This is a genomic window from Ktedonobacter sp. SOSP1-85 (assembly GCF_016587415.1).
GTDB lineage: Bacteria > Chloroflexota > Ktedonobacteria > Ktedonobacterales > Ktedonobacteraceae > Ktedonobacter.
Genome location: NZ_BNJI01000003.1, coordinates 456828 through 687513, shown reverse-complemented (window position 1 = coordinate 687513; position 230686 = coordinate 456828). Strand labels below are relative to the sequence as shown.

Below are 230686 nucleotides of genomic sequence, written 5' to 3'. Positions count from 1 at the left end.
ACCTGTAGGTGTAAGCACTGGCCTCTGGATCGAGTCCACTGTGGAGCGGCGCCTGGAGAGTGTGCGTGCGTGGCGAGTGCTGCCAGATTTCGCCTCGGTCAACTTCTCGGAGCCAGGCGCTGCTGAGCTTTGCGCGCTCCTACAAACGCGTGGCGTAGGCATCGAGGCTGGACTCAGCACGCTTGAGGATGTGGAGGCATTCCTGGCATCAGGATATGCGCCGCGCTGCCTGCGGATCCTATTGGAGCCGGAAGAGGTGGAGGCGTGCGCGGCCTTGCGCACGGTTGAGTCTATCGTGGCGCGCCTGCGCATGGCGAGTGTGTGGCGGCCGCTCCTATTGCATGGCTTTGAGCAGACAGCCTGGCCCCTACTGGACGCCGCGCTGGCTCATGGTTATGACATACGTATAGGCTTCGAGGATACCCTGACCCTGCCAGATGGCAGCCGGGCGACAAGTAACGCGCAACTCGTGAGTGTCGCTGTAGAGAAGGCCGATCTATACCATTACTTATAGGCGGCTTATTTTGGAGACGGCGCAGAGGCTATTCTCTGAGTCGGGAAGAGATCTCGAAGTTGACATAAGGCAATCTCGTCTTTTACAATCGATAGTATGGAGAGAAGAAAAGTGTTGCCTTCAATGGCGGATGCACGACTACTGGTAGTGGATGACGACTCCGCTTTATTGCAAGCGCTTCCCCATATGCTGCGGTTGCGCTTACAAAACCTGCATGTGGACACTGCGGAATCGGCGCAGCTCGCGCTTGAGCTTGTTCGAGCGCAGAGCTATGACGTCATTGTCAGTGATATAAAAATGCCCGGTATGGATGGTTTCGACCTGCTAACTGCTTTGCAGGACTTACAGCCAGAGACTCCTGTATTGTTAATTACGGGCCATGGTGAGCATGATCTGGCTATTCGCGCGCTCCGTGGTGGCGCGTATGATTACATACTTAAGCCGATAGATCGTGATGATTTCGCCGCTGCGGTACGCAGAGCCATCGATACAGTCCAACTCCGCCAGCAGGTGAAACACCAGCAGCAGGAGCTTGAGCAGTATGCGGCCTCGCTTGAGCAGCAGGTATACCAGCGTACTGAGGAATTGCAGCAGGCGAATGTAGCTCTTGCGTCCGTCAATGAATCTAGAGAACAGATGTTGCGCATGGTGGTGCACGAAATGGCGGGCCCCCTTACCAGCGTTAAAGGCTTGATGCAATTGATGAAGCGCCAGGTGCAGCGGGGACAGTCGGGGGAGCGGCTTGTGCAGAATTTTGACACTGTCGAGGGTGCTATTAAACGCATGGAACGACTTATAGCTGACCTGCATGATGCCGCCCATATCCAGATGCAGCAATTTCATGTGCAGCGTGAGCAGACCGACCTGGTCGCGCTCTGTCAGCAGGCCATAGATGAGTTCGCCTGTGAGCGCGTGGCGCCGACTGTCTCTACAGATAATCAGTGCATAGGGGTGGTGGATGCTCAGCGGCTCAGCCAGGTGCTACTCAATCTGCTTAATAACGCGCGCAAATACTCTCCAGTTAAGAGACCGATAACCGTCACCTTTCAGGTAGGCGAGCAAGAGATATGCATTGCCGTCCAGGATGAGGGCGCGGGTGTCGCCCCTGATGCTCTACAGCACATCTTTGAACAATTTTACCGAGTTGGGGGAGTAGAAGGGCAACATGGTTCTGTGAAGGGACTGGGGTTGGGACTCTATATTGCCCGTGCTATTGTTGAGGAGCATGGAGGACGACTAGAGGTGCAGAGCAGGTTGGGGCAGGGCAGTACTTTTTCCATTAACTTGCCAACGTCCGAATTAGCGGTCAACGCGGCGAAAGAGGCTTTTGAGATGGGAACATGGTCTCGGCTGTGGAAAATTGAGTGGCGGGACTCTCAACTTGATCCTCTCTCATCCGTAAATATGTAGTAGAATGGATTGCTTTCCCCTGGAAAAAAAGTATCATGGTATATGTTGAAGAGTATTGAAATCACTATCTTCTTATACGGAAACCAACCCCCCTTCGGGGCACGGCGCCACTCTCGTGGCTAGCGCTCCCCCCATTCGGGGACAAGCGCGCTCAGGTTTTCGATAGGTAGCACCTAGTTAAGTTAGAGGAATCAGAGGATGCCAAATGTGTATGGCCCCGAGGATCTTACAAAGCAGTCAAGGAAGACGATTCTCGTTGTCGAAGATGATATCCATGTAGGATACTTTTTAGCGCAAGCGCTTAAAGAAGAGGTTTCCTATAAAGTCATTTTTGCTACAGATGGCTTGCAGGCGCTCAGAATGATTCGTACTGTGCTGCCAGACCTTATTTTATTGGATTACCATCTGCCCCATATGGATGGTTTAGAGCTTATCGACCATCTACGCGCCTCAACCGAGAGTGAGCATATTCCAGTGATTCTCATTAGCGGCAATCTCCCTGAGCGCTTGCCCAAGCGCAGGAACGTCATGTATCTCAAAAAGCCATTTGAGTTGGATGCCCTCCTACAGCATGTCACGGACCTGTTGGAGCGTTCGACCCCTGCATAGGAGAGGGGCATCCAGAGGTGAGCCTGGCTAGGAGCCAGGTATCGCGATGACTTTAATGATGCGCCCGGTTGGTACGGGAGGCTGATAGCCCTGTCCGACCTGGATGCGCTGGACCAGCATATAGTAGCCCGCAGGCATGGATGAAGGCAGTTGCAGATTAGCATCGACGGCCTTGTCAGACCAGTTATTGGTCTGAATAGGTGTAATTGTTGCCTGCACATGGCCTGTGATATTATTGCCATCGAAGCTAATGGCCTTCTTAAGGCTCTCTATGCTAGTAAAGGGACCTACCAGGCCGGCCTCAATCTTTACAGGCTGGGGTTTATTATCGAGGGTATCCTGTCCAGATTGTGTAGCCCAGGAGAGAACAACGTTTTCGCCTGTTTGATAGGTATAGGCTACCTCCTGAGGATTGGTTACGCGATCCTTTGGCAGGCTGGAGATGGTGGAATAGGTATAGGTTTTATGTGTAGGTGCCTCGGTCAGGCCACAGGCACTCACAATCAGCATCAGTTGTAGGAGCAGGAGGGGAAGCGCCAGGCTTCTTGCCGCTCGCACTATTGGCCCAAGCACGGTATTTGCGGTATCCTTTCGAACTCTGTATCGATAATACAGGGTAGAGATAAATAGCATGAAGCTGTTATTATGTTCCCTATTATAGCAACGAGGGTGGCCTACAGACAAAGGCCACCCTCTTTTGCTATCTTTTACCTAAATTCTATCTAAGGAGAGAATCTTCCAGGTTGATCCCTCTTTCTTCATGGTCAGGTGTGAATGATAGTGCACGTTGGCATTGCGATCAATAGTAGTCACAATCTGCGTTCCATCACTGCTACCAGGAACCATCGTAATACCAGTGATAGCCCCACTTTGGATAAAGGCATTCTGGGCCATCTGAGTAAAGCTCTCCTGGGTCAGTTTCTTGCCATCAGTGGTTGTGGCGTTGGCATCAAGATAGGCGTATGCTTTCGCATAGTCGCGATCCTTGAGGGCCTGATAATAGGTAATAGCAGTGGGAATGCTACTTACAGCGGATTTGGAAAAGGTTGGAGCCGGGACAGGCGAAGTGATAGCGTTCGTCTGTTGTTCCTGGCCTGGTGATTTCTTAGATGAACTTGTACTCTGGCTCTGATCATTGCAAGCGATGAGTAGAAGAGCCAGGCAGGTGAAGAGTATGGCTATGAAAAGTGAGCGTTTCATATAGATATTTCAGCCTTTTTAATCGAAAAGGCGATACTCCTTCTGTTCATTTTATTATGATGAATAAATTACTCATTATCTAAGATGTAATGACGTTTGTCTTGCTAATTAGTTCCCAGAATCTGGTTATTTGATCAGGACTTTCGTCTATTAGGTAGAGGTATATGTTCCAAATTATCTTTTGCTGTATTATACTACATAAATATCCCAAGTTACGTTTATTATAGTAGAAAATTTTTAACTATCTCTTATAGTCAGAAGATAGTGAAAAAAAACTTTACACGCACCTTCTTTTTGCTTGCTTTGCCGTAATAAATAATTGTGTTTGTATGTACCCGACGTAAGGAGAACATGGATGATGTCCGGTCCCCAACCTCCTCGTAATGCATCCTTGTATGCGCATTTATCGACTCGCCGTGGAAGTAAGAGGTATTCAACATTCCTCCTCTTAAGCCTGGTGTTCCTCGTTTGTATTGTGGGGGGAACATTACTTACTCTTAATGAAATTTTACCGAACTTAAAGGCGTATGCAGCCGCTAACAGTGCTATTTTGACCTATAAGGGTGATAATAATCGTACGGGTGCTTATGCTAATGAGACGATGTTAAACAAGAGCAATGTTAATACCTCACAGTTTGGCAGGCGTGTGAGCTATCCAGTGGATGGCCAGGTCTATGCGCAGCCGCTCTTCGTTCCCAACCTGACGATTGGAGGCGTGAAGCACAACGTCGTCTTCGTTGAGACCGAGCACGATGGAGTTTACGCCTTCGATGCCGACCAAATCACGCCTACACAGCCACTATGGTACACCAGCTTTCTGAAGTCTGGTGTGACGTCCGTGCCATCAGGCGATGTGTCCTGTAACGATATGGTGCCCGAGATTGGCATTACTGGGACGCCGGTGATTGATAGCACGAACAATATTATGTACGTGATCTCCTACACCAAGGAGAATGGTGTTCCCATCTATCGTTTGCATGCCCTGGACATCAGCACGGGACAGGATAAGATAGCACCTAGCCTCCCCATTCAAGGCTCGGTAGCAGGAACGGGCGCAGGAAGCACTGGCGGACAGGTGGCCTTCCGCGCTGACCGTGAGCGCAACCGTTCGGCGCTCTTGATGGCAAATGGGCAGATCTATATCGCCTTTGCTTCGTTTTGTGATAACCAGCCTTACCACGGCTGGATTATGTCCTACAGCACTAGCTTACAGCAAACGGCCATTTACAATAATACGCCAAATGGCTCTGGTGGTGGCATCTGGGGTGCGGGCAACGCCCTGGCCTCTGATAGTGCTGGTAACATCTATACTATTTCGGGCAATGGCGACTTCGATATTAATACCGGTGGCAAGAATAATGCGGATTCCTTCGTCAAACTCTCGCCTCAGTTGCAACAGGAAGACTATTTTGCCCCCTTCAACCAGAAGTGTTTACAGAACGCGGACGCCGATCTGGGTTCGGGTGGCCCTTTGCAGATTCCTGGCACTAATGAACATATTGGTGTAGGGAAAGAGGGCCGCATCTACGTTGTAGACAACAATAACATGGGTAAATACACACCTGTGTCGGGTACCCTGGATTGTAACAACGTTAGCGCGACCAATATCGACCAGGTAAAGCAGGAACTGCCGCCGCACCTGGTAGGAGGAGTCTACAGTACGCCGACCTATTGGAACAACAACGTCTACTTCACTGGTGCGAGCGATAGCATTAAGGCCTTCTCCTTCAATCCAACGACTGGCCTGCTCTCGACAAGCTATAGTTCAAAGACGCCTGAGAGCTTTGCTTTTACTGGTGGTGGCTCGGTCACGTCCAGCAATGGCACGGACGCTTCGACAGCGATTGTATGGGCTCTGGACCCCAATGGCCTCCTACGCGCCTATGACGCGACGAACCTGGGGAATGAACTCTACAGTGATAGCTTTGGTCAAAGCATTTTCGCGAAATTTACTGTACCTGCTGTGGCCAACGGTGAGGTTTTTGTAGGCACGAAGAGTAGCCTGCTCATCTACGGCTTAAAATCAGCCAGCACGCCGACGCCAACTCCGAGTGGCACATCGACATCAACGCCGACACCAACTCCAAATCCCCAGACAACATTTAACAACGTAGGCATTACCGATGATACGAATCCTGGCGTGGGTAACTTCGATGGAGGGAAGCGCAGCTACTCTTTGCAGGCTTTGCAAAATAGCGGCCTTGTCACCGGTGATAATGTCTTCTTTAACAATATGGTTTTCACCTGGCCAAACGCGGTCGCGGGAACGCCGGATGATTACCTGGCGCAGGGACAGACGGTGCCAGTAGCACCCATCGCGAACGCGAATGTGCTGGGTTTCCTGGGTGCCTCCGCCAACGGACCCACATCTGGTAGAGCTGTCGTTCACTATACGGATGGCACTTCTCAGGGCTTCACGCTTGGCTTTAGCGATTGGACACTTGGCGGTGGTAAGAGCCCGGTCTCCTTTGGCAATGGCAAAAAGGCGATCATGGCATATCGTAATACGCCCAATGGCCTGGAGGGAGTAAACACATATGTCTTCTACGCGGACGTGGCTCTTCAGGATGGCAAAACGGTGCAGAGCGTGACGTTGCCCTCAACCGTTGTTGGTGGACAGTTGCACGTCTTCTCCATTGCAACGAAGGTTGGGACTGTCTCGACGCCGGTCTCGCCAAACGTTCCTTATAACAATGTTGGCACCAGTGATGATGGGCAGCCAAAATCTGGTAGCTTTGATGGCTTGAGAAGTTATTCTGCCCAGGCGATGCAGTCCGCTGGTCTTGTGCCGGGAAGTTCGCTGACGGCGTACGGGACAACCTTTGTCTGGCCGGCTTCGGATCCTGGAACGCAGAATAACTATATTGCCCAGGGACAGAAGATAGCTATTACACCTGTGGATAACGCGAGCACTCTGGCCTTCCTGGGGTCCGCGACAAATGGACCTTCAAGTGGGCAGGCCACGATTACCTATACCGATAATACAACCCAAACCTTTACCCTGGGCTTTAGTGATTGGACGCTGGGCGCGAATGCAGCTGCACCCTCATTCAACAACCTGGTAGTGACTTCAACCCCCTATCGTAATACGCCCACTGGGAAAGAAAATGTTAGCACCTATGTGTTTTACACCGAGGTTGGTTTGCAGGCAGGCAAAACCATCGCAAGCGTAACGCTGCCAGGCAGTGTCAAAGGTGGTCAAACCCATGTCTTTGCTGTCGCAACCAAGGCAAACGCGCCTTATGCAACAAATCCCTACTCTATGGTAGGAACCAGCAACGATAACAATACCCGCGCTGGTAACTACGATGGTGGTGGATATAGCTATTCGGCCCAGGCGCTCTCGGGGAGTGGTATTAAGCAGGGTGGCTCTGTCTTCGCCAATGGAGCAAGCTTCATCTGGCCTGCGGTTCCCGCAGGGGCGGTAAACAACTACGTTGCCAATGGACAGACCATCCCGGTCAATGGCAGCTTCGGGTCAAACTACCTGACCTTCCTGGGTTCCTCGACCAATGGCGCGACCAGTGGGACTGTGACGATTACCTATACCGATGGTACAACGGATACAGGGACGCTGGGCTTTAGCGACTGGACATTGAATGCTGGTCGGGTAGCACCATCCTTTGGTAACTTGACGGTGTCAAAGACAACCTATCGCAATGGTCCCAATGGAAAGCAGAATGTAAACACCTATGTGTTCTACACTGACATTCCAATTAATCCGAAAAAGACCGTATTGAGTGTAACGCTCCCAACGGCAACGACGGGCGGTGGTCGCATTCATGTCTTTAGCGTCGCGACACGCTAGTCTCAGCGTGGGCTACTCAGCAATAAACAGCTTGTACCATTAATCGGTACAGATTGAACCGGGGTGAGCGAGAACATAAGCTATATGTTCTCGCTCACCCCGGTTTTATTGCATCTTAATTTGTGAATGTGAGACTATTATAGCGACTCATGTTTTATTTTTTTGATAGATATGGTGCTAGCGAAATAAATATTATTAGAAATTGTGCGAGATTGTGTGAGATTATTAAGATATGCATACGTAGTATACACATAAGATAGAACTATCACTTCACGAAAGGGCTAAACATTTAGTCTGCCGGGCGATTGCTGAAGCATACTTGGTTTCGCCCCTGTGGTTTTAAGCAAGAGGAAAAGATCTAAACACGAATGACCGCTATCCTCACGCATTTTTCGAGCCTACATTGTATTGGAACACCCCGCTGTTCAAGTCTAGAGTAAATTCTTATACGAAAACCAACGCCATTATCGTGACTAGCGCTTCCCCCATTCGGGGATAAGCGCGCTCAGGTTTTCGATAGGAAGTAAGGAGTATTTGCATGAAACGTGGCAGACGTATTGCCATAACTTTTCTGCCTGCTCTTCTCTGTTTGCTTTCCATGCTGATTTCGGCGTGTGGGAGCAACTCAGGAAGTAGCACAGGTAGTAAATTGCCTGATAACAAGCAAATTTATGCGCAGCCTCTTAGCGGTATCTCTGATGTGGCAACACTTGATCCCGCCCTGTCTACCGACTCAGCCTCGGTCAATTCACTCGAAACGATGTTTACCGGCCTGGTACAGCTCAACGATAAGCTTGAGGTGTATGGAGAGCTGGCGCAGTCCTGGACGACCTCTGCGGATGGCCTGACCTGGACCTTTAAGTTGCGTCCCGGTCTGAAGTTCAGTGATGGTAAGCCTCTGACTTCAGACGATGTGGTCTTTAGCATTGATCGTGCGCTCAAGCCAGAACTCAAATCAACGGTTGCCCCTGCCTACCTGGCGCTGATCAAAGATTCGGATAAGCGTAATACGGGCAAGGTTCCAACCTTGATCAATGATAGCCTCTTCGCGCCCGATGCCACGACGGTCAAGATTGTGACCACGCAGAAAGCGCAGTATTTCCTGGACGCCCTGACCTATCCTACCTCCTATGTGGTAGAGAAGAGCATGGTGCAGAAGTATGGCGACACCGACTACTTTAAGCACCTGAGCGAGGGCGGTTGCTCCGGTCCCTTCAGGCTGGACCAGCGCCTCTCGGGTCAGTATATTAGCTTCGTACCCAATGCGAACTATTGGGGTGCCAAGCCACAGTTGAAGAAACTGGTCTTCCCCTTCTACAAAGATCCCCAGACGACCTACAAAGCCTACAAGGCCAACCAGGTCGACTACGCGACCGTACCGACCAGCAACCTGGATGAGGCACGCGGCTTTGCCAACAATCAGTTCCGCCAGGTTCCTGAGCTGACCATCGACTACTTTACCATGAACTACCTGGTGAAGCCCTTCAACAACGTGAAGATTCGCCAGGCGTTTGCGCTCTCGATTGATAAAGACCTGATCGCTCAGCGCATCTGGAAGGGCGCACGTATAGCCTCCAACCATATCATCCCCAGCGGCATGCCTGGTTACAATGCGAACCTGGTGGGGCCTGCAGGCGTTAAGGAGACCAAGGGTGATGTGACCCAGGCGAAGAAATTGTTGCAGGAGGGTATGCAGGAAGAGGGCTATACTAGCGCGAACTTCCCCCAGATCACCCTCACCGTAGCCACCCGTGGCGACCAGGCGACCAAGAACGAGTACCAGTTCTTGCAGCAGCAGTGGAAAGACAATCTCGGCGTGAATGTGATCATTAACGACGAGGAATGGAACAAACTGCTGGACGATACCGCGAGCTCGACGGGCAATGTCAAATCCTTGCAGATGTGGGTCATCGACTGGATCGCGGACTATCCCGATCCCGAGGACTGGACCACGCTTCTGTTTGGTAAGGGTTCGAGCTATAACCAGACCAACTACGGTATGGGTCAATCGAAGGATGTTAGCACACAGCAGCAGATCCAGGATCTTATGCTTAAGGCTGATGCCAACCAGAATACTGCCGAGCGCATCTCACAGTACAACAAAGTTGAGCAGCAAATGATTGACGATGCCGCCTGGGTACCCATCGACCAGCGCACCGCGACCTATGCGCTCAAGTCGTGTGTCCATGGCGTTGTAGATAACGCGCAGCAGATCACCCCTCCGGCTGACTGGGCCAACATCTACAAGACAGGCGACTCGACCTGTGCGAGCACCAGCAAATACGAGTAAGCGTGCGTAGAATTAATACATACAATGAGGCGGCCGGGCTTTGTCCGGCCGCCTCATTGTATGTATTAAGGGAAGGGGATGAATAGCATGATAAATTGCTAGAGGTGAGTTAAACGATGTAACGAAGTGTGGAGTAAATCAGTGTAGTGTACGGAAGGAAAAACCACCCGAATTTGATGGAAGGGGGAAAAGGGAGGTGCCGGAGGGTGGCCATCAAGGATCTTACCTTCGTTATAGTCAAAGGAGTAAGTAAATGGCTAAGAACTATGCGGAACATCATGCTTCTGTAGTTGTAAATGCGCCTGTGAACCAGGTGTATGCCTTGTTCTCTCACTTTAACGACTTCCCGAAGTTTATGAGCTTTATGAAAGAAGTCACCTACTACGACAACCAGAATAGTCACTGGGTGGCGGATGTCGCCGGGCGCCACGAGTGGGATGCCACCAATGAGAACTGGATTGAGAATCAGCAGATTGGCTGGCGCTCAACCAATGGCCTGGAGAACTTTGGCAAGGTGACGTTTGAGCCAACCGGCAGTAACCAGACCAGGGTCGATGTCTTCCTGAACTATAATCCGCCTGCCGGTCCCCTTGGCGATGCTGGCGAGAAACTGGGCGTGGGTAGTCGCTTTGATAATGCCCTCCAGCATGACCTGGATCATTTCGCGCGGATGGTGCAAGATGCCCCTGCGGGCGCCCTGGATCCCAACTCTTCCAATTACCTTTTCCATGGTGACAGCGCCGCAGCAAAAGGTAGCACAACTCAGCGCCAGAACAGAACAATGTAAGGTAGTCTTATACCCAAAAAGCACCGACCCTGTCATAAACAGCGGGGCGGTGCTTTTTGTATCTCACACAAGGCTAGCGCCAGGTATCGCTGATGGGTTGGGCGTGCGCGCTATTGTTGGCATAGGGCAGGTCATACATGTCTTCGAGCGTGCGCAGGGTATTATAGTGGTTAAGATTCTCGCCATAGTGTCCAGCCTTGACCATGGGGCCAACGAAGAGGGTTGGAATCTGATTGACCGAGGTATCATTATCCTCATCCCAGGTGACGATTAGCAGGCTATTATGCTTTTGCGCCCACTGGGCATAGCTATCGAAGTGCTGCTTCAGCCAGTTGTCGGCCTGCTCAACTGAAGCGGAATGCATATCGTTGTTCTGATTGGGAATCACGAAGGAGACGGTTGGCAGCGAATTGTAATCGCTGGGAAAGCTGGAGAAAGGCTGATTGGCGCTGGTAGGCACATTGCTAAAGTCGCTCCAGGGATTATGCTTGCGCGCGTACATCTGGAAGAACCACCAGGGAGCGTAGCAATCGCTAAAGCCAGTATGGGGCATATCCTCGGAGTAGCCGCTGAAGCTGTGCCCCGCCTGTAGTAGTTCCTGGCCCAGGTTCGCGCTCTGGAAGCTCTGAGGGCAGTCATCGCTGGAGAGATTGAAGCTCGAGCCTGCGAAAAGCGCCAGGTAGTTTGGCTGGCTGGGATGCGTGATGCCATGCATATTGGTGAGGGAGGCGCCATGCGCGGCCAGGGCATTGATATAAGGCGCGTCCTCATTACCAATGATCTGAGAGTAGCTATGGTTCTCCTCAACAACGACCACGACGTGATCAGGCATGGGGAGATTAGCTCCAGAGCGCTGGTGTACTACACGGCGAGAGATAGGTTGTGTAGTGTGTTGCGCGTGCGCGCTTGAGTAGATGAGGAAGCCAGTGGCGATGCTGAGCAGCAGTAGCAGAAATACAGCCGTATAGCGCCAGAGGGATGAGCTAAGAGCACGGTAGAGAGAGAAGCGCGACTCGTGGCGCGTCTGCATAAAGAACCTCCTACGAAATAAGATGGATATGGTGAATACATTGAGAGATGGCAAGCTGCCAGGTCTGCCTCTCTCAAAGAAGCTTACGGAAAAATAAACGGATGTTTGGTGATTTATAGCGTGCTCTGCTACGGCCTCAAAATTATGTGGGGCATTTGGCGGTTGGCGAACAGTACCAGTATAGCGTTTTTTCAGGCCAGCGCCACGTTTTGCTGCGTGTCAACGTGTGGTATGCCGGAGGGAAGCTTCACCTGGTCGTTGCGCAGAAGCTCAAAGAGGCGATTTAGCGCGAAGGCGAGGAGCGCGCTGGCACCCAGGATAGCCCAGCCGATGGGAGTGGGTGTGACAAACTGGAGCAGGTCACGCAGTAAGGGGAGCGTTAGAGCAGCAATAAGCACAGCGCTTGAGCCGACGACAGCGGTCAGGACAGGACGAGTCAGAGTGCCTTCGGCGCGCCCGATGTCGAGGGTCTGGGCAAGCTGGGTAGCGACGATACTAGCGAAGGCAATGGTGCGAGCCTGAGCGAGATCCGAGGGAAGCGTCAACAGGTACGCGCCCAGCGCGGGCAAGGCGCTGATAAGTGCGCGCCGAAGAATATCGTCGCGCAGAGGTCGGTCAAGCGCGGCGGTGCCCTCGCGTTTAAGGGTTGCCAGGTGGCGGTGCTCTGGCTTTTGGAGTGTGACGGCCAGCGCGGGCAGGATATCAGTAATGGCGTTCATAGCGAGGATCTGGCGGGGTGTGAGTGGTAGTTCTAACCCAAGTAAGCTGGTGCCTACTATCAGCGCTAGCTCGCCCAGATTTCCACCCAGCAGAAGACCAAGCGAACGCCGAATATTGCGCCAGAAGCTGCGCCCCTCGATTAAGGACTCGACGAGTGTAGAGATTTCATCGTTCATAATGACGACATCGGCTGTCTGGCGTGCGACCTCAGTTCCTGTATGCCCCATAGCGATACCAATATCGGCGAAGCGCAGAGCCGGAGCATCATTTACGCCATCGCCAGTCATGGCCACGGTATGACCCCTGGCACGCAAGCATTCGACGATGCGTAGTTTGTGTAAAGGGGTGGCCCTGGCGATGATGGAGGTATGTTCGAGGCGCGTGGCCAACTCTTCCTCGTCCAGGTTGGTAATGTCTGCTCCTATGAGGAGTTCCTGGCCGTCCAGGAGGCCAGCCTCCCTGGCGATGGCGCGGGCGGTCTCTGGGTGGTCGCCTGTGATCATCATGACACGTACGCCCGCCTCCTGGCAGCGTTCGACAGCAGTGCGTACGGTCGAGCGTAGAGGATCGCTGATGGCAATAAAGCCCAGGAAGGTGAGATCCTGTGGGTCATCAACAATGTTTGTTGTTGCTGCTCCCTCGGCGACCATGAGAATGCGCAGGCCACGCCGGGCCAGTTCCTGTGCTTTGTTCAAAAGAGCGCTGCGCTGGGCTTCATCCAAAGCGCGCTTCTTCCCCTTTAGGTAGAGCCAGTTACAGCGAGCGAGAAGCACCTCGGGCGCTCCTTTGAGATTTAGCCTGTGAGAGGCCAGGGTCGCGTGAAAGGCGCGTGTGGGATCGAAGGCGACCTCGTCCTCGTGGGGGACGCAGATCTCTTCAGCCAGGCCCAGGTGGATTGCGCCCTGGATAATCGCATCATCAGTTGGATGCGCACTGGCCTCGGGCGCGTTTGGATGCGGACTGGCCAGGGCTGCTGTTATAAGCACATGGTGTAGGGATTTGGTAAGTCGAGCCGGAAGGTGCGCCTCTCTTTCGGCGTCTGCAACGAGGCTTAACTCCAGATGGCCTCGGGTCAAGGTTCCAGTCTTATCTGTGCAGGCCACATCGACGCGACCCAGCGCCTCAACCGCCGAGAGGCGGCGTACAAGTGCATCATGAGTCGCCAGGCGGCGTGCTACTCCCGCCTCTCCAACTTTCGTGAGCAGCGGTAACCCTTCGGGAACACTGGCCAGGGCAATCGATGCCCCTGTTGCTAGCAGAGTATCCAGCGCGCGTCCCTGAAGGAGGCCGGTGACAATGACAACGCCACCACCCAGGAGAGAAACGGGGATCAGGACGCGCAGCATGCGCGCTAGCCTGGAGCCGAGCGGACTCTGTTCTGTCTCGGCGGTTTCCAGAGCGGCGGCTGTAGCTCCGATGCGTGTCTGGTTGCCGACCGCGACCACGACGGCTTTGCCCGTGCCTGTCGTCACGTCGCTACCCGCCAGCACGATATGCGTGTTATCGCTTCCCTCGGACGGGTCTTTTGCAACGGGAAGCGATTCACCTGTAAGGGAGGCTTCGTCAACCTCCAGCCCCTGGGCCTCGATCAGGCGAGCATCCGCCGCGACACGCTCTCCTGGTGAAAGGAAGAGGATATCTCCGGGTACGACATCGTTGGCAGAGACACAAATGATGTGGTTGTCGCGTAGGACATGAGCGGTGGTGCTGCCCAGGCGTTGCAACGTCTTGGCTATTTTATTGGCCTTCTGCTCCTGCCAGGCGCTCACAGCCATGTTGATAAGAATGGTTGTAGCGATAATGCCGACATCGGCACTGGCACCAAAGATGAGCGAGAGTATCGCGCCACCGGCGAGAATAGTATTGAGCGGGGAGCGAAGCTGTTCAAGCAAAGCCAGGAGCATGCGATTCCGTTGGGCATGAGGTCGTGCTTGATGCAAACGCTGTTTCGACTCCTGGCTTGAAAGTCCCGTTATACGGCTATGCAAGTTCTGCAATACGCGCTCGCTGCTCATCTGGCCCCAGCGCTCGGGATGGGGATCAGCCAGTTGAGAGAGCGAGGAGGCAGGACGCCTCTGACCACGCAGGTGTAGCCAGCTATCGGCTAGAGCGCCCAGCGCAGCCAGGTAGAGGACGCGCGAGGCCAGAGCTATTCCGGGTGCACCACGCCAACCCCAGATCAGGCCCGCGATATTCGAAAGAAGCGAGAGCAGGATTGAATCACGCGTAGCGCTCTCACGCTTCTTACCTGCGATGATAATAGCCGTCAGGGCAAAGAGGTCAGGCGCGAGGAGGTCCGCCCGCGCCGGCAGTCGTTTCTCGCCATTGAGCAAACCAATGGCTAGGTCACAGGCTGCGAAAGCCGCCGCTGCGCCCGCGTGATCTGAAACATAAGCGACGCGTTTGCCAGATTGCTGCTGCTTCTGAATGAGAGCGGGCACATCGTCGCTTTGTAGCAGTGAGATGTCAGCACGCCGCGCCAAAACCTGAGTCGTCTCCTGGTTTTCGCTGGTAAGAATGTGCAATTCTATGTCCAGTCTTTGACATGTTTGTACCAGGCGAGGAACATCAGGAGCGAGGCGAGGGCGTATGGCCAGCACGCCAAGGGCCTCTTCAGGGACTTGCGGCGAGGTTGAGCGTCGCAGTGAGAGAAGGAGGCAGTCGCGATGGCGTTGGAGAAAGGATGGCGAGAGAGACGAGTCAGCGTCTTCCAGGGGACCGAGGATATAATGTTTCTCCTCGGTGATGGCACGAATGCTTTTACCGTCAAAATGAGCCAGCGAAATATGGAGAGGACCACGCGTCTTGAAGATGGGTCCCCAGGGGGAACCAGCGGCCGTCGAAATATTTGTGGCCAGTTCTAGCAGCTCGTTTGTCTCGATCTGTGGCGATAACGAGAGGGCATCGACCATTTCTAGACCCTCCAGGAGGAGTCGTGCGCCATCGAGAAGTACGACCTGGGGTTGGCGAATCACACGATCCTTACGCGTGCCAACGACGATGGCCCCTGCCTTGAGCGCGTACATCGAAGCCCCCAGGTCCGAGCTTTCGGCGCCGATCATGGCTGGTCGGGGATTCACAAGGATCAGCGAGGCGAGGGTCTGGGTGAATGAGCGTGTTAACAGGGCTGTGCCAGCGGCGTAGAGCAGCGAGAGTGGGCTGAGGAGCTGGATATAGCGATCATAGAGGGTGGGCGCGACTGGAGCTGGGCGCGGTGTGGTAGTGAAACCCGTGAAAGAAGGCTGCGTTTGTAGCTGAACGGTAAATGGCCCACCGTAGAGTTGGTAGCCAGCGGGAAGTTCCAGGCCTGGCGTAACCGCCACAGGTACTCCTTCGCGGGTGATGCTTGTGCCAGCACCCTCCAGGACGCGGGCGCCCATGGGAACTTTCCTCCCACTTTCCAGGTGTAGAACAGTTCCGGGGCGCAGATGAGGTTCATTGGCTTCCTGTTCCTCGTAACGCTGCCAGGAGGCGCGGCGTGCTCGCACCTCGGTCAGCAGACGGAGAGACTCGCCACCGATGGTGAGCAGGCCAAGCAAGCTTCCTCCCAGCGTGAGCGTAATAATTCCCGGCACATTAAATAGCAGATCGCTTGTGGCTTTCCCCACCAGTCGGCGCAGGCCATGTCGAAGTGGAGGAATACCCTGAAGGATGCCAATGATGCTCGCGATCTGAATGGCTTCTGTTGCGCCAGGGAGCGGATCGGTCATACCAAGGAGGCGGCGTATAGAAAGAAACCCCAAGCCCAGTGTAGCTCCCATGGTGCGTATGCTACTTTGCACGAGTGGTCTTGGATCGAGGGGGTGGGTTGGCTGGTCCTCCCCTGGCAGGTCAGGGAGGTCGACTCCAGCCACCATAGAGACAAGATCATCCAGCTCTTGTTCGTGTTCTGTAAATTCGACAAGTACATGGCCGGTGGACCAGCGTATATGGGCATGGACGTTCTGGCGACGTTCCAGGGACTCGACCACGCGTTGGGCTACGGTTGGATCGCGTTCCAGGCCACGTACAGGAATAGAGGCTCGCACCAGGTTAGCATTTTTCTCCTGATGGATAGGGGGAGGAGTGTGAGTAGTTTTTTGCCCCTGTTTTGTCTCAAGAGAGGAGGGGTCAAGTGTCTCTAATGTGGTGAGAATAGCTTGCTGGTTGGTTTTTTGAGAATCATAACCTATGAGCACATTGTGAGTGAACTCGTTTGCCTGTACCTTCTGGATGCCGGGTAACTGGCGTATCCGCTCTTCTAACGCAAAACGATTGCGCCCATTCCACCAGGGGATATTAAGGCGTATGCGTCCAGGTAGGGCGTGGACAATGTGTAGCTCTTCAGCAGTGGCTATGCTCATACTATTTCTTCCCAGGTGCTCCCTGAAGCGATAGGCACCGGCCTGTACCGGGAGTGTGATGGACAAGATATCCATTACACTCCCGGTGTCATGACTACCTGCTCTCACGTGCCTTATGATGTCTGTGTTTCGGTAGGGCTGAAGCTTGCGATGCCTCTTCTGTATGTGGAGTGCGGACGTGATGTGCTTCAGCTAGAATATCTTCCGCCTCTTCGCGTATGCGCGAGCCCGCTTTCTGGAATTGCGCGCTGGTACGCGAGAGGGTCGTATTCAGGCGATGCCCTACATCATCCACTATCTCCTCGGCTCTACTCATATGAGGGTTGCCGCTACTAGCCGTGGCCTGTTCGGCCTGTTGAGACTGCTCCATGCCTTCTGGGGTATGTTGCGCTCTTTCTGGATGCTGCCTGCTTCCCAGGTGATGCATAGCATGATTGAAACGGCCAAAGGCGTAACCAAGTTGATGCCCTAAGTGTTCAGCCGGACCCTCATCGCTCTCAGAGCGGTCTGAACCTAGCTGCTGTTGATGTTCTGGCTTCATCGTTCCTGACCTCCCGCAACCCCAGGAGGTTGCATCTCTGGAGAAGGATGTGCTCCATTTGTTGATACTTCATCTTGATCGGCCTCTTTCAGGCCATGCCCAAATCCCTTGAAGAATGAGTTCACTGCTTCGCCTGCTGCCAGGACACCAGCTGTGCCATAGACGGCACCCCGGCGTACAAGTTTGCGTGCGCGCGGCGAAAAAACGGTCGCGGCGACGACAGCGGTCACGGCTACCTCAGGTTCTAGATAGTCTTCGAGCTCCATTTTTGTGCCACCTTTCGCTGCATATAGCAACAAATCCATACCCCTCTTCGGGGAGTAGACATATCCTAATGGATAAGTAAGCAAGGAGAAATAAAATATAATATAGAATACACGTATGACGAAAGCCCAAAGATACTAAGTCTTCTGTAATATATGTAGAACTGTTTGCCACGCCAAGCCTCATTCTGGGTATGAGATGTGGTGGAAAAATGCCTGCTGCATTTTTCCACCACATCTCATATAATGTAGGGTCCACGCTTGCATGGACTTAAGAAGCGTTTGGGGTAGGGAGGCAGAGCTTGCTCTGCCCCTACTTGAGATAGAAATGAAAGGAAAGAGTTATGGCCGCATATTTCATTGTGGATGTAGAAGTGAGCGATCCCCAGATGTATGAGGAGTACCGCAAACTGGTGGGACCCACGCTGGAGCGCTATGGCGGGAAGTTCCTGGCGCGTGGAGGCGTGACAGAGACCATTGAGGGTGATTGGCGGCCGAAGCGCCTGGTCATACTAGAGTTTGAGGACGCGGACCAGTTTAAGCGTTGGTACTACTCGCCCGAATATAGTGAGGCCAGGGGTATTCGCTTCAAGGCGTCCAGCGCGCGGGCGGTCTTGGTTGAGGGGGTATAATAATAGGAAAATGGCGCATACCCCGTACGGGGTATGCGCCATTTTCCTATTATTATGGCGAAGGGAGCTTATTTGCTTTGCATGGGTGGCGAGGCCAGGGTGATGGCTTCAGGGGCCTGGTGTGCCTGTGAACTGGAGGCGGCAGGTAGTGTGAGTAGGGCGCGTGTTCCTTCATGAGGGGTGCTTTCCAGGCGCAGCGAGCCGTCGTGAGAGGTCGCGATGCTGCGGGCGATGGAGAGGCCCAGGCCCGTGCCGCCTGCGGCGCGTGAGCGGGCTTTATCTACGCGATAGAAACGCTCGCCCAGGTTGGGCAGGTGCTCTGCCGGGATACCAATGCCGTTATCGCTTATCGCGATCTGTGCCTGCTGGTCGACGAGCGAGGTATGTATGGTCACACTGCCACCAGCATGATTGTATTTGATAGCGTTATCGAGTAGCACCAGGAGAGCCTGTTCGAGCAGCAGGGGATCTCCAATAACGCGCAGGTTGTCTCTGACTTCAGCCTGGAGAGTGATACCCTTCTGATCGGCGAAGGCTGTGACACGGCGTAGACCAGCCTGGACAATGGTGTCGAGGGAGACAACCTCGTGCTCGCGGTGCTGGGAGCCTGCGTCCAGGCGTGCCAGGGTCAGCATGTTATTGGCTAGCGTCGTCATATGGCTGGCTTCGGTCACGATATCTTCTAGCAACTCGGCATCTTCAGGGCCCATGCCTTTGCGAGAACGGAGCAGGACTTCGGCATCGGCGCGTAGCAGCGTCAGAGGCGTCCGCAACTCGTGCGAGGCGTCGGCAATAAAGCGTTGCTGATTATTCCAGGCCAGGCGGGCGGGGACTAGCGCCCGGTGCGAGAGGAAGAGTCCACCGATAACCGCGCCAAGCATGGTCACTCCACCTACCGCGAATAACAGTGTCAGGATGATGGAGAGGGCCGTCTCCTGTGGCTGCACGGATTTTCCCACGACAATAGCACCCAGGTAGCTTTTCCCGTCCGGGCCGGGAATGCCTAACGCATAGCAGTCGACCTGCCCTAGAGGCCCGCCTGTATTAATAATGTCGCTCGCGCTTCCATTTTGCATCGCCTTCAAGGCCAGTGAGGTATCGAGAAAGGCCGTGGGCAGTTGTGGCGTATCCTCCTCCTGGAGTAAATTGGCACTTTGATCAAAGCAGGCGATCAAGATAGGATCATGCGGAACGTAGCCAGAGGGAGGAAGAGAAGGCATTGAGCAGGGATGATCTGGCGAGATAGTGAGCCACTCCTGTGCCCCATGTTGGGCACGGCTTATCAGGTCATCAGTGACAGGTGAGAGCAAGAGTTGTTGCACGCCAAAATAGAGCGTAACACCAAAGAAGATGAGCGCGATTGCCAGGACGCTGCTATACCAGAGGGTTAAGCGCAGGCGCAGGCCAGAGAAGAGGGCCGCGCCAGGTTCCCTGGATTGGCGGTGCAGGTAGCGGCGGAATCGCCAGAGGAGTGATGGTTCGTTCTTCATACAGCCTTCTCCTTGCGGGGAGGATAGGCTTCGAGCTTATAGCCGATGCCACGCACAGTTTTAATGAGTGGGCGTGTGAAGCCTTGATCGACCTTATCGCGCAGATAGTGAATATAGATATCGACTACGTTGGAGAGCGCCTCCAGATCATAGCGCCACACGGCATCGGTAATCTGGGTGCGTGTAAGGGCCTGCCCAGGATGGCGCATCAGGTATTCAAGGAGGGCGAACTCTTTCGCGGTCAGTTCGATGACGCGCTCCCCACGCCGGGCCTCATGCCGCACCAGGTCGAGGATCAAGTCATCGGCGCGCAATTGGGTCGCCACCTCAAAGGTACGGTCGCGGCGGCGCAAGAGGGCGTTGACGCGTGCGAGCAATTCCTCCATCGCGAAGGGCTTGGGGAGGTAGTCGTCCGCGCCCACATTGAGGCCAGCCACGCGATCCTCGACCGAGCCGCGTGCCGTGAGCATCAGAACGGGAGACATGACATTATCGGCGCGCATACGGCGACAAATCTCAAATCCGTCGAGTTCGGGCAGCATGACATCAAGAATGACCGCGTCATAGGTTCCACTTTCGGCCAGTTCAAGGCCGCTCAGTCCCTCATACGCGAGATTAACGGTGTGACTCTCTTCTTGCAAGACGCGGCGCAAGAGGTGGGCAAGTTTTTTTTCATCTTCTACCACCAGGATATGCATAGTTGCCTACCTTCTTTCTCTAACAGAACCACTCTCTCAACGTATTCTACCAGGAATAGCCCGGCTTGAAAAATGGTGAAAAGATCTAAATTAAAAGAAACGCTTATTTTTCTGCATGACGTGTGCGGGCAGGGCGCGTTCAGGCTCCTGAGCGCTCTTCAAGAGGCGCAGGACGAGGAGTGCTCCCACCAGGAGGATGCTGCCGATATAGAGCGCCGTTGCCCACCAGGTATCGCTATCGCTGCCAATAAACACGCCATGGAGTGTGACCAGGACATACAAGAGCAGGGTCAGGATATGGAAGCGGCGCCACCATTGATAGCCAATGCGTGGGCGCAGCCAGGTGCTGAGGCCGATGGCCAGTCCCAGGTAGAGCGCGAGAATGCCCAGGGTCATCCAGAAAGTGCGATAGGTGCTGGCAAAGGGAATGAGCACCTCGCTCCAGGCAAAATGCGTAAAGGGATCGATCCAGATAGCGAGCATGTGTACAAGTGTAAAGACCAGTCCGAGCAAACTCAGGAAATTGTGCAGTTCGCTGTTGATGAGGCGTGGCCAGCGTGAAGATTGCCAGCGCAAGGTGAGCGCGAGTCCGACGGCGACCGCGAAGGTTAGCAGGACATAGGCGGTCAGCCCACCAGCGCGGGCGACATTCCAGGTTAGCGCATTCCACATAGGTGTTGTTCAACCTCTCCACCTACTTCTTATGCGGAAAACAACGTCGCTCTCGCGACTAGCGCTTCCCCCATTCGGGGACAAGCGCGCTCAGGTTTTCCGAATAGGCACTTAAGAGACGTGAGAGCCAGAGACGGGTGGCTGATTGGAATTATCGGTGTCGAAATTGTCACCGCCATTACCTGGCCAGGACTGAGATGGATCGTACTGATTCTGGCCAGGCGTGACCTGGTTGGATGAATTGGCGGGCGTCGCCTGACGTGCTGCATCCCCCACACTATGGCTCATCACCAGGCCACTGAGCGCGGCAAAGCAGGCGAGTGCCGCGATAACGATCCCGCGCTTCCAGCGACGTGCCAGGGCCAGGGCCTCTCTTTTGGGAAGGCGAGCTGTAGGCTTCGCTGTACCAGGCTGTGGTCGTAGCGTGGTAGGCTGAACTGGCGCATATGGCCTGGTAGGCTGGGCATAGGGATAGGGTGGCGCTGGTGGTTGTGTGTTTCCCTGGCCGAAGAAAGGAGGGATATCCTGTCGCGGCCTGGCTTGCTCAGGCGGGGGGAAGGCGAACCGCTCGCCATACCTCTCGTAGAGATTGGAAGAGTCCATAAATTCTGCTCCTGGTGCGGTTGCACCCTGTGGAGGTGGTGAGCCTCCACAAGGTAATGTGATTAGTGGGTTGTTGAGCAGTCGTAGAGCTGGCTGCGGGCGCTAGAGTTCGTTGACCAGGCGCTGCTGGGTACCAGGGTGCAGTGCTGGGTGACCCAGGTTGTCGCACTGCCGGAGCGAGCGCCACCGAAGCCGCCGAAGTTGCCACTCTCCAGGCGCTCTCGCAACTGCGATGGGAGATCTTCGAGGATCTGCTCGGGTAGGGAGCCGCCGCGACCCGAGCTGAGCAGGAAGAAGCGAACCGTGCCATTTTTTACCAGCGAGGACAACTGGCTGGTAGTAAGAATGGGATCGCTACCACTAAAGCCGCCCATTGCCATTACGGCCTTGTTGGTCGAGAGAATAATGCTATTGGCGGTATTGGAGCTGGGTGTCGCGACCAGGTATTTGGCGTTTCCCTGGTGGGCCACAAGGTAGCTGATCAAGGCTTGATCGCTTGTACTGACGCCATCGCCACCGGCTGGACCGCCAGCATTGCGCGCGAAGTCATTGCCCTGAGAGGGTCCAGCCACCGGAAGCTGAGAGGCGGTATTCTGAATAACGGGTATCGCCGCCCAGATGGTTGGAGTGATCAGCAGAACCAGGACCCCAAGCGCCAACACCAGCGAGAGGACACGGACGTTGGGAGCCTGAACGCGAATTCTGGGCGCGAGGCGATAGGCCAGCAGGACGCCCAGCGTGACGATAGAGAGGACTGCAATCAGCGGTGTCAGAAACTGGCTCCAGGAGGGGTAGCTCTGGAGGATATAGATCTGCTCGACTGCCGTAAGGGCCAGGGCCAGGGGCAGGAGCCAGCCGCGCCAGCCAGAGGCGCGAAAATCTTTCCACATGACTACCAGGCCAATGCCGAAGAGGGCACAGATGGCTGGGGCCATCGTTGTCATATAGTACTGGTGGAAGAAGCCTGCGACACTGAAGAAGATGCCCTCGGTGAGCAACCACATGCCCCACAGGACCAGTGCCTGTTGCTGGCGATCACCCTGGAAGCGCAGACGACGCTGGAAGGCGAGAGCGAGAGCGCCCAGAATGGCGGCGGGTAAAAGCCAGGCAATCTGGCTACCAAGGGCCGATTCAAAGAGGCGGAGGGGGCCAGGGTTGCCCGTACCAAACATACCACCGCCATTGCCACCAAACTGCCCGCCCTGCCCCACGTTTGGAGGAAGATCAGGCGTGCCTGAACCATTGGTTCCACCTGGGATGCCACCCTGGCCGTTGCCTGGGAAGCCATTCTGGTTTCCTGTGCCCTGGCCATCTGTGCCCGTCCTTGTGCGGTTTCCATTGCCACCGAAGCCGCCGGCTCCGCCAAAGCGGCCCAGCAGGCGACTGGCACCGTTATAGCCAAAGGCCAGCTCGATTTCGGAGTTAGTCTGGCTGGAGCCGACATAGGGACGCTGAGAGGCAGGCGTTAGATCGACCGCCACGAGCCAGGAGAGCGAGAGGACCGCCATTACCACGCCCGCGAGCAACAGATGCAGGATACGCTTGCCGATGCTGTGAGGTGCCGCAAGCAGGTAGAGCAGGCCAAAGGCCGGAACGACCAGGTAGCTCTCCAGCATCTTGATATTAAAGCCCAGGCCAACGGCCAAAGCGCTCAGAAGGAGCCAGCGCAGGCGCCCGGTCTCGGCCGCGCGAAGCACCGCCCAGGCACCAAGCAGCATCACCAGCGTCAGCGTGCTATCAATCGTATTATTGCGGTTAGTGACAACACTGATGGGGCTGATAGCCAGGGCCAGGGCCGCGAGCAAGCCAGCGACCACGCCGAAGTGGCGGCGCACCAGCCAGTAAAGGATAGCCACCGAGAGGACACCCGCCAGGGCCTGGGGGAAGAGCAGGGCAAAGCTCGTAAAGCCAAAGATTTTGGTGCTGATAACCTGCAACCAGAAACCAAGCGGGGGCTTATCAATGGTGACGAAGCCACCTGGATCGAAGGAGACAAAGAAAAAGTTATGTAGACTATCGCCCATGCTCTTGACTCCGGCTGCATAGTAGAGGTTGCCGAAGCCATTTGCTCCCAACTGGAAGAAGTTCATAAAGATCGAGATGAGCATAATGGTACCTAGAGCAATGCGGCTCCAGGTGAAGGATTGCGGCTGTATTTTATGTACCGCATCGTCCTCCGATGGTGGTCGAGCTACAATTTCTGTTGTATCAGCCATAGGTGTTCCCTTCACTTATCGTTTATGGATGGAGTGCTTTGTTTTTATGAGAAAGTTTGCTGCTCGCGGCAGCAGTAAGAGTAATGCTCTACTGTATCAGTGTACGCCTCATTTATTGGTCATTTATTGGAATATCATGAGAATTTTCCCATAAATGACCATCGTTTAGTGAATAAAGACCCAGAGGCGCATCGCCAGGAAGGAGAGAATGGTTCCGCTCGCGATGGCGAGGCCCTTCGAGAGGTCTGTCCAGGCGAGCGTATTGGTCACAAAGGGATGCGCGACCATGCTGGCTAACCAGGTGAAGAGGCTATTCCAGCTAAGGCCCAGGAGTGTAGCCAGGCCAAACCGCTTTAGCTCGCGCCAGGTTGTAGGCTGGCGATGGGTAAAAGTCCAGTTTTTATTAAGCAGAAAGCTATTCGTTGCCCCCACACAGTAGGCGATGGCGGTATAGAGGGCAATCAGCCAGGAGCTACTGGTTGGGCGCAGCAGGAGCAGGGCATTTAAGACGAGCAGGTCCAATATGGTATTAAGCCCACCGACCGCGCTAAAGCGGAGAAGCTGTACCCAACCCCTATGTGCTCGCATATCGTGTTCAGGTTCAGGGCGCGTTACCGAAGAAAAAGTGTACGTGTCGGAAGTCTCCCTGGGGGAGAGGGTTGATGTTTCTGGCACGATTGTTTACTCTCCAAAGGATCAGTCATCCATGATGAACGACCTACGAGTACGATCAATAGGACTATCAATATCAAGATGAGTTCTTGCGGTAGCATAACAAGCGAGGATGGGAGGAAGATTGGAGAAATATGAGGAGACTCTCATCCTTGACATGCCTCTAGATTTGTTCATACACTGCATTGCAACGTTGCATAGAAGACAACCCTATCTATAATGAGTTAAGAGAGGAAGCAGTAATGCTACAAGCGAAGGCTTATTTTGACACTCATCACCATGTTGGGGTGATTGACCAGCGCATCTTCAGTGGCTTCTTAGAGCACCTGGGACGCGCAGTATATGAGGGTGTATATGATCCAGAGAGTCCTTTGAGCGATGAACAGGGTTTCAGGAGAGATGTGCTTGAGGCCTTACGGGCGATGCGTATGCCCCTTGTGCGTTATCCCGGGGGGAATTTTGTGAGCTGCTACGACTGGACGGATGGAATTGGTCCACGTGAGCAGCGCCCGGTCAGAGTCGATTATGCCTGGAAGAGTCGCGAGACGAATCAGTTTGGCACAGATGAGTTTATGGCATGGTGTCAAGAGACTGGGATCGCACCCATGATGGCAGTGAATCTGGGGACGGGGACGCCCAAAGAGGCATCCGCCTTGCTGGAGTATTGCAATCTGCCAGGAGGAACGTATTGGGCAGATCGTCGCATTCAGAATGGGCATGAGCAGCCCTACGATGTGCGCCTGTGGTGCCTGGGCAATGAAATGGATGGCGATTGGCAGGCAGGACATGTTCCCGCCGAGGTGTATGCCCAACGGGCGAAGGCGGCGGCAATTATTATGAAGGGTCTTGACGCAAGTATCGAGACTGTGGCGTGTGGCTCTTCTGGTCGCGGCATGTCAACCTACTTGCACTGGGATCGCACAGTGCTGGAGTATTGTTGGGAGAACATCGACTATATTTCTGCCCATCGCTATAGCGAGAACAGGCGAGGCGACTCAGCCTGGTTCCTGGCCGAGGGCGTAGAGATTGATCGCGTCGTTGAGGATTATGCCGCGCTCCTGAATTACGTACGTGGCGTCAAACGCAGCGAGAAACGTGTGTATCTCTCCTTCGATGAGTGGAACGTCTGGTATAAGAACATGGAGATGGATGGCAAGGGGGAGAGTGCGCCGCATTTGCTCGAAGAGGTATATAACCTGGAAGACGCCCTGGTCTGCGCGCAGTATCTTAGCAGCTTTATCCGTCACGCCGACGTCGTCAAAGTGGCTTGCCTGGCGCAGATTGTAAACGTTATCGCACCGCTCCTGACAAAACGTGATGGTTTGCTTGTTCAGTCGATTTACTATCCCATTGTCTCTTTCGCCCAACATGCGCGCGGCCTCTCTCTCGTTCCGGCGCTTGAGAGTCCTACCTACAAAGCGGGCGAGCGTGGTGATATAGCAGCCCTGGATGCCGCCATGAGCTACGACGAAGCCTCAGGGACAGTCGCGGCCTTCCTGGTCAACCGTGAGCAGCGGCAGGAGATGCGAGTGATGCTGAGCCTGGGCGATCAGCGCTTTGGCGAGGTACTGAGCGTCGAAGTTTTGGGCGGTGGCGATGCCAAAGCTGCTAATACCTGGGAGGAGCCGAAGCGGGTAACACCGCGTAGCGCAGAGGCGCATGTCAACGAGGCAGGTGAGCTGATCGTGACCGTGCCAGCCCCCGGCTTCGCAGTTGTGCGCGCCCGGGTCAGTAAGAGGTAGCGCCTGCTTCTAAACAAGCTCGGTTAATGAGAGTTTATTGCTAATGCTGTTTCTTGCTCATGTGAAGAAGCATCCTGGCTGCCACGGGCAGCCAGGATGCTTCTTCACATGAGCAAGAATATAATGCTCTAGAAGGTGACAGGGAGTGTGTTCAGGCCCATGATGAGTGAACCTGGACGCCAGGTAAGTTCTTCGGGCGCGACGCTCAGGCGCAGATGAGGGAGGCGGCGCACCAGTGTGCCAATAGCAATTTGACCTTCGAGGCGTGCCAGGGGAGCACCCAGGCAGTAGTGAATGCCCTTGCCAAAGGCAAGGTGCCGATTCTCCTTGCGCGTAATATCGAGCTTGTCAGGACTGGCAAACTCTTCTTCATCGCGATTATTAGCGGAGAGCGCGACAAGGATATGATCGCCACGTTTCATGGATTTGCCGCCAAATTCAAGATCTTCACGAACCCAGCGCTGGGTTGCGAGCAGCAAGGGGCCACGATAGCGCAGAAATTCCTCGATTGCTGTTCTAATCAACTCAGGTTTTTCCTGAAGTAAGCGCATCTGGTCGGGATGCTCTAGAAGGGCCAGAATGCCATTGCTAATTAGATTAACGGTTGTTTCATGACCGGCAATGATGAGCAGAAAGACCATGGCCATCAGCTCTTCCTGCGAGAGTTTATCGCCTTGCTCCTCTGCTTGAATAAGCTTACTCAGCAGGTCATTAGCGGGAGATTGGCGTTTGCTTTCGAGTAGCTCAAGGAGATACTGGTAGAAGGCCATCAGCTCGCCCGCCGCCTGGCGAAAGGCCTCAGGATTGCCTGAAGCCTCTACAATGAGGTTGGACCAGGAGCGGAACTTTGCGCGGTCGGCTGAGGGAACGCCCAACATTTCAGAGATGACGATCATGGGAAGCGGAAAGGCGAACTGGTCGATCAGGTCCATCTTGCCTTTGGACTCAACCGCGTCTAGCAGTTCGTCTGTGATCTCCTGAATACGTTCGCGCCACTGCTCCACCAGGCGAGGGGTGAAAGAGAGGTTGATAAGTGAGCGTAGGCGGGTGTGGCTGGGCGGATCCATATTGAGCATGTGGAGGCTAAGGAAGCTTGAGGCCTGTTGTGGTAGCGCACGCGGAAATTGCTCTATCTCTTCGGGAGTGAAGGCATTGCCCACGTTTTTCACGAAGCGCTCGTCTCGCAAGATGGTATCCGCATCCTGGTAGCGTGTTACTAGCCAGGCGGCGCGCCCACTTTGCAGTGTAATCTGGTGAAGGGGGTCCTGGTGACGCAGGTCCGCGAAGGTAGGATATGGATTAGCTTTGAATGCTGGTGAAGTTAGATCCAGGTCTGGAAATTGTTGCATGTTTTCTTCCTTTATTTTATTTGTCATAGATTTGGCTCCCATCCATAGAAGAGACACGTCTACTGTGAGAACTGGGTCTCGCTTGAGTTGATAGTTGCTTCTGATGGTTGAGCCTGGGCACTAGAAGCATGAAAAGTAATAGTACTTTACGCCTCTTTTCTAAGCTACATGCTCGTATGTTTGTTATATTACTATGTTGTAGATATACAAATCTAGAGCAGTGATGCATTGGAGGAATTTTCCCGCGATGATGGAGCAAACTGAACAAAAGCTCGGCAACTATCGGCTGGTGAAACGCATCGGTCAGGGAGGCTTCGCCAATGTGTATCTGGGGGAGCATATATACCTGAAGACGCAGGCCGCGATCAAGGTATTGCAATTGCAGTTGACGCCAGAGGTACTGGAGACCTTTCTTACGGAGGCGCGGCTCATCGCCCACCTGGCACATCCCAATATCGTGCGGGTATTAGAGTTTGGGATAGAGCAGGAGACGCCCTTCCTGGTCATGTCGTATGCCCCCTATGGCTCGTTGCGTGAACTGCACCCGGCGGGCAGCGTCGTACCCATTTCAGCGCTTTCGCAGTATGTGCGCCAGATGTCGCAGGCTCTCCAATATGCCCACGACAACGATATTGTGCATCGCGACGTCAAGCCCGAGAATATGCTGCTCATGGATGATCACACCGTCATGCTGAGCGACTTTGGTATCGCCGTGGGCGAGCAGAATCGGCAGCATACGCAGGCAGGGCGGGGCGTCATTGGAACCTCGTTTTACATGGCCCCCGAGCAGTTTCATGGTCAGTACTCTCCTGCCAGCGATCAGTACGCTTTGGCGGTCGTGGTCTATGAATGGTTGTGTGGTGTGCCTCCCTTTGTTGGCTCACCGACCGAGGTCGCTATCCAGCACATCCGTTCGTCCCTCCCCTCCTTACGAGCCAGGATGCCCGCCCTGCCCATCACCCTTGAGCATGTCATCGAACGCGCCCTGGCCAAAGATCCACAAACGCGCTTCCCCTCCATTCAAGATTTTGCCTCCGCCTTCGAGGAGGCTTGTGCGATGCTACCCACCCGCACGAGTAACTTGAAACCCTTGCATATGAGCCTGCCAAGCAAGGCGGCTCAGTCCTCACCGGAGTATCATTCATCCGCCACGGTCGCGGGTCCCTTTTATAGCGGGACCTTGCCCCCACCCTCGACGACGCCCCTTCCTCCCTCCAATCCTCCTCAGAGACAGATCTCGCGTCGCGCCGTGGTCGGAGGACTGGCGGGATTAACGCTGGGCGGCCTGGCGCTGGCTGGCCTATCGACGGTGTTTCGCTCCCAGTCACAAACGGCTAACTCCACTCCGGCTGTGCATACAAAGAAGAAGCCAACGCCAAAAACTCAACCTACAGCGACGCCCAACGCGACCGCCACAGCCCAGGTTGCGGTCATCAATGGTGTGCCAACCAGGCCCGCGGTAACCTCATGGGGAACAGGGCGGTTGGATGTCTTTGCACGTGGCAGCGATAATGCTCTGTGGCATCGAGCCTTTGATAATGGCCACTGGGCGGCCTGGGAGTCGCTGGGTGGCTCGCTGGCCTATGACCCGGTCGCGACCTCGTGGGGGCCGGGGCGGCTGGATATCTTCGTGCGTGGCGGCGATAATTCTTTTCAGCATATGTGGTATGACGGCACCTGGCATGCCTGGGAGACGCTGGATGGTATCCTGACCGCCGATCCAGCGGTTGCCTCACCTCTACAGGGTGTCATCGATGTTTGTGTTAGTAGTGTTGGCGGTGCTGTCTTCTACCGGCGCTTTACTGGCGTCTGGAATGCCTGGACGGCGATGGGTGGAGTCGCGTCGGCTGCCCCCGCGATCTCTTCCTGGCCCACGGGGCAGATTGATCTCTTTGTACGCGGTACGGATAATCATCTCTGGCAGAGGCATTTTGAGAATACCTGGCGCGACTGGACGCCCATCAGCCAGGATACCTTTACTACCGGCCCGACTGTGGCCTCCTGGGCGCCGGGACGGCTTGATGTCTTCATCAACGCCGCCGATAGCTCCGTACGCCATAACTGGTTTGATGGGACCTGGCATGACTGGAGCTTTATCGCGGGCGCGCTTGGCTCCGCGCCTACAGCCGCCTCCTGGGGGGCGAACCGCATTGATTTATTTGCACGCTCAACCAGTAATGTCTTGCAGCAAGCCGCCTATGATGGAAGTTGGCACGACTGGACCCCTCTCCCATAAGCACCAACTCTTACCCCGTGCGCAAGTTATTTCAGGTAGTGGGCGTGGTGCGTGCTGGCGGCCTCAGACCGCCAGCACGCACCACGCCCACTACCTGTTTCTAAGCAAGCGTGCTATAGACCTTGACAAATGTCTTAGGCTGCCCTAATATCTTAGTGAGTGAGTCGGATATAAATCCTATTGTTGCTAAGATCTTATTCCGAAATCCAACTTCACTCTCGTGACTAGCGCTTCCCCCATTCGGGGACAAGCGCGCTCAGGTTTTCGGAGAAGAAGTAACTCTATTTTTCTCTCCCGCGGGAGAATACCATATTTATATTATAACCATCAGGAAGGGCTGACATGTTTACCAGGACCAACTTCAAGATGACAAATCCCCTGCGTCTGGGTATACGTATTGTGCTGGTTATTGCTGGTCTGCTTGTTGTCGCGCTGCTTGTCTGGCAGGGAATTACGGCCTCGGGAAATCCCGATCCAACGATGGCCCATATCAGCCAGGGGGCGGCGATTGTCAATACCGGGCTACTGGTCTTTCGCGAGGGGCTGGAGATGATCCTGGTCCTGGCTGCGATCACGGCGAGCATGGTGGGACCTAAGAAGGTGTACCGGCGGCCAGTAGCTCTGGGGTCTGTTGGCGGCTTCCTGGCGACGATTGTAACCTGGTTTGTGGCCATCGCCGTTCTTAGCGTCATTAACGCGCCTGCGCTGGATATTCAGGCTGCGACCGGTTTGCTGGCGATTATAGTACTCCTGGTCATCATGAACTGGTTTTTCCACAAGATTTATTGGACCGGTTGGATCTCCATGCATAATCGTAAGCGCAAGGACCTGATGCAGCAAGAGAAGGAGGAGGGTGGAAGTAGCTCACGTATCCTCTTTGGTATGGCTATGCTGGGGTTCTCCTCCGTCTACCGTGAGGGCTTTGAAGTTGTGCTCTTTCTACAAAACCTGCGCCTACAAGTTGGTTCAAATATCGTGTTGCAAGGCGTGGCGATTGGTCTGTTCCTGACGGCCATAGTGGGTGTTCTGACCTTTATCGCGCACCATCGTCTTCCATATAAGAAGATGTTGATCCTGACAGGTGCCTTGTTGAGCATCGTCCTGGTGGTGATGGTTGGCGAGAGCATTCAAGAGATGCAGTTGGCCCACTGGATTGGGACCACACCTGTTAACCTGCCCATTCCAGCCTGGATGGGACTCTGGTTCGCGCTCTTCCCCAATGTCGAAGGGATCATTGCCCAGGTCCTGGCGGGTGTGTTTGTGATTGGTTCATACTTCCTGGCGCGCTACCTGCAAGTCTGGCGCCCAGTCAAACAGGCCGAGGCGGCTCGCCGCGAGGCGGAAGTGGCTAAGCTCGTGGCCTCAGCGCAGGAGCCAGTCTCCAGCCATTCATAAGTTCTAAGTCCATACCAGCATTGATCCTACAAGGGAATAGGAGCGTGTAGGGTCTATGCTGGTATGGACTCTTTTTTTATTTCACCCAGGTAGGGAGAGGCTCTCGGGCCGCCAGCCAGGTTGTGGGGAGGGCTGGCTCGGGGCAGGAGAGTGCGACGATGCCACCAACCATGGCGCAGGTGGTATCCATGTCGCCCATGCCACGTATTGTTAACCAGAGCGCCTCTGTGTAGTTGCCCAGTCCTTCACCTGCACACCAGAGGACAAAGGGGACCGTATCGGGGGCTGAGATAGCATAGCCGCTGCCCAGCATGGCGGCCACGGCCTCAACAGAGGTTGTTTCTGAGATATCGCGTGCGCGCCGGGCCTTGTTGCGTACCTGGCTCTCTGGTAGAAAAGGTAGGATGAGATCAATGAACTCGGTACGTGAAGGAAGCAGGCCGTCCTGGCGAAGCTGCCAGGCGAGCGCGGTTGCCGCCGCGATGGCGATGGCCCCTGCAATGGCTTCAGGGTGAGCGTGAGTCACCTCCGCCGAGAGTGTAGCCTGCTCTACGACTGTATCTAGTTGATCTGCGAAGAAGGCACCGAGGGGAGCCACGCGCATGGCGGCCCCATTGCCGTATGATCCCTGACCCTCGAACTGGCTTGTGGCACCCTCCCGCCATGGGCGTCCCTGCTGAATGCCGCGCAGCAAGCCGTGCATACTCGCGCCATATTTGCGCCCTGGCTCGTAGTGGGCCGCGAAGCTCGCGGCGAGTTCGTCCTGGTCAACATATCCCTTATCACGCAAGACTGCGACAAGCGAGAGCGCCATCTGGGTATCATCGGTATATGGCCAGGGAGCGTTTGCTAGCCCTCGCGCATCAATACGCGCCTGGATAGCGTCTGGATTGGCGGGGCGGCCAAAGAATGTGTCGCCAAAGGCGTCTCCAAGTGAGAGACCATCCAGGGCCAGGTGGGCGAGTGCCAGGCGCTCATGCCGCGAAAGTGCCATATAAAAGTGTCCTTCTTCTATCGTATTTGCATCTGTTGCGTCACTAGTATAGCATGTTCGTGTCTGCGACGCCCATAAAGGTGGTGTCGTATACGGGTGAGCGCCCGTATACGACACCACCTTTATAAGTGTATTGGTATGTTCCTCTAGGTGGCTCTGGCATACTCTTTTCTAGAGAGATTGTGGAAGGGATTATGCTGTGCGTAAAACATCTGAATACTCTAAAGAGCAAGGGTCCGAGGCGAAGGAGCCTCTTTTAAAACCTCAAATGAAGATACAACAGCGGTGGTCACGCTTTATTAGTGGGCCAGGGAGTGCCGTTGTTCTGGTATGTAGTCTGCTGGTGGTGGTTGGGATGGTGATATTTTACCCCATATGGGCTACTGCTCTATCTCATCTGCGTCTCCCTTCTGTTCCCCAGGAGACGAGGAAGGCATCTCCACCTTTTGATCCAGCTTTGGGAGCTGTATTGCCCAGGCATCGTGTCGTGGCCTACTATGCTGTTCCCGGGTCTGAGGTGACTGGCCCCGCCTTTGAGCCAAGTGAGTCCATGTATGAGAAGCTACGCGAGCAGGGAGCGGCCTATGAACAGCTAGACCCGGCGCATCCCGTTCAATCTGGTGTAGACCTGGTGGTGAGCGTGCCAGATTCTTTTCCTGGTCCCGATGGTTACTACAGCCATCACGTGGATGCCCGGACGATACAGAGCTATGTAGATTTCTGCCAGCGGCACCAGCTCCTGCTCTTCCTCGACCTCAATTTCGGCCGGGCACCTGTTATGAAGGAACTGACGAGCTTTCTACCGTATTTGCAGCGCTACTCCTTTGTGCACCTGGCGGTCGATCCAGAATGGATGTTTCCGCGTCATGATGGTGTGCCGGGCGTGAACTTGAGCAATGTGCATGCCAGCGACCTTAATCCAATCATCGAGGCTCTCGCGACCATCCCTATGAAATATCATGTTCCGCGTAAGATGCTTATTTTTCACCAGTATCGTGGAGATGGAGATAGCCTGACCGACCCCTTTGATGCAACCCAGGCGGAACTGGCGGATAAGCATAAATTGCTTGCTGATAAGCGTGTGGATGTCATCCTGCATGTGGATAGTGTTGGAGGCTACCAGGGAGATCATGAGGATAAGAAGAAGCAGTATGCTGAGTGGGTGGGACAGGATATGAAGCAGTATCATAACTTTCGTTATGGTGGCTTCAAGCTCTTTTATCACATCGAGGCCGCAACTGGGCTGATGACTCCTGCGGATGTGCTTGCAATGAAGCCTGCGCCCCTGGTTATCACTTACGGAAACTAGCGGCGACCTCTCGCGATTTAAGTCGCAGAATGCCGTTATGTAGTGCAAGACTTGACAAATTCTTGAGAGCTTTTTTTTATTTTTAAGATATTTCTCTGCTAGTATTCAAAGAGGGCATTAGAGACGAAGAAGAGAAGAAGCAACATGCAAGAGCGAAGCAAGAAGGCGAAAAGAACACGCATAAAACCTCTTTCTCCCAAAAGTATTTTAATTATCATGGCACTCCTGGTATTTAGCACCTTATTATGCATAGGCCTGACCTCGAGTTCGCTCTCTGCGCAACAGGGGAGCGTAGTGGCGGTCAGTCGGAGAGAGCGTTGGGAGAGTGATGGCAAGGTTACAGAGCCGGATTTCGCGTTTTCTCTCGCTTCGTCTCAAGCCCTCAAAGTTTCTCCCCTCTTTGAGGGGTATTATCAGAAGCATAATGGCGGGGCGAATCTAGGCGTGCCAGTAACGGCTGCCTTCCCGACGAATCGTGGCTGGCTGCAATTTTATAGCCTGGGCGCTCTCTTTCTGCCAGACAAGCAGCAGGGTGATTTGGCGGGCGCAAAAGATGTGATGGCAAATTTGATTAGCAAGGGTGTGAGTGACCGCTCGACAGGAGTTGAGCGACTCTCGCTGCTGCCCTCTCTATTGAACGCGGGCAGCCAGGTGCCCATTGGCGGCAAGGGAAGCTCGTTAACCTATGTCAATGTACGAAGGATGATTAGCTCCTCGCTACTTGCGAAGCATGCTGCTTTGTCTCCTCCCTTGAGTAAGAATGTCTTTGTGAAGATGGGTACCTTCCTGGGCCAGGATGTTGGTCATTTTATTCCACAGACCTTATGGACGTATATGAATCGCGCGGATATCTCCCCGATGGTTGGCAGAAGGATTTTGGTCTGCCGGAGACTGAGGTAGTGCCCTTTACCGTGAAAAAAGATGGACAGATCCACCATATGCAGGTCCAGGTGTTTGAGCGCGATGCCCTGCTGCTTGATCAAGATACACTGGACGCTTCCGGCCACCCAACTGTGCAGCGTGTGACCTCGGGGCTGGATTATTTGAACACCCTGGGTGGACCCGATATTGCTGTGAAGACTCAGCAGACCGTCTGGGCGCAAGGCGAATCATCTCTGCTTAGCCTGCCTGTGAAGGGTCAGGAAATGGCGCATGTGGGACAGAATTTTCCCCTGACGCTGTTGGGTGAGGCTGAGTGGCAGTCAGGTATGCTCTGGTATCACGTGCAGTGGTCCGCGCCAAAGAATAGCGGAAATGGTTGGATTACAGCCTCCGCAGTGAGTTACAACGCTCCCAGCACTATGTTGTCGCACGCGTCGATAGATGTGCTCTCATCTGACCTGGCGAAATACCTGAGGCAAAATGGCGATAGTGTAGGGGTCGCGGTCTATGATATCACGCGCCAGCGTACATATACCTATAATGGGAATGTATCATTCGCCATGGCGAGCTCGATGAAGGTGCCTATCATGCTGGCCTTTTTCGATAAACTGGAGAGTCAGAGCCAGGAGCCAGATGATGATCAGATGCAATTATTGACCACGATGATCGAGAACTCTGACAATGACTCCGCCTCCGCGCTCTTCTTTGACGAGCTTGGGGGAGCATCAGCTATTACGAACTATCTCCAGAAGATAGGCATCACGGGCCTTGAACCCAACGATGACGCGTGGGGCTATAGCACTGTGACGCCACAGACGATGGTCACCCTGTTGACCCTCTTGCAGCAAGGGAAGATCCTGACACCCTATGATCGCTCCATCGCCCTCAACCTCATGCGGAATGTAGAGACTGATCAGCAGGTGGGAGTCGGCGACACTGTGCCCCAGGGAGCTTTAGTCGCGCTCAAAGATGGCTGGGTAGTTGGTCCCGACTCGTTGTGGGTTATGAACTCCTCGGGCATCATTACGCATGGCAAGGAGACCTATATCATTGCCGTCTACACCCAGGGGCAGAACGCCCTTGAGGACGGCCAGGGCATCGTACGCCATGTCTGCAAAGCCATCGCCGATAAATTGCTTTCCTAGAGCGAAAGCGATCGCTCCAATATGCCTTCTCAGCATCTGTGGTGCTTCGCATAGGGTAAAGAGGTGTGGCGAGAAGTTTGTTTCCTCCTTACACGATCTGTGTGGTGACACTCCGCATCGGCTAAAGCCGAGCAGCTTCTGACACTGTGCCGTAGTCGGGTTCGTGAGACAGGTGGCGTAGCCACTACTCAAAGTGAACCCGTAGTTGGGACGCAATATCTGGGAGAGGCGCGCCCATCCGGCGCCTTCTCCCCTGGGCGGTGCCATCCCCGTTGGCATGATCTCCACGCCTGGCCGCAGGGAGAGATGGTCCCATCTGGCGTTTGGCATCCTGGGAGATCCCAACACCTGAGTCTTTCGACTCCCTCTTCGCACGTTGCGAACGAGCATGAGGCTTTTCCTTCAACGGTTCTTGCGTCCGCTCGATCAAGCGTTGTCCGATTCTCAAACTGGCATTTCTGTCGGCATGATCGCGCATCTGGCACTGTGGGCAGAGACAGAGCGCGGCGCCGGGGGTGTAGCCTTCCACAGGCTGTCCCTGGTTATAGCGAATGACAGCTGCGTGACAGCGATGGCATTCTCTGCTCGTATTGCGCGGATTCACACGGCAGGTGATGATGCCGCCTGTATGCCAGGCTTTGTACTTTGCGTAGCGGAACATGCGCCCTTTCATCCAATAGGCGCGTTTGGTATTGCTCCGGCGCGAATACGTGCCCTTCTCCGGTTGCAGGTTGCCCAGATGTTCAAAAACCAGGATGCTCGCTTTGTGCTCGAGAGCGAACTGGACAATGCGAGCGCTCACCAGATGCGCGATCTGTTCGTCAACGTGCCTGATTTTCGCCCAGAGATCGGCATTGTCCTGTTCGTTCTCGGCAATGATGCCAGTCTGTGATCGGTTGCGTGCAATGCGTCCAAGCAGTTGTTTCCTACAGCCCGATACCGCTGTGCCATTTCCGATGAAGGAAGTAGCCAGGATGGTGCCGTCACCTGTCTGGACGCTGCACACAGCGAGATGCTTGTCGAGATTGAGATCCACCGCGCAGAGACGTGTCTGGGCGGTGGTGAGTTGCTCTCCGCTCTTTGCGGGAGCCTCGAATATCTTCTCAATGGGAGTATGTAACCACCAGCGATCCCCCTTGCGAACAAGCTGTGGACTGCCCATCGCGTACCCATTGGGGAGATCGCGACCGAGGAGGTGGACTTTGAGCCAGGACCAGCACGAGCCGGTCCAGACTTTGAGCACGATACCATGCCTATGACGCTCACGCCAAAGGCTTGCGTAGAAGGGAACCGACTTGTTCCATGATCGGGGTGGGACTGGTGGTCGCTCCTTGAATGGCTTCTTCTTCCCTCCCGATCTCGTCTGTTTGGCTTCGTGTTTCTGCTTACGTGCTCGCCATGTTTTGAGGGAAGAAGAAAATGCGCGGGCCGAACCCAGGGCCGCATTGATGGCGGCACGTCTGAACATCGCCGGGACATCTGGCGCGAGGTCGGTGAGTGGCATGATCGGATGGGGGTTCGCACCCGTTGCATGCGTGAGTTTCTCCAGGGCCGTGAGGGCCTCCTTATTTTTGAGGGCAAGAAGACCTTCGTGTGCCTGGATACAGTCGAAATAAAAGGCCACGACGCGATTGAAGAGGACCTGATTTGCCGCGAAGTAGGCAGCATACTGCGGCGGATGGTGCAACGCCTGCCTGATGGTTTTCGTGGCTTTTGCCATTTTCAGGACCTCCTCTCACAAAATATATGCTATCTCTCGTAGAGGATACTCTGCTGATTTGAAATTGTCAAACATGTGTTCTATTCGTACTAGGTTTGACAGGGGCTCAAGCCCAATAACACGCCTCATCACGGTCTAAAGAACCGTGGCTTGCGGCGGGCTAAAGCCCTATCCTGTCAGTTTTTGGCGCAGGACGAAGAGCAGGACGAATCCCAGGATGAGCCAGGCCCCGAGCACAAAGGGAATGAGGTTGAGTGGCCAGGGAGAGGGCGAGATAAAGACCGCCGCAAGGATGCCCGCAATAATCAGGGTCGCCAGTCCTGGGAGTAGGGCGTGGAGAAAGACGTTGAAGCGCGCGCGGCGTTTGCGCCAGAAGAAGAGGATGCTGGCGACCGAGACCAGGCCATAGATAATCAGGACCAGGGCGGCGTCGAGTGTACCCAGGAAGCCAAAGGCCTGGATGGGCGTGAAGAGGAAGCCCAGCGGTAGGCCGATGACCAGGCCGAGGGTGCATAGCATGATGACCGTGCCGATGGGATTCTGGCGCCTGGGATGCAGCCAGGTGCTCCAGCGAGGCAAGAGGCCGTCGCGACCCACTGCGTAGAGGATGCGCGCGCCACCATTGATGATTGCCAGTGCCGCGCTAAAGAAGGAGAGCACGCCCACGATGTCGATGAGTACGATTAGTATGGGACCACCGTAGAGGCGACCAATAGTATCGAAGGGCGCAGGATCGTTGGCGAAACCATTGACCATGTGCGGAATACCGTAACCGATGGTGCCGACATAGGCCATGAGCACGTAGAAGAGGCCGACGACGAGCATGGAACCGAAGACGGCGCGTGGAATATTGCGATGAGGATCACGGGTCTCCTCGCCCAGGGCGGCGGCGGTCTCAAAGCCAATATAGCTGAGAGTCGCGAGAATCAGACCAGCGGTAATGTCGCCATTGGCGGGCACGGTCTGGAGGGTGAAAGGAACCAGGCTTAGCCCTCCCTGCTGCCCCACGTGGAAGAGGACGATGGCTGCTAGAATCAGGCACACGCCAATTTCGAAGACGAGGAAGGCCAGGTCCATATTCAAGGACTGGCGCACGCCCAGGTAGCAGATGGCGAAGGCCAGGCCTATGGCTAGCACAAACCAGAAGCTCCAGTGGAGGTTAAGGCCGAACCAGCGCAGGACCAGCGTTTGCAGGTTGGCACCAAGCAGCACAAAGGAATAGGGTACGCCGGTGACGACTGCTGCCAGGCCAACCCAGGCGGTAAGAAATCCTGGAATTGGGCCTAGCCCCTTCAGAACAAAGGTATAGGCCGAGCCGCTGGAAGGGATCTCGCGCGAGAATTCGCTGTACTGATTCGCGACCAGCAAAGCGATCACAAATCCCACCAGGTAGCATAAGGGGATGGCCGCGCCGACTAGGCCGGCTTGAGGAATAGTATTGAAGAAAACCGAGGCGGCTGGCGACATAACGGCCACCGAAATAACGATCGCGTGACGCAGGCCCAGCGTATTATGCTGTAGCGCCGAGGTCCCTTCCCCCTCCGTTGGGGGCTGGACGAGTACATCACTCATGGGCGGTCTCCTTATAAATACAGAGAAGAATATCAATAGAAAGGCAGCGAAATGCCTGAGTTCTTTGATGATGTGGAATGCCGCTTGTTAGCTCTACTATACCACATGAAGAGATCGTACCCAGCTGCCAGATATGAGTAAGTCTTGTGAGTACCCTGAAATTAGGGGTAGATTGGGTTTTTTATTTGAAGGCCGGGCCGCCGCATTCCCCTCGCCTTCAGGCAGGGGTTAGGCGGCCCCTCTCGCTCTATTCTAGCATGGTATGGCATACCATGCTAGAATAGAGCGTATGAGAGAACAACATACGAAGCATGCCATATATAAAATAGCATACCATTTTGTATGGTGCCCCAAGTATCGCAAGACTATTCTGGTGGGGAATATCGCCACGTTTATTGAGGAAGAAATCAGGCGATTATGTGAGGCGAATACTTGGGAGATCGGCGCACTCAATGTACAGGAAGACCACGTTCACCTCTTTTTGAGTGCGCCACCCGCTATTGCGCCCTCTCTCATTGTTAATACCCTCAAAGGGATTACTGCGAGACAAGTCTTTAAGCAGCATCCCGAAGTCAAAAAACAACTGTGGGGTGGGAATTTCTGGTCTCGCAGTTACTACGTTGGCACCGTCGGAGACATGACCGAGGAAACCGTCAAAAAATATATCGAGTTGGGACAAGGGACATGAGAAAAACGTACAAGTACCGTTTAGCTCCCAATAAGACGGTGGAGAACAAACTCCATTGGGTTCTGGCACGTTGTCGAGAACTCTACAATGCGGGTCTTTCCGAGAGGAAGGATGCTTACCGTATGGCGGGCAAATCGATCACCTACTATGATCAACAAAATGTCCTTCCAGAGATCAAGGCAAAGATCAGAGAAGAGTATCAGGATATCGCTGCTCATGTCCTGCAAGATGTGTTAAAACGACTGGACAAGGCATTTCAACGGTTTTTTGATCGCTGTGCCAAAGGCCAGAAACCAGGATACCCGCGTTTTCAGGGTCGTAACCGCTATAACTCGTTTACCTACCCGGACGGCGCTGGCTGGAAATTGGATCAACAAACACGCCCGCCTGATAAGAAGGGCATGGTCAGAGTCAATCTGAAATTGACGAAGATTGGAACAGTGAAACTGCACCTGCATCGAGACATGATAGGCAAAGTCAAAACCTTGACCATCAAGCGCGAGGGAGAGCATTGGTATGCCTGTTTTAGCTGCGAAGTGGACAAGCCGGAAGCCTTGCCTAGCAGCTATGAGGATGTAGGGATAGACCTGGGTGTGACTCACTTTGCCGCCTTGTCCAATGGTGAATTCCTTGAGAACCCGCGCCATTATCGGAGAGCAGAGAACAAGCTCAAGAAGCTACAAGAGTCCTTGTCTCGCAAGAAGCGCGGCAGTCATCGCAGAGCGAAGGCAGTGAAGCGCGTGGCAAAGGCCCATCGTAAGGTCCGCAATCAGCGTGCCGACTTCGCTCACAAAGCCTCAAGAAAGCTCGTCAATCGCTATCAAGTGATCGTGCTTGAGGATCTCACCATGGCCAATCTGGTGAAACAGCCCAAGCCGAAGCAGGACGAAGAGACAGGACAGTATTTGCCTAATGGGGCGGCGGCCAAAGCGGGATTAAACAAATCAATAGCCGACGCTGGTTGGAGTCAATTTGTGGGAATGTGTACGTACAAGGCAGCATGGGCCGGGCGTACTCTCGTACAAGTTGATCCTAAGTACACCAGCCAGATTTGCCCGAATTGCGGGAATGTAGGCAAGAAGACGTTAGAAGAGCGGTGGCATTCTTGTACGTGTGGGTGTGAACTGGATCGGGATACGGCCTCAGCGAAGGTCATCCTCGGTATCGGACGAAAACAGCTTTCGGTCGGGACGCGGCCAACGCGGGCAACTGCGTAGAAGCCTCTCCATTCTATGGGGAGGTACGTTCACCTGATGATACCCATTGATTATGTGTGGAGGAGCGAACGATGCACCCAGCTTCATCTGAGGATACCTTGCAGCTCTTCGCAGGTCTCTAGTAGCGAGTCCAGGGGCCCTGTGGCTTCGACGCGGCCATCTTTCAGGACGATGATCTGGTTGGCTAGTTCTAAAAGCGCCGGGCGGTGCGAAACCTAAGGAGCTGGAGGTCAATCGTCAAGAGAATCAGTAGCCCAAGTAAGAGACTACGCCGCCATTGGGGTTTAAGGTACGTAGATAGCAGGATGATGTAACGCGTGAAGGGCGTGTGCATGCCTTCTCCTTCTACTGAGGTTTGAAGTGTTGAGCGTCTATGTGTGACAAACAAAAACAGTACATTGAAAGAATACCCTTAAAAAGAAAGAAAAACATCGTCCAAATAGACAATGTGTAGTAATTGACAGATGTGATACGATAGAACCAGCAAAGAAGATATTAAGCATGCGTGGCTGGCCGGGGGCATCCCGGCCAGCCACGCATGCTTAATATCTTCTATTTCTCCACAAAGGCTTCCTCTTTTTTCTTTGAGTTTATGACTGTGTCCTGGTGGAGCATGGGTCCCATGGGCTTTTACTGGGTGCGCCGGGAGATGAAGAGGGATTGAGCGGAGCGAGCGGCCAGGCCATGGGTATCATAGAGTTTGGAGGTTGTCAGGCCGATTCCCTCGCTCTGGATGATGGTCGCCGCATCCAGACAGAGCCACTCGCCAGTTGGTGGGCGCAGGATATGCAGCGTTAGCTCAGGCGGAATAAATTGCCAGGTGCTGATGTCAAGCGCGCTACTAATGCCGTTGGCCGAATCGGCGGTCGCGATCAAACGCTGGGTGGGAGACAGCTCCTCTCCCGCCAGTAGAGGGAAGCGCAGGCGAATCCAGGCCATGGCCGAGCCAATCTGGGCATAGTTGCCGTGGACGAAGCGCCACTCGGTCGCGGCTAGAAAGCCGCAGTTCCAGGCAGGAGTCTGGGTGGGATCGGTGGTCTCTGCTGGTATAGGGGGAGCCTGATCGGGAGCTTGCGCGGGCGGCTGCGCGTTGGGTAGTTTTACGCGCCAGGCGTTGGCACGCATGACGGTTCGTCCCTCATGTTCGAGTGTGGCCTCCAGTAGTTCCACGCTGCGCCCAGGGCGCACCATGCGTGCGGTGGCGCGAAAGGTGGCGATAGGCATAGGCCCAAGGATGTCGATGGAGACGCGCGCTAGCATCATATCTGGTCGTGGCGAGCAATGCTCTATCTGGCGCACCAGCAGGGCCGCTGGCGGTCCCCCATGCTGAAAGTCTGGATGCCAGGGTCCCTGTGTATGTATTGTTGCGCGGAAGGTGTCTTCCCCTTCCTCGATCCAGAAGGCCTGTGTTATCATGTCTTCTCCTGAACGTCCTATAGCCATAGCGTGTGCCTGAAATGGGAAGTATGCTTGAATATCCCTTTTCTGCGTGTGTGCGATAATAATGTTTGGTGCTGAAATATGTACCTGATCTGTCATTGTACGACGCGTCATTTAATAACAACAAGCAGTTGCTTCATTGTTGAGCGTGTAGAGCCAAAGGAGGCCATGTGTTTATTGCGAACGATCAGCCTGATTTATCCGTTGCGCGTACGGCCTGGGCTGTGCTGGAGCCGTATAATGCGATGATTTATTTCGCGCCCGAAGCTCGCGAGGCCTACAAGGAGGTGGGTCTGAAAGGCTTCTGGATGGGATATTTTGCCTCGCGGGCCGCTCCCCTGGGTGCAGTCTCGGCCTCCGTTGTGACCGCCACCTTCTATAATTTTCATCCGCGCATGGTTGCGCGCGCCATTCCCGATGCCTGGAAGTTCTCAACCCCTGAGCGCGTCTGGAGTGCCCGTGTGCAGGCTGCCGACAAGGCCCTGTGTCGCTTGCTGGAAGAGAGCATTACTTTGCCCGAACTGGCAGAGGCGGCGGAACTGGCGCGAGAGGCGGTCGTGGGCTGCTCAGTGGTTGGCCGCACCCTCTTCGCGGCCTATAGCGACATGAAATGGCCTGAAGAGCCGCATCTTGTGCTCTGGCATGCCGCCACCTTGCTGCGTGAGTATCGGGGCGATGGCCACATTGTTGCCTTACTGGGCGAAGGGGTTGATGGCTGTGAGGCGCACGTGCTTCAGGGAAGTGTGGGAAATATTGCCAGGGAGTCCATACAGCCTCATCGAGGCTGGAGCGATGAATACTGGCAGGCTGCCGAGCATCGTATGCGTCAGAGAGGACTGCTCGACAAAGAAGGGCGCGCTACAGCAAGCGGTAAGGCTCTGCATCGAGCTATCGAAAATCGCACAGATTGGTTGGCACTCCCGCCCTGGCAACATCTGGGTGAAGAGAAATACAAGCGTCTCATAGAACTGGTACGCCCACTTAGCACGTGCATTGTGGACCAGGGTGGTGTTCCCATGCCCAACCCTATGGGTTCTCCTCGTCCATAGGGGCTACCTGGATTACATGTAGTGTTGCTTTCGCCCGCTAGCTTTGTAGGCGAAGAGCCGCTGTAGAGCTACGAACGACAACCCTGGGCGGTAGCAATGTGGTTGTTGCGGAGAGGGCCTGAGTGCCGAGGAGTACCTCGAAGGCTTGATGTCCAAGCTCGGTTATGGGTTGGGCGACGGTCGTCAGGGGTGGCGAGACCATTTTTGCCATTTGAATGTCATCGTAGCCGATAAGTGAGATCTGGTCCGGTACACTGATGCCCTTTTCGTGGAAATATTGGAGCGCCCCTATGGCTAACTGGTCGGTGGCCGCGAAGATAGCCGTGGGAAGCTCCTGTGGGCCCTTCTGAGTGAGCATGCGTTGCGCCAGCTCGTAGCCTGCCTCGACGCCGAAACCCTCGCTAAAGACGAGGTGATCATCGAATTTGATCTGGTGGGCCTCCAGGGCTTTGGCGAAGCCACGCAGGCGCTCAAGCGACGAGCGTAGGGTCAATGGCTCCAGGAAGATGGCAATCTCGCGGTGTCCCAGCTCGATCAGGTGCTCGGTCGCCAGGTAGCTGCCCAGGTAGTGGTCGGTCGCGATGACGGGATAGGGCACATTGGGAATGACGCGGTCGATAAAGACGACGCGCACCTGTGATTGATGCAGGGTATTGAAAAACTCCTGTCCCATGGCCTCAGATGTGGCAACGATCAGGCCGTCCAGGCGCTGGCGCAGGAAGAGCTCCAGCTGTTTTTCCTCGCGCTCGGCGATGTTATCGGTGCTGCATATGAGGACGGCATAGTTGTGGGCCAGGGCCTGGTCCTCGACAGCGCGCGCCAGGGCGGCATAAAAGGGGTTGGTAATGTCGGGAACAAGCAAGCCCACGCTAAAGGTCTGGTGTTTTTTTAGCGCGCTGGCGATCAGGCTGGGGCGATACTGAAGCTCCTCGATGGCGGCACGAATCCGCTGGCTGGTCTCTGGAGAGATGCGGCCAGTTCCATTTAAGACTTTCGAGACGGTGGCGGCAGAGACGCCAGCTCGTTTAGCCACGTCATAAATTGTCACCTTTGGCATGGCAAGCCTCTTTCGAGCCTCTTTAATAAATGACTACAAGGGTAATCGGTTTCGTTGCATATAAGTATAACATTGCCCCTGAACACTGTAAATATCTAAGCTTCAACGCTCGCTTGTTGCTGAGGGTATGCTTGAATGCGCATAAAGAAACCGATTACTCTTATAGAGAAAGCGCACGAGCAGGCCAGGATGGGCATGTCCTCCATAAACAAGAGATTGCGCCCAACCGTGGTGGGGCAGTGTGCATTGATAGATGGGTTTATCCGATGAGCGCTGTCTTTTCGTCTTCGCACGAGAGAGGGCGGTGGACTGAACTTCTCCTGGCAAGTAAGCAAGATACGAGAAGTTTTCCTAAACCTGATTAAGGTATACTGAATCCGATCAGGGATATATAATCCCGGTCGGTAGACTTCTAAACGGCTACTGACAAACAACAGTAAGGATAGAGGAAACATGTTCACGAAAATCGGAACTATCACTATAGGTGTCAGCGATCAGGACAAAGCCCTTGATTTTTATGTTCACAAGCTCGGCTTTGAAAAGGTAGATGACCAGCCGATGAGCGAAACTGAGCGCTGGCTTGAAATTACCCTTCCCGGTACACAGACCCATATCATGCTGGGTCTGCGCGGCCAGAGTGGCGGCAACGCAACGGGCATGACTGGCTTCGTCCTGCATGCCGACAATATAGAAGAAACTTGCGCCACTCTCAAGGCTCGTGGGGTTACTCTTACCCAGGAACTTACCACTCAACCCTGGGGCAAATGGGCTCAATTCGCTGACCTCGATAACAACGAATTTGGTATCTGGGCACCCGCCTGGTAAATTTCCTCTCTCTAAAAACCAGCCTTCCAAGCTAGAAGGCTGGTTTTTAAAGATTGCCTGTGCATCCTCAAGCTGGATGGGGCGTAGCAGCAGGCGGGGCGTCTCAAGAACCGTCATTGTGGTGAACCTTTCCAGTTGCTCATTTTGCTAGAGCCGTTGACGTATCCACTGAGCAATCTCTTCGCTTGTCTCTTGAAGCGGCTGGTGGCTATTATCATAGAGGGTCATGGGTGGATTGGTCGTACTCGCGTGCTCTTTGAGCCAACGGTTAAATTGTATCATCTGCTCAACAACATCGCTTGAACTTGATTTACGCCATGGTGGCCGACGCTGCAAACGCTCTTCTAACAAGGTGTCATCACAAACTATGGCGAGATAGTAGAGTGTCGAGAAGTAGCGACGTTCAGGTTGTGCCTCAAAATGTTCAGGAAGGGCGGTTCCACAGAGAACGACGGGACGACCGGCCTGACCAACGTTTTTCGCGATCCGTAACCATGTCTCGTGATAGCCCTCAGGATTATGGCCCCAAAGAATATCTGATTCCATGACAACGCACTCGTGCAGGCGTGAAACCAGTTCCAGGCAGACCGTCGTTTTCCCCGCGCCGCTGGGACCTGTGATGATGAACAACGGTTGCTGTAGAAATGGATGCGCATAGTGGCAAAATGGGCAGACAGCGTAGGGTCCAGAGGGATCGACTGTTTTCTCAACCGAATATTCGCCACACTGTGGACAAACGTTAAACACAGAGAATCTCCTTGAGAACGTCTATACTTATTTCTATGTAAACAAGCGTACAGCGCATATAATATCATACATTGGTAGGAGGTGTGCTGTGCCCTGGCAGCCGCAGGCTGCCAGGGCACAGCACACCTCCTACCAAAAATAAGATGGAGAGGTGCAGGCGTCGGCCTGCACCTCTCATTGCTCTTTATCCTCGTACGATATTGCCGCAGGAGATGGGATTGTACCCGGTCTGGGTTGAGAGGTCGGTTGAGTCGTGGACGTGGATGTACCAGCCGTAGGCGGGGATGGTGTCGATGTTGTTAAAGCTTGCCGTGACCTGGGCGGTACCCTGGGCGCTGGCGGTCACAACAGGGAAGGCGTGGACGACCGGGCCAGAGCGATAGCAGCTACCCGAATGGATGTGCGCGGCATGGGTGCTGCCGGGGGCGAGGCCCTGGAGCGCCAGAGTGACGGTAAGAACGCGGTCTTTTAGCGCCAGGGTCGCTGATCCACTGACGGCCTCGTTGGGCTCGTTGGTTGGACCCATCGCGACATCCGCGCGTGCTTTGGAGAACTTAATGTCACCACAGGTAATGGCTACTTTTTGCATCGCACTCCCGAGGGTCGGCCCATTATGGACGTTGAGTGCTAAGGCCGTCGTGGGTATACTAAAGCCACTGATGGTGGTGTCCAGGTAGGCCAGGCCGTGTTTATCGGCAGTGATGTTAGGGAGCGAATAGAGGATGGCGCCCTCCTGGCTCTGTTCGCAGGTGCCGCTGTGGATATGCGCCGGGTGTACGCTATTGGGCGCCAGTCCATTCAGCGTGACAATCGCATGAAGTCCATTGTTACGTAGGGCGAAGTAGGCCATCCCGCGTGGATCGTGGCTCAGACTGGCCTTCGCGTTGAGTTGTACAGGTAACTTACTCAACTGGCTGTGTGTATGTGCTGAGACACTTAACGTTTGCCCGCTCGCCAGGAGTAGAGCGAGAGACAGCGCAAAGAGGCACACCTTGCGCGTGAGATGTTGGATCACAGAGTCCTCCTTTTCGTACTCGCGCAGACCTCCCTTTAAAGGGCATCTGCCATCTGCATTATACATTCTCGTTCTCCGTTCTCCACCTCCATTCCAGCTTGTACTCAGCAGGCAGGTGCTGGCACTTCCATTATAGGCGGACTCTCATTACATATTATTGAGTTTAAAGAGTGTAATGGTGCTTTTGTGCTTGGGTAATGTAGAAGAGGCTATAGCTGTTGCCGGGTGCTCCAGTAATGTACAATAAGCTCAAAAGAGTCTTAATAAGGAGGAGACATGAGCGGACAGGAAGGCGTTCAGCCAGGGCCGGAGCAGCAGGCAACAGTGCGCGTGATTAAACCGTCGCAGTTTGACGCAAATACGCCGCAGACGCCGGGGATGGAGCGGGTCGCTGCTGTCTCGCGTGAGCTTGCCGGATCACAGGGCATCTGGGCTGGTATCACGGTTGTGCAGCCCCGGGTCGCCAGCGGTGTACACCATCATGGCGAGTTGGAGACGGTTATCTACGTGGTCTCGGGCCACAGCCAGGTGCGCTGGGGCGAGGGGATGCAGCAGAGCGAGGAGGTAGAGCCAGGCGATTTTATCTATATCCCGCCTTTTGTGCCGCACCAGGAGATCAATCCCTCTCCAGACATGCCTTCGCGCTGGGTGATTATCCGTACCGGGCAGGAACCAATTGTCGTCAACCTGGAACCAGAGACAAGTACGTCCAAAATCGAGGAAAACAAGGCAACCCATCCGCAGCTCTAGACCCAAGTAGCCGCGAACGCCAGTAGCAGGTCCACTGCCCGCTACTGGCGTTCGCGGCTACTCTGGGGAGACTTTCAGTATCTCAGGTGGTAGGGATTTGTAGCTCGCCCAGGGTGACGAGAGCCGTTGCCTGGTTGTTGTCTCGGACATATCTCACCGTCACTTTGTCGCCCGGTTTTTTGGTCAGCAGATAGTGGCTAACATCTTCGTTTTGCTCGACGGAGACGTTATCGATCTGAGTGATGACATCCCCTGGTTGAATGCCTGCTTGTTCGGCGGCCCCACCTGCTTGCACCTCTGCAACCAGTAGACCCTTTGTGACGGAGAGGTTGCGTTGTTGCGCGATAAAGGGGGTAAGTGGGAGGGCTGTAATGCCCAGGGCTGCGCGCCCGGAGTTGGTGACGCGTCCGTCTTTGATGATCTGCGGAACGATAAACTTGACGCGATTGGCAGGAATAGCAAAGCCAACGCCGGAGGCAGGGGTCTTAAACTCGGGATCAATTGCCGCCAGCGTGGGTACGCCAACCACGTTACCATTCATATCGACCAGGGCGCCGCCGCTATTGCCTGGATTGATTGCCGCGTCAGTTTGGATCGTATCGGGGAGAACGGCGCCGCCACTGCCCTCGGAGACGATGCGGTTGAGGGCGCTGACAATGCCGCTGGTGACAGTCTGGGTGATGCCGAGAGGATTGCCGATAGCCATGACGGTCTCGCCAACGTAGACCCTTGAGGAATCCCCGAGGGTCGCGACCGGCATATTGCGGGTGGGCTTGATCTGGAGCACGGCCAGGTCATCGGTGGGATCGGTGCCTCTAATTTGTGCTGGAAGATGTTCTCCGCTGGCGAGCTGCACCTCAACGTTCTGCCCATTCTCGACGACGTGATTGTTGGTCACGACATACCCGCGCCTATCGATGATGATACCAGAGCCAAGCGAGCCACCGCTACTGGTCTTCACATTAATCTGAACAATCGTGGGCTTGACGCTGTCCGCGACCTTCCTGCGTATCTGATCGATCTGGATATTGGCGCCCTGCTGAGTGGGCGTGGCCTGGGGATTAGCTGGATTGAGGACGCCCAGTGGCCTCTGACTTACTAGGAGTGCCGCGAGAACACAGACAAGGAAGACGCCTGCCAGGACGCCCGCGAAGAACGGCCAGTTGCGTCTGCGGTCGTGATGTTCTGGAATAGGCTGCCCATAGTCCGCTGGACGCGTAGGTTCTGTAGGCTGTTCGTGATCAGGTGTTTCATCTGGATGATTGCTGCCGCTCATGCGCTTGCCCTTTGCTGAATATGTAGATCTGAGAGTTTTTGTGTAGAGTTTTTTTGCTGTTGCTACCATTCTACCGGCTTGCCAGGGCAAATATATGCGCATAACAGGATGTATTGTTGCCTGGTCTCTCGCGCCTGCGGCGCTCGCCCTGGCAGCCAGGGGCTGCCAGGGGGCACTATTTCACTTACGGCAAATCTCCCTACCTGGAGGGGCGCATCTGGTCCAAGAGCTCTCGGGCGCGTTGCGCCTGCTTGTTGCTGTCTTGCTGAACGCCCCTAAAGAATTGGGTCAGGTCCTGGTTCCCGCTCTGCTGCGCGTCCTTGGCGTAGGCCTCGCAGGTCTGTGCAGACTGCAGCGAGTGGTACATACAACTAATCAAGTCGTACTGCACATTGTCGGTATTGGTTGCCTGATTCTCTTGCATGCGTACTCCTCTTTCTTTCAATCGTTGTATCCTGTCCATGGCAATGGAAGACACGACAGGCGACATAGCTCTGCAAAAGCGGCATGTCATCCAATAGTGTCTGCTTGCTAGCAGAAACACGATTAGCCGCGAACCTTCGTTGACTCAGCTAGGAGGAAGAGCGCCTCTGCATGCATTTCAGGTTGCATGCTCACGGAGTTCCTGGCGATTAAGCGCGAGCAGTTCCCGTACTTGCTCATCGGAGGTCTGAGCGAAGTCCTGGTACCAATAGCCAACGCCGTAGAATGGCTCGGGCGTCTGAGCACAGATGAGGCGATCAACCTCACTTTGCAGCAAGAAGCAGGTGGGCATAGCCGCGACTGGTACGGCCACCGCCAGGTGAGCTGCGTGCTGATGCTTGATAGCTTGAATGGCTGCACGCATGCTGGCGCCTGTCGCCAGACCATCATCCACCAGAAGAATGGTTCTGTCCGCAAATATGGGTGGTGGTGCGTTGGCGCGATAGAGGCGTTCGCGTCGCTCAAGTTCTCGCTGCTCGCGCCTGGTCGCCTCCTCAATGACTGGTCCAGGTATACGTAAGTGTTCGACGACATCCTCATTCAGGACACGAATACCACCACTGGCTATGGCTCCCATGGCCAGCTCTTCCTGTCCAGGGACGCCGAGTTTGCGGACCAGAAAGACATCGAGCGGTAACTGGAGCTGGTGCGCTATTTCATAGGCCACTGGTACTCCACCACGAGGAAGAGCCAGGACCAGGGTCTGAGGCTGATTGGCGTAAGCTGTCAGTAGCGTGGCTAGCTGCCTCCCGGCGTCGTTGCGATCACGATAAATGTAGCTCATGCGTACCTCTCCTCTAAGATCTTATTCCGAAACCCAACGCCACTGGCATGTCTAGCGCTTCGCGCTCAGGGTTTTCGGAGAAGTAGTAAGTTGCCTCCTTTAGTGTAGTGGCTTACGTGCTACGCATTCTTCTTTGTGAGACGAGTATATCCGATAATGGACCATGAGGCGAATCCCCTATCTGGATCGCTAGTGTGTCGTACCTGTTGCTTGAGAAGCGAGGTGGCGTGTAAACCATTGGCCAGCCAGAGTAGCAACTTGTTCCAGTGTGCCAGGCTCTTCGAAAAGGTGGGTCGCGCCCGCGACGATTTCGAGGCATTTCTCGACGTGAAGGTGTGCGTAGGCCTCCTCGTTCAGGCGGATAACGATTTCATCACGCGAGCCGACGATGAGCAGGGTTGGTGCCTGAACCTGCTCTAACATGTTCCCGGCCAGGTCTGGCCTACCCCCACGTGAGACCACGGCAGCAACCAGGCGGGGTTGTTGCGCGGCAGCGACCAGAGCCGCAGCTGCCCCTGTACTCGCGCCAAAGTAGCCGAGCTTGAGATGCGCCACCTCGGGCTGTGTGAAGAGCCACTGTGTCGCACCAAGCACGCGCTCACTCAGGAGGGCTATATTGAAGCGCAGGTGTGCGTGTACCTGGTCGAGGATCTCTTCTTGCTCGGTAAGTAGATCGAGGAGGAGGGTCGCAATGCCAATATTGTGCAGGCAGCGTGCCACAAATTGATTGCGTGGACTGAAGCGCCCACTTCCACTGCCGTGTACAAAGACAACAATGCCCGCTGGCTCAGGTGGAACACGTAGATTACCAGCCAGGGTGAGATTTTCGTTGATTGGGATGAAGCAGGTGTCCTCGTTCCAATTTGGGAGGGTTTGCATGATCTGCCTCGATTATCTTCTTGCATGCAGAGGAGTTGTATTAAAACAACACGTAGCAAGCAGAAAAAAGGTTTCCTGTGAGGGTATGGTGTGGAACGGCCTACCGCCTTTTCACACCGTATCCTCTATGTATCTTAAATAAACTCTTCCTTTTCTTGCGGGTGCTCTTCTTTGGCTGGCTGGGAAGGAGATGTAGCCAGGGAAGAGCGGGCGAATAACACCACCAGTATGGCAAGTACAATAAAAAAGGCGATCACAAGCAGATAGGGGAGTACAGCTTCCATATTGCGCTGATCCTTTCTTGAAGTGCAGGTATATAGACACCTGCACTTCAAGTGTAAAAATGTATAGTAGGCGTGTATTTCAATAGCACTATGGTCTTGCCTGCTTCCTGGTGCTCTCTATGGTTGCTCCCAGCAGGCGCTGTTGCAGGGCATTGACCAGGTTTTGCTCAGATTTCGCGAGTGTGACCTCCATATGGTCAAGGATGGCGACCGTGATGGGATCTGTCAGGGTTGAACTCATCTGGTAAACGCTAGTGATTCGTGCTTGTAGGTGGTCAAGCACATGCAGCAGGATGGCCTGGCTATCGTGTATGTTGTGCCAGTCCTGCCTGGCCTCACGGGCGCCATCCTGGTTGACCGGTTGAAGATTGCCACCCAGGTCGTGCAAGCGCCGGGTCAGAAGCTGCATATGTTGCCTGGCTTCATCCCCTAGATCCTGGTAGATGGTCTGTAGCCCTTTGTCACCGACTTTTTGCGCATGTTGCAGGCACATATCCGCCGCATACTGCTCATCCTGGAAGGCGTGTTCAATGGCTTCAGTGATCTGACCTTTGCTGTTGCCACCCCAGTACTCGGCGACCTGCCACCAGGGAACTTCGACATTATTGATATCGTACAACTTCTTGCCCTCTATCTCCAGACCCAGGCGTTGTAACAATGCTGTCGCGAAAATGGGGAGATCACCTGGTCGACGTGCGGTAAGTAGATTGCCATCCTCTACCAGGGGCGCGTCAATGTAGGTTGCTCCCGCGTTTTGTATATCTTTGCGAATCGCGCGAAAGCCGGTCGCGTTCTTGCCGCGTAGTAGATCTCCCTCGATCAAAACTTGTGGCCCATGACAGATGGCGGCGACCAACTTCCCCTGATGCAACGCGTCGCGTACGAGGTGGACCGTGCGCATATTGGTACGCATGGTATCAGGTGCCATGCCACCTGGAATACAGATGGCGTCGAATGACCTGGCCAGTGCCTCAGCAGTGCTGGCATCCGCGTTAATCGAAATTCTACCTTGCTTCCCTGCATAAGAGACATGGCCACGAGAGCCCAGTATCTTAACATCCGCGCCCGCCTGTTGGAGCGCGTTGTACGGGATGAGAAATTCGCTGTCCTCAAAAGCGCTCTCGACCAGGATCGCGACGCGCTTTGTTGGCTGCTGACCTGGAAGATGTTGTTCCATATGACTTCTTTCTCTCTCTATCCCCCCTCGCTGATGCAAGGTCGTGAACTGCTACCTTTCAGGAAGTGAAGGGAAGGTTAGATTTGTTCTCCTTTACCACCCTGAGGAATGTTGCCGTTATAGTTGGTTGAGCGGACGTGAAGATCGGTATGGACCTCTGCCTCTGAACCACGTTCCAACCCCAGGTCACGCAACACGTCTGCCGGAGTATCAAACTTACGTTCGGGAAGCTCTACAAGCTTATCGCTAATCTGTTGCTCTACTCCATATTGTTTGGCGTAGGTCACCAGGTTGGCTTTCGTCGTAGGGTATTGCACTCCATTCAGAAACTTCTCCAGGCGTGCATATGGTTCCGTCATAAGTAGGCTGCTCCTCTCAAAATTTTATAGCTTCTGTTAGCTAGCACGTTGACCCGGCGTGAGAAGATACAGGCTCTTCTGTATAAGGAAAAAGATATAAGTGAGACTCTTCTGTTCGCTGATGCGTATTAGAATGGAGCATCATTATACCTTTTTACAGCAGCCAGCTCTTGATATGAATTTTTGCATCTGTGACATTCAAGAAGAGCCTGGTTTTTATCTATTATAAAAAGTAAAGGACGTACTTTTATGAAGAAGATTCTGGTAGTGGGGCATCACACCTTTGCGAATGAGGTGTCTGGCCTGCAAGTCACGTGGGGAGGCGAGCACTACCATCTCATCTATATTTCTTCTGGCGAAGTGGCATTGGATGTGGCGAGAGAGCTAAAGCCTGATGTCTTCTTACTCAATTATGCTCTTTCCGATATGAATGGGATTGAACTCTATGATCGTTTACATGCGCAGTCGGAACTAGCCGATGTCCCAGCCCTCCTCTCCTGTGTCCAGATTTTTGATGAGCCCCTGGCTGAGGCGGCAACCAGGCGCCACCTCTATATACTGAAACAGCATGTGGATCTCCTGGCTTTGTTCCGCCTGTTCGAGATGGCCCTCTCTGAGCGCAAGACATCGACGGCCAAGCGCCAGGTGGTTTTGCAGGGTGTGCGTGCAAGTTAACGTTCTAACACTTATCATCGGTATATCGACACGTTCGTTAGTGGCCAGGGAGGGAGCATGGCTCCGCGTAGGAGCAGCATACAGCTAAGTGGCCATCCCTGATAGAGTGCCAGGCCTAGCGTCAGCCCCCAATCGTTCAGTGGGCGTTGCTCTGGTGCACGCATGAAGAACAGGGGGAACGAGAGCAGCAGTGCGAGGCCCGTCCATATCAGAGAGGAGCATGAGGCGTTGCTGGGGAAACATCGCGCTAGCGAGCAGGAACAGCGCCAGCGCAAAGCTAAACCAGAGTACGGGCCGATGGCTCGCCTGTATCATCAAGCTCCTAAGCTCCATAGTCATCATGCAGAGCACGAATGTGAGGAGGGCGAAGAGGAACCAGCCGCCCAGCCAGACAAAGAGCAGCACAATAGGCAAGGCCACCGCGATGGTTGCGGCCCGCCTCCCTTGCGAAGATTGTTTAGCCGAGGATGATGGACTATCCTGCGCCAGGCCCTTCTCTACTGTCATATGAGTGCGTCCCCTTGTGCAATAAATACACTATGTGCTTTTAATACGTCCTTCAAGCCTGAAGCGTTTCTAAATTCACATGAATAATGGGGGAGGATTGGCAGCAGATAACTGCCAATCCTCCCCCATTATTCATGTGAATTTTTACCTGTCTCTCCATATGTACACAGCCGTAATAAAAGGCTGAAGCCGCGAGGCTAGCGGATATACTGGTCCATTACCTCTTTGACCTTGTTGGAGGGAATGGCAAAGCCCATGCCGTTGGCAGGCGTATTGAATTCGGGATTAATCGCCGTCAGCGTGGGGATACCGACCAGGTTCCCTTGCATATCGACCAGGGCGCCGCCGCTATTGCCCGGATTGATGGGGGCATCCGTCTGTATCGCGCTGTGCAGGGTGACGCCATGCCCCTCGGAGATCGTGCGTCCAACCGCGCTGATGATGCCGCTAGTGACAGTTTTGCTGATGCCCAGGGGACTACCGATGGCGAGCACATCCTGTCCCACCTGAAGCCCGGAGGAGTCACCCAGGGTCGCGGGTGTAAGTGGCGTGGACGTAGTGACTTTGATGATCGCCAGGTCATAATCGGCATTGGCTCCCACCAACTGGCCGGCTGTTTGGTGTCCATTGGGCAACTGAACGCGAATGTTCTGGGCGTTGCTGATCACGTGATTGTTGGTGACGATATAGCCTCGCTGATCGACGATGACGCCGGAACCAACAGAGTTGCTGGTCTCCTGCTGTGTGTTGATCTGCACCATCGAGGGCTGAATGCGGCTGACTACCTTGAGACGGGCCTCGCTCATAGAGGTAACTGCGATAGGCTGTACAGATGGGATTCCGGTGCCGACGCTGTTGCGACCAAAGGTCCAGCCAGCCCCAAAGAGCATTGCCCCAAAGGCGGTTGCGCACAGCAGGGTCAGGAGTATGGAGCGTAGAACGCGGTCATTGTGAGGTTGTGGTGGGGATGGACGCGCTCCCACGGTAGGTGCGTTGTAGTACTCTTTGTACTCTTGATTATAAGCCTGCCAGGGCTGGTATACCTGCCGAGGCGACCAGTTATCTGCTGGCCGGTAGCTTGGTGTCGGCTCAGTTATTTTTGTGCGTTCAAGTTCCCCATGATGGCTATCATCATGGGCATTAGGATCATACATAGCTCTACCCTTTCTTGAGAGCCACGGTGGGCACTTTGATCACAAGTCCAAGCTAGCTTGGACCCTACAGACTTATCCCGGCGAGCGGGAGGAGTCCATGCTTGCATGGACCCTACAACGGATAGGATGCACTATCATACTATCTAAAGTAATCGGACGATATGTAAGAAGTTCTCAATTAAGCTAGAAGCGCGCAATATGGTTGAGGTGTTCTCTCTCTATCACGTATGGGAATGCCTTAAAGTTGCCCGATTGGAGCGCAGTGCAGGCCAGGTAGAGCGATCAATTGGCTTGGTAACAAGTATACGTGATGCTTTCAGTGTAACGCTCTCCTAAATGCCTGGAGAGGAATATATTTGGGATGTGTAGCACTTTTGCTGTACGACAAAAGCGCTATACATCCCAAATATATTTAATGTAGCCAGGAGGCGGGGATGCCCTGAGTATGGAGTGTGTGGAAGATGCTGAAGCTTGAAAATCCGCCAAGAATATTGAACGACGTTACGCAGACGAAGGCTATGATACAGAGAGCGATCAAGATGATATCACTGCGGCGCGCATGTGCTTCATAGAGCCAGGTGCGCTTGCCCACGCCAAAGCAGCGTAGCTCCATGGCGTTAATGATATCTTCTGCTCCTAGAATGGAGCCTATGACCAGAGGTACGATGAGTGGGGCCAGGCGCGCGATCTTGCCGAAGATGCCGCCGCGCAGCTTGTCAAGCTCAAAGCCGCGTGCGCGCTGGGCGTCAAGCGTCGTACTAAAATCGCGGCCCACACTGGGAAGGAAGCGAAATGAGAGTTCGATGGCGTAAGCGATCCAGTCAGAGAGTCCCAGACCTTTGATGCCAGAAGCGATATGGCCCGGGTTGGTAGTGTAGGGGAATGAGATTGCCAGGAAAGCGATACTAAAATTGCGGAGCGCCTGCGTCAGGAGAAAGACCAGGCTTTCGACGCTTATTGGAAGCGAAATAATGCTGAGATAGGGGGCATGTGAGATGAAGCCAGGAAAGGAGATATGTGTGAGAACATGGAAAGAAGCGACATCCACACCGCGCACAACCGCGCCATTGGTTAAAAAGAAATTGCCCAGTACAATCATGATATTGAGCACAATGACGAAGCGCCAGGCTGTCCTGGTTTCTCGCCAATGTAGATGGCATTGCTGGTAATAGAAAGCGGATACGAGAAATGCTGCCAGCATGAACCAGAAATTCGAAGTCTGAGCGACCATCAGGCTGAAAGCGACCAGAAAGAGCAGCTTTGCGCGCACATCTAGACGATGAACTGGTGTGTCGCGCTCGACATAGGGAAAATTTATTAGCATAGCATGGGCCTACCCTTATCAAAGAAAGGTATGGAGCACACCTGAGAGGTATGCTCCATGTGCGTCTCTTAACCGCGTCCAGTGCGTCTCACCGCCGCATTATATGCTACAAGCAAGATTGGCAGCAGAATCAAGCCATTCACCAGGTCAGAGAGGGCTGCTGGTGTCAGGTACCCGAGGGTTGCCGTTGTAAAGCTGATCTTCGAGAGCCAGATCTCAGTGTACGAAGCGAAGGCGAGACCAACGATAATACCGATAGCGCTAAAGACCTCGGCGATAACGATCTTACGTGTGGTATTGTAGCGCCCAAGTGTGTAAAAGATGGCCACACCAGCGATAAAGCCGATAAGAGCATTACCAACGTCCCAGTTCCAGTAGAAGCCGCCACCGAGCCAGTCGCCCAGAATGTTGCCTACGCCTCCAGCGAAGAGGCCGACCCAGGGGCCATATAGGACCGCGAAGAGCAGGGGGATAACAATGGCCGGGCGCAGCGAGACATTGCCCGCGCTGGGAAGCTGAATAAAATTGCTCATGTAGCTTAAGCCGCCGTAAAGAGCCGCACCAAGCGCTGCATAGACCACGTGGCGAACGCTAATGCTCCAGAAATTGGACCTGGACTCGGTTTGTTCAATGGTTGCCATTGAGAAATATCCTTTCCGCGATAAAACAAAATTAATCGCTCGAAGAGGGTGAATAGAGAGTAGCAATGATAAAAGAAAATACAAGGGCCGTAAAAAAGTCTTTCCCCGGTAAAGATAGATCCCTGTAATGCACCTCCTTTCATGAAAAATTCCTGATAAGAGAGAGCGCCTAGCTCACCTGTTGCCGCGTACCTAAGAGGTAGTGCAGCAGAGAGGTAGGGCGGAGATTGCATTCATCCAGGAGCTTTGCGTCCGAAAGCACCTCAAGTGGCGCGCCATCGGCAACCAGGCGCCCATCCTTGAGCAGGAGGACGCGTTTTGTGAAGCGTAGCGCCAGGTCCAGGTCATGGGTAATAAAGAGCAGTGCATCCAGGCCGGGTAGGCTGCGCAGGTGCTCCATAAAATTCATATATGAGCGGTGATCCTGGCCAGCCGTAGGCTCGTCAAGCAGAAGAATACTGCTTTGCATAGCAAGCACCGAGGCGATAGTGACGCGTTTCTGTTGACCAAAACTGAGTGAGAAGGGAGAGCGCTGCTCAAAGGCATCGACATCAAGGGCTTTAAGCGAGGCCTGCACTGCTTCCTGGACGCGCTCCTTTGTAAAGCCCAGGTTGGTGGGGCCAAAGCTGGCTTCTTCAGTCACGCTAGGTGCGAAGAGCATGGCGTTTGGACTCTGGAAGACATAGCCAATGCGCGCGGCCAACTGGGCCACACTGAGCTTACGTGTATCGTCCTGATAGAGGTTAACGCGCCCCTTCGTGGGGCGGAGCAGGCCGAGGGCTTGCTTGACCAGGGTGGTCTTCCCCGAACCGTTTGGCCCGAGCAGCGCGATGGTCTCCCCGCGCTGTACGCTAAACGAGATGCCACGCAGGATCTCTTCGGAGAAGAGTCCGTAGCGGTAGTGGACATCCTCAAAGCGAAGGATGGGCTCAGTTGCTTGCTGCTGGTCTTCCTCACCCAGGGTAATGGGCTGAAGCAGCCAATCGCGCGGTTGTGCCGTTGCAGGTAGTGTGCGTAGCGTGGCCTCAACTGGGAGCTTGACCTGGGTAGGGTCGGCGATCTCAAGGAATTGGGCGGCGGGGCCAAAGAAGGCCTGTTTGCCCTCGCGCAGGAGCAGGACCTTATCGGGATTGAGCCGCAGGGCCTCCTCAACCCGGTGCTCCACAATCACTACAGTACGTCCCTCGGCCCGCAGATTGGCGATGAGTTGTTCCAGTTCATCAATCGCGCGGGCATCCAGGTTGGCGAAGGGCTCATCGAAGAGCATGATCGCGGGCTGCATAACGAGGATGCCAGTCGCCGCGACCTGTTGGCGCTGCCCTCCGGAGAGGGCGAAGGTTTCGCGCCCCTGATAGCGCTCCAGGTGTAGCTGCTCTAGGGAGTTCCTCACACGCTGGCGCATCTCGGGACGAGGCACGGCCAGGTTCTCCAGGCCAAAGGCGATCTCCTGTTCCACGGTGCTACCCACGACCTGCTTATCGGGGTCCTGGAGCATCGTCCCAATATAGTGAGCCAGGTCACGCAGCTTCAGGCCCTTTGTAGTGTGCCCCTGGAGCTGAATCTCGCCGCTGAGCACACCCTTATAGCTATTGGGAATAAGCCCATTCAAGCACTTGATCAGCGTGCTTTTGCCACTGCCGCTGGGACCAGCAATCAATAAGAGTTCTCCCGCCGGGAGGGTAAAAGAAATATCTTCAATCGTGGAGGGAGCCGAAGCCTCCTCCGTAGATGTCTTGGGGCTTGTATCATCCTCGTTGGCGCTACGATAGCGAAAGCTTAGCTGATGGACATGGATGGCTGGAGGAGGGGTAGAACTGTCTTGTTGCACGGATGTCGTCATTGGGCGACCTCAATGGTGTAAAAAATAAAGAAATAAGTGCGAGCAAGCTGCCCGACGCTGCTAAAGCATAAGCATTATTCTATGTAGAAGCGTGGGAAGCAGGCTATAAAATGGGAAGAGCTTATGTCTTATATATTACTCAAGAAAGGCTGGATTTGTCAATAATGACAAAGTAGATCAACAAACGCAACTTTGGCAATAAGACGAGAAAGTGCCAGGAAGCTTTTGGCAAAACATACAAAAGAGCGGACGTTAAATTTATGCTTTTTGTATCTAACGCCTGCGTTAATGCGATGGTACACTCTGTATTAGCGATGCTTCATGTGAATATTTAACATGACGAGTCAAGAATTAGTGCGTGTCGAGTAGTAACCAGTACCTGATGGGTATGCATGCGATGCAGCAGTATTTTTGCCAGCCATACCCTGGCTAAGCGATTGGTTCACTCAAGGAGATGAGGCTTCTGTTAAACACGGATGTTTAGCGGGAGCGCGCGTTAAAGCCATCTTATTGGGGGAACAAGTGCATAATACCGTTGCGCCATCCGTGGAGAAAGCGACTGAACAGGTCGCGACTCATTGTCCCTACTGTGCCCTTCAATGTGGCATGCTTCTCTCTGGTCCTCGCGACCAGGTTACGGTCGAGGGGAACGAACGCTTTCCTGTCAATAACGGGTCCCTCTGTGTCAAAGGCTGGAACGCCGCTGAGCTACTCAATCACCCCGACCGCCTCCGTACGCCTCTGTTGCGTGACGCGCAGGGAGAGCTGGTTCCCGCTTCGTGGGAAGATGCCTTAGCGCATGTCGCCGCCGCTATTCAGGCGACCCAGCAGCGCTATGGACGCGATGCAGTGGGTGTGTTTGGGAGTGGCTCGCTCACAAACGAGAAAGCCTATCTCCTGGGGAAGTTTGCGCGTGTGGCCCTGGGAACCTCGCACATTGATTATAATGGACGCTACTGCATGTCCTCGGCCGCCGCGGCCAGTCAGGCCGCCTTTGGTCTTGATCGTGGCCTGCCTTTTCCCCTGGAAGACATTCCCCATGCTGAAGTCATTCTGCTCATTGGCAGCAATATCGCGGAGACCATGCCGCCCCTCATGCAGTACTTCGAGGCCCAACGCCAAAATGGCGGGAAGTTGATCGTCATTGATCCACGCGCCTCAGTGACCACACGTGCCGCACACCTGCATCTCCGCCTGACCCCTGGCTCGGACGCGGCCCTGGCGCATGGACTGCTGCATATCCTCGTGCGAGAAGGCTTGATTGATAAAGCCTATATCGCCGAACGGACAGAGGGCTTTGAGCAGGTCAAGGGGCGTGTCGCGTCATACTGGCCAGAACTGGTCGAGCGCGCCACAGGCGTTCCAGAGGCGCTCTTTACCCAGGCTGCGCACCTGCTTGGAAGGGCACGCTCGGCGATGATCCTGACGGCGCGTGGCAGCGAGCAACAGAGCCAGGGAGTGAGCAATACCCTGGCTTACATCAATGTCGCGCTGGCGCTCGGCCTCCCTGGCCGTATCTATAGCGGCTTTGGTAGCCTGACCGGGCAGGGGAATGGTCAGGGTGGGCGCGAACACGGCCAGAAGGCCGATCAGCTCCCTGGCTATCGCAAGATTAGCGATCCAGGAGCGCGTCAGCACATAGCTGAGGTCTGGGAGATAGACGAGTCGGAGTTGCCTGGGCCGGGAAAATCGGCCTATGAGCTATTGGAGGGCCTGGGGCAGAAGGGAGGCGTGCGCACGCTGCTGGTTGTTGGCTCCAATATCGTGGTCTCAAGCCCCAACGCGCTACATATCCAGGAACGGCTCAAGGCGCTTGACTGCCTGGTGGTTTCTGACTTCTTTCTCTCGGAGACCGCGCAACTGGCCGACGTGGTGTTGCCATCGGCCCAATGGGCCGAAGAAGAGGGCACCATGACAAATCTTGAAGGTCGCGTCATTCGCCGTCGACGGGCCTTTGCGCCCCCACCTGAAGTGAAAACGGATGTCGAGATGCTCTGTCAACTGGCTGAATTGCTGGGGAAGGGGCGCTACTTTGCCTATGGCGAGCCGCACCAGGTCTTCGAGGAGCTGGGTCGCGCCAGCGCGCGGGGGAGCGCGGATTATGCGGGTATGAGCTATGAAAAGATCGAGGCCAGGAATGGGGTCTTCTGGCCCTGTCCAGGCAAGGAGCATTCCGGCACGCCCCGGCTCTTTCAGCAGACATTTCATACACCTTCCGGACGGGCCCGTTTCCATCCCGTGCGCCACCAGTCGCCAGCGGAGGTTCCAGACGAGGAGTATCCCCTCTACTTAACGACTGGGCGTGTGCTGGCGCAATATCAATCGGGAACACAGACGCGGCGTGTAGCACGTTTACGCGAGCTGGCCCCAGCGCCTTTCGTCGAGATTCACCCGACCACGGCTCGCCACTATGGGCTGGTGCAGGGAGCGCGCGCCAGGCTCACCACGCGCCGAGGCTCCATCTGTGGCACAGTCAAGATCACTTCGGACATACGTGAAGATACGCTTTTCGTACCCTTCCACTGGGGAGGGAAAGATGCGGTCAATCGCTTAACCAATCCGGTCCTGGATAGCACCAGCCGGATGCCAGAGTTTAAAGTGTGCGCGGTTCGCATCGAACGCGCTAGTGCCTCTTCGAAAACCTGAGCGCGAAAGCGCTAGCCGCGAGAGCGGCGTTGGTTTTCTCATAAGAAGTTAGAACAAGCGGAGGGAGAACCTGCATGAAGGAACGCCTGGTTGTGATCGGCAATGGCATGGCGGGAGCGAGGCTGGTGGAGGAGATTGTGGCTCGCGGTGGAAATGAACGCTATCAAATCGTCGTCTTTGGTGACGAACCCTACGGCAACTATAACCGTATTCTGCTCTCAAATGTCCTGGCGGGGAGCCATGATCCCCAGGATATCTTTATCAATCCCCTCGCATGGTACGCACAGCATCATATCGATTTGCGCGTTGGCATGCATATTCATACCATTGATACCGAGAATAAGGCGGTCTATGCTAGCGATGGGACGATCACGATTTACGACAAACTCGTGATCGCGACAGGCAGCAAGCCATTTCTCCCGCCATTGAAGAATCTGCTGCGAGAGGATGGGGAACTAAAAACAGGGGCCTTTGCCTTTCGTACCATCGATGACTGTGACGCGATGATCAAATACGCTGTCCAGGCGCGCAGCGCCGTAGTCATTGGTGGAGGCCTTCTAGGTTTAGAGGCAGCCCGTGGTCTCTCCAACCGGTGCAGCAAGGTACACGTGGTCCACCTGCCGACTTCGCTTATGAATGTGCAACTGGATGAACCAGCGAGCGAGCTGCTTCAGGCCGAGATCGCGAAACTGGGCATTCAGCTCTGGCTAGGGAAGCTCACGACAGAAGTCGTGGGAGAGACAAGCGTCACGGGCCTGGGCTTTAAAGATGGAACAAGCCTGGAGTGTGACATGCTGGTCATCGCGGCGGGCATCCGTCCTAATATGGAGCTGGCGCGCCAGGCGGGTATCGCCTGTGAGCGGGGGATTCTAGTCAATGATGGCCTTGTGACCAGCGCGCAGGATGTCTTTGCACTTGGTGAGTGCGCCGAGCACCAGGGCAGGGTATATGGATTGGTCGCACCACTCTGGGAGCAGGCTCGCGTTCTGGCTGAACGTTTGACTAGCACTACGGCCAACGCGCTCTATCGTGGCTCCAAGGAATCGACCAAGCTAAAGGTCATGGGCATGGAGTTGGCTGTGATGGGCGAGAAAGATCGCAAACTGCCGGGCGACGAAGTCGTGACCTATAGCGAGCCGGGTCGTGGCATCTACAAGAAGCTCGTTATTCGCGATGGAAGTTTGTTGGGTGCGATTGTCATGGGCGATGGGCCGACCACACCGCGCCTGCTGCAACACTTTGACCGTGGCGATAAATTGCCAGAGAACCGTGCCGAGCTACTTTTTGCACTGACTGGCGAGAGTAAAGCGTTCGATGTCGCCGACCTGCCGGATGACGCACAGATATGTAACTGTAATGGTGTCTCCAAGGGGCAGATTGTCGCGGCGGTGCGCGAGGGGAAGCGCTCGCTACCCATGCTCTGTAACGCCACGCGTGCTGGAACCGGCTGTGGCTCCTGCAAGCCCCAGGTTCAGGCCCTATTGGAACTGACCTCTGATGGGCTGGTTGTCGATGATCCCGCGCTGCATTACTATGTTCCGGGTGTCCCATTGAAGAAGCCGGACCTCATCAAGGCCATTAAAGAGCAGGAGTTGCGCAGTGTCTCGGCGGTCTTTCGCGCCCTGGCAGACGGCAAGGAAGATCCCACCAGCAAGGCCGGGCTGGCTTCCCTGCTCAAGACTATCTGGGGCAAAGAGTACGAAGATGAGCGAGATGCACGTTTTATCAATGACCGAGTACACGCCAATATCCAGAATAACGGTACCTTTAGCGTTATTCCGCGTATCTATGGAGGCGTGACCACGGGCCAGGAGCTCCGGCGTATCGCTGATGTGGCGCTCAAATACGACGTGCCCATGGTGAAGCTGACGGGCGGGCAGCGTATTGACCTCGTCGGTATTCCCAAGAAGCATCTGCCCGATGTCTGGCGCGACCTGGGCATGCCCTCGGGCCATGCCTACTCCAAGGCCTTCCGCACCTGTAAAACCTGCCTTGGCTCGGAGTTCTGCCGCTATGGCGTGGGTGATAGCACCGGGCTGGGGATCAAGATCGAGAAGCGTTTCCAGGGTGTTGAATCTCCACACAAGATGAAATTGGCGACGACAGGTTGCCCACGCAATTGCTCAGAGGCGACGACAAAAGACCTGGGTGCTATGGCGATTGAGGGAGGAAAGTGGGAGATCTATATTGGCGGAGGCGCGGGTTCGAAAGTGCGCAAAGGGGATGTACTCTGTACCGTTGAGACCCATGACGAGGTACTGCTCTACATGGGACGCTTTATGCAGTACTATCGTGAGAACGCCAGGTACCTGGAGCGTACCTATGACCTGGTTGAGCGCCTGGGAATCGAGTACCTGCGCCAGGTGCTGGTCGAAGACTGCGAGGGCATCGCCTCCAGGCTGGACCAGGAGATCCAGGCCGCGGTAGATGCCTATGTCGATCCCTGGCAGGAGGCCCACCAGCCCGCGACCCCCGCGCAATTCGCCGAAGCACTCCAGCCGGTAGGAACAACCATTGTGTCCTAAACAGCCAGTTCATGAAAGGGGAACATATATGAGCATCATGCTGCCACCAGGCAAGGTCGTCTACAACCTTGGCCCACAGACGCGCCTGCCTCTGGGCGAGGGACGCACCTTTCAGCTTGGGGAGACCGAGATCGCCGTCTTCCGCACCCGTAGCGGCAGGCTCTTCGCCACGCAGGCTGCCTGCCCTCACCGGCAAGGCCCCCTGGCGGACGGGCTGACGGGCGATAAACAGGTTATCTGCCCCTTACACTCCTTCAAGTTTGATCTGAGCACGGGCGAGTCGATTGGCAATACCTGCTCGGCGCTCAAAACCTACGCGCTCCAGGTAAGCGAGGCGGGCGAGATCCTGCTGAGCCTGTAAAACAAGGAGCATGCATATGACATTGCAGCACGCACGCATCGCGCTACTGGAGGCGCGGATGGCGGGAGAGATGGCCGACCTTCTGCGCCGTCATGGAGCCTCGAACCTGGTAAGCGTACCTGCGGTGCGCGAGATAGCGCGAGAGTGCGGGCCGCAGGTCGCGGCCTTTCTCGCCCGGCTCTCTGGGGGAGAGATCCAGATGCTTGTTTTCTTTACCGGCGTAGGAGCCACGGCTCTGTATAGCGAGGCCGAAAAGTTAGGCCGCCAGGTAGAGCTAGTGGAGGCCTTGCGTACCACGACGATTGTCTGCCGAGGACCGAAACCAGTCGCGGCGCTGAAGCGTTACGGCATTCCCGTGGCCGCCAGCGCCCCAGAGCCCTATACCACGCATGAGCTTCTGGCGGTGCTGGCCCCCTTTGACCTGGCGGGTAAAGTCACAGGTGTGGTGCATTATGGTGAGCACAACGCCCAGTTCACGGAAGAATTGCGCCAGCGTGGTGCCAGGCTGGAGGAGCTTTGTCTCTATGAATGGCTGCTACCCACAGACCTGGCGCCTTTACGTAGCCTGGTTAAGAGCATCGTCGCGGGCGAGATAGATGCGCTTGCCTTCACCAGCCAGGTCCAGGCCCGGCACCTGTTTCGCATCGCCCAGGAGCTTCAACTCAGTAGCCAGCTTACCGAGGCCCTCAATACCAGGACGCTTGTGGCCTCCATTGGCCCGACCTGCACTGGAGTGTTGCAGAGCTATGGGGTGACACCGCGCGTTATCCCTGAGCATCCAAAGATGGGATACCTGGTGAAAGCCCTTGTCAGCTACCTGGCGTAGCTGCTGTTAAGGGCTGCGCTCCTACATACTATTTCTCCGTATTTAGCAAGCGAAGAAAGGGAGTTCTTTATGCCTTTTTTACCTACGAAGGGAAGCGCGCGTCCCGGCTCTATCTCGACTGTGATCGCCTCTTTTCTCCACTTTGATACCTGTTTTACCATCTGGGTGCTCCTGGGTTCTCTCAGCGTCTTTATCGCGCCCGAACTCAAGCTCAACGCTGCGCAGCAGGGACTCATGGTCGCCTTACCTACTCTCAGCGGTTCGCTGATCCGCCTGCCTGTGGGACTGCTCAGTGATCGCTATAGCGGGAAGTGGATTGGCATAGGCTTGCTGACGTTTCTCTTTCTGCCTCTGCTCCTGGGCTGGTTGCTGCCGGTAAGCTTTCCGGAGGTGCTCTGCATTGGCCTGATGCTCGGGGTCGCAGGCTCCTCGTTCGCAGTGGCGCTGCCGCTGGCCAGTCGCTGGTATCCTCCCACGCAGCAGGGCCTCGTGATGGGAATTGCGGCGGCGGGCAATATCGGTACCGTCATAGCCAACGCCACGGCCCCCAGCCTGGCGAGAGCCTATGGGTGGCATGCCGTCCTGGGTCTGGCGATGATCCCCCTGGCGCTAGTGTTGTTGGCATTCGTATTGCTGGCGAAGGAGAGTCCGACGCGCCCTGAAGCGGCGCCCCTCGCCAGCTATGTGCGCGCCCTGGGCACAGCGGATATGTGGTGGTTTTGCCTGCTCTATAGCGTCACCTTTGGCGGATTTGTTGGCCTGGGAACCTTCCTGCCCCAGTTCTATCATAACCAGTTTGGGTTGCCAGGAGTGGAGGCGGGCTACTGGGCAGCGGGCGCTGCTTTTACCGGAAGTACGCTACGTCCGCTGGGGGGATACATCGCGGATAGGCTGGGAGGTGTGCGTGTGCTCTCCATCCTGCTGCTCTTGATTGCTGGCACGTACGCACTGGCCTCGTTGCTTCTGCCGATTGGTTTTACAGGGGCCCTTTTCATCGTTGGCATCGCCTTCATGGGCATGGGCAATGGCGCGGTCTTCCAACTTGTGCCACAGCGTTTTCAGAGCACAATTGGCGTCGCGACCGGCCTGGTAGGCGCCCTGGGTGGTATCGGCGGCTTTGTTCTCCCCTTCCTGCTGGGGTCAATCAAACAGACAAGTGGTTCTTATGCTGCGGGCTGGATCATCCTGGCGATCTTCGCGTTTGTGGTCCTGGCCGTTCTACGCCTGCTAGCCGCCTTACGGGCAAGCTGGCGCTCGTCCTGGGCGGCTGAGGCAGAGGGTACAGAGATCTATCCTCAAGCCTCTAGAGCGTAAATGGGACGTATGTAGGAAAATGATGTGATGCCCCGTGTAGCCTCAGGCTACACGGGGCATCACATCATTTTCCTACATACTATATCTTAGCCTTCAGCTAGCTTTGTACTACAGCCCTGCGTCATCTTCTGCAAGGCGGCGTTCTCGGAAAGCTGGCTGGTAAGCGCGCTGGTAAAATTGCTGGTGATGACCGTGCGGCAGTCGTCCCAGGCGGGCAGAATGCTGGGCACAAAGCCATACTGAAGTGACTCGGGGCCAGCCTGGCGCGCGGGATTCTGCTCGAAGTAGCTCTTCAACGTCGAGCCCTCATAGGCGGATTTGCGGATAGGCATATATCCGGTCGCCTTGACGAACTGAGCATTCGCATCGGCGCTGGTCAAGTACTTCATAAAGTCCCACGCCGCGGTCTTGGCATCCGTGCTGGCGCTGGAGAACATCGCCATATTGGTGCCATAGAGCGAGGTAAACTTGCCCGCGGAGCCACTGGGCAGAACGGCCTCTGAGAAGTTGAATTTCCCGCCAATGGAACTCTTGATGAAGGGATAACTGGCGACAGTGCTGATAGCGAAGGCAGATTTGCCAGCGGCAAAGTCGTTCTGCCAGCTATAGAGCTTGGTCACATGGATATTGCCTGCCTTGACCAGGGGCGTGAGATCGCTCAAGGCTTTTAGAGCGGGCTGGGCATTGGCTCCATCGCCAAAGGCGGCCTTGGTGCCATCGCTAGAAACAAAGTCGGCACCACCAAAAGCTTTATAGAGTGTCGCCCACTCGTCAACTGAGGGCGTGAAGGAGAGGCCCCAGCGTGAGCCATCGGCCTTGGTAACCTTCGTGATGGCAGCCTTCAGCTCGTCGGTCGTCGTGGGGACCGCGATCCCCTCCTGCTTCAACACATCCTCGTTGTAGTAGAGCACCTCAACGCTTTTGTTGAAGGGCAGCATATATTGCGTGCCGTCGATTTGTCCATCCTTCCAGATGGTGGGATAGAAGTCGCTGACATCGTTCGCGCTCAGACCATTTTTGCCTGAGATATAGGGCTGCAAGGACTCAAGCGCGTTCGACTGCTGATACTTCGAAGCCCAGCTCTCATAGACCTGTGCCATCGTGGGCGTGTTATTGGCGGCGATGGCGGCGGTCAGCTTTGTCTTCAACGTATCGTAGGAGTCAAAGGCTTGCAATTTAATGGTGACATTCTTATGCTGGCTCATATACTGCTTGGAGAGATTCTCAATGGCGGTCTTATTCGCGCCAGTCGAGAAGGCCTCCCAGAAGTCTACAGTGTATTTTTTATTGGCATCCAGAACACCGGTGTTGTTGCTGTTATCGCCGCTATTGCCACTTGCGGGGTCGCCCCCACACGCGCTCAAGAGGAGCACTATAACAAGGAGCACCAGGGTCATACTAAACCAGGTACGACGCATGAAAATATCAGTCCTTTCAATACTTCAATCAATAAAAAAGCGAAACAATGGTCTATCGATGTGAAACTTATCCTTTTGTGCTGCCAGCGGAGATGCCCTCTATGAACTGCTTTTGCGCGATCAAGAAGACGACCAGCACTGGTAGCGTGGTAAAGGCAACGGCAGCGGCCAGGCCGGTTGGATCGTTGCCTTCGTCGGCGACAAAGGCGCGTAAGCCAACCTCAACCGGGCGAAACGCGTCGGTGCTGGTTACCAGGTAGGGCCAGAGAAACGCGTTCCAACTACCGATAAATATCTGTAGCGCGATTACCGCCAGGGCCGGGCGAGCCAGGGGCGCCGCCACCCGCCAGAGATAACCGAAGCGCGAACAGCCATCAAGTTGGGCCGCCTCCCACAACGAGGGGGGAAGCGCAAGGAAGAATTGGCGTAACAAGAAGATGCCAGAGATGCTGACCCCAAAGGGAATAATCTGCGCCTGGTAGCTATTGATCCAGTGGAAGGTTGAGACGAGCAGGTAACTGGGGATCAGCGTGGCCTCTGAGGGAACCATAATGATCCCTAGAAGCAGCATAAAGAGCACATGACGACCGGGAAACTTCATTGTCCCAAAGGCATAGGCAGCCAGGAGCGACGTCAATGTCGCCAGGACAATCGTGCAGAGCGCGACGAACAGGCTATTGCCAAAATACTGCAACCAGGGAGCCATATTCCAGGCGCGTACATAGTTTGACCACTCCCAATCAGGCAGGATATGTGGCACCACGTCATAGGCATTATGCGTGGTCAGCAGCGAGGTGACCAGCATATAGTAAATGGGAAATACCGCGATGAGTGTGGCGATGATAATCACCAGGTAGCGTGCACCGCGTCGTAATTGAGCGCCCCACCAGCCGGACGCGCGCTTCTGACGAGACTCTGATAAACGTGTGGCGGACATAGCATCGAACCTTCTAATCTACAGAGGGAGTATAACGGCGCGATAAGCCAAACTGCGCCACTGAGACGGTAAAGACGAGCAGAAAGATAATCACCGAGATGGCTGACCCGATTCCCGTATGGGCCGAAGTGCCAAAGGCCTGGGAAAAGAGGTAGAGTCCCAGCGTTTGGCCCGCATTCTGCGCGCCTCCATCCGGTCCCAAAAACAGGAAGGCTGGCTGAAACATCTTAAAGGCCTCAATGGTGCTCAGTAGCAGTACCACAACCGTCACAGGTGCCAGCAGAGGCCAGGTAATATAACGGAAGGTCTGCCAGGAATTTGCGCCATCCACCCGCGCCGCCTCGGCCAACATGGGCGAGATATTTGTCAGGCCTGACATAAAGAGTACAACGCTAAAGCCCAGGGACTTCCAGGTGGTATAGACAATGATGCTGGGTAAGATCCAATGTGGATCCCCCAGCCAGTCGATTGGTTTAAGGTGTAACAGGTGCAGGATGCCATTAAATAAGCCGTGGTAGTTATCAAACATCCATACCCAGATAGATGTCGTAGCCACGATGGGCGTAATGAATGGTGAGAAGATGGCCAGGCGCCAGAACGCCCGCCCGCGAATACTCGACATCAATAGAATTGCCAGCAAAAGCGAGAGCACCAGTTGCAGCGGAACCGAAATGACAACATAGAGTATCGTTGTCTGAAGTGCCTGCCAGAAGCTCGGATCGCTAAATAAGAAACGATAGTTTGCCAGGCCCACAAATGGCTGTGTACCGTGATTGAGGAAGTTCCATTTGAAGAGGCTGATCACAAAGACAAACACGGAGGGGAAATATGAGAAGATGCCCAGAATAATGAAGGCTGGTAACAGGTAAAGATAGGCCTGTCCCGTCGTCAACCAGCGCCTCCACCTCTGCTTAGGTACCTGGGATTGTTTCTCCTCACGCGCTATCGACAACAAAATATCGCTTTCCATACGACTTTCCAGACAAAGATAAAGTATCACATAAATATGATACTTATAGCATATTAACCATAAGTAATCAAATCGTAAAAAGTAGTTTAACACTCCATTATATCGCTTTTTCGTATATCCGCAATATCCTAATAAGGATAGAGAGTGTATGGAGGGTGTGCAACTCCACGAGTAGTTCCCTGAGGGTCAAAAGCCAATAGTAAGGCAGAGTTTCGTAAAAAGAAGTAATTTTTTATACTATAGGTGTACACATTTGTGGGTTGTGCATACCTTGGGCGATGTGTTGATGTTGGAAGGAGTGTAGGATGGGCGAGCTACTGCGTTCACGTATGCAGGTGGTGTTGTCATTTGATATCGAGGTGACCGACAAGGAGACAGAGATCTCGGATGAGACAGAGCAACTGGCGGTCTATTTCAAGGAGTATAATCGCAGGTTGCTCCTGGCGATTCTGCGCCAACCTGAGAACCTGCGCCGCTTTTTGATTGGTTGGGTCGCGGCGCATATTGAAGCGCTTCCCATGCAAGAGGGTGTCTCTTCGTGGGAAGCGCTTTTGTTAGAAAAGGAAGAAGTCTCTCTGCCCAAGCAGCTCTGGGCAACCATTCGGCAGATGAGCAAGGAAGACCAGGCGATCTTTCGCTGGTGGGTTGAGGATAAGCGCATCGATTTTGGTAGCCAGATCACCGATTTTCTGAAGAGCTTTCGCGTCGAGCTAAAAGAGCTAGAGATCACTGATCCTCTTGACCCAGACAAAGCGGCTATACAGTTGCGCTCACGCCTGGTGTTACCCCAGGCGGAGCAGGCGCATGAGGGCAGGGTTTTCTAGCTGTTGCCCGCTACTGGCGTACGCGGCTACTTCTGGTCTGAGGAGTAGCCGCGTACGCCAGTAGCGGGTCTGCCCATGCAGGATGCACTGCTTAACACCCGGCGCGGGAAGTCCCGCCTCCATTCATGGGACGGGGTGAAAGCGCCGTTCCTTTCGGGCTGGGTGGGTGGGGGCCGACTCCAACCAGGTTGTTCTCACTTCCCCTGATACGCTTCTCTGGAGCCCTTGATCGTTCTGAGAGGCAACTGAAGAATGGATAGATCCGGTTCTCCCTACTTGTGCATCCTGCTCTTTTCTGGTATCATGCTCTGCATGCAAACGGTGAAAATCTACCAACTGAATCACCTATCACACAAACAATTCCAGTGCCTCAAAGCTGCTCAGATGGAAGCTGCACAGGTATGGAATTGTTGTATGCAAATGCATAAAGCTGCACGTCTCTCCCATCTGCCCTGGCCAGGACGAGACGCGTTGTAGAAAGCCACCAAGGGGCGTTTTGCCTTGCAGAGCCAATCGGTACAGATGGTGGTGGCGACCTTTCTCGCCAACATTGACACCACGCGACAACTGCGCCAAGAGCATCCCGAGATGCGGATGCGCATACCCCTGGCGCACCAAACGTTTTTACCCCGTCAAGTGGCCTGCGCAAGCAGTGAGCAAAGAACATGGGCGTGTGGTCTTGCCCATGGGGAGAGGACGCCCATCCCTGGTCCTGCCCATCGAGCTTCCAGAAAACAGTGGGGCGTGTACCCTGGTCTGGAACCAGGGGTTTGAACTGCATGTTTGTGTGCAGGTCCCACAGGCCGAGGAGGCTCCAGGCACCGTCCAGGCCACTGTCGATTTGGGCGAGATCCACCTGGCAGCCGTCACGACGAACACAGGCAAAGCCATGATCGTCACCGGACGTGGCATCCGTTCGCTCAAACGCCAGCGGACGAAGCAATTGGGCCAGTTTGCCAGGAAACAATCCCGCTGCAAAAAGTATTCGCGGCGCTGGAAAAAATTGCAACGCGCCAAGAACAAACAATGCCGACGAGCCGAGCGACGCATTCGCGACCTGCGACACAAAGCGACTCGCAACGTCATCGACTTCTGTATTGAGCACCAGGTTGGGACCCTCTTCATCGGCAATCCTCATGGGGTTCGTGACAAGAAGAGTGGGAGACACCACAATTAGCGTCTGGCCTTGTGGGGTGCGCCATGTCGGCGTGTGTGGAATTCCTGCACAATGCAGGGGAGGTTGAGAGCAACACACCTCCAGAACAATGACTTACTTAGCGGGGAAACCCAAAGAGGACAAGAGCATGTCAATAAAGCGGAGGCGAGCTGAAGATGCGTAGGTTCACGCTCTGCAAGTTCTGTGCGTATGGTTAGACTGAGACTGTCGAACCCGAGTTCCACGTGGTGTAGGCCACTCCCATCGCACCGCATATGAAGCGATGACCCCGAAATAGGTATCAGTTCCCACAGGATACCACAAAGCTCTCTTCGGGGAACGGCAGGCAATGAGCCTGAAAAGGAACAGAAGGAGACCTGTAGCGCACTTAACGTTCCACTCACGTAAACATGGGAAACTCTAAAGGACGCGAGTCCCAGGAGTTCGGAACCCCCGTAGTAGTCCGAGCGTGGGAAAACCACGTACATGGCAAAGGGGCAGCCCTCGAAAGAGGGCCCGAGCTTTCCCTTGATAAAGGAAAGCAGGGTAGGTATCGTGAAGCTTCAAACGCGGAGGCATGCGTAATGCAGAGCACCAAAGCGTACCTGGAACTTCTTCAAGAGCGAGGCAAAAAGGGCCTGCCTCTTGAACGGGTCTACAGACAACTGTTTAATCGCAACCTGTATCTGACGGCCTATGGAAAAATCTATCGGAACACCGGAGCAATGACGCCAGGCGTTACCGATGAAACGGCAGATGGTATGTCGCTGGGAAAAATTGACAAGATCATCGAAGCACTACGCTACGAGCGATATCAATGGCAACCAGCACGAAGAACATACATCCCCAAGAAAAATGGCAAGCAACGCCCTTTAGGCATGCCGGTGTGGTCCGATAAGCTTCTCGGAGAAGTAATCAGGATGATCCTGGAAGCCTACTACGAGCCAACTTTCAGCGAGCACTCACACGGGTTCCGTCCGGGACGCGGCTGCCACACAGCCTTGCAGGACATCTACTACCATTGGCCCGCAACGTCGTGGTTCATTGAAGGCGACATCGCCGCTTGCTTCGACAGGCTCGACCACGACCTACTCCTCTCAATGCTGAGAGAGCGCATCCATGATGGACGCTTCATCAATCTGATACGGCAGTTGCTCAATGCAGGATACCTGGAGGACTGGAAATACAATCAAACCCTAAGCGGAGTTCCGCAAGGATCGGTAATAAGCCCTATCCTTTCTAATATCCTACTCGACAAATTAGACAAATATGTAGAAACCGTTCTCATCCCAAAATACACCAAAGGGGACAAGAGAAAGGAAAATCCTGAGTACAGAAAACTCATGAACCGTGCCCACTGGCTGTTCAAACAAGGGCAAACAGAGATGGCACAGAAAGTGAGAAGACAGGCTCAGCAACTCCCCACTCAAATCCTCGATGATCCTGAGTTTCGACGACTGAGATACTGTAGATACGCCGATGACGTGCGCCATTTAACCGGCTGCTAGATCCCTCTCCCAGAGAGGAGAAGTTTGGAGGAAATGACTTCTGGGTCACCCAACCTACCTGGAGATGAAAGTCGAAAGGGAAAGGAGCATGTTGGGAAAGCGGAAAAGGCGTGAAGACGCTGAAGCCTTGTTCTGCAAGACCCGCCTGATATGGTGAAACCTACACTGGCTGAACCGCAGCTTCCAGCGATGAAAGCGTACATTCCCCGATTACAGCGTCTGTTGCGGGGTCATCCTCATCGGGTGTCAAAGTCGTCGGCACCTTAACCCTCCAGAGGATGAGCGGTGGAGAACGACTCCACTCAAGGGAGCGAACACGGCACCTACGTCAGGCTCGATACGTCTAGCAATCAGGGAACTTGGGATGGCCTACCCCGCGAGAGCGGCACGGTCACGGAACCATCGTAGTAGTCCGCGCAAGGGAATACGTAACCTTGTACATGGCGAAGGATGGTAGGTGTTTTCGATACTCACCACCAGAAAGGTACGCGAGATGCGAGATGCCGATCAGATATTGAGTATCATCCATGAACGCGGTAAACAAGGATTGCCGCTGGAACGAGTCTATCGACTGTTGTTCAATCCTGCTTTGTACCTTAAAGCCTACGGAAAGATCTACAGGAACGATGGTGCCCTCACAGCAGGAACCACGGAAGAAACCGCTGACGGAATGTCCATGTCCAAAATTGAAGCCATCATTGAAGCCCTGCGATATGAGCGCTACAAGTGGACACCTGTACGCCGCATTTACATCGAGAAGCGACGCTCGAAGAAATTACGGCCACTCGGACTCCCCGCCTGGTCAGACAAACTGCTACAAGAAGTGATGCGGTTAATCCTCTCCGCATACTACGAGCCTCAGTTTAGCCCAACTTCCTACGGATTTCGCCCAGGACGAGGTTGCCATACTGCTCTCAATGAGATCTACCACAAGTGGATAGGCACAAAGTGGCTGGTAGAAGGCGATATTGCTCAGTGCTTTGACGCACTTGACCATACGGTCATGATGGCAATCTTGGGGGAGAAAATCCACGATGGTCGTCTTCTTCGGCTCATCGAAATGCTCCTGCAAGCTGGCTACCTGGAGGAATGGTGCTATCACGCCACCTACAGTGGCAGTCCACAGGGTGGTATTCTGAGTCCGCTACTAGCCAACGTCTATTTAGACAAATTGGACAAATTTGCCGAACACACTCTCCTTCCAAAGTACACACGAGGAACGGTACGAAGAGAAAATCCTCCCTACACCTCTCTGAAGCTTCGAGCTTCATGTCGGAGAAGATCAGGCCAAACGGAAGAAGCAGAACGGCTCCGCCGACAAATGCAACAGATTCCCGCACTTGATCCAACCGATCCAAGCTACAGACGCATTCGGTATGCAAGGTATGCGGATGATTGGCTCATCGGTTTTAGCGGTCCACGAGAAGAAGCTGAAGAAATTAAGCAGCAGATCGGAGAATTTTTGCGCGAAACACTCAAGCTCCAACTCTCCGAGACCAAAACGCTTATTACCCATGCGCAAACGGAAGCTGCCCAATTCTTGGGCTATCAGATCGTGATGTGCAAAAACGACCAGAAGCATGACTGGCGTGGACACCGAAGTCTCAACGGTCAAATTGGCCTCAGAGCGCCCATGCACGTCATCCAAGAGAAATGTCAGGAGTATTTGCAGCACGGAAAACCCGTTTCCCGAAAAGAACGAACAGAGGATACCGTCTACAGTATCATCTCTCAGTATCAACAGGAATACAGGGGATTGGCAGAATACTACCAACTAGCGGGAAACCGCTATCAACTCAATCGACTCAAATGGGTGATGGAGCGATCACTGGTGGCAACACTCGCGCAAAAGCTGCGCATTACGGTCTCTCAAGTCTATGACCGCTACCAAACCACCGTCGAGACGCCACATGGTCCCAGAAAAGCGCTACAAGTGACTGTAGAACGAGAAGGGAAACAGCCACTGATAGCACGATGGGGGGGAATTTCTCTGGCTCGAAACATGAAAGCAATCCTTGAAGACTCCCTACCCTGGACGTGGGGACAACGATCAGAACTGGAAAAACGGCTTTTGGCCAATGTCTGTGAACTCTGTGGTTCTCAGATGCAGGTAGAAGTCCATCACATCCGGGCTTTGAAAGACCTCCAACCCAAGGGACAGCGAGAACGACCACGATGGATGTATATCATGGCAGCACGGCGGCGAAAAACCCTGATCGTTTGTCGCAAATGCCATGAAGACATCCATGCTGGACGAGCTAATGGACAGCGCATACGGACTTGAAAACACTGGAGAGCCACGTGCTACGGAAACGGGCATGCGTGGTTCGGCGGGGGGCCGGGGGAAAAGGGCTATGTATGTAGCACCTCGCCTGCGGCCTACCCGACTTTCTCCTGAGTTTCATCGGCTCCCGGACAGAAGCAGAAGAAATCAAGCAGCAAATCGCAGAGTTTCTACACGACGACCTCAAGCTAGAACTCACCGATGCTAAAACACTCATCACACACGCGAGGAGTGAAACTGCCAGATTTCTTAACTACCATGTCACCATCCTTCAGGAAAATACGAAGCGTTCTATCAACCCCCACCAGGGGACGAATCGACGCAGTATCAACGGAAGGGTAGGATTGCAAGTACCACAGGATGTCATTCAACAAAAATGTGAGTGCTACATGAAAGCAGGAAAGGCGATTCAACGGGCCGAACTACTCAACGAGAGTGATTACACCATTATCACCACGTACCAGCTCGAATTCCGAGGCATCGCCAACTACTACCACCTGGCCTACAACATGCACACGCTTGACCAACTAAAACGTGTGACGGAACACTCCCTCACAAAGACGCTGGCAAACAAGCAGAAATTGTCTGTTCCAAAGGTGTACGACAAATACCGTGCAGAAATTGTAGTTGGAGACACGACCTACAAAGGTCTACGCGTCACCGTGCCAAGAGAAGGGAAAGAGCCGCTCGTAGCAACTTGGGGCGGCATTGCACTCACGTGGGATATTCAGGCAGCCCTAGAGGACCAACCTCAACGCCTGTGGGGGAAGCGAACTGAGTTAGAACAGAGGCTCCTTGCTCAAGTCTGTGAATATTGTGGAGCTACACGTCTCACAGATGACATCGAGGTACATCATATTCGTGCGCTCAAAGATCTAACCAAATACACAGGACGTGAGAGGCCAGAATGGGTCAAGCGCATGGCAGCACGCCATCGCAAGACAATGGTTCTCTGTCGAACGTGTCATCAGGATATTACTAATGGGCATCCGATGAGACGACAAAGTATCAAGCTCAAGGATGTACTGGCTATGCAAAAGGCCCGTACGACGATACTGGAAAGCCGAGTGCAGTGAAAGCTGCCCGCTCGGTTTGGGGGAGGGGAGTCGAAAAAGTGCCAGCAATGGTAACTCGTCGGCTTCCTATCCTACAGTATGGCAAGGACATTGACTATCTCACGCACAAAAGCAAGGCTGCTCACATCATGAGCTTCACCGGCTCGGAACGAGGAACCTCGAGCCAGTGTCCTGCATGTGGGCATAGACACAAGCCCAAGGGAAGAAATTGGACATGCCAACAATGCCAGTTCTCCGGGCATCGGGATCTGGTGGGTTCGGTCAATATGCATCAACTCAGCTTTGGTTGTCAAGTGAAGTTTCCTCAATCCTTCACGTATCTACGTCCACCTGGCTTGTCCAGGCGAAGTAGTAGTAGGGCAGACACGCCCCAACGTTGTCTAAGCAAGGAACCGGCCCAACCACGTATCGCGGATACGGTCTCCCGGGAGACTGGCCAAATCGGTGACGTGGCTTAGAAGCCCGTCCCGTTTACGGGACGTGGAGTGTCACGGTATAAAGACTATTTTGCCTCCCGCGGAACCCTGGGCCAGGAGCTGGTAAGCCCTGGGGGCCTCTTGTAGCGGGAAGGTGCGTATCTCCTGGGGGACGCGCAAGGTGCCTGCTTCAAAGCCCTGTTTGATCTCGGAGAGAATATGAGCTGTCTGGCAGGCGCCAAGCTGAAGTGAGTCGACTCCCACCAGGTGTAGCTCTCGGTGGTAGAAGTCACGCATATTGAATTGTACCTGTCCATCGCCACGCGCGGTAATGGCGATGAGCCGTCCCCCATGGGCGAGGCAGGTCAGTCCCAGGTCAAAGAGTGGTCCCCCTACTGTATCGACGCAGGCGCTGACCCCTTCGCCGTGTGTAAGCTTCATAAGGTCGGTCTGGGCATCGGGCCGCTCGGTGTTGATCACTTCGTATGGCTCATTGCCCCGTGGTTCACCGCGCTGGGCGCCAAACATGCGCAGGCCGCGCATCTTGCCCAGCTCGATGGCGGCGTTGCCGACCGCGCCCCGCGCGCCCAGTACCAGTACAGAATCACCTTTGCTTGCGCCGCTTGCTTGAAGCGTAAGCCAGGCTGTCAGGAAAGGTACGCCAATCGCGCCCGCCTGTTCCATCGAGAGGTTGTGTGGTTTCAGACTGAGCGTATCGCGTGGCGCGACAATATACTGGGCGTGCGAGCCATCGCGGGTAAAGCCAAACTCGGCCCCACTGGCCCAGACCTCTTGCCCGCGCAGCTCCTCCGGCCCTTCGACCACGATGCCCGCGAAATCACGTCCTGGAATGCGCGGTAACTGGGTTTGGATGAAGCGACCCAAAATATTGCCGATGTCGCTGGGATTAAGTCCGGCAGAGCGTATTTCGACCAGGACCTCGTCCGCCCCTGGACGAGGTCGCTCAATCTCGCTCATATGGAGTGTTTCGGGTGGACCAAACTCAGTGATGCGCAAGGCTAACATGATGTATCCTTTCCTGGTGGCTTGTGGAGAGAGGCAAAGCAAGCATGTGTCGTGTTGCCAACTTTGCCTCTCAGAGATTACAGGCTGTCAGTATTATTGTAGCTAGTGCCCAAGGTCAGTGGATGGACGCTGTGATTCATCCATGGATGCTGACCGCTGTTCAGGGGCTGGAGATGGCTGCTGCTGGCTAGCTGTCGCAGAGGACGCACCACTCTCCGACACCCGTGATTGTGGGGCTTCAATTGTACCTCGTGCTTGTTCCTGACCTGCCTGAATGGCGATATGGCGCGGACGAGCCGCCTCACTCACAGGTAGGCGTATGGTCAGGATCCCATTTTCATACTCGGTCTGTACATGGTCCATGTCAACAGGACGCTCAAAGCTCATGCTTCGGGTGAATGTTCCCGAGTGAAGCTCATGTACGAGCCAGTTGCCTTGTGGAACATCAGAGCTACGGCGATACTGGCCATGGATGGTGAGCATATGCTGATCGATGGTCAGGCTGATGTCTTCGGGTTTCATCCCTGGCAGTGCCGCATGTACGACATAGTTATTGCTTTCCTCGTAGACATCGACAGGTAGGCTTGTCTCAAGGCCTTCGCCAAACAGGCGTGGTCGTATAAAACTCTGCTCAAAAAGCTGGTTGATAGCGTTGCGCAGACTTAATCCCTCACCGAAGGGATCATAACGTGAGATGCCCATAAAAATGTGCCTCCTTTCGGCAAACTTATCTCCTGGCTTATTGACCCATGAGGCTTTGTTTTCTCCTCACAGGAGATATCACGACGCGCCCGCTTTGCGGGTCGACACAGGAATACCAACTCGTCTGAATGCTACAAGTGCGGCGGATAATCTGCCTGTGTTACAGAGAACGCGGCGAGAAAGCCCCGGTCATTCATGCCGGGGATGAATCGCCGCCTCTGCTGGATGAGAGGAAAGAGAGCAGGGTCAGATACCTAGAACTTGCGTTCTTCCGGACACTCTGCTACAATAGGCGTCAGTGGATCAAGATCACGTGTGTGTTCAAAGAAGGGGCCAGAATGTCGAAGAAGTGTCAGGGACAACGCAAACAGAAAGAACAGCAGGAGAAGCGACCTGCAACCCCCACCTTTCTGCTGGAACTGCCCCTGGTCGTCGATCCAGGGCAAGCCGCCCGCCTGCGCGCCCATCTGGAAGCCGCTCGCCAGCTCTACAATGCCATCCTCTCCGAAGGCCAGAAGCGTTTGAGGCGCATGCGGGCTGACCCCGCCTGGCAAGAGGCCCGCGCCCTTCCTCGCACCCACAAAGCGGAACGCGCGGCAGCCTTCTCCGCCTTGCGCAAGGCGCATGGCTTCTCCGAAGCCGCCCTGCATGAAGCCGTCAAGGGGCTACGCGTGGGCTGGATTGCCGAGCACATCGAGGCGGTGCTGGCGCAAACGCTGGCCACTCGCGCCTATCGCGCCCTCAATCGCGTCTGCCTGGGCAAGGCCACACGCGTGCGTTTCAAGAGTCGAGGGCGCGGCTTCTCCAGCATCGAAAACAAGCGCAATGATACCAGCCTTCGGTTTGTCCTGCAGCCACCCGAAGCCGGAAACGCAGGTTTTCTCCTCTGGAACGGAGACCAGGTGCCCGCCCTCATCGACTGGAAGGATGAGGTGGTGACCCATGGCCTCAAGCACCGCATCAAGTACGCTCGCCTCATCCAACGTCCCGCCAGTAGCCCCAGAGCCGCCGGAGCTGATGCGCAGGGATATCGCTACGTGGTCCAGCTGGCCCTGGAGGGCAAGCCTCACCATAAGCCCAAACACACCGTTGGGACGAGCACCGTTGGAGGGGATCTGGGACCCTCGACGCTGGCCCTCGTTCCCCAGGAAGGGGAGGCGAGCCTGCAGGTGTTCTGCGCGGAATTGGCCCCTGATGCGAAGGCCATTCGTCGCTTGCAGCGGCAGATGGAGCGGCAGAGGCGAGCGGGCAATCCTGAACACTACGACGAGAAGGGGCGCATCAAAAAGCAGGGCAAGCGGAAGCTGCGGTGGATGCAGAGCAAACGCTACCAGGCCACGCGACGGCGCAAAGCGAGCAAAGAGCGCAAGCTGGTGGCGCACCGCAAGAGCCTGCATGGCCGCAAGGTGCATGAGGTGGTCGCGCTGGGCAGCACCATCATCATCGAAAAGATGTCCTACAAGGCCTGGCAAAAAACGTTTGGCAAGAGTGTGGGACTGCGAGCCCCAGGGATGTTTGTGGAGTTGTTGAGGCGCACCGTTGCAAGCACGGGCGGCATCCTGGTAGAAGTTCCCACACGCACGACAGCACTGAGTCAATGGTGTCATGGCTGTGGCAGACGGGTCAAAAAGCCGCTCTCTCAGCGGTGGCACCAGTGCTCCTGTGGCGTGGGTCCCGTGCAACGCGACCTGTACTCGGCCTTTCTTGCCGCCTATCTCGATCCAGCAGATCCCATTCCCTCGTGTGCCCGATACCAGGGGTATTGGGAAGGTGCGGAAGCGCGCCTGCGGGTAGCACACGAGCATAGTATCCAACGCGCGAAAGAGGGGCAGGCACTGCCCCGAAGCTTGGGCCTGGCCCGAGCTGGAGCGCGTCTGCCCAAAAGTTCAGGGGAACCACCACAAGAGTCAGCCTCCCTGCTTCGGTGGGAAGAACTGGAAGCGTGGGCCGAACCCCTGGAACCCCCGCTGCTTTCGCGCGGGGAGCTCTCAGAATGAGGCGTATCTATAAAGTAAGAGACAAAGGAGAGGCTGTATGACGCAACTGGTAGCTATGACCGAGGAGCAATTTGAGCAGTATTTAAGCCATTCAATTCGAGAGTATGCGGAGGACCATATCAAGGGAGGGCGCTGGACGGCTGAGAACGCCTACGAGGAATCGCGGAAAGAATATCAAAACTACCTGCCGGAGGGCGTGCAGACGCCAGACCACTATTTATACTCGATCTATGATGAGCAGCGCGACGTGCATGTAGGCATCCTCTGGTTTGCCAGGGTCGTAAGGGGTGAGCCAATGGCTTTCGTCTATGACGTCAAAATCGATGAGGCCCATCGCAGACATGGCTATGGCTCCCAGGCCTTCCAGCTCATGGAAGAGAAGGTGCGCGAACTTTGCCTCTCCTCCATTGGTCTGCACGTCTTTGGCCATAACAAGGGTGCCCTCCAGATGTATGAAAAGCTTGGCTATGTCCCCACCAACATCAATATGCGCAAGATACTGGAGTAGCTAACGGTAGGGCCATGCTGGCATAGACTGGAGATCCACGCTTCATCGTTGGCGTGCCCCTAGGCCGATGACTCAGAGCTGGTTGAGAAGATAGTCAATGAGCATGGGGGCGAAAGGAGCAATGCCCTTATATTGCAAGACTTCAGGCGGGGTCGTCTGGAGGACGCCCAGGAGAGTCCTGGCTTGCTGACCGTTTTGCGCGATGGTGGCTATGGGTTCCTGGTAAGTGTGGATGGTGAAGAGAATATCCTGTGTGTGAGGCAGACGGATGAGTGCCTGGCGTTCTACGCGTAGCAGGCATAGCTTGCCGATAGTTTCGGGCGTGAGTTCACGTTGCGCTTGCGCTACCTCGTAGGCATATCTGGGCGTGAGATTGAGCCGGGGGATGTTCTTGATGGCCCAGTTGAGGCGCCAGACGGGCCTGCCAACCTTTAAGCGTTCCAGCAAGAGGTAGGACGAACGCCCGATACGTTCCGCGAAGAGCGGCACCTCCTGATGAATTGCTAAAAACGACTTGCCCAGTTTCTCCTCCAGGCACCAGGCGTTGGGGAAGCAGAGCTGGCCCGCGACCAGGGGGATACCCTGTGCCGTATCGGCGCGCAGCAGAAGCAAGTCCTCCTGAACCTGCCTTCCCAGCCAGTCCAGGGGGGCATAGGGGAGGCTGGCGGCCAGGCCCATTTCAAAGACCGTCATCTCTTGAAGCAGGCTATTGTGCCATGTTACCTGCTTACCGTTCTTCGTTAGTGAGAAATAATGGGGATAGTCGCGGGCAAGCTGCTCTAAAAGCAGTTCCACGATCTCCCATTGAGCTGGAAGAGTCTCCTGTGGGGCGTGTAGATAGTGATTCTGGTCGTTTGTCAGGAGTGCGCGTTTGAGCTGTATCTCAGGTGCATAGTGATCGGGATCAATCTCTATAAGGCGATCGTTTTCCAGGGCCTGTGTCCCCATAGCCATAGAGAAAACGTCAGCTTTTAAAGGAAAATAAGGAAACACATTGTCCTTCCTTCATGTCTGAGTTGAGCAGGAAATACACAAGAGCTTGTAGCGATAGTATAGCAGATATGGGATGTGGGATGGCAAGGCCAACGGCTTTGCCATCCCACATCCCATATCTGCGAAGTATCTTAATGTATCAATTTATAGGGTGACGAACGAGACACCACTACCGGGAGAGAAGGTCCAGTAAGAGAGAATACCGAAGCCGCCGCCGCCGGCATACCAGTTATAGTTGCTGGCATAGACGCTGCCATCCGAGTTGATGCGCTCGACAATAGCCACGTGGCCATAGCCGCCAGCGCCCTGGACGCCGGGTTGCAGCACGATGATAGCACCGACAGAGGGACTACCGGAGACGTGCCAGCCAGAGGCCGCGGCCTGTCCCGACCATTGCCAGGCGTCGCCCAGCCAGGGAACCCACACATTTGTGAGCTGGTGGAAGCGATACGCGGCCCAATAGGTACACTGGCCCTGGAAGAAATGGTTGCCCGAGCCACCGAGGGCTGGTCCCGGATTGACGCCGGGATAGGTGGGAGCGGGAGCAGGTGCGCTACTGGTCTTGGGTGTCTGCCGGGGAGGCTCATAGCCATCCTGCGTCACCGCCGTAGCGGTCGCAGCCTGTTGGGCGAGCAACGCCGAGTTATCCCCATTTGAATTAAACATGCCATTGGTGCTGGGAGAGGAATTAGCGGTCCCTGTATGGGCACCTACATCGCCGACCGCAGCCACGGCCATTAGTGAGCCTGCCATAATAAAGAGCAGGAGCGCGGTAACCGTCACATGGAGCATCAAGCGCCTGCCCTTAGGCTGAGGTGGAAGCATGCCGGTGCTCTGTTTGTCTGAACCCTTGATGACCACAGGCATGCGTAGAGCCGTCGTATTGCTCCGATACGCACTGGTGGCGAATGGCTGAGTCGTACCAGAGGTTTTCGTGGTATCGAGGATAGCTTTTAGCGTACCTGTTGTATAAATAGGGCCTGTATTGGGCTGGCTTGTTGCGGTAGGCGTAGGGGCTAGTTGTGGTATCCTGTCGGTTGTAGTTATATCTGGGAAAGGAAGCTGTTCCACCTCATATGCTTCCTCCTGGTTGGGAGCCTCCTGAATGACTGGATTGGAAGCTACTTTGGATTCTAAATTACGCTTTGAGCGACGTTTTAAAAACGACATACTACACTAAATCCCTTCCAGAATCTGAAGAGTCCCTCAGGACAACTACAGATGACTTACAAGACCTCCCTAAAACTCAGACCTCCTCTTTTTAGCTGACCGGGAAGCTCAAATGTATGTAGCGCAAGGCGAGTATTCGTTCCTCATACCTGAATTGCCAGAGCGCGTATATCAAGTGGCGCACCGTAGCGCTCCTACAAACTGTATCCGAAGGGGCATGGATCGGTCAAGTTGGATGCGTTAATCCAGGACCTTAGAACTATGTCAGCGTGTCACATCTTAACCCAGATTTTGCATGTGTGTTTAATGGAGTGCCAAATTGTTGAGGCAAAAGAGTGACCAAAACGCTTGCTTAAAACGTTTTTTACTTTAGGAAGTATGGGCGGGAATAATTTTCTGGTGGGATGTGTTTCCTGTAGTAGAGACAACCTCAACTTTAATGTCATGTTATTGAAAAACAATCGTGAACGCCGCTTCGCAGCGGCTAGCTCCGCTCACACGATTGATCTGCAACTTCTGAATATGTACACGTATAGTAAAAAAATCACTTATTGAATATGGGTATTCCCTAATGCTGTTATTTCCACACGCAGCCAGCAAAGGAGATTTATTATGGCAACTATCCTCGCACTCCTGCTCATCGTCCTGATCGCTGTGGCGGCCTTCGGCTTTATGACTATTTCCTACGAGGTTGAGAAACGCACCATCGATAAACAACAGTGCGGTGAATAAATAGAAGCAGCAAAAGAGGCTGGACTGATCTACTAGATCAGTCCAGCCTCTTTTGCTGCTTCTATTTATTCACCAGGAGAAGAGTTCGATGACGTAGCCGTCGGGGTCGCGGACGTAGAGCTGGGTGACGCCGTCGCCTCGGGGTTTGGGGCCGCCAACGATCTCGATGTTGCGGGCCTTGAGGTGCTGCTGGGCTGCTTCGAGGTCCTCGACTTCGAAGGCGATATGGGTGTCGCGCCCAAGAGCGAGTTCATGCTGGGTGTAGCTGCCAGCGTAGATGGCGTCGACGCGTCCAGGGGTATCCTCGCCGATGAGGTGGATGATGGCGCTCCCCTTTTTGAGCCAGGCGCCAGGGAAGTTGAAGCTGCCTGGGCGAGCGATCTCCTCCATGCCAAGTACCTGGGCATAGAATTGGCGCGAGTGCTCCACATCGCGCACGTATAAACTGACATGATCAAGTCGGCGAATCTGCATAAATGTAGGCTCCTTGCATTGTGTTAGGTATTGTCTTCTGGCAAGCTTACAACAAAACACGAAAGCGCCGCAATGGGCACTCGTTTCGGTTAAAGGGGAACCTCGCTGACTTGCAGGAGTTTATTGCCCAGGACCAGCAGAAGGTGTGTGCCATCGGTGGACCACTGGAGGACGCCAGGGTCAACTCCACTTTGCGGGAGAGGCACAGTCTTTGCGTCCTGGCCTGGTTTGACCGTGATGGTTCGCAGGCGTGCGCCCGTCGCGCAATCGTATAACTCTATGCGTGTGGCCGAGAAGTTATAGAGCGCCAGTATGTGTCCATCAGGTCGCCAGGCATAAGCGCCTGTTCCTGACCCCTGGCTGAGCAGGTTATTGAGTGCGTTGTCGTGGACGCTGATGCTGGGCAGGATATTGGTCTCGGGTGGTGTAGCCGAGATACGCGCGTTGAGGCGCTCGACACGCGAGGACCAGGCAAACAGGGCCAGGTAGCAGCGATCTGGCGACCAGGCGAAGAAGGTGGTGCTCCAACTGAAGCGAGGTTGTGAGGGGCCGTTCTGGGGTTGGATAATGCCGGGTTGCCAGAGTGTGAAGCTCTGTCCCTGCGAGGGGATGCCAACGGGTTGCGCGGCCTCGTCCTGAGCAGGTTGAGCCCGTATCTGCCCATTCTTGCCCCAGGAGAAACGAGGCGAATCCCATATAATCTGCTCGAGGTCCCTTTGGGCTGGCAGGATGGAACCACTCTGCAAATCCCAGACGGCGTATGACAATGTATCTGAGAGAAAGTTATCCTGGTTCTGTTGCGCGAAGAGTACACTGATAGCACCAGTTGCCTCGTTTAGTTGCCAGAGCCCCCAGAGGGCATTGGGATAGACGAGGGTGGCAGGTCGTGACAGGGAAATTTCAAAGGCGCAGATGAGTTGTTTGCCATCGGGTGACCAGGAAATTTGTTGGTATTGCACATCCAGAAAGTTCTGGGCGGGGAGCTTCTGGGCTATAGCTTGATTGAGGATCGTGTTGTACAGGGTGAAGCGCTTTAATGCCTGCTTGTTGCTGACTCTAAAAACCTGTATCAGGGCGTTACTGGGCTGCCGTGAGGGAGGAGAGAGTGAAGGCTGAAGGCAGTACTCGCGTTCCAGGGTAGCGATACGCTGGTTATCGGGGGCGAGTGCGGCGCTATAGCAGGGGGCACTGGCCTGGACTGTGCTGGCTTTAGCGACAGAGTCTGGAGTTCTGGAGGTATTGACGAACAAGGCCCATGAGCCGCTTATGATGTTGAGAGAGACAAAGCCAAGTAATACCACCAGTGTTACCAGCGACGCCTGAGTTTTGCGGCTACGCAGCCAGGCAGGAAGATTGAGCGTAGCGGTTCGCCGTTTGAGGGCCTTTCTATAGACATTGAAAAGAAATGCTTTTTTTGCTGGTGTGTGGCCCTGTCTTTCTGGATCGTCCAGATCGACTACCTGCAGCTCATACTCGTCATTCTCTAGTAAAGAGTCTTTCTCTCCATTGCTCATAGCACATCCTTGTGGCGCTTTATACTCAAAATAAGCTCTGATACATACTGGCTTATTAATGCAATCTGACAGCTTCTATCAGGAATTAGTCTGTACTTGTATCACAAAGTATCTATACTATACGACAGTTTTAGAATGAATTTCGAGTGCATTGTGGGGGAGGTCGGTGCCCCTCTCTGCAAGTGTACTCTCGGCGATAGCGCAGAGAGAAGGCTCGCACTTTGTTGGAGGTCTAGCGCGCGTTATGCACAAGGTCACGGGCTGGCTCGCATATATGTGTAGAAACTGTTCAGGGTGGGGGATCTGAGCCGCAGTTGCTTGTTCTGCAATACCATGAGTATGCAAAAGTTGGTCTGGCTCCACAAGTACTTTCTGAAAAGAGCATACTCTTGACTAACGATCTCCAAGCCAGGTCTTCTTCTGAGCTCTGACACTTCCCTCTCCCCCAGGAGTAGCGTAGATGACTGAGCAAAAAGCGGCTGGCGTTTTCTTTCGCCAGCTGCTTTTTTGTTGCCTGATTTAGAGGTACAAACCTGATGGATGCACAACTTAGTCCGGTTGCCAACCAGCGGAAAAGCTCCCTCCCACGCCTAATCCTTGCAACTCCTCGATTATCTCTTGATCGAGGAGGAAGCTTGGAGCAGGAGCGTCAGATGCCCCCTCTTTTGTCGCAGGCGTGGGACCATTTGCATCCGCAGTGAGCGACAGGTAGGGGTGCTGGCCTGTTTCTAACAAAAAATCAATGGGTGCTCCCAGAACACGTCGCGCCAAGCGTGCAAGGTACGTTGAGGAGAATTCCCCATACTCGCCTACCTCATTGTCTGGACCCGCCTTGATTAGTTCGATCAGTGACCCTGCCACTACACACTGGCGTAAAACCTCAGTCGTATCCGACCCACTTTTTGCGCTGATTGCCTGGACCATTTCCCAGGCTTCCCCTGGGATATTTTCGATGCTGATTGGGTACTTGCTACTCATCTTCATCTCTTTACCTCTCACCTGCCGCGCCTGCTGCCTGCTCTGCCTCGCGGCGTGATATCGCCTGCTGTGCCTCGCGGCGCGATATCGCCTGCTCTGCCTCGCGGCGCAATATCGCCTGCTGTGCCTCGCGGCGCGATATCGCCCGCTGTGCTGACGCCTGGGCGAGCACTAGTCCGCCAATAGCGTTGAGGAAAGGCGCGATTTCAGGCGGGACAAAGTAGAAGGAATCCGCTTTGCGATGTGTGTTTACCAGGTGAAGGAGGGTATCATGAAGAAGAACACTTCCCCCGCCAGTAAACATCAAGAACGACTGACCATATTGTAAGTATTTCACTATGAGGCTGTTCAGATTGTCTACACGACTTGCGATGACCTGACTCACTATGTCGTTAACAGGTTGTCTGCGTCCGCCAACGGAAATCATGCGGTTCAACAGAACACACTGAGCTTCTGCATCAGAGAGTTGAATGGTTCTGTATTGTTGACGAATAGCCTCGCTAACGCCGCGCGCAATAAGAATGGTGCCCTCCCCGATTTGCTCTGCACTCATCCTCAGTTTGGGACGAGACTCGCCACTGCGGGGTGCAATTTCCACTTCACATATGTGGAACTGCCCTCCCCCGATGTCGAGTGTAATATGGCGATCGATATTGGTCGCAATAGGTGTTCCTTCCAGCGTGTAGTACCAGGCACAGAAGGACCCGAATGTTTGTCCATAGGGAACAAACTCGACAAAGCAAATACGCCAGGTAGTTTCCTGTCCTTGCTCGTCAACACGCACAACCTCAAACGGCTTGTTGAAGATGTACTTGAGTGCTTCACGTGCTTCGGGGGTTGCACCATTTCGATCAACTTCCTCCGGGGGCAAGCCAATGGAGAGAAAAATATTGAACTCACCCTGACTGCCCTCCATAAGCTTTCCTGATGCATCGCGCTTGCCATGTCCCGCTCTGACCAGCAGTTCTACCTGGAATGCGGCTATGAACCGCTGAAAACGGTGATCTGGAAACCGTTCAGGAGAGAAACCAACCGGTAAGCTCTCAGCTTTTTTGGTCTCCAGGGCATCGTCACCCATCCAAAAATCCTCTGATCCGTTCACTCGCCATGTGATCCGGCCATCACCGCCCCGTAGTTTCTTCGCCGGGGCATATGCGGTAGGCACTCGCAATCTGGCGAGATAGGGAGCGTTCACTGTTGGCATGACACCTTTTAACGCTTCATTGCCATTGTCAATACAGGCCATCTTCGCGATGACTGGCGACCAAGAGAATGTCTCGCGATTCCAACGCTGGGAAGGGACCTCTGTTATTAACCCCTGGTCCTTGTTGTTCAGCAAGGGAGTACCAGATACCACTTTAGCCAGAAGACTGTCAGGGTGTGGATGTTGTGTCTGGACTTCTACAAAAGTTGCCATGAAATATTCCTCTTGTACTACTTTCTTTATTATTTCTCTTTTTCTTGCTGGCATGCAACTCACCTTTGTCAGGGTCATGCGTGCCATAAGCATCTCATACAGTTCTCTTTTTAAGATACCCCACGGGCCCAAAACACATTCATCAATAAAATATTCACGGAGGATATCAAAGTTGTCGCCATAGAATAAGGTGTTCTCAGTAATTGCACGAGCCATCCGAATTGCGAGAGAACCTTCGCGCCTGCGACACTCAGGGTAAGGGTCATGGGCGTGTAATGCTGGCACTGCCAGCATTACACGCCCATGACCCTTACCCTGAGGCGAGCTTGCGAGCCGAGATTAAATAGCATGCGTACAGCCATTGACGTGTTAGATGCATATATCTATACTTGGTAATAGCAAAGAACGGAATCGTCTCAAAGATGAGAGGAGAGAAGGAACTTGAAATCACTGCGTTTGACTTCTGGTATGCTCTTAGCGTTCATTCTTGCCATGGGGAGCTTATTGGCGCCTGTGGCTCATGCTGCTACGCGCGATGCGGCGTCTTCTGGAGAGTTAAATGGCGCGCAGCGCGCGGCCCTCTACGCTATAGCGGCTCAGACATGGCGCTTCTTCGATGCTGATCTTGACCCCAATACGCATTTGCCACTCGACAACATTGGCTTTAATGGAGCACCCGCGCGGGGTGCCTATACCTCGCCAACCAATATAGGGGTTTACTTCTGGAGCGTTGTCGCGGGCGAGGATCTCGGCTTTATCTCACATAAGCAGGCCCTTCAGAGGGCTAACGCGACCTTGAGCGAGGTTGAGAAGCTGAGTAAGTGGCAAGGCTTCCTTTTTAGCTGGTACGACACTGGTACTGGTCATAGGATATCTGGACCTGGCGGAAGCGACCAAGAGGGGCAGCCAGTACAGGGCGCTTTTATCTCTACAGTTGACAATGGCTGGTATGCAACGGGTCTGATTCTGGTTCGCCAGGCCTTCCCTGAGCTGGCGCAGCGGGCCACAGCGCTGTTTGACGCAATGGACTTTGGCATCTTCTACGACAATGGTGACCAGAGTACGAATATTACCGCTGGCCAGATGTATGGAGGGTATAATGCTGACCAGGGACCCGCTACCTTCCATTATGGTATGCTCAATGCCGAAACGCGTATTGCTGCATACATTGGTATTGGCACCCATAAGATGCCCGGTGATGTCTGGTGGCGTACATGGCGTACGCTACCTGCCGATTTTGCCTGGCAGGGGCAACCACCGCAGGGTTCTAATGTGACCTATACAGATCCCCAGTCGGGTAAGCCGTTTACCGTCTTCGAGGGTCACTACAGTTCCAATAACATCAACTTTGTTCCCAGTTGGGGTGGGAGCATGTTTGAAGGCTTGATGAACAATCTGATCGTCCCCGAAACTACCTGGGGAAAGCACAGCTTTGGCTTGAATGATCAGTACTACGCCCAGGCGCAGATCGCCTACGCCAAGCAGACGTTGCATTATCCCGTCTGGGGCCTCTCGCCAGCCAGCACGCCTGATGATACCGGGAATTACCTGGCATATGGAGCCCATGCCCTGGCCTCCAATAGCAACTGCTGCCCCTATGATGAGACAGCAGTGACGCCACACGCTTCATTTCTTGCGTTGACGGTGGCACCCCAGGATGCCTTTAAAAATCTTGAGGAGCTGCTCGTGCGCTATCCCTCGCTGTACGGTCCATATGGATTTTATGATGCCGTTAATCCAACAACAGGTACAGTTGGACATCGCTACCTGGTACTCGACGAGACCATGATCATCGCCGCGCTGGATAATGCATTACGCGGAGAGAAAATGCAACAGCATTTTATGCAGGATCCCGTTATCGCCGCGGCCCGTCCTTACCTGGAGGGCGAGCACTTCTCCATATAGAGCACTTTTGCTCATAACAGAAAGAGTGATATTACCAGAACAGTAATATCACTCCTTCTTGTATTCTCGCAGGCTAACATGTGAGCATGGTATACGATTTACTGAGGCGAAGCACTACTTAAAGCTGCTTGTAGTAGTTGAACGTGGCTTGTGCGTACAATAAGAGAGGCTATGTCCCATGTTTAAGTGAAACCGAGGGGAGGTATCTTATTGAGTGACTTACCATGGCTTGCGAGCCTGTTGAAATCGAGAAATACCATTGATGGTAAGATTGCTACGTTGATTGGACACGCAGCCCAGGTCGGGAATGTGGCCGAGTATATCGCTGCAGCTATCTTTCACATAGAGCTTGACGAATCAGGGAAACGTCGGGGCTATGATGGACATTTCACTTCGGGTCCGCTTGCTGGCCAGACGGTCGATGTCCAATGGCATCCCAGGCGCGATGGGCAAATGAATATCAAGGTGGATGCACTTCCAGACTATTATCTGGTGTTTACGGGACCAGAGACTACAACGCCAAGCTTTGCGAATCCCTGGCTGATTGATTCTATCTTTCTCTTCCATGCGGGCGAATTACTCAATGCCTTACATGAGCGTGGCGTCCAACTAGGAAGTGGTACCAGCGTCACTGGCCCATTATGGGAGCGCGCAGAGATTTACCCTATTCCCAGGAATACACGTCTGCGGATCTCAGAAGAGGAACGTAAACTACTCATACTCTTTAGCTGACCCAAAAAACCATTTGGGAATTATTTGAAGGAATACAGTGTTTCTTTATTAGTAAATGTATTTTTGCCCACATAAGCCCCAGTGTTTGTGGAGGGGCAAAGCGATTCACATATGTTGTGCATATTGTCGATAGAATGGTGTTAGCGGCTCTTTATCACAGAGTTATACACGCATCAAAATAATAGTAGGAGTTCAGATGGCTGAAGTAAGAGCAAATGACTGGAATAGCAAGATCATTGAGGAGTTCCGTGCGAATGGCGGGAAGGTAGGTGGCCCTTTTGCGGGTGGCACGCTGCTTTTGTTGACCACAACTGGAGCGAAGAGCGGCAAGCAGCGCGTGAATCCCCTGGCCTATCTGCCTGATGGGGAGCGTTATATTATCTTTGCCTCCAAGGCTGGTGCGCCCACCAATCCTGACTGGTATCATAACCTTGTGGCTCATCCCCATGTGAAGCTTGAGGTAGGCACCGAAGAGTTTGAGGCGACGGCCACCGAAGTCGCTGGCGAAGAGCGCGACCAGCTCTATGCAAGAATCGTGGAGCGTATGCCTGGCTTTGGTGACTACGAGAAGAAGACCACACGCAAGATTCCTGTGATCGCCCTGGAGCGCCAGTAAGCCTGTTACTGGCTGTACGCGGTTACAGAAGAAACATACATAGTGAGCTGATTGGGCGATTTGCCCAATCAGCTCACTATGTATGTTGACAGATGTGCTTGTGTGTTACTATAATAGCGATATTCTAGACGAAAGCGAGGTGCCCCGATGGGTACCATCTTCATCACTCGCGCCCGGGTGTAGCCGCGGCGTGAGTGAAGCATTTTTAGCAGCTAACAGGTGTTTTGTTTGGGTTGCACAATCGTTGGTTTGATTGTGTGTTTGTTTTCTATGTTTCACCTTCTGGATCTGAGGTGGAGTCATTCCTCTAGATCCATCTTCCCCCTGTCTCACTATCCGAGCGCGCCGTATCCTTATTTTCTGGCTACACCTCCATACCTCCTATTCATTTCTCAATGTTTCACCACACATTATGGAGGTAGCCGCTGTATGGCTTCACATGATATTCCCGCTGTACCACAAACAGACGAACAGGTTCCCAAGGTGGTCGCGCTCCGTTCATTCTGGCTCAACCGGGCTTTTGGTTTGCTCTGGAGTGGTCAGACTGTCTCCTTGCTTGGTTCACACATTACTGGTTCGGCCATCCCATTTATCGCTATCATGCTTCTGGGGGCCACGCCTTTACAAGTTGGGTTGCTCTCTCTATTCGCCAGTCTGCCTACCTTGCTTTTTAGTCTACCAATAGGCGCCTGGGTTGATCGCCTGCCACGCCGTCCCATGCTAGTGCTGGCCGATATGGGCCGGGCGCTATTGTTGCTTAGCTTGCCTATAGCGGTGTTGTTTGGGCAGATTTCGCTGTTCCAACTTTTGCTGGTTGCCTTTCTTACAAGCACGCTCACGATCTGCTTTGATACGGCCTATCAAGCCTTTCTCCCTCAGGTTGTGCACCATGCGCAACTGGTTGAGGGTAACAGTAAACTTGGGACCAGCGAATCCCTGGCCGAGGTGGCTGGGCCCCCCCTGGCGGGCATGCTGATTGAGTGGTTAAGCGCGCCCCTGGCAGTATTCTTTGACGCGCTGAGCTTTCTCTTCTCGGCCTTGAGCATTGGCCTGATTCGCTCTAGAGAGATAGAGCCTGTGCTGGTCGTCGAGGAGCGCGCCTCGCTGTGGGAAGATATGCGGAGCGGACTGAGAATACTTTTCGCCTATCCGCTTTTGCGCACCCTGGCGATCTATGACACGCTCAAGGCTTTTTGTGCTGGCGTTTTCGCGCTCTATACCATCTTTGTGCTGCGTGATCTGCATTTGAGCCCCCTGCTCTATGGGATTCTGATTGCCGTGGGAGGGGTCAGCGCGCTGATAGGCTCGTTTCTTGCCCCTGCGCTTATCAGGCGCTATGGCACACGGCGTGCCCTGCTCTATGGCTTGATTGTGGGCAAAGCGACCGCTCTGGCGACCCCGCTGGCCTTTGGTGGTCCCTCACTGGCCTTCGCACTGCTGGCGCTGGCGCAGATGGGCGACATTGGGTATGTGTTCTTCTCGATCAATGAGATTAGTCTGCGCCAGCAGCAGATTCCCGCGCACCAGTTGGGGCGTGTTAATGCCGCCATTAACTTTCTCGTCAACGGGATTGGGCCACTGGGCGCCCTGCTAGCGGGTTTGCTTGCCGAAGTTATAGGTGTACGCTATACGTTGTTGTGTGGGGTGTGTGCCATGATGCTCAATGCTGCCTGGCTGGCAGTTGTCTTGTGGAGGCAGAAATAGAGAGTATGTATGGGCTTTGGGCATTCGCCCAAAGCCCATACATACTCTTGTTCACATTTAGAAGCGAGGAGTGAATATGTTATGGTTTCTATCTGTGGCTTTTTTGTCTTTATGACTGTGTCAAGGATGCCTAGAGGCTGTTATGAACAATAGTTAGACTAGGAGTATGGAAAGAAAAGCATACCCCAGCGATGTAAGCGATGAAGAATGGAGTTTCGTGGCTCCTTACCTGACCTTGATGACCAAAGAAGCGCCACAACGGGAGCACGACCTGCGTGAGGTGTTCAACGGCTTGCGCTGGATCGTGCGCACCGGAGCGCAATGGCGCATGATGCCTCACGACTTGCCGCCTTGGGCTGCGGTCCATCAACAGACGCAATGCTGGCTCAGAAATGGCGTCTTTGAGGCCATTGTCAACGATCTGCGCGTTTGCCTGGATGACTCGTTTTCGTCGCTTGGCACGCGATTATGAACGCTTGCCTGAGACGCTGGCCAGTCTTCACCTGCTGGCCTTTACCGTTCTCATGCTTCATCGCTTTACTCTCTTGATGAGTCACTGCTCTTCCTGTTCATAACACCTTCTACGCAGCTGATAAGTCGGAAAAGATGAAGCGATATACGTAGCCTTAAAAGGATAATGTCTATGGTAAACCAGATTTTGCATATCAATATACAGACACCCAGTGGGTATCTTGAAAGCATACTCAAGCCCGTAGATGATGGCCAGAAGCCAGCTTATGTTGGCATTGTTTGCCATCCTCATCCTCTATTTGGCGGCACGATGCATAATAAAGTCGTTTTCAAAGTAGCACAAGTCATGCAGGCCAACGACATCCCTTCACTCCGTTTCAATTTCCGTGGCGTTGGCCATAGCAGTGGGACATATGACGAGGGGCGCGGCGAGATGGATGATGTGCGCTATGCTCTCGATTTTATGAGCCGTAAGTATCCTGGCGTGCCAGTGATCCTGGCTGGTTTATCGTTTGGTGCATTTGTTGGACTCAAGGTCGCGGCCATTGACGACCGTGTCCAGGCCATAATGGGCCTGGGCGTGCCCGCGCGCTGGTTCGGCGCTACCAATCCCCTGGTCGATTGTCATAAACCCAAGCTGTTTATCCATGGGACCAGGGATGACCAGGCGCCTTATGAGGCTGCGATGCAGTGGTTTGAGCAGGTGCCAGCCCCCAAATGGATCGTCACCGTGCAGGATGCCGACCACTTCTTCCAGGGCAGGTTAGACGAGGTGCAGGCCATTATCGCAAATTTTGTTACTATCTTGGGGGAGTACAAGGATTCCTACAAAATTGGGCCATTTGGCAGAAGTTCCATCTCCTCGCATTGTTTATCGCATCTAACGTGTAAAAAATGCTGATTTTGGCAGGATCTCAGAGAAGTGTTTTTGTTCTCCATTGGCCATTTATCGCACCTAATGCGCAGTTAGCTGCGATAGCATCCAAGGAAAAACAGCTCTTGTCGAATGGTCCATTTTTGCAGGAATCCTTGTATTCCCCCACCTTGCCCCAGCCCTCGCATAGCCTGTAAACTATCGCTGGGAGCGTATGGACCCTGGCAGCCTCTGGTTGTCAGGGTCCATACGCTCCCAGCGATTTTAATTTATTTCAAGGAGTACATTACCATGACACAGAACCAGACCGTATTTGAAGTGCACACCATTGCCGCGGAAGACACATATGTGTTGCGTCAGAGCGTTCTGCGTCCCATGCAATCCCTGGCCGAGTGCGCCTATCCTGAAGATCACGAGCCGGAGACGCTGCATGCAGGCTGTTATCGCGATGGTCAGCTAGTAGGCGTGGGAACAATTTTCCGCGAGAAGCGGGAGGGCAGCGAGGCTCCAGGCGGCTGGCGTGTGCGCGGCATGGCGGTAAGTCCAGAAGCGCGAGGGTCTGGCTGTGGCGGCTCCGTTCTAGTACTACAGTGACACTTAGCAAAGAAAATTGCTAAGTGTCACTGTAGTACCAGAGAAATCTTATATCAATTAATAGAGGATTAGACCACACAAGAAACCATGGATTTATAGAAAATTGTCGCTTCTATTAGGCTCATATATAAGTTATACTAGAAAAAAACCAGGAGGACATTATGACTTTACAACAAACAGAAATTGCAAATAAGAAGGGTCAACAGAAAACAGCTACAGACAGGGTTATCTTGTATGAAACCTTCTTATCTGTTCTTGATGACTATCAACTCGAGGTCGACAATTCAAAGTGGTATTTCAAGACCTGGGAAATAGAAGAAGAAGATGCTATTAGAGCTCTTTCTACTGCTTCTCATGTTGAGAGAGTTGATTCCGGTTTAGGATTATTAGATCGTGTATGTGAAGACTATAATTTTGCTGGAAAACCAGAAGGAGAAGGGCCAGCTGATCGTTTCATCGTAGTACATCCACAAATGCCTGGTAAGTTATTTTCACATACCCTACGAACTATCATTCAGAATTACCGAGGAATTAATGGAGGAATTAAAGAGAGAGCTGATTATTGGTTGGGGATACCATTTCGATGGTTTGAGGTAGACGCACTGACATTCACAAACTCAGGGGAAGAAAAAGCGGTAGAGCCACACGATCTGGTGAAGAACGCAGAAAAACTTGTGAAAATGAACTCGAACAAGGATGCCGTCACCATTTAATATGGCTCTACCGAAAAGCAAAAGCTATTGACAATAGCTAACGCGATGTGCATGTTCTTAGCATGACCACTCGTGCCTGCGGCGCTCGTTGGGGTAGGAGGTGTGGTGTGTGCTGGTGGCTGGCGGCCACCAGCACACACCACACCTCCTACCAGAAAGAACTTGCACATAGGGTTAACTACTTAACTACATAATTTATACTAATTTCAAGTTGAGGAGGTGTAAGTGTGCCATGACCTTCTTTATACCCATTCCAGTAGTTCGCTCAGGTGGTTAATGATGAGTTGGGGACGGATATGCTTCTTGCTGAAGTGTTCCAGGTAGGTGACTCCATCTCTACGTAGATAGTCGATTGACGGAGCAATAATACCCTCTTCTCTGAGAGCGAGAAGCTGAGCGCGATTATATTCGGCGATAGTGATTCCTTCATTCTCAACCAGGTAGCTCGCGATTTGTGCATAGTTATAGGGTTTCCAGACGGCTAAGATGCCAAGCTGCTGTGCGCCCGCGACATCCGCGACAAGCGAGTCACCAACCATGATACTTGTCTCTGCCGTTGTATTACATGCCTGGAGCGCGCGCTGGAAAATAGCGGGATTGGGTTTGCGTATATGCAGGTCAGCAGAGGTCATAACCGTGTCGAGGTCGAAATATTCAAGCAGACCCATGCTTCGCATATCTTCTTGAAATGGCTTGCCTCCCCAGTAGCGATTGGTGACCACACCGAACTGGAAGCGGCGCTGCTGTAGCTCGCCAAGTGTTGTGAGTGCGTCGTCAAACAGCGTGCGTGATTGAGCAATACTGATCTGCATCGTATCAAAGATGGTCTGACAGAAAGACTGGTCCAGGTTTGGAGCGCCCAGGGCTGCAAATGCCTGCTGAACCATGGGGCCTCCCTCAGGTTCGACAAATGGATCTTTTTCAATGGTGAGCGCGAATTGTGTCAAGAGGGTGCGCCGGAGCAGGATGCCTGCCTCTTCACCATTTTCTTTGAGAATGGCGAGTGTGGGATATGTCTGGTGTAAGAGGTGTATGGCACACTGATCAGCGGCAAATTCTAGGGGCGCGATCTGGTCGTAGGAATTGCGCTGCCAGAGGGTATTGCCCAGGTCGAAGAGCAGACATTGAACACGACGATTGGAGAGTTCTGAAATAATATCTGTCACTATGTTAACTCCTTATTTTTTAATGCTTCAGTTGTATCTTATGATTTTTCGGGATAATTCGCTACCCATTGAAACTAGGCCTGACGGTTGGCGATGTGCAGGAGGATCAGGATCAGGGTTATGAGAGTCACGAGTGCGAGCGCGCCGATGGCCACGTAGTCATTCGTTGCCAGGCAGTGCTCTTGAAGCGAGCCGCGGGTCTTGCCAACCCCAAAGGCGCGGGCGTCAACGACCATAGCCATGGTGGAGGTTGAGCGCAGGGAGCCAATGAGGAGCGGCACAGTGAGCGTTGGTAGGGCGGCACAGACGCGCCCAATGTAGTCGGGCCAGGCTGATAGCTCCCACCAGGGCGGCCTGGTCAAATTATAGCCACGTACCTGCATCACCTGGAGTAGAACTGTGGTCCGCTCGATGAGTTGCGGGAGGAAGCGTAGCGCGACCGTGACCGCAAGTCCCACGGCTGGGGGCATGTGGAACTTATAGAAGGCCCAGATAATCTCAGAAGGTTTGGTTGTGAGCAGGAGGATAAGCGTCGCCGAGGCCGCCACCATGACGCGCCCGGTCTGTTGCAAGCCATATAGCAAGCCTTCAGTAGAGATGCCGGGCGTTCCTATCCAATTGAGGGTCGGAGGGAAGGTAAAGAGGAAATGGATATGGCCTGTGGCTGGGACGTAGAACATACCCTGGGACCAGATAATGCCCAGGGCGGGCGTCAGAATCATTGTCAGCACGAGACGTGCGCGTACAAAGGAGGCTTTGACCAGAATCCAGGGGATGATGGTAAAGATCAGCAGCAGGTAGACAAAGTTCCAGTTGAGTAGTACGCTCAAGGTGCCGATCACGAGGGGATAGAGGATCTTGATGCGTGGATCCAGGGAATGAACGAAAGTTGGCCGTGGCTCATAGGAGAAGAGATGGCGTACCCCCTGGACCCCCACGAGCGTCACCAGGATGACGGGCAGGCTCAAGGGGACCACAAACATCAGCAGATAGCCAATGAATGTCTCTCCAATGAGTGTATGAAACAAGAAATGTTGCAAGAAATTTTGTAAGTTCGCGATCATGGGTGGGCCTCGATAGACTGAAATGCCTGTAAGAGCGTGGGAAGGTTGAGCGCGACGCGTTGAGCTTGCTGCTCGCATAGCCGAGCGTGTAACTGCGCGATGGGTGGCGAGAGGACACCGTATTGCTCCAGTTCAGCGCTGTGGGCAAAGACCTGCTCGGGTGGCCCGTCCATCACGATGCGTGTATCGTGTAGCACAACCATGCGTGTGGCATACTCGGCGACCGCTTGCATATTATGCGTAATCATCAGATAGGTCAGGTGCTCTTGTTCACGCAACTGTTGCAGAAATCGTAAGAAGGCGCGGGCGTGCTTCTCGTCTTGCCCTGTGGTAGGCTCATCCAGGATAAGCACGCGTGGGTAGCGAGCCAGGAGCGCGCCGATGGCCAGGCGCTTGCGTTGCCCATAGCTCAGGTGGAAGGGATTGGTGTGGCGATAGGTCAGCAGATCCACAATCTCCAGGAGCTGCTCCACACTATAGGAGGCGGGCGAGATACTCTTACGTTTGCTCTGATTCTGCGCGCCGAAGAGCAGCTCTTTCTCCACCGTAGGCGTAAAAAGCATTTTATCGGCGGCCTGGAACAGGTAGGCCATATGTCGAGACTGGCGCGAGATCTGGCCGGGGACTACAGGCCTGCCCTCATAACGTACGTTGCCCAGCGTGGGTGCCTGAAAACCCATTGCCAGCGAGGCGAGGGAGGTCTTGCCTGCGCCATTGGAGCCGACAAGCGCCAGCCACTCCTGTGGCTGAACCGTCAGGTTGATATCGCTGAGAATGGTCTTCTCGCCATAGGTCAGGCCTACTTGCTCCCAGGAGAGAATCGAGCTGGCTGAGGAGGGTCCAGGCAAAGAAGCAGGCTCGGGTGAGAACAGCGCGGCCTCCCGCTGAAGAGCCAGGGCATAGCGCGTTCCTCGAAGGGCCCCGTGAGCCTCATCGACCGAGAGGGGGAGTGCATCGGGAAAGATATCGGGAAGCTGGCGAGCCAGGTGTACCATCTGGGGGATGGCCACACCTGGACGCTCCCAAAGCTCCATTGCGGCGAATGCCTGGCGGGGCGGGGCGTCCACAACGACCTTGCCCTGGTCCATGAGGAGGACACGGTCAACCCAGGGGATGACCTCGTCAATTTTATGCTCAATCAGGATAATCGTCCAGCTGTAGCGCTTGTTTAGGGTGCGTAAGACGTTGAGAACCTCCTGGGTACCAGCGGGGTCCAGATCAGAGGTCGGCTCATCAAGCACGAGAACATGAGACTGCATAGCAAGCGTGGCAGCAATGGCTACGCGCTGTTTCTGACCACCCGAGAGAGCGAAGATCTCCAATTTGCGCAGTGGCTCCATATGGGTGTAGGCAAGCGCGGTCCGTACTCTGCTTTTGATCTCATCATGGGAGAGAGCGAGATTCTCCGGCCCAAAGGCTACCTCGGACTCAACATCGAGATGCACTAGTTGCTCTTCGGGACTCTGAAAAACGATCCCGATATGTTGAGCTGCTTCGTGTACCTCCATCGTGCTAATTGGCTTGTCTCCCAGGGAAATGTGTCCTTTGAAAGATCCGGCAATGCGTGATGGGATGAGTCCGGCCAGCGCGAGTGCGAGAGTGGATTTCCCGCACCCGGATGGCCCGGCGAGTAAGACGAACTCGCCTTCAGGTATAGTGAGATTGACAGAGCGAAGGACGGCATGTGAGGAGCCCGCGTAGGTAAACGAGACATTTTTCACATGAACGTCTGGCATAATATTACTCTTGACCCTCTGCTTTCGTGATAGCTGCTGGCTGTGGCGCCGAGACCCGTACAGGCTGGGTGCGCTGTGACAGGACGAAGGCAACAATAGTGATGATGAGTAGCAGCGCGGCAGCGATCAGGACGGTGGCCCCATCTGAAAGATGTGACATATGGCCACTGGTATCGTCAGGGTTGTAATTAGTCACAACCATGTAGATGCCATCAATCGCGACAAGGAGTGTCAAGATGAGACCCGCGATGGCGATGCGGCGGAGTGCGATTGGATTCATGATGCGCTTCCTTCCCCAAGGGTAGTATCAGCAGGGACAACAGGCTCTTCCTCTTCGGCCTCGGTCTGCTCAGCAGTGCGCGTGGCGGCTGGATTGACCGACTGCGCGATGCGTACCGCTAGCGGGCCAGAGATAGCGGCCTCCACACCGTTACCGACCAGGTTGAAGAGTGAGTAGAAGAAGATGTAGCCAAGCGTTTTGGCCTCACCCTGGAGGAAGGGGCTGAGGATGGTGCTCTGAATGGTCACGGCGGGAACCGCGCGTAGCGCACCCATGATCAGACCATCCACAACCGCTGTCCAATCGGCGCGAGTGAAGACGCGACCACCACGTGCTACAAGGTAGAGATCGACAAACAGGCCTTGCAGTAAGCCATATTGCCACATCAACACATTGATGCCCGAGCCACTATAGAACAATTGCATCAAAATGAAATTGAGAAATACCATAGCGGTAGCACAGCCAGGTTTGCGCACCAGGGCGATGCCGACCATGAGCAAGAACATGTAGGGCAGGTCATTGAGCGCTAGCAAGTGACCGAAAGGAATAAGCTGAATGATAGGGGTAATGAACTGGTCGCCGATGAGGTTATCGTAGACCTCAAGCAGCACGGCCATGATCGCGATGATAAGGATATCCTGGGTTGTCCAGCGGGCGAATCTGGCTGAGCGGCTACGCTGAAAAATGAAGAAGAGACCAGCGATAACGATAGCCCAGACAATGATGTAGATAATGAGATTGACCTGAGGGGGCAGAGAGACCGTGGTCGTTCCCTGCCATGATGATGGCATCATGTCGGCATCTCCTTAGCTAATGGATGAGTGTAAGAAAGGTGTTGTTAAATAGCTTTAGCAAGAGGAGCACTAGACGCTCCTCTTGGATTAGCCAAATGAAGTATAGAATCTGACTTTTAATCACAGGTAATGCGAGTATGAAATTTATGTAAAACTTGTTAAAAATCACACTTGTTACATTGAAATTGCTGTTACAGCAGAAAGAGGTATGCTGGGCGCGGTCATTGCCGCGCCCAGCATACCTCTTTCTGCTGCGAAAGTTCTCGATGGGAGAGAAAGGCTAGGAGATAAACTCCTGGGCGAAGTTACGGATAGAATTGAGGTTGGTGCGATCCAGGAAGCCGATAATGAGCTCCTGGACGCCAGCCTCTTCATATTCCGCCAGGCGCTGACGAATGGTGGCGGGACTGCCAATAAGGGCGTTATTGATGCGATCTCCGAACTGGTTCTTCACAAAATCGGGAACCTGGGCGAGGGCGGCAGCATCCGTCTCAGCCAGTGAACAGAATGTGGTTGTAGTGCGATGAATGCTCTCATAGTCACGTCCCACATTGGCGCAGTGATCTTTAATGACGTTGAATTTGTGCTTAATGGTCGCAATGTCGCCGCCGACATTGCAGGCATCGCCATATTGAGCGACCAGCTTAAGCGTGACCTTCTCGCCGCCACCTCCAATCAACAGAGGAATATGAGGCTTCTGCACACCCTTGGGCTGGTTAATTGCTCCGCGTACCTGGTAGTATTTTCCCTCAAAGATGGCCTCTTCCTGCGTCCACATATTTTTGATGACCTGCACCGCCTCGCGCAGCATACGCAGACGTTCAGGGGCATCAGGATACTCATAGCCATAGGCACGATACTCGTGCTCATACCAGCCCGCACCAATGCCGAAATTCAAGCGACCATGGCTGAGCACATCGACGGTGCTTGCCATTTTCGCAAGGATGGCTGGATTGCGGTAGCCATTGCACGTCACCATCTGCCCAATGCGCACGCGCTTAGTATCGCGAGCCAGTGCGGCTGTGCTTGTCCAGCACTCAAAGGTGACCTCCTGTGAGGGGCGAGGAATGGTATGAAAGTGATCGACGAGCCAGACCGAGTCAAAGCCAGTTTCGTCGGCGGTCTGTGCGACCCGGGTCATTGTCTCGTATGCCTCAACGGGATCTTTGATACCTGCCAGGTCCATCGTCCATCCTTGAGGGAGGGAGACGCCAAATTTTAGAGCCATGAAAAATAATACCTCTTCTTTCGTGAGTGGGCCGACGCTGCTCAAGCACGCGTCTACATATAACCATCATATGTAAACGCGTGCTTGAGCAGCGTCGTCTATCTAGCTTTCTGCATGCTGCAATAGTATTTTTCAGAAGTATTATAACATCGATGAAGGCGACCATGCTGATAGAAACTCAACCTCTATATGGATCTAACATTTTAAAATAGTGCAATTGCAAACTTCTATGGCAGAAGTGTATACGCAAGAAAAATTTGCTTCGTGTCTCTTTTAAGAAGAAGTCTCCTGTGGTGCGTCTATCGGTGCTAAGAAGACTATCTGGAAAGAGGAAGCATCATGGTTCAGTTTGGTTGGAAGGCAGGCCCGGAGCAGTATCCCCCTGTTGAGCTTATGAAGTATGCTATCGCCGCTGACAAAGCGGGTTTTGATATGTTGGACGCCAGTGATCACTTTCACCCCTGGAGCGAGGAGGGCCAGGCCTGCTTTACCTGGACCTGGTTTGGCGCGGTCGCGACCCAGACGCAGCGCATTATGCTCAGCTCAGGTGTGACCTGTCCCATTCTGCGCTACCACCCATCGATTATTGCCCAGGCCTCCGCCACCGTCACCCATTTCGCCCCAGGCGTTTCGCGCTTGGTGTAGGCACTGGCGAGGCGCTGAATGAGTTCGCCGCGACCGGGCAGTGGCCCGAGTACGCGGAACGTCGCGACCGCCTGGCCGAGGCCATCGAATTGATCCGCGCTCTCTGGACCGGCGAGCCTGTAACCTATAAAGGCAAATACTATCACACAAATAAGGCCAGGCTGTACACGCCGCCGACCAGCCCAATTCCCATTATCGTCTCGGCCCTGGTGTCCCATAGCGCGCAATTCGCGGGCAAATATGGCGATGGTCTCTGGTCCGTAGGTGGCAAGCAGATGGAGATCTACCAGGAGATCATCAAAAGCTTTGAAGAGAGCGCTCGCGAGGCGGGAAAAGATCCCAAGCGTATGCCGCGCTGGCTTGAGCTAACAGTAGGCTATTCCAACAATCCCGAGGCGGAGATTCAGTCGCGCTTGAAATACTGGGCGGGCGCGCATGTCCCTGCACTCTTCGATCAGAAGATCTACACGCCGAAGATGTCGCAGGAGAATGGCGAGGTGGTTGGCGCGGATACGCTCAAGAAGATGGGTTGTTTCTCCTCCAATCCCGAGGACCACGTGAAGTTTGTCAAACAGTACATTGAACTGGGTTTTGATCACATCATCTTCCACTCTGGTGGCCCGGACCAGCTCGCCTTTATCGAGAGCTACGCCCGCGATGTGTTGCCCAAGCTGCGCAATTTGTAGGTGAGTTCATAAAGACAGAAGCGGGAGGGCTAGCCCCCCCGCTTCTGTCTTTATGAACTCACCTGGCGGTATAGTTGCCACGAGCAAGGGCTGTGAAGATGCCGATGGCGGCGCAACCAGCGCAAACGAGGAAGGCTGCGTGAAAGCCCTGCTCAAAGGTGTGTTGTAGGGCCTCGATATGGGCTGGCGAGAAGTTGTGGGCCTGGGGCGAGGAGAGCAGTGTGCCCGCGAGCGTACCACCCAGGGCGGCAAAGACCGTGCCGGTCAGGGCAACGCTCAGGCTCTGGCCGATCACGCGTGCAGTCGCCAGCAGGCCTGATGCCTCACCCTGCGCGTGGAGGGGAGCCGCGCCCATCATAGTGCGTGTGTTAGGTGACTGAAAGATGCCCTGGCCAATGCCGGTCACGGCGAGGCGCCAGAGAATATCCCAGAGGGAACTCTGCGCGCTTATCTGGCTGAGCAAGAAGAGGCCAAAGCAGGCGATAGTCAGGCCAATGGGCGAGAGCCAGCGTGACTCCAGGCGGTCTGCCAGTGTGCCACTGAGGGGAGCCGCGAAGGCGAAGGTGAGTGGCAGTGGCGTAAGTAAGAGGCCAGTCTGGATCGTCGAGAAGCCGCGCAATTGCTCAAAGTAAGAGGGGAGCAGGAAGCCAGGCGCGAAGAGGGCCATCATACAGAGCATAAAGCTAATGTTGGCGAAGACAAAAGTGCGATTGGTCAGCAGTTCCAGGTTTAAGATGGGATGAGCCACGTGTGACTCGACCAGGATAGCCAGGCCCAGCATGATAATCCCTGTGCCAAAGGCGAGAAAGGTAGCGGTAGAGGTCCAGCCCCACTCCTGGCCGAAGGAGAGGCCCAGGGTCAGTGAAGCAAGAGCGATAGCCAGTACCAGTGCGCCCAGGGGATCGAAACGCTCGTGTCGCTTGCTCTCGGAGTGTGGCTCATAAAAAAAGCGCCAGCCAGCAAGGATAATGAGCAGGCTAACGGGAACATTGACATAGAAGATCCAGCGCCAGGTCAGGTACTGCGTAATAATGCCCCCAAGGGTAGGCCCCAGGGCGACTCCCAGCGAGACCACAACCGCGTTCAGCCCCAGGGCCAGTCCCCGCTTGTTACCAGGGAAAGTACTGGTAATCATAGCGATATTGACAGCGCTTCCCAATTGGTGTATTTCTCATTGACAGGAATGCCTTTACTTTGAGCAAACTGCATATCATTGTAGGAAACATTGGGGCTAAGTGCTCCGTTTCGTTGTAGTGATCGTCGCCTTTCAAACTGTAGATTTTGCCTAGCAAACGTACGAATAGACCACAACGAACGGTCAGGCACTAAACGCATGAGCTCAAGGGTGGGCATGGTTGCATAATGCTCTGAAAGCACAGTCTTTTCCTCATCAGTCCGTTCTCTTGGGCTACCATACTTGCGCCGAAAATACATTCTCTCTGTTCCCCACTCTTCATCAAGCCACGTTACTGTTAGTTCCATCCAGTGCGTTGACATCTTGTTTACTTTCACCGAAAACGCCGCAGGATGCCTCTGCCCTTTCAGGCATGGGGAGGAATGCGGCGTTCCTTTGGAGGTGGCTTGGGTGGAATATGCCGTAGACATGCTTTCATCTACTCATGTATTGTTGACAGTCAGATGAAAACTATGGTACAATTCAGAGTATGAAAACGGTATTAACAGCGAAACTTAAATTGAATACAATGCCCGAGCAATTCAAGGCATTACGCACAACGCAACTGGCGTATCGTGATTCACTCAACTATGTGAGCCAGTACGCCTTTGCGAATGGCAAATTGAGTAATGCTCTTCGTTTGCAAGATGCCACCTACGAAGAGATCCGTCTCCGTTTTCATCTGCCTTCGCAAATGGCCTGTTCTGTTCCTCGCCAAGTTGGTGCCACCTATAAAGGCTTATGGACAAAGGTGAAGAACAATGCTGCTCATCGTAAGGCAGGTCTCACCAAGAAACGGTATAAAGGGCTTGATCAGGCTCCTACGTTTCTCTCTCCCACGTTGACCTACCAGTATAAGAAAGACTACACGTTCAAGAAAGAGCAGCACGTGAGTCTTCTCACGCTCGATGGACGTATCGTTGTGCCCTATACTGGCTACAATAAGCATGTGGCATTGATCCAGCGTGGTACGGAGATTGGTGCATCGAAACTCTGGTATGACAAAGCCAAGAAGCAGTTTTACCTCCTTGTCTCCCTGGAAGTGGAGACGGCTGATCCTACCCCCGAAACGCACAAGCAGGTCGTTGGCGTGGATGTGGGGATGCGATACCTTGCCGTCACGGCGACGATGCAAGGCGATTGCACCTTCCATGCTGACACCTCCATTGTTGCTAGATCCCATCACTCTGCACGACTGAGAAAGCGTCTGCAAAAGAAAGGCACTCGTTCCGCGACGAGAAGGCTCGTTGCCATCAGTGGACGAGAGAGACGGTTGAAAGCAAACGCCAATCATGTCGTGAGTAAACGGGTTGTGAAGCAATATCCTCAAAGCTTGATTGGACTGGAGCATCTGACAGATATTCGCGAGCAGACCAAACGACGGAAAGGCAAGCGAGCCAGTGCAAAACAGCGCAAAGCCAATCGTGCCTTTTCCAAATGGTCCTTTGCAGAGTTGCACAGTATGATCGCTTATAAAGCGCCCTTGCATCAAAGTATGGCGATCAAGGTGGATGCCAACTACACCTCGCAGGCCTGCCCCAAATGTGGGCATACCTGCAAAGAGAATCGTCCACACAAGGGCTTGCTCTTTGTCTGTCAGAATTGTCAGTACACGCTCCATGCCGATCTGGTTGGTGCAAGAAACATTGCGATGCGAACGCTTCTTATCCGGCAAGACTGGATAGGAACGGGCCTCTTGTCAGTACGCCCTGATGTGTCGGACGATGAAGCCAAAGCAGCACGCCTGAAAAGGTATGCTGAATTGCGGTGGAGTTCAGACACAACTCCAAGCCCTCGGCTTTAGCCGTAGGGTACTGACTTTGACAACCGCAAAGTTTAATAAACTACGGCGTTTCTTGAAGTTGTAGTCATTCCAGCCTTGCCGGAGCTTTATCATTTCTTCATCAAGGCTACCGATATCGTTTTCTAAATCTTCTTCGAGTTGCGCTTTTGTTTGGGCTAAGCGGCGTCTTTCCATCTCAAGGGTTTCTATCTCTTGTTCTAGCAGTTCCCGTCGTTTCTCTTTGATCTTAAGAGTTGCCAGATCGTTTTTTGCTTTTGCTTCTTCAATTTCTATCTCTACTCGTCCGACGTTTCGAGTCAGCCCACTTTGATTTTTGTCAATATCAACAATAGATACTTCCACTTGCTTAATTGCCGCTAGCCGATTGTTTTTAATTAATTGGACGATTTCGAGATGGTTGAGCAGGCAAGGTTCAATGTAGCTCAAACCGGGAACAGTACGGCTGGATACGATACGTTTGTACCTTTACTCTGCCTCAAGACGAACCCACACAGCCTTCGCACATGGGTGAACGGGTACAAGGCCGGATCAGGCCAGAGGAACCTGCTGATAGATATCGCGTACCGGAAGGTGGATCTGAATGCTCCTCAGTTCTATGATCTGCTCATCCCGCGTGTAAGAGAACCATTCCTACTGATTGGCATCTTCCCAACGAAAGTGCTCAAGAAACGTACGATGCGGGTCAACGATCAGGATCTCCTGGAGGTTTCGATAGCGTTGGGAGTTCTGGTAGACTCCCAGTTTGTCCTGTTTTTTCGACCTCTCCCCTGTTTCGCAGAAGATGTCTACCAGCAGCGTCGCTTCCTCAAACGTTGAATCGCTCACTCTCATCTCCCAGTCATCGGGGTCTCTGGGGGTCATAACGACATCCGGGATATAAAAGAGTGGTTTTTCTGGACCATTGAGTCCATACGGATTTTTATAGCTTTTGTTGTTGAAAACAAACAGATCATAGGCATCTCTCTCAGCTATCATGGTATACATCACATCATAGTGCTTTTCATCATACGCTTTGAGAATAGCATCCTGGTACTTCTCACGATTGATGCGCTTGAGAGAGCTGGCAATATTGCTCCTCACTGCCCTATGAGTCTGATGGTCGTTGGTATAGCCTGTCATCAGCCAGATCTTCCCATTGCCATACGTAAAGTCGCAATCTGGATGCGCCTCGACTATTCGATGAAATTCTTCCAGGTAAAGGGCTGTTTAGAGTAACTCATACGATCTCGCCTCTGTTCCAAGAAACGACGCTTTTGAAAAAGCTCATCAATAAATACTTCTCAGTAGCTCTTTATCTGTTCAATCCTCTGCCGGGTTATTATAGGGCTTTTTGCATGACCCCCCGGAACGGTGCATCCGACTAAACTGGGCCATTTGACAGAAACATCCTCGTATTGTTGTCGTCACCGCACCTAACTGCGCATTATGTGCGGTAATGAGCCAGCGGAACACGAAAACAGCACGTGAAGCAGTGGTGAAAATGTTCTCTTTTTCCGCATTAGGTGCGATAAGGAGCGCTCATAGATGAGTATTATGTCGAATGGTCCTTTTTGTCGTCATCCTTGCAATCCCCCAAGTGCACCGTTTCGGGGGAGTTGCAAATCCCCTTCATAGGCCCTTTCACGTTCGTTATGTGGCTGGTGATGCAGGGCCTCCAACTGGTGGAGGTCCCCTGTATCACCAGCCACGAGGGGCGATTCAGAACGAGGAAGAGTCGTGTTTGGCTTTGCTCTCCGCCTCCCTGGTGCGGGCCTCCACTTGTGCTCTCGCTTCCTGAGAGAGCCGGAGGCGCGATTCAAAGTCACTGACGCTCCGCTCCATCTCCTTGATCAAGCCCTCTGTTTGCGCTCTCCCAGGAAGAGAGAGCGTGGGGTTCATCAAGAACTGTCGGGCTTCCCAAATGTGCTGCCGGATTTCCCTTGCTTTGACCTCCAGTTGAGTCCGCCATTCTTGTGGATCGCTGAGCATCCCACGCGATGCGCAACGAGCTGCTAAAAAGTAGCGAGCCAGCATAAAATGTGCCTTTTTGAGAAAGGAAAAACGCAACACCTTTTCTCAAGGAGGCACATATGACCAGTATCGCCGATGGATCAGTGATCATCCAGACCTCTTCCGAGCCCGTCCCTTCAACCCCATCCTGGTTTGGCGAAGTCACGCTGCTCATCAAGTATCTTCACAAGCACGGTGTCCTGGCCAAGATTGGTGAGCATGTGCGCTTTGCACGGCGGCGTTTCGGGCGCTACGAGGCAATCGACTTTCTTGCGGTGCTCTTTGGCTATGCCATCAGCGGAGAATGCACGCTGGAAGCCTTCTACCAGAGACTGCAGCCCTTTGCAGTATCGTTCATGGCCTTGTTTGAGCGTGACCGGCTCCCTTCCCGCTCGGCACTTTCGCGCTTTTTAGCGGCGCTGACTGAGGCACCCATCGAAGCCCTGCGCACGCTCTTTCTCGATGATCTCCTCAGTCGCCCGCTTTCGCCCGAAAAGCAAACCGGGGGGCTGGTGGATCGAGAGGGCCGCAAATGGGTCGTCTTTGATCTCGATGGCACACGAGAGGCGGCCCGCCAACGCGCCTTGCCCCAGACCGAAGATCTGCCCCCGGCCTTTCGTCGGTTGGATGAGGTCTGTGCCCCTGGCTACCGGGGACGCAAGCGTGGGCAAGTGGTGCGAACCCGGACCGTCATCAGCCAAGCTCACAGTTTCCAGTGGCTCAGCTCATTTGGCAACCGGGGCAACGGTCGCTACCGAGAGGAACTGCGTCAGGGCCTCTCAGCCATCACGCGCTACCTCACGGCACACCAGCTTCCGTCGGAGCGCGCCCTGCTCCGGCTCGATGGACAATATGGCACCGGGGCCGTGCTGGCTGACCTGGCTGGTTTCGTCTTTGTGACCCGCGGCAAAGACTACACGGTACTCGATCATCCGCTCGTTCAGGCGCGCCTGCATCTCCCCCCAGATCAGTCCCAACAGCGTCCGGAAAGTCAGATCGTGCGCAGCCTCTACGACTGCGAGTCGGTGCCAGTGGGGTCCGAGGGCGTGCGGTGCCGCGTGGTCGTGGCAACTCATCCCGAGGGCCGAAAGAAGAGCCCAGTTGGTGTCACGCGTGCGGGCGTCGTCTACGAACTCTTTTTCACTCACCTCCCGCAGCGAGCGTTTACCGCTTCTGACGTTGTTGAGCTTTATCTGCATCGGGGGGCCTTTGAGCCTACACTTGCGGATGAAGATCAGGAGATCGACCCAGATCGCTGGTGCTCTCACGCGGCCTGGGGGCAGGAGTGCTGGCAACTGGTGTCACAATGGGTATGGAACCTGCGTCTGGAATTGGGGCATCAGCTAGAGCCGACTCCCATACGCATTACCGAATTTGCTCCTGCCATCCCACCTGTCACCGAGCAGGCTGCCACCCCGCCTGCGTCTGGGTATGGTCCACCTACCACTGCCACCCTCTGGAAAGAGGGTCGCTTCTCGGGACAAGACTTTCCTCTCCAGCCCGATGGGGCGCTCCAATGCCCAGCAGGGCAGGCGCTTACTGCCCATGAGCGGCGTCGAGAAGCTGATGGCAGCCTGCGGGTGGTCTATGCAGCCAGCATCCGCAGTTGCCGCCCCTGTCCACTGCGCGAGCAGTGCCAATGGCAGGGCAGCACCACCAAAAAGCCGCGCCAGGTGAGTGTGCTCCTGCATCCATTGGCCGTTGGGTCTGAGCCCGTGCTCTGGTTTGACTGGAGCCGACGGCAGCATCGACGAGCGTGCATCCAGTTGGTGCGCCCATCAATGTGTCAAGATCGAGGTCGAGTCTGCCACCTCTCCCAGCCCCGCCATTCAGCCTGTGCCCCTTTCCAGAGCTTTGCGTGCTCATTATCGGCTTTCGTGGGCAGAACGGCTGGCTCGCAACGCGCGCTCTCCATCGGCTGGCCGGGTGACGATCCAACTGTTCGGCGTCCCAGAAGACTTTGCCACCTCGCTCGGACTGGCGGCGGCTTAACACGGCGCATCTTGTGCCTTGGGATTCCCTCTCCTCGGACTGGCTTGCTTCTCCGAGTGCAGCCTCATGGCCTTTTTTCCTGGAGGGGCCTCGATTTCTCTCATCTTCTGCTCTTTTTGCCTCCCACACCTCCGTTTCTACCATCTTTCGGGAACGAGGTGTTCGGTTCCGCGCGGTTCTCGCCTACCCCATGAGAGATTAGCTCTTCAACAACCTCGTTGCGCATCGCGTGGGCAAGGCAAGGTAAAGACAAACTTCGCTGCAACGATTGGTAGTGCAACCGACGAAGCAGTCCTGCCGGGTCTGATTACTGTTGGCTTGGCAAAGGACCCGAACCAGATGCAGGTCCATACTTTCGATCCGGATGGTAAACCTGCCGCGCGTTCTTTTCACTTGGCCTGCTTCCGCGATTAATACCATCTGTTGTTGATCTTTCAGCATAAGGGCGATCACCAGAGATCGCCCTTTTCGAAAGAATATCGTTCAGACCGCCTGCTTGCGTGGAGAGAGCAGAGGCGATTGGCTATGAAATGAGACCAAAGAGGTCATTCAAGACTTCGGAGACGCTTGGATGCGTGAAGATGTTATCACGCAGTACCTGATAGTCCATATCCGCATGCATGGCCATCGCGACCGTATTGATGACCTCATTGGACTCAGCACTGTAGAGCGTACAACCAAGAATCTTCTGAGTACGAGCATCCACGATCGCCTTCAACAGTCCCGCAGGCTCTCGCATCATCTGCACCCGCGTATTGGCAGCTGCCGGAAGTTTGGCCACTTTGATCTCATATCCCTGACGGATGGCCTCTGCTTCTGAGAGTCCGACGCGGGAGAGTGGAGGCGAGATGAAGATGGAATACGGCACGTGCTGGCGGGTGCGTGTGGAATGTTTTCCCCCTCCATTCAGTTGATCGCGGATAATCCGAAAATCGTCCAGTGAGATATAGGTGAATTGCGGTCCCCCATTGACGTCTCCAACGGCCCAGATGTTGGGGACTGTGGACCGCAGATACTCATCGACCTTCACAAAGCCACGCTCATTGGTTTCCACACCGACCTTTTCCAGGTGGAGCTCCGCTGTCACGGCTGCGCGCCCCGTTGCGACCAGGACGGCTTCTCCAACCAGCGTGTGGGTCTGTCCCTGTTCGTCCATAAATGCAACAGCGGTTTGATTGGCCTCATCTTGAATCTGTTGGACTTTCGCGTGAAGGTGGAAGGTGATCCCCTGGTTCTGCATCGTCTGGTAAACGGCTGCCGCAATGTCGCGATCCTGTGCGGGCAGAAAGACGCCTTGCTGTTCTAAGACGGTGACTTCAGCGCCAAAGGCCCGGTAAATAGAGGCGAACTCCAGACCGACGTAGCTACTGCCAATCACGATCAGGTGACGGGGCAATTGCTTTAATTCCATCAACGTCGTACTATTGTAGACGTGTCGGCTCTGCTCCAGACCCGGAATCTGGGGAATAGAAGGCTCTGTGCCTGTACTGATGATAATCTTCTCGGCCCGTATCTGAAACACATCCTGAGTGTCACTCAGGACGACCTGTACCTCGTGCGGAGCAATGAAACTGGCAAGACCATCAATGACACGGATATGAGGATTGGTATGCAGCTTGTCGTAACTCTTTTGTCGCAACGTGGTAACCAGTCGCTGCTTCTCCTCGATCGCCTTCCTGTAGTAGGTCTGCTTCTCTTCATACGTGTTGGGATGATGGCTGGTGGCATGTTCAGCAGACAGGACGAGCGACTTGGTAGGGATACAAGCGATATTGATGCAGGTTCCTCCATACATCTCCTTCGACTTTTCCACGACGGCCACGTTCTGTCCTTTGTTCCCCAGGAAGGCGGCAAGCGTCCTGCCACCTTTGCCGAAACCAATGATCAGCGTATCAAAGTGCAGTGTTTGCATGGATGGGAAACTCCCTCGTGCTCAACTGAGAGAACGTCTTGTTCCTCACTGTTTACTGGACAGGTAAAACAACTCTTCCTGCGATTCTCTCATCGTCCTATTCTTTCCAAACTTGCGGGCTCAATCTTTCTGCTCAAACACAGAAGCGTTCTATTCCTCCTCAATGAGCATGCCTTCTATTCGAGTGTACTCCCCCGGACAAAAAGAGCAATGCGAACGGCCGATCTGGCAAGAGAGACAATTGGCCTATCTTTTGGCTCTTGTAAATCACGGGCCCACGACATACGCAACAAGGTGGCATAGCAAGGCTCGAAGGGGGTAAATCGTCTAAAAACTGGCAAAAGACACCAGAAATGTGTCTTCTTTCTAGAGAAAAACCGTTAAATATCCCTTTTCTCTAGAAAGAAGACACAGCAAAAGTATGACACATCCTCCCGTTCATGTCCAAATAGCTCCCACCTCCGTTCCATCCACCCCCTCGTGGCTGGGCGAAGTGGCGGTCGTGGCTTATGTGTTCACGCAGTTGGGCCTTCTCAAAGCCATTGAGGAGCGGGTGCGCTTTGCGCGTGCTCGCATGGGGAACTACGAAGTGATTGATTTTCTCGTGATGCTCATCGGCTACGCAGTGAGCGGAGAACCAACCATCCTGGCGTTTTCGGAGCGAGTTGCTCCGTTTGCAGAAGCGTTCATGGCGCTTTTTGGCAGAGCAAACTTGCCTCATCCTGCGACCCTCTCTCGCTTTCTTGCAGCCCTTGATCAACCAGCAGTGGAAGCGCTGCGAACGCTCTTTGAGGAAGATCTCGTGGCACGATCTCCGTTTGGTTCTCCACCTGGAGGCGTGTGGGACCGTCTGGGAAACCATTGGACCGTGATGGATGTTGATGGAACCAGGCAGGTAGCCAGACAACGTGCGCTTCCGCAGGCACCGGAGTTGCCTGCCTCTCATCGCCGCTTTGACGCTGTTTGTGCTCCAGGCTATCAAGGCCGCAAGCGTGGAGAAGTCGTGCGGACGCGAACCACCATTTTGCAAGCCCATACCCATCAGTGGCTTGGGACCTTTGGCAATGCAGGCAATGGGGATTACAGGGGGGAATTGCTGCGTGCGCGAGAGGTAGTTACGGCGTATGCCGCAGCGCTCAACCTGCCCCTCTCCCACGTCTTGCTCCGGCTGGACGGCTTGTACGGCAATGCCGCCCCTTTTGCCGATCTCCTCGCCCGGCAGGGGCCGGGGGTTGTTGTACGTGGGAAGGACTACCATCTGCTGGATCTGCCTGCCGTCCAGGCCCGTTTACGACAGCCGCCAGATCAGCAGACGAGACACCCTGAATCAGGGACCTGCCGTGCGCTCTTTGATTGCCTCAATATCGCACTCACTGCGACGGGACCAGTGGTACGTATGGTTTTGGCTGCTTATCCAGTGAGCGCCTCCCCACCTCCCATTGGTGAGACGCGCAACGGGATGGTCTACGAGCAATTCTTCACCACAGTCCCACCCAATGCATTCACTCCCGCAGATGTGCTTGATCTCTACTTACATCGAGGGTCCTTTGAGACGGTGCTTGCCGACGAAGACTTGGAGCAAAACCCGGATCGCTGGGTTTCTCATACTCCCTGCGGACAAGAGGTCTGGCAAATCGTCAGCCAATGGCTCTGGAATATGCGATTGGAGTTCGGGCAGCACCTGTCTCCTACCACCATGCGCTTGACAGATTTGTCCTATTCTCAGATGAGTGAGCCTGCTCAAGCTACCGAGCCTGCTCAAGCTACCGAGCCTGCTCAAACTACCGAACCTGCTCAAACTACCGAGCCCGTCTTGTATGGACCTCCCGAGTGGGCACGCCGATCCTACACCAAAGGATTTGCCGGGGCAGATTTTTCTCTGCAGCCAGATGGAACCTTGCGCTGTCCGGCAGATCGCCCCTTGTACGCGCAAGAGCGAAGACTGGAACCAAATGGCTCTCTGCGCGTGCTGTATGCTGCTCGTTTGTGCCATTGCCGCCCTTGCCCTCTGCGTGTACAGTGTCAAGAAAGCGGCACCACCACGATCAAACCGCGACGGGTGAGCGCTGTGTTCCGACGACTCTCTCCCACCGCCTTCTCGCCCGATACACCCGCACCTGATCAGCCTCCACACGAAGAGCACGCTCCCGACGAACCCGCACCTTCTCATCCCGTCCTTTGGGGAGATTGGCTGCGTTGTCAGATACGGCGACGATGGTTCCATTTGCTTCGCATGCAAACCGTTCTGCTCGCCTTTGGCCCAGTTCAGCACGTCGCCATAGTGGGTTCTGAGCCACAAGATGTGCAAACCAGAGCCCATCGCGCACATTGGCGGCTCAGTTGGAGTCAACGTCTCGCTCGCAATGCTCGCCCACCCACCGCCTCTCCACTTGAGGTTACCATTCATGGTCTCCCAGTGGCGTTTGCCCAGTCTTTCGACTTTGATGTGCTGACTGCCGCATAAACGCTCGGGTACGTCGCTTGCTTCTTTTTTCTGGATATCTTCTTGCTTGGTCTCTCTTTCATATCCATCAACGTCTATCTATCGCCATTTCCACTCCACTTTTCCGTTCTTCCCGCTCACAGAAATGTCCTCAATCTTCTCATTGTTTGCTTGCTTCCATCTCGTTGCGTATATCGTGGGTGAGCATGGATTCCAAGACAATCTGGACTTCAATCTCGTGCTGCCTGGCGCGAACTTCCGCCTCTCGCTCGCGTTGCTCCTGATCTGCTACGCGGGTGCGCAGGGCAGCCAACTCCCTCCGCTTTTGTCCCGGAACCAGATGGAGTACTTGTGCCAGCCCGCGCTCTAACGTCCTCCAGAGAGCCAGTGCGACCCTGTGGGCTGCATGCTGGCAGAACAGAACCATGGTGATCATCCGAGGGCCAATTGGGTCCATGTCGGGCATTTTGTTCCCTTCAGACAGGCTATCGAAAGCCTGTACGACAACTCGCGCCCGCCTTGCCTGCGGGATACACAAGGCATTTGGCAACAATTGCTTCCAAATTGGGCGGGATTCATGCGCCTTGCTCCAATGCTGAACAGTGGTTACGAGGAAACATCCTCACATTGGGATGAGCCAGGCGCGCTTGACTCTGCTCTGCTCTTCTTGCAATCAGTGCCGTTCCTTTGCGCGTTACGACCATTTTGCCTCTGTCTTATTTTACGGGTAGCCTAGCGTTCGGTCAAGTACACCGTTTCGGGGGGTGATGCAAAAACCTCCATTTTCTTTGGCATGAACTCTCTCCTCCTCTGTCAGGTGTTTGGGCTACTGAGCTATGACTAAACCGAGTTCTACTGCTGTCTCGATAACAGCATCAAACACATCCCATCCTTCTCGCTGCTGTTTGCGCTCACTGCCCTCAAAGAGAGCATCTGCCAGATACTGTAAGAGGGTTTTTGAGGAGTCCCAACGCAGAAACTGTGGGTCCAGATCATAGAGCCGCACTCGATCCAGACTGTCAGCATCTTTAAAAACGGCTAACTCAGTCATCATGGTTGGTGCCCAGCTATCGGGAGGTACATGCCAGGTATTGAGATACATGACCCTCTCCAGAGTAGGTGCAGGGAGACGATGCTTGAAGACCCGTTGCACCCAGGCTGCGGCTCTCTCTCCATGGGGAAAATCCGTGCCGTCCGCAAGGCGCTGGGTGTCATGTGTTGCCGCAGCCCACCGTAATGCCTCTTGATCCAAACTCACCCCCTCTTTGATGAGCAGCCGTGCGAGGATCTCTTGCCAGATCAGGACTCTGGCTTCATGAGAGATTCCGTGGATATTTCCACTCTCGTCAGGTCTCAAAAACCAGTGACGAAGCGGCCGATAGGGCTCAAAAAACGATCTTGAGGGAAGATTGTCTTCCAGGAGTCGCCTGACTTCTGCTCCTGCTTCTTCTGGTGAGACGATCACGCCCTCCTGAAACCGCTCAAGATGTTCCTGGTTCGCCATACTCTTTCCTCTCTTTGTCACGTTCACTCATCAGACCAACCGATCTTCCGTCTTTTCTGCAACACATATTCATTGGAGGAAGATCGGTGCTCATAGCGTCCATACCTGCTTTCTCAAAATTTCTGTCGCCATGCTCTCTCCTCCCAAGAAATGAGAACAAACTTGCATCCGATTCTCCGAGAGCAGCGGGCACCAGAGGAGTTTTCTCCTCCAACTTCGCCCGCACCAGGAATAGGAGAAGTATCTTAGGAGAATCTCCGTTCAGGCTATGAAGGATGTCACAAAAGGCTCCTTGAGAGACCACTTGTTGCAGCAAACCAACGATTTTTGACACGCACCGCACAGCTTTAGTCGGCCACAGTTCCCTGGACCACTTCTGGCCCTTCATTAGTGACCTGTCAATGAAACAGCACTGGATGGGAAAGGAGGGCCACTTTCTCAAAGTTTAGAGGGAAAACAGAAGGCTTTTATCAGTCTTGCCAATCCTTAACGGGGATTTTTGGGGGTAAAAATGTCGCGACCCCATACGCACCAACTTAAGGACTAAGGGCCCAGTTGGTCGAGCGGCGCTGGAGAAGCTGGGCGGAATTGGGATGCTTTCTGCGTTTGTTCATTTGACATCCTGAACGCATACGACGTTGGATGCTTTGGAGGGCAGCACCAAATGAGTGGTTGCCAGCCAGCGCTTCGAGGAGAGAACAGGCGGTATCACGGACGACCTGTGCCAGTTTGACCAAACTACGCTGCTCATCGTGCCAGGCAAACAGGAGAATGAGCCAGTGTTGCAGCAGCAGTCCAATGAGCTTCGCATACAGTTCACAGAGGATTCGCCATTGATTGGTCGTTTGCCATTCATCAATCTGTCCGTATTGCTTCCATAACTTGTAGAGTATCTCCATTTGCCATCGTTCCCGCATGAGCACAAGGGCTTCCTGCAAACTGAGCAGGTGAGCAGGAACATCGGTCAGCAGAATGGTCCAATCTGCGAGCTCCCAGGCTCTCTGCCGGATTGGTTGGTTTCGCCGCAGAGCCTCCGCTTCCAAATCAGCGCGTCGCCGCTGTGCCACTTCTTCGGGAACCCGGATGATGAGTAGACGCATCAGATAGCGGTGCTGATCTCCTACCCGGACCCAGAGCTCTTTGGTCTGTCCCACCCGCTGCGGAAGCAAGGGATCCAACTGCAATGGCTTGCCCTCTGGGGTCCAATACATAGTTCTGGCTTGGGCACGGGTGAGCGTGTAACTGCCTGCCGCTCGTCGAGTTGCAATGCTTCCCCAATCCAGGTATCCCAGGTCCGCGATATATAAACTCCCAGCAGGCAGTGGTTCCTCTTTGAGGGGACTCGAGCGATCACTGGTACGCCCGTGCGTGAGCTTTGGCCCTTGCAGATTTCCTCGTTTTACCTCCCAGCGCACATGGAGCTTGACCGCTGCATGACCTTCTCCAGGGGCTCCACCGCAGCCTTGCCAACAGGTCGCGAGCTCATGCGGGCAGCGCGACAGTACTGCTGTCTTCAAGCACAATGGCCTCAAATCGGCTTACCAACTCCAAAGGCACTTCCCGATCCGCCTCCACGATCACGCTGGTCATCTCTTCTAAAATGGCATGCAGGAACTGAGCGCAGGCGGGGGTGAAGCGTTTGTGGATCGCTGTATCTGTCACCTCGACCTCTCGCAACGTCGCGACCGATGCCAACGTCTCTAGACTCGCATCGGGATGGCTCAGCCAGCCAAAGACCAGTGTTTGCAGCAGATCTGCTCCGCTGAATTTTCTCTGTCGTTGAATACAGCCCGTCTCATGGGCCAATAGGTTCGCTCTCTCTTCCAGGATGTGTTTCAGGCATTGTTCCACATGTGATACACTCATCATGGCATTGGCTCCTTCTGAAAATGATATCTCAATGGTCTTTGATATCATCGCAGATGGAGCTTCTTTTTGCCTCTTCCTTGCTTAAGTTGGTGCGTATGGGGTAAAAATGTCGCGACCCCGAATAGTGAAAAGAGCAATAAGTTTGCCAGAGAGGACATTCTAGATGGCCCACTACATCCCAAAAATAAAAACAGAGCAGAGGGCATATTTCTTGGTCCCCGTGCTCTGTTTTATAGAAACTGCACAAGCAAGCAGGTCACGCAACCTACCAGTGTGCATCACACCCGAGAAGAGAAAGCAACTAGTGCTTCAGGCCTCTCTTCTGGGAGGTGCGCAACAATGTGCTGCTTGTGCAGCGACTAGGTTCATACATTATTCACACCACCTCCTTTCGTTGTTAGTAGTTTATCATCCCAATATATAATTGTCAACCCAGCAAACAGGCAATTTTCCTCTGCGAAAGAGAAATCACTATTTTCTAATCTTTTCTCTGCTATACCCTCACATGTGTATCTTGACAAAGAGCTTTTCTATCTGTTATATGATAAGTGATTCACTTGTCATGTTTGCTTCATGAATATCGTTTGTTGTATTGTTCGTGGGATAGCTCAACCGATCTTTTCCTCAGGGCGGATACTGCCCGGCGATCAGGCACAGAGGAGTGTCTGAAGGAGGTAACACGGATGTTTCATTATGCAAAGATCACAAAGATCATGGTTGGCCTTGTAGTGCTTAGCTTCAGTCTCTTACTTCCCCTCTCTACAGGCACGGCCCATGCCAGTGGAGGCATATGGCACCTCTACACCTACTCCAACGCCTTTCAAGGCAGCCGCAACTACTATGTCTATACTCCAGCTAACTATCAGCCAGGCACTTCAGTTCCTATGATTGTCATGCTGCATGGCTGCACGCAGACGTCACAGGATTTCGCGGCGGGAACCCAGATGAACCAGCTGGCAGACCAGCACCAGTTTATCGTCGTCTATCCGCAGGAGCAATACATCAATAACGCCTCGCTCTGCTGGAACTGGTTCCTCTCCGTCAATCAATACCGCAATAGTGGCGAGGCTGGGATTATTGGCGGCATCACGCAGGCTGTGGAGCAAGATACCAGCGATTGGAGAATTGATACTCATCACGTCTATCTCGCTGGCATGTCGGCGGGCGCGGCTATGGCCTCCAATATGGGCGCGACCTATCCTGACCTCTATGCGGCCATCGGCATCCATTCCGGGCTTGAGTACCAGGCCACCACCAATGCCTATGGCGCGGCCTACGCTCAACTCTACGGTGGACCCAATCCAACCAGCCAGGGGGATGCTGCCTACAATACTATGGGCAACTACGCCCACGTGGTCCCCGTCATTGTCTTCCATGGCACCGCTGATACCGTCGTTAACCCCATCAATGGCAATCAGGCTGTTCAACAATGGATGCGGACAGACTACGACGCCTCCGGCGGCTCTTACAACGCCAGCTTCTCCTCTCCCTCCAGTACCACTAATGGCCAGGTCTCCGGCGGTCACTCCTACACCATCCGGCGCTGGAACAACTCCAGCGGGCAGGAGATCGAAGAGTACTGGACCATCAATGGCATGAGCCATGCCTGGTCGGGCGGCAGTAGTTCTGGCTCCTATACCGATCCCGCTGGCCCCAGCGCTACCCAGGCTATGTATACCTTCTTCATGAGCCACTCCCGATAAGTCAGGCAACACACTTGTCGTAGGGTCCATGCTGGCATGGACTCATGCGCCGGGTGGTCGCTTCGCTCGCAGTCCATGCCAGCATGGACCCTACAGACCTGATGAACAATTCGTTAAACAGAGCCTACCAATTCTGTCACTCCAGATTAGTAGGCTCCCACAAGACCCTTAAGGGGATACATGTCATGTCCAGATTATGCAGATACACCGCCGTCCTGGTTCTACTTATGCTTGGCCTAGCCCCCTTCACTCCTCATGCTCACGCCAGTAGTGGAACCTTCCAGCAGTATACCTATAATGGCTCCGCCGGTAGCCGCCCTTATTATGTTTACACACCCGCGAATTACCAGGCAGGCACAACCGTCCCGCTCATCGTGATGCTGCATGGCTGCACGCAAAATCCTACCGATTTCGCCAATGGCACACAGATGAACGCCCTGGCGGACCAGAAACAATTTATCGTTGTCTATCCCCAGCAAACGAGCAGTTATAACTCAAGCGATTGCTGGAATTGGTTCCAGACAGCCGATCAGGCGCGGGGAAGCGGTGAACCAGCGATTATTGCCGGGATTGTTCAGACAGTTGAACAGGCTACCTCTCAGTGGAGCATCGATCCTAATCGCGTCTATGTCGCGGGAATGTCTGCCGGCGCGGCCATGAGCGTCATTATGGGAGCGACCTATCCCGATATCTTCGCCTCTATCGGCGTCGAGTCTGGACTTGAATACCAGGCCGCCACCTCGCTTACCGCCGCCTCGACCGCGCAAACTCAGGGAGGTCCCAATCCAACCCAGCAAGGGCAGGCGGCCTATAACGCCATGGGGAGCGTCGCGCGCGTCGTGCCTACCATCGTCTTCCACGGCACCAGCGACTATACCGTCTATCCCGTCAACGGCGATCAGATTGTGCAGCAATGGATGCAGACTGACCACCTGGCCTCTAACAATACGTATAATGCGAGCTTTAATAGCCCCTCAACCTCGACCAACGGCCAGGTCTCTGGTGGTCGCTCCTATACCGTCCAGACCTGGAACGACACCAATGGCAATGAGGTCCAGGAGTACTGGAAGATCAATAGCATGGGTCATGCCTGGTCGGGTGGGAGCAGCAGTGGCTCCTATACTGATCCCCAAGGACCCAGCGCGACCCAGGCCATGTATACCTTCTTCATGAATCATCCCCAAGGACAGGCCCCAACGGTAAGCATCTCGCCAGCGGGTGGCACCTATAACGGTTCCGTACAGGTCACGCTCACAGCCAGCCCTACCAGCGCGACGATCTACTATACCACCAATGGCTCAACACCTACTACCAGTTCAACTACCTACAGTGGTCCGCTGACCTTCACACAAACAACCACGCTGAAGGCCATCGCCGTTGCTAGCGGACGCACAAGCACCGTGACCACTCAGACTTATACCATCAATGCCACAGGCCCAACCATTACCGCCTCGCCCTCGGGCAGCACCTTTGGTGGCCCCGTGTCGGTCAGTCTAAGCTCGAACGAGAGCAATACAACCATTCACTACACCACTGACGGCTCGACGCCTACTGCTTCGTCCGCCACCTATAGCGCGCCACTCCGCCTTACGCAAACCACGACCCTCAAATACTTTGGCGTGGATGCCAGCAACAATACAAGCACAGTCCAGAGCCAGGTCTATACCATAACCGCTATTCAGGTCACAGCCAGCCCGCCAGCAGGAACCTATAGTGGTCCCCAGAGCGTCGTGCTCAGCTTGAATATGCCCGGCACGATCTACTATACCTCTGATGGCTCGACCCCGACCACTAACTCGACACAGTACAGTGGACCGATCAAGGTTACAAGCTCAGAGACACTCAAGTTCTTCGGCAAGGACCAGGTAGGCAATAGCGGTCCTGTGCAATCCCAGGCCTATACGATCAATGTACCGCCGACGCATACCATTAGCCTCAAATCTATCGCCACTGAAGATGGCTACATTTATCCCAATGATGGCATTCCCGTCGGATCGCTAGCCTATCTCCAGGCCGGCTCAACGCCCTTGAACCAGGCGGAGATAAGCATTCTATCCTTCGATACGAGCCAGATCCCGGCTGGCTCAACCATTGTCAGTGCTACCGTGACGTTGTACCGCTACGATCCCTACTACTACCTGGGCGATCTTGGCTCCATCAGCCTGGATATCTCGCCCACTGGTGGCTTTAACAACAATAACGCCCTGGAGCAGGCTGACTACAACGCCACGTCGGGCCAGACAAACATTGGCTACTTTAATGTCGTACCCACGCAAACGAATCAGGCAACCACAGATACTCTCAGCCAGAGCGCCTTAGCATATATCAACCTCAATGGGCATACGCAGTTCCGCGTCCATTTCCAGTTGCCCACCAGCAACAACAACCAGTCAGACGTAATGGATTTTTACAGCGGCGATTCAGGAGGTGCCTATGTCCCGGTCCTGAGTGTACAGTACCAATAGCGACTGAGTAGTGTGTTTACCGCCCATGTTGTAGGGTCCATACCTGCATGAGCCCCGCCCATGCAGGTGCCTCCTGCATAGACGGCGAGCCCTTATCTTGACGCCAATGGGTCCATGCCAGCATGGACCCTACACTTACGCGGCTACTTCCCCCTGCTAGATGATACAATGAGGGCATAGATGCAGTCTGATAGCTATACCAGCGTTGCGTCAGAATTATTTTTGCGTATCACTACGAAATTTATATAGAAGGATACAAATATTTTGCCAGGGGAACGAGAAGAACTCATGCCAAACTTTATGAAAGCACCATGTGACGAAGGTGTAATCCGTTCTGCTCCCAGAACACAGCCCTGCACGCCCAATGTTGGCGTATGGGTTCTTGTCGCCACCATCCTCGGATCAAGCATGGCCTTTATCGATGGCTCCGTTGTCAACGTAGCGTTACCCTTTATCCAGAAAGAGCTAAACGCTACCGCCAGCGATGTACAGTGGATTGTCGAGGCCTATTCGCTTTTCCTCGCCTCTCTCATCCTTGTGGGTGGCTCGCTGGGCGACCGCTTTGGACGACGGCGCATCTTCGGCCTGGGCATTACCATCTTTATCCTGGCCTCGCTCTGGTGCGGCCTGGCCCCCAACGTGCCGCAATTAATCCTCGCACGCGCCATTCAGGGCATCGGGAGCGCGTTACTCGTGCCCGGAAGCCTGGCTATTATCAGCGCGTCATTTAGCGATGAGCAGCGTGGGCGCGCCATAGGCACCTGGTCCGGCTTTACGGCCATTACCTCAGTTGTGGGTCCGGTTCTCGGGGGACTCTTTATTGAGTACGCCACCTGGCGCTGGATCTTCTTCCTCAATGTTCCCCTGGCAGTGATCGTGCTGATTGTGCTCTTCTGGCGTGTTCCAGAGAGTCGCGACGAGAGCGCCACAGGGCGACTGGACTGGTGGGGTACATTCCTGGTCACCTTCGGGCTGGGAGCGCTTGTCTACGGACTGATCGAGGCTGGCTCGCTCGGCCTGGGCAATATTACGGTACTGGGTATGCTGGCAGTTGGCATTGTGCTCCTCTGCGCCTTCCTGCTGGTCGAGGCACGCAGCGCAAGCCCGATGGTTCCGCTCACGCTCTTCCACTCGCCCACCTTTAGCGGTACCAATATCCTTACCTTCTTGCTCTATGGCGCCCTGGGCGTCCTGACCTTTTACTTGCCCTTCAATCTGATTCAGGTGCAGGGCTATCCGGCTGTCTTCGCGGGCGCGGCCATGGTCCCCTTTGTCCTGATGCTCTTCATCTTCTCACGCTGGACCGGCGCCCTGGTCAATCGCTTTGGCGCGAAACTGCCGCTGGTCGTGGGACCCACGATCACCGGTCTTGGCTTTATCCTCTTCTCCCTGCCAGGCGTTGGGAGTGGGGCCGCAAGCTACTGGACTACCTTCTTCCCCGCCGTCATCGCTATGGGAGCGGGCATGACTATCACCGTCGCGCCCCTGACCACCGCTGTCATGGGTTCCGTTGATTCGCGTCACTCCGGTGTCGCCTCTGGCATTAATAACGCCGTTTCGCGCACTGCTGGCCTACTAGCCATCGCGATCCTTGGCCTCGTGGTCCTGGCCGTCTTCAACAGTAACCTGGATCAGCACCTGGCAACACTTCACCTCTCGCCCACGGTACAAGCAGCGATTGACGTCCAGCGCTCCAAACTGGCGGGCATCAGCATCCCCACAGAGGTAAGTGGCGCGAACCAGGCCGTTCTCAAGCGTGCCATCAATGAATCCTTCCTGAGCAGTTTCCGCCTGGTCGCCTGGGTCTGCGCGGGCCTGGCCTTCGCCAGCGCGCTCAGCGCCCTGCTCCTGGTGGAAGGCAAGCCTGTACCTCAAAAGCAGGAGGCAGACGCCTCCGCCCAGCCAGCGCCAGGTGCGGCTCAAGAAGCCTGATTTGCACCTGATCTTTCCCCATCCATGCTTGATGCAATGGTGACAAGCAGAGGGTGCTCGTTCAGCGAAATATTCATGCCATTGGCAATAATTCTCCTATACATGATGCGTGTTGGGAAGCTTGACGTTTCCCTGAATACGCCGTTAGAATAGCAGAGAAACGACACCTCTCAATAACAAGGATCGCCTTGCTCTTAAGGCGCGACAAGCGAAGATCAGAAAGAGAAATGGCTATGTTACCCTATGTCGGAAACGGCGAGTATTGTTTTTCCAACAGTCTGCATATGAGCCTCCTCGGAAGCGGAGCCCCCCCTGAGAGTCTGCCCTCACCCTCTTTTCTCGAATGTCTCACCACCATCCCATTCGGGAACACCTACCTGAAAGATGCTGAGCTCTTCTTTTTCTGTGGCCCCAACCCCGATTTCGGGCGAACGCGTGTGATAGAGATTATGGGCTGGACATGTCAGGTGGAATATGGCGGCACGGAAGAGGTCGCGCTTGGGCGCCTGCGGGCGGCGGCTCAACATGCTCCGGTACTAATCGGTCCCCTGAATATGGGCTACCTCACCTACAATCCCACGGCTCCTTCATTGGACGGCGTGGATCACTTTATCGTCGTACTGAGCGCAGAAGAAGATCATGTCGTCGTTCACGATCCGAAAGGGTTTCCTTGTACAATCCTGCCATTTGAGGATCTGCTCAAAGCCTGGCGCGCGGAGCGAATTGCGTATCGGACGGAGTCCTACACTCAACGCTCAGCCTTCCGACCCGTCCAGCCAGCCAGCCGCCAAGAGATGATCGAGCGGGTCGTGCCAGACATTGGTGCAAAGCTGCGTCAAGAACGCTGGGAGCCAGGGATGGTTGGCGGCGTTGCGGCCTTGCGCATGCTCGCGCACACGCTACGCGCGCAGGTCCCCACTCATCTCGCCAACCACCTGCTCTATTATGCCCTGCCCCTTGCAGTCAGGCATAAGGTAGATGCTCAGGCGTTCTTGAGAGAGGGACACCTGTCTGAAGCAGCAGACCTGCTCGAACAGCAGGCTCGCCTCCTTGGACAAGCCCAGTATGCTGGGGTGCAGCACACCTGGTCATCGGTTGCCACCTTGATCGAGCAGGTTGCCACGATAGAGGAGCGCCTGATATCTGTCTCTCGGTCCAGGTAAAGCCTGGCATCTTTTACTCGAAGCCATTCACTTTTCCAACTCATATAAATGTTCGTGATTTGCCTGAAGGGGCTCTGTATGGGAGTTTTGGGAGTTTGCCGTTCAATGGCCCTGACTCATAAGTTGGCTCCATGTGGTAAAAAGCACGAAAGTGACCAAGACCCCTAAAATCTGACCGCTCTTCGTCTTATTTACCATTCACCCTTGATGTGGATGAGGCGTGATGCGGTGGTGGCATATCTGGTGAAAGAGCTTTGCCCTGCCTGTGACCACCCAACTCTGGTTCGTACGAGTGCGCCAGTGCACATGTGGCCACGACTCTTTGGTTTCCCAAAATATACCTGCCAAACCTGTGGTCAGCGTAGCCATAGGGATGGTAGTACTCTCAGGATGGACAGCCTCCAAGAATTGTAGCGCTTTTTTGAGAACTGCATTCGTTGCGTCTCGTGCTAAAGATATCATCCATGGAAGCCTTGTTATTCACACATGTTGTTGGCGGTAGAACCAGCCCTTATAGCGCCTGCCGTAAGGGCTGGTTCTAGCACTCGGCTGGGAATAGCGTTCTTTCAACTCATAGAAGCACTTGCAACGAGTAGATTATTCAATGATCTTTCCTGTATGAAGGGAAAGGAGAAATGGTCCTCGTCCAAGTGGATCGTAACAAGGGGGACATTCAGCTAGGACGAGAATGCGATCATCTTGGACGGAAGAGATACTCACTCCATCCATGCTTACCTCTTCTGAATACCAGAGAAGCTGAGTATCACGATCAAAACACAAAACCTTGCCTATGGAAGTGGCAAGCAAGTACTCACCGGCTGGATAGAGGGTACAAAAATAGACGATGTTCCAGAAAATCTGCTGAGAAGGCTTCTCCAGTGAGAGAAAATAGATGTAGCTTCCGAAGCCAACGACGAGCCATTGGTGCCAGATTCGAGCATCAGCAAAATACGATTGACTTCCATACAAACAGAGGAGGAGATATGGCTCTTCCTCAAGATACGGTTCTTCCTTATAGGAAACGGTACAGTAGAAATTTGGCGTCCCAAGGCCCTTTGGGACATCTCCCAGACGCAATGGTTCCATAGTGGTCCATGGTCTCTCTATCGTTCGCCTGATCGCTACCTGATACTCTCTCATGAAGATCCTCCCCTTGAAGAAATGTCTGGCATGATAGCAACATTCTCGGCATTTGACAATCTTTTGTTTGCGTTATATCCAGCCCTTATAGCACCTCCTCACATGGTAATAAGCGCGTAGAGTTAGCAGGTTTTGAGCCCAAGAGTGAGCGATCGGCGCGAAGCGTGAGCAGCACAACCATTAGCCGTTTGAGAAGCCGCTCCATATCGAGGATATCAGCATGAAATGTTGTAAATAAATCGCTCGCGATCGGCACTCCGCTGCCCTTGTCGTCTACATATTTTCATGCAGTCGGTTACTATGCGATACTTAATGAGCCTGAGAGAGTGTGAAAACTCCTGAGTTGAGCCATTGTTTCTTTGCAATGCCTCAACCATGAGAAGAGTTTCGTCAATCTGAAATGAGTGAGAGGTTTTGTCCGTTGTGTGTAACCGGCTTTCATCCCTTCAATGAAGGCATCAATGGACTCTGGATCGACATGGCTCTTCAAACCGAGTAAGCAGTCTTTGATGATCTGATGGAGAAAGATCTCGTCAGTGTCGGGGGGAGCCTTCCGAAGTCGTGCGCCACTGCTGTATCCAAGTTGCCTCCATTCCTCAGACGTACGCTCATCATGTTCTGGAGCAAAGAAAGAGAGATTCCCCCACTTGTCGGGCTCATCGAATTCTCGCGTACTTTCATCGATAGCATAAAGAGATGCTGCCACATATCCCTGCGATTTTCTCCCTCGCAGCACAAAGAGCTTCTCTGGATCTTGCAAGGTCACATCTGAAATGGTGGTCATGAGCTCGACTTGTTCTGGGCTTGTTGCTTCAATGCTTAAATCTGAGAGGCCAGTGGGAAGGCTCATCCAAGCCACAGGCTTAAAGAGTATATCAATCCGTGTTGAGATACCTCGCTCTTTGTCTTTCACACTACGCGGGATCAGTTGACGATGAGAGATGGTATACTTCCAGACGGTAAAGATCCGACCAGGAAAATATATCGGCGGTGCCATGATATCTCCTTGCTTTCATAGAGATGGTCTCAGTTTCCGTTGTTCTTCAGCCGACCACATCCCAGTCCGTTTCCCCTGACCCATCATTAGCCGGTATTGGGAGTAGTCGTTTTGTGTCTGTCTGAGACGTGAACCACAGGACTCTATCATGTAGTTTCAGGGTGCGTGTTGCGGCACCACTGGGACATTCCACAAGCGTCACGCCACTCTCCAGAAAACGCTTGAGATTGATGGAAACCGCTCCAGTTCTCTGTCACATGCCTGCTATCCATCGCCAGGTCTGCACCATTGCCGAAGAACGAGGATGGAAACCGCCCAGCTACGACCGCGTACGCCATATCATCAAAAACCTTGATCCCGCCCTTGTGACCCTCGCCCACCAGGGAGCTGCTGCCTACCGCGAGGAATTTGATTTACTCTACCGCCGAGAAGCTACCCATGCCAACGCCATGTGGCAGGCAGATCATACTCCATTAGACGTGTGGCTTTTGGACGAAGCAGGCAAACCGGCCAAGCCCTACCTGACGGCGATTGAAGACGATTACAGCCGTTTGATCGTCGGATATCGGCTCAGCTTCCAAGTAGCCACAGCGCTCACGACGGCATTAACTCTCCGACAAGCTATCTGGCGCAAAGACGATCCCCGCTGGTCGGCCTGTGGCATTCCCAGCGTCTTCTACACTGATCATGGTTCTGACTTCACCAGCAAGCACATGGAGCAAGTGGCGGCAGATATCGGCATGGAGTTGGTCTTTTCCGAAAAAGGCGTGCCTCGCGGGCGCGGCAAGATCGAACGCTTCTTCCGCAGCGTCGATCAGCTCTTTCTCCAAGATGTGCCTGGCTATGCCCCAAAGGGCTACGTAGAGACCGAGGCAACCATGACGTTACCAGCCTTTGAGCAACGCTTTCGGACCTGGTTGCTGGAAGACTATCATCACCGGGTCCAGAGCGAAACGGAGTGCCAGCCCAAGGATCGCTGGGAAAAAGGCGGCTTTGTGCCTCGGATGCCTGCTTCCCTGGAGCAACTCGACCTTTTGCTCTTAACCGTCGCAAAGACACGGCGGGTCCAGCAAGATGGGATTCATTTTCAGAGCCATCGCTATATGGACATCAACTTGGCGGCCTTTGTGAAGGAAGAGGTTTTGATACGATACGACCCTGCCGATATGGGTGAGGTGCATGTGTTCTACCAGGATCGCTTCCTCTGCCGCGCCATCTGTGCCGAACTTAGCGACCGAAAAGTGTCGTTGCGCGAGATCGAAAAGGCAAGGTCCGAGCGCCGCAAGCAGGTTCGAGCAGGACTGAGTACGCGAGCGGCTCTGGTTGATCGATATGTGGAGATACACCATGCCCCACCACCTGCACCAAAAACGGTGGTGGCAGAACCTGCGCCGGTCGAAGCGCGGCCACGACTCAAGAGGTATATCAATGACTAACCAGGATGGGAGGAATCCTCAAAGCTTTGTGGCGACGAAAAGCTCTCGTCGTTTCGGTGAGATGTGCGATGCCTGTCGGCGTGCTCGTGTGGTCGGCTTGGGATACGGTCCTCCTGGTACAGGCAAAACCGAGTCCGCCAAACAGTATGCCCAATGGAGCCGGTTCAAACCGTTCTTGCCAGAATCCTTGATCACCTTTACGGGACGGAGTTCGATGGATGGGATGTATCCCTACAGGCCGTTTACCTTCGCTTCTGCTCCTCTGGAAGCTTCCATCCAAGAGTGCCGAACGGTCTTCTATACCCCTCCGGTCTCTGCCTCGGTCGCACGCCTCGAAAAAGAGGTGCTCACGTTGTTTGCGGCGTTTTCCTATCTCGTGGAGGCAGCCAATCAGCGCCACCAGGGCACAGAAGAGTTCCTGGTTACACGTCGCTTTTCGCATCTAATTGAGCTGTTGATCGTCGATGAAACGAATAGGCGTCAAGGACGCGGGATTGGAGCTCATTCGGAACCTAGCGGATCGAGGGGAGTTCGGCCTGGTGTTACTCGGTATGCCTGGTTTGGAAAAACGGCTGATGCGCGCCCCACAACTCTATTCACGGGTCGGCTTCGCTCACGAGATGGAACCGCTCTCCGACGACGAGACGCGTGATTTTCTGGAAAAGCGCTGGAGTCATTGGGTCAAGGCGACTTCCGATGATTTCACGGACAAAGAAGCGGTTGCTGCGATTCTGCGTATTACCAGAGGAAATATTCGCTTAATCGAACGCCTCATGTTACAAGTGGAGCATGTATTAGTCGCCAAGCAGATTCAGATCGTGACGAAAGAAGTGGTGGAGACCGCACGTCAGAATCTCATCATTGGGCCGGGTTGAACAGAAACCCATTGATAGGTCGTCTCAAAATCGTTCGTTTCTTGCTATAAACAGATGAGTTTCACTTATGATAGGAGAGATACTCCCTCAAGAGTTTCGAGGACATGCTGCGGAGCGAGCATCCCTTGCAAGGTGGGGCAGGAGGTAGCAGTTTCCATGCTGATCTGTCGAGTCTGCCCCTACGAGCGATGCTCATTCCGTGGAGGATAGGCAAACAGCCGCCTTCACTCTTGACCGAGAGGTGTCAGAGTTGAGACTGGCGCCAGCCATTCCTCATGCATATAGACCTCTTCAGGCTCTTGCTCGGCTGCCCAGAGGATCTTTTCGGCCACCTGCTCTGGATTATCCGCTCCATCAGGTTGCCCTTGTCCCATCCCGGCCAGACGTGCAGCGGGGTCGCCTAGCACATGCTGCCCAAAGTTGGTCGTAGTTTGACCGGGGTAGACGACGACCAACCGAATGTTCTTCGGGGCTAGCTCGACCCGCGCGATTTCGGAGAGTTTGTTGAGTGCTGCTTTGGTTGAGGCATAGCCCCCATTTCCAGGTAATCGGAAGGCTGAAACCATCGAGCTGATATTGATGATGAGTCCTCCCTTGATCTTACGCATCATGGGGATCACCGCCTGCATCATCAGAAGCGGACCCACCACGTTCAGTGCAAAAACGTGCTGATAGATCTGGCTGTCGAGATCGGCAATAGCGCCCGAGATGCCCTGCCCGGCGTTATTGATGAGCAGATCAACTCGCCCGTAGGTTTGCACAATGGCGTTCACGACGCTTCGAATGGCTTCTGCATCGCGAAGATCGGCAGGGAACGCCCGAACCTCTAACCCTTGAGCTTGCCACTCGGCCTCGATGTGCTGGAGTGTTTCGGCAGAGCGCGCAACCAGCGCTACTTTGGCACCTCTCTGTGCAAAAAGCCTGGCTGTGGCAAGACCGATGCCTTGAGAAGCTCCGGTAATCATGACCACTTTCTCTCGAATATTCATTGTGATATCCTTTCTTCTCCAGGTTCTTCTGTTTCTTGCCTATCAGCCCGATGTGATAGGTCATGATGAGTTCTTCAACTCGCTCTGGCACATGGACGGTATCATAGCGCTGTTCCAGGGCCGCGATCTGCTCAAAGGCGCCCTTGTGAAGGAGATCGGCCAGCTCGACAAAGAACTGCTCCAGGCCCGCAGGAGCCATAATCTCGATCACTCTGGCTCGCTGTTTTTCCTCATTCCAGAAGGAATGCACGATGCTCCGCGGTTTGACGATGGTGTCCCCTGCACGCTCCCGGATAATCTGATCGCCAATCAGCAGGCCGATGCAGCCTTCCAGCACGATCACATACTCATCGGTTGATGTGTGCAGATGAAGGGAGAGAGACGGCCAGGATCCAGAATGGTTTCGATCAGCGAAAACGCCCCATTGGTCTCTCTTCCGGACAACTTCACGGTGATGTCTGCCCCGCCTAAGTGGAGCGACGACTTCTCGTCTGGATGATGATCTGAAATGAACATCTCTCTACTTCTGCACCTTGCGTATCTCAGCGAGCAGTTCGCCGGGATTGAAGGAGGCATTGGGATTGGTCGAGTGCTCGATGTAGCGAACAATCCCGGTTTTGTCGATCAGCACCGTCGCGCTGCGCTGGACGTAGAGTACCGCCAGCATTCCCTTACGCAAGCCGTATTGGTGATAGACGCTCCGCTGGGCATCCGCGAGCACAGGGATGCGCAAGCGCAGCTTGCGCGCATAGTTGGCTGCGTCAGCAGGCGTTCCACTACCGATGATGAGGACCTCTGTATCCAGTGCCTTGAGTTCATCTGCTATTTTCGAGAGATTTGAAGCATGGCGCTGGCATTGCGGGCATGAATATTCGCGAATGAAGAAGAGCACGACGTTTTCTTTGTTACGAAAATCAGCGAGATGCACGCTGCCAGTCGTTGCTTCCAGCGTAAAATCTGGCGCGGCGGCCCCGATCTCAATGGGCTTTTCGAGTGTCTGAGAAGAATCTGCCATAGTGAGAACCTCTTTCTTGGAATGTGTGATCTAGGGTCAACAATAAAACAGACAAAAGACAAAAAAGAAACTACACAAGCGCCTTTGCCGGCAAATCGGCGAGGAAACGCGCTGCCTCCATTGCAGCGCGGCAACCGTCGCCAGCGGCGGTAATGGCCTGGCGATAGCGTGGATCAGCGACATCGCCAGCGGCAAACACGCCAGGTACGCTTGTGCGTGTCGAGATGTCGGCACGAATGTAGCCAGCAGGATCGAGATCGAGTTGGCCACGAAACAGCGCAGTGTTTGGCTCATGCCCGATGTAGATAAACACCCCATCGGTTGGCAAAAACTCTTCCTGCCCACTGTGGAGATCCATGAGGCGGACGCCCGTTACTACTTCGTCGCCCTCAATGGAACGAACCGTCGTGTTGAAGAGGAAGCGCATTTTGGGATTGGCCAGCGCACGCTCTTGCAGGATGGGATCGGCCCGAAGTTCATTCCGTCGATGAACAAGAACCAGCTCAGAGACGTAGCGTGTAAGGAAAAGCCCTTCATCCAGGGCACTATTGCCCCCACCAATGGCGACCAAGCGCTTGCCTTCGAAGGCGATTCCGTCACAATTGGCGCAATAATGTACGCCGCGATTGGTAAACTCCTCCTCGCCCGGAATGCCTAACTTGCGTGGACTGGCCCCTATCGCGATGATCAGGGTCTGTGCTGCGATCTGCTCGCCCTCGCTTGTCGTCAGGCGGAATGGCTGCCGCGAGAGATCGACACGGGTAATCATCGTTTCGAGGAAACGAGCCCCGAAGCGCGCGGCCTGCTCTTCCATGCGGAGCGCCAGTTCGACCCCACCGACCTCTTCTGGGAAGCCAGGAAAATTTTCGACCGAGTCGGTCGTCGCGAGCAGCCCGCCTGGCAGTTCACCGCGCACAAGCAACGGATTGAGTTTGGAACGTCCGGCGTAGAGGGCAGCCGTCAATCCTGCCGGGCCTGAGCCGATAATGACCACGTGATTCTCCATGAGTGATTCCTTTTCCTCCTGTGAGGCGGAAGTAACTCGTCTCGAGAGGATATAATGAGCAAGTGGTCATAAGATTTGAAATGAGCACTCACTCATTCCCTCGCAAAAAAAAGCATCAGTCCATGGCCATCCCGCCACTGACAGGCAGACAACTGCCCGTTATGAAGCCGCTCTCCTGGCTGGCCAGGAACACAATGACGCGCGATATCTTCTGGTGAGGCCTGGCGTCGCAGGGGCCTCTGAGCGATGATTTGCTGACGCAAGGATGCAGGAACCTGGAGACTTAGATCGGTTTCGACCATGCCAGGGGCAACCGCGTTGGCAGTAATCCCATCTGCTCCGAACTCTTGGGCGGCATATTTCGTGAAGGCAATCAACGCAGCCTTGCCTGTGCTGATCGCACTGGCTCCTGGAAAACCAGGGTGCTTGCCGAGGTTACTGGCTGTGAATACCAGGCGTCCCCAGTGTTTCTCCCTCATAGCCGGGATAACAGCCTTGGTCAAGGTGAAAGCTGCCTTGAGTTTGTCGGCAACTGGTTGAAGAAACTCTTCCCAGTTCATTGTGAGCAGTGACCTGGGGCGGGCATTTGCCGGAGCATTACTCACCAGGATATCAATGGAGCCATAGGCTGCGTGGGTCTGTTCAACCAGTACTTCATCACGCACATCCGCCTGGAGAGCCAGCGCCTCACCACCTGTAGCTTGAATAGCAGCGACAAGCTGCCCGGCTGCCTGAGTATTGCGCTGATAGGCGACGACAACCCGTGCGCCTTGTTCGGCCAGCAGCCGTGCGGCAGCAGCACCAATACCACGTCCACCACCTGCAACAAGTGCAACTTTCTTTGTTACTGTCATATTCGTTCTCCTCTCCACACATCAGACGAAAGTCGAGTCGTGGTAGCAGTCGAGAAGCCCTGCATCGCGGCTTTCACCAGATCAGCGACCAGGTCCTGTTCGGACGTTGCCAAGGGTTCGCTGCCAAGGAAACTGCGCATGTAGGCGTACTGGAGGCAGGGGCCAATTAAGAGTAGCGCTGCTGCCTGCGCATCGATCTGTTTGCTGATGCGCCCAAAGCGCTGTTCGGCCTGGATATATGCGGTGACGCGGGCGATGATACGCTGCGGCCCGGTATCGAGTTCGTGCATTTTGGCGCGATAGCGTTCGAGCAAACTATGGTCTGCAAAGAAAGCCGAGGCCAGAGGGATGACATGCAGATAATATGTAATAGCTGCATGAGCAATACGAGTCAAATTGTCCTGTACCTCACCCTCTCCCACACGTGAGAGCTGTTTTTCAAGGACCGCCACGAAATTGGGCAGAGGAGCGATTAAGGCGCTCATAAACAATTCTTCTTTATTGGCAAAATGGGTATACAGTGTTCCCTCGGCACAATGGGCGGCCCGGGCAATTTCGCGTGTTGTGGCGCCCATTAATCCCCTGGCGTTGATCACCTGGGCGGTGGCTTCGATAAGTTGTTGACGGGTATTCATTGCACTGTCCTTCCTCTTGACACAATGAGTGATCACTCACATGTATTATAATGAGTGATCACTCATTGTGTCAAGAGGGAAACCTGGGAAAGAATGAGGGTGTCCAACATCTCTCTCGGAAATGTGCATGAAGATTTGCCAGAAGAAAAAATCTTGAGCTTGAGAAGGAGAGAGAAAATATCTCATTATCGACCGTTTTTTAACCCTTTCTGCTCTGCTTTTCCTGCACAGGAATCTATCACCTTCGCGAGCGTGAGCCTTCTCGTTAAGGAGTCTCAAAAAATGTGCCATAATCAAAGTGTCAATTTCTGCACGATGAGATGAGTAAGAGACACTAAAGGCAGAGTTTTCATGAGGATCGGATATATTCGTAGAACACAGGCTTAGCGGGATATTTTCAGTCCATTCTCAGACTCACAGATCCTTAGCGGGGAAAATGATTGCTGGCTCATACCCCCACTTCTCTGGCATTTCAGTGGCCTATGTACACCGTGGTGATGGCAAAAAAACATCGGGAAAGGCTACCCGCGTGACCAATGAGACGAGACGTACTGCTTTCATGAAACACTCCTTAAGAAACAGACTATTGATTTTTTTGCGCTCTGACAAAACCGACTTCGGGCAGCTTTGTCGTCCCAGTTTCGATCTCCCCGCTTTCTATCTGCAAGAATCCTGCTTCTTGCATCAAGGCAGGCTGATCTTGAACTCCACTCTGCCAGGGACCTGTATGGACAGGCCGCTCAGACTGCTCCTCATGCTCCTGCGGGCGCCTGAAATCGACCACCAGCAGACGCCCTTCCGGTTTGAGCACGCGGGCTATTTCAGCGAGCCCTTGACGCTTGAGATCATCAGGCATAACGTGCATCATAAAGGTACTCAAAACGATATCCAACGACTGGTCGGCGAAAGCAAGCTGTTCGATCACGCCAACCTGGAAGTCAATAGAGAGGCCCGCTCTCTCCGCCTTGGAGCGTGCGCGCGTGATCTGCTTCAGCCCGGGGTCAATGCCAGATACCTGGCCCGCCACACCCACATGTTGCTTCGCGATGATTGCCAGTGTCCCGGTGCCGCACCCGACATCCAGCACAGTCTCTCCTGGTTGAAACTGGGCCAAGTCGGCGATGTGTTGCTGAAGTTCCTGCCACTTACCACGCGACAGGATATTTTGCCACCACAGCATCAGATCGTAACGCCAGCCCAAATCAATGACATGTCCTTGTGTCGCTTTAGACGACGCTTCGCTCGATTCCTTATGGTGATGGGTGAATGATTGCATAGATCTTGCTCCTTTCAGGTTTCAGAGACATTCGCTAAGACATTCTGACCTCAGCCTTTATGCAACAGACTCAGCATGAGCAATGGGTTGGCTCTCGCGCAAGATGAGCAAAGCGCTCCAGGCAATTGCCAACCCTTCAGCCGCATACCCGGCTATCTCGACCCACATCGGCACCATCAAGTCAATGCCCAGAATCACCCCACCGACGAGAAACAGCACCCCAATAGGCCAGGGGAAGATGCGTTTTAGCAGGAGAAGAATCCCCAGAAACCCATAGCCAACGATAAGGAGGAGAGACATCAGGAAGGGAGTATAGAGGGCAATCCCGAAGCTCTGAAGCAGAGGACTCTGGGCCACGGCTTGAAAGAAGTCAGGTGAATGGAACTGGGTTTGCAGCGCGGGATCAAAATGCGCAAAAAGGGGATTGAAGAACCCATCAATAAACAGGAGGCCCGCATACGAGATTTGCCCAAAGAGAGCCAGAATCAAGCTGAGGGGCGCGCCCCTGCCCATACGCTCATGGTAGCGCAGGTAGATGGCGATCAGCCCAAAACCGGCCAGGATGGTACAGTAGGCTCCTATCATATGGGCTGCCATATAGGCAGCGGCGCGCGGGTTGATCTCCATGGCGCGTCGTCCGCCATGGAGAAAGGCCTCATAAAAAGGAAGGAAAAGCGCAGGGAGGATACTGACTCCCGCTAACAGACGCGTCATGCGAGTGAAGCTCGCTGGGTAGGTGTTGTACATACTGCCAGTTCTTTCTATGCTTGTTCTTCTTGAGAGAAGAGACAGTTTAGTTCAGGATGAGAGAAGGTGATCTTTTTGCTCCAGCGCAAGTTGGCTCCGCTTGTTATGCTTCCCACATCCTGCTACAATCAAAATACCGGATAACAGTGAAAGAAACAAGTACGCAAAATAATTTGAGGTAGTCTAGAAAATCATACTATAGAAAGGTGTATCTCATGAAACAGCAGCAGAAAACGGCGGGGTGTCCAGTCGAAGTGACGCTTTCGATCGTTGGGGGAAAATGGAAATTGCAGATTGTCTATTGTTTGCTCAACGGAACCAAACGCTTCGGAGAGTTACGCAGGCTCATTCCTGCGACGACCCAACAAATGCTCACACTCCAATTGCGGGAGCTAGAGCAGGCAGGGATCATTCACCGGCAGGTCTATGCTCAGGTTCCCCCAAAGGTGGAATACTCACTCACCGAGTCAGGGCGAAGCCTGGAGCCAATCGTCTACCAGATTCATGCCTGGGGAGAGTGGTACTGCGAGCAAAACAACATCGAGTATTGGCAGTTGAGTGACAACATGGAAGATCATGGTATTCGTGCGTGAGATTGGCTGTACTGTCTCCCTTGACAAGTTCCCCATCTCTGGCTATAGTACGTTAGTGAACATTCACACACATATGGAGAAGGAGTTAAGGTAGCATCTCATGGCAAAAACATTTCGCCCAACACTTTTCTTCCGCGTGGGCCGCAACATCAACACGTTTCTGCTGCGGGCCGGTGTGAAGAAGGGCAATATGACCCTGCTCACGGTACGTGGGCGCAAAAGCGGGCAGCCTCATACAATCCCGGTAGCGCTCGTTGAATACGATGGCCAGCGCTGGTTGACCGCGCCCTACGGCGTCGTCAACTGGGTGCGCAATCTGCGCGTGGCAGGCGAGGCCACGCTGACACGCGGTCGCAACACCGAGCGCGTCTCTGCATTCGAGGTGAGTGCTCAGGAAGCAGCTCCCATCCTCAAAAGAAGCCTGATCGGAGCTCCATCTTTTGTTCTGGCTTACTTCAATGTAACAGCAGACTCCTCGCTTGCGGAATTTGAGCGTGAGGTATCGAAGCACCCTGTTTTCTTGGTGAAAAGTTTCTCAGAGCAGCCCCATGCTTAGATCTTATTCCGAAACCCATCCCCATTTCGGGGACAAGCCTTCACTTGCGTGTCTAGCGCTTCGCGCTCAGGGTTTTCGGAGAAGTAGTTACAAAAATACTCTGGAAAGAAAGGCTCTGTTTTCATAAGGTTGACCCCACCTCTTGACAAGACCCTCATCTCTGACCTATCATGTTAGTGAACACTCACACACATGGAGAAAGAAGCATGGGAAAAACACGAGAGAAAATCCTGGACGCCGCTGAAAAGCTGCTGCTCTTGAAAGGTTCGGCACACGTGACCACCAAGGAGATCGCACGCGAGGTCGGCCTCTCCGAAAGCGCACTCTACCGGCATTTTGACCATAAAGAAGACATCTTCTTTGCGCTCATGGCCGAGCACCTGCCAGCCTTCCACGAGGTGTTCCAGACGCACCGGGCAGGCACCGCAACCGTTCGCGAGAACCTTATCGCGCTCGCGCTGGCAGTTCTTCACTACTATGAGCAACTGCTTCCCATGGGCGTCTCCTTCCTGGCTGACAAGGAGCTCCTGGCCCAGTTTCGTGCCACGACCTTACCGTTGGGTATGGGCCCACACAACGTTTTTGAACGGTTTGCAGCCTATCTTGAGGAGGAGCAGCGCCTGGAACGCATTGGGTGGCACCTCCCCTCTTTGACCATAGCGACCCTGTTGCTGGGTCCCTGTTTTCAAAGGGTCTTTAATCAGCAATTCCTGGGCTTCGATCCGTTTCACAAAACAGATCAGCAGTTTGTTGAGGAACTGGTGCAAGGGCTGCTGGCTGGCAACACCCCTTCCTGAGCAGGGAACGAAAAGGGGTTCTCTCTGTGAGAGCAATGAACGCTCCAACCGGTCAACAGGACGAATGTATGACGAGTACATTTGGTGAGAGCTTTTCTCACTCTCGAACAGCATCTGGAAACAAGGAGATACATTGATGACGATCTTCGCACAAACTTTTTCGCGCAAGGGACAAACAGTGAGAACCATAGCAGCTTACGCGGTGATGATTGAGTTATCTACCCTCCCTGGTCCGCAGGCCGCATCGGCTGAAAAGAAGGAGAATCAGGCATGATTAGTGCTGCCTTTCCGTATGAGAAACGCTCTCAAACCGTGCTGGGACATCAGATGGCCTATATCGAAGCTGGTGAGGGCGATCCGATTGTCTTCCTGCATGGCAATCCCGCCTCCTCCTATGTCTGGCGCAATATTATTCCGTACCTGCAAGGGCTGGGACGCTGCCTTGCTCCGGACCTGATTGGCATGGGCGATTCCGACAAGCTGCACAACAGTGGCCCAGGCTCCTATGGGTTCTTCGAGCACCGCAGCTACCTGGATCGGTTGCTTGAGATGCTTGAGGTGCGCGAGAACATCACGTTTGTTCTTCATGATTGGGGGTCGGCCCTCGGCATTGACTGGGCGAATCGTCATCGTCAGGCGGTCAAGGGGCTGGTGTATATGGAACCGATTGCCAGACCGTACAGCTGGGCAACCTGGCCGGAGTTCACTCGTGACATCTGGAAAGCCTTGCGTTCCAACGCGGGTGAGCGCATGGTGCTCGAAGACAATGTGTTCATCGAACACCTGCTGCCGCGCGTCGTGTTACGCGAGCTGAGTGAGGAAGAACTGGCGGAATATCGCCGCCCTTTTACTGAAGCAGGTGAGGGGCGTCGTTCCATGCTGAGCTGGCCCCGTCAGGCACCCATTGATGATGAGCGTGCAGACATGATTGAACTGGTCACGGACTATGGGGAGTGGCTGGCCCAAAGCGATGTTCCGAAGTTATATATCAACAATAATCCGGGAACGGCGACGCGGGCGGCGCGGGAGTTCTGTCGCACATGGCGGGCGCAGGCAGAAGTGACCGTCAAAGGCAGCCATTACTTGCAAGAAGATTCGCCTGGTGAAATCGGTACAGCCATTGCGACCTGGCTGCAAACCCTGGCATAGAGACATGTTTGCTCGGCGTTTCCTGGAAACGAGCAGAAAACGCCGAGCAGACGATCACAAGAAAGAGAGACAGATCATGAGCGAAAAAACGACTCATACCACGCGAGAGTACCTGACTGCCCCTGGAAAAGGTCATATGACCCTGCTGACCAGCTTCCGCCGCAACGGCACAGGCATCGGTACCCCGGTAGGCACGGTCGCCTCGAACGGCAAACTCTACTTTATGACGCCAGCGGATACCTGGAAGGTCAAACGCCTCGCCCATAATTCACACGTCACCCTCGCTCCTGGCAACCGCAAAGGGGAGGCGCTTGGTCCGGCGATTGAAGGCACCGTGCGCCGCCTGTATGCCGAGGAGGCCAGGCGCGTGCGAGGCATGTTGCGTATTGGCATCGTGGGTCGTTTCTTCGGGATTGTCTTCGACCGCAAATATCCTGGCGAGAAAACGGCGGTGTATGAAATTGTGCTGGATGAGAGAGACGCTGACATGGGAGATGGAGGCTTTGAGAAGACGCAGGCTGCGCGTTCCTGAGCTGGATCAACGCAGAGTGCATCCCGATCAGGCATGGAGACGCGCAAGACTGCTTCTCCCCACGAACCAATCATGGCTGCACTCAGCCATGATTGGTTCGTCTATGCCAAATTTGATTTTATTTGATTTTAACGGTTGCGCTCGCGGCGCACAAAGAGGATGGTGCCGCTGACGAGGAAGATGGTGAAGAGAATCGCGATAATGGCCAGGTTTATGAGCGGGTGGAGCAGGACGATCTGGTTGTACTCTGGCCTGCCCGCGTAGAAGATGCCGCGAACCAGATCCACCGCGTAGCGCATGGGCGTAATCTCTGAGAGAAGGGTCAGGTACCAGGGAAGTCCACGAGTGGGCAGAAAGATGCCTGAGAGGAAGAATTGTGGGAACAGGAGAAAGGGCATAATCATATTCGCTGTCCTCTGATCGCTGAAGAGCGAGGTGAGCAGAGCGCCAAACGCGCCGCCAAAGAGGCAGATGATCAATGAGACAGGTATGACGAGGAGCAGGCTGGTGAGCGAGAGCGGAACACCAAAGAGGAGAGCGCCCAGCAGGACGAGAATGACTGCCTGCACCAGGGCGACAAGTGACTCACCAAAGATTTTGCCAAAGATGATGGTATAGCGCGAGATGGGGGCGATAAAGAGTTCCTGGCTAAAATCGCTCGTTCGGTCCTCGATCAGTGAGACCAGGCCGCTCATCGTGCTCTGGAAGAGCGACATGGCGAGCAAACCAGTCATGCTAAAGGTAATCAAATTATAGCCCGCCGCTTTCCCAAAATTGCCCTGAAGGGGACCTGCCAGCCCGCCAACGAGAATAATGGGGAAAATGAGGGTAAAGACCAGGCGTATCGGGTCGCGTAGGAAACGCATGACGTCGCGCCCAGCGATGGTCAGGATAGCATTCCAGTTGCGAGAGACGTTACTTCGTTGCTCTCTAGCAGGATGAATGACGGGATTGGTCATTTTGTGTGTCCCTCCGTTTGCTCCTCGATATATTCTTGTTTAATGATATGGATATAGGCATCCTCTAGTGAAGGGGTATGGGTTTGGACCATGCTCAAGGGTGTATCGATGCTCTTAAGGAGCTGGTGTACCTGCTGGTTTTCAAGGGCGATAGAGAAGTGCCCATCTTCTTTAAAATCAATATTTTTCGCGCGAAGCTCCACGCGTAGCTGCTCGCGTTCGTGTGCGTCGATGAAGAGCATAGGCTGTGTCAGGCTGGTTTTGATCTGCTGAGGGCTGCCAGCGCTAACAATCTGACCGCGATTGATAATCAGGATGTTATCGGCCCCCTCGGCCTCTTCCAGGTAGTGGGTGGTAAGAAAGATGGTGGTCCCGCTCTCGGCGCGTACCTGGCGTAGGTGATCCCATAGCTCACGCCGACTCTCTGGATCCAGGCCAGTAGTAGGCTCGTCCAGGAAGAGGACCTCGGGACGGTGGAGCAGGCTACGGACGATTTCGAGCTTGCGCTTCATGCCTCCAGAGAACGTCTTGACGGGTTTGAAGAGGCTTTCTTCGATGCCCAGGAGATGAGCCAGCTCCTGTACCTGGGCGCGGTAAGTCTTTGGCATCAAGCGAAACAGGGGCCGGTAAGGGTAGAGACCATAGAGGGTCGCATGCAGGCGTATATTCTCTTCAGCGGTCAGATTAAGATCGAGACTGGGCTTCTGGAAGATAATGCCGATCTGGCTACGAATCAGGTGAGCCTGTGTTGCCAGGTCATAGCCCGCGATACGTATGGTGCCAGACGTGGGAGCCAGGGTCGTGGTCAGTGTGGAGATGGTTGTGGTTTTGCCGGAGCCGTTGGGTCCTAGCAGGGCAAAGAGCGTGCCGGGCGCGACCGAAAAAGAAATCTGGTCGACGGCATTTTTTGTCGCCTTTTTATAGCGTTTTACCAGGTTCTCAACGCTGATAATAGGTGTTTCTGTTGCGTGAGGGATATGGCCTGTATCGATAGGAACAAGCGTCTCTTGAGTCATGCTTTATATACCTCTTTCGATAAGGGGGTGCAGTCATTCCATAATGTCTTGTAGGGTCCATGCTAGCATGGACTTGCCCGGCCCCAGGCCGATGCCCCTGCGTAGGGGTATCGCTTCGCTCGGGAGTCCAAGCCAGCTTGGACCCTACTGCTTTTGTTTTGAGTATAGCGATAAATAGGATGAAAGAGCATCATCCATCAAGACGATGCGAGGGATGATTTTTGTTTGAAGAGTTATGCTATTAGCCTCTGGCCAGTATTATCACCAGGGGCATCAACTCGCCTACGGGCGTGAGGTATTCAAGTCGTATATCCTGAAAACCAGCCTCCTGGACGGTTTGTACCGTGCTACGGTTCCAGTGGCAATTGCCTAGCAGAAGCCTGGTAAGGGGAGTAATCAAGTCCTGTAGCAGGGCGAGCATGCGTTTTTGGGCGCGCACATGCTCTATCATAAGGAGCTGGCCGCCAGGTTTGAGGACGCGGCGCATTTCTTGCAGGCCACGTAGGGGATTATTGACGGAGCAGAAGACCAGTGTGCAAACGATGCTGTCAAAGTATGCATCGGCGAAGGGAAGTTGCTCAACGTTGGCTTGCGTGAGGGTAACAGACACGGGTGCGCTTTGGGCGCGTGTGCGTGCATAGCTCAGCATCGAGCTATCAAGCTCAGTTGCCTCTACGCGCTCGACAAACTCGGGATCATAGCAGGCGAAGTTCAGGCCGTTGCCCGCCCCCACTTCGAGCACCAGTCCTGCAGCCTGCCCGACAATTTTCTTACGCAACGGCTCCATATAGGTTTTCTCTGCTGTGCCTTGCGACATACGCTCATAATAGGAGGCGAAGAGACGCCGTAAAGGTGCAGGTGTGGAGAGACGCTCCTGGTTCATGCCTGGCAACCTCGCTTTCAGCTTAAGATATTGATGCTCACCTTCTCAAAAAAACTGTACTTATCCTTAGTGTAACGCAAAAAGACGTCCTCAACACCATCCTTTATGACGGCCTGCGTGAGCTAGCACAAGTAATCATGTGGAGGGTGAATATTGCCTTAAAGGAGGTGTAGCTTGCGGGCAAGCTCGCTGGCGGCGTGACGGTTATTGACTTGCAGTTTGCGGTAGATGCTCTGGACCTGGGAGCGGATGGTATTGACGGAGACAATCAGTTCGCGGGCGATCTCGGGGTTGGAGCGACCTGTTGCCAGCAGGCGTAGCACTCGCTGTTCCTGGCTCGTCAGTGGCTCATAGAGCGGTTCAAAGACGGGGGTCACAACGATGGACTGGTTGGCATCGTGTTGTGAAAAGGCCTGAATGAGTTGGCGTGCATAGTTTCGCAGTGGTTGAATATGTAGATGAGGAAGTATATTGTGCAGGAGAGGCACAAGCCTTTCGCCCTCATCAAGGAATGTGCGCCGGTAACCCTCAATATGCCCCTGCTTGAGCGCTTCCATGAGGGTTTGATGTGCCTGGGGGAGTTGCTTATGAGCGGCGTAGACCTGGGCCAGCAGTAATTTTATTTGCAGAGCGTGTCGTCCCCGGCCAGCCTGCTGAGCTGCGGAAAGCTGGATGTTTAGGAGATGTAGCGCGGCCTCATACTCATCCTGAGCAAGGTGCAGGCGTGCCATGAGGAGTACGCTCTGTTCGCGCACCAGGACAAGCATATCCGGTGATGCTTGCATATTCTCTGAGGGGTGTTCTTGCATAGCGATCTCCCCTGGTGCAGGCAGTAAATATGGTTCGGAAGATGTAGTTGTGGCGCAGGTCCCTGGATGAGGCGTGAATTGGAACCAGTAATGCGCTGTGGCGATATCTCCCTGAGAGAGAAAGAGCTGGACAAGCCAGCTGCGTGCCTCATGATAGAAGTAGAGAGGCAGGCCCTCCGGGGTGTCGTGCACCTGCGCTAAAGCATTGGCCAGGCGCTCTATAGCCTGATCGGTTTCTCCCTGGGCATGCTCCAGCCGTGCCATAAGTAGCTCAACCAATGGCTGGAAGAAGTCCTGGGGGACCATCGGAAAGTTTTGGGCCAGGGCTGAGAATGCCTGAAGCTCGCGTTGTACACCGTCGAGATCGTTCCTCTCATAGAGGACCTGGGCCAGGCCAAGGTGCGCGGCAAGGGCGACAGGGCCATCTTCAAGGATAGTTCTCTTATGAGAAAGCTGTTCAAACTGGTGGGCTGCCTGGCGTAGTTCACCAGTTTCATAGCAGATCATGCCTGTAAAAAGCGTAGTGCCATCTAGAATGTGCAAGCTATGGAGAACTTGCCAGCACTTGCCAACCTCCGCAATGAACTGTCTAGCCTCGTTGAGTCGACCTGTTTGCAGGGCTTCGATTCCCAGAACCACCAGGCTCATGCCTCTCCATAAAGGCTCTGTTGCTGGGAGCCAGGCCAGGGCTTGCCTGGCCCAACTTACAGATTGCTCGCGCTTGCCTTGTTGGTAGGAGAAAAGAGCACGAAAGGCGAAGACCTGTCCAAGATGGAGAAGATCTTTACGTACGTGCCAGCCTTCCTCAGCCAGTTGCAATAGTGTTTCTAGCTGTTCCACGAGGAATGGATCTGGTTCCTCTTGCTCGTCGCGACCAAAGATGAGTGCTACGGCATAGCTTAAACAGAGTTGGGGAGAGCTTTGACGTATTTTTTCGGGTAGCTGCGTGAGCCAGCGGCGCAGAGTGTGAAACTCGCGAAATTCCTGTACGTGCATGGCCTCTATATATTGCTCTATCAATCTCGCGGCCAGCTCGCTATCCTTAGCCTTAAATGCCGCTTCAATGCCTTCTGTAAGCAGGTCATATTCTGCGAACCAGTGGCTGGCCCTCTGGTACAGTGTGCGTAGTTCATCTTCACCCAGGCGCAGGCGCGCCTCATGCTGCATTGCCTCGGCGAAGAGGGCATGATAGCGGTACCACTCGCCTGTGCCATCGAGGGCCTCCAGAAAGAGGTTGGCCCGCGCAATACTTTCTAACAGGCTCGCGCTCTCTTGCTGACCGGTGACAGCCAGACAGAGAGGAACACTTAAGCGCGCCAGGATGCTCGTGCGTAGCAAGAAGTCTTGCAGCGGCTCGGGCTGAGCCTGGAGGACCTCACTGACAAAATAATCCCGAATGGAGCGGTGATTGCCGCGAAAGGTGGTAAGGATATGCTCTATCTGGGCCTGTGTCTTGTGCCCCTGCAAGGAGAGCGCGAGCAGGCGTAATCCGGCGGCCCACCCCTCCAGGTGCGTATCGAGCGTAGCCAGGAGTTCCGTAGAGGGCGACGCTGGAATAATCGGCTGGAGGAATGCAGCCGTTTCCTCGGGTGAGAAGCGCAGGTCACTGGCGTAAATAGAACTGATTTCGCCTCGTGAGCGCAGGCGAGTAAGCGAGAGTGGAGGCTCTGTGCGTGTCAGCAGCAGAATATGCAGTGTCTCAGGCAGATTAGCGAGGAGAAAGTCAAGCGTCTCGTGAATCCTTGCCTCAGTGATGACATGGTAGTCTTCTAAAACAAGCAGGCGATGTTGAGAGTGTTGTGCCACCTCGTTGAGGAAAGGAATGAGTAGCTCTTCGAAGGGACGCGCCGGGATGCCTGTTTGAGGTGAGGGGAAGTTTAGAGGAAGAATATATGGTTCGGGAAGGGAGTGCCAGCCCTGGCAAGCGCGCAGGACATAGCGCCAGAAGCGAGCCGGATCATTATCATTCATGTCTAGCGAGACCCAGGCCGCCTCAGATAGGAAGTCATTTTGCGCAAGCCAGGAGGTGACGAGCGTCGTTTTGCCCGAGCCAGCGGGCGCGATAAGCAGCGTGAGCTTGTATGCTGACCAGCTATCGAGGCGCTTAAATAAGCGTGGTCGCTCCACCAGTTCCAGGGGGAGGCGCGGCGGACGCAACTTGGTATCCAGTAATAGTTGATCCTGCCTCGATGGAGCTTGTTGGGAGTGCTGAGATGCTGTTATGGGTTTATCAACCATGTGCCCATTGGAGGTGATAGGGGTATCTGCGGGAGAGAGAATGCATTCTGCAATGTTTTCCAGATGGCCTATGGAGAGATCGGCCGTGCGGCCAAGATAACGTTTGCTCGTTCGACCCTGGGATGAGCGATAAGCATACCAGTAGGGACCATTGCGCTGAATATTCTCCTTGCGTGCCGTAAAGTGAGCGCCAGTGTAGCTGTAAAAGGCAAAAGAGCTGATATCAACCAGCTTATGTAGCAGATCGGAAGGTTCAAGAGTCTGGCCACCTGATTGAGAGCATCCCTGGTCGAGAAGTTCATATTTTTGTGCTTGAGGAGACCAACGCAGGAGGTAGGGAGCCTGTCTGGGCATGTGTGCTCCTTTAGGGAAATACGGTATTACCTAAAGCCATTATCTATCATCCAATATATTACCACATCTTTGCTTTTAGGTAATACGTATGAACAAGGATCGCATGATATAATTTGCAGAGAATCCATTGTCTTCCTAATAATTCTACCCATGGGCGCACCAAGCACATGGCACCTGGATAGTCCCGAGGAGGTGCGCCACCTGCATCTCTACCTGCCTCCAGCTCTACTCAAGGGGTTGCCGCCGAGATCGCTAAAACTGGGAAGATGAGGGAGACTCATATTCCAGTAAGACCTTCTTCCCGAAGAGGTCACTGAGCCGTTCCGCTTCGGCTTCAATCCCTTTTCGGATCGAGGAGGTGGATGAGGAGAACAGGTTCACCTTGACGACGGTTTGCGAGCGTCGGATTGTAGAGCGCCAGACTCCTTGTATGGAACCGTTGATCAGAATGACCGCAAAGGTCCACCCTTGAAGGTTGAAGACCTGGCGCTTGTAGGCTTGAGCGAGCAGGGGTTCGCAACCGCGCGGCGCCGCCCCGATCGTATAGGCATCGAATAAGGGGAGCAGGTGGATCTGCTCTGCTGGTTCAACGCTTTGGATGAGTGGAAGGGTCGCACGCAGGGCGAAGGCTCGCCACCCTTCTACCTCTACTTCTTCCAACTCCTCTTCTATCGATTGGAAGAGTTTTTTTGCGAGGGTTTTCCCACATCCCCACCAAAAAGCAAAATCATCTGCGGTCGCGGGGCCATACGCCCGCAAATACCGACGGGCTATTTCCTGAAGCGCCAGCTTGGGCTCGATTGGCTGCCATTTCCCAATCCATCTTCGGGGGTTCATGAAGGTGACCGTCTTCCCCTGGCCTGGCCCGAAACAGAGATCTCCGCGATAGGCCGATGGCTTCAAGGGAGACCCCCAGCTCTCAGAGAGGATCAAGTCGCGCACGCGAGCAGCACCCGTATGCTTCGCAACAGCGTCTGCAAGTTGCAGACGAGTCATTGGTCCCTGCTCCAAAACATGCGGGATAGCCAAGAGATAGGCCTCCTGTTGCTCTCTTGAGAGGCCGAACTCAGCGAAATAATTCGACCAGCTCGCAGTATGCTGCCAGTCACGCGCCGCTACATACAGAGGGAGTTCTCTTGCAGAGAGTAAGTGTAATGTGCCACGCATGGCCCAGGTCCTCACCAGGGTGTGGTCCTGGAAGATCGCAGCTTTGACATCATGTGGAGAGAGCCCTTCCACACGGGTACATAACGCTAGCTCGGCAGCAGACATCACCTGCGCCTGAATCCCACCAGTGCGCATCACCGCCTGAACGAAATCCTGCGAGGAGAAACGCGGGGAGAGGCCATGTTGCGACAAACGCCAGGCATGCACCTGGCGCCATTTCAATACTCTCATTTTCGCTCCTTTCAATCCCACCAACGCTTTTACATAATCTTCAATCACAGTGTACTGGTTCATGCGGTCAGGATACGTCCTTATTACGGCGGTTCTGCCCAAAAGAGGGGATTGAAGAAAAAAAGAGGACTTCTTCGTGTTGGAAACAGATCAGTGCCCTACAGACTTGGTGAATAGACCATTTAGAGTGCAAGAATATGATGGAAAGGCGCAAGAATATAGCGGTCTTTTTCCCTCCAACTGTAATATAGTAGGAGCAAAATAAGTAGTCTGGCGAGTTGTGAAAGAGCAGTTCGCCAGGAAGAGTGAGGAGATTACTTATGCTACATACGCATCTTACAACCTGCTGGAAGTTGGGCTATCCCATCGTTGGTGCGCCAATGGCGTATGTGGGCAAAGGGCGCCTGGCGCGAGCGGTGAGCGAGGCGGGCGGCCTGGGCATGCTTGGTATTGGGAGCAAAGACTCTGTGGAGTATATCGCTCGCGAGGCACAAATCGCGCGTGGAGACGACCAGGGACGCTTTGGTATTGGCCTGTTGGCCTGGTCCCTTGCGTCAAGACCGGAGCAGTTGGAGGCGGCGCTGGCGGCTCGCCCCTTCCTTATCTCTATCTCGTTTGGCTCGCTTGCTCCCTATGCTGCACGTGTCAAGCAGGAGGGTGTGCTGCTTGCCTCCCAGGTGCATTCACGGGAGGAGGCCCTGGCGGTAGTACAAGATGGAGCGGACCTGCTTGTGGTGCAGGGGACAGAGGCCGGAGGCCATACTGGGCATGTGAGCACGCTGCCTCTGCTCCAAAGTATTTTGGATGTTGTTGAAGTGCCTATCATCGCCGCCGGGGGCATAGCGACGCCGCGTGGAGTGGCGGCAGCCCTGGCCGCTGGCGCGGAGGGTGTCTGGATCGGAACCTGTCTGCTGGCCTCGCCGGAGTGTGATACTACTGAGGATGCACGCTCACGTATTATCGCGGCGCAGGAGAGCGAGACCGTGCTTACCCGCGCCTTCGATGTGGCGCAGGGCTTTGCCTGGCCCCCTGAGTATCCTGGCCGCGCCTTGCGGAACAGCTTCAGTGAGCAGTGGCATGAACGCGTATATGAGCTGGCAACGGATCAAGAGGCGCAGCAACAACTGAGGGAAGCGGTCGCGCGCAAGGATTACGACCTGGCCCAGATTTATGCAGGAGAGGCTGTGGGCCTGGTAAGGCAACGCCTTCCCGCGGGCGAGATCGTCCGTCGCCTGGGCGAGGGAACGGAACAGCTTTTGCGTGAGCGATATGCTGCCCTTTTAGGGGAAGCGTGATACAAAAAGCACAACTTTATCTGCAACCACCACCAGGCGATCGCCTTGCTTATAGCCATAAGAATTAGCAGGGGATATTCCGTTATTGTCTACCTTCCTGACAAAAGGTGTCAGTTGATGCACGCTATGCTGGAATGCCAGGAGAACATATTGTCTCTTGGCATTTGCTGAAAGGAAGGACGTTTATGGCTGGAAATGACCAGGTATTGGCGTATTATCGTGAGCAGAGCGTTTTGACGGACCCAGGCAAGTATGCCTATCTCTATGCTGACCTTCCACGTGATGTGGCTGGTCTGGTGAGTGTGGTGCAGGGGCTGCTGATCCCACCTTATACAGAATTGTTGCGTGAGGGTTATGGGCTTGAAGTAGACCAGATCGATAACGCGCTCTTTGGAGAGCGGCGTACCGAGGCTTTACTGGCGCGTATCCTGCGGCGCCGACCGGAGCCTTTGACCATGAGGCGCCCACCAGTAGATCGTATTGGCATGATCTGCCGTAATTTCGCCGTGTTGCTGGTCTCTATGCTACGCTACCAGGGGGTGCCCGCGCGGGCGCGAGTCGGATTTGGTGGCTACTTCCGTTCACCCTACGCCGCTGATCATCGCCTCGCAGAGTATTGGGATGCAACCCAGGAGCGCTGGGTGCGTGTGGACCCGATGATCGACGAGGTTCAGCAACGCGGTCGGGATATGGGTTTCAACCTGCTGGATATGAAGGCTGGCGATCCCTTCTGGCTGGCGGGCGAGGTCTGGTGGTGCTGCCGGGCAGGAGAGCTTGAGCCGTGGGACTTTGGCGATAGCGACGTAGACAGGGGCATGCCACCCATCCGCTACGCTCTCCTACAAGACTTTGCCTATTTGAACAAGCTCGAAATGCTGAGAAATGACGACTGGGGCGCGTTAATTACGAAGCCCGAGGTGGAACTAACACGCGAAGACCTGGACCTGCTTGACCACATCGCACTCCTTACAGAGAATGCTGATACCCACTTCGATGAGTTGCGAACGTCCTTTCCCCAGATAGCCTATGGCCGGACTGTGCTAGAGAACATAGCAAAAGTGTAAACTCATGAGTAGCCGCGTACGCCAGTAGTGGGCGCCCACTACTGGCGTACGCGGCTACTCATGGGCTTGACATCAACTATGAAGAGGCTAGTTGGATGCTGAACTTGCGCGCAACTTTTGATAATCCTCTGGCATTATAGTAAGTGTGCAATTCGAATTACTCTACCATGTTTTGTGTAAGCATAGAGTAGATAAAGATATAAATCACGACGGAGTGTACTATGCGCAAGAAAAGTATATTCTCAACTATTGGTACGGTTTCAGCTCTGGCTGCGCTTCTTTTGCTCGCGGCATGTAGCAGTGGTGGAACAACCTCGGCGTCTTCTTCAGCAACACCAACCTCATCAACTACTCAAACGCCTGCTACCGCGGAGACACCCGTGGCTAACAGCACACTGACCGCTACATTGCCCTCTTCGGTCAAGGGGCCGCTGACCGCCATTCGCATGCTTACGACGCAGCAAGGGTGGGCTATGACGGCTAATGCCATACTCAAAACAACTGATGGCGGGAGGCACTGGACGAATGTAACGCCGCCTAATGCGCCTGGTTACCAGGTCGCACGAGGAACCTTTATTGATAATCTCTATGCCTGGGTTGTTAGCGCTCAGGAGACTCAGAACAAGGTCATCATCCAGCATACGACCGATGGCGGGCAGACCTGGAGCATCCTAACGCTCGATGTCCAGGACCCTGCGGGCGTTGATATGTTGCATTTTAGCGGCAACGAAGGCTGGTTTGAGGCTATCACTTCTCCTGGAGCTGGGAGCCAGGGCGCTTACATCTTCCGGACGACTGATGCGGGCCAGACCTGGAAGCTCATATCCCAGGCTGGAAGGAACGGTCTGCCGCTTGGTGGCTTCAAGTCAGGTCTCTCCTTTAAAGACGCGAGCACTGTCTATGCTACGATTCGCAGTACGACTGGTCAGCCAACCGATCCGGGCCTCTATGTCTCCCGCGATGGCGGTTTTACCTGGCAGGAACAGCAATTGACTCTCCCAGTTGGTCTTACTGTCCAGCAGATAGGCACAACTCCTCCCATCTTCTTTGGAAATGCCGGTCTCTTGCCTGTCTATATCACCACGCCGGACGGACATGCCCACCTGGTCCTGTATCACAGCAATGATGGTGGCTCATCCTGGTTTCCGACCCTACCTATCGAAACGAGTGCCGATAGCACCTACATTGCCGATACCTCTCACGCCTGGGCCTCTGATTGGCAGAGTGGTAAGCTCTTCTATACCACCGATGGTGGCAAGAGTTGGCAGACGGCCTTAGTTCGCCCTGGCAAGCTCAAAGAAATGAGCTTTACCGATGCGAATAATGGCTGGGCCGTCACAGAGAGCCAGCTCCTACATACCTGGGATGGTGGCAAAACCTGGGGCAACATCTCCTACACCAATCAATAGCATTACATCTTAGAGCGCACCCGGCAGCTTGCGTGCTGCCGGGTGCGCTCTAATAGGCACTTGAGTATGAATAGAACGAAAAACACAACGCTAAGGAAACTCTTTGCATAATCCGTGGGCATGAGGGTCAGCTGAGCGCAGCGATAAAATCCACTATCAACCTGTGCGCTTCGGCAGTACTGTTCGCTCAACGAAAGGAACGTGCAGTGCTGTTCCCACACAGAGTGTCAGCGCCCCAGCTCCCTGCTCAACCTTCGGGAGGGAGCACTGGACGGTTACCATGGTGAAGTCTGGGATGACGCACCTGGCTCCTACTGCAAGCAAGGGAGAGGCAAGCGCCTCCGGGCGCACGCCAATGCACAGCGCTCCCGCAGCACGAGCTGCCTGGACCCCGCCAGGCGCATCTTCAAATACTATGCAGGAGGAGGCTGGGCGTTTGAGCAGGTGAGCCGCGCGCAGATATCCTTCGGGGTCTGGTTTCCCCCTGCGCATGTCTTCTGCGCTCACCTGGACCGCAAACAGGCCAGCGAGACCCAGTTGAGCCAGGACGGTCTCGACTTTCCAGTGCTGGGCACTCGTCACCAGGGCTGTCGGAATCTGCGCGGCGTGTAACGCCCGTAAGAGCGCTCCCACGCCTGAGACTTCCTGATACACCGCCTGCTGTTCTGCGGCCTGGAGTTCTTGCAAGATAGCGTCTTTCTGCTGCCCACTCAGGTGGGCAAACAGCATCTCCAGCGTTTCGGAGGCTCTCCGTCCATAGACAGACCGATCCAGATCTTCTGTGGTGAGTTCACATCTGTACCTGGCTGCGATCTGTTGCCAGAATGTGGTTACGGCGAGCTGCGTATCCACAACCACGCCATCAAGATCAAAGAGAATGGCTTCATAGCTCATAGGCACTGTCCTGCCTGCCTTTCTCGCACTGTGACGGGCGATAGATGCTAGCGGAGGGAGGATGTCGCGCCGATTTCCACGAAATATGCCGTCGTGTCCAGGCGGCCCGCGCCGGTAAAGACTTCCGCGCCCGCCTCCACGCTGATGAGATATTGCGAAGTGCTCAACCCACGTTCGACGAGATAGTCAAAGAATTCGCGCAAATCGAGCGCCTGTGAAGTGGTATTGGAGGTGTGGAGAAACGAATGGACCGGCCAGCCACACTGAGGCAGAGAACCCTCCCATAGCTCCCAGGTCGTCCCGCCAAGCGCGATGGAGGTCTGTTTTGTGCCGATTGGACGAATATCACCGCTTTGATAGAGCCAGATCATGATCTCATGATCGGCGTTGGCATTACCCAGGTGCGGGTCGGAGGAGAGCCAGAGGTCATATGACACATTGAGACTCCCAGGAGTTGTCTCTTGCAGGTGGAAATCCCAGGACGTCTGGACATTGCGGTGCTCGCAAAGCTGGAGAGGCAAGCCGGTGTCAGAGAGTTTCCAGCCCCAGTGCCATCCAAGCACTGCGCAATTGTAGGATTTCACGGTATCGACTGGCCCGCTCCAGTCCCAACTGGTGCCCCAGGCAATGGCCGCATCGCTCTGCGACGTATCCCAGAGGTATTGCGAACCGGACCCGGTTTCGGCTCCCCAGAGATTGCTGTTGAGCCAGTATTTGCCCAGGGTGAACGAGTCACCGTCCTTGTGCAATTGTGTCATGCTATCCTCCTTGTGTTCTAGTGTGAAAAACACATCCGCGATAGACTACACGCGAGGTGCGGCGCAGGACTGACGCAGGATCAATTCTGGCTGCACAGTCACGCGACACGCGTCTTCTTTTGGGAGGCCGCCCTCGATCAAACGATGGATCAAGCGTGTCGCGTGGTCAGCCATCATCTCAACCGGTTGGCTGACGGTAGTGAGAGAGGGAAACCCCTCGGCAGCCTCCTCGATATCATCAAAGCCGAGAATGGACAGATCTTCGGGCACCGTGCGGCCCGCCTGCCATGCCCCACTCATCGCACCAAGAGCGAGCAGATCTGAGGCACAGAAGAGAGCGGTGGGCGGCTCTGACAGGGCCAGGAAGTGGCGCACGTGAGCGGCGGCATCGCTGCGTGAACTGTGGCAGTGCTGGGTATAGTACTCCTGCCACTCCAGGTTCCGCTCTTGCACAAAGCGCTGGAAACAGACGAGCCGCTCGCGCACTCCTGCATGCTCCAGATTGCCCAGAAACGCGATCCGGCGGTGCCCCAACTGGTAGAGGTAGTCCAGAGCTAGTTGGGTTCCAGCCTCCTCATCAATCGCCACTGCTGGAAGCGCCATCTGCGTCCCGCAGGCTACAGCGACACAGGGACGAGGGCGTTGCGTGAGCATCTGAAGCAGGGGCGCATCGCCTGGCAGGTTTCCCAGCAAGAAGAGGCCATCAAACCAGGGGTTGAGCAGAAACGCGAGATGCCGCTCGGCGGTGGAAGGATCAGAAGCAGCGTGTCCCACCAGAAGATCAAAGCCCTCCTGATGTGCCGCACGCTGCAAAGCTCGGACCAGCACGCTCAGAAATGGATCGCCGAGATCACGAAGAATAGCTCCCAGAACACCTGTGCGCTGGGTTCGTAGGGCGGCTGCAAAAGGATTGGGGGAATAGCCCAAACGCCTGGCAGCCTCTCTCACTCGTTCCACCGTGGCCTGGCTGATCGGAATGCTGCCCTCGCGCTGATTCAAGACGCGGGAGACCGTGCTCACCGAAACGTGGGCAGCTTTCGCGATATCCGCGAGGGTCAGGGAGGGATGATTCTCCATCACATCTTCCTTTTTAATACAATCGATCTACGTATAACGATTGCATTACACAGTGTACCTGACGTTGAAGGGCCTGTCAAGCATTGTCAGGGACGAAATAAAAGATATTGATGGGAGCACATGGCATTGAGAAGGTATAGACGAAAGAGATGCCTTGTGCTGTGTTCGCTTACCAGGCAGTGCAGGCCATACGCTTGTGGTAAAATGGGCTTGATAAAGCTCCTGAAGGAGTTAGAGGTCAATTTTATATTTCTCTATACTGGAAAGATTACAGCATATGCAAATTGTAATTCAGCCTCTACTTGAAACTGATATAGACAGGACAGATATAGTTATACAGGCAGCCTACGGTTCGAGTAGCCGCAAGACGACTCTCTACCGCTATTTGCATCTCCAGCCAGATGGTGCGTTTGTGGCGAAGAAGGCTGACGCGGTTGTAGGTTTTGGTGGCTTTCTCGACTATGACGATTTTGCCTACATCGGCATGATGTCTGTGGCGCCTGGCGAGCAGCGGCAGGGCATTGGTCAACGTCTATTAGAGGCAATTCTCAATCGCCTGGAGGAGCGAGGATGCCCTACAGTCCTTCTTGATGCGTCGTCCGGTGGCGTGCCCCTCTATCGCCGCTATGGCTTTTATGATGATGGTGAGGTGCTTGACCTCAAAAAGAGCCAGCAAGTGAAGTTACCAGGCGGCGGTGCTGAACCAATTCTCTCAGCAACTGAGGCCGATCTTCCAGAGTTACTGGCCTTCGATGCCTCCATGTTTGGGGGCGATCGTGCCAGGCTCCTCAAGACGTATTGGGCAAAAAAACCTGAGCGCACCCTTATCGCGCGCGATGAACATGGGCAAATCAGTGGGTATCTACTGGCGCAGGCGAGTGTGCTAGGACCGTGGATTGCTCGGAGCCAGGAGGTAGCTGAAAGGTTACTGCTAGCGGGACTGGCCCTGCCATTTCAGGATATGCCTCAGGTCTTCGTTGCCGCAGAGCACAGGGACGCCCTTGCGCTACTCATGCGTTATGGTTTTACCATTCAACGTTCGCTTCAACATATGTATAAAGGAACGAGAATAACACGCCCGCGTACAACCAATATTTTTGGCCAAGCCAGCCTGGGTTTCGGCTAAAAGAGTGGTGTTCGCGCTATTGTAACAAACATAGGAAGGGATGCCATCACAATGTCTTCCTCCGTCTCCTTACCAGGGAAGCTGGCCCAACTTGCTAGCTACTTTGAGCAGCATGGGAATTACATCTATAAGGGGAAGTCGCCTGAAAATTCGTCTCCTCTTTATGCCTATCTCAGCCAGCAAGTCAGCCAGGACCCTGACTTGCTGGCCCTGCTTGTGAATGTGGATACCTCGACAACGGTCACAAACCTCTTTTTCAGTGCCGTTCACTTCCTCTTACTCAAGCAACCAGTACATCCCCTGGCAAAGTTTTATCCCGATCTCACAGCGCAACCGCGCCCACCCCATGAGAGCTATCCTCCTTTTCGCTCCTTTTGCCTGGAACATAAAGAAGAGCTTATTCACCTGATAACGACACGCCCGGTCCAGATCAACGAGGTTCGACGCTGCTCGGCCCTGGCGCTGGCATTCTGCTTGCTTGGGCAGCGCCTGCAAGGACAACCTCTGGCTCTTGTCGAGATCGGCACCAGTGCAGGGTTACATCTGCTCTGGGATAGCTACGCCTACGATTATGGTGAAGGTCGCTCCCTCGGCTCGCAGGAGTCATCAGTACGCATAGTTTCTGCGTTTGAGGGAAGCTTCCCTATCCCTGGTAAGCAACCCTTCCCTCTAGTTGCTTCGCGCGTGGGACTCGATCTCAATCCCCTGGATGTTCATAATGAGGATGATATGCTCTGGTTGCGTGCCCTGCTCTGGCCTGAGCATCATGATAGCCAGCAGCTTTTGCAGTCAGCTATAGAAGTGGTGCGCCAGCATACGCTCCCTCTCGTGAGAGGTGATGCCTCCATGACACTTCCGCAGGTGATAGCGGCGATACCGCGAAAGCACGCGCTCTGCATCTATCACAGCTATACCTTAAATCAGGTTCCACGGCAGATACGCAAAAACATCCTCGACCAGATACTCCAACACGCACAACAGCGTGATCTGTATCGCATTGAGCAGGAAGGCTATTCGTTTCAGCAATCTCCCAGCCTGCTACTCCATACGTATCAAAATGGTCAAATGCGGAGCGAGCACCTGGCTTCCTGCGAATCACGTGGGCGTTGGATCAAATGGCAGCCTACTCAAGTGAACTAAAAAAAGAAGAGTTAGATCTTATTCCGAAACCCAACGCCACTGACGTGTCTAGCGCTTCGCGCTCAGGGTTTTCGGAGAAGTAGTTATTAGTAATCTTCTGAAAGAGCAAGCAGGCACTATATTGACAATGCTGGAGACTGATTTTATACTTTATTATTGCTTGGTTAAAAAGTTGTAGTGCAGCTATGCTAGCCTATCATTCATGAACTTGATGCTACCTCCAGGATTTTTACTATCATGATGTTGTTCCATGTAATGTGCACATTCTGCTCTTAGATTGTGCTAAACCTCTTATTTTCGTCTCCTGTCAGAAATCCAAGAATGGAAAAACATGAACGATCTTTTTTTGGCACTTCCTTATGATGAGCTTGAAGAGTTAAACATTGGCGCGAGGGAAAAGCGCGACACGGTTCCAGTGGAGGAACAGGAGCGCGAATACCGCTCTTATCTGGAGAAGGAAAAGCGCATTAGAGCAGTGACGCTCTGCTTCTCGGACCTGGAAGGGCGCTTCCACATGTTAGATTATGACAAGAAGTTTCTCTTAGAATCGGCAGATAATCTGACATTTGATGGTTCATCTATCCGAGGATTTACGGCTCAGCATGAATCAGATTTGCGTATCAAGCCTGATTGGAGCAGTTTTTTCTGGTTACCAACCGATCTTTTTGGACCTGGCAAAGTCATTATGTTTGCCAATATTTTAACGCGCGAAGGTGGTCAGTATGCCTCTGATTTCCGTGGTTTATTGCAGAACTTCACGCGAGATCTCAAGGCACAAGAGGGTTTAAGCGCACTCGTAGCGGCAGAGGTTGAGGGATTTATGTTAGCGGGGCGGAACGCGGAGCAGAATTTTGATGAGAAGGATGGTTTTCAACTGCTCTCCACGAGTGGTTATTTCCATTCGTTGCCGCGTGACCCGCTACGTCAATTTATCGATGAGGCTTCGGTGGTCCAGCGAGCTATGGGTTTTAAGAATGAGAAAGACCACCCTGAAGTGGCTCCATCCCAGTTTGAAATGAACTTTTCCTATGGAGAAGCCTTGCGTGTGGCCGACCTGATTCAGCTCTACAAATTGCTCTGTCGCCAGGTTGCTAGCAACCTGGGCATGACTGCATGCTTTCTGCCAAAGCCTGTTATGGGTATTAACGGTAGTGGTATGCATATCAATATGTCTATGGCGAAAAACGGGGAGAATCTTTTCTACGATAAAGCGGGAAAAGAGCGATTATCGACCTTTGCGCATGATTTTATTTCCCGTACGCTTAACCATGCACAAGAGATCTGCCTGGTCTTGAACGCGAGTGTCAATGCATATCGTCGGCTAGATCCACATTTTGAAGCGCCGAATCAGATCAAGGTCTCGGCGATAGACCGGGGTTCAATGATACGTATTCCGGTGGGCAACGAAAGGACCGCGCGTATAGAGGTCCGTTCTGTTGGTCCAGATGCCAATCCCTACCTGCTCCTCTATGTTCTTTTCAAAACGGGGCTACATGGCGAGCTTTCATCGGTATCTGCTACGGGGCATGAGCCAGCGAGCCTGTTGCCTGGTACCATTCAAGAGGCGATAGCGCTTTTTGAGTCTGGCGATTTCGTGAAAAAGATCCTGGGTAAGGAGAATATCGAGAAATATCTGGCTTGCAAAAAACAGGTAGCCAGTCGCAGCCCCAGTGATCTGGGGACGTTGGTAAAGACATCTGAAGTCACCTATCATCATGAGATTACCAACCAGGGATTATGGAATAAATTCTAAGCCCCGCATTGAGTGTGCACTTGCACAAATCGCTAAAACGAGGTAGGCCATTCCATCGACGCACGGAATGGAGAATGCCGAGTAGACGAGAGGCGTTGCAGCCTCCAAGCGCTGAGTAGCCCCAGGAGGCATTGCAGCCTCCAAGCCCCTCTAGAAGCTGTAGAGAGTATAGCATTAAGCGTCGTCCCCACCTCATCATCCCCCTACGTTATCGGTCTCATTCTGAAAAGAGCTTTATGTGGTGTGTAGGGTCCATGCTGGCATGGACTCAAGGCTCACAGGCAGGGAGACATCCAGGGTGGAAAGGTCGCTGCGCTCGGAGTTTATGCCAGCATAGACCCTACAGGCGGCTTTTCTTGTCAATGTACTACACACGACCTGAATTCACCGATTAGCTTCTCTCTACGCAAATTGCCAGGGGGTGACCTGGGCGCGTTGGCGCTCGTACGCGGCGATCTTGTCCTGCATATGCAGGGTGCGGCCTACGGCATCCAGTCCCAGCAGGAGAGCCTCTTTACGGTAACTGTCGATCTCGAAACGTAGTACACGGCCTTCAGGCGTCGTGACTGTTTGCTCCGCGAGATCGATGTGTAGGGTATAGCCCTCAGTGGTGTTGACCTCCTCGAAGAGCGACTGTACGGTCTCGGCATCTAAGGTGATGGGCAAGATGCCGATGTTCAGGCAGTTGTTATAGAAGATATCGGCGAAGCTGGGGGCGATGATGGCGCAAAAGCCATACTCGGCTAAGGCCCAGGGGGCATGCTCGCGTGAGGAGCCACAGCCAAAGTTCTCGCGTGTGACCAGGACGCTGGCGCCCTGGTAGCGTGGCATATTTAGCTCAAAGCTGGGATTAGGCTCTTTGGTGGTCTCGTTCGCGTAGCGCCAGTGTGAGAACAGGCCCTCGGCAAAGCCGGTGCGCGCCACAGAGGTCAGATACTGCGCGGGAATGATGGCGTCAGTATCGACGTTGGCGCGGTCCAGGGGCATAACGATGCCGGTATGTTCGGTAAATGCTTGCATTGAATAGTGCTCCTCTCCGCTCTTATTCCCAGGTGCGAATATCGACAAAATGGCCCGCAATCGCCGCCGCGGCAGCCATGGCGGGGCTGACCAGGTGAGTGCGCCCGCCCTTGCCCTGGCGACCTTCAAAGTTTCGATTCGAGGTGCTGGCACAGCGCTCTTCCGGTGCCAGGCGGTCGCCGTTCATGGCGATACACATGCTGCATCCGGGTTCGCGCCACTCAAAGCCCGCCTCGGTAAAGATCGTATTGAGTCCCTCTTCCTCGGCCTGCCGTTTGACCAGGCCACTGCCGGGAACAACCATGGCATGGACGTGGTCAGCCACCTTCTTGCCTTTGACCATGGAGGCAGCGATGCGCAGGTCTTCCAGGCGGCTATTGGTGCAGCTACCAATGAAGACGCGATCTAGCTTGATTTCCTCGATAGGCGTGCCAGGCTCCAGGCCCATGTAATCCAGGGCGCGGCGTGCGATGGCGGGATCTGAGAAAGCCTCTGGTTCAGGGACAATACCAGTGACGGGTGCAACCATGGCGGGGGTTGTGCCCCACGTAACCTGGGGAGCCATTTCCTCGGTGGTCAGGGCGATCTGTTTATCGTATGTGGCGCCGGCATCGGTCTTGAGGCTATTCCAATAAACAATGGCCTTCTCCCAGGCTTCACCCTTGGGAGCGAAGGGACGGCCCTGCAAATAGTTGAACGTCGTCTCGTCGGGCGCTACTACACCCATGCGCGCTCCGGCCTCAATCGCCATATTGCAGAGGGTCATACGGCCCTCCATCGAGAGCGAGCGAATGGCGGAACCGGTAAACTCGATGCAGTAGCCAGTACCAGCGCCGGTGCCGATCTTGCCAATGATGAAGAGTGCCAGGTCCTTGGCGGTACAGCCAGCGGGAATAGGGCCTTCGACGCGGACCTCCATAGCCTTGGGACGGCTCTGGCGCAGGCACTGGCTGGCGAGCACATGCTCGACCTCGCTGGTGCCAATACCAAAGGCCAGGGCGCCAAATGCACCATGGGTCGCGGTATGGCTATCGCCACAGACAATTGTCATGCCTGGGAGGGTAATGCCCTGCTCCGGCGCGGTCACATGGACGATGCCATTGCGCGCATCATCCACACCAAAGAAATTGATGCCGGCTTCTTTCGCGTTCTGCTCAAACGTCTGAATCTGGAGCGCGGCCTTGGCATCCACGACCGGGACGCTGCTGCGTTTGCCCTGTACCTGTACTGGCGTAGTAGGAATACTGTGATCGACCACGCCAAAGGTCGCATCTGGACGACGCACGCGCCGGCTGGCCTGCCATAACGCCGCGAAAGATTGGGGCGAGGTCACCTCGTGGACGAGATGGCGGTCAATATAGAGGAGCGTACCCTGCCCGGGTTCTTCGCTGATCGCGTGTGCTTCCCAGATCTTTTCGAAGAGTGTGCGTGGATGGGAGGATGTAGCCTGATCCATAGCAAAATACCTCTTTCTTAGCGTTACGTTTATCTTCTGATCCGAAAACCCTGAGCGCGCGGCCGCTGTGCCCCCGAATGGGGGTGCCACCGCTTGCCCCCGAATGGGGGTTAGGTGGTCCCCGAATGGGAGGGAGCGCTCGTCACGCCAGTGACGTTGCCGTGTCCCCGAATGGGGAGGTTTCGGAATAAGATCATAGTCAGGTCTTTACGGAACAGTATAATGCCGTTATACTGATATGTCTAATACCTATTTTTTAGGTTTGTGATGCTTCCTTGTTATCAAGCCTTGAAGGAAAAGCATGGAACTGCGCCAATTAACCTATTTTTTGACTGCGGCCCAGACGCAGAATTTTCGCAAGGCAGCTGAGTTATGCCTGGTGGCCCAGCCAGCGCTCAGCCGCCAGATTGCGGCCCTGGAAGAGGAGTTGGGCATTGCGCTCTTTCGCCGGGTGAAGCAGCGTGTGGTGCTTACGACCGCCGGTCAGGAGTTTGCCAGCTATGTCAAGAATGCCCTTGATACCTTACAGCAGGGACAATTTGCCATGTCGCGCTTGCAACAGGGCCAGAGCGGAACGCTGCTCATCGGGTGTAATGAATCGCTGGCAACGGCGGTCCTGCCCGAGGTCTTCGCGCGCTTTCGCGTCTCTTATCCCGATGTGCGCCTGAAGGTCAGCGTCAACCGTACTGACGAGGTGATCGCGTTGGTGGAGACGGGCGAGGTCGATGTGGGCCTGATCTTTGATCCCGATGTGCGTTCAGAGATCGTTGTGTTGCGTGAACTCTTTCGCCAGCAACTCCAGGTACTGGTGGCCTCCTCGCATCCACTTGCGCGCCTGGAGCCACACCAGGTCACCTTGCAGCGCATCCTGCAAGAGCCGCTGATCTTATTGGATGAGTCAGCCAGGCTGCGCAAAGTGCTCGACCGCATCTTATTGCAGCGTGGCTTTAGCATCTCGCCCAGCGTGGAAATCAGCTCAGTGGAGGCGCTGAAAGAACTGGTGCGTCATGGAAGCGGAGTGACGCTGATCTCGCCCGCCCTCATGCGTTCCGCCCACCACGAGGGGCTAACCCTGCTTTCTATCGCCGATTTGCAGGAGGAGTTTATCTACGCGCTGGTCTACCGACGTTTCGGTACCATTCCCCTGCTGGCGCGTCAGTTTATCGATATCGTGGTGCAAACCGAGGCGCCAGTAGAATAACAGCCTTACCGTTTTGTGTCGGCAGCCCAGAGCACCCAGGATATGAGCACAAGCTGTATGATACCGACTCACTGACTCGAACCTGAGACTTTGCTAGAGATCCTGAAGCGCTTTCTCAAGGACAATATCATGACCAGCGGCCAGGTCTGCCGATGTAGGATGCACTTCATCGTCAGGCGGCACGCCAATGCCATCGACGGTCTCTCCAGCAGGCCCTTGCATAAATGCAACCGGCAACACTATTACGCCCCCATCGTCGAGCAAGAATCCACTGGACGGTCCAGAGACCGCTCCCGCCGTCCTTTCCCCCACCAGGTGCCCCAGATGGAGGTCATGAATATCTGCGGCGGTAGCATCGCAGGCAGATGCGCAGCCTCGATCAATCAAAGCAAACAACCGGACGTGGAATAATGGTATACTGTCATCTGTTCTCTGATCTGTGCGTTGCCCCTGTTTGTCGACAAAGGAAGCAATAACCTGGTTATGGACAAACATGCTGATAACACGCCTCTGTTCCCCTACATCTCCACCTCCGTTCCCGCGTAAATCGAGGATCACACCCTTGAGTTGCGCTCCGGCCTGTTGCACGGCGCGGTTGATCTGCTCATATACACCTCTCCTAAACTGGGTGAAGTGCACATATAGGATGTTTCCAGGCAGCATGCGTGTGGAGACGAGAGGAGCGGCTGGATAAGCGGCAGGAGCCAGGCTCACATGTATCGTGCTAGCCGCACCCGGATGCTGTATCTGTAATTGGACCGGCACCGAACGCGAGATCTGGCTTATTACCTCCGGTGCTGGCTGTTGATTGATAAAAGGAGGAAAGCCGTTGATCGTGACGATGGTATCGCCGGGTCGCAATCTAGCCTGCTCCGCCGGGCTACCGGGATCAACACTGCGAATATAGAGCGGAGGCGAGCTTTGCGTGAGCTGGTTGGGATTATAGAAAGGGAGGTGAATGCCCAGCCCTGTTTGCGTGCCAGGTGGAGAGGACTCGGCGCCATTAGTATCGTCCGTTTGGGCAGGCATGTAATGAGCGTGATCATCATGCAAGCCGTCCACCATCCCCACAATCGCCGCCGCCACGAGTTCTTGTTGGTTCAACGACAGATGAGCTGTCATCGTCGTATAGGTCCGCTCAAATGCCTGCCAGTCCGCCTGGCGATCACCAGTTAGCGCGGGCAAGACGGCGCCGCGCTGGTCTTGATGGTGTTGAACAAGGTAGTTGACCATACCGCTCATCGCGTGCTGGAGCAGGCTCCGGGGATCGAGAGCTGTTGGATAAGTATCGAGAATACAGTTATATGCCTGTTTTATGGTATGTATACTACTGGAGGCCGGGTTTTCGACTGGCTGGGATTGCGTGCTGCACGATGAACTTCCTGACACGATGGGAGGAGCCGCCCTCCAGGTGAGATACAGAAAACTTGCCGCGACCAGCCCCACCACAATCGCGAGACGCACCAGTCTGGTACGATCCTGCCGCCACCACTGCTTCTCAGGGAGAGACACCTTTGTCTCTCCCTGGGCAAGCGCTGGTTTTTCGCTTACTTTGTTCATAAGTATCTTCTCTCCTTACTATGAGACCAGTTCTCTCAAGACTTCTTTCCTTGTTAAGATCTAAGGAATGCCACCATTATGTTCATATTCATATCATCCTGATTCATTCCGCGAATAGTCTGGTCTGCCTGTTGCTGTGTTAACACATGCTGTTGTACCAGTGTTGCATGAGCCTGTTGAATCGCTGTAGCCTCTATCGTATGGAGTTGGTCCTGTGAAATCCCCTGTGTCTGGGCAAGGTCGTTCAACCATTTTGTCACCTGGGGTGAAGAGATCTCCACTCCTACATGACCACCAGGAGTTTGCGTTGCAAGAACGGTAGAGCGGAAGTTGCCCTGTACCTGCTGCTCAGTCATATGCATTCCCTGAGCAAACTGCGCTCTCAGGATTTGCCCGTACACAGCTGGGTAGTTCTCCCAGGGAGCCTCGCGGCTGCTATTGCTGCCCCCTTTTTTGCCTGTGCTTCCATTGTTTTGTGTTCTGCTCGGAGAGGCGCTGTTTGTTGTGTACACCCGCCAGGCACCCACGAACACAGCACCCAGGATGACGATCACGCCCAGCAGAATGAGAACAGGCATAAGGCGCAGGCCTGTCTGCCGCTGCGGCTTTTGTTGCAATAGCTCTGCTATTTTTCCTTCTTTTGCTTGTTCTTCATCATTCAGCATATCTTCAATCCTTCCATTTCTTCATCAAACTTCATTCGACCTTGAATGGTGCTGCTGATGTATGTTATTCATAGCGCAGTGCTTCGGCGGGTAAGATGCCGGAAGCGCGTTGAGCGGGAACGACGGTGCACACGAAAGATACCAGGCAGCAGCCCAGCAAGATGCCAAGCGTGGGAAGCACCGGGATGGCGAACCCTTTTGAGGTAGCGTAGGCAATCTCTGAGACCAGCCACCAGGCCAGCGCCGTGCCGATGACCAGGCTCAATAGCACGACAAAACCTGTCTCCAGCAAGAACGAGCGCCGCACCAGTACGCGTGAGAAGCCCAGGGCGCGCAGCATGCCAATCTGTTGACGCCGCTCCACAACGGCCCGGCTGGCGATCACTCCGATGATCAGCGCCCCAAAGACCATCCCGGTGATCAGGTACACGACTAAAAACCGGGTGATACTCGTTGTGTAGGCATTTTGCGTTGCCGCAAGCTGTACGGCAGATGACTGAGAAGTATCTACTGCCTGCTGTCCGACCCCAAGGTTGTTGGTGATGATGAGGATGACCAGGAACAGCACCAGGCTGAGGAGAGAGATGGCGACTCCGGTACGGAAGCGAAACGTCAGCGGATACGCCATGCTGGGACGGCTGATTGGTGCCAGACCGCGTACCTGCCGGATGATCAGATGCAAAGCACTTGCCAGGCTATCGCTGTTCACCATGACCAGCACCACCATGCCAACAAGTGGCACAAGTATACTGAGCAGTACGTTGGGCAGGAAATCTGAGAGCTCGAACTGGTCCGGTGGCGGCGTGGAGGTAAAAATGAAGAGAAGCACTCTGGTTCCTGCCTGAAGGCCATACACCAGCCAGCCCAGACCGATCAGCGTTCCACCAAGCCAGCGGCCCAGGTCTGCCGGGAGATGGAAGGCGTTGCACAGCCAGATGAGAAGCAGCCCGGCGCCACCAATCAGCACGACAATGCCCAGATTTCCCAGCCAGCTCGCGCTCGGACTCTGCCCCAGGTACAGAGCCAGGACCCCTACTAGCAGGCAAAGTGGGCCACGCACCACAAGCGCCCAGAGCAAACGCAGGACGGCAATGCCGCGTCGTGTCATCGTTGGCGTGCCTGTCAGTTCGCCCAGAAGCTCCTTGAGATTGGTGTGCATGGGAAGATCGTCCAGATTGCGGATCGCCATTACAATGCTGCTATAGCCGATCCGCATGGCTGCCAGATAGGTCGCCACAAGCGTCGTCAGCACGCCAAGGCCGATCACGGTCAGCGCGCTTTGCCAGCTTACCCAGAGATGGAGTGGCACATTTGTGGATCTGAAGTTCAGGGAGGGTAAGTTGGAGAATGTGAGTAATTCCAGTCCCAGGACGCCCATACCAAGCAGCACTCCAGGGACGGCAGCCAGCAAGCTATAGCCGCAGCACTCGATCAGCAAGGTCTGGATCAGGTGATAGCGTTGCAAGCCGACCGCCCGCGCTATGCCCAGTTCCACCCGTCGATCTGCCGCGAGGAACAGACACAACAACACCAGCAGTAGTATGCCCGCACTGGCCAGCAAGCCCGTAAAGACGGGCAGTAGCAGGTTAAATTGCCGCGCGGCTGACGATTCTATGAAATTACTTTTCCCAGCCACTGGATTCCAGCGCGCCTCCTCTACCCGCCCAGGGTTAAGTGGATGAATAAGCGTACTCTGAAAAGATGTGGGAGTAGGGGCATGCGTATCGGTCGGAGTGTGAAAAAACTGCTCTAAGAAGCTGAGAACGGTCTGGCTCTTCCCCGGACCACCAACGTTTTTGATACAGATGGTGTTTGGGGGCAGAGATTGATGGGCAGATTGCAGGTTAAATTGCTGGAGCGTCGCCAGAGGGAGGATTATTTCTGGATAGGACGCATCGACAGCGAGTTCGCCACCAGTCACCACTGGATCATTCGAGAGGACAGCCCGCACGGTCATATCGAACGGCGCGTTCTGCCCATTGAGTGTAATCTGTAACCGATCACCCGGTTTGATATCCAATGACGCTGCGGCTGAATGGCTGAGCAACACTTCGTTGGGACGAAGATCCATGATGGACACGGGATGTCCCTGGTTATCGCTCAGAGTACCATAGACCTGGTCAAAGTCAGGTGGTACTGCCAGGATATACTGATCCGTCTGGGTAATGCCAGCTCGTTGCGCATGAAATTTCGCCGCGAGAGGATTGAAGTAGACCGCTGTGGCTGCCTGTACTGCCGCTTGTTGCCGAATGTGCGTGAGGGCGCTCTGCACCTGATCTTGCGTAAAGGGGCCGGTGACAGACTCATCGAGGTCACCAACTTTTGTCAGACGATCAGCCACGATTGAGTGAGAGAAGCTATCTTGCAATCCAAATGAGGCGGTAAGAAAAGCGAAAAAGAACATCAGGCCGCAGAGCATGATGAGCGTCTGCGCGCGATGACGCAGAATATTGCGCACTCCCATCCGCCACAGCAGCGGATTATTGATGCTCAGACCCACAAGAACCAGCAGGACGCCTCCTACCAGAACGGCAAGCAGCAGGGCCTGTGTTGTTGGGGTGAAGCCAGACAGGGTCAGCGACGTATTCATCGTTGTGCCCCTTTCTCCTCGAATGTGCCGACGCTTGCTTGCGCCCCAACGGGGATATCTTCTCTAATCAGGCCATCAGCCATAGTAATCATCCGACTGGCCTGGCGAGCGATATCGAGCGCGTGCGTGACCCAGACAAAGGTCAGGCCCAACTCACGATTGAGGGTGAGCATCAAATCAATAATTTCCTGGCTGGTCGTGCTATCAAGCGCGCCCGTAGGCTCATCTGCCCACACAATCGAGGGGGTTGTTGCCAGCGCCCGCGCAATCGCAAAACGCTGACGCTGCCCCCCACTCATCTCCGCCGGGCGATGACTGGCCCAGTCACGCAGGCCAACCTGCTCAATGCTTGCCAGCGCACGGGTACGGGCCTCCCTGGAAGAGACGCCACTGACTAGCAGTGGCAATTCTACATTCTCCAATCCAGTGAGCACCGGCAGTAAGTTATAGGTCTGAAAAACAAAGCCCATCTCGCGGGCGCGGAAGAGGGTGAGATGACGATCTGACAGGTTGCGAATATCCTGATTCGCAATGCTGATGGTTCCTTTCGTGACCCGATCCAATCCGCTCAGACAATTGAGCAGTGTGGTCTTGCCACAGCCACTCGGCCCCATAATGGCGACAACTTCCTTGCGATGGATACGCAGTGTCACCCCCTGTAAGGCCTTCACCACGACCTTGCCAGTATCGTAGTGTTTGTGAACATCAAGAGCCTCGATAATGATGTCTTCCTGGTGTGTATCGTTAGATCGCACCAATTCCATGTCTGGATACCTCCTTCTGAGAATCATTTGCTCAGGGCAATAGCCTGCCCTGGGCACAAGTGTAGCCAGAAGTGAAAGACAACGCTATCGAGAAACTCTGCACTTTGCCCTCGTCAAAGCCTGTAGCGAGATGGTGCAGAGAGATGCAGTAGACACATGCAGACACGTGCAAGAACATTTGCTGGAATTGACGTAGTGCCCAGAAGCCACTCATGCTATACTTGAGTAAAGCTTCTCTGCATTTCTGAAACCCGCCCCGAAAGGCGAACCTTGCAAGCACGAAGAGCGAGGAACACGATGACAAATATGCTCTTTCATCTCTTTAGCAAAAAAGAGGGGAAGAAGCCGGAGCAACAAGATCAACAGAAAAGGTCGCTGAATTGGTTTCTTTTCTTCTGGCTTGGCTTTATCTATGTACAATATATGCTGCCGCGCGTAGTGTCTCTGTTGCAAAAAGTGGATGAAAAACCTTCATCTGTTCCCTTTGTTGAAGATCTCTTCCAAAAAGATAGCAGAAGCGCCATCCTTCTTGCCCTTTTTGTTTTTACGCTCTTGATGGCGTTTCATAGTAGTCTGCACTGGTCAGTTCTGTTTAGAAATATCAAGCGGCCCTATTTGTGGCTCTATTTCCCGCTCCAGATCGTGTGCATCTGGTTTATCTACCTTATGACCGATGGGGTAAGGGGGTCAGATGACGTCCTTCTGGGATTGTGCCTTATGCTGGCTATTGAGGCTATTATTCTGTTCAAACGGATATCTCTGATCATTGTGGCAGCAGCAGGATGCCTGCTTTTTTACCTCGCTATTCAAGGGTTAAATCTGCTTATCATTACGCAACGGGACCTCCCTGTGGTACCCAAACTGGTCGGGGTACTCACGGAAAGTTCAGCCCTCATTCCGTTCGTCTGTGCCAGCGTCATTCTCTATATCCAACAAACCAGGGCTCACCAGAGAGATCAGAAACTCTTGCGCGAATTGGAGGCGGCGCATATTCAGCTCGAAGACTATGCGGCACGCGTCCAGGATCTGACGTTGACCACAGAGAGACAACGGATGGCCCGCGAACTGCACGACACGCTGGCCCAGGGGCTGGTTGGCCTGACGATGCAACTGGAGACCATAGACTCGCTCTTGATCAGACAGCGTTGCGAGCAGGCGCGAACCATCGTCCAGCAGGCGATGACACGTTCGCGGGCCACGATCACCAGTGCGCGATCCGCGATCACAGATCTGCGGACAGAGCTATCTACGACGCGTGATATACTCGTTGCCATTGAGGCAGAAGCGGAACATTTCACGATGGCGACCGGTATCCCTTGTCCCTGTTCTCTGGAAACAAGGCTCCCAGATGCGTATTATGAACATCTGTTACGTATGGTCAGCGAGGGGCTGACCAACATCGCCCGCCACGCCCAGGCCAACCAGGCCTGGATAAGGGCAAGCGTCGAGAATGAAGCGATCACGCTTGAAATAGGTGATAATGGGGTTGGCTTTGAGCCAGCAAAGATCACAACAGGTCACTATGGGCTGCTGGGATTGCGTGAGCGGGCACGCCTGATGAATGGTCAGCTGCTGATGAGCAGCAAGCCTGGCAAGGGAACGACGGTCCGCCTCTGTCTTCCCCTGCAGAGAGGAGGCGAAGATGAACGAAAAGCAGGATGATATTCGTGTCGTTGTGGTTGACGACCATCTCGTCGTGCGAGAGGGGCTGCGGATGATGTTGGAAATCGCCGGTGAAGGCTTTATCCTGGTTGGTGATGCGGCGGATGGGGCAGCAGCTCTGTGCGTGATAGAGGAACTTCAGCCTGACGTTGTGTTGATGGATCTGCGGATGCCTGGCATGGATGGTCTGGAGGCGATCACTCAGATACGGGAGCGCTGGCCACACATCGCCATCGTCATTCTGACGACCTACAATGAAGACGATTTGATGCTGCGCGGGCTGCGGGCAGGCGCATGCGGGTACCTGCTCAAGGATACCGACCGTGAGACCTTGTTTCATGCTATTCGCGCGGCGGCTCGTGGTGATCTGCTCCTCCAGCCAGAGATCATGGCACGTATTCTGGCCCGCACCACAGATGCACCTCATTCGACACCTTCAAGCTCTCAAGCAGAGGAGTTGACCGAGCGAGAGTGTGAAGTATTAGAGGCCGTAGCACGTGGCGAACGAAGCAAAGAGATCGCGTCTCGGCTTGGGATCAGTTTACGCACCGTTGGATCACATCTCACGAGTATTTACAGCAAGCTCGGCGTCGATTCGCGCGCCTCGGCAGTGGCTACTGGCATTGAGCGCGGTCTGCTTTCGCGATAACACAAAGTGTACGGATAGGTAGGGACTTACGTCCTTTCCCCCCGTCCAAACGCAGCAGGCGAGTTTCCCCGCACTGCGCTTTCCAGTACTCGACATGACCTATTCGGCCCTTGCGTATGAGGTGGTGGATTTGGGTTGCCCCCGTGAAGAGCACCAGTTTGAGCACAGCACAACCTGTTGCATGGCATCCCCCACTCTGCTGGAGAACATGATGCCACTACTCCAACCGTCATCTGCTTTCCTCACTGCATCCATTCTTCCTCTCGTCAAGCGTCTTTCCCTGGCGGACCTTCACCATGTCCTCGCCATTACAGCGTGGCGTTCGGTTACTATGCCGCCTCCGCCCTCTCTGCCGCACGCTAGCATTCTCGCGTCTCTGTCGAGTAAAGCGGTTTGAGAGTTCCCCCATTCCAAGTAAAGAAGTTCTAGTGACCCTTAGCTCGCCTCCTATACGCCGGGCGGACTTCGGAGCAATTCCAGCCATAATTTACACATAGCCGGACAGCCGCCATCCCATTTTGGGTCGGGTGTGTCAGCCATTTCACCCGTCTTATCTAACGACGCTTCGGACGAAGGTTTCTCTCGTCGGCATAGGTCACAGGGTTCGGTCTTGGGTCCTTTCGGCTAGGATCACAAGCTCCTTTGTCAGCGGGCTTCACACCTAAAGCCTTGCTGAGGCTTTACGCATGCCGCTCAACCCTTATGCCATTACTCAAGCATATCTCTTTTGAGAAACTCCTTTACCCGTGAAAGGGCGCACGTAAATGTGATAATTAAGTGGGCAGATTGTTAAAAAATACGAGAATAATACTCTGAGTATATCCCATAATTTGGCTGTCTTTTTATTTCACGCGTTGCAGCGGCCAGATCAGGACCTTGAGCTGGTGCGAGTAGTGCAGGAGTGGCTGTGTGTCGGGAAGGGTGATCCCATGTGCCTGGGCCATGGTGTTGACCCCACTCTCTAGCTCGGCCTGCCAGAGGGGCCAGCGCATATGGTGAATATCGCCGCGATAGAGATGACGCCGCTTATCCAGAGCATACAGACAGTAGCGCTCGGTAAACCACTCCTCGACGGAGCCGGGTCGGGCGGGCGCCTCTTGTGGTAGAGGGCGATAGCGCGCCTGGTAATCAACGGTTGGGGCACCACGATGGGTTCGATGGCTGGAATAGATGGTCATATCCTGTTCATGCGCGACCCGCATCTGGGCGTTAAAGTAAGGAAGATGAAAGAAGGTCCGCGCACTGGCAACGGCTATTGGGCTACTCGCATCCAGGCTGAAGAAATAGACTCCGGGAATGCCCTGCGCTCGTACATAGGTGCGCACATTAAGCTCAACTGTCGCGGAAAGACCAGGAACCTCAGGGAGAGTGCGCAGACGAATATGAGCCATGGTAAAAGGCACCACACCGATCCAGCATTCATCCTCATAAGTGTCCAGTTCCAACTCTGGCGGAATAAGAGGACGTAACTGAGCAGGCTTGATGGGCCAGTGCGAGAAGAGCAGATCATTCCAGGTCTGAGTCATAATCCAGCGCGTTTTAGGCAAGGGATAGGGGCGGTGAGCAATATTCTCAAGTAGTGGTTGCATAGGCACATCAACCTCTTCACTAAACACGTTCTTACATTCTCCGTACCATGATATGTAGACGCGTGCTTGAGCAGCGTCGGGGCACACCCTCTGGCTTCTCCACATCGCGCTAGTTCTCACCACTACTATAGCGTGCTTTTACGTGCAAAGACAAATCGCTGCCACCCATTCGGCAATCTCTGGCGAGACCCGGGAGAAATTGGCAGGCCTCTTGCTATTTCGAAGAAGGTCACTATAATAGACCGTAGCATCATAGTATTGATAATTATGCATGCACTTATTTTTTCTTTATTGTATAGGTAGTTTGTATGCCGCAAGAGAAGATCCAGCTTAATGGATATGAAATCACAGAGACTGTATTTCGAGGCCACTATAGTACCCTCTACCGAGGAGCGGCGCGTAATGACAAGCGTCCAGTCTTCATTAGAAACTGGCCCATGGCGCATATTGCTTCAGAACGTAAGCAACAGCGCTTACAGGATGAAGTCGAGAAACTAAAAAGCCTCAACGAACATCCTCATATCCTGGATACTTATGAGCTGGTTATCGGAGAGCAGGGCATGGCTCTGGTATCAGAGGCCGCACAGCAGGATTCGCTCCAGGCTCGGCTTGCGGATACCTCGAGGGCGCCCTTTGCGCAAGAAGAGGCCTTCGCCATCATTGAGCAGATTGGGAGCGCCCTGGTTGCCGCGCATGCGCAAGGTGTAGTCCACGCCAACGTCACGCCCGAGACTATCTACTTTCGCCAGGAGGGTGAGGCGGCACTGACCGATTTTCGCCTGCGGAATATGATTGGGGCCATTAGCGATTATCATGCCTATATCGAGGAAGCCGTTCCGCGCAGCTTATATATGGCCCCTGAGCAGTTTGATGGGCGTGTCAGCCAGGCGGTTGATCAATACGCCCTGGCTTGCCTCGCGTATATGTTGCTTACAGGGCGCGCTCCATTTGCTGGAACAGCGCGCGCCACCCTTTTACAGAAGCACAAAAATGAGATGCCTGTCCCCCCTTCGCGCGTACGGCCGAATCTTCCAGCCTCGGTTGACCCGGCTTTGCTGCGTGCTTTGGAGAAAGAACCTTCACGTCGCTTTCCCGATGTTCAATCCTTTCTGGCCGCGCTCAAAGGCGAGGATAGAGAGGCGCCTCTTATTCTTCCCACAGCAACGGCTGGCTCGCCGGAGGAGCCAACCCAGGAGTTTGCGGCTCTCCCCACTGTAACCCGGGAGACCAGTCCTGCTCTGGCTCATAATATTGGCGACAATCACGAAAAAAAGTTAAGCAAGAAAAAGGTGTTGCTCTCGGTGCTACTTCCTCTGCTTGCCTTGCTGGTCATCGTGACTACCATTCTTGCCCTACCACGTCCCGCTCTTCCACCACTCCTGCAAGCGGTCCAGATAAGTGTCGTGGGGACAAGCGCTCCAACCCCAACGCCCGTCATCACGCGGGGTGTGGCGCCAACTCCTACAGTCCAGCCCAGCCCGACGCTTCGCTCCTTGCCAACTGCCAGGCCAACCTCGATCCCAAAGCCTGCCCCAACCCCCACGGCTCAGCCTGTGCAGACCACTCCGACCCAGATAGCTCAAGGTCAGGGAAACGTCTCGCCTATCTTTGAATGCGTGCAGCCACATGGCAACAAATATGATGCCTACTTTGGCTATAACAATTCAGGCTCAAGTACAGTCACTATTCCTCAGGGAAGCATTAATATGCTTATACCAGGACAATATGATGGCTCCCAGCCGACGGTCTTTAATCCGGGTCGCCAGTACCATGTTTTTCGCGTCACCTTCTCCAATGGTGAGATAGTGATGTGGGCGCTGAATTATAAAATGGCGACCGGCAGTCAGTATGGTCCAGGTTGTTGAAAGCTGGACCATACTGACTGCCGGTCGCGGGTCGGAGTATTAGAGATGGCTAGCCCTTGACGGAGCCTGCCAGGATGCCACGCACAAAGTAGCGTTGCATCGAGAAGAAGACGACCAGGGGCAGGGCCATTGAGATGAAGGCCGCCGCGGTCAGCACTTGATAGTTATTGCCATAGGTGTTGACCAGGTTGGCGATGATCAAGGTCATCGGTGCGTTCTGGGGGTTACCTCCCAGGAAGATCAATGAGATCAGCAGATCGTTCCAGACCCACATAAACTGGAAGATGGCCAGTGAGGCCAGTGCCGGCACCGAGAGTGGAAGAATGATGTTCCAGAAGATGCGCACATGCGAGGCCCCATCGATATGCGCCGACTCCATCAGGTCGCTTGGCAGTGCCGCGAAGAAGTTGCGCAGCAGGTAGATGGAGAACGGTAGACCAAAGGCGGTATGTGCCAGCCAGACGGCGGCATACTGGCCGTTGAGTCCCAACATGGTATAGAGACCCAGGACGGGAACCAGGGCAATTTGCAGCGGAATAATCTGGAGCGCGACAATCCCCAGGAAGATCCAGTTCCGTAATGGGAACTTCATCCAGGCGAAGGCATACGCGGTGATGGCTCCAATGAGGAGCGGGAAAATCGTGCCGGGAACGGCGATGATAATGCTATTGAGAAAGGCACGCCCAAAGCCCTGGGCCTGGATCACATCCATATAGTTCTGGATGGTAAACTGCCAGGGCGGAACAAGGCCTGTCCACCAGCCAGTCGTATTAATCAGGTCGGGTGGACGGAAGGAACTGACAAAGAGACCAAAGGTAGGGACCGACCAGAGGAGGCCAATTGCGACGACCAGGGCAGCCACGAGTCCACTGCTGACACTACGTGCCAGCAAGTGTCCCAGCTTTGAACGCTCAGGCTTTGGCTCCTTCAGCACCGGAGCTGAAGTGACGACCTGTTCTGTGTTTGTCGTGCTCATCGTAACGCCTCCTCCTCCCGTATTCTGCGCACGTTAATATACATCACGGGAATAACCGTTATTAGTAGCAGAACCGCCAGGGCGCTTGCCAGGCCATAGTTGTTAAACTGGAACAATTGATTATAGAACTCCATGGCTACCACATCGGTGTGGAAGTTGCCGCCAGTCATAATATAGACCACGTCAAAGATCTTAAGGATGCTGATGATCATGGTTGTCAGGACGACCACCAGGGTCGACTGGATCATCGGAACCATCACACGCCAGAAGAGCGTAAAACGGTTCGCGCCATCGATCTTTGCCGCCTCCAGGATCTCATCTGGAATGCCTTTCAAGGCCGCCGAGATGATGACCATACAGAAACCGGTCCACATCCAGGTATAGACGAGAATCAACATAAAGTTGCTGAGCGTGGAGTCCTGCAACCAGGCGTGAGGCTGGCCGCCAAAGAAGGTGACCACGGCGTTGAGCAGTCCCGTTTGTGGCTGATCGGCGGGATCAAACTTATACACAAAGCGCCAGATAACGCCAGCCGCGACGAACGAGATAGCCATAGGCAGGAAGAGCGCCGATTTCACAACGCTCTCAATTTTGACGCGATCTACCAGGACCGCAATGAGCAGGCCCAGCCCAACCGTTAAGATGGTTGCCAGCACGAGCCAGAGCAGGTTATTTTTGATGACCTCCAGGAAGGCTGGATTGGTAAATACCTGCTGATAGTTTCTCAGGCCCACAAAGGTGGTTGAGGTACTATTGTAAAAGCTCAGAAGAAGCGTATTGAACAACGGATACAGGAAGAACGTGATCTCCAGGATGAGGGCGGGTGTGATCCAGACCAGCGCCCACCAGTAATTGGAGCTACGCGTTCTCCTTGTACGTGGAGATGTTGTGACTTGCTGTGTTGCCATACCCTGTATCCCTTATCTGTGGTAGGTGGGTGTGCCCTGGCAATCTGCGGCTGCTAGGGCACACCCACCTATCACCTACCAACCAACCACGTCTTAGGACTGGTATGCCTGTTGAGCGGAGCTTTCAAGTGTGCTGAGAATGCTATCCAGCGACTTGGGATCGCTGACATAGGAGACAATACCTTTCCAGAAGGCGGTTTGTAGTGCTCCAGGAACCAGGTCGCCCGCGCTCAGGCGTACGGCTGAGGCATTGATCATCTGTTGCGCAGCCTTGCTCGCGATAGCATTCGGATAATCGCTCGGCTGGACGGCCTTGTTGACCGAGGTCGCGCCACCACGTTTGACCCAGATGGTCTGTGCCTCCGTGCTCGAAATGTACTCCAGAAGCTGGCGTGTACCATCGTTATCCTTGAAGGCCGCGATAATATCGGCGCCACCGATCACGTTGCCTTTGTACTTGTCCTCAATGCTGGGGAAGTCAAAGAAGGTGTAATCGGTACCAGCCTTCAGCTTCTTATACTGGGATTGGATAAATCCGGCGGTAAAGTCGCCCAGGAAATACATGTATGCCTTGGGCGGGGTCGCGAAAGGCTGATAGGACGCGTCCTGGAAGTTTGTGGCCAGGATAGCCTGGGGCGCGCCATTGATATAGTGCTTGCCCTGCACAATGCTGCCAAACATCTGGAAGGCATCCTTGACGCTGGGATGCGTCCAGGGAATCTTATGGCTCGTCCACTGGTCAAACATGTCCGGGCCGTACTTTTTGATGTAGATCGTTGAGACCCAGTCGGTTCCAGGCCAGCCGCTGGAGGCCGCGCTCTCGATACCCATCGCCCAGGGATATTTGCCGGCGTTGGCGATCTTGTCGGAGACCGCGATCAGGTCATTCCAGGTCTGGGGAACGGAGCCGCCAACATCCTGGAAGTTTTTGGGGCTATACCAGACGGTCCCTTTAGTATTGGCTTTGGGAAGGACGCCATAGAGCCCGCCCTGATAAGACGCCAGGTCGATCCAGGCCTTGCTATAGTTCTGCTGGATCTTGCTCATATCAAAAAACGTGTCTAGTTTGACCAGTTTACCCTGGCTGGCATACTGCTGGAACTGGGGAATACCCGGCATACCAGCGGCATCGGGGGGATTATTGCCCCGCAGACGTGTCGAAAGGACGGCGTTGACGTCACGTGTAGACTCGATGTTGACGGTGATATTACTTTTCTTGGTAAAGGCCGAGGTAATGGCCTTGAAGGAGTCCAACTCCTCGCCACTAACCTGCGTCAATACATCGATGCTCTTCACTTTGCTGGGTGAGCCGCTATTTGCGCCATTGCCAGCCGGAACGCCACCGCAGGCAGCCAGCAGGGCCGATGCGGCACTGACGCTCAGTCCTGCCGCCGTGGCTTTCTGCAAAAACTCGCGGCGTGGCATGCTGCGGGTGGTAGTGTAATCCTCTACGAGTTGATCGATATCCTTACGTTTCTGACGATCAAAGATAAACATGAGACCCCTCCTTGCGCTTCTCTGCGCGTAATAGTTCATACATAGAAAACGAATTAAACCCAACAGATAGATTCAAATTAGCCATAGAGGTGGTGAGTAGAGGCATTTGTCCCTATTTCTCGCCACAGTTTTGCATATGAAAACCCTATGGTCCGGGTTCTACGTTCCAGACCTGGACCGAGTGGTCCTCACCGCCTGAAGCGATCTTCTTGCCGTTGGGCGACCAGGCGACGGCATCGACAACATTGTTATGCCCTCGATAGCTCAAAAGCGTCTCGCCCGTACTGGCGCTCCAAACCTGGACCGTGAAATCATGGCTGCCTGAAGCGATCTTACTCCCATCCGGTGACCAGGCCACCGACGTCACCTCTCCACTATGCCCATGATAAGTTAAGAGGCGTTGACCAGTCGTGGCATCCCAGACCTGGACGGTGGCATCACGGCCCCCAGTCGCGATTTTCTTGCCATCAGGTGACCAGGCCAGGCTATCCACGGGATCGTTAATGTCGTATCTATAGTCGAGGTAGGTAAAACCAGTATGAGCATCCCAAACCTCCACATGGTTATTACGTCCGCCCGACGCGATCTGCTTGCCGTTAGGGGACCAGGCCAGCGCGCTAACTGGTTCCTTGCGATTATCGTAGGTGAGCAGGGTCTGGCCAGTATAGGCGGTCCAGACGCGGACAGTATGATCCCAACTTCCCGACGCGATATCATGCCCATCGGGTGACCAGGCTAACGTCGTGACTTCCGCAGTGTGCCCGGTATAGGTCAACCGATTCTGACCAGTGAAGGCATCCCAGACCTGGACGGTATGATCCCAGCTGCCCGAGGCAATGTGCCGCCCATCGGGTGACCAGGCGACTGTATCAACGACTTTTGCATGTCCATGATAGACACTGACCAGTTCACCCGATTTTGCCTTCCAGACCTGGACGGTGTTATCCCAACTCGCGGAGGCAACATACTGTCCATCAGGCGACCAGGCCACCGCGCTGACAAAATCTGTGTGCTGGCGGTAGGTCGTAACCGCGACTCCCACCTGGCTGGCTAAATTCGTGGCGGCCAGGTAGAAATTCCCCAGTAGCATGACGCCAAAGAGAATACAGGCCACTGCCAGAAACGGGAAGACCCGCTGCCAGCGTTGCGGTGGATGGACGTTAGGATGGCTTATACGCGACTGGATGTCGGCAAAACTCTGTGCCGACCTATGCACCGGGGTATCCTCATGCTTTAGCTGTTGACTATGTTGTTCTAGCAAAAGCGAGATACGCGGAATGGGTTGCACACTAGGGGCAGGGAGACGTTTCAGTGCTGAAGCAAAAAACAGGTAATCCTCTCGCGCCTGGCGACAGGAGGCACACGTTTTCAGGTGTGCCGCTAACGCTTCTTGTTCGGTGGCGGAGAGATCTTCGGGCTTGCGCGCCAGCTTCTCCTTCCACCTGGCACACTGAGAAAAGAGATTCATTGCGCTTTTCCTCCCATGCCAGGTTTGCTATAGGTATCCACATATTTGCGATAGATCTGGCGCAGATCCTTTAAACCTCGACTGACATATTTGCTCACACTAGTTTCCTTCATACCAAGTAGTTCAGCAATTTTGTTCTGGGGAAGATCCTCAATGAGATGGAGAATCAGGCAGGGGCGATAGGTGGGCGAGACCTTCTCCAACGCCATTCGCAGCAGTTCTAGCTCTTCAACCCTCTTCTCAGGCCCTTCGATATAGAGATCATCGGATTGCTCCAGGTAGATCTCAAGCGACAACTCTTTTTTGTGCCGGGCGTGCTTCTTTAAATAGGTATAGGCACAATTGGTCGCGATGCGGTAGAGCCAACCAAGAAAATGCGTTGGTGAGCGCAGGCCGGGTAAGTAGGTCCAGACCTTGACAAAGGTCTCCTGCGTCAGCTCGCAGCCAACGCCATCATTCCCCACCATACGGCTCAGGTATCTGCTAATCTGGTTATTGTACAATTCATACAAAGCTTCAAAGGCCCGTATATCGCCCAGTTGGGCCTGGGTCACGAGTGCGATCACCTCATTCTCGACCGCTGCACCACTCCCGCTCCTCTCGGCATCTGGGAATGACTGATCCTCAATCAAATACGCCATTACCACGCTCCTTGTGAGCAGACACCCTTGTCTGCTTGTTTATCCCTCGCTCTACCCTCACTTATTGATGCGCTGCATATCCTTTGAAAGATTCAAATCCATGAGTGCAGTTCGCGACGCCGTTTCACCACAGAACCTGCATGCTTGAAAGGGTATTTTCCTGTCTACTTATTATGACTCACTTCCTGCCCAAAACCTGACAATTCTTTGAGTTCTTGGCGAAAACTCATACTGAGGTGTAGATTTTGTTTTTGCACTGGAGTGATGCTGACTTTGCACTGGAGTGTGCGGTGCTGTTTTGGAGTAAGCAAACGAAGGGTGATATTTCTTGTGTACTCCAGAAGAACACCACAACTGCGCCAAAGCATTCTTTCGGCTTTTCCCTTGAAGAGATGCAGACGACCATTGCCAGCACATATGAGGACAGTGATCTGTTGCTTGAGGCAGATTATGCTTTGTGGCGGATGTGTCTTCTGGCTCATCCGCCAGTGCTTGCCCTGGTGGCTTCCCGCAGCTGTTGTACGTCGCGTAAGGGTGGGTTGCCGAAGAGGCTTTTGTACTCCCGATTGAAGTGAGAGGCGTCATTATACCCCACCCGATAGGCGGCACTTGCTGCGTCGAGGTCTTCGCTGAGCATCAGACGCCGGGCCTCCTGCAGCCGCATTCGCTTCTGGAATTGTGAAGGGCTCATTGCCGTGACGGCTTTGAAGTGGTGGTGCAATCCCGAGAGACTCATGCCTAGCTCGTGTGCCAGCTGCTCGACGCGCAGTGGCTGGTCAAACTCTTGCCGGATTCGTTCGACCGCTCTGGCAATGGAGGGGGTGTGGCCCCCTACGATTGCCAGGTGACGGAGCCGGTTCCCTTGCTCTCCTCTCAGGAGTCGGTAGATAATTTCCCGCATAATCAGAGGCTGGAGGAACGGTGCTTCGTCAGGGGCATCCAGGAGCCTTGTGAGCCGCACGAAGGCGTCGAGCAGATTTCCACCCAACAGGCTGACATCCATAGCTCTCACACTGGTATGATCTCTCAGAGAGGCCTGACCGGACTCAAGCATGACCGCGCTGACGAGGCTGGGAGGCAGAGCGAGGCGGAGACTGAAGTAGGGTTGCTCCTTCGAGGCTTCCAGGACATGGCTGATGTGGGGGAGTTCCATAGTGACAAGCAGATAATGTAAAGGATCGTACTGGTAGCGACTGTCCCCAAAAAGGATCTGTTTGCTGCCCTGAGCAATCATACATACCGATGGCTCAAACACGCCGGGAAGCGGCTCCGTCGGCGAGGAGGAGCGAGTGAGGTACATCCCTTGGAGCGGTTGCACGGTCCCATCTTCGCGCACAGCCCGCGCAATCCGCTCCACTAATTCCTTGCGGTTGGCTTGCAGCGGTACGGACTCGTGTTCTGCCTGATGGTTGATCACCACATTCATAGCAACCTCTCTCCTCATTTCTCCATAGCCCTTCTGGACGATTTACAAAATTATTCAATTATTTGCGCTAATTATTCTACCACTCTGTGCCAAGGTGCGTCTATAATGACCGACAGAGAACCCTCTGGGGAAGGGCTTCATGAGTGGAAAGAGCGCTGAGCAAGAAAAGGAGGGTTTATGACGTACGGAACATTTTGCTTCCTGACTGGTAAAAAGGAGATGGAGTCATTATGAAAGCGGCAATTTTTCGCGGCGCAGGCAAAATAGAAGTTGATGAGCGGCCAGATCCGGTCATTCAAGAACAGACCGACGCTATCGTGCGCGTCGTACTGGCCTGTGTGTGCGGTTCTGACCTCTGGTATTACCGAGGTCTCATGTCACATCCAGAGGGGCCAATCGGCCATGAGTTCATTGGTGTGGTTGAGGAAATCGGCTCAGAGGTGAAAACTCTTCAAAAGGGTGATTTTGTGATTGCACCGTTTGCCTTTAGCGACGGCACGTGCCCAAACTGTCAGGCCGGTTTTCACACGGCCTGTACGCACGGCGGCTTCTTTGGCCAGGGGATCGAAGGCGATGGTGGACAGGCAGAGTTGACGCGTGTCCCACACGCTGACGGCACCCTCGTCGTCGTTCCCGGTTCCAATTTTTCGGATGAAACACTGGCTTCGCTCTTGACCCTTTCAGACGTGATGGGGACTGGCTATCATGCGGCAGTATCGGCTGGTGTGAAACAGGATGACACCGTTGCGGTTGTTGGCGACGGTGCGGTTGGCTTATCTGCTGTGCTGTCCGCCAAACTCCTCGGTGCCAAGCGCATTATTGCGATGAGTCGCCACGCTGAGCGCCAAGCGCTTGCTCGTGAGTTCGGTGCAACTGACATTGTCGAGGAGCGAGGCGATGAGGCAATCAAAGCCATTATGGCTTTGACTGATGGCATCGGTGTGGACGCGGTGCTTGAGTGCGTCGGGACAATGGAAGCGAATCAGACGGCCTTTGCGATTGCGCGGGCCGGTGCCATTGTTGGCCGCGTTGGGATGCCTCACAATGTAGAGATTCCCGCCGAGGGGACATTCTATCGCAATGTTGGGATGCGCGGTGGTCCCGCGCCGGTTCGTGCCTATATGGCTGAACTGTTGGATGCGGTCCTCGCTGGCAAGATTCACCCTGGTCGGGTCTTTGATTTCACCACCGATCTTGACCATATTGCCGATGCCTATGCCGCGATGGATGAACGCCGTGCGATTAAATCGCTGGTCAAAATAGAGATATTATAGAGAACGTGAAAGAAACGGTTGTACACCGTACAGTCGTCTTCACGATACTTCTCATGAGTTCTTAAATGGTAGTGCTGGGTGTGGTGGGTGTGATTACTGCACTACCTCGAACGCTGATGGAAAAGGTTGTTCCGAAGCAAGCCCGGGTATCAACGTTGATGACTGTATCGCGGAACAAGCATAATGGGAAAAGAGTAAAATAAGTAACAGGGGAGTTGATATGCATCCTAAAGTTATTTGTCATATGGTCAGCTCAATTGATGGTCGCCTGCTCGTTGATCGGTGGACCAAACCTGCCGCTGGAATCGATGGGAAACGTTTGAACGAATACTACAATCACATTGCCCAGCGATTTCATGCTGACGGCTGGATGGTTGGACGCAAGACGATGGAGGAGTATGCCAAAGGCACTGTCCGTGAGGGAGAAAAACCGATGATTGACCTGCGCGAACCGTTTATCGGCAACCGTAACGGGCGCGATGTCGCGGTAGTCATCGATCTTCATGGGAAGCTTCATTACGGGCAAGACCACGCCGATGGCGATCACATTATCGCTGTTCTCGGCGAGAACATATCGGACGATTACCTCGCTGAGCTTTATCATGACGGTGTTTCCTACCTCTTCACCGTCTCGAAGGACAATAGAGGCAAAGACTTCCAAGGTGGAGAGTTGCAGTATGCGATGAATATTCTCGGAGACACCTTCGTATCAAAACCCTTCTTCTTGAGGGAGGCGGCATTACGAATGGCATCTTCCTGAAAGCCGGATTGATCGATGAAATCAGCCTGCTGGTCTATCCTGGCATTGACGGCCTTGCTGGTGTGCCGAGCATTTTCGAGTATCTTGGCAAAGCCGATGAACGGCCTGCTGAGGGTCAATCGTTACGCCTTATCGGCACGGAATCCCTAGAGGGAGGGATGGTGTGGCTCCATTATGCGGTGGAGAAAAGACCGTCAGGCCAGTGAGAAAGGACCAGGGGAAGAAGAGCAGGAATAACGATACACTTATGAGCCGGGCTGAAACGTTTCTCCCATTAAGTGGCTCTCCGTCATCTTTCGTGCAATGAAATGCTACCTGAAACCATTATGCCTGACAGAACGGTTATTTGAGCCCAGGGAACAGAGCACTTCCTGCTTATAGCTGTGCTTAGAAAGGAAGATGACGAGAACCCATTAAGTGACTCATCCGCAACTTTTGCGCTGAATTGTAACCTGATACTTTCCTTTCCGGTTTGAGCGCTGCTTTCTCATCAAAAGGTTTTGCGTGAGAGTGCCCGGAGCACGAAAGTTGCGGAAGAGCCTTAGAGTTCACACAACTCGGGGACGGATACAGCGTCCTTTCATTTCTAGTTATAGAAAGCATACAGTATCTTAAAATGATGACCACTATGCCTAGAGGTCATCCGTTCAGACGGCCAGCCGTCTAGGGAGAACTGCGGCTCCCGCTACTCCTCGCCCCACTTGCAAAGGGTCAGAGCTACGTTTGCGTAAAATGTTGTATGATCCGTTGATATCGGCATGAATGAGGCGTCCATCCCTGGCACGATACCAACTGCGAGTCACACGCTTGCCTGAAAACACCGGCTTCTCAGCGGCGTTCGGCTCATAGGTTGGGATGGGGTCGCCGTCCAGAAAACTGGCCTTGCTGGTGTAGCTTTCTTCCTGAAGGATGACCCTGATCCCAACCAGGTGCGCTTTGTAGGTTAACTGCTCAATGAAACGAGCATGGGGAAGCTGCACAAACTGCTGGTTGTTCCTGCGCCCCAGGTTCACATTCTGTTTCCAGAAGGGATTCTTGCCAATCACCAGCGTCCCGATGCCTTCGCTCACCAACAGATCAATGATCCGACGGCTGGCCATGTGTAAATACGCATCCACACGGCGATTGCGCTTCGTCGTCACACGATCCAGGTGGCGTGAGGTGTATCGGTTCTCATGCGCGAGGCGTTGCTGCTGCTTGGCGCGCTCTTTGTTGTAGCACTGATTGAGGCTTTTGAGGGGTTTGCCACTCACCAGACGAGGCACAAAACCAGGCTTGTCGCTGGTGATGGCTGCCAGCACATTGACGCCCACATCCACGGCTGCTCGAAGCTGTGGGTTGACCGCAGCCGGTTGGATCTCCTGCTCATAGACGACCTCGACCATGTAGCCATCAGCGCGTGGAACGATGCGAACCTGCCTGATGGCTTCCCAAGTGATCTGAGTCGCGATCTCGATGGACAATCCTGATGGGACGAGCTTGCCCGTGCGCTTGAATGCCCTCTTGCCCAGGGCTTTTTTCTCGTAGATGAGCAGGAAGCGGCCTTTGGTCTTGTCTTGATAGCCAGGGATCTTGGGGCGTCCTGTAAAGGGAGTGGGGTCTTGGCGGTAGGCTTCCATCCCTTCAAAAAAGCTGACCCAATTGTCGTGAAGCTGAATCAGGATGGCATTGCTGACTTTGCGAGGCAGGGCACAATAGGCCTCATGGTGTTTCAGGCGATGGAAGATGGCGGCGTAGGGCAGGTAGGTTCCCTCGTGAATGAAGGCTTGCCGGACGTGGTAATTGGCCTGGTTGTACAGGTTTTTGGAGGCAAAGGCCGCCTGGTCAATGACGGCAAAGCGTGCATCCTGGTGACGAATAAGATGTCGTTCGACCAACTGCATCTGGTGGGCTCCTCCCTTTCCAACAACACGTCATTCGAGTCGATGTGCCTCTCTCTTGTCGTTTCACAAAAGAACATTCTTTCCAATAGAACTCTACCAGAGACACCTTCATTTGTCAACATCTGGCATAATTGCTTGGAAACGTTTTTAACACCCGTCCCCTCCCCCTGCTCCCTTGCCACTCCAAAACAGCACCACTTTCACTCCAGTGCAAAGTCAAACTTTACAGCACTGATCCCCTCCGCTAAAGCTGGTCAATATGTTATTCTTAATATTGGTGGTGATGGATTCGGATTGGAACCTATCATCACTGGTTTTCCCCGACCCTCTGCTCGCTCGCATCTTTTGTGAAACATGTATTGCATGGAGGTAGTACTTAACTATGATGCATCGACGCATAGCTTTCGCTCGTCTCTCACTCCCAGCCTTGTTTACCTTGCTTGTACTGCTTGCCGGGCTCCTGGGAGAACCTTCCCCAGCCAGCGCACAAACGGTCAGCAGCGGCGCAATCGGCTCGGCCTTCGAACAGGCCAGCAGCGAATTCGGCGTGCCCGCCACCCTGCTTAAAGCCCTCTGCTACATGGAGGGACGCCTGAGCATGCACCACGGCTCTCCCAGCATCGACAACGGCTTTGGCTGCATGCACCTGGTCAAAAACAAGCACACCGATACTCTCGACCAGGCCGCCAGCCTGCTGCACGTCAATGCAGCTCAGTTCAAGACCGACATCGCCACCAATATCCGCGGCGGCGCAGCGGTCCTGCGGGCCGAGGCCTTACGGCTCTCTGCCAGTCATACCCTGCCCGCCAATCTCTCCGGCTGGTATGGTGCGGTTGCCGCGTACAGCCACGCCACTGTGCGCTCGACTGCGCTGATGTATGCCGATGCGCTCTACCAGATTCTGAACACCGGCTTCAATATCCAGAGCGACACCGGAGAGATGGTAACCCTGGCGGCTCAGGCGGTCAAGCCCAATAAGGCTACGGCTGCGGCAGTCCAGGGGACCAGCACACTGCCAGCTGGCTGCAGCAATACGCCAACCGGCGATTATTCTGCCGCGGTCAACTGCATTCTGGATCCCAACACCTTCGACTGCACACTATCCCAAACTGTCTACCCGCCCTGCAACTACGAGGAGCGCACTGATGCGGGCTACCCGCTGCCAGTGGACTACGTGGTCATCCATGACACCGAAGGCTCCTTGCAGGACGCCCTCAATGTTTTCCAGAACACCGATCCTCAAACTGCCCCTGGTGCCGCCGCCAACTATATTGTGGACTCGGATGGCACGGTTTATCAGGTAGTCCATGATGCGGATTTTACATATAACTGTGGCAACTACTGGTATAATCAGCATTCGGTCGGTATCGAACACGTGGGCTTCGATGCGACCGGGTTCCAGTGGTACAACGCGGCCCAGTACCTGGGTTCGGCCAAGCTGGTGGCCTATTTGCTCACCAAGTACCATCTGCCACTGTCTCGCAATGATATCGTGGCGCATGGCACGGTGCCACCCCCGTTGTATCCGTACGGCCCTAACCACGTTGATCCAGGTCCATACTGGATGTGGGACTACTACTTGGGGCTGATCCATCAGCAGGGTATCCCCTATCCGCAGGAGGCCCCCACGAAGGGAACCATCGAGCTGCACACGAAAAATCATCTGGAGAAAGGCGGAGTGGAATCGCCTGCCGACTTCAACTTCTACTATCTCTACAATGGTCCCAGCACCGCCTCGGGGCGCATCCCGCAGTATAGCGACCCCACCGACATTACCGACGAGACGAACAATATCGAGACAGATATCAGCTATGCCTACCTGGCTAAGGTCAAGGATCCGGTAGGGACAGGAGATACGCTATACGAGATCTGGTATGGCGAAGATGACCAGGTTCACTTGAATCCCTCCAGCCAGTTCGAGGACGGGAAACTGGTCTGGCTGGCGGTTCCTCCGGGAGCTAATGTCACCGAGGGAACGGGCACGCTGGTGAGCATCAACGAGAGTGGGGTCTCTCAAGTCTTCGTCTATGGCAATCCCATTCCCGGCCATATTCTGGGTGGCGTCCCCAATGGGGCGATTTTTGACTCGGGATATACCATCGTGCAGGATAACTCCACTACCCTGTGGTATGAGATCAACTTCTCCCATCGCCAGGCTTGGATCCCGGCCAGCGAAGTCACGATCGTCCATGCCACACAGACCCAACAAATTCAGAAATAGACATGTAAGAGGAACGGGGTATAAACGTACTAATGAAATGGGGGCCCAGTCCTCTTTTTGAGAGGGGGCCCCCATCTCATTAGTAAATTGCATCGACCCAAGAGGTGACTATGGCCCACCTTTGTGGAGGGAGGAAACTTGAAAGAGAGAGCTTCATCAAGGAGCGTGAGCATCATGGCAAAAGAGCAAAAGGCGTCTACTTGAATGGTTCATGGCGAGGAAGGAGAAGGCATATGCGACTTCTCTTCGTTGGCGATGTGATGCTGGGGCGGCTCATAAATCAGATTTTAATGGAAGAGCCTCCAACCTATCCGTGGGGGGATACATTATCTCTTTTCCAGCAGGCAGATGTGCGCATCTGTAACCTCGAATGTGCCCTGGCGGATCATGGATCGTTCTGGAGAGCGACCCCCAAAGTATTTCACTTTCGCTCAGATGCAAAAAATGTAGATGCCCTCAAGGCGGCTCATATTACTGCAGTGTCGCTTGCCAATAATCATGCCCTTGATTTTCATTACGAAGGATTGTTTGAGACGCTTGAAGTGGTGCGTGCTGCTGGCATGTACGCCGCGGGAGCTGGTCGAAAGAAGGCTGAGGCCGCCGAAGTGGCGTTGTGGGAAGCACAGGGGAAGAGGTTGGGGCTGATCGCGTTGACGGATAACCAGCCAGAATGGGAGGCAACTGAAGAACTGCCCGGAGTGTGGTATGTGCCTATTGACTTGAAGGATGAGCGGGCCGGAGAACTCTTGGAGATCGTCAGGAAGGCGAAAGAGAAGGTGGACCTGCTGATCGTATCGGCTCATTGGGGACCAAACTGGGGCTATACCCCGCCAGCGGAGCAGATCCCCTTTGCGCATGCTTTGATCGAGCAGGGAGCTGACATTGTTTTTGGTCATTCCGGTCATGTAGTGCGCGGAATCGAGCTGTACAAAGAGAGACCGATTCTGTATTGCGCTGGTGATTTTATTGATGATTACGCGGTTGATCGTATTGAGCGCAACGATCTTAGCTTCATTTTTCTGGTGGAGGTAGAGGATCAGAGGATCAGGGGGCTACGGCTCTATCCTACGGTGATTCAAGATTTTCAAGCGCGGCGGGCATGGGATCAAGAGAGGGAGATCGTGGTGGCGACAATGCAGAAGCTCTGTGCAGAACTGCGAACATCAACCGTATGGAATGAGCAGGATGCGTTTCTAGAGATCCAGATGTGACGACTCCCCACGGATAAATCCGGGGGCTTCTCAGCAAACCGAAGTTTCCTGAAGGCTCCGTCCGAGCCAATACGTGTTTGCTCTCTTGGATGGCAAGGCGGCTTTGAAGCTCTTAAAAGACCTCACCGAGAGGGCACAGGGACACTTGTACGCAAGTGCTTTTACGCAAGGGAACGATTTACCTTGCAACGCCCAAACACTTTTCAGTTGTGTCTGTACCAAAACACTTGTTCTAGTATAGTGTAAAAGGTGGATAGTGTCAAGAGAGGGATATCCCCAACCACCCTATCCGCCTTCAAAGGACTCGCTTCTATCCCTAGGGCTAAAGCCCAGGGTTTTACGCTCGGGTCGATAAGGGCCGCGATTAGTTCCCCTGTATTGAACTCTTCTACAGGGCTTTGGGCCACTCCATCGTTTGCAACACTCACACCTTTAATTGATGGCTGCAGACCCACTTTCTTGCTCAAAACCCCTTCTGGCAAGGAATTGCCGACTGGACTACTCGAAAAGCATGGAGTGATCAGCAGGCGCTGGTCGATGAGCATATTTTCTGGAACCGATCAGGTAGATGATTAGAAAGGCAAGGGTACATGGCATCTTCTTTATCATCCATTTTCGGCGTGACACTACAACAACTGCAACAACTGCTACCCACGCGGGGTCTGGCTTTCCCTGAACTGGAGAAGGCGCGTTCAGCGCGGCAGCGGCTGGAGCGTGCGCCGCAAACCCAGCGTGTGCTCCAGCAGACGGAGCCCCTGCTGGCCGGGATCGGGACAATCCCGCAGACCACCTATACAGCGTATCGCCTATTTCGCGAGAGCGGGGAGCGCAGCCGCTACGAGGCCGCGTATTTTCTCAAGCGAGCACGCCTCTCCGCCGCCGCGCTGCGTCTGTTCCTCGGCCAGACAGCTTTACGCGACGTTGTACAGGATTATCTCTGGAGCATCTGTGAAGAGAGCAACTGGGTGCTTCCAGCCCATGAGCGGGATCTGATCGATCTCTTTGCCGCCGAAACGGGTTATTTGCTGGCCGAAACCCTCCTCCTGCTCGGCGAGACTCTTAATGAGGAGGTGCGCCAGCGGGTCCGCTCGGAGATTGAGCACAGAATTTTCGAGCCGTATCTGCGTTTCTTTCACCTGCATACCTGGTATCAGGGGGCGAGCAACTGGAATGGCGTTTGCAATAGTTCGGTCGCGGCAACCTTCCTTCTGCTGGAGCCGGAGCCGGCGCGAATACAGCGCGCCCTGGAAATTGCCCTCACCGGGCTGCACACCTTTGTGGAAACGGCTTTCGCAGAAGATGGTAGCTCAAGCGAGGGGGTAGCCTACTGGCATTACGGCCTGTTCAACGTTGTGGCTCTCTCAGAGCTTTTGTACGCGTATAGTGCTGGCCAGATCGATCTGCTCGCGGGCGAGAAGTTGAAGCTGATCGCGGCCTTTCCCGCGAAAATGCAACTCTCTGGCGCCAACTTTGCCAGCTTCGCCGATTGCGATGAACATGTTGGCTTTCATCCTGGCATCCTCACGCGCCTGGCGCTGCGTACTGGCGAGTTAACTCTACTCAATCTGCTTACCCAGCCAGAAGACCCGGACAACAATTGGCGCCTGCCCATGATGCTGCGCGATATCCTCTGGTGGGACGGTAGCCAGCCTGCAAGCATTCCACCAGAGGACACTCAACTACCAGCGGGTGGGACCGCACGGCTGGTAACGCAAACTGAGCAGGGGGCGCCAGTCGTGTTGAGCGTCAAAGCGGGGCACAACGACGAAGAGCACAATCACAATGATGTGGGCAGCTTCCTTCTGCACATCGCCGGCGAAAATCTGCTGACAGACCCCGGCCGGGGACTCTATTCACGGGACTACTTCGGGCCGCGCCGCTACGAGAACATTTTCGCCAATTCCTACGGGCACAGCGTCCCACGCATCGATGGCCTGTTGCAGGGTACTGGCCGCGCTTTCTCTGGTGCGCTCCAGGGAAGCGTGGACGCCAGTGACTCGGATGGAGAAAAACGGATCGCGCTCGAATTTGCCGCGGCCTACCCCTGTCCAGATCTGCTTAGCGCCCGCCGCGAACTGCGCTTGATCACGCGAGGAGCCGGGGCGGGTAGTGTCTGGCTACACGACCATTTTCAGTTTGCTCAGGGAAGCCACCAGGTCGAAGAAGCCTTTATTACCTGGTTGGATTGCGAAGTCGACGGAGCCATTGCCATCCTCCACGGCCAGCACCATAATCTGCGCCTGTCCATCGAACAGCCCCAGGGATTGCAATTCTGCCTGGAACACCTGGAAGAGCAAAGCCAGGCCAACCATAAAACGCAGGTACTGAAACGTCTGACCATTGCGCTGCCAGAGGGGGTAGAGGCCGATGTATATGTACGGGTAACTCATGTACAACAACACATTGCTAGAGGCTAAGGTAGAGCTGACTCATTCCCTTCTTCATGGCTTTATCGACGCTGAGGCAGGCGTGGATCAGGGCCAGGTGGGTGAAGGCCTGGGGAAAATTGCCGAGGGCTTCGCCGGTCGTGGCAAGCTCCTCGGAGTAGAGGCCCAGGTGATTGGCATATGACAGCAGGTGTTCAAGGGAGAGGCGTGCCTCTTCCAGGCGACCAGTCTGGGCCAGGACCTCTATCAACCAGAAGCTACAGATGTTGAACGTTCCTTCGTGGCCCGCTAAGCCGTCATCGGCGGCCGTGCCGACATCATAGCGATAGACATGTGGCATATGCGTGAGCTCACGTTGAATGCATTCTATGGTCTTCACCATACGTGGATCGCGAGCATCCAGAAAGCCGGTCAGCGCGAGCAGCAGCGCGCTTGCATCCACAGCCTTGCTACCGTAATACTGCACAAAGCTGCCTTTCTCCTCATCCCAGCCTTTTTCCATAATCTCGTGATAGATCTGCATACTGATTGCTTGCCACTTCTCCAGTGGGGCGGGTAAGCCTCGCTCGCGCGCGATACGCAGGGCGCGGTCAAAGGCCACCCAGCTCATCAGGCGCGAATGCAGGAAATGCCTGGTTCCACCGCGCACCTCCCAGATGCCCTCATCCGGCTTCTGCCAGTGCTGAGCCAGCCAGTCAAGCTGCTGACAGAGTTGCTGCCAGCCCTCATAGCTCGGACCACGATAATGCGTATGGAGGTAAATGACATCTAGCAGCTCGCCATAAATGTCTAGCTGGCGTTGTGTGGCAGCGCCATTGCCAATCCTCACCGGGCGGCTCTGGCGATATCCCTCCAGGTGGTCAAGATGAATTTCGGGCATCTCGTGTCCACCATGGATGGTATACATAGGTTGAAGTTCGCCCCCCTCCTGGAGTTCACGTACCCGCGCGCCCAGCCAGCCCATAAAGTCATCGGCCTCCTGAGTGAAGCCCAGAGCCAGCAGGCTATCCAGGGTAAAGGCTGCGTCGCGAAACCAGGTAAAGCGATAATCCCAGTTGCGCTCGCCGCCGATGCCTTCGGGCAGGCTGGTGGTTGGCGCGGCCACGATGGCGCCGGTTGGCGCATACGTCAGCAGCTTGAGGGCCAGGGCGGAGCGCTGGACCGCTTCGCGCCAGCGCCCTTGATACTGGCACTGGCTGATCCAGCGCAGCCAAAAGCGCCGCGTCTCCTTAAATTGCACGTCATATTCTGCCTGCGTTACCGGGTGAGGGAGAAGATCCTGGTCGCGCGCGCTATCCAGGGCAAAGATGGCGGATTGATCTTCGGTGAGCGTAAACGTTGCCTGCGCGCCCTGCTGCCCATCATCGGTTAGAGGTACTGAGGAGGAGTGGGCCAGCGTCAAAGCGGGGCTGCGGAAGACGGCCCCATACTTGGTCATTTCTAACGTGTGCGTGTCTCGGGCATAGTTAAAGGCGGGGCGGCAGGTGAGCTGGAAGGTGAGCGATCCATGTACAATATGCACCATGCGGATGAGGTGATGCTCATGATGCTCACTTCCTCTTCGTTTAATGGGCATAAAATCGGTCACTTCGCCGATTCCCTCGCTCGTCATAAAGCGCGTTATCAGAATATTTGTCTCGGGGAAATACAGTTGTTTCGTACTCAACGGCTCTTCACCGACAGGAGCAATACGGAATGCTCCTCCTTTTTCGGCATCAAGTAGCGCGCCAAAAACGCTTGGAGAGTCAAAATCAGGGAGACAGCACCAATCAATTGAGCCATTTTTCCCTACCAGGGCCACCGTGTAGAGATCGCCAATCATGCCATACGCTTCAATCGGAAGATAGCGGATCTCTGTGGACGCCTGGACCTGTTTCGCTTGTGTTTTTGACATAGGGGTTCCCTTCTCTCTGAAGACTGACTCTCAACTCTTCCCTCTCCTTGCAGTATAAGGCTGTTTGATAAGGACTGTGGACAACTACTCTTTCAGTTGTGCAGGCGAGATAGCACGTTTGGCCGAAGAATGCTCGGGAACCGATTGAGCGACTCCGTTGGAGCGCGCGCAGCTTCATGGTACTCTCAAGTGGCTGGATCAGGGTTTCAGACCACGTGTCTCTTTGCTCATATAGAGTGGGATTCTCAGGATCTTTGGCATCTCTCTCCTCTGCCTCTCAAGGATGAGATCCATCCACGTCACTCCCGCTTCCAGAAAAGAGATGGGGGTCATGTTTCAGCTATCCATGCTGTGATGTGCGAAAAGCCCTACTCGCACGCCAGACAACGTGGGATGCCAGCACTTCTTTGCTCCACTGCTTGATTGACAAGCAACGATGCGCTTGACTTTGATCGCCTATTCTACAATGTAGGGGAAGAGAGAAATTGCCACAGATATCCTTCTCACAGGGCCGCTACTTGTGGAAAAGCGTTCACAGCCCAACGCGCCGTGATCTGTGCTCTCATGCGCGTGCAGGGCAAGGACAGACGCGTTCTCTGTGATCCTGGGACACATGAGGAGGGAGAACAATCCTATGTCTCTGTCTCATTCCCATCAGCAAGAAGAGAGGAAGCAACCATCTCAGGGACACGAGGCACCTGAGTATCGTTTTCTGGCCGTCGTACAAGAGAGTGCCGATGTCTTTTGGATAGTGACTCCCGATGGCTTGATGCAAGAACCCTACCCCAGTTGGCAAACCTTTACCGGACAGCAAGAGCGCGAGTGCCTTGGGCGAGGCTGGCAGAATGCACTGCATCCTGCTGCTCAGCCTCAGATAGCAGAAGCTGCGATCCAAGCCGTCACCACTGGCTCTACCACGAAGAGGGAGTGCCACATTCGTCGGTATGATGGAGCCTACCGCCTGGTAGACCTGCGTGCGATCCCGGTACGCGAGCCTGCTGGATCCATCCGCGAGGTTGTCGTCTGTGGCACGGATATCACTGGGCTGGAACTGAGCGGGCAGATGTGTGACGCACAGGTGCAGTTGGCCATGGCCGCTTCCGGTGTGGGGGCGTGGGATTGGGATCTGGTCACCAATCAGATCATGTGGACCAATCAGTGTAAAGCACTTTGGGGAATGTCGACCGAGACTCCCATCACGTATGAGAGCTTTCTGCAGGCCGTCCATCCCGATGACCGTAAACGGGTAGACCAGCTCCTTGCGTGTGCTCTGGCCGAGCACACGGACTATCAGACGGAGTATCACGTGATCTGGCCTGACGGGAGCATGCATTGGCTCTCAGATAGGGGCCGGGTTATCTCTGATGTGCATGGTAAGCCGATACATATGATTGGAGCCATGATCGATATGACGGACCTCAAGCAAGCTGAGGAGCGCGTCACGACCATTCTCGAAAGTATTAGCGATAGTTTTTGGCATGTCGATACAAGGTGGCGCATCACTTACATGAATCAAAAAGCGGAGGAGCTTTCAGGCAGAAGCCGAGAAAAGGTGCTGGGCCAGTGTCTGTGGGATGTGGTGCCTGATCTTCTTGGTACGCCTTTCGAGCACTACTATCGCGCAGCGATGGCAATGCAGCAAACGATGCACTTTGAAGCGCTCCATCCAACCTACCAGAGATGGATTGATGTGCATGCGTACCCGGCGCAGGATGGGCTCTCTGTGTATTTCCAGGATATCACCGAGCGAAAACACGGAGAAGAAGCATTGCGGGAGAGCGAGATACGGTTTCGTGGGCTCGTGGAGTCCAATATTATTGAGATCGTCGTGGCTGACCCGGAGGGAACCATTTATGAAGCCAACGATGCCTTTCTCTCGCTTTTGGGCTATACTTGTGAGGACCTGGCAGCAGGGGGGATGAACTGGGTAACGATGACGGCCCCAGAAGATCGGGCGCAATCCGTTCATGCTGTAGAGGAACTGCTCGCAACCGGTCGTTTGCAGCCCTTTGAAAAAGACTATGTGACGAAAGATGGCAAACGCGTGCCTGTGCTGATTGGAGGCCCGCTCATCCGCCGGGAAGGCGCCTCTCCGTTACTGCTCGCTTTCGTTTTAGATCTGACCGCCCGCAAAGAGATCGAACGGCAAAAAGACCTCATGCTCGGCATGACCAGCCACGTGTTGAAAACCCCGCTGGCCGCGCTCAAAGGCACGTTCCAATTGCTGCAGCGGCGAGTAAAACGCCTGGGCACCCAGACCGACCACCTGACTCCAGAGGTGAGCGCCTTCTTCAATGACCTTATGGAGCGCCTGGCAGCCAGCGCCCGACAAGTAGATGTCCAAACGCATTTGATCAATGATCTGCTGGATGTCTCGCGAATCACGGCCAATACGCTGGAACTATCATTGGACCACTGTGATCTGGCCTCGATCGTGCGCGAAACCGTCGAGGATCTGCGGGTGACCGCGCCGGAACGCTCACTCCTGCTCGAATTGCCGGAGCACACCACGGTCATGGTGCTTGCCGACCGAGCTCGGATCAGCCAGGTGGTGACGAACTATCTGACCAACGCGATCCGCTATTCGAGCGCAGATCAGCCGATCCACATTGGACTGACCATCCGGGAGGGCGTAGCTCGTGTTTGGGTGCGAGACCAAGGGCCAGGTCTCACCGAAGAGGCTCAAAAGGAATTGTGGCAACGCTTTCACCAGGTCAAGGGAGTACCAGTCCAGAGTGGTTCAGGGAAAGGGTTGGGCCTGGGTTTATATATCTGTCAGACCCTCATCGCCCGACATCACGGAGAGGTGGGTGTAGAGAGCATGCCTGGGAAGGGTTCTACCTTCTGGTTTACCTTGCCTATGGTCAAATGAGCACGAATACAGACTGCTGGTCCCACCCCAGATGCGTAAAGCGTTATCAAAAACATAAGGCGGGCAAGAATTATCGTACCAGCCCAGGTAGCCGCGTACGCCAGTAGCAGGCCCGCTACTGGCGTACGCGGCTACCTGGACCCTATAACTTGTCGGAGTGCAGTATACCGTTGCGAGATTGTTGACAACAATTATTATGCCCGCGCGGGGCGGCAGAGGAGAATGAAGGTGAGCAGGGTCGCCAGGGCGAAGGCCGCGATAGAGGCAGCCATCGGGAGTGCACTCGCGCTGCCGCCGAGGCCAACCAGGGGAGCGACGACCGCGCCAATCGCCAGTTGCAAGACACCCAGCAGGGCGGCGGCACTTCCAGCCGCTCGCGTATTTGCCATCGCCAGCGTTGTCGCGTTCGGCATGATGAGGCCAAGACTGGAGGTCAGGATAAAAAAGGCTGGCAGGATGCCGATAAGCCCGATACCGCTCAGGACAACCACGAGCAGGGTCACACCACCAAGGGCGATCATGGCGTAGCCATAGCTCAGAAGATGTTGCGAGGGAACACGGCCAACCAATCTGGCATTGACCTGGGCCATGATGACGATACCCAGGGCATTAATACCGAAGATGATGCCCAACAACTGGGGCGAGATCCCATAGATGTTCTGTAAAACAAACGGCGAGACAGAGATGTAGATGATGCAGGCGGTAAAGGCAAAGCCACAGGAGAGGGCGTAGCCTACGAAGCGCCGGTTCAGCAGCAGTTCACGGAAGGCACTCAGGGTTGTTGTAATACCCCCACGCTGGCGCTGGCTGACAGGCAGTGTCTCTCCAAGTCCAAGCGCCGAGGCGGCGAACAACAACACAGCGGCGAGCGCGAGGGTGACGAAAATGCCATGCCAGGAAGTCACTCTAAGCAGTTGCCCACCAAGCAGCGGCGCGAGCATCGGAGCCAGGCCGTTGATCTGCATCAGCAGGGAGAAGAAACGCGCCTGGGCGATTCCGCTGTACAGATCGCTGACCATCGCCAGGGCCAGCGCCACACCAGCCGCGCCCGCTACGCCCTGGATAAAGCGCAGGGGAATGAGAATCGCCATGGAAGGGGCAATGGCACAGAGTAGCGATGTAAGCACATAGACTGCGATGCCGATAAGTAAGGGCCAGCGCCTGCCCCGGGCATCGCTGATCGGTCCCGCGACTATCTGTCCCAGGGCCAGGCCAAGAATAAAGGCGCTCAGGGTCAATTGTGCCTGCGAGGTCGTCGCCGCCAAATCGCGGCTTAAGGTCGGAAGCGAGGGGACATACATATCATTCGCCAGCGGCCCCAGCGCTCCCAGCCCACCTAGAAGCAATACATGACGTGCCCGAATGCGTGCTGAGGGCTTCTCTCCCTGTTTCTGCGTATCCACTTGAGCATCAGTAGTAGAGAGTACATTATTCCGTTCATCAGGTTGTATGGATAAAATGTTTTCAGCCATCATAGCTCCAATAGTTTATAAATGTTAATTTTAACTGGTGCAGCCAGCCTATTGTAGGGTCCATGCTTGCATGGACTTGCTTGCCGAGGAAAGTCCATGCAAGCATGGACCCTACAACTTGTCAGCAGTATACTTGATTTTGTATAATGAGCGCAAATCATATTTGTCATAAACTTATGAAGGAAATACATATGAACTTCTCACAGCTCCAAAGTTTTGTGGCCCTGGCCGAAACGGGCAGTTTCACGGAGGCGGCCTATACCATTAACCTGACACAATCGGCAGTAAGTCACGCGCTCTCAGCGCTTGAAAGCGAGCTGGGCGTGACGCTGCTGGAGCGCAATCGTAAGGGCGTTGTCTCGCTCTCTCGTGTTGGAGAAAAGATCCTTCCACATGTGCGCCTGCTCCTGGCCCAGGCCGAGGCGATTGAGCAAGAGGCAAAGGTAGCGCGTGGCGAGGCAGCGGGGAAGGTGCGCCTGGGAAGTATCGAATCGATGATTCCTCCGCGTTTGTTAGCTAGCATGCTGACGCGCTTTCGCGTCGCATATCCCGACATTGAAGTGGTGCTCTTTGAGGGATCCATGCACGAGGTGGGAGACTGGATCGAGCAGGGAGTTATCGACGTCGGGTTTGTGTTGCTACCCGCGCCAGGGATTGATGGAACGTTGCTAACGACTGATGAACTCTGCGTGCTACTTCCGCCTGGACATCCACTCCAGACACGCAAGACGCTTACGCCAGAAGAGCTGCGCGAAGAGGGCTTTGTGATGGAGAAGACTCAATGCTCGCTGAACCTGATGCGCAGAGCTGGCTTTGTGCTAGACAAGTATAAATCGCAAATTCGCTATCAGGCTAGCGATACCGCGACGATTCTGGCCATGGTCCGTGAGGGGCTGGGCATTACCTTAATGCCACGCAAACTTCTCCCCAGTAAGCTTGAGGGTGTTGTTGCCCTCTCACTCAATCCCCCTCAGGATCTGCGGATCGGTCTCGCGGTCAAGTCGCAGGATGCAGCGCCACCAGGAGCCAAGCTCTTTATTCAGACCGCCCTGACCTGCGTCCAGGCACAGGTCGAAGCCACGGCCTGAACATCCGTATGCGAGCGGCTCCTCTGTAACTCCTTTATGGCTTTTTATCCAGCCTCTATATAACCTATATATTATAAGGAGCGGATTCGTGTTTTGAGTTCATCGTTATGGCGTTTGCATTGGCCTGTAGGGCGAGGCCCTTACATCCTAAATTTTAATGTGCCATGTGTAGCATATTCGCGATAGAGTGCGCGAGCACGGCGAGCAGGCCACAAACTGCCATGACGCCAAGGATGTAGGGGATAGCCACGGCTATAATCGACTTCTCGCGGCTCAGCCCGTGGACGCCCATGACAACCGAGGTGTTAACAAAGACGCCATAGAAGAAGAGCGCGACACTGATAATAGGCGCAAAGAAAAGTGTTGAGAAGTGCAGTGCCACAAAGACAGTGATAATGAGCGCGCCAATAAACGCCAGCGGGACCTGGTAGAGCAGCATATCGAAGCAGTGAGAGACGAAGCGCCCATGACCGCCAAAGGCCCGCGCCAGCAGGTATTGCAGGGCCGCGCCCACGAAGAACAGGAGTGGCACAAAGACGACCTTGAGGCCAAAGGCCGCGATGGTCGCGCCCACGGTCAGGACATCCATAAAGCCAAAGAAGACGTTTGAGCGCGTATCGATCCCGCTGGAGGTATCTCTGAGCACACTACGCAGCAGGCCCAGCGCCGCGGGAATAATCAGCAACAAGACGAGCTGGATCCAGACCAGGCTCCAGCGCGCATACTCGGCGGCCTGGGCAAAGACACGTGGCTGCGGCGTCGTGACGGCCCGGGCGTAGAAAGCGGGCAGGCGTGTCGCGGGATGCTGTGCCGCGAAGGAGGGCGGAACATTTCCGCCTGGCATATATTGAGGTTGTCGTTTCATTGCGTGTGCCTCGATTTCTTGGAAACTGATGTGATCGTGTCAGTAGCTAGCATGCCACTTTCTTTTCATTTTACCGAGCATCGAGAAGCCAAAAAGCCCTCCCGCAATGTCGTCCCCCACAGTTCCGGACTCCTCTCCTGCCGCCTTATGGCAGCAGGAGATGCAGGTCGCCAAACTCATGCCAGAGGTATTGCTCTTGCAACGCTGCGGCATAGGTCTTCCGCAAATGCTCACGACCGGCCAGCGCTTCGAGCATAAGCAAGTGCGAGGCACGCGGCTCATGTAGACCAGTAAGCAAGGCGTTGACCGCTCGCAGGCCACGCTGTGGCGTGATCACCAGGCGTGTCCATCCCTCCCCTGGATGCGTGACACCATCCGCGTCCGTGACGGTCTCCAAAGCGCGTACAACTGTCGTGCCCACCGCGACGACACGTTTATGGTTAATGTGAGCAGCATTTATAGATCTGGCGGTTTCTACAGGCACACGATAGTATTCTTCATATGGTGGCTCATGCTCCTCCAGGCTCGAAACGCCGGTATGGAGCAGCAGGGGCACAATCTGAATTCCGTGAGCAACCAGGCGCGCGATGAGTTCAGGCGTAAAGGCGCGCCCCGCCGAGGGCATCTCGGCACTTCCATACTCTGTCGCGTAGACCGTCTGATAGTACTCAAGCGGCCAGGCTTCGGGCACATAGTTATAGCGAATGGGGAAGCCATAGCGCGCGAGATACTCCTGAAGTGGTGAAGCAAGCTCAAGGGTCGCGATCCAGAGCCGTTGCCTGGCTGGTTGGAGCCTCCCTTCTCCGGCGCTGTATGGCGTGAGCAGGTGTAGCGAGGCTCCTCCTGGCAGCGGCACCCGTTCGCCAGCCCGCATCTCAGAGAACGGGAACGTTTGCTCTTCCCGTTTGAGGCGAACCTCAACGATCCACAGATTGGCGGGCAAATGTGTCGAGAGGTGGACTTCCAAGGGAGTGCCGTCCGCGCGGGTCGCGCTGAGCGCGGCATTCATCGTTCCGCTGGTATTGACGACCAGCAGGTTGCCTGGCTCCAGAAAGTGCTCTATTTCACGGAAGCGGTCATGAAGAATATGGTCATTGGCGCGATACGAGACCATCAGGCGCACCTCGTCGCGCGCCAGGCCGCGAGCCTCAGGCGGCCTGGTCGCCTCAAGCTCGGCTGGTAGCACGAAATCAAGCGATGCGTCTAACGCTGTCCGGATGGGTAAGCTGGTCATGAGTGTGCGTCCTTCCCTGGCAGGGCACGTGCCTGATAGCGACCACTGGGATAGTCGCCCTTGATGAGTTGAAGCAGGCCCGGGACGCTCTCCTCTGGCAGCGGGCGATCAGAGATGTCCTCACCTGGGAAGGCCTCCTGGTGCATCTGGGTGCGCATATCGCCGGGATCGACCCAGTAGACACGCCAGGCTTCCTGCTCAGCCGCCAGGATATGTGAGAGTTGCTCCAACGCAGCCTTGCTTGAGCCATAGCCACCCCAGCCCGCGTAATTCTCGATGGCGGCATCACTGGTGATATTGAGAATCCTGGCCCCTGGCTGTAAAGAAGGCTGGAGCGTTTGCAATAGTGCCAGGGGTGCGATGACATTGGTGCGGTAGACCTGTTCCAGCGTCTCAAGTGGATACTGCAACAGTTGAGGTTGAGGGCTGGGTCCCAGGATGCTGGCATTGTTGACGAGGACATCGAGAGAACCAATTGTGTGTAGCGCGTCGGCGAGCGCCTGGCGATGTGTAGCGTCTGTGATATCTCCAGCGATAGCGATTACCTGCGTCGCGCGCGCAAGCTCCTGGCGAGCAGCCTCCAGAGCCTCATCTCCACGCGCATCAATAATCAGGTTCCACTGCTCTTTCGCAAGCTGACGAGCTAACGCCAGGCCTAGTCCTCTTGAAGCTCCCGTAATCAGAGCGGTTTGTGTATGTGGCATGCGAGTTTCTCCCTTTCAGTCGTACGTTCTTTGTTTTCTCTGCTCGTACTGTACCTGAAAAAGATGCGCTGCGGATTGTGCAAGAGGACAGAAAGCCTTAGTCCCTTTGGACAGGTGTATATATGATGTGGACTGCCAGCCACAGGCTGGCAGTCCACATCATATATAAGCACGGAACCGGTGTGATGCGCTTCTACCTGCTCATGATCATAGGAGCAACTACATTAGCTGCGCGCATGTAAAAGGACCAGTAGCCTTGATACGAACCATAGGTCTCAGCGATGCGCTGGAGTTCGGCAGGCATCATCTCTCGCTGGTAGATCTTAGAAGCCGCGTGTAGAATCTCTTTGCCGGAGAGCGTAGTGCGCTCTATCCGCCCCAGCCCACGGATCAGGATAAAGTAGGCTGACCACTCGCCAATACCACGAATGGAGCGGATGCTTGTGGCGACCTCATCGTAGTCTCCGTTGCGTAGATACTGCTCATCTGCTTCGTGGAAAAATTGGATGACGGCGTACAGGTATTCTGCCTTGCGCGTATTGTGTACAACCGCCGCTAACTCGTCTATGCTCATCCTGGCCAGTTGCCCTGCTTCGGGGAAGGCGTGATAGGTACGACTATCAGGCAACATAATGCTGGTGCCCCAGCGTTTCGCCAATGCCCTCTTGGTACGGTGTGCCATCGCTATCGGGTTGCGTTGTGTCAGCACAGACCAGCAGGCAATTTCAAAGGGGGTAAGAAACTTGGGTTGGTGAAGCCCATAGAGTGCATCGATGAGTAGCTCAAAGGAGGGATCAGCTCGCCCAATTGTGTAGAACGCGTGCAGATCATCATTTAGGCTGAGAAAGAAACTGATACGATCTCTGAGAGCTTCGTGCTCAGCGTCGCTCAGTGGCTGCTCCGTGAAAAGCGTATACGCGAGGCGAGGCTCTTCAACGCCAAGGTCACATACTTGAAAGGCCACTGCGCGACCATGAAGGGTGATTGCCTTGGTTATGCTGTTGGTCGTGACCGTTTGCTCGCCTTCGGTCGGAGTAAAGTCGCCCACAAATTGCAGAGTCTTGCTGAAGCTAAATGGCGCACGGGGAGTAAGTGTACCTTCAATGGTGGTGATGGATGACATGCTAGCCTTCTCCTTGCCCTTTTCTCGTTATGCATTCTTGATAGTGTAAGTATGCCATAAGCGAGTGACAACAGTATGGCAACAGCACAGCACGTTTGCCGTTAGCTATTGGAGAAGGCATATGTTCTCTTCTTGGTCAAAAAATCATAGCGTAGGAAGCTGCGCCTCTGGCTCAGATGCCTTGTGAATTTGAAAGGTGTGCTTGATTGCGGCACTCTTTCCAAGCATGATATTGACGCCGCAGTAGTTGGTCGTATCCAGCTCAATGGCGCGCTGGATGCTCTCCGGGCGCAAATTGGTGCCGGTAAAGATATGCTCGACGGTAATATCGGTAAATATCTTAGGATCTTGCTCGGCACGCTCGCCATGGACGCGAATCTCATAATGGGTGACATCTTGACGCATCTTACGCAGAATCGAGAGGATGCCAATGCCAGCGCAGCCAGCAAGCGCCCCGAGTAGCGCCTCCATGGGGCTGGGACCCTGGTCTTCTTCTACTGAACTTAAAACGATGCGATGCTTGCTGCCAGAGTCAATGGTAAAGGTGCTGGTACCGGTACTTTGAGCACGCACGGATAATGGTTTGGTCATTGCCCCCTCCTTGGAGTGCAGATAAATATCTCTGATCTCTTGCTATGGTATACCTTGCAAGGTGACCGATGTCAATCTTTTGGGAGCAAATCTCCGCCCTCATTCCACTCCCCCTGAATTTTCCCCTGATTGACATGGAAGATCTGGATCATGCTTCGATACACCGCTTTCTTGCTCTCGGCATGCGTGCCCCGCCAGCTTGTGCGTATCACAACTCTGTCGCCCTCGGCGACCAGGTCATCGATAGTGATACGCAAATCAGGAATCGCATCATATAATGTTGCAAAATACGCCCGCACGCCTTCTGGCCCCACAGTCTGCTCAGGCGTTGAGTGGTCCACAAAACTTTCGGCGAAGACCTGCTCTATCCCTGCCAGGTCTTTTTCATTGAAAGCCTTGTAGAGCGCAAGCACCATTTTTTTACTCTCTGCTACTGACATGGTGTAGGCCTTTCCTGATAGTTCTATATTGACAGTTCTTCTATTGATAATTGTATATGGGGATTAACCGCTTACACAAAGAGACTATTCCGATCACTGTAATCAAACAGAGCCAGAATAGTCTCTAGTATATACTAAAGGACGGAGGTTGTCTTACTTCAACTTACTCACCTGCTCAACCAGTTCCATAATCTCAGGTGTCAAGCCGGGAGAGAACTCTTCTGGGCGCTCAGGACCGGGCGTAAAAGGGACACCTTCAGGTGGTTTCTCGGGTACCTCCAGTGGTCCGCCGGTAACAGAAGGTGCCTGCCCCTGAAAGATTTTAGCCATCTCAGAGCCATCAAGCCGCCAGTGATACTGCTGATTATGAAGGCCCTTCTCCATAAGCGTGCGTACTTCGGGAAACTTGGTGGCATCGAAGTTTGGGATGGGAAGGACTTTCCCCCAGTTGATACCCAGCGATTCCAGGGCCTTGGCGTAAACGTTCTCATGCGCGTGATCGCGTACAATCAGGTAAGAGATGGTGGAGCGTGCCGTCTTATTATCGGTCATTTCATAGAGGCGGCATTTCTGTAAACGCCCCGTTGCCTCTAACATCAAATTGTAGATGAGATCGAGCGTGAGATTTCCACTATTGTAGACATATGAGCCAGACCAGGGATTGCCCGCGGCATCAATAGGCATCGCACCCTGTGAGGCCACCAGGAAGTGGTGAATATTTCCCTGGTGCAGGGCTATATTTAAAGGCGTGGAACCATTTTGTCCAGGCATGTTTTGGGTCGTGGCATCGAACACGCCCCCTTTTGCCTTGTAGCCAGGCGCGCCATCTACCAGGCGGTTGATGGTGGTCGCAATCAACTCCACATGGCTAATTTCCTCTATCCCGACTCCCTGAATCAAATCGAGGTAGGGTTTGGCTTTGCCGCGGAAGTTAAAGCTCTGGAAGAGGTACTGCATCATCGTGCGCATCTCACCAAATTGCCCGCCCAGACCTTCCTGCAATGCATTTGCCGCAGCGGGATCAGGCTCGTCGGGAACGATCTCATTGATCAGCTTTTGAACGTGAAAAAACATGCAGTTTTCTCCTTTGCATGTGACCACTCTGCATTACACATCGTCGTATGTCCCGGTCACTGTGCTAACACGTTCAAGCAATGGAGCGGTGTTACAAATTTTTTGTGGATGACTACTTTTCCAAACAGGGTTCGTCGACAGGCGAGATACCCATATGAAGCAATTCTCTCCTGGTAAGTTCCTGCTGATTGCCAGGACGATAGTAATGGGCCGGGCCAGGCGTTTGTCCTTCTGGCAGGTTTGCGGGATTGTTCGCGATTAGTGGATAGAGCGGGTCAGGTTCAAATACATAGCGCGCATGGTAAAGCAAGCATGGCCAGGAATCCTCCTCCCAGTTTTCATTTCCATTCCCCATAAATTTTTGCTTTTTGAAGGCGAAGACTCCTTGTTCGCATGTAACTGTCGCGTTGAACGAAGCAAGGGTCTGGATAGGCGTGCTATAAGTCGCATCCAGAGGCTCATACACTTTTATGCCGAAGAAATACAGCAGGGCCGAGTTCCGAGTCAGGGTCTGAATCGAAAAATGGCCTTTGGCACGCACATTGATACTTTGAGCAGAAGCCAGCATTTCAACCGTTTCTGAAGCAGAAAAGCTCAGGAAATGCCCTTGATTGGTACAGAAAGGCCTGGTAGCAAAATGACCGGGAATTGGCAACGGTTCAACGCTCGCTCTCGGCATAGATTTCTCCTTGTTTTATGTTATGACCTTTGATCGAGGAGACTTAGCTTTCCTGCTGGGCCAGGGGCAAGGTAAACCAGAAAAGTGATCCCTCGCCTGGTACGCTATGTACCCCTATTGCCCCCTGCTGGCGCTCAATAAGGGCGCGGAAGAGGAAGAGGCCCAGGCCCAGGCCTACGGAGGAGCCATCCTGTACCTCAATCCCTTTGACGCGATAGGAGATATCCCAGATATTGTCCAGTTCATCCGCAGGAATACCAGTGCCGTAGTCCTGAACCTGGACCTGGGCCATGCGTGATGCCTCTCTCTCTTCTATGGTCAGCAACACTTTGACCGGTCGATCTGGCATGGAGTATTTCATCGCGTTACTCAGCAAGGCATTCAGGGCTTGCTCCACACGTTCAGGGTCGGCGTGAATGGCAATTTGGGACTCCTCCTCTGGCACTGTCAAGTCAATTACACGATTCATCTCATGCATATTCTGAACCGCATTCTGTACAATCTGTACCAGGTTGCAGGGGCGCATGACGATAGAGATCTTGCCTGACTGAACGCGTGAGACATCCAGGAGATCGCTAATCATTTTATCCTGCTCGTTTACGCGGTAGACAATGTAGTCAAGCGGCTGCTGAAGCCGTTCGAGATCAGCGCCAAGGGCGGACGCGTCGATCTGTTCCTGTTGTCCGACCTTACGCCGAAGTTTCTCCAGACGTCGCAGGGCAAGCTGGGCATTGCCTTTGATCGTGGTCAGGGGAGTGCGTAGTTCGTGCCCAGCGGCACTGATAAAGGAATCGAAGCGTTTACGCGTTTTGAGCAGGGCCTGCTCTAGTTGCTGGATCGTCTCTGCCTCGGGTGGCGAGCCGCTTTCTGCTCCCTGGACAGCAGGCTCTATCTCCGCCTGAAGCGCTAACTTCTCTTGAGAATGCTGCGGATATTGGTGTATATTGCGTGCTTGAGAAGCATCTGAACTGCCCATTATTTCCTCGTATTCGTTTCTGTGTGGCACCTGGCACATGTTAGCTCTTCCATGCCATCCCTATCCACCATGGATCTCCGGTAGAAAGAGGGGAGCCGTCCTCCTCTGCCACGCCCCACATCCCCTAGTGCAATAATACTTGACATATTTGGCTTTTCCTTATTATACTCTTCTTGCTGATCCAGACTGGATGTGGGAAGCGACTGCTGAGCTAACGGACTATTTCTTCGATCCGTCTAAGGATCCTGCAATGCAATGCAATGCAATAGCAATAGCACGAACATCCGTGGCAAGAGGTTTCGCATCTAGCAGCCTGTATAGCGATGAAGCGCTTGCATCAATTGCTTTGCGTATGTTGGCGAATGGGGGCAGAGATCCTGTGTCTCTATCTCGACGACGGGTCCTTCAGTAAATGAGTAGAGACAACTTCGCCCCTCAATCGCACTGGTATTCCCCTGGAAGAGAGCTTCGAGCTGTGTGGATTCTACCGCGATCATGTCCGCAACCTCTTCCTGTTGCAGAAGAAAACGTGGAGTTGGTGCCTGGTAATGATACAGATAGACATGGCAAAACTCGCGATCAATAAACTGATCAATTTCAATCGTGCTCGGGATGACTCCAACAGGGAGCAACTCATGGTACGTAACCGTTACTCCCACCTCCTCCGCGACCTCGCGAACCCCATCCCTGACCGTCTCGCCCGCGAGCAAGTGACCCGCGGCCGTAATATCGAGTTTGAGGGGAAAATCTTTCTTTGAGGCCGCTCGCCGCTGAAAGAGAAGATACGTGTGCGCGCCCTCCTGGTGAAAAAACCAGCAATGGAAAGTCTCATGCCAGTGTCCCTGCTGATGGACCACGGCCCGCGGCAGTGTCCCCAGGGGTTGCCTCTGTTCGTCGTAAATAGCGAGGATTTCTTGTTCCACCTCACCCCTCCTGTATTTCATCGGTAAATGCTGTATCCCCCACTATAGCACAAAAAAGAGGAGTAAACTGTCTGATTTGGGGACAACTTTCCTGCCTATCATTGCTTATAAAAACCGCCGGATGAGAGTCTGTGGCGACGGTTGACTTCGCCAGCCGTCGCCACAGACTCTCATCCTTTGCGGAGCACCGCGGGTGCTGTGGAGGAAGGATAAGGAGTAGTTCCTAAGGAAGGGGAAAAAGGAGGGCATGGAGAAGATAGACAAAGAACCGCTAGTGCCCACAGTATCAGTTCCCGCCATCTCCTCGCGAAACACACCTCATTTATATAGTCGCACGAAAGCCAATTTTGTTACACTCTGACAAATATTCCCCTTAATTTGGGCCGTGAATATGGTGTGTGCTGGTGGCCTGCGGCCACCAGCACACACCATATTCACTACCCCAGTGACCACCGTAAGCGCGAGAGGTATGTTGAGACACGATATCACTATGTTGACAGCGCTTTGAACTCTATGCTATGCTGTAGCAAACGATACACAGTATCAATTTATATGTGCGCTGGTACAGAAGGCGCAGTTTCGGGGATAGGTTGGCAAGGAAAGGGCCTGCTACAAACCATGCTTGATATATTCACCTATGCTTTTATCCAGAATGCCTTCCTGGCTGGAACCTGCGTCGCGATCATGGCTGCGCTTGTGGGATATTTCCTGGTTGTACGCGGTCTGACCTTTGCGGGCCACGCACTCTCTCATATTGGTTTCGCGGGGGCCGCAGGAGCCGTCTTACTCGGGATTGATCCCATCTTCGGGCTGCTTGCCTTTACGGTTGGCTCGGGCATCGGCATTGGTCTTCTGGGCAAGGAGTTACGTGAGCGAGATGTGGCCATTGGCGTCATTATGACCCTGGCCCTGGCGCTTGGTATCCTCTTCCTCTCACTCTATAAAGGATACGCTGAACGCGCCTACAGCATTCTCTTTGGTACTATTCTGGGAATTAGTCAGTTCGATGTACAGACCAATGTCCTCTTCTGCCTACTCTGCCTGGCACTCATTGCTCTGCTCTTCAGACCCCTGCTCTTTAGCTCGTTCGATCCTGAAGTCGCACAAACGCGAGGCGTTCCGGTACGCCTGCTGGGTGTGCTCTTCCTTATTATAGTGGCCATCACCATCTCGATCTCCGTCAAAGTTGTGGGCATCCTCCTGATCTTTACTTTGCTAGTGGGGCCTGCCGCGACGGCCATCCGCATCGTGCATTCGCCCGTCAAGGCGATCCTCCTGGCCTGTCTCCTGAGCGTAGGCTATACCTGGCTGGCCATCTTCCTGGCGGCTCTGACGCCGTGGCCTGTCAGCTTCTTTATCACGGCCCTGGCCTTCATCGTCTACCTACCAGTACGCCTGCTCTCGCCGCTCTGGCTAGGGAAACATGGGCGCGAAGACGCTCTAGAGGAGTCGTTGGCAAGTGACGAGCACGCAGCCGAGATGCAGTTTAGCGGTTCATTACATTAAAGCCGTGTATGATCCGACGCTGCTAAAGCACGCGTCTACATATCATGGCGCGATATGTAGACGCGTGCTTTAGCAGCGTCGGGCTGTGAGGGGAGAACAAGATGTCAGCACTACTTCAATTGTTTCAGCTCTATCAGAACCAGGAATTTGTGCGTAACGCCTTCCTGGCGGGAACGGCCGTCGCCATCATTACGGCAGTTATTGGCTATTTTGTGGTCCTGCGCTCGCAGTCCTTCGCGGGCCATGCGCTCTCCCATGTCGGTTTTGCGGGGGCCACGGGCGCGGCTCTGCTCGGGCTCAGCTCTCTTATGGGTATGTTCCTCTTTACGGTCCTGGCAGCCCTCGGGATGGGCATCTTTGATAAGCGCCTGCACGGTCGCGATATCGAGACCGGGATGGTGCTCTCCTTCGCCCTCGGACTGGGCGTGCTCTTTCTGAACCTGTATACCCAGTATGCAACTCAGACGGTTGGTGTGCTCTTTGGCTCGCTTTTAAGCGTCTCGACGAGCGATGTCCTGGTGACGCTGATCTCGGGCACCATTGCCCTGATCATTCTGGCGGCCATCTTCCGCCCCCTGATGTTTAGCTCGATTGATCCCGATGTCGCGCAGGCACGGGGCGTGCCGATACGCCTGCTCTCCATCGTTTTTCTCCTGCTTATCGCCATTACGGTCTCGGAGGCTGTGCAGGTCGTGGGAGTCCTGCTGGTCTTCGCGCTCTTAATTGTACCTGCCGCGGTCGCGCACCAGTTGACTAATCGGCCTATGATAGCCTTGCTTCTCTCGATTCTCCTGGGGCTGCTCTTTACCTGGGCGGGATTGCTCCTGGCTCTGGTGGGACACTGGCCAGTCAGCTTCTATATTGCCGCGCTCTCCTCCATATCCTATCTTATTGTTGCAGGCTATAAGCGCTTACGCACGCCTGCGCGCTATCAGCCTCAACCCCATCCCAGCCGCGAGTGTATAGGCGAACATACAGCCATCTGAATAACCAACTCAGCCCCGGATGCTGGCGCCTGCATATCACCAGCGGCAAGGCAAGCGGCAGTATCGGGCTATTCTGCTTCCGCAACAGACTTCAAATAGCGGTTTCTGGAGAGGAGAAGATTTTTCATATAACGGGTGAGGACGAGTGTTTCAGTCAGGCGCCCAAGGAAGCCCAGTGGGGCACTGAACGTAAAAATATCTATCATAAGTGTTCCAGAGGGTTGCGGAACAAACTCATGAATATGCTTCATTTCCTGAAAAGCTCCTTGAAGCATCTCATCGACAAAACGGTGAGGCCGCTCATAGGCCGTAATTTTTGACGTTAGATGTTGTTTGATGCCAAAATGGACAGCCTCCCAGGTCACGGTGTCACCTAGCTTCATGACTCCTGTCGTCACGCCAGCGATTGGACGTTCATGGGTATAGGCTACAGAGTGACTATGCGCGTCAACATTAAGCGAAAGATCAAAGCAGCGCTCCGCTGGCGCCTCAATGTAGGTTTCTAAGCGAATAGTAGGCATGAATTCTTCTCGCTTCTTACTGTTGCATACCTAACTGATTTAGCGGTTGGAAAAGATGTGATAATATATGTATTCAGTGCGCTTAAAAAGCCTGTAGTGTGTTAGCGCTACGTATGACCCTCTCTCTTGTATATTTATATAATAGAAGGATAAAGCATGCAAGAACAACCCCCTATTTCACCTCTTGAGCCTCCAATTGGCGAATCTGCCACCTTCTCCTGGGCCATAACCGCTACTGGCTACCCTAAAGGGCACATGGTACACGGCTACTCCTCCAGAGGGGAGTAGCCGTGTACCATGTAGCGGGCTACCTCACCGCGAAGTAGAGGCGGTAGGCGAGCTGGTCATTCCAGTACAACTCGATCTTCCCGGAGAGGGCGACCGAATAGCTGAGGCTAATATACCCATGCTTGTTCTGGTTGGCCTCAATAGGGTTCTCTTGCTCCTTTTCCTGAATGCCATCCGTGAATATCTTCATCACCATCTTTCCCGCTTCTTTCTTGGTCGAGATGTTAAAGGTCACATAAAAGATGGTTCCACGGGCGAAGGCCTGGCGCTTGTCCAGGGCGATAAGACTATTAGGATCGACGCGCGATGTAGTGGTGGCGGAAGTGATAATGCTCGCGCCAGGACCAACCTCGGGGGACCGGGATCAGGAATATGCGTGGCGATGGCGGTTGGTATGGGAGCTTTCGAACCAACTATTGCTGACTGGTGCTTTGGCCCGAAGAGAAGAAGCGCGCCGCCAACAAGCGCGGAGACAATGAGCACGGTGGCAATAGAGCTTAGCACACGTGTCAGGCGGCTCCAACCCGCCTTCTTAGATGAAACATCCATGATAGTTTTCCTTTTTCGTTGTATAGGTAACTCCTTGATGGAGCTGGTTCTTTTTTCCTGTTGCGGCTGCTGCAAGCGTGCCTCCAGGCGTTCCTGGACGCGCCAGAGCGATTCCCTGTTGGCATGGGCATAGGGGAGATAGCTGCGCTGTACGTCTTCGAGCAGGTTATACTCGCTGGGTTCCCAAGTTGTGAAGAGGTCCTGTTCGTTGTCGGGCATTACCTGCTCCTTCCTGTCTCTTTTCCACTGTAGGCGCCGCGCAAGACCTTGAGCGCGCGATGCAGAATCATGCGGACAGCGGCCTCGCTCTTGGCGACAATCTGCGCGATCTCGCTATAACTTAGCTCATGTCCAAAGCGTAATTGCAGAATCTCGCGCTGTGGCTCCGGTAGCTCTCGCATGAGCGTATAGAGCTGCGCGTACTCCTCGCGGCGCAGGGCGACCTGCTCTGGCTGTCGCTCATCGCGCTCATAGAGCATCTCCTCGACGTTCGCCAGGGGAATGCTGGGATGCCTGGTGAAGTGGCGGAAGTGATCAGCCACCTTGTGGTGCGCCACGGACCAGATATAGGCGCGCACTAAATGCTCGTCCTCTTGTAGGGCTGGGCCTTTCTCGACTAGGGCCAGAAATACCTCCAGTAACAGGTCTTCGGCATCCTCGCGCGAACCAACCTGGCGCATCAGGTAGGCGAATACGGCGGGCGCGTAGCGCTGGTAGAGCGCGATTGACTGTTCTTGTGCCCGGGCTGGTTGATGCATGCATTACTCCACATTTGAGATCTCGCCAGTATATTCGCAAATAACGTTGTTTTGTAACAGCTTGCTACTTATGTACGCGGCTACTGTGGGTATACCTGGCGGACGTGGCTCATTGGGCATGGTACAATATGGCCGAGATATACCCATGCAAGCATTTACTTTCATCTATTTAAGCAGGAAAGACTATTATTCTGGAGGGAAGAAACCTTGAGTCAGTGGACGACAAACGATATACCAGACTTGCGGGGGAAGGTCGCGCTGGTCACGGGCGGCAATAGCGGCCTGGGCAGGGAGACGGTGCAGGCCCTGGCGGCTAAAGGGGCGCATGTTATTCTGGTTGCGCGTAACCCTGAGCGAGGAGAGAAGGCCCGCGAAGAAATTCTTCAAAGCATGCCTGACGCGTCTATCAAATTTATGCAGCTCGACCTGGCATCACAGGCCGCCATTCGCGAGTTTGCCGCTAACTTCCTGGAGGCGCACCAGCGGCTGGATCTGCTCTTTAATAATGCTGGCGTTATGGCCATTCCACGTCGTGAGACCAGAGATGGCTTTGAGATGCAGTTTGGTACCAACCATCTGGGGCATTTTGCGTTGACGGGCCTCCTGCTCCCACTTTTGCTTGCCACGCCAAAGAGCCGGGTCGTGACTACCAGTAGCATGGCGCGTGCCATGGGGCGCGTCAACCTGACTGATCTCCAGGGCCAGAAGGGCTATACACGCTGGTCTGCCTATGGCCAGAGCAAACGTGCTAACCTGCTCTTCGCCTTTGAGTTGCAGCGTCGCCTCGCCGCCATAGGCACGGAGACTATCAGCGTCGCAGCCCATCCCGGCTACGCGCACACCAATTTGCAATCGACCAGCGCCACGCTCAGCAACTCCAATCTTGAGCTCTGGTTCTACGAGAAATTTGGGGCGTTTGTGGGACAGCCCGCGGCCATGGGAGCACTACCCCAGCTCTACGCGGGCCTTTCGCCCGATATTCACGGTGGTGAGCTGGTCGGACCAGGCGGCTTCTCAGGTATGCGTGGTCATCCCCGCGTCGAGACCAAAGCCCGGCGCGAGTACGACCACCCCACAGCCGAGCGCCTCTGGGATGCCTCCGTCGAACTGACCGGCGTCGACTACGCTCAGCTTCAGCAGAGCCAATCAGCCTATGTATAGTAGTTATAACGGCTGGGACGACGCTGCTAAAGCACGCGTCTACATATGACGCGTGCTTTAGCAGCGTCGTCCCCCCTATCATTAGCTCGCCTCGTCCGCGAAGGACAGGCCAAGCTGGCTAAGGGCGTGACGCAGTTGCGTAATCGTCTTTGGCCCAACACCATGCAGCCGTTTAATTTCTGCTGACCTTACCTTTGTAAGCTGGCCAAGATGTCTATAGCCTGCTCCAAGAAGCGCCCGGCGCGCTGGCTCAGACAGCTCTGCTGGCAGATCATTATTTTGTTGATCCTGGTGTTCCATCTTTAGATCTATTCCTTTCTCATCGATATTCCGCCTCGCCAACATCATAACCTACCAAAAGCCCATAAAACTACTCCAATCTTGCGCAAACAAGAAAGGCAGCTACTGAGACCGCAAGATGCGGCCCCTCAGTAGCTGCCTTTGTATCGAATGGCTTTATTCTTGGCCTAAGGCGTAGCGCAGTTGGATGACGCCACCCCCGAGGGGTTTGCAGTCCAACAACTGCACATCCTGGTACTGGTAGTGGTCCTGGTCGAGCAAGAGATTGAGTCCCTTGCCCTCCATTACAGGGGCGACGTTAAAGATGACCTCGTCGACAAGTCCCTGACCGAGAAAGGCATTGTGCAGATCCGCGCCACCCGAAAGCAGGGCGGTAGTATGGCCTTTCCCTTGCAGGTAGCCAAGGGCTTCCTGAGGGGAGGCCACAACCTTAACACCAGGGATGTCTTTGACGCTCTTCGAAATCACTACGATGTCGATCTCACCAAAGGCACCGCCACCGCTTGCCTGCATGCCCTCAAAGGTGCGACGTCCGACGATGAAGTTTCCTGCGGCTTTCGCCTGTGCCGCAAAGTCACCCAGGGCCTCCATTTTGGGTGGATGCTCAGGACTGGACTGCGCATAGTTTCCGTTAGCGGTCAAGGTTGCCCAAAGAATGGTCTTCATGAAATTTCTCCTATGTTTAGTGTGTATTTGACAGAAATTAATAATGAGTGATGGCTAGCCCAGCTTTTGGAGCCAGCTAGCGATGGCCTGGCCGATCTCGTCGGGCGAGTCCTCCTGGGGAGTGTGGTGGCCGCGCACGTGCACCTCGCTTTGAGCGGGCCAGATACGGTTGAACGCAGTCTGATCTGAGCCTTGCGTTCCTGGAACGGCCTGTATCAGTAGCTTGGGGACAAGGCTCTGGGAGAGCCACTGGCCAGAGGCGGTGACGATCTCGGTGACATCGGCTGGCTCGCCCTCAATAGGAAGCTGGCGGGGCCAGGTGAGCGTGGGGCGGCGCGCCTCGCCCGGCTCGGCAAAGGGGCGACGATACTCGTTCATCTCTTCCTCTGACAACTTACGCAGAACGGTCGCGGGCAGGTTGAACTCGATGAAGGAGTTCTGCTCCAGCACCATCTGCTCGCCTGCTGGACCTCGTAGAGCCTGGAAGCGGGAGCGAGCGATCTCTGGCATCTGAGCCCAGGAGGACGTCCCGATAACTGCTTCCATATAGACGATGCCGCGTACGGCCTCCGGGTGGCGACGCGCCCAATCAAAGGCCAGGGCCGCGCCCCAGTCATGTCCAACCAGGATGACGCGTTCGCGCACATCCAGCGCTTCAAGCAGCGCATCGAGGTAGCGGCGATGCTCGACAAAGGTGTAGGAATCGGGGCCGCTCTCGGGCAGCTTCTGCGAATCGCCCATGCCGATGAGGTCTGGGGCGATAACGCGCCCCAACCCCTGTACATGGGGGAGAATATTACGCCAGGCATAAGACGAGGTGGGATTGCCATGCAGGAAGACAATGGGATCGCCCTGACCCTCTTCTACATATGCCATCTCTAATCCTAAGATCTGCTGCTGTTTTTTCTGATAGGGAAATGCTGCGCTTATCATGATGTTCTTCTGCCTTTCTGAAAGCACGTGTTTGTTTGATGTGCACATCATAGCTTTCAGATGGATGAATTGACTTCATGCGCGAGGATGATTGCATGCATGATTCGCAGTCACGAAAAGAGGGAGAGCCAGAGGGATGATTAGACCAGGTGAAGCTCGCGTGCGACTTCGCTGGCAGCGTGGCGTGTATGGACGCCCAGTTTGGCATAAATGCTCTGGACCTGAGTGCGAACAGTATTGACCGAGACAACCAGTTCATTGGCGATATCCGCGTTTGAACGCTGCTGGACAAGCAAGCGCAAGACGCGCTTTTCTTGCGGGGAGAGCGGCTCAACCAGGGATGACGCCAGCGTCTGAGTTCCATCTTGTTGTTGAGCAGGAAAGGCGCTGAGCAGGGCACGCATATAGGCAAGCAAGGATTGCTCGTGAACATGGGGCAGGAGGGAGCGTAAAAGGATCGCCATCTGCTCCCCAGCATCGAGGAACAGGCGCTGAGCGTTCCCGGCGAAAGCCTGGACAAGTACTTCGAGTAGCAGATGTAGAGCTTCGGTCTTGCGTTTGCTTGCGGCAGCGACCAGCACCATCTCGACCAGAACCTCAAGCATGCGTCGCGTATGTTGCGCCTCCTGCGTCGCAAGAAGCAAGTTCTTAAGCTGATGAGATGCCTCTTCCAGCTTGCCCTGGCTGCGCAACCAGCGGGCAACAAGCAGGTCTTCCTCTATTGCCTGTGAGAAATTGTGCTGAGGCTTGCGGCCAGTCGCCCAGCGATGGATGGTTATCTGGTCGCCAGCGGAGAGCGCCAGGCGCGCCTGGGCCGTCTGGACCTCCTGCAAGAGGAGCGGCAAGGAGAGAGGTATCTTGTCGAGGAGGGCCGCGAGTTGTTGTTGGGCAACAACGGCCTGCCCCTGCGCCTGTTGCACACGCGCAAGGATGAGCGTTGCCCGCACCTCGTGGTATACCAGGGGTTGAGATTGACTGGCAGTTATGGCCTCCTGTGCATAGTGAGAGGCGCTTTCCAACTCATTGTGCTCGTAGCAGAGGGACGCCAGGCCATACAAGGCATTGCAAAGCGTATAGATGGGTCCGCCCTCCCTGGCTGAAGCGAGGACCTGACGATACAGGGAGGTAGCCTGCTGATTTTCCCCCTGCTCAAAGAAGACCTGGGCAAGCTTGAGCATGGCGACGCGCTGGAAATAGTGATTTTCCGCGGCTGCGCACAGAGCCTGGGATTCAAGCAAGGCAGTGCGAGCCTTTGGGAAGTATCCCGCTTCTATCCATTCTTCTGCCACGATGCTCAGGCTCAAACCACGCCAGATAGAGTAGGTTCCCTGCATGATAGGTGGCTTTCCTTGTAGCTGAGGTAACCAATCCAGGGCCTGTTTCGCATAGTGTGTCGCGGCTGGCATGTCGCCCTGCCTCAAGGCAAGTAGTGCGCGAAAGGCATACAGTTCTCCAAGCTTCGCTTGCTGGTTTGCCACGTGGAAACCCTGTTCTGCCCTAAGCAAGAGTTTCTCAATCGAGAGCTGGGTTGCGGTATCGGGGAGCCATGAAGGACTCCGAAATAATAGCGTTGTGGCATAGCTCAAACAGAGAACGGGTTGCTGCTCCAGATGCGCGTCTGGAAGCTGCTCCAACCAGCGATACAGGGTATGAGGCTCCTGGATCTCACCTGGGAAGGTCTGCCTCTCAATGGATCGCTCGATCAAGCTAGAGGCTCGATTGTAATCCTGGGCATCCAGGGCCGCATCTATAGCCTCGCCAGGATAGCCATGTGTTTCATACCAGTGTGAGGCGCGAGCAGAGAGATAACGCAGTTGCTCCTCACCAAGGCGACGCCGGGCCTCATGGCGCATGGCTTCGGCGAAAAGCGCGTGGTACCGATACCATTGCCCTTCGTTGTGAAGCGGTTCCAGAAACAGATCAAGGTGTTCCAGTTGCATGAGCATATCCTGGCTGTTGTCTTGTGCGGTTACTGCGTCGCACAGAGAAGCGGCCAGGCGGGTGAGGATACTGGTCTGGAGCAGAAATTGCTGCACTGGTTCTGCTTGCAGGGCAAGCACTTCGGAGACAAAGTACTCCTGGAGAGAGGCATTCCCAAGGGGGAGGTGAGCCAGCGCCTGCTCACTCTCGGCGGGCGTGCTTGTTCGCTGAAGCGCGAGCTTTACCAGGTGGAGTCCGGCCCCCCAGCCTTCTAGTTGAGCATGCAGGCGCTGAATCGTCGAGGTCTCCAACGAGAAAGAGAGCGTGCGTTGGAGCAGAAGCGCGCTCTCTTCCTGAGAGAAACGCAGGTCAGTCGCGCGAATTTCATACAAGGCATTGCGGGCGCGAAGGCGCGCCAGAGAGAAAGGCGGATCGCTACGCGTGATCATGATTAGATGGAGCGTGGCTGGAAGATGCTCAAGGAAAAAGGAAAGCGTTTCATGGATCAGCGGAGAGGTAATCACATGGTAATCCTCCAGCACCAGAATGCCTTGCGTGGGCAATTGAGCTAGCGCGTTGAGCAAGGTAGTTAGCATGGCTTCTAGAGACGAGGGGAGAAAAGGCGGCTGTGGAGCCAGGGAGGCCAGGATGCTGTACACCTCTTGCAGATCTACTTGAAACGCCTGGCAGGCCGCAATCAGGTAGCGCCAGAAGCGCAGCAGATCATTGTCCGAAGTCTCCAGAGAGACCCAGCCAAAGGGCAAGCTGGCGTGTCGTGTCGCCAGCCATTGGGAGACGAGGGTTGTCTTGCCAAACCCGGCAGGCGCCGAGAGCAGCGTGAGAGGAACTTCGCAGCCAGCATCGAGCAGTGCCAATAAGCGTGAACGGTCGAGAAGAGAGGCATGCAGGCCCGGCGGAGACAGTTTGGATAAGAGGAGCGGAGACGCTTCAATGGGAGCCGGTTGGAACGAAGCCGGCGCTTGACCTGGCTCTTCTAAAGCAGGCTGATGCGCATCAGACATCCCTTCTAGCAAGCGAGCGATTTCCTCTAAACGCGCATACGTAAGGTCCGCTGTTTTACCGAGATAGCGCTTGACGATGCGCTCACGCAGGCGACGATACGCATACCAGTAGCTGCTCCCGCGTTGCACCCGCTGCTTGCGGACGGTATAGTGAATACCCGAACGGCTATGAAAGGCAAAGGAGGCGTTTTGCTCAAGCCACTCACTCGTGAGCGCCTGTTCGCTGGCCTGCTCGCCAATGAAGAGAACATAAGTCTGGTCGTGCTCGGACCAGCGTAGCTGAGCATGGGCATACCTGGGCATAGACGTTCCTTGTCACTAGATAAAGAAGGGACATATCGTGTTGCCTAACAATTGTAACCCAACAAATATAGCACAGCTTGCCTCGTTAGGCAACAAAAGTTGCTGTAGTTAGAAAGGCACAGCTGAGGTGGCTTACTCAACAACAGAGTCAGCAAAGCGAAGCTAGAGGTCAAAGAAGGCTGGTGATAGATCCATTGATAGAGTGGCTCCTTCCATCTCTCTTAGAGGCGGGGATAAAACATTAGTGGTTGATGAGGCTTTAATCACCTACAGGATAACAGGGGAGAAGATACCTGTCCAGTGACTGGAATCTGATTTTTTACACTTTTTTGTGTAACCTGCTGGCTTTTTTCTGTGACCAGAAGGGAGAGACGGAAAATATAAAGAGGACAACAGACTATGACAACTACTTCGCTATCAACACTTTTACTTTTGGGCACCTACCATATGGGCAATCCTAATCATGATCTCTTTAACATGCAGGCCGATGATTCACGTTCAGCGCAACGCCAGCGAGAAATCGAGGAATGTGTGTCCCTGTTGCAAGCCTTTCGGCCCACGGAAGTCGCCATCGAGGCGGTACCCGAAAAAGAGGTAACCATCAATGACTGTTATCAGCAATACCAGCGTGGTACCTATGCTCTTGCGGATAATGAACGCGAGCAGTTGGGGTTTCGGATCGCTGCCGCGCTGAAGCATGAGCGTATTTATGCCATTGATTGGAACGAACCTATTGGGTATGGCATAGGCTGGTTGTATAAGTACGTTGAGGAGGAGGCTCCAGAGGTATATCACAGACTCATGGAGAGAGGGAAAGCCTCCATCAAGGCCCTTGCGAACCTGCAGAAAATTTCAAGTATAGGTGAGGTTCTGTATTGGATGAACCAGCCTGAACAATTACAAGCTAATCATCGCTCGTATATGCATCTTCTTCAACTGGGTGAGGGAAAATTTTATCCAGGTATCGAGTGGGTGCAGGGCTGGTATGGACGCAACATGAGGATCTTCGCCAACCTGTTACGCATTACCGAACCTGGCGATCGCATTCTCGTCATTTACGGGCAAGGCCACATTCCCCTGCTCACACAGTACACACGCGATTCGGGATTTTATAAGCTTGAAACAGTAGAGAGTTATCTAGGGTGAGCAATGTATAGATAAGTGTAAATTTATTATGTTACTATTAATATAAATTACGCAAAGTAGGGAATATATGGCAGCGAGAAGCAGTAGCTATGGGACCACCGTAGAGGCCCAACCAGCGGTGGAGAGTAGTAGGTTTGAGGCAATCCAGGGCCAGCTTGAGCATCTGATGCAGCAGGCTCGGCCTGGCCTATTGCGCCAGGCCATCCACTTTGGCATCGCTCCAGTTCAGGCGGAGGATGTTGTCCAGGAGACCCTCTTGCAAGGCTGGAGCCACCTGGCTCAATTGCGCTCGCCAGACCATTTCCAGGCCTGGATGCATGGGATCTGTCGGCATATATGTCTGAACTGGCAGCGGACAAAACATGCTCAATTAGAGAACGCGCATCTCTTGCTCTCCCATCTGCTCACAAGCGAAGATGGCTCGGAAGTAGAGATGCCTGATCCAGCCAGTGCCTTTGATCCCGTTGAAGATCTCCAACGACAGGACCTGCAAATCCTTCTGGATCGCGCCCTTTCCTACCTTCCTGTACATACGCGCAAGGGCATCGAATTACACTACCTCGAAGAACTTCCGCAAAAAGAGGTCGCCGCGCGCCTGGGGACCAGCGAGCAGTCCTTGAAAATTCAGCTCCACCGGGCGCGCAAACAGCTATGGCAGATCTTTAATACGAACCTGCGCGCCGACGCGCTAGCGTTCGGCCTGGTATTGGAACAAGAGGAGCAGGCCCACTTGAGGCAGACGCCCATCTGGTGCTACTTCTGCGGACAGCACCGCTTGCAGGGAAGATTAGAGACCATTGCGGGACAGGGAACACAGCTTGAGCTCTACTGCCCCCTGTGCTCTTATACGCTACGTGATGATGCGTTTCTGCTGAGCGGAGGTCTCATCACCAAAGAGGGCTTATCTTCCTTCTGGCCCGCCTTCAAGCAGCTCATGCAGCAGCATCGACCCGATTGGCCCACAGCCTTAAGCAGGGGCTATAAACGCTGTCTCTCCTGTGGCAAACTCGGGTGCCTGCGTGTAGAACAACTCGAAGCACCTTTTCTCAATTCCCGCACCTGGATAACGCTGGACTGCCCAAGTTGCGGCGATGGATTGGGCCTCGTCTCCTGCCTGGATGCCATTCCCGGTGCACCCTATGTTTCCTTTCTCAAGCAACATCCTCGCGCTCAAGTCATAATGGAAGAGCAGGTCACTTACCAGGGCGAAAGTGTTCTGAGAATCGGATTGATGGATCAGGAGCAGCGTGCCAGGCTCCTCTATTTTTTGCACCCTCACACCCTGGAGATACTGGGATCGGTCACGGAGGGATAACAAAACAAGGATCGGCGACCATCGTGATAACAAGAGATAATGAGCTGCCCATTGTGATTATTGGCGCTGGCATTGGAGGGCTTGCTGCAGCGCTGGCGCTGCAGCAAGCGGGCTTTGCTGTGCGCGTGTTTGAACGCGCCAGGGAGATTAGAGAGGTGGGAGCTGGACTCACACTTTGGCCCAATGCGGTGAAGGTTTTACAGAGGCTTGGCCTGGATGAGATGTTGCGTGACCTTGGTCTACCTGAAACGGCCATGAGTGGCTTCTACTCTGCTCGGGGAAAGCTCCTGGCCCCGCTCTCGCCAGCGGAGATTGAGGATAAATTGGGCGCGCCAACCATTGTGATCCATCGAGCAGAGTTCCAGGCGGCGTTGCGTGAAAAGGTGGGACCAGATACACTCCAACTAGGCGCGAGATTTGTCGCCTTCGAACAGGATGAGAATGGCATCACCACCTCTTTTGCAGATGGGCAACAGGTACGAGGCTGCCTGCTAATTGGCGCCGATGGCATTCATTCATCTATCCGTCAACAGCTCTTCCCGCAGAGCATACCGCGCTATGCAGGCTATACGGCCTGGCGTGGTGTCGCTGCTGCTGTTCCTCAAATGATTGGAGAGTTCTGGGGACGGGGCCTGCGCTTTGGCATCGCCCCTTTGAGCAGGGAGCGGGTCTACTGGTTTGCGTCCCGCAATGTTCCAGAGAACGCGACAGAGGCACCAGAGGGACGGAGAGAAGAGTTGTTGGCAATGTTTAAATACTGGCATCCAGCCATAACAACACTTATCGAGGCGACGCCTGTGGAGGAGATCCTGCGCAACGACATTTATGATCTCAAGCCTCTATCTCATTGGAGCAAAGGGCGTGTGGTCCTGCTCGGAGACGCGGCGCACGCGATGACGCCGAATATGGGGCAGGGTGCTTGCCAGGCACTTGAAGATGCATTTGTCCTCGCCCAGGCCTTACGGCACACCCAATCTATTGCGGAGGCACTCCATGTCTACCAGCAGAAGCGCCTGGCTCGAGCTAACATGGTTATCACGCGCTCGCGCCAGATCGGGATTATAGGGCAATGGGAGCATCCATTCGCCTGCTGGCTTCGTGACCGCGTACTTATGCTTACGCCCACGCCTCTACTCATTCAGCAACTCGTATCTGTCGCGGGCTACATTCCTGGCGAGCAAGCCAGCACCTAAACATATTTCTATCTAAAAGACATCTCATTACTGCTATTAGAGTTGACTGACTAAGCTATTAGGGCCTGCGAAGACTGCCCGTCCCTGGCGCACTGTTTCGCGGATCAAGGGAAGCATCTGCTCACGTTTGGCCTTCATGAGTGCGATCCAGTCTGCCGGAGCGCCGGTCTGGGGATCATGCTCGGCGCTCCAGTTGGCCATCTCCACCAGGAGCGGAATCAGGTCCAGACCCTTCTCCGTCAAGGCATACATCTCTTTACGTTCGTTTGTGGGATGAGGCCGTTTGATAAGAATCTCCTGCTGCTCCAGGTGCGCCAGGCGGTTGGCGAGAATATTGGTCGCGATCCCCTCTTCTGACGCCAAAAATTCCGTATAGGTCTTCTTCCCAAAATAGACAATATCGCGAATAATCAACAGTGACCAGGGATCGCCAAGAACTTCCAGGATGAAGTTAATGGGGCAGTCCGAACGCCTGTGATGTTTATGTTTCATGGTAGATGCTCCCGATTGGTTCATTTGCTATTTCCGCTTTTGCGTCCTGGTATTGGAATAGTATAGTACCTGTACTTGCAAATTGCAAGTACAGGGCAAGTAAATAGCGAGAAACAAAGGAGCATCAAGATGAACAATGTCGCAAGTCTTCAGGTATCAAGCGAAAATAATACCCAGGGGAAACGTCAGAACAAGGTTATGCTCACCACGCTCTGGAGTGTTCAGGCACTGCTCGCGCTGATCTTTCTCTTTGCTGGCAGTTCGAAGTTACTTATGCCAATCGAGATGATGACCTCGCAGATGAGCGTGCCGCTGCCCGGCCTCTTTATCCGGTTCATCGGCGTGGCTGAAGTCGCTGGTGCGCTTGGCCTCATCTTGCCTCTCCTCCTGCGCATCAAACCTTTCTTGACTCCGCTGGCTGCTTCCGGGCTAGTAATCATCATGATAGGGGCTACGGCGATAACGCTTATGGGGGGCGATGTCGTCTCTGCCCTGCTCCCGCTGGTGGTGGGCCTGCTCGCCATTTTCATCTTCTACGGTCGTCGGTCCTATTTCAAGGCCGCCTGACTCCCGACCTTCTTACTTAAAGGAATGCAGCCCCCCTGGTAATCCCATATGCCAGGGGGCAAACAGAAAGGATCAATGAGAATAATGGATATGAAACTTGAGCTTGTACCGGTGCCAGTTACTGACATTGATCGCGCCAAAGCTTTCTATGTGGAAAAGGTGGGATTTCACGCGGACCTTGATATCCAGCCAACTGATACAGTTAGAATAGTCCAGCTTACGCCACCTGGATCGGCTTGCTCGATTGTTATGAGTACCGGCCTCGATGGTATTGAAATGCAGCCTGGTTCACTCAGGGGTCTGCACCTGGTCGTTGGGGACGTCCAAAAGGCCCGCGAAGCGCTCATGAGGCAGGGCGTCGAAGTAGGCGAGATTGATGAGCATGATCAGGGGATTAAGTACGCGGCCTTCAGCGATCCCGATGGCAACACATGGACTTTCCAGGAAATGCCCTGGAGGTCCTCAGAGCTTAGCTTGTAAAGGCGTTTTGCTCATTTGCACAGGCATACGGTTTGCGCTTCTGGATCGTGTTCCTTGTAAGTAAAGGGTGAGTGTGCTCAGCCCAGTCGCGTAAGTCTATGCTTGCATAGACTCTACAAAAAACGCATCACCTCTACACAAGCAAAGGAGCAAACCTTAGATGAAAGCCGTTGGATTATACCGTTATTTACCCATAGATGATCCTGAAAGCCTGGTGGACCTGGAACTGCCCAGGCCAACGCCAGAGGGGCGTGATCTGCTCGTACGTGTCAAGGCCGTCTCCGTCAACCCGGTAGATACCAAAACGCGCAAACGTGGACCAAAAGATAAGGTAGAAGAGCCGCCGCGTATCCTGGGCTGGGACGCGGCGGGCGTCGTGGAGGCCGTGGGACCCGAGAGCGCGCTCTTCAAGCCCGGAGATGAGGTTTACTACGCGGGCGATATCACCCGTCCGGGCTGCGATAGCGAGTTTCATCTCATTGATGAGCGCATCGTGGGGCATAAGCCCAAAAGCCTGGATTTCGCCGAGGCAGCGGCCCTCCCCCTCACTTCCTTGACGGCCTGGGAGGCTCTCTTCAGCCGCCTGGGCGTTACGGAGCAGCCAGCCGAGAACCAGGGCAAGAGCATCCTCATCATCAATGCCGCGGGTGGTGTTGGTTCTATCGCGACCCAGCTTGCCAGACGCGCGGGCCTGACCGTGATTGGAACGGCCTCGCGTCCGGAGTCCATCCAGTGGGCGAAGGAGCACGGCGCGGACTATACCATCGACCATCACCAGCCCTTCGCGCCACAGCTGAAGGCCCTGGGCAACCCCACTATCCCCTACATCTTCTGCCTCAACAACCTTGACCAGCACTGGGACAATATGGTCGAGGCCATCGTCCCCCAGGGAAAGATCTGTTCCATTGTCAGCCCCAGAATCCGGTCAATCTGGGCGCCTTGATGGGCAAGAGCGCGACCTTCGCCTGGGAGCTCATGTTCACCCGTCCCCGCTTCCAGACCGCAGACATGATCGAGCAACACCACATCCTCGATACCGTGGCGGGCCTGGTCGACGCGGGCGAGATCAAGACCACCCTCACCCAGCGTCTCTCACCCATCAACGCTGCCAACCTGCGCAAGGCCCACGCCACCCTGGAGCAAGGCAGCATGATCGGTAAACTGGTCCTTGAAAAATTTCCCGAATAGTAGCAGCGTACGCAAGTAGCGGGCCACCCGCTACTTGTGTACGCTGCTACTGAGTTATTGTCGCATTCCAATAGTCGTTGAAGGCGTTGCCATCAATTCTGGTGATTAGGCGTGTGGGTCTTCCATTGCTATCGGGAAGCTCGTAGAGCCAGCCATCTCTTGTCTCGAATTTGAGGGGTATGGTTTCAAGCTCGACGCCCTGGCTCCAGCCGAGGGCGATGGCACAGGCCAGGGGGTCGTGTAGGAAGTTGATGATATCTCTAGGCAAACCTGGGCTGTGCTGTCCATGAGTCTGTTCATGGTGCTCGTATTTCGCGCACACCTCGGCCTGGCGCACGATAAGTTGCCCCAACTGGCCAGCCTGGGCAAGTCCGGGCAGATACGCTCGCCTCAAGGCGGTCTGGCATGTGACAGTAAGCGGGATCAACGTTGGGTTGGCGTGCTCCAGGACGTAACGCGCCGAGGCGATATCCAACTGGATATTGTAGTCGTCCTCTCTGGCAAACTGGGGGTAGGCGGCTGGCGCATCAAAGATGTAGCCACCCATGAGAAAGAGCCTGGCCTGGCGCAGTATGCCTGGATATTGCTTATCGAGCAATGCCAGGTTAGTGTAGGGACCAATGGCAACGATGAGCGCGCCCTGCTCAATGCTGCGCTTGAGGAGGGCCAGGGCCGCGTCCAGTGGACCTGGACGCGGCGTAATGGGTTCGGGCCAATTCTCCTCTTCTGGCGGATAGCCCGGTATATAGCGATAATAGCCGCCAGCGACATCGGCCCCCGCAGCCACGGGAATATCATTTCTCCCCGCTAGCTTCAGCATATATTTGACATACCCTGCCCTCTGCCCCTGGTCATCGGAGACAGTCGTCACGCCCGTGATGTCGAGGTCAGGCCAGCGCAAGAGCATGGCGAGGGCGCAGACATCGTCCATATCTCCGCCAATGTCGGTATCCAGGTGGATTTTCGTCATTGCAAATCTCCTTCTGCTTGTGAGACAGCCATGCGAATGAAGCGCTGTATCTCGGGATTGAGGGACGCATCGAATGTTTGCTTGTTGTGCCAGGCCTGCGAGTGCTCGACGGTGCTGTGCCAGGGTTCGGGCAGGGTCGCTAGCGCCCAGGCGACGGCCTGCGGCTTGCTGGGTAGCGTGCCCGTGGCAAGCGTACAGAGGGCACGGCACATGGTTTGGATGACGTAGGCTTTCTGTCCCAGGTGGAGCTGCCAATCGGGATCATCAGGCTGGTTGGCCCAGCGCAGCCATTCCGGCATCCTTAAGCGCACTGCCTCGCGCAGTTCGTCGGTTGATATAGGGTCAATAAGCGTAGTCGGTGCGGGACCACAGAGCATCAAGCCGTGCTCCCGCACGACCCAGCGTTCAAGCACCCAGTTATAGTCATGCTCGTACCACTTCAGACGCTCCTGGCGGAAGAGCGTTGGGAGTCGCTCGCCTAGAGTGAAACGCCGTACCGAGACGCGGGGAATGTAGGCTCCCTCAAGGTGTATCGCGTATGGATTGGGCAGCGTTGCAAGCGTATCATGCATAGTGGTTAGGTCAGTGAACTCCGCCTCTGTGAGCAGATGCTCGGTGACTGCGAAGAAGTCAACGTCGCTGGCCAGGGGATCAAAATCGCCCATTGCCAGGGAGCCGCGCAGGTAGAGGCCGACAAGGTTCTGCCCAAGTATCTGCTGGACGCCGAGCAGCAGGGCATCTAGAAGCGTGGGTACGGTAGCGGGTATAGTGGGATCGGACTTGAGCCTGGCAAGCACATCCTGCGGGAGATGCAAGGGTAAAGACATGGAGTAACATTCCTTCCTGAATCAAAAAGCACGTATGGGTAGAGGCTCACCTACGCTTTTGCGTGTAGTGAGTTGTGGCGACATGAATTTGCTATCCTCTTCACAGGTGAATAGCCCGGTTGTTACATCATGCCAGGGCTGCCCATACTGCTCCTTCTTAGAAGTAATGCTAGCCCAAGTATACGCAGTGGAGAGATGAAATGTGACACTCCGCGTCGGCTAAAGCCGAGCAGCTTCTGACACTGTGCCGTAGTCGGATTCGTGAGATATGTGGCGTAGCCACTACTCAAAGTGAATCCGTAGTTGGGACGCAATATCTGGGAGAGGCGCGCCCATCCGGCGCCTTCCTCTCTGGGCGGTGCCATGCCCGTTGGCATGATCTCCACGCCTTGCCGCAGGGATAGATGGTCCCAACTGGCGTTTGGCATCCTGGGAGATCCCAACACCTGAGTCTTTCGACTCCCTCTTCGCACGTCGCGTCAGAGCATGAGGCTTTTCCTTCAAAGGTGCTTGCGTACGCTCGATCAAGCGTTGTCCGACTCTCAGGCTGGCATTTCTGTCGGCATGATCGCGCATCTGGCATTGTGGGCAGAAGCAGAGGGCGGCGCCGGGAGTATAGCCCTCCTGGGGTTGTCCCTGGTTGTAGCGCACGATCAGGCCATGACAGCGATGGCATTCCCGGCTTGTATTGCGCGGATTCATACGGGCCGTGATGATACCGCCTCCATTCCACGCCTTGTACTTTGCGTAGCGGAAAATGCGGCCCTTCATCCAGTAGGCCCGTTTCGTATTGCCCCGACGCGAATACGTGCCCTGCTCTGGTCGCAGGTTGCCTAGATGCTCGAAGACGAGAATACTCGCCTCGTGCTTGGTGGCGAACTGGACAATGCAGCTGCTCACCAGGTGCGCGATCTGTTCGTCCACGTGCCTGATTTTGGCCCAGAGGTCGGCATTGTCCTGTTCGTTCTCGGCGATGATGCCAGTCTGAGATCGGTTGCGCGCAATACGTCCAAGCAGTTTCTTCCTACAGCCCGATACCGCTGTGCCATTCCCAATGAAGGAAGTAGCCAGGATGGTGCCGTCAACGGTCTGGACGCTGCACACGGCTACGTGATGATCAAGATTGAGATCCACCGCGCAGAGACGTGTCTGGGCGGCGGTAAGTTGCTCTCTGACTTTTGCGGGCGCCTCGAAGGTCTTTTCGATAGGGGTATGCAACCACCAGCGATCTCCCTTGCGGACGAGTTGCGGACTACCCATCAGATTACCATCAGGGAGATCGCGACCGAGCGTGTGTATTTTGAGCCAGGACCAGCATGAGCCGGTCCAGACTTTGAGCATGATAGAACGGGTACAACGCTCGCGCCAAAGGCTTGCGTAGAAGGGAGCTGACTTATTCCATGATCGGGGCGGGACTGGTGGCCGCACCCTGAACGGCCGACTCTTGCCCTTCTTCGTTTGTTTGGCTTCGTGTTTCTGCTTACGTGATCGCCATGTTTTGAGAGAGGAGAAGAAGGAGCGAGCCGAGCCGAGCGCGGCATTGATAGCAGCGCGTCGGAACATCGCAGGGATATCTGGCGCGAGATCGGTGAGTGGCATGATCGGATGGGGGTTGGACTCCGTTGTATGCGTGAGTTTCTCCAGGGCCGTGAGGGCCTCCTTATTGTTGAGGGCAAGAAGACCTTCGTGTGCCTGGATGACTTCAAAATAAAAGGCCACGACGCGATTGAAGAGGACCTGGTTTGCCGCGAAGTAGGCAGCATACTGCGGTGGATAGCGTAACGCCTGCCTGATGGTTTTCGTGGCTTTTGCCATGTAGTACCTCCTCTCGCAAAAATATATGGTATCTCTCTTCGAGAATACCAGACTGATGTAAAATTGTCAAACATACGTTCTATAGAGCACCCTCTTGTACAAGGGCTAAAGCCTAATAACACGCCTCACCACGGTCTCAAGAACTATGGCTTGCGGCGGACTAAAGCCCTATCCAGTCAAACCAGAATTCATTACGCCATTACGGGGTGCGATTCATTACCAGAGCACTGGTTTTTTCCACTCTTCCCAGTGCATCGCGTGTGCAGGTACATAAATACCATTCTCCTTAAAAACGTCCAGGGCTAACTGGCGGTTCTTCTCATCGGAGTGTAGGTGACCGGTCGCATCGTCGACGTAGATCAGCGTATAGGGGTGATGTTGCTCTACCAGAGTCGAGAAGGGGGGCTTGGAAAACAGCTCACGAAACAGCTGTTCCTGCTGTAGTACTTGCGTGCGCTGTTGCGAGTCCATCTGTTCACAATAGAAAGCAAAGCAGTCGGTACGCCTCAGGCGACAGGTGCCTGCAAAAAGGCCTGCAAGATTGCCCATCAGCGCCAGCAACATATAATGCGTGACTTGCTCTCCAGCAAGCCAGCGAGGATGAAAGACTAATCTGGCCTCACCTGTAGCTCTATCGCGGCCAATCACATACATCAGCTCATCACCTGTCTGTACCGGGCGCTCAATCTCAGCCTCTCTCATGAGCAACTGCTCAAAATCGGGATGCTTAACACTATAGAGTGTGATCTTGAGCCGGTCCAGGCGTTCCATCTCGATATATTCGAACTCGGTTAGTACGCTGGGATAGTCACCATCGGCGCCCAATTCCTCTTTCAATCGCTGGAGGGTGTGCGTCCGGCGCAACTCGTGAAGATGCGTAAGTGAAGCTGCATCACCAGCCAACAAATGTTGGAATAATGCCTCTTTCGAGGCTTGCAGATGAGGCTGCATGGTGGGGCGTAGGCGGTCGTCTGGACGATAGGAACCCAGCTTCAGGGCGGCCTCATTAAGCGTGAAGATCTTCCAGACGCGGGACTCAAGATGTTCAAAGTCTGGCTGATCCTGGTCACGACCAACATCTAGCCAGGCACCCAGAACTTTGAAAAGCGAGTAAATTGGATCGTGTGGACTGGGAATCTGATTGGCCATTAAGGTGTAAAAGGTAGGCAGATGGGGCTGAGCCAGTTTAGCCTGCACTCGATCATAGGATAGATGTATCAGTTCAGGATGGCGCACGTAGATAGCTGCGGCTTCAGGCGAAACATATCCCAGAAGGTCATACAATGCAGCTTGCTTGCTTTCCGAAGGTGCATTTTCAATATTGGCAAGAAGCTGACCAACCTGTTCAGGCTCTTCTGTCGTGGCGCGTAGTAGCGTATCAAGAAAGCTGTTGACACTGGCATTCAGGTGCTTTTGAATAGCTTCGGCTTGATCGATGATGGTCCGCACTGCGCCCTCGAGCACCTGAAACTGCTGTAAAGCAGATTGCATCCGGTCGAGATCGTTGCTGGTGGGGAGCATCTGGAATTGTCTGCTTATTTGCTGTGCCTGATTGCTCAGTTCCGCCAGGTTCGTCGAGTGAGAAGCCTCTAACCTGTCCGTGTGTGATAGGGTTTTCATCCACAGTCAGTCCGCCTTTAATGTTTTTATTCATCTAGAATAGCACAAGAATTCCACAGAACCCTAATAGAGGCTTACTCGTCGGGCATTCGCCGTGCAGAGTAAGCCTCTATTTCTTGGGTATACGTGGTTCTCTTGAAAGAGAACCACGTATGCACCTCATACTAGACCATTTGTGACTGAGGCTCTGGAACTGGCGGGAGTTCCTCCTGGGAAGGCAATGAGCCTGAGCGTCCACGAATATCCTCTACAATGGTATAGAGGGTGGGCACGACCAACAGTGTCAGGAAGGTCGATGAGGTCAGACCGCCAATCACGACAATTGCCAATGGACCCGAAAGGAACGCGCTTGAACCGCTCACGCCCAACGCCATCGGAATCAGCGCCAGGATGGTTGCTACTGCTGTCATCAGAATGGGGCGCAGGCGACGCCTTCCGCCCTCGATGACTGCCGTACGTGCGTCCAGGCCCTTCTTGCGATATTGATTCACCAGGTCAAGGAGTACAATAGCGTTCGTTACCACAATGCCAATCAGCATCAGCATACCGATCAGCGCTGGTAGACCAAGCGCGGTATGGGTGATGAGCAATAGCGCGACCGATCCTGTACCCGCCAGCGGAATCGAAACCAGAAGCAGTAATGGCTGGAGGAGGCTGCGGAACGTTGCAACCATAACGACGTAGACGAGCAGAATAGCGATCAGCAGGGCCAGGCCGAGGCTCTGGAAAGCTTGACTCTGCATTGACGAAACACCACCCAACGAGAATGATGCTCCTGCTGGCAGGCTAAGCGCTTTCAAGCGGCTTTGTACATTCGCACTGACCGCTCCAACATTCTGGCTCGTTACGGTTGCGCTGATCGTAGCGGTTCGGGAACCGCTAACATGTGTAATCTGAGTTGGACCGTTGACTTGCGTCACAGTAGCCAGGTCTCCCAGGCGCACAGTACCAGTCGTTGAAGGGATGAGCATGTCCTTCATTCCCTCAACGGTCGTTGCCGGGTCTCCAAACTTGAGGTCAACTTCCTGCGTCTTCCCATTCAGCGTCACATTGGTGACAGTTGTGCCATTGTATATAGTGCGCAGTACTTGTCCAACCTGTGAAGGCGTTAACCCATACTTGAGCGCCTTCTCTCCATCCACATGGATATCGATTAATGGTGCAGCATTGACCAGTGAACTGGTCACATCTTTCAAGTTGGGGGTTTGCGTAACGGAATCAAGCACCTCTTGCGTAGCCTGATTCAGCGTTCCCTCATCGGAGGCCTGTACATTGATCGATAACGTAGAACTACTGCCCGAAGACTGGGAACCCGCAACCGTAATAGTGCCGGCATTACTCAGCGTTTTTATTTGATCGCTGACTTGTTGTTGCACCGTCGTTTGATCAACACCATCATTCGTGGTCACGGCAAAGGTAGCGGTATTCGTACTCCCGCCCGACGATCCGAAGAATCTACCACCACCACCACTACCACCAGATCCAATGGTAACCTGATAGTTCTTGATACCCTGAATGTTTTTCAGGATCGCTTCTACTTCTTGAGCTGCTTTGTTTGTGGTATCCAGATCAGCGGTGGCTGGTAATTGCTGGCTAATGGTGAAACTATTCGAGCTAGAGTTCCCAATCAGATTGGTATCCAGCTTGGTGGCACCCCAGCCAGCCGAGACCAGAAGGGCCAGCGCAATAATCAGGGTTACGACCCGATAGTGTGTGACCCAGCGGATCATTGGCACATAGACTTTTTCTAGAATACCAACCTTTTCGTGGCTATCCGTGTGCTGTGCGCGTTTGGGTGTTTTGAGGAACCAGTAGGCCAGTACAGGAATAATGGTCAGT

199 protein-coding genes and 5 pseudogenes (2 of these 204 only partly in view) are annotated in these 230686 nt (G+C 54.3%); 84 read left to right on the top strand and 120 right to left on the bottom strand.

What is annotated here, in order from left to right; translation table 11 throughout:
- From KTE_RS41110 to KTE_RS41100, 3 genes are all read left to right on the top strand, one after another.
- A protein-coding gene (locus KTE_RS41110; protein ID WP_201392262.1) for a 3-keto-5-aminohexanoate cleavage protein crosses the window boundary here: on the top strand, nt 1-514 show its 3' portion. 218 nt of this gene lie to the left of the window's left edge; the window shows 514 of its 732 coding nt (coding positions 219-732); its start codon lies off the left edge, out of view; its stop codon occupies nt 512-514.
- Nucleotides 515-637: 123 nt separating this feature from the next.
- A complete protein-coding gene (locus KTE_RS41105) occupies nt 638-1924 on the top strand; it encodes a response regulator (RefSeq protein ID WP_201392261.1) in 1287 nt (428 codons plus the stop codon).
- A 198-nt stretch (nt 1925-2122) separates the two neighbouring features.
- Complete coding sequence (locus tag KTE_RS41100; RefSeq protein WP_201392260.1) at nt 2123-2533, top strand: response regulator; 411 nt, start codon at nt 2123-2125, stop codon at nt 2531-2533.
- Between the two features lie 27 nt (nt 2534-2560).
- Here the strand turns inward: KTE_RS41100 and KTE_RS41095 are convergent, their stop codons facing one another.
- Nucleotides 2561-3106, bottom strand: a complete 546-nt coding sequence (locus KTE_RS41095; RefSeq protein WP_201392259.1) for a hypothetical protein — start codon at nt 3104-3106, stop codon at nt 2561-2563.
- A 138-nt stretch (nt 3107-3244) separates the two neighbouring features.
- Entirely contained in the window at nt 3245-3733 is a 489-nt protein-coding gene (locus tag KTE_RS41090) for a hypothetical protein (RefSeq protein WP_201392258.1), read from the bottom strand.
- A gap of 601 nt (nt 3734-4334) precedes the next feature.
- On the opposite strand from KTE_RS41090, the gene KTE_RS41085 reads away from it, so the two are divergent.
- From KTE_RS41085 to KTE_RS41075, 3 genes are all read left to right on the top strand, one after another.
- Nucleotides 4335-7541 carry a hypothetical protein gene (locus KTE_RS41085; protein WP_201392257.1) on the top strand — a complete coding sequence of 1069 codons (3207 nt, stop codon included), beginning with the start codon at nt 4335-4337 and terminating at the stop codon, nt 7539-7541.
- A gap of 538 nt (nt 7542-8079) precedes the next feature.
- Nucleotides 8080-9831 (top strand): ABC transporter substrate-binding protein, encoded by a 1752-nt coding sequence (locus KTE_RS41080; RefSeq protein ID WP_201392256.1) that lies wholly within the window; start codon nt 8080-8082, stop codon nt 9829-9831.
- Nucleotides 9832-10084: 253 nt separating this feature from the next.
- Complete coding sequence (locus KTE_RS41075) at nt 10085-10618, top strand: SRPBCC family protein (protein ID WP_201392255.1); 534 nt, start codon at nt 10085-10087, stop codon at nt 10616-10618.
- Between the two features lie 73 nt (nt 10619-10691).
- On the opposite strand, the gene KTE_RS41070 is transcribed toward KTE_RS41075, so the two are convergent.
- From KTE_RS41070 to KTE_RS41055, 4 genes are all read right to left on the bottom strand, one after another.
- Nucleotides 10692-11648, bottom strand: coding sequence for an alkaline phosphatase family protein (locus KTE_RS41070; RefSeq protein WP_201392254.1), 957 nt, complete (start codon nt 11646-11648; stop codon nt 10692-10694).
- 191 nt (nt 11649-11839) lie between these two features.
- Nucleotides 11840-16786 carry an HAD-IC family P-type ATPase gene (locus KTE_RS41065; protein ID WP_236600963.1) on the bottom strand — a complete coding sequence of 1649 codons (4947 nt, stop codon included), beginning with the start codon at nt 16784-16786 and terminating at the stop codon, nt 11840-11842.
- Between the two features lie 19 nt (nt 16787-16805).
- Nucleotides 16806-17252 (bottom strand): hypothetical protein, encoded by a 447-nt coding sequence (locus KTE_RS41060; RefSeq protein ID WP_201392253.1) that lies wholly within the window; start codon nt 17250-17252, stop codon nt 16806-16808.
- On the bottom strand, nt 17249-17518 hold the full coding sequence (locus tag KTE_RS41055; protein WP_201392252.1) for a hypothetical protein: 270 nt from the start codon (nt 17516-17518) through the stop codon (nt 17249-17251). Before KTE_RS41055 ends, KTE_RS41060 begins: the two co-directional genes overlap by 4 nt.
- 341 nt (nt 17519-17859) lie before the next feature.
- Between KTE_RS41055 and KTE_RS41050 the strand changes: the two genes are divergently transcribed.
- Complete coding sequence (locus tag KTE_RS41050) at nt 17860-18147, top strand: DUF1330 domain-containing protein (RefSeq protein ID WP_201392251.1); 288 nt, start codon at nt 17860-17862, stop codon at nt 18145-18147.
- Between the two features lie 68 nt (nt 18148-18215).
- On the opposite strand, the gene KTE_RS41045 is transcribed toward KTE_RS41050, so the two are convergent.
- The 6 genes from KTE_RS41045 to KTE_RS41020 all read right to left on the bottom strand — a co-directional run bounded on the left by KTE_RS41045 (nt 18216) and on the right by KTE_RS41020 (nt 24501).
- Complete coding sequence (locus KTE_RS41045; protein WP_201392250.1) at nt 18216-19637, bottom strand: cell wall metabolism sensor histidine kinase WalK; 1422 nt, start codon at nt 19635-19637, stop codon at nt 18216-18218.
- The gene (locus tag KTE_RS41040) at nt 19634-20335 is read right to left on the bottom strand and encodes a response regulator transcription factor (RefSeq protein ID WP_201392249.1); all 702 of its coding nucleotides are present in this window, start codon (nt 20333-20335) and stop codon (nt 19634-19636) included. Before KTE_RS41040 ends, KTE_RS41045 begins: the two co-directional genes overlap by 4 nt.
- Nucleotides 20336-20425: 90 nt before the next feature.
- Complete coding sequence (locus KTE_RS41035; protein WP_201392247.1) at nt 20426-21007, bottom strand: ferric reductase-like transmembrane domain-containing protein; 582 nt, start codon at nt 21005-21007, stop codon at nt 20426-20428.
- A 111-nt stretch (nt 21008-21118) separates the two neighbouring features.
- Nucleotides 21119-21610, bottom strand: coding sequence for a hypothetical protein (locus KTE_RS41030; RefSeq protein ID WP_201392237.1), 492 nt, complete (start codon nt 21608-21610; stop codon nt 21119-21121).
- Nucleotides 21611-21672: 62 nt separating this feature from the next.
- A complete protein-coding gene (locus tag KTE_RS41025; protein WP_201392235.1) occupies nt 21673-23826 on the bottom strand; it encodes a glycosyltransferase family 39 protein in 2154 nt (717 codons plus the stop codon).
- Between the two features lie 165 nt (nt 23827-23991).
- On the bottom strand, nt 23992-24501 hold the full coding sequence (locus KTE_RS41020) for a GtrA family protein (protein WP_201392233.1): 510 nt from the start codon (nt 24499-24501) through the stop codon (nt 23992-23994).
- A gap of 239 nt (nt 24502-24740) precedes the next feature.
- Here KTE_RS41020 and KTE_RS41015 point away from each other — a divergent pair, with 239 nt between their 5' ends.
- Complete coding sequence (locus KTE_RS41015; RefSeq protein WP_201392231.1) at nt 24741-26240, top strand: alpha-N-arabinofuranosidase; 1500 nt, start codon at nt 24741-24743, stop codon at nt 26238-26240.
- 128 nt (nt 26241-26368) lie between these two features.
- On the opposite strand, the gene KTE_RS41010 is transcribed toward KTE_RS41015, so the two are convergent.
- Nucleotides 26369-27589 (bottom strand): cytochrome P450, encoded by a 1221-nt coding sequence (locus tag KTE_RS41010; RefSeq protein ID WP_201392229.1) that lies wholly within the window; start codon nt 27587-27589, stop codon nt 26369-26371.
- Nucleotides 27590-27836: 247 nt separating this feature from the next.
- Between KTE_RS41010 and KTE_RS41005 the strand changes: the two genes are divergently transcribed.
- Nucleotides 27837-29825, top strand: coding sequence for a protein kinase (locus KTE_RS41005; RefSeq protein WP_201392226.1), 1989 nt, complete (start codon nt 27837-27839; stop codon nt 29823-29825).
- A 342-nt stretch (nt 29826-30167) separates the two neighbouring features.
- A complete protein-coding gene (locus tag KTE_RS41000; protein ID WP_201392224.1) occupies nt 30168-31220 on the top strand; it encodes an FTR1 family protein in 1053 nt (350 codons plus the stop codon).
- Nucleotides 31221-31296: 76 nt separating this feature from the next.
- Here the strand turns inward: KTE_RS41000 and KTE_RS40995 are convergent, their stop codons facing one another.
- Complete coding sequence (locus KTE_RS40995) at nt 31297-32214, bottom strand: ADP-ribosylglycohydrolase family protein (RefSeq protein ID WP_201392222.1); 918 nt, start codon at nt 32212-32214, stop codon at nt 31297-31299.
- Nucleotides 32215-32413: 199 nt separating this feature from the next.
- On the opposite strand from KTE_RS40995, the gene KTE_RS40990 reads away from it, so the two are divergent.
- The 3 genes from KTE_RS40990 (at nt 32414) to KTE_RS40980 (ending at nt 35550) form a co-directional block, all read left to right on the top strand.
- Nucleotides 32414-33523: a hypothetical protein gene (locus KTE_RS40990; RefSeq protein WP_236600962.1), complete on the top strand. Its 1110-nt coding sequence runs from the start codon at nt 32414-32416 to the stop codon at nt 33521-33523.
- 216 nt (nt 33524-33739) lie between these two features.
- A complete protein-coding gene (locus KTE_RS40985; protein WP_201392220.1) occupies nt 33740-34423 on the top strand; it encodes a hypothetical protein in 684 nt (227 codons plus the stop codon).
- Nucleotides 34424-34434: 11 nt separating this feature from the next.
- Nucleotides 34435-35550: a serine hydrolase gene (locus KTE_RS40980; RefSeq protein WP_201392218.1), complete on the top strand. Its 1116-nt coding sequence runs from the start codon at nt 34435-34437 to the stop codon at nt 35548-35550.
- A 184-nt stretch (nt 35551-35734) separates the two neighbouring features.
- Here KTE_RS40980 and KTE_RS40975 read toward each other — a convergent pair whose 3' ends face one another.
- Nucleotides 35735-37270, bottom strand: a complete 1536-nt coding sequence (locus tag KTE_RS40975) for a zinc ribbon domain-containing protein (protein WP_201392215.1) — start codon at nt 37268-37270, stop codon at nt 35735-35737.
- 168 nt (nt 37271-37438) lie between these two features.
- On the bottom strand, nt 37439-38842 hold the full coding sequence (locus KTE_RS40970; protein WP_201392213.1) for an APC family permease: 1404 nt from the start codon (nt 38840-38842) through the stop codon (nt 37439-37441).
- A 289-nt stretch (nt 38843-39131) separates the two neighbouring features.
- Here KTE_RS40970 and tnpA point away from each other — a divergent pair, with 289 nt between their 5' ends.
- The gene (gene tnpA / locus KTE_RS40965) at nt 39132-39530 is read left to right on the top strand and encodes an IS200/IS605 family transposase (protein ID WP_201379051.1); all 399 of its coding nucleotides are present in this window, start codon (nt 39132-39134) and stop codon (nt 39528-39530) included.
- Nucleotides 39527-40747 carry a transposase gene (locus tag KTE_RS40960; RefSeq protein WP_236600284.1) on the top strand — a complete coding sequence of 407 codons (1221 nt, stop codon included), beginning with the start codon at nt 39527-39529 and terminating at the stop codon, nt 40745-40747. Before tnpA ends, KTE_RS40960 begins: the two co-directional genes overlap by 4 nt.
- 630 nt (nt 40748-41377) lie before the next feature.
- Here the strand turns inward: KTE_RS40960 and KTE_RS40955 are convergent.
- On the bottom strand, nt 41378-42163 hold the full coding sequence (locus KTE_RS40955) for a thioesterase family protein (protein WP_201392211.1): 786 nt from the start codon (nt 42161-42163) through the stop codon (nt 41378-41380).
- Between the two features lie 194 nt (nt 42164-42357).
- Between KTE_RS40955 and KTE_RS40950 the strand changes: the two genes are divergently transcribed.
- The gene (locus KTE_RS40950; protein WP_201392209.1) at nt 42358-43236 is read left to right on the top strand and encodes a hypothetical protein; all 879 of its coding nucleotides are present in this window, start codon (nt 42358-42360) and stop codon (nt 43234-43236) included.
- 37 nt (nt 43237-43273) lie between these two features.
- Here KTE_RS40950 and KTE_RS40945 read toward each other — a convergent pair whose 3' ends face one another.
- Nucleotides 43274-44320 carry a LacI family DNA-binding transcriptional regulator gene (locus KTE_RS40945; RefSeq protein ID WP_255553090.1) on the bottom strand — a complete coding sequence of 349 codons (1047 nt, stop codon included), beginning with the start codon at nt 44318-44320 and terminating at the stop codon, nt 43274-43276.
- 426 nt (nt 44321-44746) lie between these two features.
- Here KTE_RS40945 and KTE_RS40940 point away from each other — a divergent pair, with 426 nt between their 5' ends.
- Nucleotides 44747-45118 carry a VOC family protein gene (locus KTE_RS40940; RefSeq protein ID WP_201392205.1) on the top strand — a complete coding sequence of 124 codons (372 nt, stop codon included), beginning with the start codon at nt 44747-44749 and terminating at the stop codon, nt 45116-45118.
- Between the two features lie 147 nt (nt 45119-45265).
- On the opposite strand, the gene KTE_RS40935 is transcribed toward KTE_RS40940, so the two are convergent.
- Nucleotides 45266-45865: an AAA family ATPase gene (locus KTE_RS40935; protein WP_201392203.1), complete on the bottom strand. Its 600-nt coding sequence runs from the start codon at nt 45863-45865 to the stop codon at nt 45266-45268.
- 184 nt (nt 45866-46049) lie between these two features.
- Entirely contained in the window at nt 46050-46880 is an 831-nt protein-coding gene (locus tag KTE_RS40930; protein WP_201392202.1) for a CHRD domain-containing protein, read from the bottom strand.
- Between the two features lie 276 nt (nt 46881-47156).
- Between KTE_RS40930 and KTE_RS40925 the strand changes: the two genes are divergently transcribed.
- Nucleotides 47157-47630, top strand: coding sequence for a cupin domain-containing protein (locus tag KTE_RS40925; RefSeq protein WP_201392200.1), 474 nt, complete (start codon nt 47157-47159; stop codon nt 47628-47630).
- 82 nt (nt 47631-47712) lie between these two features.
- On the opposite strand, the gene KTE_RS40920 is transcribed toward KTE_RS40925, so the two are convergent.
- From KTE_RS40920 to KTE_RS40890, 7 genes are all read right to left on the bottom strand, one after another.
- The gene (locus KTE_RS40920) at nt 47713-48906 is read right to left on the bottom strand and encodes a S1C family serine protease (protein WP_201392198.1); all 1194 of its coding nucleotides are present in this window, start codon (nt 48904-48906) and stop codon (nt 47713-47715) included.
- Nucleotides 48907-49105: 199 nt separating this feature from the next.
- Nucleotides 49106-49330: a hypothetical protein gene (locus KTE_RS40915; protein ID WP_201392196.1), complete on the bottom strand. Its 225-nt coding sequence runs from the start codon at nt 49328-49330 to the stop codon at nt 49106-49108.
- Nucleotides 49331-49507: 177 nt separating this feature from the next.
- Nucleotides 49508-50173 (bottom strand): phosphoribosyltransferase, encoded by a 666-nt coding sequence (locus tag KTE_RS40910; RefSeq protein WP_201392194.1) that lies wholly within the window; start codon nt 50171-50173, stop codon nt 49508-49510.
- Between the two features lie 189 nt (nt 50174-50362).
- The gene (locus KTE_RS40905; RefSeq protein WP_201392192.1) at nt 50363-51052 is read right to left on the bottom strand and encodes a dienelactone hydrolase family protein; all 690 of its coding nucleotides are present in this window, start codon (nt 51050-51052) and stop codon (nt 50363-50365) included.
- A gap of 134 nt (nt 51053-51186) precedes the next feature.
- Entirely contained in the window at nt 51187-51336 is a 150-nt protein-coding gene (locus KTE_RS40900; protein WP_201392190.1) for a hypothetical protein, read from the bottom strand.
- Between the two features lie 88 nt (nt 51337-51424).
- Nucleotides 51425-52513 (bottom strand): DJ-1/PfpI/YhbO family deglycase/protease, encoded by a 1089-nt coding sequence (locus tag KTE_RS40895; RefSeq protein ID WP_201392188.1) that lies wholly within the window; start codon nt 52511-52513, stop codon nt 51425-51427.
- 77 nt (nt 52514-52590) lie between these two features.
- Complete coding sequence (locus KTE_RS40890; RefSeq protein WP_201374982.1) at nt 52591-52872, bottom strand: DUF2795 domain-containing protein; 282 nt, start codon at nt 52870-52872, stop codon at nt 52591-52593.
- Nucleotides 52873-53121: 249 nt separating this feature from the next.
- Between KTE_RS40890 and KTE_RS40885 the strand changes: the two genes are divergently transcribed.
- Nucleotides 53122-53547, top strand: coding sequence for a hypothetical protein (locus KTE_RS40885; RefSeq protein WP_201392186.1), 426 nt, complete (start codon nt 53122-53124; stop codon nt 53545-53547).
- Between the two features lie 84 nt (nt 53548-53631).
- On the opposite strand, the gene KTE_RS40880 is transcribed toward KTE_RS40885, so the two are convergent.
- The 5 genes from KTE_RS40880 to KTE_RS40860 all read right to left on the bottom strand — a co-directional run bounded on the left by KTE_RS40880 (nt 53632) and on the right by KTE_RS40860 (nt 59013).
- Nucleotides 53632-54054 carry a hypothetical protein gene (locus KTE_RS40880; protein ID WP_201392184.1) on the bottom strand — a complete coding sequence of 141 codons (423 nt, stop codon included), beginning with the start codon at nt 54052-54054 and terminating at the stop codon, nt 53632-53634.
- Between the two features lie 197 nt (nt 54055-54251).
- Nucleotides 54252-55208, bottom strand: a complete 957-nt coding sequence (locus tag KTE_RS40875; RefSeq protein WP_201392182.1) for a S1C family serine protease — start codon at nt 55206-55208, stop codon at nt 54252-54254.
- 412 nt (nt 55209-55620) lie between these two features.
- The gene (locus KTE_RS40870; RefSeq protein ID WP_201392180.1) at nt 55621-56532 is read right to left on the bottom strand and encodes an energy-coupling factor transporter transmembrane protein EcfT; all 912 of its coding nucleotides are present in this window, start codon (nt 56530-56532) and stop codon (nt 55621-55623) included.
- Nucleotides 56533-56600: 68 nt separating this feature from the next.
- Nucleotides 56601-57173, bottom strand: coding sequence for an ECF transporter S component (locus KTE_RS40865; RefSeq protein WP_201392178.1), 573 nt, complete (start codon nt 57171-57173; stop codon nt 56601-56603).
- Between the two features lie 169 nt (nt 57174-57342).
- Complete coding sequence (locus tag KTE_RS40860) at nt 57343-59013, bottom strand: ABC transporter ATP-binding protein (RefSeq protein WP_201392176.1); 1671 nt, start codon at nt 59011-59013, stop codon at nt 57343-57345.
- A 522-nt stretch (nt 59014-59535) separates the two neighbouring features.
- Here KTE_RS40860 and KTE_RS40855 point away from each other — a divergent pair.
- The 5 genes from KTE_RS40855 (at nt 59536) to KTE_RS40835 (ending at nt 66685) form a co-directional block, all read left to right on the top strand.
- On the top strand, nt 59536-61659 hold the full coding sequence (locus KTE_RS40855; protein WP_201392174.1) for a molybdopterin oxidoreductase family protein: 2124 nt from the start codon (nt 59536-59538) through the stop codon (nt 61657-61659).
- A 74-nt stretch (nt 61660-61733) separates the two neighbouring features.
- A complete protein-coding gene (gene nirB, locus KTE_RS40850) occupies nt 61734-64184 on the top strand; it encodes a nitrite reductase large subunit NirB (RefSeq protein ID WP_201392172.1) in 2451 nt (816 codons plus the stop codon).
- 28 nt (nt 64185-64212) lie between these two features.
- Nucleotides 64213-64545, top strand: coding sequence for a Rieske 2Fe-2S domain-containing protein (locus KTE_RS40845; protein WP_201392170.1), 333 nt, complete (start codon nt 64213-64215; stop codon nt 64543-64545).
- Nucleotides 64546-64561: 16 nt separating this feature from the next.
- A complete protein-coding gene (locus tag KTE_RS40840; protein ID WP_201392159.1) occupies nt 64562-65371 on the top strand; it encodes a uroporphyrinogen-III synthase in 810 nt (269 codons plus the stop codon).
- A 69-nt stretch (nt 65372-65440) separates the two neighbouring features.
- A complete protein-coding gene (locus KTE_RS40835; RefSeq protein ID WP_201392156.1) occupies nt 65441-66685 on the top strand; it encodes a NarK/NasA family nitrate transporter in 1245 nt (414 codons plus the stop codon).
- Nucleotides 66686-66771: 86 nt separating this feature from the next.
- On the opposite strand, the gene KTE_RS40830 is transcribed toward KTE_RS40835, so the two are convergent.
- From KTE_RS40830 to KTE_RS40820, 3 genes are all read right to left on the bottom strand, one after another.
- Entirely contained in the window at nt 66772-68103 is a 1332-nt protein-coding gene (locus tag KTE_RS40830) for an ABC transporter substrate-binding protein (RefSeq protein ID WP_201392154.1), read from the bottom strand.
- A 67-nt stretch (nt 68104-68170) separates the two neighbouring features.
- Nucleotides 68171-69040, bottom strand: coding sequence for a carbohydrate ABC transporter permease (locus KTE_RS40825; RefSeq protein ID WP_201392152.1), 870 nt, complete (start codon nt 69038-69040; stop codon nt 68171-68173).
- Between the two features lie 13 nt (nt 69041-69053).
- Entirely contained in the window at nt 69054-70010 is a 957-nt protein-coding gene (locus KTE_RS40820; protein ID WP_201392150.1) for a carbohydrate ABC transporter permease, read from the bottom strand.
- A 305-nt stretch (nt 70011-70315) separates the two neighbouring features.
- Between KTE_RS40820 and KTE_RS40815 the strand changes: the two genes are divergently transcribed.
- From KTE_RS40815 to KTE_RS50270, 6 genes and pseudogenes are all read left to right on the top strand, one after another.
- Nucleotides 70316-70834 carry a hypothetical protein gene (locus tag KTE_RS40815; RefSeq protein WP_201392148.1) on the top strand — a complete coding sequence of 173 codons (519 nt, stop codon included), beginning with the start codon at nt 70316-70318 and terminating at the stop codon, nt 70832-70834.
- Between the two features lie 652 nt (nt 70835-71486).
- Nucleotides 71487-72011, top strand: a complete 525-nt coding sequence (locus tag KTE_RS40810) for a transposase (protein WP_201392146.1) — start codon at nt 71487-71489, stop codon at nt 72009-72011.
- A gap of 563 nt (nt 72012-72574) precedes the next feature.
- Nucleotides 72575-73492: pseudogene (locus tag KTE_RS40805) on the top strand (reverse transcriptase/maturase family protein); the annotation flags it as partial.
- A gap of 499 nt (nt 73493-73991) precedes the next feature.
- Nucleotides 73992-75782 (top strand): reverse transcriptase/maturase family protein, encoded by a 1791-nt coding sequence (locus tag KTE_RS40800; protein WP_201387146.1) that lies wholly within the window; start codon nt 73992-73994, stop codon nt 75780-75782.
- 389 nt (nt 75783-76171) lie between these two features.
- Nucleotides 76172-76858 (top strand): group II intron reverse transcriptase/maturase, encoded by a 687-nt coding sequence (locus KTE_RS40795; protein ID WP_201392141.1) that lies wholly within the window; start codon nt 76172-76174, stop codon nt 76856-76858.
- A 47-nt stretch (nt 76859-76905) separates the two neighbouring features.
- Nucleotides 76906-77316, top strand: coding sequence for a zinc ribbon domain-containing protein (locus KTE_RS50270; protein ID WP_374226886.1), 411 nt, complete (start codon nt 76906-76908; stop codon nt 77314-77316).
- A gap of 30 nt (nt 77317-77346) precedes the next feature.
- Here KTE_RS50270 and KTE_RS40785 read toward each other — a convergent pair whose 3' ends face one another.
- Together KTE_RS40785 and KTE_RS40780 are read right to left on the bottom strand one after the other, a co-directional pair.
- Nucleotides 77347-78300 carry a zinc-binding alcohol dehydrogenase family protein gene (locus KTE_RS40785; RefSeq protein WP_201392137.1) on the bottom strand — a complete coding sequence of 318 codons (954 nt, stop codon included), beginning with the start codon at nt 78298-78300 and terminating at the stop codon, nt 77347-77349.
- A 102-nt stretch (nt 78301-78402) separates the two neighbouring features.
- Nucleotides 78403-79002 (bottom strand): Hsp20/alpha crystallin family protein, encoded by a 600-nt coding sequence (locus KTE_RS40780; RefSeq protein ID WP_201392135.1) that lies wholly within the window; start codon nt 79000-79002, stop codon nt 78403-78405.
- 338 nt (nt 79003-79340) lie between these two features.
- Between KTE_RS40780 and KTE_RS40775 the strand changes: the two genes are divergently transcribed.
- Both KTE_RS40775 and KTE_RS40770 read left to right on the top strand, forming a co-directional pair.
- Complete coding sequence (locus KTE_RS40775) at nt 79341-80999, top strand: zinc ribbon domain-containing protein (RefSeq protein WP_201392133.1); 1659 nt, start codon at nt 79341-79343, stop codon at nt 80997-80999.
- Nucleotides 81000-81036: 37 nt separating this feature from the next.
- Entirely contained in the window at nt 81037-81507 is a 471-nt protein-coding gene (locus KTE_RS40770; protein ID WP_201392131.1) for a GNAT family N-acetyltransferase, read from the top strand.
- Between the two features lie 72 nt (nt 81508-81579).
- Here KTE_RS40770 and KTE_RS40765 read toward each other — a convergent pair whose 3' ends face one another.
- The 6 genes from KTE_RS40765 to KTE_RS40740 all read right to left on the bottom strand — a co-directional run bounded on the left by KTE_RS40765 (nt 81580) and on the right by KTE_RS40740 (nt 89001).
- Nucleotides 81580-82461 (bottom strand): DUF3445 domain-containing protein, encoded by an 882-nt coding sequence (locus tag KTE_RS40765; protein ID WP_201392130.1) that lies wholly within the window; start codon nt 82459-82461, stop codon nt 81580-81582.
- Nucleotides 82462-82644: 183 nt separating this feature from the next.
- Entirely contained in the window at nt 82645-83670 is a 1026-nt protein-coding gene (locus KTE_RS40760; RefSeq protein ID WP_201392128.1) for a CHAP domain-containing protein, read from the bottom strand.
- 801 nt (nt 83671-84471) lie between these two features.
- Nucleotides 84472-84876, bottom strand: a complete 405-nt coding sequence (locus KTE_RS40755; RefSeq protein ID WP_201392126.1) for a VOC family protein — start codon at nt 84874-84876, stop codon at nt 84472-84474.
- An 89-nt stretch (nt 84877-84965) separates the two neighbouring features.
- Nucleotides 84966-86390: a hypothetical protein gene (locus KTE_RS40750; protein ID WP_201392124.1), complete on the bottom strand. Its 1425-nt coding sequence runs from the start codon at nt 86388-86390 to the stop codon at nt 84966-84968.
- 549 nt (nt 86391-86939) lie between these two features.
- Nucleotides 86940-87368: a hypothetical protein gene (locus KTE_RS40745; RefSeq protein WP_201392122.1), complete on the bottom strand. Its 429-nt coding sequence runs from the start codon at nt 87366-87368 to the stop codon at nt 86940-86942.
- Nucleotides 87369-87378: 10 nt separating this feature from the next.
- Nucleotides 87379-89001: a hypothetical protein gene (locus KTE_RS40740; protein ID WP_201392120.1), complete on the bottom strand. Its 1623-nt coding sequence runs from the start codon at nt 88999-89001 to the stop codon at nt 87379-87381.
- A gap of 225 nt (nt 89002-89226) precedes the next feature.
- Here KTE_RS40740 and KTE_RS40735 point away from each other — a divergent pair, with 225 nt between their 5' ends.
- The 8 genes and pseudogenes from KTE_RS40735 (at nt 89227) to KTE_RS40695 (ending at nt 96394) form a co-directional block, all read left to right on the top strand.
- Entirely contained in the window at nt 89227-90690 is a 1464-nt protein-coding gene (locus tag KTE_RS40735; RefSeq protein WP_201392118.1) for a glucoamylase family protein, read from the top strand.
- Nucleotides 90691-90900: 210 nt separating this feature from the next.
- Nucleotides 90901-91422: a hypothetical protein gene (locus KTE_RS40730; protein ID WP_201392116.1), complete on the top strand. Its 522-nt coding sequence runs from the start codon at nt 90901-90903 to the stop codon at nt 91420-91422.
- 196 nt (nt 91423-91618) lie between these two features.
- The gene (locus tag KTE_RS40725; protein WP_201392115.1) at nt 91619-92038 is read left to right on the top strand and encodes a nitroreductase family deazaflavin-dependent oxidoreductase; all 420 of its coding nucleotides are present in this window, start codon (nt 91619-91621) and stop codon (nt 92036-92038) included.
- A gap of 429 nt (nt 92039-92467) precedes the next feature.
- Nucleotides 92468-93742, top strand: coding sequence for an MFS transporter (locus KTE_RS40720; RefSeq protein ID WP_201392113.1), 1275 nt, complete (start codon nt 92468-92470; stop codon nt 93740-93742).
- A gap of 166 nt (nt 93743-93908) precedes the next feature.
- Nucleotides 93909-94178 (top strand): annotated as a pseudogene (locus KTE_RS40715) (transposase); the annotation flags it as partial.
- A 207-nt stretch (nt 94179-94385) separates the two neighbouring features.
- The gene (locus tag KTE_RS40705) at nt 94386-95114 is read left to right on the top strand and encodes an alpha/beta hydrolase (protein ID WP_201392109.1); all 729 of its coding nucleotides are present in this window, start codon (nt 94386-94388) and stop codon (nt 95112-95114) included.
- Between the two features lie 264 nt (nt 95115-95378).
- A complete protein-coding gene (locus KTE_RS40700; RefSeq protein ID WP_201392107.1) occupies nt 95379-95681 on the top strand; it encodes a GNAT family N-acetyltransferase in 303 nt (100 codons plus the stop codon).
- A 161-nt stretch (nt 95682-95842) separates the two neighbouring features.
- Nucleotides 95843-96394: a hypothetical protein gene (locus tag KTE_RS40695; protein WP_201392105.1), complete on the top strand. Its 552-nt coding sequence runs from the start codon at nt 95843-95845 to the stop codon at nt 96392-96394.
- A gap of 242 nt (nt 96395-96636) precedes the next feature.
- On the opposite strand, the gene KTE_RS40690 is transcribed toward KTE_RS40695, so the two are convergent.
- The 6 genes from KTE_RS40690 to KTE_RS40665 form a co-directional block, all read right to left on the bottom strand.
- Complete coding sequence (locus KTE_RS40690) at nt 96637-97560, bottom strand: HAD family hydrolase (protein WP_201392103.1); 924 nt, start codon at nt 97558-97560, stop codon at nt 96637-96639.
- A gap of 74 nt (nt 97561-97634) precedes the next feature.
- Nucleotides 97635-98624, bottom strand: a complete 990-nt coding sequence (locus KTE_RS40685) for an energy-coupling factor transporter transmembrane protein EcfT (protein ID WP_201392101.1) — start codon at nt 98622-98624, stop codon at nt 97635-97637.
- Complete coding sequence (locus KTE_RS40680) at nt 98621-100360, bottom strand: ABC transporter ATP-binding protein (protein ID WP_201392099.1); 1740 nt, start codon at nt 100358-100360, stop codon at nt 98621-98623. The genes KTE_RS40685 and KTE_RS40680 overlap by 4 nt, the downstream gene beginning before the upstream one ends.
- 4 nt (nt 100361-100364) lie before the next feature.
- Nucleotides 100365-100640 carry a hypothetical protein gene (locus tag KTE_RS40675; RefSeq protein WP_201392090.1) on the bottom strand — a complete coding sequence of 92 codons (276 nt, stop codon included), beginning with the start codon at nt 100638-100640 and terminating at the stop codon, nt 100365-100367.
- Entirely contained in the window at nt 100637-101434 is a 798-nt protein-coding gene (locus KTE_RS40670) for a hypothetical protein (protein ID WP_201392088.1), read from the bottom strand. The genes KTE_RS40675 and KTE_RS40670 overlap by 4 nt, the downstream gene beginning before the upstream one ends.
- Before the next feature lie 280 nt (nt 101435-101714).
- Nucleotides 101715-102662 (bottom strand): LLM class F420-dependent oxidoreductase, encoded by a 948-nt coding sequence (locus KTE_RS40665; RefSeq protein ID WP_201392086.1) that lies wholly within the window; start codon nt 102660-102662, stop codon nt 101715-101717.
- 339 nt (nt 102663-103001) lie between these two features.
- On the opposite strand from KTE_RS40665, the pseudogene KTE_RS40660 reads away from it, so the two are divergent.
- Nucleotides 103002-103993: pseudogene (locus KTE_RS40660) on the top strand (TIGR03557 family F420-dependent LLM class oxidoreductase).
- A gap of 58 nt (nt 103994-104051) precedes the next feature.
- Here KTE_RS40660 and KTE_RS40655 read toward each other — a convergent pair.
- Nucleotides 104052-105128, bottom strand: coding sequence for an MFS transporter (locus KTE_RS40655; RefSeq protein ID WP_236600961.1), 1077 nt, complete (start codon nt 105126-105128; stop codon nt 104052-104054).
- Nucleotides 105125-105598, bottom strand: a complete 474-nt coding sequence (locus KTE_RS40650) for a hypothetical protein (RefSeq protein ID WP_201392084.1) — start codon at nt 105596-105598, stop codon at nt 105125-105127. The genes KTE_RS40655 and KTE_RS40650 overlap by 4 nt, the downstream gene beginning before the upstream one ends.
- A 59-nt stretch (nt 105599-105657) precedes the next feature.
- Here KTE_RS40650 and KTE_RS40645 point away from each other — a divergent pair, with 59 nt between their 5' ends.
- Nucleotides 105658-106971 (top strand): RNA-guided endonuclease TnpB family protein, encoded by a 1314-nt coding sequence (locus KTE_RS40645; RefSeq protein WP_201392082.1) that lies wholly within the window; start codon nt 105658-105660, stop codon nt 106969-106971.
- Here the strand turns inward: KTE_RS40645 and KTE_RS40640 are convergent.
- The 3 genes from KTE_RS40640 to KTE_RS40630 form a co-directional block, all read right to left on the bottom strand.
- Nucleotides 106942-107397: a hypothetical protein gene (locus tag KTE_RS40640; RefSeq protein WP_201392080.1), complete on the bottom strand. Its 456-nt coding sequence runs from the start codon at nt 107395-107397 to the stop codon at nt 106942-106944. The two genes, KTE_RS40645 and KTE_RS40640, sit on opposite strands and share 30 nt — an antisense overlap.
- A gap of 204 nt (nt 107398-107601) precedes the next feature.
- Nucleotides 107602-108090: a hypothetical protein gene (locus KTE_RS40635; protein WP_201392078.1), complete on the bottom strand. Its 489-nt coding sequence runs from the start codon at nt 108088-108090 to the stop codon at nt 107602-107604.
- A gap of 579 nt (nt 108091-108669) precedes the next feature.
- On the bottom strand, nt 108670-108984 hold the full coding sequence (locus tag KTE_RS40630) for a hypothetical protein (protein WP_201392076.1): 315 nt from the start codon (nt 108982-108984) through the stop codon (nt 108670-108672).
- A 56-nt stretch (nt 108985-109040) separates the two neighbouring features.
- Between KTE_RS40630 and KTE_RS40625 the strand changes: the two genes are divergently transcribed.
- Nucleotides 109041-111146: a hypothetical protein gene (locus tag KTE_RS40625; RefSeq protein ID WP_236600960.1), complete on the top strand. Its 2106-nt coding sequence runs from the start codon at nt 109041-109043 to the stop codon at nt 111144-111146.
- A gap of 329 nt (nt 111147-111475) precedes the next feature.
- On the opposite strand, the gene KTE_RS40620 is transcribed toward KTE_RS40625, so the two are convergent.
- Nucleotides 111476-112864, bottom strand: a complete 1389-nt coding sequence (locus tag KTE_RS40620) for an FAD-dependent oxidoreductase (RefSeq protein ID WP_201392074.1) — start codon at nt 112862-112864, stop codon at nt 111476-111478.
- A 421-nt stretch (nt 112865-113285) separates the two neighbouring features.
- Between KTE_RS40620 and KTE_RS40615 the strand changes: the two genes are divergently transcribed.
- Nucleotides 113286-115328 (top strand): hypothetical protein, encoded by a 2043-nt coding sequence (locus KTE_RS40615; protein WP_201392072.1) that lies wholly within the window; start codon nt 113286-113288, stop codon nt 115326-115328.
- A 139-nt stretch (nt 115329-115467) separates the two neighbouring features.
- Here KTE_RS40615 and KTE_RS40610 read toward each other — a convergent pair whose 3' ends face one another.
- From KTE_RS40610 to KTE_RS48455, 5 genes are all read right to left on the bottom strand, one after another.
- The gene (locus KTE_RS40610; RefSeq protein WP_201392070.1) at nt 115468-115773 is read right to left on the bottom strand and encodes a hypothetical protein; all 306 of its coding nucleotides are present in this window, start codon (nt 115771-115773) and stop codon (nt 115468-115470) included.
- 360 nt (nt 115774-116133) lie between these two features.
- Nucleotides 116134-116811, bottom strand: a complete 678-nt coding sequence (locus KTE_RS40605; RefSeq protein WP_201392068.1) for a hypothetical protein — start codon at nt 116809-116811, stop codon at nt 116134-116136.
- Nucleotides 116789-117145 carry a hypothetical protein gene (locus KTE_RS40600; RefSeq protein WP_201392066.1) on the bottom strand — a complete coding sequence of 119 codons (357 nt, stop codon included), beginning with the start codon at nt 117143-117145 and terminating at the stop codon, nt 116789-116791. The genes KTE_RS40605 and KTE_RS40600 overlap by 23 nt, the downstream gene beginning before the upstream one ends.
- A 202-nt stretch (nt 117146-117347) precedes the next feature.
- A complete protein-coding gene (locus KTE_RS40595; protein ID WP_236600959.1) occupies nt 117348-118328 on the bottom strand; it encodes a transposase in 981 nt (326 codons plus the stop codon).
- Nucleotides 118294-118680, bottom strand: coding sequence for a hypothetical protein (locus KTE_RS48455; RefSeq protein WP_236600958.1), 387 nt, complete (start codon nt 118678-118680; stop codon nt 118294-118296). The genes KTE_RS40595 and KTE_RS48455 overlap by 35 nt, the downstream gene beginning before the upstream one ends.
- Before the next feature lie 683 nt (nt 118681-119363).
- Between KTE_RS48455 and KTE_RS40590 the strand changes: the two genes are divergently transcribed.
- From KTE_RS40590 to KTE_RS40575, 4 genes are all read left to right on the top strand, one after another.
- Nucleotides 119364-120383, top strand: a complete 1020-nt coding sequence (locus tag KTE_RS40590; RefSeq protein WP_201392064.1) for a PHB depolymerase family esterase — start codon at nt 119364-119366, stop codon at nt 120381-120383.
- Nucleotides 120384-120568: 185 nt separating this feature from the next.
- Nucleotides 120569-122848, top strand: coding sequence for a PHB depolymerase family esterase (locus KTE_RS40585; protein WP_201392061.1), 2280 nt, complete (start codon nt 120569-120571; stop codon nt 122846-122848).
- A 288-nt stretch (nt 122849-123136) separates the two neighbouring features.
- The gene (locus tag KTE_RS40580) at nt 123137-124780 is read left to right on the top strand and encodes an MFS transporter (protein WP_201392059.1); all 1644 of its coding nucleotides are present in this window, start codon (nt 123137-123139) and stop codon (nt 124778-124780) included.
- A 233-nt stretch (nt 124781-125013) separates the two neighbouring features.
- Nucleotides 125014-125943 carry a hypothetical protein gene (locus KTE_RS40575; RefSeq protein ID WP_201392058.1) on the top strand — a complete coding sequence of 310 codons (930 nt, stop codon included), beginning with the start codon at nt 125014-125016 and terminating at the stop codon, nt 125941-125943.
- Between the two features lie 597 nt (nt 125944-126540).
- On the opposite strand, the gene KTE_RS40570 is transcribed toward KTE_RS40575, so the two are convergent.
- Complete coding sequence (locus tag KTE_RS40570) at nt 126541-127083, bottom strand: hypothetical protein (RefSeq protein ID WP_201392056.1); 543 nt, start codon at nt 127081-127083, stop codon at nt 126541-126543.
- A gap of 298 nt (nt 127084-127381) precedes the next feature.
- Entirely contained in the window at nt 127382-128080 is a 699-nt protein-coding gene (locus KTE_RS40565; protein WP_201392054.1) for a hypothetical protein, read from the bottom strand.
- A 230-nt stretch (nt 128081-128310) separates the two neighbouring features.
- Here KTE_RS40565 and KTE_RS40560 point away from each other — a divergent pair, with 230 nt between their 5' ends.
- Genes KTE_RS40560 through KTE_RS40550 form a run of 3 tightly spaced genes read left to right on the top strand, consistent with a single transcriptional unit; the run spans nt 128311 to nt 130391 of the window.
- Complete coding sequence (locus tag KTE_RS40560; protein WP_201392051.1) at nt 128311-129516, top strand: Mu transposase C-terminal domain-containing protein; 1206 nt, start codon at nt 128311-128313, stop codon at nt 129514-129516.
- Nucleotides 129509-130168 carry a hypothetical protein gene (locus tag KTE_RS40555; RefSeq protein WP_201392049.1) on the top strand — a complete coding sequence of 220 codons (660 nt, stop codon included), beginning with the start codon at nt 129509-129511 and terminating at the stop codon, nt 130166-130168. The genes KTE_RS40560 and KTE_RS40555 overlap by 8 nt, the downstream gene beginning before the upstream one ends.
- Nucleotides 130092-130391 (top strand): hypothetical protein, encoded by a 300-nt coding sequence (locus KTE_RS40550; protein WP_201392047.1) that lies wholly within the window; start codon nt 130092-130094, stop codon nt 130389-130391. The genes KTE_RS40555 and KTE_RS40550 overlap by 77 nt, the downstream gene beginning before the upstream one ends.
- 224 nt (nt 130392-130615) lie before the next feature.
- On the opposite strand, the gene KTE_RS40545 is transcribed toward KTE_RS40550, so the two are convergent.
- The 9 genes and pseudogenes from KTE_RS40545 to KTE_RS40505 form a co-directional block, all read right to left on the bottom strand.
- Nucleotides 130616-131380, bottom strand: coding sequence for an SDR family oxidoreductase (locus tag KTE_RS40545; protein ID WP_201392046.1), 765 nt, complete (start codon nt 131378-131380; stop codon nt 130616-130618).
- A gap of 259 nt (nt 131381-131639) precedes the next feature.
- Nucleotides 131640-131717, bottom strand: a pseudogene (locus tag KTE_RS50265) (hypothetical protein); the annotation flags it as partial.
- 2 nt (nt 131718-131719) lie between these two features.
- Nucleotides 131720-131896 (bottom strand): hypothetical protein, encoded by a 177-nt coding sequence (locus tag KTE_RS50260; protein WP_201392044.1) that lies wholly within the window; start codon nt 131894-131896, stop codon nt 131720-131722.
- Between the two features lie 4 nt (nt 131897-131900).
- A complete protein-coding gene (locus KTE_RS40530) occupies nt 131901-132395 on the bottom strand; it encodes a redoxin domain-containing protein (protein ID WP_201392042.1) in 495 nt (164 codons plus the stop codon).
- A gap of 70 nt (nt 132396-132465) precedes the next feature.
- A complete protein-coding gene (trxB, locus tag KTE_RS40525; RefSeq protein WP_201392040.1) occupies nt 132466-133401 on the bottom strand; it encodes a thioredoxin-disulfide reductase in 936 nt (311 codons plus the stop codon).
- 92 nt (nt 133402-133493) lie between these two features.
- A complete protein-coding gene (locus KTE_RS40520) occupies nt 133494-134255 on the bottom strand; it encodes an SDR family NAD(P)-dependent oxidoreductase (RefSeq protein ID WP_201392038.1) in 762 nt (253 codons plus the stop codon).
- On the bottom strand, nt 134252-134890 hold the full coding sequence (locus tag KTE_RS40515; protein WP_201392036.1) for a TetR/AcrR family transcriptional regulator: 639 nt from the start codon (nt 134888-134890) through the stop codon (nt 134252-134254). The genes KTE_RS40520 and KTE_RS40515 overlap by 4 nt, the downstream gene beginning before the upstream one ends.
- 583 nt (nt 134891-135473) lie before the next feature.
- On the bottom strand, nt 135474-136166 hold the full coding sequence (locus tag KTE_RS40510; protein WP_201392034.1) for a class I SAM-dependent methyltransferase: 693 nt from the start codon (nt 136164-136166) through the stop codon (nt 135474-135476).
- Between the two features lie 57 nt (nt 136167-136223).
- The gene (locus KTE_RS40505; RefSeq protein ID WP_201392032.1) at nt 136224-136913 is read right to left on the bottom strand and encodes a hypothetical protein; all 690 of its coding nucleotides are present in this window, start codon (nt 136911-136913) and stop codon (nt 136224-136226) included.
- Nucleotides 136914-137128: 215 nt separating this feature from the next.
- On the opposite strand from KTE_RS40505, the gene KTE_RS40500 reads away from it, so the two are divergent.
- The 6 genes from KTE_RS40500 to KTE_RS40475 all read left to right on the top strand — a co-directional run bounded on the left by KTE_RS40500 (nt 137129) and on the right by KTE_RS40475 (nt 140540).
- A complete protein-coding gene (locus tag KTE_RS40500) occupies nt 137129-137506 on the top strand; it encodes a helix-turn-helix domain-containing protein (protein WP_201392030.1) in 378 nt (125 codons plus the stop codon).
- A gap of 100 nt (nt 137507-137606) precedes the next feature.
- Nucleotides 137607-138062 (top strand): nitroreductase family deazaflavin-dependent oxidoreductase, encoded by a 456-nt coding sequence (locus tag KTE_RS40495; protein ID WP_201392028.1) that lies wholly within the window; start codon nt 137607-137609, stop codon nt 138060-138062.
- Between the two features lie 206 nt (nt 138063-138268).
- A complete protein-coding gene (locus KTE_RS40490; protein WP_201392018.1) occupies nt 138269-138859 on the top strand; it encodes a TetR/AcrR family transcriptional regulator in 591 nt (196 codons plus the stop codon).
- A 136-nt stretch (nt 138860-138995) separates the two neighbouring features.
- Nucleotides 138996-139133, top strand: coding sequence for a hypothetical protein (locus tag KTE_RS40485; protein WP_201392016.1), 138 nt, complete (start codon nt 138996-138998; stop codon nt 139131-139133).
- Nucleotides 139130-140008, top strand: a complete 879-nt coding sequence (locus KTE_RS40480) for a haloalkane dehalogenase (protein WP_201392014.1) — start codon at nt 139130-139132, stop codon at nt 140006-140008. The genes KTE_RS40485 and KTE_RS40480 overlap by 4 nt, the downstream gene beginning before the upstream one ends.
- A 76-nt stretch (nt 140009-140084) precedes the next feature.
- Complete coding sequence (locus KTE_RS40475) at nt 140085-140540, top strand: pyridoxamine 5'-phosphate oxidase family protein (RefSeq protein WP_201392012.1); 456 nt, start codon at nt 140085-140087, stop codon at nt 140538-140540.
- Between the two features lie 128 nt (nt 140541-140668).
- Here the strand turns inward: KTE_RS40475 and KTE_RS40470 are convergent, their stop codons facing one another.
- The 5 genes from KTE_RS40470 to KTE_RS40450 all read right to left on the bottom strand — a co-directional run bounded on the left by KTE_RS40470 (nt 140669) and on the right by KTE_RS40450 (nt 148197).
- Nucleotides 140669-141499 (bottom strand): ABC transporter permease, encoded by an 831-nt coding sequence (locus KTE_RS40470; protein ID WP_201392010.1) that lies wholly within the window; start codon nt 141497-141499, stop codon nt 140669-140671.
- Nucleotides 141496-142515, bottom strand: coding sequence for an ABC transporter ATP-binding protein (locus tag KTE_RS40465; protein ID WP_201392008.1), 1020 nt, complete (start codon nt 142513-142515; stop codon nt 141496-141498). The genes KTE_RS40470 and KTE_RS40465 overlap by 4 nt, the downstream gene beginning before the upstream one ends.
- Before the next feature lie 241 nt (nt 142516-142756).
- Nucleotides 142757-143398 (bottom strand): class I SAM-dependent methyltransferase, encoded by a 642-nt coding sequence (locus KTE_RS40460; RefSeq protein WP_201392007.1) that lies wholly within the window; start codon nt 143396-143398, stop codon nt 142757-142759.
- Between the two features lie 158 nt (nt 143399-143556).
- A complete protein-coding gene (locus KTE_RS40455) occupies nt 143557-146799 on the bottom strand; it encodes a LuxR C-terminal-related transcriptional regulator (RefSeq protein ID WP_201392005.1) in 3243 nt (1080 codons plus the stop codon).
- Nucleotides 146800-147051: 252 nt separating this feature from the next.
- Nucleotides 147052-148197 (bottom strand): winged helix DNA-binding domain-containing protein, encoded by a 1146-nt coding sequence (locus KTE_RS40450; protein ID WP_201392003.1) that lies wholly within the window; start codon nt 148195-148197, stop codon nt 147052-147054.
- Nucleotides 148198-148517: 320 nt separating this feature from the next.
- Between KTE_RS40450 and KTE_RS40445 the strand changes: the two genes are divergently transcribed.
- The 3 genes from KTE_RS40445 to KTE_RS40435 all read left to right on the top strand — a co-directional run bounded on the left by KTE_RS40445 (nt 148518) and on the right by KTE_RS40435 (nt 151965).
- Nucleotides 148518-149492 (top strand): nitronate monooxygenase family protein, encoded by a 975-nt coding sequence (locus tag KTE_RS40445; protein ID WP_201392001.1) that lies wholly within the window; start codon nt 148518-148520, stop codon nt 149490-149492.
- 185 nt (nt 149493-149677) lie between these two features.
- Nucleotides 149678-150556, top strand: a complete 879-nt coding sequence (locus tag KTE_RS40440) for a transglutaminase-like domain-containing protein (protein ID WP_201391999.1) — start codon at nt 149678-149680, stop codon at nt 150554-150556.
- Nucleotides 150557-150777: 221 nt separating this feature from the next.
- Nucleotides 150778-151965, top strand: coding sequence for a YCF48-related protein (locus KTE_RS40435; RefSeq protein WP_201391997.1), 1188 nt, complete (start codon nt 150778-150780; stop codon nt 151963-151965).
- A 156-nt stretch (nt 151966-152121) separates the two neighbouring features.
- Here KTE_RS40435 and KTE_RS40430 read toward each other — a convergent pair whose 3' ends face one another.
- The 3 genes from KTE_RS40430 to KTE_RS40420 are packed head-to-tail and all read right to left on the bottom strand — an operon-like array spanning nt 152122 to nt 154694.
- Nucleotides 152122-152859: an HAD family phosphatase gene (locus KTE_RS40430; RefSeq protein WP_201391995.1), complete on the bottom strand. Its 738-nt coding sequence runs from the start codon at nt 152857-152859 to the stop codon at nt 152122-152124.
- 47 nt (nt 152860-152906) lie between these two features.
- Nucleotides 152907-153617 carry a hypothetical protein gene (locus KTE_RS40425; RefSeq protein WP_201391993.1) on the bottom strand — a complete coding sequence of 237 codons (711 nt, stop codon included), beginning with the start codon at nt 153615-153617 and terminating at the stop codon, nt 152907-152909.
- Nucleotides 153618-153662: 45 nt separating this feature from the next.
- Entirely contained in the window at nt 153663-154694 is a 1032-nt protein-coding gene (locus KTE_RS40420; RefSeq protein WP_201391991.1) for a LacI family DNA-binding transcriptional regulator, read from the bottom strand.
- A 277-nt stretch (nt 154695-154971) separates the two neighbouring features.
- Here KTE_RS40420 and KTE_RS40415 point away from each other — a divergent pair, with 277 nt between their 5' ends.
- The 3 genes from KTE_RS40415 to KTE_RS40405 all read left to right on the top strand — a co-directional run bounded on the left by KTE_RS40415 (nt 154972) and on the right by KTE_RS40405 (nt 158713).
- On the top strand, nt 154972-155820 hold the full coding sequence (locus tag KTE_RS40415; protein ID WP_201391989.1) for a GNAT family N-acetyltransferase: 849 nt from the start codon (nt 154972-154974) through the stop codon (nt 155818-155820).
- A 51-nt stretch (nt 155821-155871) separates the two neighbouring features.
- Nucleotides 155872-156960, top strand: coding sequence for a DUF2332 domain-containing protein (locus KTE_RS40410; protein ID WP_201391987.1), 1089 nt, complete (start codon nt 155872-155874; stop codon nt 156958-156960).
- Nucleotides 156961-157291: 331 nt separating this feature from the next.
- Entirely contained in the window at nt 157292-158713 is a 1422-nt protein-coding gene (locus KTE_RS40405) for a glutamine synthetase family protein (RefSeq protein WP_201391984.1), read from the top strand.
- 402 nt (nt 158714-159115) lie between these two features.
- Here KTE_RS40405 and leuD read toward each other — a convergent pair whose 3' ends face one another.
- Both leuD and leuC read right to left on the bottom strand, forming a co-directional pair.
- Nucleotides 159116-159733 carry a 3-isopropylmalate dehydratase small subunit gene (gene leuD, locus KTE_RS40400; protein WP_201375984.1) on the bottom strand — a complete coding sequence of 206 codons (618 nt, stop codon included), beginning with the start codon at nt 159731-159733 and terminating at the stop codon, nt 159116-159118.
- 22 nt (nt 159734-159755) lie between these two features.
- Nucleotides 159756-161189, bottom strand: a complete 1434-nt coding sequence (gene leuC, locus KTE_RS40395) for a 3-isopropylmalate dehydratase large subunit (RefSeq protein ID WP_201391982.1) — start codon at nt 161187-161189, stop codon at nt 159756-159758.
- A 301-nt stretch (nt 161190-161490) separates the two neighbouring features.
- Between leuC and KTE_RS40390 the strand changes: the two genes are divergently transcribed.
- On the top strand, nt 161491-162390 hold the full coding sequence (locus tag KTE_RS40390) for a LysR family transcriptional regulator (protein WP_201391981.1): 900 nt from the start codon (nt 161491-161493) through the stop codon (nt 162388-162390).
- A 93-nt stretch (nt 162391-162483) separates the two neighbouring features.
- On the opposite strand, the gene KTE_RS40385 is transcribed toward KTE_RS40390, so the two are convergent.
- The 4 genes from KTE_RS40385 to KTE_RS40370 form a co-directional block, all read right to left on the bottom strand.
- Nucleotides 162484-163950 carry a S41 family peptidase gene (locus KTE_RS40385; protein WP_201391979.1) on the bottom strand — a complete coding sequence of 489 codons (1467 nt, stop codon included), beginning with the start codon at nt 163948-163950 and terminating at the stop codon, nt 162484-162486.
- Between the two features lie 53 nt (nt 163951-164003).
- Nucleotides 164004-164615 carry a hypothetical protein gene (locus KTE_RS40380; RefSeq protein ID WP_201391968.1) on the bottom strand — a complete coding sequence of 204 codons (612 nt, stop codon included), beginning with the start codon at nt 164613-164615 and terminating at the stop codon, nt 164004-164006.
- Between the two features lie 64 nt (nt 164616-164679).
- Entirely contained in the window at nt 164680-167205 is a 2526-nt protein-coding gene (locus KTE_RS40375) for an ABC transporter permease (protein WP_201391966.1), read from the bottom strand.
- A complete protein-coding gene (locus KTE_RS40370) occupies nt 167202-167969 on the bottom strand; it encodes an ABC transporter ATP-binding protein (RefSeq protein ID WP_201391964.1) in 768 nt (255 codons plus the stop codon). The genes KTE_RS40375 and KTE_RS40370 overlap by 4 nt, the downstream gene beginning before the upstream one ends.
- Nucleotides 167970-168266: 297 nt before the next feature.
- Between KTE_RS40370 and KTE_RS40365 the strand changes: the two genes are divergently transcribed.
- Together KTE_RS40365 and KTE_RS40360 are read left to right on the top strand one after the other, a co-directional pair.
- Entirely contained in the window at nt 168267-169631 is a 1365-nt protein-coding gene (locus tag KTE_RS40365) for a sensor histidine kinase (RefSeq protein WP_201391962.1), read from the top strand.
- Complete coding sequence (locus tag KTE_RS40360) at nt 169612-170280, top strand: response regulator transcription factor (RefSeq protein ID WP_201391960.1); 669 nt, start codon at nt 169612-169614, stop codon at nt 170278-170280. Before KTE_RS40365 ends, KTE_RS40360 begins: the two co-directional genes overlap by 20 nt.
- An 842-nt stretch (nt 170281-171122) precedes the next feature.
- On the opposite strand, the gene KTE_RS40355 is transcribed toward KTE_RS40360, so the two are convergent.
- Entirely contained in the window at nt 171123-171869 is a 747-nt protein-coding gene (locus tag KTE_RS40355; RefSeq protein WP_201391957.1) for a YqjF family protein, read from the bottom strand.
- Nucleotides 171870-172177: 308 nt separating this feature from the next.
- Here KTE_RS40355 and KTE_RS40350 point away from each other — a divergent pair, with 308 nt between their 5' ends.
- Entirely contained in the window at nt 172178-173734 is a 1557-nt protein-coding gene (locus KTE_RS40350) for a serine/threonine-protein kinase (protein WP_201391955.1), read from the top strand.
- Between the two features lie 49 nt (nt 173735-173783).
- Here KTE_RS40350 and KTE_RS40345 read toward each other — a convergent pair whose 3' ends face one another.
- The 7 genes from KTE_RS40345 to KTE_RS40315 form a co-directional block, all read right to left on the bottom strand.
- Nucleotides 173784-174710, bottom strand: coding sequence for a carbohydrate ABC transporter permease (locus tag KTE_RS40345; protein WP_201391953.1), 927 nt, complete (start codon nt 174708-174710; stop codon nt 173784-173786).
- Nucleotides 174707-175618, bottom strand: coding sequence for a carbohydrate ABC transporter permease (locus KTE_RS40340; RefSeq protein WP_201391951.1), 912 nt, complete (start codon nt 175616-175618; stop codon nt 174707-174709). Before KTE_RS40340 ends, KTE_RS40345 begins: the two co-directional genes overlap by 4 nt.
- Before the next feature lie 93 nt (nt 175619-175711).
- Complete coding sequence (locus tag KTE_RS40335) at nt 175712-177115, bottom strand: ABC transporter substrate-binding protein (protein WP_201391949.1); 1404 nt, start codon at nt 177113-177115, stop codon at nt 175712-175714.
- A gap of 145 nt (nt 177116-177260) precedes the next feature.
- On the bottom strand, nt 177261-178583 hold the full coding sequence (locus tag KTE_RS40330) for a WD40 repeat domain-containing protein (RefSeq protein ID WP_201391947.1): 1323 nt from the start codon (nt 178581-178583) through the stop codon (nt 177261-177263).
- Nucleotides 178580-179224: an RNA polymerase sigma factor gene (locus KTE_RS40325; RefSeq protein ID WP_201391945.1), complete on the bottom strand. Its 645-nt coding sequence runs from the start codon at nt 179222-179224 to the stop codon at nt 178580-178582. Before KTE_RS40325 ends, KTE_RS40330 begins: the two co-directional genes overlap by 4 nt.
- A gap of 164 nt (nt 179225-179388) precedes the next feature.
- The gene (locus tag KTE_RS40320; RefSeq protein ID WP_201391943.1) at nt 179389-179706 is read right to left on the bottom strand and encodes a hypothetical protein; all 318 of its coding nucleotides are present in this window, start codon (nt 179704-179706) and stop codon (nt 179389-179391) included.
- Nucleotides 179703-180650, bottom strand: coding sequence for an AraC family transcriptional regulator (locus KTE_RS40315; RefSeq protein ID WP_201391941.1), 948 nt, complete (start codon nt 180648-180650; stop codon nt 179703-179705). Before KTE_RS40315 ends, KTE_RS40320 begins: the two co-directional genes overlap by 4 nt.
- A 230-nt stretch (nt 180651-180880) precedes the next feature.
- Between KTE_RS40315 and KTE_RS40310 the strand changes: the two genes are divergently transcribed.
- From KTE_RS40310 to KTE_RS50255, 3 genes are all read left to right on the top strand, one after another.
- Nucleotides 180881-181924 (top strand): zinc-dependent alcohol dehydrogenase family protein, encoded by a 1044-nt coding sequence (locus tag KTE_RS40310; protein ID WP_201391939.1) that lies wholly within the window; start codon nt 180881-180883, stop codon nt 181922-181924.
- Nucleotides 181925-182144: 220 nt separating this feature from the next.
- Nucleotides 182145-182684: a hypothetical protein gene (locus KTE_RS40305; protein WP_201391937.1), complete on the top strand. Its 540-nt coding sequence runs from the start codon at nt 182145-182147 to the stop codon at nt 182682-182684.
- Nucleotides 182633-182890, top strand: a complete 258-nt coding sequence (locus KTE_RS50255; protein WP_201394557.1) for a dihydrofolate reductase family protein — start codon at nt 182633-182635, stop codon at nt 182888-182890. The genes KTE_RS40305 and KTE_RS50255 overlap by 52 nt, the downstream gene beginning before the upstream one ends.
- Nucleotides 182891-183331: 441 nt before the next feature.
- Here the strand turns inward: KTE_RS50255 and KTE_RS40295 are convergent, their stop codons facing one another.
- Complete coding sequence (locus tag KTE_RS40295; RefSeq protein ID WP_201391935.1) at nt 183332-184567, bottom strand: RNA-guided endonuclease TnpB family protein; 1236 nt, start codon at nt 184565-184567, stop codon at nt 183332-183334.
- A gap of 382 nt (nt 184568-184949) precedes the next feature.
- Here KTE_RS40295 and KTE_RS40290 point away from each other — a divergent pair, with 382 nt between their 5' ends.
- The 3 genes from KTE_RS40290 to KTE_RS40280 all read left to right on the top strand — a co-directional run bounded on the left by KTE_RS40290 (nt 184950) and on the right by KTE_RS40280 (nt 190416).
- Nucleotides 184950-186788, top strand: a complete 1839-nt coding sequence (locus tag KTE_RS40290) for an N-acetylmuramoyl-L-alanine amidase (protein ID WP_236600957.1) — start codon at nt 184950-184952, stop codon at nt 186786-186788.
- Between the two features lie 233 nt (nt 186789-187021).
- Complete coding sequence (locus KTE_RS40285; protein ID WP_201391933.1) at nt 187022-187999, top strand: CapA family protein; 978 nt, start codon at nt 187022-187024, stop codon at nt 187997-187999.
- A 590-nt stretch (nt 188000-188589) separates the two neighbouring features.
- The gene (locus KTE_RS40280) at nt 188590-190416 is read left to right on the top strand and encodes a heparinase II/III family protein (protein WP_201391931.1); all 1827 of its coding nucleotides are present in this window, start codon (nt 188590-188592) and stop codon (nt 190414-190416) included.
- Here KTE_RS40280 and KTE_RS40275 read toward each other — a convergent pair.
- On the bottom strand, nt 190406-192280 hold the full coding sequence (locus tag KTE_RS40275; protein ID WP_201391929.1) for a glycoside hydrolase family 15 protein: 1875 nt from the start codon (nt 192278-192280) through the stop codon (nt 190406-190408). The two genes, KTE_RS40280 and KTE_RS40275, sit on opposite strands and share 11 nt — an antisense overlap.
- Before the next feature lie 634 nt (nt 192281-192914).
- Here KTE_RS40275 and KTE_RS40270 point away from each other — a divergent pair.
- Nucleotides 192915-195152, top strand: a complete 2238-nt coding sequence (locus KTE_RS40270) for a PAS domain S-box protein (protein WP_201391928.1) — start codon at nt 192915-192917, stop codon at nt 195150-195152.
- Between the two features lie 194 nt (nt 195153-195346).
- Here KTE_RS40270 and KTE_RS40265 read toward each other — a convergent pair whose 3' ends face one another.
- Nucleotides 195347-196627, bottom strand: coding sequence for a multidrug effflux MFS transporter (locus KTE_RS40265; protein WP_236600956.1), 1281 nt, complete (start codon nt 196625-196627; stop codon nt 195347-195349).
- Nucleotides 196628-196815: 188 nt separating this feature from the next.
- Here KTE_RS40265 and KTE_RS40260 point away from each other — a divergent pair, with 188 nt between their 5' ends.
- Nucleotides 196816-197712: a LysR family transcriptional regulator gene (locus KTE_RS40260; protein ID WP_201391926.1), complete on the top strand. Its 897-nt coding sequence runs from the start codon at nt 196816-196818 to the stop codon at nt 197710-197712.
- Between the two features lie 154 nt (nt 197713-197866).
- Here KTE_RS40260 and KTE_RS40255 read toward each other — a convergent pair whose 3' ends face one another.
- The 10 genes from KTE_RS40255 to KTE_RS40210 form a co-directional block, all read right to left on the bottom strand.
- Nucleotides 197867-198577 carry a YIP1 family protein gene (locus KTE_RS40255; protein WP_201391924.1) on the bottom strand — a complete coding sequence of 237 codons (711 nt, stop codon included), beginning with the start codon at nt 198575-198577 and terminating at the stop codon, nt 197867-197869.
- Nucleotides 198578-198722: 145 nt separating this feature from the next.
- Nucleotides 198723-199811, bottom strand: a complete 1089-nt coding sequence (locus tag KTE_RS40250) for an S-adenosylmethionine:tRNA ribosyltransferase-isomerase (RefSeq protein WP_201391922.1) — start codon at nt 199809-199811, stop codon at nt 198723-198725.
- Complete coding sequence (locus KTE_RS40245; RefSeq protein ID WP_201391920.1) at nt 199808-200515, bottom strand: SDR family oxidoreductase; 708 nt, start codon at nt 200513-200515, stop codon at nt 199808-199810. Before KTE_RS40245 ends, KTE_RS40250 begins: the two co-directional genes overlap by 4 nt.
- A gap of 193 nt (nt 200516-200708) precedes the next feature.
- Nucleotides 200709-201638, bottom strand: coding sequence for a DNA-3-methyladenine glycosylase (locus tag KTE_RS40240; RefSeq protein ID WP_201391918.1), 930 nt, complete (start codon nt 201636-201638; stop codon nt 200709-200711).
- Between the two features lie 144 nt (nt 201639-201782).
- Nucleotides 201783-202229 (bottom strand): OsmC family protein, encoded by a 447-nt coding sequence (locus KTE_RS40235; protein WP_201391916.1) that lies wholly within the window; start codon nt 202227-202229, stop codon nt 201783-201785.
- A 71-nt stretch (nt 202230-202300) separates the two neighbouring features.
- Nucleotides 202301-202669, bottom strand: a complete 369-nt coding sequence (locus KTE_RS40230) for an ester cyclase (protein ID WP_201391914.1) — start codon at nt 202667-202669, stop codon at nt 202301-202303.
- A gap of 153 nt (nt 202670-202822) precedes the next feature.
- Complete coding sequence (locus KTE_RS40225; RefSeq protein ID WP_201391912.1) at nt 202823-203743, bottom strand: manganese catalase family protein; 921 nt, start codon at nt 203741-203743, stop codon at nt 202823-202825.
- A gap of 112 nt (nt 203744-203855) precedes the next feature.
- Nucleotides 203856-204422, bottom strand: a complete 567-nt coding sequence (locus KTE_RS40220; RefSeq protein ID WP_201391910.1) for a hypothetical protein — start codon at nt 204420-204422, stop codon at nt 203856-203858.
- A 43-nt stretch (nt 204423-204465) separates the two neighbouring features.
- A complete protein-coding gene (locus tag KTE_RS40215) occupies nt 204466-205398 on the bottom strand; it encodes a sensor histidine kinase KdpD (RefSeq protein WP_201391908.1) in 933 nt (310 codons plus the stop codon).
- Between the two features lie 305 nt (nt 205399-205703).
- Nucleotides 205704-206321 (bottom strand): NUDIX domain-containing protein, encoded by a 618-nt coding sequence (locus KTE_RS40210; RefSeq protein WP_201391906.1) that lies wholly within the window; start codon nt 206319-206321, stop codon nt 205704-205706.
- A gap of 618 nt (nt 206322-206939) precedes the next feature.
- Between KTE_RS40210 and KTE_RS40205 the strand changes: the two genes are divergently transcribed.
- The gene (locus tag KTE_RS40205; RefSeq protein WP_236600955.1) at nt 206940-207827 is read left to right on the top strand and encodes a metal ABC transporter permease; all 888 of its coding nucleotides are present in this window, start codon (nt 206940-206942) and stop codon (nt 207825-207827) included.
- A 101-nt stretch (nt 207828-207928) separates the two neighbouring features.
- Nucleotides 207929-208813 carry a metal ABC transporter permease gene (locus tag KTE_RS40200; protein WP_201391902.1) on the top strand — a complete coding sequence of 295 codons (885 nt, stop codon included), beginning with the start codon at nt 207929-207931 and terminating at the stop codon, nt 208811-208813.
- Between the two features lie 68 nt (nt 208814-208881).
- Here the strand turns inward: KTE_RS40200 and KTE_RS40195 are convergent, their stop codons facing one another.
- From KTE_RS40195 to KTE_RS40180, 4 genes are all read right to left on the bottom strand, one after another.
- On the bottom strand, nt 208882-209334 hold the full coding sequence (locus tag KTE_RS40195; protein ID WP_201391900.1) for an SRPBCC family protein: 453 nt from the start codon (nt 209332-209334) through the stop codon (nt 208882-208884).
- Between the two features lie 307 nt (nt 209335-209641).
- Nucleotides 209642-209818 (bottom strand): hypothetical protein, encoded by a 177-nt coding sequence (locus KTE_RS40190; RefSeq protein ID WP_201391898.1) that lies wholly within the window; start codon nt 209816-209818, stop codon nt 209642-209644.
- Between the two features lie 35 nt (nt 209819-209853).
- Nucleotides 209854-210390: a hypothetical protein gene (locus tag KTE_RS40185; protein ID WP_201391897.1), complete on the bottom strand. Its 537-nt coding sequence runs from the start codon at nt 210388-210390 to the stop codon at nt 209854-209856.
- On the bottom strand, nt 210390-210929 hold the full coding sequence (locus KTE_RS40180) for an RNA polymerase sigma factor (protein ID WP_201391895.1): 540 nt from the start codon (nt 210927-210929) through the stop codon (nt 210390-210392). The genes KTE_RS40185 and KTE_RS40180 overlap by 1 nt, the downstream gene beginning before the upstream one ends.
- Nucleotides 210930-211136: 207 nt before the next feature.
- Here KTE_RS40180 and KTE_RS40175 point away from each other — a divergent pair, with 207 nt between their 5' ends.
- On the top strand, nt 211137-212090 hold the full coding sequence (locus KTE_RS40175) for an oxidoreductase (protein ID WP_201391893.1): 954 nt from the start codon (nt 211137-211139) through the stop codon (nt 212088-212090).
- An 81-nt stretch (nt 212091-212171) separates the two neighbouring features.
- On the opposite strand, the gene KTE_RS40170 is transcribed toward KTE_RS40175, so the two are convergent.
- The 4 genes from KTE_RS40170 to KTE_RS40155 form a co-directional block, all read right to left on the bottom strand.
- Complete coding sequence (locus KTE_RS40170) at nt 212172-212390, bottom strand: DNA-binding protein (RefSeq protein ID WP_236600954.1); 219 nt, start codon at nt 212388-212390, stop codon at nt 212172-212174.
- A 156-nt stretch (nt 212391-212546) separates the two neighbouring features.
- Nucleotides 212547-213056, bottom strand: a complete 510-nt coding sequence (locus tag KTE_RS40165) for a dihydrofolate reductase family protein (protein WP_201391891.1) — start codon at nt 213054-213056, stop codon at nt 212547-212549.
- 54 nt (nt 213057-213110) lie between these two features.
- Nucleotides 213111-213989 (bottom strand): haloalkane dehalogenase, encoded by an 879-nt coding sequence (locus KTE_RS40160; RefSeq protein ID WP_201391890.1) that lies wholly within the window; start codon nt 213987-213989, stop codon nt 213111-213113.
- A gap of 140 nt (nt 213990-214129) precedes the next feature.
- Nucleotides 214130-217234 (bottom strand): LuxR C-terminal-related transcriptional regulator, encoded by a 3105-nt coding sequence (locus tag KTE_RS40155; protein ID WP_201391888.1) that lies wholly within the window; start codon nt 217232-217234, stop codon nt 214130-214132.
- 399 nt (nt 217235-217633) lie between these two features.
- Here KTE_RS40155 and KTE_RS40150 point away from each other — a divergent pair, with 399 nt between their 5' ends.
- From KTE_RS40150 to KTE_RS40140, 3 genes are all read left to right on the top strand, one after another.
- Entirely contained in the window at nt 217634-218380 is a 747-nt protein-coding gene (locus tag KTE_RS40150; protein ID WP_201391885.1) for a DUF5694 domain-containing protein, read from the top strand.
- Between the two features lie 67 nt (nt 218381-218447).
- A complete protein-coding gene (locus tag KTE_RS40145) occupies nt 218448-219695 on the top strand; it encodes an RNA polymerase sigma factor (RefSeq protein ID WP_201391883.1) in 1248 nt (415 codons plus the stop codon).
- Between the two features lie 23 nt (nt 219696-219718).
- Nucleotides 219719-220888: an FAD-dependent monooxygenase gene (locus KTE_RS40140; protein WP_201391881.1), complete on the top strand. Its 1170-nt coding sequence runs from the start codon at nt 219719-219721 to the stop codon at nt 220886-220888.
- A 36-nt stretch (nt 220889-220924) separates the two neighbouring features.
- Here KTE_RS40140 and KTE_RS40135 read toward each other — a convergent pair whose 3' ends face one another.
- Entirely contained in the window at nt 220925-221380 is a 456-nt protein-coding gene (locus KTE_RS40135) for a helix-turn-helix domain-containing protein (RefSeq protein WP_201391879.1), read from the bottom strand.
- A gap of 129 nt (nt 221381-221509) precedes the next feature.
- Here KTE_RS40135 and KTE_RS40130 point away from each other — a divergent pair, with 129 nt between their 5' ends.
- The 3 genes and pseudogenes from KTE_RS40130 (at nt 221510) to KTE_RS40120 (ending at nt 223615) form a co-directional block, all read left to right on the top strand.
- Nucleotides 221510-221947 (top strand): DoxX family protein, encoded by a 438-nt coding sequence (locus KTE_RS40130; protein ID WP_201391878.1) that lies wholly within the window; start codon nt 221510-221512, stop codon nt 221945-221947.
- A gap of 84 nt (nt 221948-222031) precedes the next feature.
- On the top strand, nt 222032-222427 hold the full coding sequence (locus KTE_RS40125; protein ID WP_201391876.1) for a VOC family protein: 396 nt from the start codon (nt 222032-222034) through the stop codon (nt 222425-222427).
- A 160-nt stretch (nt 222428-222587) separates the two neighbouring features.
- Nucleotides 222588-223615 (top strand): annotated as a pseudogene (locus KTE_RS40120) (zinc-binding alcohol dehydrogenase family protein).
- Between the two features lie 46 nt (nt 223616-223661).
- Here KTE_RS40120 and KTE_RS40115 read toward each other — a convergent pair.
- From KTE_RS40115 to KTE_RS40095, 5 genes are all read right to left on the bottom strand, one after another.
- Complete coding sequence (locus tag KTE_RS40115) at nt 223662-224585, bottom strand: nucleoside hydrolase (RefSeq protein WP_201391874.1); 924 nt, start codon at nt 224583-224585, stop codon at nt 223662-223664.
- Nucleotides 224582-225412 (bottom strand): aminoglycoside adenylyltransferase domain-containing protein, encoded by an 831-nt coding sequence (locus KTE_RS40110; protein WP_201391872.1) that lies wholly within the window; start codon nt 225410-225412, stop codon nt 224582-224584. Before KTE_RS40110 ends, KTE_RS40115 begins: the two co-directional genes overlap by 4 nt.
- 282 nt (nt 225413-225694) lie before the next feature.
- Nucleotides 225695-227227 (bottom strand): zinc ribbon domain-containing protein, encoded by a 1533-nt coding sequence (locus tag KTE_RS40105; protein WP_201391870.1) that lies wholly within the window; start codon nt 227225-227227, stop codon nt 225695-225697.
- A gap of 216 nt (nt 227228-227443) precedes the next feature.
- Nucleotides 227444-228847: a hypothetical protein gene (locus tag KTE_RS40100; RefSeq protein WP_201391867.1), complete on the bottom strand. Its 1404-nt coding sequence runs from the start codon at nt 228845-228847 to the stop codon at nt 227444-227446.
- A 164-nt stretch (nt 228848-229011) separates the two neighbouring features.
- Nucleotides 229012-230686 carry the 3' portion of an efflux RND transporter permease subunit gene (locus tag KTE_RS40095; protein WP_201391865.1) on the bottom strand. The gene runs 1520 nt beyond the window's last position, so only the last 1675 of its 3195 coding nucleotides appear in the window; its start codon lies off the right edge, out of view; it ends in the stop codon at nt 229012-229014.

Coding starts and splice junctions, on each gene's coding strand:
- KTE_RS41105 (WP_201392261.1), top strand. CDS start 638: ATGGCGGATGCACGACTACTGGTAGTGGATGACGACTCCGCTTTATTG.
- KTE_RS41100 (WP_201392260.1), top strand. CDS start 2,123: ATGCCAAATGTGTATGGCCCCGAGGATCTTACAAAGCAGTCAAGGAAG.
- KTE_RS41090 (WP_201392258.1), bottom strand. CDS start 3,733: ATGAAACGCTCACTTTTCATAGCCATACTCTTCACCTGCCTGGCTCTT.
- KTE_RS41085 (WP_201392257.1), top strand. CDS start 4,335: ATGTTAAACAAGAGCAATGTTAATACCTCACAGTTTGGCAGGCGTGTG.
- KTE_RS41080 (WP_201392256.1), top strand. CDS start 8,080: ATGAAACGTGGCAGACGTATTGCCATAACTTTTCTGCCTGCTCTTCTC.
- KTE_RS41075 (WP_201392255.1), top strand. CDS start 10,085: ATGGCTAAGAACTATGCGGAACATCATGCTTCTGTAGTTGTAAATGCG.
- KTE_RS41070 (WP_201392254.1), bottom strand. CDS start 11,648: ATGCAGACGCGCCACGAGTCGCGCTTCTCTCTCTACCGTGCTCTTAGC.
- KTE_RS41065 (WP_236600963.1), bottom strand. CDS start 16,786: ATGGATATCTTGTCCATCACACTCCCGGTACAGGCCGGTGCCTATCGC.
- KTE_RS41060 (WP_201392253.1), bottom strand. CDS start 17,252: ATGAAGCCAGAACATCAACAGCAGCTAGGTTCAGACCGCTCTGAGAGC.
- KTE_RS41055 (WP_201392252.1), bottom strand. CDS start 17,518: ATGGAGCTCGAAGACTATCTAGAACCTGAGGTAGCCGTGACCGCTGTC.
- KTE_RS41050 (WP_201392251.1), top strand. CDS start 17,860: ATGGCCGCATATTTCATTGTGGATGTAGAAGTGAGCGATCCCCAGATG.
- KTE_RS41045 (WP_201392250.1), bottom strand. CDS start 19,637: ATGAAGAACGAACCATCACTCCTCTGGCGATTCCGCCGCTACCTGCAC.
- KTE_RS41040 (WP_201392249.1), bottom strand. CDS start 20,335: ATGCATATCCTGGTGGTAGAAGATGAAAAAAAACTTGCCCACCTCTTG.
- KTE_RS41035 (WP_201392247.1), bottom strand. CDS start 21,007: ATGTGGAATGCGCTAACCTGGAATGTCGCCCGCGCTGGTGGGCTGACC.
- KTE_RS41030 (WP_201392237.1), bottom strand. CDS start 21,610: ATGGACTCTTCCAATCTCTACGAGAGGTATGGCGAGCGGTTCGCCTTC.
- KTE_RS41025 (WP_201392235.1), bottom strand. CDS start 23,826: ATGGCTGATACAACAGAAATTGTAGCTCGACCACCATCGGAGGACGAT.
- KTE_RS41015 (WP_201392231.1), top strand. CDS start 24,741: ATGCTACAAGCGAAGGCTTATTTTGACACTCATCACCATGTTGGGGTG.
- KTE_RS41010 (WP_201392229.1), bottom strand. CDS start 27,589: ATGCAACAATTTCCAGACCTGGATCTAACTTCACCAGCATTCAAAGCT.
- KTE_RS41005 (WP_201392226.1), top strand. CDS start 27,837: ATGATGGAGCAAACTGAACAAAAGCTCGGCAACTATCGGCTGGTGAAA.
- KTE_RS41000 (WP_201392224.1), top strand. CDS start 30,168: ATGTTTACCAGGACCAACTTCAAGATGACAAATCCCCTGCGTCTGGGT.
- KTE_RS40995 (WP_201392222.1), bottom strand. CDS start 32,214: ATGGCACTTTCGCGGCATGAGCGCCTGGCACTCGCCCACCTGGCCCTG.
- KTE_RS40985 (WP_201392220.1), top strand. CDS start 33,740: ATGGCACTCCTGGTATTTAGCACCTTATTATGCATAGGCCTGACCTCG.
- KTE_RS40975 (WP_201392215.1), bottom strand. CDS start 37,270: ATGGCAAAAGCCACGAAAACCATCAGGCAGGCGTTGCACCATCCGCCG.
- KTE_RS40970 (WP_201392213.1), bottom strand. CDS start 38,842: ATGAGTGATGTACTCGTCCAGCCCCCAACGGAGGGGGAAGGGACCTCG.
- tnpA (WP_201379051.1), top strand. CDS start 39,132: ATGAGAGAACAACATACGAAGCATGCCATATATAAAATAGCATACCAT.
- KTE_RS40960 (WP_236600284.1), top strand. CDS start 39,527: ATGAGAAAAACGTACAAGTACCGTTTAGCTCCCAATAAGACGGTGGAG.
- KTE_RS40955 (WP_201392211.1), bottom strand. CDS start 42,163: ATGATAACACAGGCCTTCTGGATCGAGGAAGGGGAAGACACCTTCCGC.
- KTE_RS40940 (WP_201392205.1), top strand. CDS start 44,747: ATGTTCACGAAAATCGGAACTATCACTATAGGTGTCAGCGATCAGGAC.
- KTE_RS40925 (WP_201392200.1), top strand. CDS start 47,157: ATGAGCGGACAGGAAGGCGTTCAGCCAGGGCCGGAGCAGCAGGCAACA.
- KTE_RS40920 (WP_201392198.1), bottom strand. CDS start 48,906: ATGAGCGGCAGCAATCATCCAGATGAAACACCTGATCACGAACAGCCT.
- KTE_RS40915 (WP_201392196.1), bottom strand. CDS start 49,330: ATGCAAGAGAATCAGGCAACCAATACCGACAATGTGCAGTACGACTTG.
- KTE_RS40910 (WP_201392194.1), bottom strand. CDS start 50,173: ATGAGCTACATTTATCGTGATCGCAACGACGCCGGGAGGCAGCTAGCC.
- KTE_RS40905 (WP_201392192.1), bottom strand. CDS start 51,052: ATGCAAACCCTCCCAAATTGGAACGAGGACACCTGCTTCATCCCAATC.
- KTE_RS40900 (WP_201392190.1), bottom strand. CDS start 51,336: ATGGAAGCTGTACTCCCCTATCTGCTTGTGATCGCCTTTTTTATTGTA.
- KTE_RS40895 (WP_201392188.1), bottom strand. CDS start 52,513: ATGGAACAACATCTTCCAGGTCAGCAGCCAACAAAGCGCGTCGCGATC.
- KTE_RS40890 (WP_201374982.1), bottom strand. CDS start 52,872: ATGACGGAACCATATGCACGCCTGGAGAAGTTTCTGAATGGAGTGCAA.
- KTE_RS40885 (WP_201392186.1), top strand. CDS start 53,122: ATGAAGAAGATTCTGGTAGTGGGGCATCACACCTTTGCGAATGAGGTG.
- KTE_RS40880 (WP_201392184.1), bottom strand. CDS start 54,054: ATGACAGTAGAGAAGGGCCTGGCGCAGGATAGTCCATCATCCTCGGCT.
- KTE_RS40875 (WP_201392182.1), bottom strand. CDS start 55,208: ATGTATGATCCTAATGCCCATGATGATAGCCATCATGGGGAACTTGAA.
- KTE_RS40870 (WP_201392180.1), bottom strand. CDS start 56,532: ATGCTAATAAATTTTCCCTATGTCGAGCGCGACACACCAGTTCATCGT.
- KTE_RS40865 (WP_201392178.1), bottom strand. CDS start 57,173: ATGGCAACCATTGAACAAACCGAGTCCAGGTCCAATTTCTGGAGCATT.
- KTE_RS40860 (WP_201392176.1), bottom strand. CDS start 59,013: ATGACGACATCCGTGCAACAAGACAGTTCTACCCCTCCTCCAGCCATC.
- nirB (WP_201392172.1), top strand. CDS start 61,734: ATGAAGGAACGCCTGGTTGTGATCGGCAATGGCATGGCGGGAGCGAGG.
- KTE_RS40845 (WP_201392170.1), top strand. CDS start 64,213: ATGAGCATCATGCTGCCACCAGGCAAGGTCGTCTACAACCTTGGCCCA.
- KTE_RS40840 (WP_201392159.1), top strand. CDS start 64,562: ATGACATTGCAGCACGCACGCATCGCGCTACTGGAGGCGCGGATGGCG.
- KTE_RS40835 (WP_201392156.1), top strand. CDS start 65,441: ATGCCTTTTTTACCTACGAAGGGAAGCGCGCGTCCCGGCTCTATCTCG.
- KTE_RS40830 (WP_201392154.1), bottom strand. CDS start 68,103: ATGCGTCGTACCTGGTTTAGTATGACCCTGGTGCTCCTTGTTATAGTG.
- KTE_RS40825 (WP_201392152.1), bottom strand. CDS start 69,040: ATGTCCGCCACACGTTTATCAGAGTCTCGTCAGAAGCGCGCGTCCGGC.
- KTE_RS40820 (WP_201392150.1), bottom strand. CDS start 70,010: ATGGAAAGCGATATTTTGTTGTCGATAGCGCGTGAGGAGAAACAATCC.
- KTE_RS40815 (WP_201392148.1), top strand. CDS start 70,316: ATGGGCGAGCTACTGCGTTCACGTATGCAGGTGGTGTTGTCATTTGAT.
- KTE_RS40800 (WP_201387146.1), top strand. CDS start 73,992: ATGCGAGATGCCGATCAGATATTGAGTATCATCCATGAACGCGGTAAA.
- KTE_RS40795 (WP_201392141.1), top strand. CDS start 76,172: ATGAAAGCAGGAAAGGCGATTCAACGGGCCGAACTACTCAACGAGAGT.
- KTE_RS50270 (WP_374226886.1), top strand. CDS start 76,906: ATGGTAACTCGTCGGCTTCCTATCCTACAGTATGGCAAGGACATTGAC.
- KTE_RS40785 (WP_201392137.1), bottom strand. CDS start 78,300: ATGTTAGCCTTGCGCATCACTGAGTTTGGTCCACCCGAAACACTCCAT.
- KTE_RS40780 (WP_201392135.1), bottom strand. CDS start 79,002: ATGGGCATCTCACGTTATGATCCCTTCGGTGAGGGATTAAGTCTGCGC.
- KTE_RS40775 (WP_201392133.1), top strand. CDS start 79,341: ATGTCGAAGAAGTGTCAGGGACAACGCAAACAGAAAGAACAGCAGGAG.
- KTE_RS40770 (WP_201392131.1), top strand. CDS start 81,037: ATGACGCAACTGGTAGCTATGACCGAGGAGCAATTTGAGCAGTATTTA.
- KTE_RS40765 (WP_201392130.1), bottom strand. CDS start 82,461: ATGGCTATGGGGACACAGGCCCTGGAAAACGATCGCCTTATAGAGATT.
- KTE_RS40760 (WP_201392128.1), bottom strand. CDS start 83,670: ATGTCGTTTTTAAAACGTCGCTCAAAGCGTAATTTAGAATCCAAAGTA.
- KTE_RS40755 (WP_201392126.1), bottom strand. CDS start 84,876: ATGCAGATTCGCCGACTTGATCATGTCAGTTTATACGTGCGCGATGTG.
- KTE_RS40750 (WP_201392124.1), bottom strand. CDS start 86,390: ATGAGCAATGGAGAGAAAGACTCTTTACTAGAGAATGACGAGTATGAG.
- KTE_RS40745 (WP_201392122.1), bottom strand. CDS start 87,368: ATGAGTAGCAAGTACCCAATCAGCATCGAAAATATCCCAGGGGAAGCC.
- KTE_RS40740 (WP_201392120.1), bottom strand. CDS start 89,001: ATGGCTCGTGCAATTACTGAGAACACCTTATTCTATGGCGACAACTTT.
- KTE_RS40725 (WP_201392115.1), top strand. CDS start 91,619: ATGGCTGAAGTAAGAGCAAATGACTGGAATAGCAAGATCATTGAGGAG.
- KTE_RS40720 (WP_201392113.1), top strand. CDS start 92,468: ATGGCTTCACATGATATTCCCGCTGTACCACAAACAGACGAACAGGTT.
- KTE_RS40705 (WP_201392109.1), top strand. CDS start 94,386: ATGGTAAACCAGATTTTGCATATCAATATACAGACACCCAGTGGGTAT.
- KTE_RS40700 (WP_201392107.1), top strand. CDS start 95,379: ATGACACAGAACCAGACCGTATTTGAAGTGCACACCATTGCCGCGGAA.
- KTE_RS40695 (WP_201392105.1), top strand. CDS start 95,843: ATGACTTTACAACAAACAGAAATTGCAAATAAGAAGGGTCAACAGAAA.
- KTE_RS40685 (WP_201392101.1), bottom strand. CDS start 98,624: ATGATCGCGAACTTACAAAATTTCTTGCAACATTTCTTGTTTCATACA.
- KTE_RS40680 (WP_201392099.1), bottom strand. CDS start 100,360: ATGCCAGACGTTCATGTGAAAAATGTCTCGTTTACCTACGCGGGCTCC.
- KTE_RS40675 (WP_201392090.1), bottom strand. CDS start 100,640: ATGAATCCAATCGCACTCCGCCGCATCGCCATCGCGGGTCTCATCTTG.
- KTE_RS40670 (WP_201392088.1), bottom strand. CDS start 101,434: ATGATGCCATCATCATGGCAGGGAACGACCACGGTCTCTCTGCCCCCT.
- KTE_RS40665 (WP_201392086.1), bottom strand. CDS start 102,662: ATGGCTCTAAAATTTGGCGTCTCCCTCCCTCAAGGATGGACGATGGAC.
- KTE_RS40655 (WP_236600961.1), bottom strand. CDS start 105,128: ATGATTACCAGTACTTTCCCTGGTAACAAGCGGGGACTGGCCCTGGGG.
- KTE_RS40650 (WP_201392084.1), bottom strand. CDS start 105,598: ATGTCTACGGCATATTCCACCCAAGCCACCTCCAAAGGAACGCCGCAT.
- KTE_RS40645 (WP_201392082.1), top strand. CDS start 105,658: ATGAAAACGGTATTAACAGCGAAACTTAAATTGAATACAATGCCCGAG.
- KTE_RS40635 (WP_201392078.1), bottom strand. CDS start 108,090: ATGACAGGCTATACCAACGACCATCAGACTCATAGGGCAGTGAGGAGC.
- KTE_RS40630 (WP_201392076.1), bottom strand. CDS start 108,984: ATGCTGGCTCGCTACTTTTTAGCAGCTCGTTGCGCATCGCGTGGGATG.
- KTE_RS40625 (WP_236600960.1), top strand. CDS start 109,041: ATGACCAGTATCGCCGATGGATCAGTGATCATCCAGACCTCTTCCGAG.
- KTE_RS40620 (WP_201392074.1), bottom strand. CDS start 112,864: ATGCAAACACTGCACTTTGATACGCTGATCATTGGTTTCGGCAAAGGT.
- KTE_RS40615 (WP_201392072.1), top strand. CDS start 113,286: ATGACACATCCTCCCGTTCATGTCCAAATAGCTCCCACCTCCGTTCCA.
- KTE_RS40610 (WP_201392070.1), bottom strand. CDS start 115,773: ATGCCCGACATGGACCCAATTGGCCCTCGGATGATCACCATGGTTCTG.
- KTE_RS40605 (WP_201392068.1), bottom strand. CDS start 116,811: ATGGCGAACCAGGAACATCTTGAGCGGTTTCAGGAGGGCGTGATCGTC.
- KTE_RS48455 (WP_236600958.1), bottom strand. CDS start 118,680: ATGATGAGTGTATCACATGTGGAACAATGCCTGAAACACATCCTGGAA.
- KTE_RS40590 (WP_201392064.1), top strand. CDS start 119,364: ATGTTTCATTATGCAAAGATCACAAAGATCATGGTTGGCCTTGTAGTG.
- KTE_RS40585 (WP_201392061.1), top strand. CDS start 120,569: ATGTCCAGATTATGCAGATACACCGCCGTCCTGGTTCTACTTATGCTT.
- KTE_RS40580 (WP_201392059.1), top strand. CDS start 123,137: ATGCCAAACTTTATGAAAGCACCATGTGACGAAGGTGTAATCCGTTCT.
- KTE_RS40575 (WP_201392058.1), top strand. CDS start 125,014: ATGTTACCCTATGTCGGAAACGGCGAGTATTGTTTTTCCAACAGTCTG.
- KTE_RS40570 (WP_201392056.1), bottom strand. CDS start 127,083: ATGAGAGAGTATCAGGTAGCGATCAGGCGAACGATAGAGAGACCATGG.
- KTE_RS40565 (WP_201392054.1), bottom strand. CDS start 128,080: ATGGCACCGCCGATATATTTTCCTGGTCGGATCTTTACCGTCTGGAAG.
- KTE_RS40560 (WP_201392051.1), top strand. CDS start 128,311: ATGGAAACCGCTCCAGTTCTCTGTCACATGCCTGCTATCCATCGCCAG.
- KTE_RS40555 (WP_201392049.1), top strand. CDS start 129,509: ATGACTAACCAGGATGGGAGGAATCCTCAAAGCTTTGTGGCGACGAAA.
- KTE_RS40550 (WP_201392047.1), top strand. CDS start 130,092: ATGCGCGCCCCACAACTCTATTCACGGGTCGGCTTCGCTCACGAGATG.
- KTE_RS40545 (WP_201392046.1), bottom strand. CDS start 131,380: ATGAATATTCGAGAGAAAGTGGTCATGATTACCGGAGCTTCTCAAGGC.
- KTE_RS50260 (WP_201392044.1), bottom strand. CDS start 131,896: ATGTTCATTTCAGATCATCATCCAGACGAGAAGTCGTCGCTCCACTTA.
- KTE_RS40530 (WP_201392042.1), bottom strand. CDS start 132,395: ATGGCAGATTCTTCTCAGACACTCGAAAAGCCCATTGAGATCGGGGCC.
- trxB (WP_201392040.1), bottom strand. CDS start 133,401: ATGGAGAATCACGTGGTCATTATCGGCTCAGGCCCGGCAGGATTGACG.
- KTE_RS40520 (WP_201392038.1), bottom strand. CDS start 134,255: ATGACAGTAACAAAGAAAGTTGCACTTGTTGCAGGTGGTGGACGTGGT.
- KTE_RS40515 (WP_201392036.1), bottom strand. CDS start 134,890: ATGAATACCCGTCAACAACTTATCGAAGCCACCGCCCAGGTGATCAAC.
- KTE_RS40510 (WP_201392034.1), bottom strand. CDS start 136,166: ATGCAATCATTCACCCATCACCATAAGGAATCGAGCGAAGCGTCGTCT.
- KTE_RS40505 (WP_201392032.1), bottom strand. CDS start 136,913: ATGTACAACACCTACCCAGCGAGCTTCACTCGCATGACGCGTCTGTTA.
- KTE_RS40500 (WP_201392030.1), top strand. CDS start 137,129: ATGAAACAGCAGCAGAAAACGGCGGGGTGTCCAGTCGAAGTGACGCTT.
- KTE_RS40495 (WP_201392028.1), top strand. CDS start 137,607: ATGGCAAAAACATTTCGCCCAACACTTTTCTTCCGCGTGGGCCGCAAC.
- KTE_RS40490 (WP_201392018.1), top strand. CDS start 138,269: ATGGGAAAAACACGAGAGAAAATCCTGGACGCCGCTGAAAAGCTGCTG.
- KTE_RS40485 (WP_201392016.1), top strand. CDS start 138,996: ATGACGATCTTCGCACAAACTTTTTCGCGCAAGGGACAAACAGTGAGA.
- KTE_RS40480 (WP_201392014.1), top strand. CDS start 139,130: ATGATTAGTGCTGCCTTTCCGTATGAGAAACGCTCTCAAACCGTGCTG.
- KTE_RS40475 (WP_201392012.1), top strand. CDS start 140,085: ATGAGCGAAAAAACGACTCATACCACGCGAGAGTACCTGACTGCCCCT.
- KTE_RS40470 (WP_201392010.1), bottom strand. CDS start 141,499: ATGACCAATCCCGTCATTCATCCTGCTAGAGAGCAACGAAGTAACGTC.
- KTE_RS40465 (WP_201392008.1), bottom strand. CDS start 142,515: ATGACTCAAGAGACGCTTGTTCCTATCGATACAGGCCATATCCCTCAC.
- KTE_RS40460 (WP_201392007.1), bottom strand. CDS start 143,398: ATGAACCAGGAGCGTCTCTCCACACCTGCACCTTTACGGCGTCTCTTC.
- KTE_RS40455 (WP_201392005.1), bottom strand. CDS start 146,799: ATGCCCAGACAGGCTCCCTACCTCCTGCGTTGGTCTCCTCAAGCACAA.
- KTE_RS40450 (WP_201392003.1), bottom strand. CDS start 148,197: ATGAGAGTATTGAAATGGCGCCAGGTGCATGCCTGGCGTTTGTCGCAA.
- KTE_RS40445 (WP_201392001.1), top strand. CDS start 148,518: ATGCTACATACGCATCTTACAACCTGCTGGAAGTTGGGCTATCCCATC.
- KTE_RS40440 (WP_201391999.1), top strand. CDS start 149,678: ATGGCTGGAAATGACCAGGTATTGGCGTATTATCGTGAGCAGAGCGTT.
- KTE_RS40435 (WP_201391997.1), top strand. CDS start 150,778: ATGCGCAAGAAAAGTATATTCTCAACTATTGGTACGGTTTCAGCTCTG.
- KTE_RS40430 (WP_201391995.1), bottom strand. CDS start 152,859: ATGAGCTATGAAGCCATTCTCTTTGATCTTGATGGCGTGGTTGTGGAT.
- KTE_RS40425 (WP_201391993.1), bottom strand. CDS start 153,617: ATGACACAATTGCACAAGGACGGTGACTCGTTCACCCTGGGCAAATAC.
- KTE_RS40420 (WP_201391991.1), bottom strand. CDS start 154,694: ATGGAGAATCATCCCTCCCTGACCCTCGCGGATATCGCGAAAGCTGCC.
- KTE_RS40415 (WP_201391989.1), top strand. CDS start 154,972: ATGCAAATTGTAATTCAGCCTCTACTTGAAACTGATATAGACAGGACA.
- KTE_RS40410 (WP_201391987.1), top strand. CDS start 155,872: ATGTCTTCCTCCGTCTCCTTACCAGGGAAGCTGGCCCAACTTGCTAGC.
- KTE_RS40405 (WP_201391984.1), top strand. CDS start 157,292: ATGAACGATCTTTTTTTGGCACTTCCTTATGATGAGCTTGAAGAGTTA.
- leuD (WP_201375984.1), bottom strand. CDS start 159,733: ATGCAAGCATTTACCGAACATACCGGCATCGTTATGCCCCTGGACCGC.
- leuC (WP_201391982.1), bottom strand. CDS start 161,189: ATGGATCAGGCTACATCCTCCCATCCACGCACACTCTTCGAAAAGATC.
- KTE_RS40390 (WP_201391981.1), top strand. CDS start 161,491: ATGGAACTGCGCCAATTAACCTATTTTTTGACTGCGGCCCAGACGCAG.
- KTE_RS40385 (WP_201391979.1), bottom strand. CDS start 163,950: ATGAACAAAGTAAGCGAAAAACCAGCGCTTGCCCAGGGAGAGACAAAG.
- KTE_RS40380 (WP_201391968.1), bottom strand. CDS start 164,615: ATGCTGAATGATGAAGAACAAGCAAAAGAAGGAAAAATAGCAGAGCTA.
- KTE_RS40375 (WP_201391966.1), bottom strand. CDS start 167,205: ATGAATACGTCGCTGACCCTGTCTGGCTTCACCCCAACAACACAGGCC.
- KTE_RS40370 (WP_201391964.1), bottom strand. CDS start 167,969: ATGGAATTGGTGCGATCTAACGATACACACCAGGAAGACATCATTATC.
- KTE_RS40365 (WP_201391962.1), top strand. CDS start 168,267: ATGACAAATATGCTCTTTCATCTCTTTAGCAAAAAAGAGGGGAAGAAG.
- KTE_RS40360 (WP_201391960.1), top strand. CDS start 169,612: ATGAACGAAAAGCAGGATGATATTCGTGTCGTTGTGGTTGACGACCAT.
- KTE_RS40355 (WP_201391957.1), bottom strand. CDS start 171,869: ATGCAACCACTACTTGAGAATATTGCTCACCGCCCCTATCCCTTGCCT.
- KTE_RS40350 (WP_201391955.1), top strand. CDS start 172,178: ATGCCGCAAGAGAAGATCCAGCTTAATGGATATGAAATCACAGAGACT.
- KTE_RS40345 (WP_201391953.1), bottom strand. CDS start 174,710: ATGAGCACGACAAACACAGAACAGGTCGTCACTTCAGCTCCGGTGCTG.
- KTE_RS40340 (WP_201391951.1), bottom strand. CDS start 175,618: ATGGCAACACAGCAAGTCACAACATCTCCACGTACAAGGAGAACGCGT.
- KTE_RS40335 (WP_201391949.1), bottom strand. CDS start 177,115: ATGTTTATCTTTGATCGTCAGAAACGTAAGGATATCGATCAACTCGTA.
- KTE_RS40330 (WP_201391947.1), bottom strand. CDS start 178,583: ATGAATCTCTTTTCTCAGTGTGCCAGGTGGAAGGAGAAGCTGGCGCGC.
- KTE_RS40325 (WP_201391945.1), bottom strand. CDS start 179,224: ATGGCGTATTTGATTGAGGATCAGTCATTCCCAGATGCCGAGAGGAGC.
- KTE_RS40320 (WP_201391943.1), bottom strand. CDS start 179,706: ATGAGCCAGAAGACACATCCGCCACAAAGCATAATCTGCCTCAAGCAA.
- KTE_RS40315 (WP_201391941.1), bottom strand. CDS start 180,650: ATGAATGTGGTGATCAACCATCAGGCAGAACACGAGTCCGTACCGCTG.
- KTE_RS40310 (WP_201391939.1), top strand. CDS start 180,881: ATGAAAGCGGCAATTTTTCGCGGCGCAGGCAAAATAGAAGTTGATGAG.
- KTE_RS40305 (WP_201391937.1), top strand. CDS start 182,145: ATGCATCCTAAAGTTATTTGTCATATGGTCAGCTCAATTGATGGTCGC.
- KTE_RS40295 (WP_201391935.1), bottom strand. CDS start 184,567: ATGCAGTTGGTCGAACGACATCTTATTCGTCACCAGGATGCACGCTTT.
- KTE_RS40290 (WP_236600957.1), top strand. CDS start 184,950: ATGATGCATCGACGCATAGCTTTCGCTCGTCTCTCACTCCCAGCCTTG.
- KTE_RS40285 (WP_201391933.1), top strand. CDS start 187,022: ATGCGACTTCTCTTCGTTGGCGATGTGATGCTGGGGCGGCTCATAAAT.
- KTE_RS40280 (WP_201391931.1), top strand. CDS start 188,590: ATGGCATCTTCTTTATCATCCATTTTCGGCGTGACACTACAACAACTG.
- KTE_RS40275 (WP_201391929.1), bottom strand. CDS start 192,280: ATGTCAAAAACACAAGCGAAACAGGTCCAGGCGTCCACAGAGATCCGC.
- KTE_RS40270 (WP_201391928.1), top strand. CDS start 192,915: ATGTCTCTGTCTCATTCCCATCAGCAAGAAGAGAGGAAGCAACCATCT.
- KTE_RS40265 (WP_236600956.1), bottom strand. CDS start 196,627: ATGATGGCTGAAAACATTTTATCCATACAACCTGATGAACGGAATAAT.
- KTE_RS40260 (WP_201391926.1), top strand. CDS start 196,816: ATGAACTTCTCACAGCTCCAAAGTTTTGTGGCCCTGGCCGAAACGGGC.
- KTE_RS40255 (WP_201391924.1), bottom strand. CDS start 198,577: ATGAAACGACAACCTCAATATATGCCAGGCGGAAATGTTCCGCCCTCC.
- KTE_RS40250 (WP_201391922.1), bottom strand. CDS start 199,811: ATGACCAGCTTACCCATCCGGACAGCGTTAGACGCATCGCTTGATTTC.
- KTE_RS40245 (WP_201391920.1), bottom strand. CDS start 200,515: ATGCCACATACACAAACCGCTCTGATTACGGGAGCTTCAAGAGGACTA.
- KTE_RS40240 (WP_201391918.1), bottom strand. CDS start 201,638: ATGTCATCCATCACCACCATTGAAGGTACACTTACTCCCCGTGCGCCA.
- KTE_RS40235 (WP_201391916.1), bottom strand. CDS start 202,229: ATGACCAAACCATTATCCGTGCGTGCTCAAAGTACCGGTACCAGCACC.
- KTE_RS40230 (WP_201391914.1), bottom strand. CDS start 202,669: ATGTCAGTAGCAGAGAGTAAAAAAATGGTGCTTGCGCTCTACAAGGCT.
- KTE_RS40225 (WP_201391912.1), bottom strand. CDS start 203,743: ATGTTTTTTCACGTTCAAAAGCTGATCAATGAGATCGTTCCCGACGAG.
- KTE_RS40220 (WP_201391910.1), bottom strand. CDS start 204,422: ATGCCGAGAGCGAGCGTTGAACCGTTGCCAATTCCCGGTCATTTTGCT.
- KTE_RS40215 (WP_201391908.1), bottom strand. CDS start 205,398: ATGGGCAGTTCAGATGCTTCTCAAGCACGCAATATACACCAATATCCG.
- KTE_RS40205 (WP_236600955.1), top strand. CDS start 206,940: ATGCTTGATATATTCACCTATGCTTTTATCCAGAATGCCTTCCTGGCT.
- KTE_RS40200 (WP_201391902.1), top strand. CDS start 207,929: ATGTCAGCACTACTTCAATTGTTTCAGCTCTATCAGAACCAGGAATTT.
- KTE_RS40195 (WP_201391900.1), bottom strand. CDS start 209,334: ATGCCTACTATTCGCTTAGAAACCTACATTGAGGCGCCAGCGGAGCGC.
- KTE_RS40190 (WP_201391898.1), bottom strand. CDS start 209,818: ATGGTGATGAAGATATTCACGGATGGCATTCAGGAAAAGGAGCAAGAG.
- KTE_RS40185 (WP_201391897.1), bottom strand. CDS start 210,390: ATGCCCGACAACGAACAGGACCTCTTCACAACTTGGGAACCCAGCGAG.
- KTE_RS40180 (WP_201391895.1), bottom strand. CDS start 210,929: ATGCATCAACCAGCCCGGGCACAAGAACAGTCAATCGCGCTCTACCAG.
- KTE_RS40170 (WP_236600954.1), bottom strand. CDS start 212,390: ATGGAACACCAGGATCAACAAAATAATGATCTGCCAGCAGAGCTGTCT.
- KTE_RS40165 (WP_201391891.1), bottom strand. CDS start 213,056: ATGAAGACCATTCTTTGGGCAACCTTGACCGCTAACGGAAACTATGCG.
- KTE_RS40160 (WP_201391890.1), bottom strand. CDS start 213,989: ATGATAAGCGCAGCATTTCCCTATCAGAAAAAACAGCAGCAGATCTTA.
- KTE_RS40155 (WP_201391888.1), bottom strand. CDS start 217,234: ATGCCCAGGTATGCCCATGCTCAGCTACGCTGGTCCGAGCACGACCAG.
- KTE_RS40150 (WP_201391885.1), top strand. CDS start 217,634: ATGACAACTACTTCGCTATCAACACTTTTACTTTTGGGCACCTACCAT.
- KTE_RS40145 (WP_201391883.1), top strand. CDS start 218,448: ATGGCAGCGAGAAGCAGTAGCTATGGGACCACCGTAGAGGCCCAACCA.
- KTE_RS40135 (WP_201391879.1), bottom strand. CDS start 221,380: ATGAAACATAAACATCACAGGCGTTCGGACTGCCCCATTAACTTCATC.
- KTE_RS40130 (WP_201391878.1), top strand. CDS start 221,510: ATGAACAATGTCGCAAGTCTTCAGGTATCAAGCGAAAATAATACCCAG.
- KTE_RS40125 (WP_201391876.1), top strand. CDS start 222,032: ATGGATATGAAACTTGAGCTTGTACCGGTGCCAGTTACTGACATTGAT.
- KTE_RS40115 (WP_201391874.1), bottom strand. CDS start 224,585: ATGACGAAAATCCACCTGGATACCGACATTGGCGGAGATATGGACGAT.
- KTE_RS40110 (WP_201391872.1), bottom strand. CDS start 225,412: ATGTCTTTACCCTTGCATCTCCCGCAGGATGTGCTTGCCAGGCTCAAG.
- KTE_RS40105 (WP_201391870.1), bottom strand. CDS start 227,227: ATGGCAAAAGCCACGAAAACCATCAGGCAGGCGTTACGCTATCCACCG.
- KTE_RS40100 (WP_201391867.1), bottom strand. CDS start 228,847: ATGAAAACCCTATCACACACGGACAGGTTAGAGGCTTCTCACTCGACG.